204 protein-coding genes and 4 pseudogenes (2 of these 208 cut by a window edge) are annotated in these 230,686 nt (G+C 55.8%); 102 read left to right on the top strand and 106 right to left on the bottom strand.

The genetic code is table 11. The features are described 5' to 3' along the window. On the top strand, nucleotides 1–491 hold the 3' end of the coding sequence (locus tag HV355_RS14345; RefSeq protein WP_126815407.1) for a Mal regulon transcriptional regulator MalI. It extends 538 nt beyond the left edge of the window; 491 of the gene's 1,029 nt are visible here — the last part of the coding sequence; its start codon lies off the left edge, out of view; it ends in the stop codon at nucleotides 489–491. Nucleotides 492–594: 103 nt separating this feature from the next. On the opposite strand, the gene HV355_RS14340 is transcribed toward HV355_RS14345, so the two are convergent. Both HV355_RS14340 and manA read right to left on the bottom strand, forming a co-directional pair. Further along, nucleotides 595–2,127 carry a YdgA family protein gene (locus HV355_RS14340; protein WP_182402401.1) on the bottom strand — a complete coding sequence of 511 codons (1,533 nt, stop codon included), beginning with the start codon at nucleotides 2,125–2,127 and terminating at the stop codon, nucleotides 595–597. Nucleotides 2,128–2,226: 99 nt separating this feature from the next. Then, complete coding sequence (manA, locus tag HV355_RS14335) at nucleotides 2,227–3,402, bottom strand: mannose-6-phosphate isomerase (RefSeq protein ID WP_182402399.1); 1,176 nt, start codon at nucleotides 3,400–3,402, stop codon at nucleotides 2,227–2,229. 199 nt (nucleotides 3,403–3,601) lie between these two features. On the opposite strand from manA, the gene fumA reads away from it, so the two are divergent. Together fumA and fumC are read left to right on the top strand one after the other, a co-directional pair. After that, complete coding sequence (fumA, locus tag HV355_RS14330; RefSeq protein ID WP_182402397.1) at nucleotides 3,602–5,248, top strand: class I fumarate hydratase FumA; 1,647 nt, start codon at nucleotides 3,602–3,604, stop codon at nucleotides 5,246–5,248. A gap of 183 nt (nucleotides 5,249–5,431) precedes the next feature. Beyond that, nucleotides 5,432–6,826, top strand: coding sequence for a class II fumarate hydratase (gene fumC / locus HV355_RS14325; RefSeq protein ID WP_182402395.1), 1,395 nt, complete (start codon nucleotides 5,432–5,434; stop codon nucleotides 6,824–6,826). On the opposite strand, the gene tus is transcribed toward fumC, so the two are convergent. Together tus and rstB are read right to left on the bottom strand one after the other, a co-directional pair. Then, nucleotides 6,827–7,756, bottom strand: coding sequence for a DNA replication terminus site-binding protein (gene tus, locus HV355_RS14320; protein ID WP_182402393.1), 930 nt, complete (start codon nucleotides 7,754–7,756; stop codon nucleotides 6,827–6,829). Between the two features lie 74 nt (nucleotides 7,757–7,830). Further along, nucleotides 7,831–9,129: a two-component system sensor histidine kinase RstB gene (gene rstB, locus HV355_RS14315; protein ID WP_108416878.1), complete on the bottom strand. Its 1,299-nt coding sequence runs from the start codon at nucleotides 9,127–9,129 to the stop codon at nucleotides 7,831–7,833. A gap of 610 nt (nucleotides 9,130–9,739) precedes the next feature. Here rstB and HV355_RS14310 point away from each other — a divergent pair. Next, nucleotides 9,740–11,002 carry a hypothetical protein gene (locus tag HV355_RS14310; RefSeq protein ID WP_182402391.1) on the top strand — a complete coding sequence of 421 codons (1,263 nt, stop codon included), beginning with the start codon at nucleotides 9,740–9,742 and terminating at the stop codon, nucleotides 11,000–11,002. A 323-nt stretch (nucleotides 11,003–11,325) separates the two neighbouring features. Here HV355_RS14310 and HV355_RS14305 read toward each other — a convergent pair whose 3' ends face one another. The 3 genes from HV355_RS14305 to rstA form a co-directional block, all read right to left on the bottom strand. Continuing rightward, nucleotides 11,326–12,279 carry a hypothetical protein gene (locus tag HV355_RS14305; RefSeq protein WP_182402389.1) on the bottom strand — a complete coding sequence of 318 codons (954 nt, stop codon included), beginning with the start codon at nucleotides 12,277–12,279 and terminating at the stop codon, nucleotides 11,326–11,328. Nucleotides 12,280–12,571: 292 nt separating this feature from the next. Then, a complete protein-coding gene (locus HV355_RS14300) occupies nucleotides 12,572–12,832 on the bottom strand; it encodes a hypothetical protein (protein ID WP_182402387.1) in 261 nt (86 codons plus the stop codon). A 252-nt stretch (nucleotides 12,833–13,084) separates the two neighbouring features. Beyond that, nucleotides 13,085–13,801 (bottom strand): two-component system response regulator RstA, encoded by a 717-nt coding sequence (gene rstA / locus HV355_RS14295; protein ID WP_010430424.1) that lies wholly within the window; start codon nucleotides 13,799–13,801, stop codon nucleotides 13,085–13,087. Between the two features lie 128 nt (nucleotides 13,802–13,929). On the opposite strand from rstA, the gene HV355_RS14290 reads away from it, so the two are divergent. Further along, on the top strand, nucleotides 13,930–14,265 hold the full coding sequence (locus HV355_RS14290) for a GlpM family protein (protein ID WP_089599552.1): 336 nt from the start codon (nucleotides 13,930–13,932) through the stop codon (nucleotides 14,263–14,265). Here HV355_RS14290 and folM read toward each other — a convergent pair. The 3 genes from folM to ydgH form a co-directional block, all read right to left on the bottom strand. Beyond that, nucleotides 14,262–14,984 (bottom strand): dihydromonapterin reductase, encoded by a 723-nt coding sequence (gene folM, locus HV355_RS14285; RefSeq protein ID WP_120158795.1) that lies wholly within the window; start codon nucleotides 14,982–14,984, stop codon nucleotides 14,262–14,264. The genes HV355_RS14290 and folM overlap by 4 nt on opposite strands. Nucleotides 14,985–15,023: 39 nt before the next feature. Further along, complete coding sequence (locus tag HV355_RS14280) at nucleotides 15,024–16,406, bottom strand: amino acid permease (protein WP_148399446.1); 1,383 nt, start codon at nucleotides 16,404–16,406, stop codon at nucleotides 15,024–15,026. A gap of 184 nt (nucleotides 16,407–16,590) precedes the next feature. Beyond that, a complete protein-coding gene (gene ydgH, locus HV355_RS14275) occupies nucleotides 16,591–17,535 on the bottom strand; it encodes a DUF1471 family protein YdgH (RefSeq protein ID WP_010430434.1) in 945 nt (314 codons plus the stop codon). A gap of 535 nt (nucleotides 17,536–18,070) precedes the next feature. On the opposite strand from ydgH, the gene pntA reads away from it, so the two are divergent. Both pntA and pntB read left to right on the top strand, forming a co-directional pair. Next, nucleotides 18,071–19,600, top strand: a complete 1,530-nt coding sequence (gene pntA / locus HV355_RS14270; RefSeq protein WP_182402386.1) for a Re/Si-specific NAD(P)(+) transhydrogenase subunit alpha — start codon at nucleotides 18,071–18,073, stop codon at nucleotides 19,598–19,600. 10 nt (nucleotides 19,601–19,610) lie between these two features. Continuing rightward, a complete protein-coding gene (gene pntB, locus HV355_RS14265; RefSeq protein WP_182402384.1) occupies nucleotides 19,611–20,999 on the top strand; it encodes a Re/Si-specific NAD(P)(+) transhydrogenase subunit beta in 1,389 nt (462 codons plus the stop codon). Nucleotides 21,000–21,118: 119 nt separating this feature from the next. On the opposite strand, the gene uspE is transcribed toward pntB, so the two are convergent. The 6 genes from uspE to HV355_RS14230 all read right to left on the bottom strand — a co-directional run bounded on the left by uspE (nucleotide 21,119) and on the right by HV355_RS14230 (nucleotide 28,285). Next, complete coding sequence (gene uspE / locus HV355_RS14260) at nucleotides 21,119–22,069, bottom strand: universal stress protein UspE (RefSeq protein ID WP_182402382.1); 951 nt, start codon at nucleotides 22,067–22,069, stop codon at nucleotides 21,119–21,121. Nucleotides 22,070–22,499: 430 nt separating this feature from the next. Beyond that, complete coding sequence (fnr, locus tag HV355_RS14250) at nucleotides 22,500–23,252, bottom strand: fumarate/nitrate reduction transcriptional regulator Fnr (protein WP_006174991.1); 753 nt, start codon at nucleotides 23,250–23,252, stop codon at nucleotides 22,500–22,502. A gap of 183 nt (nucleotides 23,253–23,435) precedes the next feature. After that, nucleotides 23,436–23,951 (bottom strand): methylated-DNA--[protein]-cysteine S-methyltransferase, encoded by a 516-nt coding sequence (gene ogt / locus HV355_RS14245; RefSeq protein ID WP_042714140.1) that lies wholly within the window; start codon nucleotides 23,949–23,951, stop codon nucleotides 23,436–23,438. Nucleotides 23,952–23,961: 10 nt separating this feature from the next. Then, a complete protein-coding gene (abgT, locus tag HV355_RS14240) occupies nucleotides 23,962–25,488 on the bottom strand; it encodes a p-aminobenzoyl-glutamate transporter (RefSeq protein ID WP_032657666.1) in 1,527 nt (508 codons plus the stop codon). Nucleotides 25,489–25,529: 41 nt separating this feature from the next. Next, nucleotides 25,530–26,975: a M20 family metallopeptidase gene (locus HV355_RS14235; protein ID WP_182402380.1), complete on the bottom strand. Its 1,446-nt coding sequence runs from the start codon at nucleotides 26,973–26,975 to the stop codon at nucleotides 25,530–25,532. Next, on the bottom strand, nucleotides 26,975–28,285 hold the full coding sequence (locus HV355_RS14230; protein ID WP_182402378.1) for a M20 family metallo-hydrolase: 1,311 nt from the start codon (nucleotides 28,283–28,285) through the stop codon (nucleotides 26,975–26,977). The genes HV355_RS14235 and HV355_RS14230 overlap by 1 nt, the downstream gene beginning before the upstream one ends. 175 nt (nucleotides 28,286–28,460) lie before the next feature. Here HV355_RS14230 and HV355_RS14225 point away from each other — a divergent pair, with 175 nt between their 5' ends. After that, nucleotides 28,461–29,372, top strand: a complete 912-nt coding sequence (locus tag HV355_RS14225) for a LysR family transcriptional regulator (RefSeq protein WP_100166832.1) — start codon at nucleotides 28,461–28,463, stop codon at nucleotides 29,370–29,372. A gap of 355 nt (nucleotides 29,373–29,727) precedes the next feature. Continuing rightward, nucleotides 29,728–30,291, top strand: coding sequence for a DNA endonuclease SmrA (gene smrA / locus HV355_RS14220; protein WP_108416890.1), 564 nt, complete (start codon nucleotides 29,728–29,730; stop codon nucleotides 30,289–30,291). Nucleotides 30,292–30,300: 9 nt separating this feature from the next. Here the strand turns inward: smrA and HV355_RS14215 are convergent, their stop codons facing one another. Further along, complete coding sequence (locus tag HV355_RS14215) at nucleotides 30,301–31,959, bottom strand: methyl-accepting chemotaxis protein (protein WP_108416891.1); 1,659 nt, start codon at nucleotides 31,957–31,959, stop codon at nucleotides 30,301–30,303. A gap of 143 nt (nucleotides 31,960–32,102) precedes the next feature. Here HV355_RS14215 and HV355_RS14210 point away from each other — a divergent pair, with 143 nt between their 5' ends. Continuing rightward, nucleotides 32,103–32,969, top strand: a complete 867-nt coding sequence (locus HV355_RS14210; protein ID WP_120158790.1) for an aldo/keto reductase family oxidoreductase — start codon at nucleotides 32,103–32,105, stop codon at nucleotides 32,967–32,969. A 38-nt stretch (nucleotides 32,970–33,007) separates the two neighbouring features. Here the strand turns inward: HV355_RS14210 and HV355_RS14205 are convergent, their stop codons facing one another. After that, nucleotides 33,008–33,217: a hypothetical protein gene (locus tag HV355_RS14205; RefSeq protein WP_029485054.1), complete on the bottom strand. Its 210-nt coding sequence runs from the start codon at nucleotides 33,215–33,217 to the stop codon at nucleotides 33,008–33,010. Between the two features lie 213 nt (nucleotides 33,218–33,430). Between HV355_RS14205 and HV355_RS14200 the strand changes: the two genes are divergently transcribed. The 3 genes from HV355_RS14200 to umuC all read left to right on the top strand — a co-directional run bounded on the left by HV355_RS14200 (nucleotide 33,431) and on the right by umuC (nucleotide 36,768). After that, a complete protein-coding gene (locus HV355_RS14200; protein WP_120158789.1) occupies nucleotides 33,431–34,954 on the top strand; it encodes a cyclic diguanylate phosphodiesterase in 1,524 nt (507 codons plus the stop codon). A 133-nt stretch (nucleotides 34,955–35,087) separates the two neighbouring features. Further along, complete coding sequence (gene umuD, locus HV355_RS14195; protein ID WP_010430481.1) at nucleotides 35,088–35,522, top strand: translesion error-prone DNA polymerase V autoproteolytic subunit; 435 nt, start codon at nucleotides 35,088–35,090, stop codon at nucleotides 35,520–35,522. After that, nucleotides 35,506–36,768: a translesion error-prone DNA polymerase V subunit UmuC gene (gene umuC, locus HV355_RS14190; protein WP_182402376.1), complete on the top strand. Its 1,263-nt coding sequence runs from the start codon at nucleotides 35,506–35,508 to the stop codon at nucleotides 36,766–36,768. Before umuD ends, umuC begins: the two co-directional genes overlap by 17 nt. Nucleotides 36,769–36,775: 7 nt before the next feature. Here umuC and HV355_RS14185 read toward each other — a convergent pair whose 3' ends face one another. Then, a complete protein-coding gene (locus tag HV355_RS14185) occupies nucleotides 36,776–37,672 on the bottom strand; it encodes a LysR family transcriptional regulator (RefSeq protein WP_182402374.1) in 897 nt (298 codons plus the stop codon). 97 nt (nucleotides 37,673–37,769) lie between these two features. On the opposite strand from HV355_RS14185, the gene HV355_RS14180 reads away from it, so the two are divergent. Together HV355_RS14180 and HV355_RS14175 are read left to right on the top strand one after the other, a co-directional pair. Then, entirely contained in the window at nucleotides 37,770–38,825 is a 1,056-nt protein-coding gene (locus HV355_RS14180; protein WP_182402373.1) for an SDR family oxidoreductase, read from the top strand. Between the two features lie 75 nt (nucleotides 38,826–38,900). Beyond that, on the top strand, nucleotides 38,901–39,347 hold the full coding sequence (locus HV355_RS14175) for a hypothetical protein (protein WP_182402371.1): 447 nt from the start codon (nucleotides 38,901–38,903) through the stop codon (nucleotides 39,345–39,347). Between the two features lie 66 nt (nucleotides 39,348–39,413). Here the strand turns inward: HV355_RS14175 and HV355_RS14170 are convergent, their stop codons facing one another. Beyond that, the gene (locus HV355_RS14170; protein WP_182402369.1) at nucleotides 39,414–40,394 is read right to left on the bottom strand and encodes a nitronate monooxygenase; all 981 of its coding nucleotides are present in this window, start codon (nucleotides 40,392–40,394) and stop codon (nucleotides 39,414–39,416) included. Between the two features lie 135 nt (nucleotides 40,395–40,529). Here HV355_RS14170 and HV355_RS14165 point away from each other — a divergent pair, with 135 nt between their 5' ends. Continuing rightward, complete coding sequence (locus HV355_RS14165) at nucleotides 40,530–41,414, top strand: LysR family transcriptional regulator (protein ID WP_126815424.1); 885 nt, start codon at nucleotides 40,530–40,532, stop codon at nucleotides 41,412–41,414. On the opposite strand, the gene HV355_RS14160 is transcribed toward HV355_RS14165, so the two are convergent. Beyond that, on the bottom strand, nucleotides 41,386–42,840 hold the full coding sequence (locus HV355_RS14160; protein ID WP_182402367.1) for a PLP-dependent aminotransferase family protein: 1,455 nt from the start codon (nucleotides 42,838–42,840) through the stop codon (nucleotides 41,386–41,388). The two genes, HV355_RS14165 and HV355_RS14160, sit on opposite strands and share 29 nt — an antisense overlap. A gap of 96 nt (nucleotides 42,841–42,936) precedes the next feature. On the opposite strand from HV355_RS14160, the gene HV355_RS14155 reads away from it, so the two are divergent. Next, nucleotides 42,937–43,704, top strand: a complete 768-nt coding sequence (locus HV355_RS14155) for an arylamine N-acetyltransferase (protein WP_182402365.1) — start codon at nucleotides 42,937–42,939, stop codon at nucleotides 43,702–43,704. Between the two features lie 49 nt (nucleotides 43,705–43,753). Here HV355_RS14155 and HV355_RS14150 read toward each other — a convergent pair whose 3' ends face one another. The 3 genes from HV355_RS14150 to HV355_RS14140 all read right to left on the bottom strand — a co-directional run bounded on the left by HV355_RS14150 (nucleotide 43,754) and on the right by HV355_RS14140 (nucleotide 45,393). Then, nucleotides 43,754–44,023: a hypothetical protein gene (locus HV355_RS14150; RefSeq protein WP_023335495.1), complete on the bottom strand. Its 270-nt coding sequence runs from the start codon at nucleotides 44,021–44,023 to the stop codon at nucleotides 43,754–43,756. Between the two features lie 51 nt (nucleotides 44,024–44,074). Beyond that, entirely contained in the window at nucleotides 44,075–44,422 is a 348-nt protein-coding gene (gene yajD, locus HV355_RS14145) for an HNH nuclease YajD (RefSeq protein ID WP_003857471.1), read from the bottom strand. A gap of 77 nt (nucleotides 44,423–44,499) precedes the next feature. Next, entirely contained in the window at nucleotides 44,500–45,393 is an 894-nt protein-coding gene (locus HV355_RS14140) for a PhzF family phenazine biosynthesis protein (protein ID WP_182402363.1), read from the bottom strand. 195 nt (nucleotides 45,394–45,588) lie between these two features. On the opposite strand from HV355_RS14140, the gene HV355_RS14135 reads away from it, so the two are divergent. Continuing rightward, complete coding sequence (locus HV355_RS14135; RefSeq protein WP_182402361.1) at nucleotides 45,589–46,611, top strand: LLM class flavin-dependent oxidoreductase; 1,023 nt, start codon at nucleotides 45,589–45,591, stop codon at nucleotides 46,609–46,611. 63 nt (nucleotides 46,612–46,674) lie between these two features. On the opposite strand, the gene HV355_RS14130 is transcribed toward HV355_RS14135, so the two are convergent. Continuing rightward, nucleotides 46,675–47,709: an AI-2E family transporter gene (locus HV355_RS14130; RefSeq protein ID WP_148399427.1), complete on the bottom strand. Its 1,035-nt coding sequence runs from the start codon at nucleotides 47,707–47,709 to the stop codon at nucleotides 46,675–46,677. 420 nt (nucleotides 47,710–48,129) lie between these two features. On the opposite strand from HV355_RS14130, the gene mdtJ reads away from it, so the two are divergent. After that, the gene (gene mdtJ / locus HV355_RS14125) at nucleotides 48,130–48,492 is read left to right on the top strand and encodes a multidrug/spermidine efflux SMR transporter subunit MdtJ (protein WP_010430538.1); all 363 of its coding nucleotides are present in this window, start codon (nucleotides 48,130–48,132) and stop codon (nucleotides 48,490–48,492) included. After that, nucleotides 48,479–48,808, top strand: coding sequence for a multidrug/spermidine efflux SMR transporter subunit MdtI (mdtI, locus tag HV355_RS14120; protein WP_010430539.1), 330 nt, complete (start codon nucleotides 48,479–48,481; stop codon nucleotides 48,806–48,808). Before mdtJ ends, mdtI begins: the two co-directional genes overlap by 14 nt. A 46-nt stretch (nucleotides 48,809–48,854) precedes the next feature. Here the strand turns inward: mdtI and HV355_RS14115 are convergent, their stop codons facing one another. The 4 genes from HV355_RS14115 to HV355_RS14100 form a co-directional block, all read right to left on the bottom strand. Further along, nucleotides 48,855–49,676, bottom strand: coding sequence for a serine protease (locus tag HV355_RS14115; protein ID WP_010430540.1), 822 nt, complete (start codon nucleotides 49,674–49,676; stop codon nucleotides 48,855–48,857). Nucleotides 49,677–49,951: 275 nt separating this feature from the next. Then, nucleotides 49,952–50,272 (bottom strand): acid resistance repetitive basic protein Asr, encoded by a 321-nt coding sequence (gene asr, locus HV355_RS14110; protein ID WP_182402359.1) that lies wholly within the window; start codon nucleotides 50,270–50,272, stop codon nucleotides 49,952–49,954. A 146-nt stretch (nucleotides 50,273–50,418) separates the two neighbouring features. Next, nucleotides 50,419–51,903, bottom strand: coding sequence for a carboxypeptidase M32 (locus HV355_RS14105; RefSeq protein ID WP_182402357.1), 1,485 nt, complete (start codon nucleotides 51,901–51,903; stop codon nucleotides 50,419–50,421). Between the two features lie 74 nt (nucleotides 51,904–51,977). Continuing rightward, complete coding sequence (locus tag HV355_RS14100; RefSeq protein WP_010430549.1) at nucleotides 51,978–53,231, bottom strand: MFS transporter; 1,254 nt, start codon at nucleotides 53,229–53,231, stop codon at nucleotides 51,978–51,980. Nucleotides 53,232–53,352: 121 nt separating this feature from the next. Here HV355_RS14100 and HV355_RS14095 point away from each other — a divergent pair, with 121 nt between their 5' ends. The 3 genes from HV355_RS14095 to bioD all read left to right on the top strand — a co-directional run bounded on the left by HV355_RS14095 (nucleotide 53,353) and on the right by bioD (nucleotide 56,426). Then, the gene (locus HV355_RS14095; RefSeq protein ID WP_010430552.1) at nucleotides 53,353–54,258 is read left to right on the top strand and encodes a LysR family transcriptional regulator; all 906 of its coding nucleotides are present in this window, start codon (nucleotides 53,353–53,355) and stop codon (nucleotides 54,256–54,258) included. A gap of 121 nt (nucleotides 54,259–54,379) precedes the next feature. Then, entirely contained in the window at nucleotides 54,380–55,600 is a 1,221-nt protein-coding gene (mlc, locus tag HV355_RS14090; protein WP_182402355.1) for a sugar metabolism global transcriptional regulator Mlc, read from the top strand. A gap of 130 nt (nucleotides 55,601–55,730) precedes the next feature. After that, nucleotides 55,731–56,426: a dethiobiotin synthase gene (gene bioD / locus HV355_RS14085; RefSeq protein ID WP_042714599.1), complete on the top strand. Its 696-nt coding sequence runs from the start codon at nucleotides 55,731–55,733 to the stop codon at nucleotides 56,424–56,426. Here bioD and clcB read toward each other — a convergent pair. The 9 genes from clcB to HV355_RS14040 all read right to left on the bottom strand — a co-directional run bounded on the left by clcB (nucleotide 56,361) and on the right by HV355_RS14040 (nucleotide 65,445). Then, nucleotides 56,361–57,671, bottom strand: a complete 1,311-nt coding sequence (gene clcB / locus HV355_RS14080; RefSeq protein WP_182402354.1) for a voltage-gated ClC-type chloride channel ClcB — start codon at nucleotides 57,669–57,671, stop codon at nucleotides 56,361–56,363. The two genes, bioD and clcB, sit on opposite strands and share 66 nt — an antisense overlap. A 102-nt stretch (nucleotides 57,672–57,773) precedes the next feature. After that, complete coding sequence (gene osmV, locus HV355_RS14075; protein ID WP_010430562.1) at nucleotides 57,774–58,922, bottom strand: osmoprotectant ABC transporter ATP-binding protein OsmV; 1,149 nt, start codon at nucleotides 58,920–58,922, stop codon at nucleotides 57,774–57,776. After that, the gene (gene osmW, locus HV355_RS14070; RefSeq protein WP_006808875.1) at nucleotides 58,922–59,569 is read right to left on the bottom strand and encodes an osmoprotectant ABC transporter permease OsmW; all 648 of its coding nucleotides are present in this window, start codon (nucleotides 59,567–59,569) and stop codon (nucleotides 58,922–58,924) included. The genes osmV and osmW overlap by 1 nt, the downstream gene beginning before the upstream one ends. 8 nt (nucleotides 59,570–59,577) lie before the next feature. Next, nucleotides 59,578–60,477 carry an osmoprotectant ABC transporter substrate-binding protein OsmX gene (osmX, locus tag HV355_RS14065; protein ID WP_148399418.1) on the bottom strand — a complete coding sequence of 300 codons (900 nt, stop codon included), beginning with the start codon at nucleotides 60,475–60,477 and terminating at the stop codon, nucleotides 59,578–59,580. An 18-nt stretch (nucleotides 60,478–60,495) separates the two neighbouring features. Continuing rightward, nucleotides 60,496–61,206 carry an osmoprotectant ABC transporter permease OsmY gene (gene osmY / locus HV355_RS14060; RefSeq protein ID WP_042718248.1) on the bottom strand — a complete coding sequence of 237 codons (711 nt, stop codon included), beginning with the start codon at nucleotides 61,204–61,206 and terminating at the stop codon, nucleotides 60,496–60,498. 276 nt (nucleotides 61,207–61,482) lie between these two features. Next, the gene (locus HV355_RS14055; RefSeq protein ID WP_126815450.1) at nucleotides 61,483–62,220 is read right to left on the bottom strand and encodes a YoaK family protein; all 738 of its coding nucleotides are present in this window, start codon (nucleotides 62,218–62,220) and stop codon (nucleotides 61,483–61,485) included. Between the two features lie 155 nt (nucleotides 62,221–62,375). Beyond that, nucleotides 62,376–62,999: a glutathione S-transferase family protein gene (locus HV355_RS14050; protein ID WP_174339447.1), complete on the bottom strand. Its 624-nt coding sequence runs from the start codon at nucleotides 62,997–62,999 to the stop codon at nucleotides 62,376–62,378. Between the two features lie 72 nt (nucleotides 63,000–63,071). Beyond that, a complete protein-coding gene (locus HV355_RS14045) occupies nucleotides 63,072–64,268 on the bottom strand; it encodes an MFS transporter (RefSeq protein ID WP_182402530.1) in 1,197 nt (398 codons plus the stop codon). Between the two features lie 49 nt (nucleotides 64,269–64,317). After that, complete coding sequence (locus HV355_RS14040; protein ID WP_182402352.1) at nucleotides 64,318–65,445, bottom strand: alpha/beta hydrolase; 1,128 nt, start codon at nucleotides 65,443–65,445, stop codon at nucleotides 64,318–64,320. Between the two features lie 114 nt (nucleotides 65,446–65,559). On the opposite strand from HV355_RS14040, the gene HV355_RS14035 reads away from it, so the two are divergent. Further along, complete coding sequence (locus tag HV355_RS14035; protein ID WP_148399851.1) at nucleotides 65,560–66,444, top strand: LysR family transcriptional regulator; 885 nt, start codon at nucleotides 65,560–65,562, stop codon at nucleotides 66,442–66,444. 43 nt (nucleotides 66,445–66,487) lie between these two features. Here HV355_RS14035 and HV355_RS24030 read toward each other — a convergent pair whose 3' ends face one another. Further along, nucleotides 66,488–66,646: a YnfU family zinc-binding protein gene (locus tag HV355_RS24030; protein WP_213329513.1), complete on the bottom strand. Its 159-nt coding sequence runs from the start codon at nucleotides 66,644–66,646 to the stop codon at nucleotides 66,488–66,490. A 208-nt stretch (nucleotides 66,647–66,854) separates the two neighbouring features. Further along, entirely contained in the window at nucleotides 66,855–67,067 is a 213-nt protein-coding gene (gene cspA / locus HV355_RS14030) for an RNA chaperone/antiterminator CspA (protein ID WP_182402350.1), read from the bottom strand. A gap of 701 nt (nucleotides 67,068–67,768) precedes the next feature. Between cspA and HV355_RS14025 the strand changes: the two genes are divergently transcribed. After that, the gene (locus HV355_RS14025) at nucleotides 67,769–68,224 is read left to right on the top strand and encodes a hypothetical protein (RefSeq protein ID WP_182402348.1); all 456 of its coding nucleotides are present in this window, start codon (nucleotides 67,769–67,771) and stop codon (nucleotides 68,222–68,224) included. A gap of 44 nt (nucleotides 68,225–68,268) precedes the next feature. On the opposite strand, the gene HV355_RS14020 is transcribed toward HV355_RS14025, so the two are convergent. From HV355_RS14020 to HV355_RS14000, 5 genes are all read right to left on the bottom strand, one after another. After that, nucleotides 68,269–68,679, bottom strand: a complete 411-nt coding sequence (locus HV355_RS14020) for an SgcJ/EcaC family oxidoreductase (RefSeq protein WP_182402346.1) — start codon at nucleotides 68,677–68,679, stop codon at nucleotides 68,269–68,271. Nucleotides 68,680–68,894: 215 nt separating this feature from the next. Further along, complete coding sequence (locus tag HV355_RS14015) at nucleotides 68,895–69,881, bottom strand: DUF4238 domain-containing protein (protein ID WP_182402344.1); 987 nt, start codon at nucleotides 69,879–69,881, stop codon at nucleotides 68,895–68,897. A gap of 344 nt (nucleotides 69,882–70,225) precedes the next feature. Then, complete coding sequence (locus HV355_RS14010) at nucleotides 70,226–70,441, bottom strand: DUF6500 family protein (protein ID WP_182402342.1); 216 nt, start codon at nucleotides 70,439–70,441, stop codon at nucleotides 70,226–70,228. A gap of 95 nt (nucleotides 70,442–70,536) precedes the next feature. Next, complete coding sequence (locus tag HV355_RS14005; protein ID WP_109080919.1) at nucleotides 70,537–70,854, bottom strand: YebG family protein; 318 nt, start codon at nucleotides 70,852–70,854, stop codon at nucleotides 70,537–70,539. A 70-nt stretch (nucleotides 70,855–70,924) separates the two neighbouring features. After that, on the bottom strand, nucleotides 70,925–71,278 hold the full coding sequence (locus tag HV355_RS14000; protein ID WP_029485062.1) for a helix-turn-helix domain-containing protein: 354 nt from the start codon (nucleotides 71,276–71,278) through the stop codon (nucleotides 70,925–70,927). Between the two features lie 337 nt (nucleotides 71,279–71,615). Between HV355_RS14000 and HV355_RS13995 the strand changes: the two genes are divergently transcribed. Then, nucleotides 71,616–72,791, top strand: a complete 1,176-nt coding sequence (locus HV355_RS13995; RefSeq protein WP_182402340.1) for an efflux RND transporter periplasmic adaptor subunit — start codon at nucleotides 71,616–71,618, stop codon at nucleotides 72,789–72,791. 24 nt (nucleotides 72,792–72,815) lie between these two features. After that, entirely contained in the window at nucleotides 72,816–75,971 is a 3,156-nt protein-coding gene (gene oqxB / locus HV355_RS13990; RefSeq protein WP_182402338.1) for a multidrug efflux RND transporter permease subunit OqxB, read from the top strand. Nucleotides 75,972–76,035: 64 nt separating this feature from the next. Here oqxB and HV355_RS13985 read toward each other — a convergent pair whose 3' ends face one another. From HV355_RS13985 to HV355_RS13975, 3 genes are all read right to left on the bottom strand, one after another. Beyond that, nucleotides 76,036–76,515 carry an Rrf2 family transcriptional regulator gene (locus HV355_RS13985; RefSeq protein ID WP_010430601.1) on the bottom strand — a complete coding sequence of 160 codons (480 nt, stop codon included), beginning with the start codon at nucleotides 76,513–76,515 and terminating at the stop codon, nucleotides 76,036–76,038. Nucleotides 76,516–76,652: 137 nt separating this feature from the next. Next, nucleotides 76,653–78,041 carry a HAMP domain-containing sensor histidine kinase gene (locus HV355_RS13980; protein WP_182402336.1) on the bottom strand — a complete coding sequence of 463 codons (1,389 nt, stop codon included), beginning with the start codon at nucleotides 78,039–78,041 and terminating at the stop codon, nucleotides 76,653–76,655. Further along, a complete protein-coding gene (locus tag HV355_RS13975) occupies nucleotides 78,041–78,718 on the bottom strand; it encodes a response regulator (RefSeq protein WP_126817460.1) in 678 nt (225 codons plus the stop codon). The genes HV355_RS13980 and HV355_RS13975 overlap by 1 nt, the downstream gene beginning before the upstream one ends. Nucleotides 78,719–78,920: 202 nt before the next feature. Here HV355_RS13975 and HV355_RS13970 point away from each other — a divergent pair, with 202 nt between their 5' ends. Continuing rightward, nucleotides 78,921–79,757 carry a MipA/OmpV family protein gene (locus HV355_RS13970; protein ID WP_182402334.1) on the top strand — a complete coding sequence of 279 codons (837 nt, stop codon included), beginning with the start codon at nucleotides 78,921–78,923 and terminating at the stop codon, nucleotides 79,755–79,757. 353 nt (nucleotides 79,758–80,110) lie between these two features. After that, the gene (locus HV355_RS13965; protein WP_108416928.1) at nucleotides 80,111–80,542 is read left to right on the top strand and encodes a hypothetical protein; all 432 of its coding nucleotides are present in this window, start codon (nucleotides 80,111–80,113) and stop codon (nucleotides 80,540–80,542) included. Nucleotides 80,543–80,782: 240 nt separating this feature from the next. Here HV355_RS13965 and HV355_RS13960 read toward each other — a convergent pair whose 3' ends face one another. Further along, nucleotides 80,783–81,355: a flavin reductase gene (locus HV355_RS13960; RefSeq protein WP_108416929.1), complete on the bottom strand. Its 573-nt coding sequence runs from the start codon at nucleotides 81,353–81,355 to the stop codon at nucleotides 80,783–80,785. 128 nt (nucleotides 81,356–81,483) lie between these two features. Between HV355_RS13960 and HV355_RS13955 the strand changes: the two genes are divergently transcribed. Further along, complete coding sequence (locus HV355_RS13955; RefSeq protein WP_182402332.1) at nucleotides 81,484–82,383, top strand: LysR family transcriptional regulator; 900 nt, start codon at nucleotides 81,484–81,486, stop codon at nucleotides 82,381–82,383. Between the two features lie 55 nt (nucleotides 82,384–82,438). Here HV355_RS13955 and HV355_RS13950 read toward each other — a convergent pair. Next, nucleotides 82,439–82,959 (bottom strand): annotated as a pseudogene (locus tag HV355_RS13950) (tyrosine-type recombinase/integrase). A gap of 161 nt (nucleotides 82,960–83,120) precedes the next feature. On the opposite strand from HV355_RS13950, the gene HV355_RS13945 reads away from it, so the two are divergent. Next, on the top strand, nucleotides 83,121–83,531 hold the full coding sequence (locus HV355_RS13945; RefSeq protein ID WP_182402330.1) for an ASCH domain-containing protein: 411 nt from the start codon (nucleotides 83,121–83,123) through the stop codon (nucleotides 83,529–83,531). An 88-nt stretch (nucleotides 83,532–83,619) separates the two neighbouring features. Here the strand turns inward: HV355_RS13945 and HV355_RS13940 are convergent, their stop codons facing one another. The 3 genes from HV355_RS13940 to HV355_RS13930 form a co-directional block, all read right to left on the bottom strand. Next, nucleotides 83,620–84,024 carry a cell envelope integrity TolA C-terminal domain-containing protein gene (locus HV355_RS13940; RefSeq protein ID WP_108416930.1) on the bottom strand — a complete coding sequence of 135 codons (405 nt, stop codon included), beginning with the start codon at nucleotides 84,022–84,024 and terminating at the stop codon, nucleotides 83,620–83,622. Nucleotides 84,025–84,335: 311 nt separating this feature from the next. Next, nucleotides 84,336–84,839, bottom strand: coding sequence for an AAA family ATPase (locus tag HV355_RS13935; protein ID WP_108416931.1), 504 nt, complete (start codon nucleotides 84,837–84,839; stop codon nucleotides 84,336–84,338). A 350-nt stretch (nucleotides 84,840–85,189) separates the two neighbouring features. Beyond that, nucleotides 85,190–85,780: a TetR/AcrR family transcriptional regulator gene (locus HV355_RS13930; protein WP_010430627.1), complete on the bottom strand. Its 591-nt coding sequence runs from the start codon at nucleotides 85,778–85,780 to the stop codon at nucleotides 85,190–85,192. 140 nt (nucleotides 85,781–85,920) lie between these two features. On the opposite strand from HV355_RS13930, the gene HV355_RS13925 reads away from it, so the two are divergent. Beyond that, on the top strand, nucleotides 85,921–86,316 hold the full coding sequence (locus HV355_RS13925) for a RidA family protein (RefSeq protein ID WP_010430630.1): 396 nt from the start codon (nucleotides 85,921–85,923) through the stop codon (nucleotides 86,314–86,316). A 64-nt stretch (nucleotides 86,317–86,380) separates the two neighbouring features. On the opposite strand, the gene HV355_RS13920 is transcribed toward HV355_RS13925, so the two are convergent. Further along, nucleotides 86,381–86,632 carry a hypothetical protein gene (locus HV355_RS13920; protein ID WP_182402329.1) on the bottom strand — a complete coding sequence of 84 codons (252 nt, stop codon included), beginning with the start codon at nucleotides 86,630–86,632 and terminating at the stop codon, nucleotides 86,381–86,383. Nucleotides 86,633–86,841: 209 nt separating this feature from the next. Between HV355_RS13920 and HV355_RS13915 the strand changes: the two genes are divergently transcribed. The 4 genes from HV355_RS13915 to HV355_RS13900 all read left to right on the top strand — a co-directional run bounded on the left by HV355_RS13915 (nucleotide 86,842) and on the right by HV355_RS13900 (nucleotide 89,853). Further along, on the top strand, nucleotides 86,842–87,426 hold the full coding sequence (locus HV355_RS13915) for a TetR/AcrR family transcriptional regulator (protein WP_042714665.1): 585 nt from the start codon (nucleotides 86,842–86,844) through the stop codon (nucleotides 87,424–87,426). Between the two features lie 190 nt (nucleotides 87,427–87,616). Next, nucleotides 87,617–88,189: a DUF308 domain-containing protein gene (locus HV355_RS13910; protein ID WP_182402327.1), complete on the top strand. Its 573-nt coding sequence runs from the start codon at nucleotides 87,617–87,619 to the stop codon at nucleotides 88,187–88,189. 72 nt (nucleotides 88,190–88,261) lie between these two features. Then, nucleotides 88,262–89,317: a catalase family peroxidase gene (locus HV355_RS13905; RefSeq protein WP_182402325.1), complete on the top strand. Its 1,056-nt coding sequence runs from the start codon at nucleotides 88,262–88,264 to the stop codon at nucleotides 89,315–89,317. Further along, entirely contained in the window at nucleotides 89,314–89,853 is a 540-nt protein-coding gene (locus tag HV355_RS13900) for a cytochrome b/b6 domain-containing protein (RefSeq protein ID WP_126817441.1), read from the top strand. The genes HV355_RS13905 and HV355_RS13900 overlap by 4 nt, the downstream gene beginning before the upstream one ends. A 2-nt stretch (nucleotides 89,854–89,855) precedes the next feature. Here the strand turns inward: HV355_RS13900 and HV355_RS13895 are convergent, their stop codons facing one another. Next, nucleotides 89,856–90,725, bottom strand: a complete 870-nt coding sequence (locus HV355_RS13895) for a LysR family transcriptional regulator (RefSeq protein ID WP_042714671.1) — start codon at nucleotides 90,723–90,725, stop codon at nucleotides 89,856–89,858. A gap of 128 nt (nucleotides 90,726–90,853) precedes the next feature. Here HV355_RS13895 and HV355_RS13890 point away from each other — a divergent pair, with 128 nt between their 5' ends. The 3 genes from HV355_RS13890 (at nucleotide 90,854) to HV355_RS13880 (ending at nucleotide 93,532) form a co-directional block, all read left to right on the top strand. Next, nucleotides 90,854–91,600 carry a glucose 1-dehydrogenase gene (locus tag HV355_RS13890; protein ID WP_126817439.1) on the top strand — a complete coding sequence of 249 codons (747 nt, stop codon included), beginning with the start codon at nucleotides 90,854–90,856 and terminating at the stop codon, nucleotides 91,598–91,600. Nucleotides 91,601–91,680: 80 nt separating this feature from the next. Then, nucleotides 91,681–93,135 carry an MFS transporter gene (locus HV355_RS13885; RefSeq protein WP_126817437.1) on the top strand — a complete coding sequence of 485 codons (1,455 nt, stop codon included), beginning with the start codon at nucleotides 91,681–91,683 and terminating at the stop codon, nucleotides 93,133–93,135. Between the two features lie 13 nt (nucleotides 93,136–93,148). Continuing rightward, nucleotides 93,149–93,532 carry a Rid family hydrolase gene (locus tag HV355_RS13880; RefSeq protein WP_010430656.1) on the top strand — a complete coding sequence of 128 codons (384 nt, stop codon included), beginning with the start codon at nucleotides 93,149–93,151 and terminating at the stop codon, nucleotides 93,530–93,532. Between the two features lie 59 nt (nucleotides 93,533–93,591). Here the strand turns inward: HV355_RS13880 and dmsD are convergent, their stop codons facing one another. From dmsD to HV355_RS13865, 3 genes are all read right to left on the bottom strand, one after another. Further along, nucleotides 93,592–94,206, bottom strand: coding sequence for a Tat proofreading chaperone DmsD (gene dmsD / locus HV355_RS13875; protein ID WP_182402323.1), 615 nt, complete (start codon nucleotides 94,204–94,206; stop codon nucleotides 93,592–93,594). Nucleotides 94,207–94,300: 94 nt separating this feature from the next. Continuing rightward, the gene (ynfE, locus tag HV355_RS13870; RefSeq protein WP_182402321.1) at nucleotides 94,301–96,739 is read right to left on the bottom strand and encodes a selenate/tellurate reductase subunit YnfE; all 2,439 of its coding nucleotides are present in this window, start codon (nucleotides 96,737–96,739) and stop codon (nucleotides 94,301–94,303) included. Nucleotides 96,740–96,872: 133 nt separating this feature from the next. Beyond that, nucleotides 96,873–97,166: a DUF1161 domain-containing protein gene (locus tag HV355_RS13865; protein WP_100166774.1), complete on the bottom strand. Its 294-nt coding sequence runs from the start codon at nucleotides 97,164–97,166 to the stop codon at nucleotides 96,873–96,875. A 104-nt stretch (nucleotides 97,167–97,270) separates the two neighbouring features. Between HV355_RS13865 and HV355_RS13860 the strand changes: the two genes are divergently transcribed. Beyond that, nucleotides 97,271–97,981, top strand: a complete 711-nt coding sequence (locus tag HV355_RS13860; protein ID WP_126817432.1) for a YnfC family lipoprotein — start codon at nucleotides 97,271–97,273, stop codon at nucleotides 97,979–97,981. 154 nt (nucleotides 97,982–98,135) lie between these two features. Here the strand turns inward: HV355_RS13860 and speG are convergent, their stop codons facing one another. Continuing rightward, complete coding sequence (speG, locus tag HV355_RS13855; RefSeq protein ID WP_120158751.1) at nucleotides 98,136–98,696, bottom strand: spermidine N1-acetyltransferase; 561 nt, start codon at nucleotides 98,694–98,696, stop codon at nucleotides 98,136–98,138. Further along, on the bottom strand, nucleotides 98,696–99,034 hold the full coding sequence (locus HV355_RS13850) for a DUF1283 family protein (RefSeq protein ID WP_042714686.1): 339 nt from the start codon (nucleotides 99,032–99,034) through the stop codon (nucleotides 98,696–98,698). Before HV355_RS13850 ends, speG begins: the two co-directional genes overlap by 1 nt. Before the next feature lie 130 nt (nucleotides 99,035–99,164). Between HV355_RS13850 and HV355_RS13845 the strand changes: the two genes are divergently transcribed. From HV355_RS13845 to HV355_RS13825, 5 genes are all read left to right on the top strand, one after another. Continuing rightward, nucleotides 99,165–99,491, top strand: coding sequence for a YnfA family protein (locus HV355_RS13845; RefSeq protein ID WP_010430670.1), 327 nt, complete (start codon nucleotides 99,165–99,167; stop codon nucleotides 99,489–99,491). Nucleotides 99,492–99,602: 111 nt separating this feature from the next. After that, nucleotides 99,603–100,817, top strand: coding sequence for a D-mannonate dehydratase ManD (gene manD / locus HV355_RS13840; protein ID WP_089598768.1), 1,215 nt, complete (start codon nucleotides 99,603–99,605; stop codon nucleotides 100,815–100,817). A 14-nt stretch (nucleotides 100,818–100,831) separates the two neighbouring features. After that, nucleotides 100,832–101,851 carry a Zn-dependent oxidoreductase gene (locus HV355_RS13835; RefSeq protein ID WP_182402319.1) on the top strand — a complete coding sequence of 340 codons (1,020 nt, stop codon included), beginning with the start codon at nucleotides 100,832–100,834 and terminating at the stop codon, nucleotides 101,849–101,851. A 73-nt stretch (nucleotides 101,852–101,924) separates the two neighbouring features. Then, nucleotides 101,925–103,304 carry an MFS transporter gene (locus tag HV355_RS13830; RefSeq protein ID WP_182402317.1) on the top strand — a complete coding sequence of 460 codons (1,380 nt, stop codon included), beginning with the start codon at nucleotides 101,925–101,927 and terminating at the stop codon, nucleotides 103,302–103,304. A gap of 224 nt (nucleotides 103,305–103,528) precedes the next feature. Then, nucleotides 103,529–104,992, top strand: coding sequence for a mannitol dehydrogenase family protein (locus HV355_RS13825; protein WP_182402315.1), 1,464 nt, complete (start codon nucleotides 103,529–103,531; stop codon nucleotides 104,990–104,992). Between the two features lie 42 nt (nucleotides 104,993–105,034). Here the strand turns inward: HV355_RS13825 and ydfZ are convergent, their stop codons facing one another. Then, entirely contained in the window at nucleotides 105,035–105,238 is a 204-nt protein-coding gene (gene ydfZ, locus HV355_RS13820; RefSeq protein WP_010430680.1) for a putative selenium delivery protein YdfZ, read from the bottom strand. A 288-nt stretch (nucleotides 105,239–105,526) separates the two neighbouring features. Here ydfZ and HV355_RS13815 point away from each other — a divergent pair, with 288 nt between their 5' ends. Then, entirely contained in the window at nucleotides 105,527–105,958 is a 432-nt protein-coding gene (locus HV355_RS13815) for a universal stress protein (RefSeq protein ID WP_010430681.1), read from the top strand. Nucleotides 105,959–105,992: 34 nt separating this feature from the next. Here HV355_RS13815 and HV355_RS13810 read toward each other — a convergent pair whose 3' ends face one another. Both HV355_RS13810 and ydfG read right to left on the bottom strand, forming a co-directional pair. Continuing rightward, nucleotides 105,993–106,679, bottom strand: a complete 687-nt coding sequence (locus HV355_RS13810; protein ID WP_042714708.1) for a GntR family transcriptional regulator — start codon at nucleotides 106,677–106,679, stop codon at nucleotides 105,993–105,995. 91 nt (nucleotides 106,680–106,770) lie between these two features. Continuing rightward, nucleotides 106,771–107,517, bottom strand: a complete 747-nt coding sequence (gene ydfG / locus HV355_RS13805; RefSeq protein WP_120158747.1) for a bifunctional NADP-dependent 3-hydroxy acid dehydrogenase/3-hydroxypropionate dehydrogenase YdfG — start codon at nucleotides 107,515–107,517, stop codon at nucleotides 106,771–106,773. Between the two features lie 143 nt (nucleotides 107,518–107,660). Here ydfG and dcp point away from each other — a divergent pair, with 143 nt between their 5' ends. Together dcp and HV355_RS13795 are read left to right on the top strand one after the other, a co-directional pair. Beyond that, nucleotides 107,661–109,694, top strand: a complete 2,034-nt coding sequence (gene dcp / locus HV355_RS13800) for a peptidyl-dipeptidase Dcp (RefSeq protein WP_182402313.1) — start codon at nucleotides 107,661–107,663, stop codon at nucleotides 109,692–109,694. A gap of 264 nt (nucleotides 109,695–109,958) precedes the next feature. After that, nucleotides 109,959–110,222, top strand: a pseudogene (locus tag HV355_RS13795) (replication protein P); the annotation flags it as partial. A gap of 37 nt (nucleotides 110,223–110,259) precedes the next feature. On the opposite strand, the gene HV355_RS13790 reads toward HV355_RS13795, so the two are convergent. Next, nucleotides 110,260–111,075: a hypothetical protein gene (locus HV355_RS13790; RefSeq protein WP_182402311.1), complete on the bottom strand. Its 816-nt coding sequence runs from the start codon at nucleotides 111,073–111,075 to the stop codon at nucleotides 110,260–110,262. 361 nt (nucleotides 111,076–111,436) lie between these two features. Next, nucleotides 111,437–111,871 carry a universal stress protein UspF gene (gene uspF, locus HV355_RS13785; RefSeq protein WP_108416950.1) on the bottom strand — a complete coding sequence of 145 codons (435 nt, stop codon included), beginning with the start codon at nucleotides 111,869–111,871 and terminating at the stop codon, nucleotides 111,437–111,439. Between the two features lie 197 nt (nucleotides 111,872–112,068). Here uspF and HV355_RS13780 point away from each other — a divergent pair, with 197 nt between their 5' ends. Then, nucleotides 112,069–113,274 carry an MFS transporter gene (locus HV355_RS13780; RefSeq protein ID WP_182402309.1) on the top strand — a complete coding sequence of 402 codons (1,206 nt, stop codon included), beginning with the start codon at nucleotides 112,069–112,071 and terminating at the stop codon, nucleotides 113,272–113,274. A gap of 19 nt (nucleotides 113,275–113,293) precedes the next feature. Here HV355_RS13780 and HV355_RS13775 read toward each other — a convergent pair whose 3' ends face one another. After that, nucleotides 113,294–114,283 carry a 2-hydroxyacid dehydrogenase gene (locus tag HV355_RS13775; RefSeq protein ID WP_182402307.1) on the bottom strand — a complete coding sequence of 330 codons (990 nt, stop codon included), beginning with the start codon at nucleotides 114,281–114,283 and terminating at the stop codon, nucleotides 113,294–113,296. A 210-nt stretch (nucleotides 114,284–114,493) separates the two neighbouring features. On the opposite strand from HV355_RS13775, the gene HV355_RS13770 reads away from it, so the two are divergent. The 3 genes from HV355_RS13770 to HV355_RS13760 are packed head-to-tail and all read left to right on the top strand — an operon-like array spanning nucleotide 114,494 to nucleotide 117,649. Continuing rightward, nucleotides 114,494–117,133 (top strand): YdbH family protein, encoded by a 2,640-nt coding sequence (locus HV355_RS13770; RefSeq protein ID WP_182402305.1) that lies wholly within the window; start codon nucleotides 114,494–114,496, stop codon nucleotides 117,131–117,133. Beyond that, the gene (locus tag HV355_RS13765; protein WP_010430706.1) at nucleotides 117,130–117,321 is read left to right on the top strand and encodes a YnbE family lipoprotein; all 192 of its coding nucleotides are present in this window, start codon (nucleotides 117,130–117,132) and stop codon (nucleotides 117,319–117,321) included. The genes HV355_RS13770 and HV355_RS13765 overlap by 4 nt, the downstream gene beginning before the upstream one ends. A gap of 7 nt (nucleotides 117,322–117,328) precedes the next feature. Then, nucleotides 117,329–117,649, top strand: coding sequence for a YdbL family protein (locus tag HV355_RS13760; RefSeq protein WP_182402303.1), 321 nt, complete (start codon nucleotides 117,329–117,331; stop codon nucleotides 117,647–117,649). Here HV355_RS13760 and feaR read toward each other — a convergent pair whose 3' ends face one another. After that, nucleotides 117,650–118,558, bottom strand: a complete 909-nt coding sequence (feaR, locus tag HV355_RS13755; RefSeq protein ID WP_182402300.1) for a transcriptional regulator FeaR — start codon at nucleotides 118,556–118,558, stop codon at nucleotides 117,650–117,652. It abuts the gene before it with no gap. A gap of 241 nt (nucleotides 118,559–118,799) precedes the next feature. Between feaR and HV355_RS13750 the strand changes: the two genes are divergently transcribed. Further along, entirely contained in the window at nucleotides 118,800–120,299 is a 1,500-nt protein-coding gene (locus HV355_RS13750) for an aldehyde dehydrogenase family protein (RefSeq protein ID WP_182402298.1), read from the top strand. Between the two features lie 88 nt (nucleotides 120,300–120,387). Here the strand turns inward: HV355_RS13750 and HV355_RS13745 are convergent, their stop codons facing one another. The 4 genes from HV355_RS13745 to paaZ form a co-directional block, all read right to left on the bottom strand. Next, nucleotides 120,388–121,494, bottom strand: a complete 1,107-nt coding sequence (locus tag HV355_RS13745) for a GGDEF domain-containing protein (RefSeq protein WP_182402296.1) — start codon at nucleotides 121,492–121,494, stop codon at nucleotides 120,388–120,390. A gap of 72 nt (nucleotides 121,495–121,566) precedes the next feature. Then, a complete protein-coding gene (locus HV355_RS13740; RefSeq protein WP_182402294.1) occupies nucleotides 121,567–123,540 on the bottom strand; it encodes an alkyl sulfatase dimerization domain-containing protein in 1,974 nt (657 codons plus the stop codon). Between the two features lie 168 nt (nucleotides 123,541–123,708). After that, complete coding sequence (gene tynA, locus HV355_RS13735) at nucleotides 123,709–125,985, bottom strand: primary-amine oxidase (RefSeq protein ID WP_182402292.1); 2,277 nt, start codon at nucleotides 125,983–125,985, stop codon at nucleotides 123,709–123,711. A gap of 204 nt (nucleotides 125,986–126,189) precedes the next feature. Then, nucleotides 126,190–128,229, bottom strand: a complete 2,040-nt coding sequence (gene paaZ / locus HV355_RS13730) for a phenylacetic acid degradation bifunctional protein PaaZ (protein ID WP_182402290.1) — start codon at nucleotides 128,227–128,229, stop codon at nucleotides 126,190–126,192. Nucleotides 128,230–128,513: 284 nt separating this feature from the next. On the opposite strand from paaZ, the gene paaA reads away from it, so the two are divergent. The 14 genes from paaA to HV355_RS13660 all read left to right on the top strand — a co-directional run bounded on the left by paaA (nucleotide 128,514) and on the right by HV355_RS13660 (nucleotide 140,186). Further along, the gene (gene paaA, locus HV355_RS13725) at nucleotides 128,514–129,443 is read left to right on the top strand and encodes a 1,2-phenylacetyl-CoA epoxidase subunit PaaA (protein WP_346010239.1); all 930 of its coding nucleotides are present in this window, start codon (nucleotides 128,514–128,516) and stop codon (nucleotides 129,441–129,443) included. Between the two features lie 12 nt (nucleotides 129,444–129,455). Then, nucleotides 129,456–129,743, top strand: a complete 288-nt coding sequence (paaB, locus tag HV355_RS13720) for a 1,2-phenylacetyl-CoA epoxidase subunit PaaB (protein ID WP_003857353.1) — start codon at nucleotides 129,456–129,458, stop codon at nucleotides 129,741–129,743. Nucleotides 129,744–129,751: 8 nt separating this feature from the next. Further along, the gene (gene paaC / locus HV355_RS13715; RefSeq protein WP_182402288.1) at nucleotides 129,752–130,498 is read left to right on the top strand and encodes a 1,2-phenylacetyl-CoA epoxidase subunit PaaC; all 747 of its coding nucleotides are present in this window, start codon (nucleotides 129,752–129,754) and stop codon (nucleotides 130,496–130,498) included. 11 nt (nucleotides 130,499–130,509) lie between these two features. Beyond that, nucleotides 130,510–131,007: a 1,2-phenylacetyl-CoA epoxidase subunit PaaD gene (gene paaD / locus HV355_RS13710; RefSeq protein ID WP_120158057.1), complete on the top strand. Its 498-nt coding sequence runs from the start codon at nucleotides 130,510–130,512 to the stop codon at nucleotides 131,005–131,007. Nucleotides 131,008–131,014: 7 nt separating this feature from the next. Then, nucleotides 131,015–132,085: a 1,2-phenylacetyl-CoA epoxidase subunit PaaE gene (gene paaE, locus HV355_RS13705; RefSeq protein WP_182402287.1), complete on the top strand. Its 1,071-nt coding sequence runs from the start codon at nucleotides 131,015–131,017 to the stop codon at nucleotides 132,083–132,085. After that, complete coding sequence (gene paaF / locus HV355_RS13700) at nucleotides 132,082–132,849, top strand: 2,3-dehydroadipyl-CoA hydratase PaaF (protein ID WP_182402285.1); 768 nt, start codon at nucleotides 132,082–132,084, stop codon at nucleotides 132,847–132,849. The genes paaE and paaF overlap by 4 nt, the downstream gene beginning before the upstream one ends. Beyond that, nucleotides 132,849–133,637, top strand: a complete 789-nt coding sequence (gene paaG / locus HV355_RS13695) for a 2-(1,2-epoxy-1,2-dihydrophenyl)acetyl-CoA isomerase PaaG (RefSeq protein WP_182402526.1) — start codon at nucleotides 132,849–132,851, stop codon at nucleotides 133,635–133,637. Before paaF ends, paaG begins: the two co-directional genes overlap by 1 nt. 1 nt (nucleotide 133,638) lies before the next feature. Beyond that, the gene (gene paaH, locus HV355_RS13690) at nucleotides 133,639–135,063 is read left to right on the top strand and encodes a 3-hydroxyacyl-CoA dehydrogenase PaaH (RefSeq protein WP_182402282.1); all 1,425 of its coding nucleotides are present in this window, start codon (nucleotides 133,639–133,641) and stop codon (nucleotides 135,061–135,063) included. Further along, nucleotides 135,053–135,481: a hydroxyphenylacetyl-CoA thioesterase PaaI gene (gene paaI, locus HV355_RS13685; RefSeq protein ID WP_182402280.1), complete on the top strand. Its 429-nt coding sequence runs from the start codon at nucleotides 135,053–135,055 to the stop codon at nucleotides 135,479–135,481. The genes paaH and paaI overlap by 11 nt, the downstream gene beginning before the upstream one ends. Then, nucleotides 135,474–136,679, top strand: coding sequence for a 3-oxoadipyl-CoA thiolase (gene pcaF, locus HV355_RS13680; protein WP_182402278.1), 1,206 nt, complete (start codon nucleotides 135,474–135,476; stop codon nucleotides 136,677–136,679). Before paaI ends, pcaF begins: the two co-directional genes overlap by 8 nt. Nucleotides 136,680–136,706: 27 nt before the next feature. Further along, entirely contained in the window at nucleotides 136,707–138,023 is a 1,317-nt protein-coding gene (gene paaK / locus HV355_RS13675) for a phenylacetate--CoA ligase PaaK (protein ID WP_174339483.1), read from the top strand. Between the two features lie 133 nt (nucleotides 138,024–138,156). Next, nucleotides 138,157–139,092 (top strand): phenylacetic acid degradation operon negative regulatory protein PaaX, encoded by a 936-nt coding sequence (gene paaX / locus HV355_RS13670; protein WP_029485064.1) that lies wholly within the window; start codon nucleotides 138,157–138,159, stop codon nucleotides 139,090–139,092. A gap of 9 nt (nucleotides 139,093–139,101) precedes the next feature. Then, on the top strand, nucleotides 139,102–139,707 hold the full coding sequence (gene paaY, locus HV355_RS13665) for a phenylacetic acid degradation protein PaaY (protein WP_148399377.1): 606 nt from the start codon (nucleotides 139,102–139,104) through the stop codon (nucleotides 139,705–139,707). Next, nucleotides 139,704–140,186, top strand: a complete 483-nt coding sequence (locus HV355_RS13660; protein WP_182402276.1) for a glutathione peroxidase — start codon at nucleotides 139,704–139,706, stop codon at nucleotides 140,184–140,186. Before paaY ends, HV355_RS13660 begins: the two co-directional genes overlap by 4 nt. Nucleotides 140,187–140,386: 200 nt before the next feature. Here the strand turns inward: HV355_RS13660 and HV355_RS13655 are convergent, their stop codons facing one another. From HV355_RS13655 to HV355_RS13645, 3 genes are all read right to left on the bottom strand, one after another. After that, nucleotides 140,387–141,325, bottom strand: coding sequence for an omptin family outer membrane protease (locus tag HV355_RS13655; RefSeq protein ID WP_182402274.1), 939 nt, complete (start codon nucleotides 141,323–141,325; stop codon nucleotides 140,387–140,389). 228 nt (nucleotides 141,326–141,553) lie between these two features. Then, complete coding sequence (locus tag HV355_RS13650; protein ID WP_148399373.1) at nucleotides 141,554–141,991, bottom strand: VOC family protein; 438 nt, start codon at nucleotides 141,989–141,991, stop codon at nucleotides 141,554–141,556. A 64-nt stretch (nucleotides 141,992–142,055) separates the two neighbouring features. Next, a complete protein-coding gene (locus HV355_RS13645; protein ID WP_182402272.1) occupies nucleotides 142,056–143,213 on the bottom strand; it encodes an MFS transporter in 1,158 nt (385 codons plus the stop codon). A gap of 133 nt (nucleotides 143,214–143,346) precedes the next feature. Between HV355_RS13645 and HV355_RS13640 the strand changes: the two genes are divergently transcribed. Beyond that, nucleotides 143,347–143,883, top strand: coding sequence for a MarR family transcriptional regulator (locus HV355_RS13640; RefSeq protein WP_182402270.1), 537 nt, complete (start codon nucleotides 143,347–143,349; stop codon nucleotides 143,881–143,883). 24 nt (nucleotides 143,884–143,907) lie between these two features. Next, complete coding sequence (locus tag HV355_RS13635; RefSeq protein ID WP_182402268.1) at nucleotides 143,908–144,834, top strand: LysR substrate-binding domain-containing protein; 927 nt, start codon at nucleotides 143,908–143,910, stop codon at nucleotides 144,832–144,834. A gap of 46 nt (nucleotides 144,835–144,880) precedes the next feature. On the opposite strand, the gene HV355_RS13630 is transcribed toward HV355_RS13635, so the two are convergent. Then, nucleotides 144,881–145,351, bottom strand: coding sequence for a hypothetical protein (locus tag HV355_RS13630; RefSeq protein WP_182402266.1), 471 nt, complete (start codon nucleotides 145,349–145,351; stop codon nucleotides 144,881–144,883). A gap of 496 nt (nucleotides 145,352–145,847) precedes the next feature. On the opposite strand from HV355_RS13630, the gene HV355_RS13625 reads away from it, so the two are divergent. From HV355_RS13625 to HV355_RS13615, 4 genes and pseudogenes are all read left to right on the top strand, one after another. Then, nucleotides 145,848–147,545, top strand: a complete 1,698-nt coding sequence (locus tag HV355_RS13625) for an S-type pyocin domain-containing protein (RefSeq protein ID WP_182402264.1) — start codon at nucleotides 145,848–145,850, stop codon at nucleotides 147,543–147,545. After that, nucleotides 147,542–148,009: a DUF6392 family protein gene (locus HV355_RS13620; RefSeq protein ID WP_182402261.1), complete on the top strand. Its 468-nt coding sequence runs from the start codon at nucleotides 147,542–147,544 to the stop codon at nucleotides 148,007–148,009. Before HV355_RS13625 ends, HV355_RS13620 begins: the two co-directional genes overlap by 4 nt. 609 nt (nucleotides 148,010–148,618) lie before the next feature. Continuing rightward, nucleotides 148,619–148,912, top strand: a pseudogene (locus HV355_RS24470) (HNH endonuclease signature motif containing protein); the annotation flags it as partial. A gap of 1 nt (nucleotide 148,913) precedes the next feature. Continuing rightward, nucleotides 148,914–149,174, top strand: a complete 261-nt coding sequence (locus HV355_RS13615; protein ID WP_182402259.1) for a bacteriocin immunity protein — start codon at nucleotides 148,914–148,916, stop codon at nucleotides 149,172–149,174. Nucleotides 149,175–149,317: 143 nt separating this feature from the next. On the opposite strand, the gene HV355_RS13610 is transcribed toward HV355_RS13615, so the two are convergent. The 6 genes from HV355_RS13610 to HV355_RS13585 all read right to left on the bottom strand — a co-directional run bounded on the left by HV355_RS13610 (nucleotide 149,318) and on the right by HV355_RS13585 (nucleotide 156,318). Then, nucleotides 149,318–149,917, bottom strand: a complete 600-nt coding sequence (locus HV355_RS13610; protein ID WP_182402257.1) for an NAD(P)H-dependent oxidoreductase — start codon at nucleotides 149,915–149,917, stop codon at nucleotides 149,318–149,320. A 74-nt stretch (nucleotides 149,918–149,991) separates the two neighbouring features. Continuing rightward, nucleotides 149,992–150,585: a TetR/AcrR family transcriptional regulator gene (locus HV355_RS13605; protein ID WP_182402255.1), complete on the bottom strand. Its 594-nt coding sequence runs from the start codon at nucleotides 150,583–150,585 to the stop codon at nucleotides 149,992–149,994. A gap of 65 nt (nucleotides 150,586–150,650) precedes the next feature. Further along, the gene (locus HV355_RS13600) at nucleotides 150,651–153,710 is read right to left on the bottom strand and encodes an efflux RND transporter permease subunit (protein ID WP_182402253.1); all 3,060 of its coding nucleotides are present in this window, start codon (nucleotides 153,708–153,710) and stop codon (nucleotides 150,651–150,653) included. Further along, nucleotides 153,707–154,804: an efflux RND transporter periplasmic adaptor subunit gene (locus tag HV355_RS13595; protein WP_182402251.1), complete on the bottom strand. Its 1,098-nt coding sequence runs from the start codon at nucleotides 154,802–154,804 to the stop codon at nucleotides 153,707–153,709. The genes HV355_RS13600 and HV355_RS13595 overlap by 4 nt, the downstream gene beginning before the upstream one ends. Before the next feature lie 75 nt (nucleotides 154,805–154,879). Beyond that, nucleotides 154,880–155,494: a TetR/AcrR family transcriptional regulator gene (locus HV355_RS13590; protein WP_108416983.1), complete on the bottom strand. Its 615-nt coding sequence runs from the start codon at nucleotides 155,492–155,494 to the stop codon at nucleotides 154,880–154,882. Nucleotides 155,495–155,850: 356 nt separating this feature from the next. Beyond that, the gene (locus HV355_RS13585; RefSeq protein WP_182402249.1) at nucleotides 155,851–156,318 is read right to left on the bottom strand and encodes a nuclear transport factor 2 family protein; all 468 of its coding nucleotides are present in this window, start codon (nucleotides 156,316–156,318) and stop codon (nucleotides 155,851–155,853) included. A gap of 104 nt (nucleotides 156,319–156,422) precedes the next feature. Here HV355_RS13585 and HV355_RS13580 point away from each other — a divergent pair, with 104 nt between their 5' ends. Further along, nucleotides 156,423–157,001, top strand: a complete 579-nt coding sequence (locus tag HV355_RS13580; protein WP_182402247.1) for a TetR/AcrR family transcriptional regulator — start codon at nucleotides 156,423–156,425, stop codon at nucleotides 156,999–157,001. A 51-nt stretch (nucleotides 157,002–157,052) separates the two neighbouring features. Here the strand turns inward: HV355_RS13580 and HV355_RS13575 are convergent, their stop codons facing one another. Then, the gene (locus HV355_RS13575) at nucleotides 157,053–157,832 is read right to left on the bottom strand and encodes an SDR family oxidoreductase (RefSeq protein ID WP_182402245.1); all 780 of its coding nucleotides are present in this window, start codon (nucleotides 157,830–157,832) and stop codon (nucleotides 157,053–157,055) included. Between the two features lie 90 nt (nucleotides 157,833–157,922). On the opposite strand from HV355_RS13575, the pseudogene HV355_RS13570 reads away from it, so the two are divergent. Further along, nucleotides 157,923–158,261, top strand: a pseudogene (locus tag HV355_RS13570) (winged helix-turn-helix transcriptional regulator). Between the two features lie 62 nt (nucleotides 158,262–158,323). On the opposite strand, the gene HV355_RS13565 reads toward HV355_RS13570, so the two are convergent. Together HV355_RS13565 and HV355_RS13560 are read right to left on the bottom strand one after the other, a co-directional pair. Beyond that, nucleotides 158,324–159,094, bottom strand: a complete 771-nt coding sequence (locus tag HV355_RS13565) for a hypothetical protein (protein WP_120158083.1) — start codon at nucleotides 159,092–159,094, stop codon at nucleotides 158,324–158,326. A gap of 1 nt (nucleotide 159,095) precedes the next feature. Continuing rightward, nucleotides 159,096–159,293, bottom strand: coding sequence for a hypothetical protein (locus HV355_RS13560; RefSeq protein ID WP_042715285.1), 198 nt, complete (start codon nucleotides 159,291–159,293; stop codon nucleotides 159,096–159,098). Nucleotides 159,294–159,550: 257 nt separating this feature from the next. Between HV355_RS13560 and HV355_RS13555 the strand changes: the two genes are divergently transcribed. Genes HV355_RS13555 through HV355_RS13520 form a run of 8 tightly spaced genes read left to right on the top strand, consistent with a single transcriptional unit; the run spans nucleotide 159,551 to nucleotide 165,431 of the window. Then, nucleotides 159,551–159,985, top strand: coding sequence for a nuclear transport factor 2 family protein (locus HV355_RS13555; RefSeq protein ID WP_182402243.1), 435 nt, complete (start codon nucleotides 159,551–159,553; stop codon nucleotides 159,983–159,985). After that, complete coding sequence (locus tag HV355_RS13550; RefSeq protein WP_120158085.1) at nucleotides 159,982–160,701, top strand: SDR family NAD(P)-dependent oxidoreductase; 720 nt, start codon at nucleotides 159,982–159,984, stop codon at nucleotides 160,699–160,701. The genes HV355_RS13555 and HV355_RS13550 overlap by 4 nt, the downstream gene beginning before the upstream one ends. After that, nucleotides 160,698–161,957 carry an FAD-dependent oxidoreductase gene (locus tag HV355_RS13545; protein WP_182402241.1) on the top strand — a complete coding sequence of 420 codons (1,260 nt, stop codon included), beginning with the start codon at nucleotides 160,698–160,700 and terminating at the stop codon, nucleotides 161,955–161,957. Before HV355_RS13550 ends, HV355_RS13545 begins: the two co-directional genes overlap by 4 nt. 1 nt (nucleotide 161,958) lies before the next feature. Then, nucleotides 161,959–162,681 carry a DUF1365 domain-containing protein gene (locus tag HV355_RS13540; RefSeq protein WP_108416998.1) on the top strand — a complete coding sequence of 241 codons (723 nt, stop codon included), beginning with the start codon at nucleotides 161,959–161,961 and terminating at the stop codon, nucleotides 162,679–162,681. Next, on the top strand, nucleotides 162,678–163,898 hold the full coding sequence (locus tag HV355_RS13535) for a cyclopropane-fatty-acyl-phospholipid synthase family protein (protein WP_120158088.1): 1,221 nt from the start codon (nucleotides 162,678–162,680) through the stop codon (nucleotides 163,896–163,898). Before HV355_RS13540 ends, HV355_RS13535 begins: the two co-directional genes overlap by 4 nt. Beyond that, the gene (locus HV355_RS13530; protein WP_182402239.1) at nucleotides 163,895–164,380 is read left to right on the top strand and encodes a DUF2878 domain-containing protein; all 486 of its coding nucleotides are present in this window, start codon (nucleotides 163,895–163,897) and stop codon (nucleotides 164,378–164,380) included. The genes HV355_RS13535 and HV355_RS13530 overlap by 4 nt, the downstream gene beginning before the upstream one ends. Next, complete coding sequence (locus HV355_RS13525; RefSeq protein WP_182402237.1) at nucleotides 164,377–164,901, top strand: hypothetical protein; 525 nt, start codon at nucleotides 164,377–164,379, stop codon at nucleotides 164,899–164,901. Before HV355_RS13530 ends, HV355_RS13525 begins: the two co-directional genes overlap by 4 nt. Next, complete coding sequence (locus HV355_RS13520; RefSeq protein WP_182402235.1) at nucleotides 164,898–165,431, top strand: DUF3833 domain-containing protein; 534 nt, start codon at nucleotides 164,898–164,900, stop codon at nucleotides 165,429–165,431. Before HV355_RS13525 ends, HV355_RS13520 begins: the two co-directional genes overlap by 4 nt. Here HV355_RS13520 and HV355_RS13515 read toward each other — a convergent pair. Then, nucleotides 165,428–165,886, bottom strand: a complete 459-nt coding sequence (locus tag HV355_RS13515; protein WP_182402233.1) for a DMT family transporter — start codon at nucleotides 165,884–165,886, stop codon at nucleotides 165,428–165,430. The two genes, HV355_RS13520 and HV355_RS13515, sit on opposite strands and share 4 nt — an antisense overlap. A 4-nt stretch (nucleotides 165,887–165,890) precedes the next feature. After that, nucleotides 165,891–166,325, bottom strand: a complete 435-nt coding sequence (locus HV355_RS13510) for a DMT family transporter (RefSeq protein WP_010430856.1) — start codon at nucleotides 166,323–166,325, stop codon at nucleotides 165,891–165,893. Nucleotides 166,326–166,422: 97 nt separating this feature from the next. Between HV355_RS13510 and HV355_RS13505 the strand changes: the two genes are divergently transcribed. After that, nucleotides 166,423–167,361 (top strand): LysR family transcriptional regulator, encoded by a 939-nt coding sequence (locus HV355_RS13505; RefSeq protein ID WP_148399358.1) that lies wholly within the window; start codon nucleotides 166,423–166,425, stop codon nucleotides 167,359–167,361. Here the strand turns inward: HV355_RS13505 and HV355_RS13500 are convergent. Both HV355_RS13500 and HV355_RS13495 read right to left on the bottom strand, forming a co-directional pair. Further along, entirely contained in the window at nucleotides 167,358–168,386 is a 1,029-nt protein-coding gene (locus HV355_RS13500) for a methionine synthase (protein ID WP_108417004.1), read from the bottom strand. The two genes, HV355_RS13505 and HV355_RS13500, sit on opposite strands and share 4 nt — an antisense overlap. Before the next feature lie 26 nt (nucleotides 168,387–168,412). Then, nucleotides 168,413–169,387 (bottom strand): DUF1852 domain-containing protein, encoded by a 975-nt coding sequence (locus HV355_RS13495; protein WP_182402232.1) that lies wholly within the window; start codon nucleotides 169,385–169,387, stop codon nucleotides 168,413–168,415. A gap of 353 nt (nucleotides 169,388–169,740) precedes the next feature. On the opposite strand from HV355_RS13495, the gene HV355_RS13490 reads away from it, so the two are divergent. Further along, nucleotides 169,741–170,280 (top strand): DUF2058 domain-containing protein, encoded by a 540-nt coding sequence (locus tag HV355_RS13490; RefSeq protein WP_126816459.1) that lies wholly within the window; start codon nucleotides 169,741–169,743, stop codon nucleotides 170,278–170,280. A 7-nt stretch (nucleotides 170,281–170,287) separates the two neighbouring features. Here HV355_RS13490 and HV355_RS13485 read toward each other — a convergent pair whose 3' ends face one another. Further along, the gene (locus HV355_RS13485; protein WP_182402230.1) at nucleotides 170,288–170,974 is read right to left on the bottom strand and encodes an RluA family pseudouridine synthase; all 687 of its coding nucleotides are present in this window, start codon (nucleotides 170,972–170,974) and stop codon (nucleotides 170,288–170,290) included. Between the two features lie 90 nt (nucleotides 170,975–171,064). Next, nucleotides 171,065–171,670 (bottom strand): FMN-dependent NADH-azoreductase, encoded by a 606-nt coding sequence (gene azoR / locus HV355_RS13480; RefSeq protein ID WP_010430882.1) that lies wholly within the window; start codon nucleotides 171,668–171,670, stop codon nucleotides 171,065–171,067. 205 nt (nucleotides 171,671–171,875) lie between these two features. On the opposite strand from azoR, the gene hrpA reads away from it, so the two are divergent. Further along, nucleotides 171,876–175,778 carry an ATP-dependent RNA helicase HrpA gene (hrpA, locus tag HV355_RS13475; protein ID WP_182402228.1) on the top strand — a complete coding sequence of 1,301 codons (3,903 nt, stop codon included), beginning with the start codon at nucleotides 171,876–171,878 and terminating at the stop codon, nucleotides 175,776–175,778. A gap of 82 nt (nucleotides 175,779–175,860) precedes the next feature. On the opposite strand, the gene HV355_RS13470 is transcribed toward hrpA, so the two are convergent. The 5 genes from HV355_RS13470 to HV355_RS13450 all read right to left on the bottom strand — a co-directional run bounded on the left by HV355_RS13470 (nucleotide 175,861) and on the right by HV355_RS13450 (nucleotide 182,231). Continuing rightward, nucleotides 175,861–176,520, bottom strand: a complete 660-nt coding sequence (locus HV355_RS13470) for an O-methyltransferase (protein WP_182402226.1) — start codon at nucleotides 176,518–176,520, stop codon at nucleotides 175,861–175,863. A 101-nt stretch (nucleotides 176,521–176,621) separates the two neighbouring features. Next, on the bottom strand, nucleotides 176,622–178,001 hold the full coding sequence (locus tag HV355_RS13465) for an efflux transporter outer membrane subunit (protein ID WP_182402224.1): 1,380 nt from the start codon (nucleotides 177,999–178,001) through the stop codon (nucleotides 176,622–176,624). Beyond that, nucleotides 177,998–179,080, bottom strand: coding sequence for an HlyD family secretion protein (locus HV355_RS13460; RefSeq protein ID WP_108417011.1), 1,083 nt, complete (start codon nucleotides 179,078–179,080; stop codon nucleotides 177,998–178,000). The genes HV355_RS13465 and HV355_RS13460 overlap by 4 nt, the downstream gene beginning before the upstream one ends. 22 nt (nucleotides 179,081–179,102) lie before the next feature. Beyond that, a complete protein-coding gene (locus HV355_RS13455; RefSeq protein WP_089598830.1) occupies nucleotides 179,103–180,755 on the bottom strand; it encodes an MFS transporter in 1,653 nt (550 codons plus the stop codon). A gap of 156 nt (nucleotides 180,756–180,911) precedes the next feature. Then, the gene (locus HV355_RS13450; RefSeq protein ID WP_182402222.1) at nucleotides 180,912–182,231 is read right to left on the bottom strand and encodes an MFS transporter; all 1,320 of its coding nucleotides are present in this window, start codon (nucleotides 182,229–182,231) and stop codon (nucleotides 180,912–180,914) included. Between the two features lie 392 nt (nucleotides 182,232–182,623). Here HV355_RS13450 and HV355_RS13445 point away from each other — a divergent pair, with 392 nt between their 5' ends. Together HV355_RS13445 and aldA are read left to right on the top strand one after the other, a co-directional pair. Further along, nucleotides 182,624–183,415, top strand: a complete 792-nt coding sequence (locus tag HV355_RS13445; protein ID WP_108417014.1) for a YdcF family protein — start codon at nucleotides 182,624–182,626, stop codon at nucleotides 183,413–183,415. 198 nt (nucleotides 183,416–183,613) lie between these two features. Beyond that, on the top strand, nucleotides 183,614–185,053 hold the full coding sequence (gene aldA / locus HV355_RS13440) for an aldehyde dehydrogenase (protein WP_182402220.1): 1,440 nt from the start codon (nucleotides 183,614–183,616) through the stop codon (nucleotides 185,051–185,053). A gap of 37 nt (nucleotides 185,054–185,090) precedes the next feature. Here aldA and gap read toward each other — a convergent pair whose 3' ends face one another. Beyond that, nucleotides 185,091–186,092: a type I glyceraldehyde-3-phosphate dehydrogenase gene (gene gap / locus HV355_RS13435; RefSeq protein WP_042719194.1), complete on the bottom strand. Its 1,002-nt coding sequence runs from the start codon at nucleotides 186,090–186,092 to the stop codon at nucleotides 185,091–185,093. A gap of 189 nt (nucleotides 186,093–186,281) precedes the next feature. On the opposite strand from gap, the gene cybB reads away from it, so the two are divergent. After that, nucleotides 186,282–186,812: a cytochrome b561 gene (cybB, locus tag HV355_RS13430; protein ID WP_120158104.1), complete on the top strand. Its 531-nt coding sequence runs from the start codon at nucleotides 186,282–186,284 to the stop codon at nucleotides 186,810–186,812. Between the two features lie 95 nt (nucleotides 186,813–186,907). On the opposite strand, the gene HV355_RS13425 is transcribed toward cybB, so the two are convergent. Beyond that, complete coding sequence (locus tag HV355_RS13425; protein WP_182402218.1) at nucleotides 186,908–187,975, bottom strand: oxidoreductase; 1,068 nt, start codon at nucleotides 187,973–187,975, stop codon at nucleotides 186,908–186,910. 13 nt (nucleotides 187,976–187,988) lie between these two features. Next, nucleotides 187,989–188,732: a DeoR/GlpR family DNA-binding transcription regulator gene (locus HV355_RS13420; RefSeq protein ID WP_182402216.1), complete on the bottom strand. Its 744-nt coding sequence runs from the start codon at nucleotides 188,730–188,732 to the stop codon at nucleotides 187,989–187,991. Nucleotides 188,733–189,470: 738 nt separating this feature from the next. Between HV355_RS13420 and HV355_RS13415 the strand changes: the two genes are divergently transcribed. The 4 genes from HV355_RS13415 to HV355_RS13400 all read left to right on the top strand — a co-directional run bounded on the left by HV355_RS13415 (nucleotide 189,471) and on the right by HV355_RS13400 (nucleotide 212,449). Continuing rightward, the gene (locus tag HV355_RS13415) at nucleotides 189,471–190,808 is read left to right on the top strand and encodes a TolC family outer membrane protein (protein ID WP_182402214.1); all 1,338 of its coding nucleotides are present in this window, start codon (nucleotides 189,471–189,473) and stop codon (nucleotides 190,806–190,808) included. A gap of 121 nt (nucleotides 190,809–190,929) precedes the next feature. After that, nucleotides 190,930–208,935: an Ig-like domain-containing protein gene (locus HV355_RS13410; protein ID WP_182402212.1), complete on the top strand. Its 18,006-nt coding sequence runs from the start codon at nucleotides 190,930–190,932 to the stop codon at nucleotides 208,933–208,935. Between the two features lie 176 nt (nucleotides 208,936–209,111). After that, nucleotides 209,112–211,277 (top strand): type I secretion system permease/ATPase, encoded by a 2,166-nt coding sequence (locus tag HV355_RS13405; RefSeq protein WP_182402210.1) that lies wholly within the window; start codon nucleotides 209,112–209,114, stop codon nucleotides 211,275–211,277. After that, complete coding sequence (locus HV355_RS13400; protein ID WP_108417513.1) at nucleotides 211,274–212,449, top strand: HlyD family type I secretion periplasmic adaptor subunit; 1,176 nt, start codon at nucleotides 211,274–211,276, stop codon at nucleotides 212,447–212,449. Before HV355_RS13405 ends, HV355_RS13400 begins: the two co-directional genes overlap by 4 nt. Nucleotides 212,450–212,484: 35 nt before the next feature. On the opposite strand, the gene HV355_RS13395 is transcribed toward HV355_RS13400, so the two are convergent. After that, nucleotides 212,485–213,369 carry a MarR family transcriptional regulator gene (locus tag HV355_RS13395; RefSeq protein WP_108417512.1) on the bottom strand — a complete coding sequence of 295 codons (885 nt, stop codon included), beginning with the start codon at nucleotides 213,367–213,369 and terminating at the stop codon, nucleotides 212,485–212,487. 289 nt (nucleotides 213,370–213,658) lie between these two features. On the opposite strand from HV355_RS13395, the gene HV355_RS13390 reads away from it, so the two are divergent. After that, complete coding sequence (locus HV355_RS13390) at nucleotides 213,659–215,122, top strand: EAL domain-containing protein (RefSeq protein ID WP_182402208.1); 1,464 nt, start codon at nucleotides 213,659–213,661, stop codon at nucleotides 215,120–215,122. A gap of 25 nt (nucleotides 215,123–215,147) precedes the next feature. Here the strand turns inward: HV355_RS13390 and HV355_RS13385 are convergent, their stop codons facing one another. Continuing rightward, nucleotides 215,148–215,420: a CsbD family protein gene (locus HV355_RS13385; protein ID WP_010430933.1), complete on the bottom strand. Its 273-nt coding sequence runs from the start codon at nucleotides 215,418–215,420 to the stop codon at nucleotides 215,148–215,150. Between the two features lie 134 nt (nucleotides 215,421–215,554). Then, the gene (locus HV355_RS13380; RefSeq protein ID WP_148399344.1) at nucleotides 215,555–216,031 is read right to left on the bottom strand and encodes a GNAT family N-acetyltransferase; all 477 of its coding nucleotides are present in this window, start codon (nucleotides 216,029–216,031) and stop codon (nucleotides 215,555–215,557) included. A gap of 94 nt (nucleotides 216,032–216,125) precedes the next feature. Between HV355_RS13380 and HV355_RS13375 the strand changes: the two genes are divergently transcribed. After that, nucleotides 216,126–217,046, top strand: a complete 921-nt coding sequence (locus HV355_RS13375) for a LysR family transcriptional regulator (protein WP_182402206.1) — start codon at nucleotides 216,126–216,128, stop codon at nucleotides 217,044–217,046. A 28-nt stretch (nucleotides 217,047–217,074) separates the two neighbouring features. Here HV355_RS13375 and HV355_RS13370 read toward each other — a convergent pair whose 3' ends face one another. Together HV355_RS13370 and HV355_RS13365 are read right to left on the bottom strand one after the other, a co-directional pair. After that, nucleotides 217,075–217,578, bottom strand: a complete 504-nt coding sequence (locus HV355_RS13370; RefSeq protein ID WP_120158113.1) for a YbjP/YqhG family protein — start codon at nucleotides 217,576–217,578, stop codon at nucleotides 217,075–217,077. Beyond that, nucleotides 217,578–217,946 carry an NlpC/P60 family protein gene (locus HV355_RS13365; protein WP_120158114.1) on the bottom strand — a complete coding sequence of 123 codons (369 nt, stop codon included), beginning with the start codon at nucleotides 217,944–217,946 and terminating at the stop codon, nucleotides 217,578–217,580. The genes HV355_RS13370 and HV355_RS13365 overlap by 1 nt, the downstream gene beginning before the upstream one ends. Nucleotides 217,947–218,180: 234 nt before the next feature. Between HV355_RS13365 and HV355_RS13360 the strand changes: the two genes are divergently transcribed. The 3 genes from HV355_RS13360 (at nucleotide 218,181) to HV355_RS13350 (ending at nucleotide 221,457) form a co-directional block, all read left to right on the top strand. Further along, on the top strand, nucleotides 218,181–218,456 hold the full coding sequence (locus HV355_RS13360) for a metal/formaldehyde-sensitive transcriptional repressor (RefSeq protein WP_003857256.1): 276 nt from the start codon (nucleotides 218,181–218,183) through the stop codon (nucleotides 218,454–218,456). Nucleotides 218,457–218,486: 30 nt separating this feature from the next. Next, nucleotides 218,487–219,605: an S-(hydroxymethyl)glutathione dehydrogenase/class III alcohol dehydrogenase gene (locus tag HV355_RS13355; protein ID WP_182402205.1), complete on the top strand. Its 1,119-nt coding sequence runs from the start codon at nucleotides 218,487–218,489 to the stop codon at nucleotides 219,603–219,605. Nucleotides 219,606–219,765: 160 nt separating this feature from the next. Continuing rightward, entirely contained in the window at nucleotides 219,766–221,457 is a 1,692-nt protein-coding gene (locus HV355_RS13350; RefSeq protein WP_108417509.1) for a methyl-accepting chemotaxis protein, read from the top strand. 91 nt (nucleotides 221,458–221,548) lie between these two features. Here HV355_RS13350 and HV355_RS13345 read toward each other — a convergent pair whose 3' ends face one another. Together HV355_RS13345 and HV355_RS13340 are read right to left on the bottom strand one after the other, a co-directional pair. Then, nucleotides 221,549–223,933 carry a glucose/quinate/shikimate family membrane-bound PQQ-dependent dehydrogenase gene (locus tag HV355_RS13345; RefSeq protein ID WP_010431001.1) on the bottom strand — a complete coding sequence of 795 codons (2,385 nt, stop codon included), beginning with the start codon at nucleotides 223,931–223,933 and terminating at the stop codon, nucleotides 221,549–221,551. A 261-nt stretch (nucleotides 223,934–224,194) separates the two neighbouring features. Further along, nucleotides 224,195–225,118, bottom strand: coding sequence for a LysR substrate-binding domain-containing protein (locus HV355_RS13340; protein ID WP_174339526.1), 924 nt, complete (start codon nucleotides 225,116–225,118; stop codon nucleotides 224,195–224,197). Between the two features lie 227 nt (nucleotides 225,119–225,345). Between HV355_RS13340 and HV355_RS13335 the strand changes: the two genes are divergently transcribed. Continuing rightward, on the top strand, nucleotides 225,346–226,689 hold the full coding sequence (locus HV355_RS13335) for a VOC family protein (protein WP_182402203.1): 1,344 nt from the start codon (nucleotides 225,346–225,348) through the stop codon (nucleotides 226,687–226,689). 42 nt (nucleotides 226,690–226,731) lie between these two features. After that, a complete protein-coding gene (locus HV355_RS13330; protein ID WP_182402201.1) occupies nucleotides 226,732–228,237 on the top strand; it encodes a carboxylesterase/lipase family protein in 1,506 nt (501 codons plus the stop codon). On the opposite strand, the gene HV355_RS13325 is transcribed toward HV355_RS13330, so the two are convergent. Continuing rightward, nucleotides 228,224–229,066, bottom strand: coding sequence for a LysR family transcriptional regulator (locus HV355_RS13325; RefSeq protein ID WP_010431009.1), 843 nt, complete (start codon nucleotides 229,064–229,066; stop codon nucleotides 228,224–228,226). The two genes, HV355_RS13330 and HV355_RS13325, sit on opposite strands and share 14 nt — an antisense overlap. A 113-nt stretch (nucleotides 229,067–229,179) precedes the next feature. Between HV355_RS13325 and HV355_RS13320 the strand changes: the two genes are divergently transcribed. Then, nucleotides 229,180–230,349, top strand: coding sequence for a pyridoxal phosphate-dependent aminotransferase (locus tag HV355_RS13320; RefSeq protein WP_010431010.1), 1,170 nt, complete (start codon nucleotides 229,180–229,182; stop codon nucleotides 230,347–230,349). A gap of 10 nt (nucleotides 230,350–230,359) precedes the next feature. Further along, a protein-coding gene (locus HV355_RS13315) for a transporter substrate-binding domain-containing protein (RefSeq protein ID WP_010431012.1) crosses the window boundary here: on the top strand, nucleotides 230,360–230,686 show its beginning. Its footprint extends 447 nt past the window's final position; the window shows 327 of its 774 coding nt (coding positions 1–327); the start codon lies at nucleotides 230,360–230,362; its stop codon lies beyond the right edge, outside the window.

The raw sequence follows: 230,686 nt of genomic DNA, 5'->3' as shown, positions 1-230,686 counted from the left end.
GCGGACACCAGCGTATTGCGTGGCTCGGCGGGAAAAGCTCATCGCTCACGCGCGCCGAGCGGGTAGGCGGCTACTGTTCGACGCTGATCAAATACGGGCTGCCGTTCCACAGTGAGTGGGTGGTGGAATGTGGATCCAGCCAAAAGATGGCGGCGGAAGCGATTGGTTCGCTGCTGCGCGCCAGCCCGACCATTAGCGCCGTGATTTGCTACAACGACGTGATTGCGATGGGAGCGTGGTTTGGTCTGATCCGCGCCGGACGTCAGAGCGGTGAAGGGGGCGTTGAAACCTTCTTCGGCCATCAGGTAGCGCTGGGTGCATTTGCCGATGTAGGCGAAAACGCGCTCGACGATCTGCCCATCGTCTGGGCGACTACCCCCGCGCGCGAAATGGGCTACACGCTAGCGGACAGGATCATGCAGCGCATCGAAAATACGGATGTCCAGGCCGGGCACCAGATTGTGGCGGCGCGGTTGGTCACTGTGAAATAGTTTCGTACGCTTGCGCGGGCCTACAACGGCCCCGAGTCGTAGGCCGGGTAAGCGTCAGCGCCACCCGGCAATAAAAAACCCCTCATAAGAGGGGTTTTGACGTTTACGGCTGCGGTGCCGCCGGTTCGGCTGGCGCTGCAGGTTCAGCCGGTTCCGGCATCCCCAGAGCGGGCATACCAAACATGCCGACAAAATCTTCCAGCGGCATTTTATCGCCGTTCAGGGTTACCTGGCCGTTGGCATACTGCAGGCTGGTGGAAATTGTGTTGTCTTCCACTTTAGTGATGCGGAACATCTGGCCCATCGCAGCCAGACCTTTCACCTGCTGGTTCGCCAGTTTGCCAGCGTCTTCATCGCCGTAACCTTCCAGCTTCGCAATCTGGGTCATAAACTCGGTCGCCATGTCCATTGGGATGGTCAGCTTGCTCTCGAGCGACTTCACGCTGCGATCCACTTCCTGCGCCAGCGTCTGCGGTTCACCCGTTGCGGTTGCCGGATCTTTCAGGAACAGAGACAGGTTGAAGTTGGTTTCTCCTTTGCTGTTTTTCCAGCTCAGCGGTGCGACGGTGATCACCGGCTCGCCTTTCAGCAGGATTGGCAGGTTGTTGAACAGCACCGCCATCGCCTGCTGCTGGTACACTTCCGGATTCTGCTGCAGCGCGGCATCGGTCAGCAGTGCCTGGCTCTCTTTGCTGTATTTTTGGCTAAATTCGTGCCACGCCTGGCCGTCGATATTGCCGATCTTCAGCGTTAATTTTCCGGTCCCCAGATCCTGATTCTGCACCTTCAGGCTCTTCAGGGCGTAATCCAGCTGCGTATTGATATTCTTGCCGTCTTTGGAAATGTCGGATTTGCCGTTCACGTCCATGCCTTCCAGCACGGCCATCTCTTTACCTTCAACCGCGATTGCAATCTTATCGAGAGAGAGCTTCTGATCGCCAATACGCTCTTTAAAGTCGGTCATACGGCTGTTGCCGTCGGCTTTCAGGTTGTTGAAGCTGAGCTGAACCTTTTGGTTATATTCGTTAACCGCGTTCACCATGCCGCTTTCTGCTTCACCGGTCAGAGAGAACACGTTTCCTTCGCGGTCAGCGTCCAGTTTGAAGTTCCCCCCGCTGAAGGCGACCTTCTCGTTCTCTTTCTCGTAGTTCAGCGCTTTCAGCGCAATATCGGAACTCGTGTCACCGGCATAGCTGATGCGAGTATTGATTTCGAAAGGCGAGGTATTTTTTGCCAGATCAAACAGTGGCCTGGTGACGTCGTTATTCACCAGCACCGTGTGAACGGACGCCATTGATGGGATCAGATTAAACGATTTTAACTGCGCCAGCGGGAACGGACCGTGGCTGACCACTTCATCCAGCACCACGCTCTGGCCTGGCTTCAGCCAGGCATTGGTGTTTCCTGCTACAGGTTTCACCACCATCTGCATATGGCTGGTAAACACGCCGCGCTGATAGTTCTGATAGCTAAGCTCAACGCCAGCCTCCGGCGCGCTGCGCTTAATCTCTCCGTTAGCCTGCGCGACCATCTCAGCCAGACGGCCTTCCAGCTGTTTCCCGGTAAACCAGGAGGCACCCGTCCAGACCACGCCTAACGCTACAATCACTCCAACCGCTACGACCGATTTTTTCATTGCGACTATCCCTAAAATGAAACCAGGCGGTAAAAACCGCCCGGAGATATTAAGCCTGCAACTAGCTTAGCAAGAGTTGTTAAAAAATTCAGTAAGTGCTTATAGCTTATTAAAAACGCGCGCCAGACGACCGGTGCCGCTCACGCTAACCGGCGACTCGTTCGCTGCAACAAAAGCCGACTCGCCCGGCTTGAGCACCAGACGCTGTTGGCCTTTCTGCAGCGTCGCTTCGCCCTCCACGCAGAACAGGATCGCCGCGCTCACTTGTGCAATGGCGGTTTCGGCGTGGCTCAGGTCGTGCAGAGAAAACGCAAAATCCTCAACCGGGATCGGGAAGTCCAGCTCTGCGCCGTTTTTCACCGGCTGAGTCAGCAGTTCGTCGGCAGGCTTCGCCACGAACTTCACGTTGGCAACCAGCTCAGGGATATCGATGTATTTTGGCGTCAGGCCCGCGCGCAGCACGTTATCCGAGTTGGCCATCACTTCCAGCGCTACGCCCTGCAGGTAGGCGTGCGGGGTTTCGGCAAACAGGAACATCGCTTCGCCCGGGTTCAGCTTCACCACGTTCAGCAGCAGGGGAGAGAACAGGCCGCTGTCGTCCGGGTAGAATTCGGAAATCAGACGGATGGTCTCCCACGGCTCACCTTGCTGGCTGTTCAGTGCTGCTTTCAGCACTGCCAGCGCGTGGGCTTTTTCTTCGCCCTGCATATTCAGCAGGCTGGCGAACAGCTGGCTCAGCGCGTCCGCGTTCGGGTTTTCCAGGAAGTGGGCGATAGCCTTGTTAGCACCCGCGACAGGTTGCAGCAGAGAAACGATCTCCGAAAACGCGCGGAACGCGTTCATCGCCAGGAAAGGGGTGAGAGCAAAAACCAGCTCCGGTTTGTGGTTCGGATCTTTGTAGTTACGTTCAGCCGCGTCTAATGGAATCCCCGCCGCGTTCTCTTTCGCAAAGCCGATTTCAGAGGCTTTCTTGTTCGGGTGAACCTGAATGGAGAGCGGCTGGTCGGCGCACAGTACCTTAAACAGGAACGGCAGCTCGCCAAAACGCGTGGCAACCTTGTCGCCCAGCAGTGCGGCTTTATCGGCATCAATCACGTCGCGCAGGCTGCGCACCTGGCCGCTGGCGTCTTCAATTTTTGAGCTGCTCTTCGGGTGCGCGCCCATCCACAGCTCTGCCATCGGCAGGTTGTCCGGGTTGGCGATACCGTAGAGATCCGTTAACGCAGTTTTACTTCCCCAGGCGTAGTTTTGCACTGAGTTGATGAGTTTTTGCATTATCAAGCCCTGATTCAAATGTGGAATTAACTCCGGGTATTAAAGCAATAAACCGCGTGGAAGTAACCTGCGGATGTAAAAAGTCGTACTAGTCTCAGTTTTTGTTAAAAAATTGTGTAGGATAAGCTGACTCGCTTTTAAGCCGGGCAGCGGAACATCTGCCCTGAACAATCAGACCGAAGCAGTAAGTGAGAGAACAATGTCGAACAAACCCTTTCATTATCAGGATCCTTTTCCCCTCAGTAAGGATCAGACCGAGTATTACCTGTTAACCCGCGATTACGTTTCTGTCTCTGAGTTTGAGGGACAGGAGATCCTCAAAGTTGACCCGCAAGCGCTGACGCTGATGGCGCAGCAGGCCTTCCACGACGCTTCGTTCATGCTCCGCCCGGCGCATCAGCAGCAGGTTGCCGATATCCTGAGCGATCCGCAGGCCAGCGAGAACGATAAGTACGTGGCGCTGCAGTTCCTGCGTAACTCGGATATCGCGGCGAAGGGCATTCTGCCGACCTGCCAGGATACGGGTACCGCAATTATCACCGGCAAAAAAGGCCAGCGCGTCTGGACCGGCGGCGGTGACGAAGCGGCGCTGGCGCATGGCGTCTACAACACCTATATCGAAGATAACCTGCGCTACTCGCAAAACGCGGCGCTGGATATGTACAAAGAGGTCAACACCGGCACCAACCTGCCTGCTCAGATTGACCTCTACAGCGTCGATGGCGACGAATACAAATTCCTCTGCATCGCCAAGGGCGGCGGTTCGGCTAACAAAACCTACCTCTACCAGGAAACCAAAGCGCTGCTCACCCCGGGCAAGCTGAAAAACTACCTGGTTGAGAAAATGCGTACCCTCGGCACCGCAGCGTGTCCGCCGTACCATATCGCCTTCGTGATCGGCGGTACCTCGGCGGAAAGCACGCTGAAAACCGTCAAGCTGGCGTCGACCAAATACTACGACGGCCTGCCGACAGAAGGGAACGAACACGGCCAGGCGTTCCGCGACGTGCAGCTTGAGCAGGAACTGCTGACCGAAGCGCAGAACCTGGGGCTGGGCGCCCAGTTTGGCGGCAAATACTTCGCGCACGACATTCGCGTGATCCGTTTGCCGCGCCACGGCGCATCCTGCCCGGTGGGCATGGGCGTCTCCTGCTCGGCGGATCGTAACATCAAGGCGAAGATCAACCGCGACGGCATCTGGATCGAGAAGCTGGAGAACAACCCGGGCAAATACATCCCGGAAGAACTGCGTAAAACGGGCGAGGGGGAAGCGGTTCGCGTGGACCTGAACCGTCCGATGAAAGAGATTCTGGCGCAGCTTTCTCAATATCCGGTCTCGACCCGTCTCTCCCTGAACGGCACGATTATCGTGGGCCGCGACATTGCGCACGCGAAGCTGAAAGAGCGTCTGGACAACGGCGAAGGGCTGCCGCAGTACATTAAAGATCACCCAATCTACTACGCAGGCCCGGCGAAAACGCCTGAAGGCTACGCGTCCGGTTCGTTAGGCCCGACTACGGCAGGCCGCATGGACTCTTACGTTGACCAGCTTCAGGCCAACGGCGGCAGCATGATCATGTTGGCGAAAGGTAACCGTAGCCAGCAGGTGACGGACGCTTGCCACAAGCATGGCGGCTTCTACCTGGGCAGCATCGGCGGCCCGGCAGCGGTGCTGGCGCAGGGCAGCATCAAGAGCCTGGAGTGCGTGGAATACCCGGAACTGGGTATGGAAGCGATCTGGAAAATTGAAGTGGAAGATTTCCCGGCGTTTATCCTGGTGGATGACAAAGGTAACGACTTCTTCAAACAGATCCAGTCGTCTCAGTGTTCGGCGTGTGTGAAGTAGTCTGAAGAAAATGCCGGGTGGCGCTGACGCTTACCCGGCCTACATTCTCGTAGGTCGGGTAAGGCGAAGCCGCCACCCGACACCAAAAAGAGCGCACAAAGCGCCATAACGTTTCTCAGAAGTCATCAATACTTATCCCTTAAGCATGTGAGCAATCCCTCTTTTGTTATCAAGGAGAAAGTAATGACCACGGTACGCCATGAGAAAGACTCGATGGGCGCCATCGACGTCCCCGCCGACAAGCTATGGGGCGCGCAAACCCAGCGTTCGCTGGAGCATTTCCGAATCTCGACTGAAAAAATGCCCGTCTCGTTGATTCAGGCGCTGGCGCTGACCAAACGCGCCGCCGCCAAAGTGAATCAGGATTTAGGCCTGCTGGCCGCCGATAAAGCGACGGCCATCATCGATGCTGCCGATGAAGTGCTTGCGGGCAAGCATCCCGACGAATTCCCCCTCGCCATCTGGCAGACCGGTTCCGGCACCCAGAGCAATATGAACATGAACGAAGTGCTGGCGAACCGGGCGAGTGAACTGCTGGGCGGCGTGCGCGGCATGGAGCGTAAGGTTCACCCGAATGATGACGTCAACAAAAGTCAGAGTTCTAACGACGTCTTTCCGACGGCGATGCACGTGGCGGCGGTGATTGCCATCCGCGAGCAGCTTATCCCGCAGCTCAACGTGCTCAAAACCACGCTCAACGAGAAAGCGCAGGCCTTCCGCGACATCGTTAAAATCGGCCGTACGCACCTGCAGGACGCCACGCCCCTGACGCTCGGGCAGGAGATTTCCGGCTGGGTGGCGATGCTGGAACATAACCTGAAGCACATCGACCATAGCCTGCCGCATCTGGCGGAGCTGGCGCTCGGCGGTACGGCGGTGGGTACCGGGTTAAATACTCATCCGGAATATGCGGTGCGCGTGGCTGAAGAGCTGGCAAGCATCACCGGACAGCCGTTCGTCACGGCGCCCAATAAGTTCGAAGCGCTGGCGACCTGTGACGCACTGGTCCATACCCACGGCGCGCTGAAAGGGCTGGCGGCATCATTAATGAAAATCGCCAACGACGTGCGCTGGCTGGCCTCGGGTCCACGCTGCGGCATCGGTGAAATCAGCATCCCGGAAAACGAGCCGGGCAGCTCCATCATGCCGGGTAAAGTCAACCCGACCCAGTGCGAAGCCATGACCATGCTCTGTTGTCAGGTGTTGGGCAACGACGTGGCCGTCAACCTGGGCGGCGCGTCCGGCAACTTCGAGCTGAACGTCTATCGCCCGATGGTGATCCACAACGTTCTGCAATCAATTCGTCTGCTGGCGGACGGGATGGAGAGCTTTAACGAGCATTGTGCGGTAGGGATTGAGCCAAATCGCGAGCGTATCAGCCAACTGCTCAATGAATCCCTGATGCTGGTGACGGCGCTGAATACCCATATTGGCTACGACAAAGCCGCCGAGATCGCTAAAAAAGCGCATAAAGAGGGGCTGACGCTGAAAGCCTCCGCTCTGGCGCTGGGCTATCTAACGGAGGCTGAGTTTGACGCCTGGGTTCGCCCGGAGGCGATGGTCGGCAGTATGAAATAATCATCCTGCCACATACAGGTGCAGCCGTGGAATAATCAGCTGTAGCGGCTGCGCCTGAGGTCTGTAACGGTGCTGGACATTGTCCGCATCGTAATTCAAAAGCTCACCAATATCCGGCACGATGGCCCCCTGATCGGCATCAAAGAGCGCAATCAGCGGCGTTGGGCAGGCATACTGCACCTGCTTTTGCTGCCCGGAATACCAGACGCGGGCAATAGGCTGCACCTTTACCGGGCGCTTTATCTTGAGGCGCGTGTCCGCCGGTAGCGAGGCGATGCTGTGATACTCCTGCTCCAGACGCTCAATCCACTGCTCGCGAGACCAGGGGGCAACCGTACGCGGTGCTTTCAGGCTTTTCTCAAGCTGCGCCAGAATCTCATCCCGGGTGAAGTTTTTAATGATGTGCTTATTCGCCCAGCCGAAGCGCAGCGTGGCGGGGTGACGCAGTACCGTCAGCGTGCGGTAGGCATTCAGGGTAATCAGCCCCGGAAGCTGACGGTGCACCCACTCAAACCGGGCGGCAGGGGCGAGGCCCGACTCTTCGGTGACGATCTTTTCAAAGGCCGCTTTCAGGCTGTTGATATGGGTAATCTGGCCTTCCAGCGCTTCGCGCGTTGTCGCATCGGTCTGCAGGCAGATCACGCCGGGCAGACGCACGGCCGCCTTGCTGCTGCGATGTTCAGACTGCTGCTGGATAAAAAGGTGGCGATAGTGCTTCATCGCCAGCTCAAATGCGGCGCTGCCGATGTGCTGTTCAACTTCGATGGTGTTCAGAGGGTCGTGTTCCGCCCCTTTGGCTACATCAGGCAGAGTAAAGACGCGCGCGGCCAGCAGGCGGCAGGTTTGCAAGCGTTCTGTCAGGGTAAGTAGCTCGTGTTCTATTTCCCGAAAGGTACTGTTCAGCCTTTCGATGAGATCGTAGGTCGCCATAAAACACTCTCATTAGTTACAACATACTTATCATATAGCACAACACGCCGGGTCAGGCCAGCGTGCGGTTGAGGTCAAGCAGGGACGGGAAGGACGATGTTATGGTACACCGGCCAGCTAAAGCAGAAGCGCGCGCCGCCAAGTTCGCTCTCCTCACAATGTACCGTGCCGCCCATCGCCTGGGCGATAGAGTAGACGATCGCCAGCCCAAGGCCACAGCCTCCGGTGGCGCGATCGCGGCTGGGGTCGAGGCGGACAAAGGGTTCAAACACGGTTTCTCGTGCTTCCGGGGAAATTCCCGGTCCGTCATCCTCTACGGTCAGGCTCGCCTGATTGCCCTGCAAATCCAGGCCAATCCGCAGCGTACTCTCGCTGTAGCGCATGGCGTTATTCATCAGGTTATCCAGCACGCGCTCCATCAGGCGCATATCCAGCGCGCCGTAATCCCCCGGCGTCACCGCCGTTAACAGCGTGCGTTGGGGATTAACGCTCTGCACATCATCAATATGCGCCTGTAACCAGACGGGCAGATCCGGCGTGCTGAGGTTAAGCTCGTTTTGCGGACGGTCGAGGCGCGCGTAGGTCAGGAGCTCCTCAATCAGCGCTTCTAGCTGGCCAATGTCGCGATTTAACGCCTGATTCTCCGCCTCGGTCAGGTTCTCACTCATCTCCAGCCGATAGCGCAGGCGAACCAGCGGGGTACGCAACTCGTGAGCAATCCCGTCGATCAGCTGTTTCTTGCTGGCAATCAAGGCATTAATGTTATCGGCCATCTGGTTAAACGCAATGCCGAGGCGATCGAAACTGGAACCGCTGTCGAAATGAATCCGCTCGGTAAGATGACCCTCACCAAAACGCTGCGCGGCAGATTCCAGTTTCAGCATGTCCTGCCAGTGTGGACGCATCCAGATAAACACCGGAAAAGCCAGTGAAATGGCAATAAACGCCAGCAGGGCGAGGTCTAACAGGCGCATCTGATGCAGATAATACAGATAAGGCACCGGCCCGACGGCCAGTACGTAATGGCTGCGAGGAATACGCTGGATAAAGGTGTACTTCTCATCCAGCGCCACAATGTCTCCGTCACGCAAACGTTGCAGGGTGGGGGCATCTAAATCGAAATCTTTCAATGGCTCGATGCGCAGATCGAACGACAGATTTAAATCCAGCTCTTTGAGGGTTTTCGCCCAGTCGTGCGGGGGAATTTCTCGCAGCTCGCTACGCATCAGATAGAGCGAGCTTTTCATCAGATCGTCCAGCGACTGCCTGCCCGCACGTTCGGCGGTGAATTTATAGACCAGCCCGACCAGCATGGTCATCACCAGGAAGCAGACAAACAGCAAAAGATAAAACTGCACAAACAGCTTTTTCATTAAATATCACCGGAAAATCAAGTAATTAACTACGTTGTTTTTACCTTCAGGGGCACTATAGGGGCATTTGTATATCCACCAAAGCGCTGATTCAAAAATGATACCTGATCGCTAGCGAGAGCATTTATCCACGCAGAGTATACATGGAAGACCATCTCTGCATTCTCATGACACATCTGATTCACTATAAAAGCAGGATTAGCACCTGCCGACAACATCCAGCACGCATATGTATGACCCAGTTGATAGGGGCGTCTGCGGCGAATGCCCGACCGTCTTACCGTAATATCCCATAGTGACATAATAGAACTGACTGAATTCATGGAACCAGTGGTTTGGTCTTGTGCAAAGATTATCGGAAGAGTTTTTCAGCGCCCTGGGGGGCGATTCTCCTTGCAGGCAAACCTGCAAACTCCTCTGAATTGCCAGAAGTGGCGTTTAAAGCCTGACTTAGAGCCTCTGGTAGCGAGGTGGTTATTTGGCACACTCATGCAGATCTGAAATCCTAAATCATCATTTAATAATGGCGGAAATTTGCCGATAATATTTAAATACCACCCCGGGGGCAGATGTGCTTAAACATAATTGCATCCAAATTTAAGGAAGAGAAATGACATCGCTTAAAGTGGCTCAAAAATTTCACTCGGTAGGGAATGGAACTTTTAAATTAGGTATTGTAGAAAGCCAGGATACAAGAGAGAATTTCAAATGGGTTTATGATTGTGGCTCCACAAGCATGACTACGCTAAACCGCGTATTAGGGGCAATAACCCGGCGCGGATGGCCAGAATCCATTGATATGCTAGTGCTATCGCATTTCGATAATGATCACGTTAATGGCGTCGAAGAGATTCTGAAGCACTGTCGCGTTAAAACGCTTGTCCTCCCATTTTCAGAATGGGCGCAGACCGTGCGAGAAATTTCGGTTATGGGCAAAAAGGGTACTTCACCGTCAACAGCGCTCATGCAACTCAATCCAGTTAAATGGCTGGCATCAAGAAATTTTGATACTCATGTTGAAGAGATTGTACTGATTCAGGGGGGGATGGATACTTCACCTGTTCCCTATGGTGATGATGAGCCTGAACCAGAACCGAGAGATTTTCAGCAGGACGATGATGTCAGACGTTTCAGTCAGAATTATTTTTCTTTGGGTTCTGCTATGTCTGGCGCTTCAAAGGTAAGAATTCTCCGCCATGATCGCTCAATTCAGGCCTTAAATAGTGATTTTGAGTTCGTATTTTATAATGCAGAAAAAGACTTTGCCGCCTTGGGGTTGATTGAAAAGCGAAACGGACAGTGGTACGCAAAGCACTCAGGTAGTCTCTTATCTGATGTCAAAACAGATATTCAGAACACCATCATGAGTATTAACCTACACCAGCCGTTATCGAAAATGCCTACAGGCTGGAGGAAAACTCTAAAAAATTGCTATGAAAACCATTTTGGTCACTCTGGCAAGGCTAAAAATAATATTTCGCTATGTATGTATGCTGCACCTATCAGAGCAACACCCTGTCAATTTTATGTGAGTAATTACTATCACGTTGCCTTGTACGCGAAGATGCCCACTGTTAGGTTGGCCACACTCTGTACAGGCGATATTCATCTTACTTCATCAGTCATTTCAGATATCCAAAACCATCTGGGAACGCAACGCTGGAACAGAATTGGCTTGGTACAGGTTCCTCATCATGGCTCTCAACATTCGTGGGAACCAGGTAATGCGAGCTTACTGGCTCCTGCGCAATTTGTACATTGCGCATCGGGCACAAAGCACCATCCACATCCACTCGTGCAGGCAGATCTAAGCAGTTCTGTTGTGTATACCGCAGACCGTAAGCAAAGTGTATATGTTCGCTACAAGCTTTAATTAAAGGGGGGGATGCCCCCTAAAGGTCTCCCATCGAAGGAGCAATCCTTATCCAGGTGCACCCGTGATAGCGATGACTTGTGGCCTGCAACTCGTAGATCCAACAAAATATTATTAGCTAATTCCGCTTTTGGCACAAAGCTGACATCCCAACAAGGGCTAGAGCAGTTAAAAAACTGATCTTAGATGATTTTCCATCACTACGGTTCTGACGAGGCGTAAATGTGTGATGCTTGAAAAAATGTCAGAGGACACGCCGGAAATTATCAAGCATTACGCTGGGGCCAGCTCAGTACTGGCCACCAGCCTGAAAGGAGCTTCAGTTATTGTGTTCTGATGAAAGCAGTCCTTGAAAGGGTCATTTGCGTCTGGCAGTCGACCATTTTCCTAACTTCAGAATCAGTTCCCTGCATTGAAACTTTGCCACACATAGCATCCTTTGTTTTGATCCACTGGCGCTGAGAAGGCAGTAACTCCTTTTTCTTTGCTGGCGTTAGTGTGCTCCAGGCGGTATTCAAATCAGAGTCGGCATTCGCAAATGCCATTCGGGACTGATCAAGGCTCCCAGCGTTTTGCTGTTGAACCTGCTGCTCCGCTTTTTCTTGTTCCTGCAGCTGTGTCTGTCTCTCAATTTGCTGCTCTGCCTCATACTGGACCTGTTGCTGCGCCATTAGTTGAGCCTGCTGTTGCGCTTCAATTTGGCTCTGCTGGGCATCCTTAGCCTGCTGGATCTTCTGCTGTTCAACGATCGGGTTGATGATGGAAAGCGATGTAAGTACAGCAGCACCCACAGATATCGGATTATCAGAGGAGGCTTTTACAAAAACGTTTTTCTGATCGTCGGTCGCCTGTGCGGTGTAGGATATGCGTTTTGAAAAGGTGTTTGCGTTGTGATCTAAAGACAGGCTTTCCATTTGCTTGTCGAGATTACGGTTAAAGTTCTTTCTGTAAGCATCAGAAAGCTGAGCGTATTCATTCGCAGGTAGGGTCATCGTCACGGTACCTTCACATGTTTTCAATGTGCTACCCGTGTCACTTGAGGTTGTGGAGATTTCAGTGATGGCTAGTTTGATCTTGTCCAGGGCGCTTCGTTTGGTCTGATTAGTGACGTCAGGGTATTTGTCGACCTGTTCAGAGAGTCCTTCATAAGCAGATTTTTTTAATAAATCCATGAGCGCTGACTGGGACATTTCAGAGGAACAACCGATCTCGTCTTTTTTGTTATCACAGCCTGTAATGGCAACGGCGAGTATGAGTGCTGCATATTTTAATCTCATAAGTTCCCTTTATATTAAGGATTGGCTTTTATGAGGCGGTATGTAATCAGTCCGGATGGTTAAAGCAAACAGTACTGAACACTGAACGCGTCACAAGCAAGGACCAGAGTAGTATCGGCAATGGCTGTAAAATCTTTAATTCAACGATGAGAATATTATGCAACGGGTACTTTAACGATGATCCTGAAGTGAGCGCCTGCAAGGCGGGTTCTCGTAAAACATGCGAAAAACCCACGGTGTTTTCATGTCTCTTTAGCGTGTGGAAAGCGTCATCTCTGTCGGGCAGAGCGCATTACATCGCGCGCGCAGGTCTTTTAACCTTGGCGATGAGTGTTTCCGTTACGGCCAGGCCTTCCGCAATTTGCATATCAATCACAGCAGTCCCAAATTCGTTAATTAAATCCAGAAGTAATTCGTAAGACTGGATGAGCTCAAGGAGGTCAAAGAGCGCTTTTTGATCGGCGCGTGAGGGGGAGGAATGGCTAAGCGCTGCCTGATTAACAATCCATTCAAGATTGGTTTTGATTGCTTCTACCTGATTGTAGCTATACATATTTCATGGGCTTAAATCCTCATTTCAAGATTTTATGGGAGAGGTAGCGTGAGAGCTTCACGGTGAAAAAGAGTCTGTATATAGACGGGGCGGTACTGGCTGTAGATAGGATGAGTGAAGATTTAATTATGGGATAGTTCGCGTGCTTAGCAAGTTAATTGTTGCGCAAACGGATAAATAAAAGCGCGAAGGCGAGGGCATCACTGTGTAATGCCTTCATTTCGCGCATGTTATGCTAACCGGATAACGGAATCAGGTTTCCCAGGCGTGCGGGGCGAACAGATAACCTTTATTACGCACGGTTTTAATGCGGTATGGCTCGGTGGCATTATCCTGCAGTTTTTTACGCAGGCGCGAAATCGCGACGTCCACGCTGCGGTCCATTCCGTCATAGCTGACGCCGCGCAGGTTTTTCAGCAGGGCGTCGCGGTCCATGATCTGCCCCGCATGCGTTGCCAGCTCCCACAGCAGGTCAAAGTCTGCGGTGGAGAGAGCGATAAGCTCCCCAGAGAGCAGCACCTGGCGGTTAATGGGATCAATAGACAGCGTACCGAAGCGCATCGCTTTGTGCGGCGTCAGAGACGGCGCGGGCGTTTCGCGTTCGCTGCTGGCGCGCTGGCGCAAATGAAGCCTCAGCCGGGCCAGCAGAACGGCTGGCGGCGTGGTTTTGAGAATGTAGTCGTTAGCGCCCATCTCCAGCGACAGAATATGGTTCATGTCGCTGTCCAGAGAGGTCAACAGCACGATAGGCCCCTCCCATCGGGCGCGCAGGTCACGGCAGAGCGTCATGCCATCTTTACCGGGCAGCATGATGTCCAGCAGCACCAGATCCGGATTTTCGCGTAGCACAACCTCTTCAGCGCGATCGCCGCGAGGCTCAACGATGACGTCCATATCGTGTTTACCCAGATAAGCGGCGATCAATTGTCCCACTTCGGGTTCATCTTCTACATAAACAATCTTATTCATACTGCGTCTGTTATCGCGAAAAAAGCCAACATACACCGCACAACCTTAACCTTCCATTAATCTTTCTAAATTAACGCCAGTTCCGTTATTCTGCCTCATATTGTTTCTTGATTGTTATGGAAAAAATGATGGGGCTGCTGATTAAAGCCGCGCTGGGTGCGCTGGTGGTGTTGTTGATTGGGGTACTGGCGAAAACTAAGAATTACTACATTGCCGGGTTGATTCCGCTCTTTCCGACCTTTGCGCTCATTGCGCACTACATCGTTGCGTCCGAGCGTGGCATTGAAGCGCTGCGCGCCACCATTGTGTTCGGAATGTGGTCCATCATCCCGTATTTTCTCTATCTATTGTCGCTGTGGTACTTCACTGGTTTTATGCGGCTTCCGCTGGCGCTGGGCGGGGCAGTGGTCTGCTGGAGCCTCAGCGCCTGGGTATTGATCTTCTTCTGGAGCCGCTTTCACTAGCGAAGCGGGCGTCCTCCGTCCACGGAGAAGGTTCTGCCCGTAACGTAGCAGCTGGTGAGCAGATAATCGATAAGGTCGATCACCTCTTTCTCGCCCGGCGCGATTTTCATCAGTGATTTATTCAGCGCCTGCTGGCGATACTCGGCATCATCGTGTTCGTTAAACAGAATCATCGCCGGGGCGATGGCGTTCACTTTCACTTCGGGTGCCAGCTTGCGGGCAAACGAGCGCGTCATGTTATCCAGCGCGGCCTTGCTGGCTGCATAAGCGATGTGCTTATCGCTGCCGCGCTCCACCACATAATCAGTGAAATGAATAATGTCACCTGCGGCATGCCCGTGGCCGCGCAGAAGGTCTTGCAACGCATGGTTCAGCAAATAGGGCGCATTGACGTGGATTTGCAGCATGCAGGAGAGCGTTTCGCTCAGCGGCGTTGCAGGCGTTTCGGCCTGCCAGGCGCTGGCGTTATGAATAATGGCGCGCAGCCCGCTGGTGGTAGATTTCACCTTCTCCGCGAAAGCAAGAATACCCTCATCGGTTGAAAAATCGGCCTGAATACAGATCGCGCCGGCTTTACGCAATCCCTCAATCGAAGGGTATTCACTACGGTAGCTGACGATAACCGGATGGCGAAGGTTGAGAAAGTGATGGGCGATGGCGAGGCCGATACGGCGGCCTCCACCGGTGATCAATATTGGGCGTTGCTGTGCATTTCCCATCGTATTCTCCTTTTCAGTTCAACAATGGGAAAGGCAATGCTATCCCATTAACATCCACGTGGCCGGTATGGCAGCAATCAGTAACAACCCGATCGCGGCCATTTCACGGCGCTTGAGGGCGTTCTCCAACTGATGCGTGCGACGTGCATAGATAAACACCAGCAGACCCGGCGCATACAACACCACCGACAGCAGCAGATGCATAGGCCCGGAAGCATACAACAACCACAGACCGTAAATACAGGCGCCGACACCGACAATGTAATGCGCCGGGCGCGTCGCGATTTTTAACAAATACGCACCCACTAAGAAATAGGGTACCAGAATCATTTCAGAGGCGATGGTCAACAGGGTGTTATAGTCCGAACCTGTGAGCCAGATCAGCACCAGACAGACCTGTACGCTGATGTTGGTGAGCCAGAGTGAGGCCGACGGCGCATTGTTTTTATTCTGGCGGGCAAACAGGCGAGGAAACGCCTTGTGCGTGGCGGCCAGGAACGGTACTTCTGCCGCCATGATGGTCCAGCTCAGGTAGGCTCCACACACGGAAACGATAAGCCCCGCAGCAATCACCACATCTCCCCACGGGCCGAGCATTTTCACCATCAGCCCGGCCATCGACGGATTACGCATTTCTGCCAGTTCAGGACGCGCCACCACGCCCAGCGACAGCAGCGTCACCAGCAGATAGACCCCCAGCGCCGCCAGCACGGCCAACAGCGTGGCGCGGCCGACATCGCGCTTATTACGCGCCCGGGCCGAAACCACGACGGCACCCTCAACGCCGATGAACACCCACAGGGTGATCAGCATGGTATTTTTGACCTGCTCCCAGACGGGCACGCCCAGCGCGATACCGGTGAAGTCGAGCTTAAAGACGTCAAGACGAAACGCAATAAATGCCAGCACGACAAACAGGCCAAGCGGGACCAGTTTAGCCAGCGTCGCGACCAGGTTGATGCTGGCCGCCGTCTGGACACCGCGTAATACCAGCCAGTGCACCACCCACAGCAGTACAGATGCCCCGACAATGGATTGCCAGGTATTGCCGTCACCAAACAGGCGGAGCTCAGGGGTATCGGTAAAGAAACTGAGCGCCGAGAAGACAATCACCAGGTAGGAGACGTTAGCGATCACCGCACAAAGCCAGTAGCCCCATGCGGAACAGAAGCCAATCAGCTCCCCGAAGCCTTCGCGGGCATAGGTGAAAATGCCGCCATCCAGATCGGGGCGAATGCGGGTGAGCAGCAGCATGGCAAATGCCAGCAGCAGGATCCCGACGCCGGTGATCGCCCAGCCAATAATTAACGCGGCAGGGCTTGCGACTGCCGCCATGTTCTGCGGCAAACTGAATACACCCGCACCCAGCATTGAGCTTAAAACGAGTGCAGTTAATGCACTCAGGCCAAGTTTCTTTTCCATTGGCTTCCTGTTATGAAAGGTCCAAATCCAGAATAATTATTTCGCACGGGCGCATAAAAATGGTGGATCACACTAAGGCGCGGGATTTTACGGAGTGTCAGGAAAGCATGCAATGATGTGTGGCCGAAATTAGAAAAAAAGTAACAAAAAGGCGGCATTACGCCGCCTCAGATCAACCGTTTTGTTACTTATACAGATCGGCGCTGATGGTCATGTTGTTACCACGTTCCTGCCACTGGCGGGTGATGTGGTAGTACTTCGCGCCTTTCTTCGCCGCGCGCTTCGCGACCTGATAAGAGACTTCCGTTCCGTTGCCGTAGTTGCCGGTAAACTTGATGCTGTCGAACGGTACCATCTGCGCGGCAGTGGCGTTGTTCAGCTCTTCAATTTTGGTTCCATCCGGCAGGGTGACGGAATAGCGTCCACCTTTGGTGGTTTGCGTTTCAAAGAAACGGCCCACTTCAGCGCTTGGCGCTGCAGAGGTCGCGACGCCCGGGATCTCAACTTTCTTCGCTTCTTCACCGCCTTTTGCTAACGCCGCACGTCCCGCATCGGAATCAGCAGGGATAGCGTCCGGGCTTTGCAGAACGCGTTTTTTCGCATCTTCTTTATAGATGAACGCGGTAATACGCTGGTTGCCGCCCTGGTTAGCATCCACCTGACGCACGATATAGAAAGAGTAAGCCCCTTTCTGTTTCGCGGCTTTGGTGATGGCATCGTTCACTTCAGGCTGGCTGCGGTAGAAGCCCTGCACGGTAACGGTGTCATACGGCTCAAGCGCAATCGCCTGATCTTTTGGCAGCTCAACGATGCCGTTAATCACGCGGTTTTTCTGTTCATCCGCTTTAGGCGCATTTTCTTTGTACAGCGCAATGGTGACGCGCTGGTTGCCGCTGTTGCCCTGATCGGACTGATCGAGCACATAAAACGAAGCCGCGCCTTTTTTATCAGCGGCTTTTGACGCGGCGGCAACGCCGTCGCCAATAGAGTTGTAGCGACCCACAATGACCGTCTGGTCAAAAGGTTTTAACGCTGCCGCTTGCTCCGGCGTTAACTCTGTCGCGGCATTCGCAGACAGGGCGGTCGCGGAAAGAAGTGCGGACGCCAGGAGTGTGTTCTTAAGCTTCATAAAAATAATCCTTCGCCTTGCGCAAACCATGTACTGGTATTGTTGTTAATTTGAGACGGTCCCGATTATGGCATTTAAATCCCGTCGCTGTCTGCGCCATTTTTCACAGCCTGTGCTCAGCGCATGACCCAATTCCATAACATTTAGTGATATGTTGAAAAAACAGACGTTTGACAAGTAAAACTGATAAAGCTTATGACTTTTACAAGTTAATTTAATGTTAATAAGTTGTTCTGTTATGGCGCTATATCATGTTTTTGCCGCTTCGCTTGCGCGTTTTATCGGTCTCAGCGATGAATTTAAGGTAAATATCTCTGTCAGCGATGCCGATCGCTTATTTTTCACAGATAAAGTAAGAAATAGTGTTTTTGGACGGTAGATCACGGGCGTTATTTTCAGTAGGTTATAGAAAGTTTGTTACTGTTTTATTTTCCGGGGTGGATCATTTTTCGTCGTTATGTGGATGGCGAAATCTGCGACCGACCGCGGGCAATTATCGACAAACCATCATCAAAAACCGATGGAAGGGAAAACTATGCGTATTGGGGTACCAAAAGAACGGTTAGCCAATGAAACCCGTGTAGCGGCAACACCGAAAACGGTGGAGCAACTGCTCAAACTGGGTTTTACCGTCGCGGTTGAAAGCGGCGCGGGCAAACTGGCCAGTTTCGATGACGAGGCCTTTATCCAGGCCGGTGCGGAAGTGGTCGAAGGGGCAGAGGTCTGGCAATCACCGATCATTCTGAAGGTCAACGCACCGGAAGAGAACGAGATTTCGCTGCTGAACGCGGGCACGACGCTGGTGAGCTTCGTCTGGCCTGCACAAAATCCAGAGCTTATGGAGAAGCTGGCAGCCCGTGGCGTCACCGTGATGGCGATGGACTCGGTGCCGCGCATTTCGCGCGCCCAGTCTCTGGATGCGCTGAGCTCCATGGCGAACATCGCGGGCTACCGCGCTATCGTTGAAGCGGCTCACGAGTTTGGTCGTTTCTTTACCGGTCAGATCACCGCGGCGGGTAAAGTACCGCCAGCGAAAGTGATGGTGATTGGTGCGGGCGTGGCCGGTCTTGCTGCGATTGGAGCAGCAAATAGCCTGGGCGCTATCGTCCGTGCTTTTGATACCCGTCCGGAAGTGAAGGAGCAGGTCCAGAGTATGGGCGCCGAGTTCCTTGAACTGGACTTCAAGGAAGAAGCTGGCAGCGGTGATGGTTACGCGAAGGTAATGTCCGAAGCCTTTATCAAAGCCGAAATGGAACTCTTCGCCGCGCAGGCGAAAGAGGTCGACATCATCGTCACCACGGCGCTGATTCCGGGCAAACCAGCACCGAAGCTGATCACCCGCGAGATGGTCGATTCCATGCAGCCAGGCAGCGTGATTGTCGATCTGGCCGCGCAGAACGGCGGTAACTGCGAATATACCGTGCCGAATCAGGTGACCACGACCGCTAACGGTGTGAAGGTCATTGGTTATACCGATCTGCCGGGTCGTCTGCCAACCCAGTCTTCACAGCTGTACGGCACTAACCTCGTCAACCTGCTGAAGCTGCTCTGCAAAGAGAAAGATGGCAACATCACCGTTGATTTTGACGACGTGGTTGTCCGTGGTGTCACCGTGGTCCGTGAAGGTGAAATCACCTGGCCTGCACCGCCTATTCAGGTTTCCGCGCAGCCTCAGGCAGCACCAAAAGCCGCGCCAGAGCCAAAAGAACCCGCTAAACCGGCTTCCCCGTGGCGCAAATACGCGATCATGGCGCTGGTGATTATTCTCTTCGGCTGGCTGGCTGACGTCGCACCAAAAGAGTTCCTTGGTCACTTCACCGTCTTCGCGCTCTCCTGCGTCGTGGGCTACTACGTGGTGTGGAACGTCTCCCATGCGCTGCATACGCCGCTGATGTCGGTGACCAACGCCATCTCCGGGATTATCGTGGTCGGGGCGTTGCTGCAGATTGGTCACGGCGGCTGGATCAGCTTCCTGAGCTTTGTCGCGGTACTGATCGCCAGTATCAATATTTTCGGTGGTTTCACCGTGACTCAGCGCATGCTGAAAATGTTTCGTAAAGGCTAAGGGGTAGCATATGTCTGGAGGATTAGTGACAGCCGCATACATTGTTGCTGCAATCCTGTTTATTTTCAGTCTGGCGGGACTTTCCAAACACGAAACGTCTCAGCAGGGGAATAACTTTGGTATCGCCGGGATGGCAATTGCGCTGATTGCCACCATCTTCGGGCCGGACACCGGCAACGTTGCGTGGATCCTGGTGGCGATGATTATCGGTGGCGCAATTGGTATTCGCCTGGCAAAACGCGTTGAAATGACCGAGATGCCGGAGCTGGTTGCGATTCTGCACAGCTTCGTGGGTCTGGCAGCGGTGCTGGTGGGCTTCAACAGCTATCTGTATCACGAACCGGGCCTGGAACCGATTCTGGTGAACATTCACCTGACGGAAGTGTTCCTCGGTATCTTTATCGGTGCGGTGACCTTCACCGGTTCGATTGTGGCGTTCGGCAAGCTGCGCGGGAAAATTTCCTCTAAGCCGCTGATGCTGCCAAACCGTCACAAGTTGAACCTGGCGGCGCTGGTGGTCTCATTTGTGCTGCTGGTGGTCTTCGTGCGTACCGAAAGCGTAGGCCTGCAGGTGCTGGCGTTGCTGGTGATGACCACCATTGCGCTGGCGTTCGGCTGGCACCTTGTGGCGTCCATCGGTGGTGCGGATATGCCAGTGGTTGTCTCGATGCTGAACTCCTACTCCGGTTGGGCGGCAGCGGCGGCAGGCTTTATGCTGAGCAACGACCTGCTGATCGTCACCGGTGCGCTGGTGGGTTCTTCAGGTGCGATCCTGTCTTACATCATGTGTAAGGCGATGAACCGTTCGTTCATCAGCGTGATTGCCGGTGGCTTTGGTTCTGACGGCTCTTCGACCGGTTCCGATGAGGAAGTGGGTGAGCACCGTGAAATCAGCGCGGAAGACACGGCGGATATGCTGAAAAACTCACACTCCGTGATCATCACCCCGGGCTACGGCATGGCGGTGGCGCAGGCGCAGTATCCGGTTGCGGAAATCACCGAGAAGCTGCGCGCGCGCGGTATCAAGGTTCGCTTTGGTATCCACCCGGTGGCAGGTCGCCTGCCAGGCCACATGAACGTGCTGCTGGCGGAGGCGAAAGTGCCTTACGACATCGTGCTGGAAATGGACGAGATCAACGATGATTTCGCCGATACCGACACCGTGCTGGTCATCGGCGCTAACGACACTGTTAACCCGGCGGCGCAGGACGATCCGCGCAGCCCAATCGCCGGTATGCCGGTTCTGGAAGTGTGGAAAGCACAGAACGTGATTGTGTTTAAACGCTCCATGAATACCGGCTATGCAGGCGTTCAGAACCCGCTGTTCTTCAAAGAGAACACTCACATGCTGTTTGGCGATGCCAAAGCCAGCGTGGATGCGATTCTGAAAGCGCTGTAAGTTGCGTTGAAACGAAAAAACCGCCGAATCCGGCGGTTTTTTTATTGCCGGGTGGCGCTGACGCTTACCTGGCCTACGATTTTGTAGGCCCGGCAAGCCTGCGCCGCCGGGCGTTGGGGTTAATCGTCTTCCGGGTCATCCAACTCCACCGGCGTCTGGAACTCATCCGGCTTAATGACCAGCAGGTCGCAGCGCAGATGGTCGATCACCTGTTCGGCGGTATTGCCGAGGAACGCGGCTGAAATACCGGTGCGCCCGATGGTTCCCAGTACCACAATCCCCGCCTGAAGATGTTCCGCTAAATCCGGGATCACCTCTTCAGGCAGACCTTTTTCAACGTGCGTCATTTTCTCATCAATGCTGAATTTTTGGCGCAGCGCTTTCATCGCCAGCAGGTGCTGTCCGCGGATCGCGTCGTTATAGACGCTCGGGTCAAATTCAGGCAGCTCAATGGCAATGTTAATAGGTGTGACCGGATACGCGCCCACCAGATGCACTTCGGTATGATTCACCTGATCGGCAAGCTGGATGGTCTCCTTCACCAGCTTCTCGTTCAGCGAATTGTGGTAATCCTCTTCGCTCGCGAGGTTTACTGCCACGACGGCTTTTCCGCCTTCAGGCCACGGCTGGTCTTTTACCATCCAGACCGGACAAGGACATTTACGCAGCAGATGCCAGTCGGTAGGGGTGAAGATCACGGATTCCAGCTTGTCATGCTGGTGCGCCATTTTCAGCAGCAGGTCGTGCCCACCGGCGACAACTTCCTGGATAATGGCTTCGAAAGGTCGGTTATGCCAGACCACTTTGATATCAATAGGAACACCCGCTTCCAGGTAATATTTCGCCTGTTCACGGATCCACGCGGTACGCTGGCCGATCACGCCCTGACGCATCGCGGTGCGCTCGTCAGGCGACAGAAGGGTGGTCATCTCATACGAGAAATCATAGATCGGCAAAAACGCTTTGATTTTGCCACCAATCCGTTGATGTAAATACACAGCACGTCGTAATGCTGGCTGATCGTCCTGATTCGGATCGATAGCTACCAGCATGTTTTGATACTTGGCCATACAGGTCTCCTTACTACTGTCACCACAGTCTGTAATTAAAAGAGTAACCTATATATCCTGAATGAAACAGAGGGGAGCTTTTGCCAGATCAATAATTCATGAAAATTTATCAGAGGAAAAGCACGGTGGATGTCACCGCGATAAACGCAATCAACAGCAGCACCATCACCGCTATCGCAAAGGTCGTTGAATCCTGCACATAGGTCTTTTCCTCTCCCTTCATAGGGCCGACAAGCATGATCCAGATGAATATGAAGGTGATTGAGGCAATAACGACTGAAACGAAAAATAAACTTTCTCTCAAATCATAACCTCAACGGGAACGTGCCAGGCGCAGACCGGGGAGTGGGAGCGGTTGAAAAGGACAATGTAAAATGCCAGTCCCGTCATCACGAAAATGTACGAAACTGGCATGAATCATTCGGGGATGTTATGCGACGTTGCGGGCGTGCCCGGCGAGAACCGCCAGCGCTTCACCATTTTCGATGGTGATGTACTTACCTTTAACCGCCAGCATGCCGCTTTTCTGGAAACGTCCCAGCAGACGGCTGATGGTCTCAACGGTCAGGCCCAGGTAGTTACCGATATCGCCACGCGTCATCGTCAGTCGGAATTCACGCGGCGAGAAACCACGTTCCGCGAAACGGCGGGAGAGGTTGTAGATAAACGCGGCCAGGCGCTCTTCTGCATTCTTTTTGGAAAGCAGCAGGATCATGTCCTGGTCGCCTTTGATCTCACCGCTCATCAGACGCATCATCTGCTGACGCAGGTTAGGCATCTTACCGGACAGATCGTCCAGCGTTTCAAATGGAATTTCGCAAACCATTGAGGTTTCGAGCGCCTGAGCAAAGCTCGGGTGATGACCCGTGCCGATAGCATCAAAGCCCACCAGGTCGCCCGCCAGATGGAAGCCGGTGATCTGCTCATCACCCTGTTCGGTGATGGTGTAGCTCTTGATGGTGCCAGAACGGATAGCATAGAGCGATTTCAGTTCGTCTCCCGCTTTAAACAGCGTCTGCCCTTTCTGAATAGGCTTTTTACGCTCGATGATATTATCAAGCTGATCGAGTTCATGCTCATTCAGGGTAAACGGGATACAGAGCTGGCTGATGCTGCAATCCTGGCAATGGATAGCACAACCGCCAGACTGAATGCGTCGTATAATTCGCTTTTCCGGGATCATAGGTTTGCTCAAGCCTTAATTGATATTGGTCAATTTTAACATCTTTTTGGTAAGTACGTAAGCCTGGCAAACCCTCAATAAGGACAAGTGGCGACAATGTGTCGCCATCTTCTTGAAATTCCACAAATTGCTTATGGATTTTTACCCTAACCGGAAGAAAATTAAGCACTAAAAGCCTGGTTTCTACAGCAAAAGATACCCTTCATGGCGCAGTAGCCACTCTTTTCGCTGCACGCCACCGGCATAGCCCGTCATGGTGCCGTTGCGGCCGATCACGCGGTGGCAGGGCACCACGATGCTGACCGGGTTGGAGCCGTTTGCGGCCCCCACTGCGCGCGCCGCGCCCGCACGGCCTAACTGCTCTGCGAGCTGACCATAATGCATGACCTGCCCGCACGGAATCGACCGCAGGGCCTGCCATACGTCGCGCTGAAAAGGCGTGCCTGCCGTGGCGGTTGGCAGAGTATCAATGATGCTGAGATCGCCCTCGAAGTACGCCGCAAGCTTGTCGCTCAGCCCACCCGGATTGGTGGCGCTGATACGCTCAAAACCCTCAGCGCGATAATGAATGTTCAGCAGTTCTTCCATGCGGTCGCTGTGCTCTTCCCATTCGACGGCGCGCAGATTGAACGCCTCATCGGCGATAACCCACAGCGGCCCCAGCGGCGTCGCAATCTTATCTTCGAGTAATCTCAGCATCCTCATTCCTTTAGTTCAGCCTCGGGTATATTCCCGGTCCAATCGGCAGGCCGACAAGATACCACGCCACCAACATCACCAGCCATACCCCTAAAAAGATAAGCGGATAAGGCAAGACGAGCGAATAGTAGGTACCCAGTTTGGCCTCCGGTTTATAGCGCTGCAGGAAGCCTAAAAACAGCGGAACAAACGGTGAAACCGGCGCCAGTGGAATGACCGAGGAGTCTGCGATACGGAACAGGATCTGCGCAAAAGCCGGGTGGAAGCCCAGCATCATAAACATCGGCACGAAGATCGGTGCCAGAATCGACCAAATGGCGGAGCCGCTGGCGATAAACATGCACAGCAGCGATGAAAGCAGCGCCAGGCCGACAAACGCCGGTACGCCGCTTAGCCCGGCTGCCTCCAGCGCGTCGGTCAGGCCCACGGCCATAAACTTGCCCATGTTGCTCCAGTTAAACATCGCCACGAACTGCGCCAGCGGGAATACCATCACAATAAAACCCGCCATCTCCTTCATCGGCTCGATCATCAGCTGCGGCAGATCGCCCTGACGGCGGATTTTGCCGGTGGCGATACCGTAGGCGAGCGAGACGACAAAGAAGAAGAGGATAATCAGCGGCACGATGCCCTGAATAAACGGCGACGGCAGGACGGTATGTTTAACCGGATCGCGCAATATGCCGTTTTCCGGCACCACCATCAGCGCCACCAGCGCGATAAAGGCCAGCGAGACCACGCCAGCCACGCGCAGGCCGAAACGCTGCTCTTTGCTCAGGGTGTCCAGCTTTTCATCGCTACGGCCTTCCCATTTACCCAGCCGCGGCTCGATGATCTTATCGGTAATCAGCCCGCCAACAATCGTCAGGACAATCACCGAGCTGGCCATAAAGTACCAGTTGTCGATCACGCTGACGTGCATTGCCGCATCGATGGTCTTCGCCGCCTCCGTGCTGATGCCCGAGAGCAGCACGTCGGTGGTGACGATCAGCAGGTTAGCGGTAAATCCGCAGCCCACGCCCGCAATCGCCGACAGCAGGCCCGCCACGGGATGACGCCCGACGGCGAGGAAAATCAGCGCCCCCATCGGCGGCATAATCACCAGCGCGGCGTCGGAAGAGATATGGCTGAAGAAGGCGATAAACAGCACCATATAGCTCGCGTAGCGCGCGCTGACGTGGGACGCCATTTTCACCATTAACGCGGGCAGCAAGCCCACGCGTTCCGCCAGCCCGGCCCCCAGCACCAGCGCCAGAATGGCGCCCAGCGGGGCGAAACCGCTGAAGTTCTTAATCACGTTGGGTAAAAACCAGTGCAGCCCGTCAACGCTGAGCAGGTTTTTCACCGCCACCAGGCTGCCGTCAGCCGGACTGCGCACGCTCACGTCAAAGGCGGAGAGTACGGCGGTGGCGACCATCAAAATCACAATCAGATAGATAAAAAGCAGGAAAGGGTGCGGCACTTTATTGCCGATCCTCTCAACCCAGCCATAGAGCTTACCGGATGGGGAATGCGAAGGTATGGATGACATACTCATGGGCGTTCCTCGGGAGTGTTGTGTTGTTGTGTTGTGTTTTTTTATTTTAAAGGTGACGGTGTCACGCCCTGAGGGATCGGACACACGTACGGTTTTTCTTGTAATTGTTGTTCGAACTCTTCACGGCATTTTTTCAGCAGCGCTGCGTCCTGCAGCAGATTGAGCGCGGTCGCACCCATCACTTTTCCCGCCAGCAGCATGCCTTTGTGGGCAATAGAGGTACGCCCCTGCGCCACCAGTTGCCAGGTGTGCAGCGGCGTGCCGACGGTAAAGCAGGGGCTGAAGCACTGGGCGACCGGCATTTTCCAGCTGACATCGCCCACGTCGGTTGAACCCGCCAGCACGTTGTCGGTGATGGCATAGGGGGCGACTTCATCCACCAGCAGCGTCTCCTGATGACGACGGGCAAAGGCTTTACCCGCGTCGCCCCCCGTTGCGGCAATATTTTTCAGGCTGTTTTGCAGATCGTTGGGCGTCAGGGTGGCGCGGATCTCGCGGGCAAAGGCGCGTTCTTCCTCCGTCCAGAGCGGCGTGCCGTAGTGCTGCAGGGCGCGATACATCGCCGCCTCGAGCGTGCGGTTTGGCAGATAGCTTGAGCAGGCTTTATCAAAGCGACACTCGACGGTGGTTTCGGTCATCATCGCCGCGCCCTGGGCGATTTTTTCGATGCGTTCGTAAATCTGCTGCGCATCGGCCATCTCCGGGGCGCGGATCAGGTACAGCACCTCAGCCTGCGCCTGCACCACGTTGGGCGAAATCCCGCCAGTATCGGTAATGGCATAATGGACGCGCGCTTTTTCGATAATGTGTTCGTTGAGGAAGTTGGTGCCGGTGGTCATCAGCGTCACGGCGTCCAGCGCGCTGCGTCCCAGATGGGGGGAGTTGGCCGCGTGCGCCGCCACGCCGTGAAAACGCCAGGCGGCCTGAATATTCGCCAGCGTGCTGACGTTGAACATCCCGGCGAAGGCTTCCGGATGCCAGGTGACGGCGGCATCAACGTCATCAAACAGACCTTCGCGCACCATAAAGGTTTTCCCGGAACCGCCTTCCTCGCCGGGACAGCCATAAAAACGCACCGTTCCGCTGCCGCCGTGCTCCTCCAGCCAGCTTTTCACCGCCACCGCGCCCGCCAGCGCCGCGGTGCCCAGGAGGTTATGCCCGCAGCCGTGGCCATTTGCCCCCGGCGTGGCGGATTGCGCCGTTGCGCAGTGCGCCTGCTGGCTTAACCCAGCCAGTGCGTCGTATTCGCCCAGCAGGGCGATAACCGGTTTCCCGCTGCCGAAGCTGGCGATAAACGCGTTGGGGATGCCGCCTGCCTCGCGGCTCAGCGTGAAACCTTCGGCCTCCAGCTCGCTGGCGAGCCGTTCGGCGGACCAGAACTCTTCAAAGCGAGTTTCAGGGCGATCCCAGATCGCGTCGGCAATATCGGTTAACGTCCGACATCGCGTGTCGATCGCATCGGCAATAAAAGCGTAGTTCTCCTGCATTACACACCTCGCGTCCACGGGAAATTGAGCGCAGTTCGCGCCAGCGTTTCAATGGCGATGGCCATGACCTTCTCATCGAAGTCGAATTTTTCGTTGTGATGTCCGGCGCTCAAATCGGTGCCAAACACCATATAGGACGCCATGCCGCCGTTCTCCTGCACGCGGGCCATCATTAGCGTGGCGTCTTCGGAGCCTGCTGGCGCCTTCACCTTATCGATGGCGTGAACAACCCCGGAAACCTGGCTCGCCTGTTCGCGCAGATAATCCACCCATGCCGGTGTCGGCGCGCTGGACGTCGCGGCACCCATCAGGCGCATCTCGGCGCGCACGCCGTAGAGCGCCGCTGCGCCGGTAATGACCGCCTGCGCACGTTCAAAGACATACTGGTTAATGGCTTCGGTTTCGCCGCGCGTTTCAACCTTGATCAGGGCATTGGCGGGCACCACGTTGCGTCCGCTGCCCGCCTGCATCACGCCGACGTTCACCCGGGAGGCCCCTTCGCTGTGCGGGGCGATGCTGTGCAGGGCGAGGGCGGCCTGCGCGGCGGCGAGCAGGGCATTACGTCCGTCCTCCGGTTTACCGCCCGCGTGTGCGGCCACGCCGGTAAAGTTCACGTCGAACTTGGTGGTGGCCATAAAGTTATCGCTGCCGCAGATCGTCGTTCCGGCAGGGACGCCGGTACCAATATGGATGGCGGTGAAATAGTCCACGTCGTCCAGCGCCCCGGCGGCAACCATGGCGCGCGCGCCGCGGGTGCCCTCTTCGGCAGGCTGGAAGATCAGCTTGAGGGTGCCGCTGAGCTGTGCTTCATTCTGCTTAAGCACCTGCGCCAGCCCCAGACCAATCGTGGTATGGCCGTCGTGCGCGCAGGCGTGCATCATCCCTGCGTTGCAGGAGGCAAACCCGTCGCGGAACGGGCGATGGCTTTCATCCAGCGCTTCGCTTAAATCAAGGGCATCCATGTCGACGCGAAACGCCAGGGTTGGACCAGGACGCCCGGTATTGAGGGTCGCCACAATGCCGGTAAACCCGCCTTCAAACGGCGCCAGCCATTTCTCAGTCGCGCCCTGCGCCCGCGCGCGGTCAAACTCATGCGCCAGAGTCGCGGCATCGGGCAACCCCATCCGGCTTTCGGCATCGACCACGTCACGACCCATCGCCAGTTCGTAACCCAGCGAGTCAAGGATTTCCGCGACTTTCGCGGCGGTACGAAACTCTACCCAGCCGGATTCCGCATAATGGTGAAAATCACGACGCCATGCGCTCAGCTGCGGGGATAATGTCTGGATGTACTGCGCCAGTGTGTCCATATCTGTTCCTGTCATCATTAAAATATGTGAACTGCTTCACGCTGTGATAGTTTTTACTTATCACTAACCGATTTTTCACAGTTTTAACCGTTCAGGAATTACCCTCGCACATCCCTTTCCATTAAAGTAGATGACAGTTTCTTTACTCTGATAAACAACGGTTATCGGTCGGGCTATGACATTCCAGATTAAATTTCATCAAATCCGGGCGTTTGTTGAAGTCGCGCGTCAGGGCAGCATTCGCGGTGCCAGCAGGACGCTGAATCTTTCGCAACCGGCGCTGACCAAATCCATCAAAGAGCTGGAGGAGGGCATAGCGGCGCAGCTTTTCGTGCGCAGGAGTAAGGGCGTCGCGTTGACCGAATGCGGTGAGGGCTTTTACCAGCGTGCCAGGTTGATTCTGGAAGAGCTGCGTGCGGCGCAGGATGATATCCGTCAGCGGCAGGGCGAACTGGCCGGGCAGATCAACATCGGAATGGGGGCCAGCGTTTCACGAAGCCTGATGCCCGCCGTCATCACCCGTTTTCATGCGCAACATCCGCAGGTCAAGGTGCGAATTATGGAAGGGCAACTGGTGTCGATGATCAATGAATTACGCCAGGGCGAGCTGGATTTCACCATCAATACCTATTACCAGGGGCCTTACGACCATGAATTTACGTTTGAAAAACTCTTTGAAAAACCGTTTGCAGTATTTTGTCGGGAAGGGCATCCGGCAACGGGGGCAACCTCTATTAATGAACTTTTGCATTATAACTGGACAATGCCGACGCCGCGGGGAAGCTATTATAAGCAATTAGAAGAGGTATTTAGCCACCGCTCGCAAATACCGCGAATTGGTGTCGTCTGCGAAACCTTTTCTTCCTGCATTAGCCTTGTCGCGCAAAGTGATTTTTTAAGCATATTGCCGCAGGAGCTAGGCTGTGACCCGCTGCTGGCGCACCGTCTGGTCATGCTGCCGGTCGTTGAGTCGCTTCCTAAAGCAACCTATTATTTAATTCAGCGCCGTGATTCACGTCAGACGCCCCTTGCCGAATCATTAATTACGCAATTCAGAAGGGAAGCGAGAAAAATAGTCGTTGCGTGAAGTGCCTATTATAAAAAAACAGGATCTGTCCGACATCAGACAGACCCTATAGTACACACAGCAGTACATCCTTTTGCCAGTCCTGAGTATTATATCCATGAGGCAGGTATATTTAGGTATAACATCTTTTCCGAAAAATGAAAGGCAGGCGAGTGATTGATTTTATAAAAATTTAACGCAAATCACTTATTTTAACTTTACTGAAGTTTTAGTTAAGTCTGATTTAAATATTTTTAATAATGGCTATATATATTCATCAGGATAATATGTATCTCACCCCGCATTCTGCAGAGGTGATTGAGGCGCCTGTCTGGTGCAGGTATAGTACAAGCCCAGATGTAGCCGGAGGATTTCCATGAACCCTGACGACAAATCCCTTTTTCTTGACGCCATGGAAGATGTTCAGCCCCTGAAACGCTGCACGGATATCCACTGGCAGCAAAGCCGTAATTCACGCGCTCGCCAGGACATTGATACCGAACAGCTCGACAACTTTCTGACCCTGGGTTTTCTGGAATTGCTGCCGCTCGAAGAGCCGCTGATGTTCCAGCGCGAAGGGGTTCAGCAGGGCGTTATTGATAAGCTGCGTTCCGGCAAATATTCCCGTCAGGCCAGCTTAACCCTCTTACGTCAGCCCGCCGAACGCTGCCGCCAGATGCTGTATTCTTTTATCCGGCAGGCGAGTCGTGACGGGCTGCGCAATCTGATTATCGTGCACGGCAAAGGGCGTGAGCTGAAGTCACACCCTAATGTGGTGCGCAGCTATCTGGCGCGTTGGTTGACCGAGTTCGAGGAAGTGCAGGCATTTTGTGTCGCGCTGCCGCACCATGGCGGCAGCGGGGCTTGCTATGTTTCGCTGCGAAAATCCGACGAAGCGAAACAGGAAAACTGGGAGCGGCACGCCAAGCGCAGCCGCTAGCGATACGGCTTAGAACGTTTCCCAGTGATTGTCGCCCGACGCGCTGGCCGTTACCGGGCGCAACAGCTGCGGCGTTTTCACATTTTTGGCGCGCGGCGCGGCTCTTTCCTGCACGTTCAGGCGAAATGCAGCCACGGCCTGACGCAATTGCTCGGACTGGTCTTCCAGTGCCGCTGCGGCCGTGGCAGATTCCTGCACCAGCGCGGCGTTTTGCTGCGTTACGCTGTCCATCTGCGATACGGCCAGGCTCACCTGCTCAATACCGCGGCTCTGCTCGTCAGAGGCTGACGAAATCTCGCCCATAATATCGGTAACGCGGGTGACTGCGGCGACGATCTCTTTCATCGTTGCACCAGCCTCGCTCACCTGTTCAGAGCCGGTGTTGACCCGGCTGACGGAATTCTCAATCAGTCCTTTGATCTCCTTCGCCGCCTGGGCGCTGCGGCTCGCCAGCGTACGGACTTCACCGGCAACAACCGCAAAGCCACGGCCTTGTTCCCCGGCGCGAGCGGCTTCCACCGCCGCGTTAAGTGCCAGAATGTTCGTCTGGAATGCGATGCTGTCAATCACACCGGTGATGTGCGCGATTTGCTGCGAACTGTCGGCAATTTCGGTCATCGTGCGAACCACGTTATCCACGACGTGACCGCCGCGTGCGGCCGTTTCTGAGGCATTTTTCGCCAGCAGCGTAGCCTGACGCGCGTTATCGGAGTTCTGTTTAACCGTTGCGGTCAGCTCTTCCATACTGGCGGCCGTCTCTTCCAGCGAGGCAGCCTGCTGTTCGGTACGGGCCGAGAGGTCGTTGCTCCCGGCGGCAATTTCACCCGCGCCGGTATAGATCGAATCCGTGCTCCCGCGTACGGCACTGACCGTGTTAACCAGCGACTGCTGCATCTCATGCAGGCCTGCCGCCAGCTGTCCCATCTCATTGCGGCCAGAGATATCGACGTTTTGCGTCAGATCGCCGCCCGCGATGGTGCGGATGTGGTTCATGATGGTTTTGAGCGGTTTCAGCAGCAGGTGTTGTAAACCCTGCCAGATCACGACCAGTACGGCGATCACGGCCAGGAAAATCCCTGCCAGTGTCCACTGCATCTGCGTAAAGCTGCTCTGGTTTTCTTGTGTCGCCGCTTTAAGCAGGGTGTTGTTTTCGGCACGCCAGCGGTTATAGACCGCTTCCATCCCGTCCTGTGCCTGCTGGGCATCCAGATCACCGTAAGCCTGATAGTTGTCGGCGCGCAGATACTCAATCGACAGACGCATCACCTCGTGCATTTGATTCCAGGATTTCTGCATCTCTTCGGTTAACGCCGCGTTTTGGCCATTAACCTGCGGCATTTTCTGCCACGCTTTGTTATAGGCTTCGGCTTTCGCCAGAGAGTCATTGGCGGTACCTAACAGCTTGTTGATCGCCGCGAGGGACGCAGGATCGCGCTGGTTTTTCAGGTAACGGATCGCCACGCGGGTGACGGTAACGCGCGTTTTTACCAGCGTATTGACGCTGTCGCTCAGGCTCTCCTGCTGGGCATTGAGCACCCCGGAGTTCTGGAAGTTATGGCGATCGTTGCTGACGGCAGAGTAGAACAACCCTCCCGTGACAACTTGCAGCAGACAGAATATGGTGAGGGCAAAGATAATACCGGTAATTACGTGCAGATTTTTCAGCATAGCGGTCGTCCGTTAGAGAGATGCAGAGGTACATCAATACTATCGTCGTATAGAATTTAAACTTTAATTTAACTCGTGCTTAACTTAGGGCTCCGATCGGGAACCTGTTGTAAACCCGGATCATTTTTATGAGGAAGGTCAACATGAGCAGCATTGATAAAAGCGGAACGTACGCGCTCGGCACGCGAACGGTTAAACGACTGGGCTATGGCGCGATGCAGCTTGCCGGGCCGGGCGTGTTTGGCCCACCGAAGGATAAGCAGGCCGCGCTGGAGGTGCTCCGCGAAGCGGTGGCCGCGGGTGTGAATCATATCGATACCAGCGATTTTTACGGCCCGCACGTGACTAACCAGCTGATCCGCGAGGCGCTTCATCCTTATCGGGACGATCTGACCATCGTGACCAAAATCGGCGCCCGCCGCGACGACAAAGGCGCCTGGCTCCCGGCCTTTTCCGCGCAGGAATTGACTCAGGCGGTGCATGATAATCTGCGCAACCTGCAGCTGGACGTACTGGATGTGGTCAATCTGCGGATTATGTTTAGCGCCCACGGTCCTGCGGAAGGATCGATCGCTGAACCGTTGTCCACGCTGGCGGAGCTACAGCAGCAGGGGCTGGTTCGCCATATTGGATTGAGCAACGTCACTGCCTCTCAGGTCGCCGAGGCGCAGAAAATGGTGCCCGTGGTGTGCGTGCAGAACATGTACAACATTGTGAATCGCGGTGATGATTCGCTGGTGGATACGCTTGCGCAGCAGGGGATTGCCTGGGTGCCATTCTTCCCGCTGGGCGGTTTCACGCCGCTGCAATCTTCCGGGCTGCAGACGGTTGCGGATGCGCTGGGAGCAACGGCAATGCAGGTTGCGCTGGCGTGGCTGTTGCAACGTTCTCCGAACATCCTGCTGATCCCCGGAACGTCCTCCGTGGCGCATCTCCAGCAAAACCTTGCCGCCGGGGATCTGGTGTTACCGCCGGACGCGCTGGACACGCTGAATTCACTGGTGGATTAAGCGAAAACAGAATACCGCCTGCCAGATGAAGCCCTGGCCTAGTCTGCCGCAGGCGTCATCGGGTTATTCTGCCGGTGAAGCGCTAACGCTTCCGCCACAATCTCTTGCTTACTTTTGCGGGTTTCATAGGCGGTGGTTCTGATGTACTCCATCAGGTCGGGATCGATGCGGGCGCTCAACATCCTGAGATCGGCCTCCTTTGCTAAACCGCGAGCAACGCGTTTGTCGGGATAATCACGGGCTGGCATAGAAAACGTCCTCCAAAAAGTCTTGTTAATTCGTGCTGTAAAATATGCATTAGTCTAAATTTAAAGTCAATCATTAGTGTTTTGATAGTGATTTATTTAGTTGATCTCTCACGGTAAGTCATAAGTAAGTCATTAATTTAAAGATAACATGGTTATTTTTATTATTGTCGACCATGCTATTTATAATCGTAACCCTGTAGGGTAGATACGTTGATGCGTAACGCTTTTGTGCCTGTCGCAGCAGCAGTAGCCATTTTTATTGCGGGTATTTTTATCCTCAATATTCAACTCTGGTATTCAGCACGGGCCGACAGTCAGTCGGGAGCCCGATACGCTGTAAGCGATATTAATGACATTCTTGACGAGGCGCGCGTTGCCGCCCGAACGGCGACGGAAATTATCGTCAAGGGGTGCGACGCAGAAGGCCAGTATCAACTGGGTACGGAGGCAGCGCTTCAGCCACATCTCAGAACCATCGCCATCATCAGGCAGGGGCAGCCCTGGTGCTCCTCTCTGCCGGGAAATCGCGTGTTATTGCGGCATATTAATACATTACCCGATACTCCCTTATTTCTTGTTCCGGCAAGCGATACGGTAAACGGGCAGCCGGTTTTGCTCTTTCAGACCCGGTTTGCAGAAAACCGTATTATCGTGACGATCAGCGATCGCCATATCCGGGATGCGTTAAGCACGCCGTTAAAGCACGTGAATTATTCATTAGCGGTGGGCGGGAGCGCAATTGACGCCTCTGGCGAACTGCACGTCACGTCTCCCGGCGAACGTCAGGCCAGACAGGTTTACTCTGAACAATACGCCTATAGCATCCGATACAACCCTGCGCCTTTTTTCAGCCCGCAAAGGCTGCTTCATCAGGGGGGCGGCATACTCCTTTTCGTACTGCTGGTTGCCGGTATCGCGGCTTATGTTCTGTATAAGTACCTGAACAAACACACGCTTCCTGAAGAATCACTTCGCAGTGCGATTGCGAAGAGAGAAATCATTCCGTTTTACCAGCCCGTGGTTAACGGCAGGGAGGGTACGCTGCGGGGCGTGGAAGTGCTGGCAAGATGGAAGCACCCCAAAGCGGGATATATTTCACCGGGAGCATTCATTCCGATTGCTGAAAAATCGGGGCTGATTGTTTCCCTGACACAAAGCCTGATGGCGCAGGTGGTGACGCAAATGAATGCCATCTCCAGTAAACTTCCGGAAGGTTTTCATATCGGGATTAACTTCAGCGCTTCCCATATCGCGATGCCAGGCTTCGTGGACGAATGCCTGAAATATAAAAATAGCTTCGTCAGAAAGGATTTAAACCATGTGATTGAGGTGACAGAGCGAGAGCCGCTGGATATTGATGAACGCCTCGTGCAGACCCTGAACGTGCTCCATGAAAATGGTTTTGCCATTGCCCTGGATGACTTTGGTACCGGCTATTCCGGGCTCTCTTATCTGCACGATCTGCATATCGATTACATCAAGATTGACCACAGCTTCGTCAGCAGAGTCAATGAACACGAGGACTCCACCCGGATCCTCGATTGCGTATTGGATTTGGCGCGTAAGCTCTCCATCAGCATTGTGGCGGAAGGCGTTGAGACGAAGGCGCAGTTAGACTATCTCAACCGGAATAACATCGTATACCAGCAGGGATACTACTTCTTTAGACCGGTCGCCTTTACCGGGCTTATCCATATTTTGCTGTCTAAACCCAAGGTGAAGGTCATGGTGGAGTGACTTGTACAGGCTATGGCTAAATTAAATCCGCTCAAACTTCAACGCGTTTGGGTTCGCCTCCGGAAATGACCTTGATCCTTGTCCATAATCCGTAATACTGTATTTATATACAGTATCTGGCGAGAAAGGCATTATGGACACTCTCTTTTCTTATCACCCAAAACAAGTCATTGAATTACCGTTATTTTTAGAACGCGTCGCCTGTGGTTTCCCGAGCCCGGCGCAGGATTACGTAGAGGATCGTCTCGATCTTAACCGGCTGGCAGTGAGACACCCCAGTGCGACCTATTTTATCAAGGTGAGCGGAGACTCCATGATTGGGGCGGGAATTAGCGATGGCGATCTGCTGGTGGTGGATCGTTCGTTAAATGCCGAACATGGGGATATCGTCGTGGCGTCGGTCGCCGGTGAGTTTACGGTGAAAGAGCTACAGACCCGCCCGGTTCTGAGGCTATTGCCACATAATGTCCGCTATCAGCCGATCGCCTTTCAGTCCGAAGAGGAGCTGCAGATCTTCGGCGTCGTCACCCACACGCTCAAAACGCATAAACATGTTCGCGCTGGTTGATGTAAATAGCTTCTATGCCTCCTGCGAGCGGGTGTTCCGCCCCGATCTGGAAGGGAAGCCCATCGTGGTGGTGTCCAATAACGACGGCTGCATTATTTCACTGTCGCGGGAGGCAAAGCAGTTCGGCATAAAAATGGGTGAGCCGTATTTTAAATTCAAAGAAAAGCGCTACCCGTCGCGGGTTTACGTCTTTAGCTCAAACTATGCGCTGTATGCCGATCTCAGCAGTCGGGTCATGCAGACGCTGACCGATCTCGCTCCGGCCATTGAGATCTACTCCATTGATGAAGCATTTGTGAATGTTTCGGGTGTCAGCCACTGCCTGTCGCTGGAAACGTTCGGTCACCAGATGCGCACGCAGGTCTTTAAAAATACGGGCTTAACCGTTGGCGTCGGTATTGCTCCGACAAAAACGCTGGCGAAGCTGGCCAACTATGCGGCGAAACGCTGGGCCAGCACGGGCGGCGTGGTCGATCTCTCAGGCCGCGAGCGGCAGCGTAAACTGCTGGAAAAGGTTCCGGTAGAGGAGGTGTGGGGGGTAGGACGGCGCATTACGAAAAAACTGAACGCGATGGGCATTACCACGGCGCTGGAGCTGGCGGAAGCGTCATCCTGGGTCATTCGCAAACATTTTAACGTGGTAATGGAACGTACGGCGCGCGAGCTTCGCGGCGAGCCGTGCCTTGATCTGGAAGAATTCACCCCCGCGAAACAGCAAATTATCTGTAGCCGTTCGTTTGGTCACCGTATTACGCAATACGAAGAGATGCACCAGGCGATTTGCGCCTACGCGGAGCGGGCAGCAGAGAAACTACGCGGCGAGCATCAATACTGTCGCTTTATCAGCGTGTTTGTGCGCACCAGCCCGCATGCTGACAACGAAATTTATTACGGCAATCAGGCTTCTGTCACCCTGATGACGCCCACCAATGACTCGCGCGATATCATCCGCGCCGCCACGGAGGCGCTGGGGCGTATATGGCTCGACGGCTATCGCTATATGAAAGCCGGGGTGATGCTGGCGGACTTTTTCAGCAGCGGCGTCGCCCAGCTTAATTTGTTTGACGATAATCGCCTGCGCGCCAACAGCGCAGCGCTGATGGAAATGATTGACAGCGTAAATCATTCCGGTAAAGGGAAGATATGGTTCGCCGGGCAGGGGATTGAGAAATCCTGGGCGATGAAGCGTGAGATGCTGTCACCGGCCTATACGACGCGATACGCCGATTTGCCGGTGGCGAAGTAGAAGGCGACTATTTTGTGGTTTCATGCGTCGCGATCTCAGGCAGTAACTGCTCAATCACGCTGATGACCTTTCTGACGCGCAGCGGAATAAAGCGGGCGTCAGGATATACGGCATAGAGGAAGCGATCGGGTAACCGCCAGTCGGGCAGTACCGGTACCAGCGTGCCCGCCTGCAGCGCTCTGACCACGAGCGGTCGCTGGAGGCCGCCGATACCGATGCCGGACTCCAGCGCCTGCAGCAGAGCGTCGCTGGTGTTGGCACGGAAAACGGTATTTACGCTGATCTCGAGCGTTTCCTCGCCAGAAACCAGACGCAGGGGGGCATCCAGCGGAATACCGCTGAACCGTACGTGGGGCAGCGTCGCCAGCTCGCTGACGGCGTGTACCGCCTGAAAGCCGGGAGCGGCAAACAGCGCAGCTTCAATCCGCGCCAGCACGCGAGCCGCGTGCGCCTGCGGAGGCTCACTGCTCAGCCGTATCGCAACATCCACACCTTCCGTCACCAGATCGGCAAGGCGGTCATCCAGGGAAATCATCAGCTGCAGTTCGGGGTGCAGGCGCTGTAGCGCCAGCAGATGCGGCAAAATGATCTGCCCCAGGCCGCTCGGTAACTGGACATGAACGCGTCCCTGAACGCTATGATCGACAGGATGTAAACGCCTCTCCGCTTCCCCCATGGCGTCCAGCACAAGCTGCATATCTCGCCGGTAACGTTCACCCTGTTCGGTCAGCTTCATCGTACGCGTTGTACGGTGCAGCAATACCACACCCAGCGATTCCTCAAGCGCCGCGATCTGTTGACTGACGGCGGACTGCTTAATACCTGTCTGACGGGCGGCTGCAGAAAACGAGCCCGCTTCAGCGACGCGCAGAAAGGTAGAAATGGCATTGAGCTTGTTATTCATTTAATGATTCTGCTAATAAGTGCCATCGGTTTCAGGGGATATCTCCAGAAAAAATAATATATCACACTGCGTCTGTCACCCATTCCGGAGAAACACCATGAATAAGATGCAGCAACACAACGTCGCCCTGGTCGCGGGTGCCAGCGGCATTGTCGGCAGACAGCTGGTCAACACGCTTCTGCACCATCAGTGGAAGGTGATCGGCCTTAGCCGCCATGCCGAGTCTCATCCTGACGGCATCCCCCTGGTGAACGTCGATTTACTGGATGCGCAGGACACTGCACGGGCGCTGCACGCCCTGAACGGTGTCACCCACATTTTTTACAGCGCCTGGGCGAACGCGGCGAACTGGACAGACATGGTTGAGCCGAACGTCACCATGCTGCGTAATCTGGTCAGCACCCTCGAAAAAACGACACCTTTGCAGACGGTAAGCCTGATGCAGGGGTACAAAGTCTATGGTGCGCATCTTGGGCCGTTTAAAACCCCGGCGCGGGAAAGCGATCCCGGCGTAGCGGGTGCCGAATTTAACGCTGCGCAGCTCACCTGGCTCAGCCAGTTTCAGCGGGGAAAACGCTGGCACTGGAATGCCATCAGGCCGGGCGTGGTGGGGGGTGCGGTACCGGGCAATGCCATGAACCTTGCGCTGAGCATCGCCCTGTACGCCTCCCTGTGCAAGGCGCTGGATTTACCGCTGCGTTTTCCCGGCTCGGAACAGACCTGGCACAGCATCGTTGATCATACCGACGCCGGGCTGCTGGCCGAGGCAACGCTGTGGGCCGCCACGTCACCCGCAGCACAGAATCAGGCGTTCAACGTGAACAATGGCGATATCTGGCGCTGGAGCGAGCTGTGGCCGCGTATCGCACGCTGGTTTGAACTGGACTCTGCGCCGCCGGTGAGGTTGTCATTTCATCAGCTGTTTAACGACTATCGCGGCGTATGGCGCGAGCTTGCCGGAGAGCGGCTGGTGGAAGCGGATATTTTGCAACTGAGCGACGGACAGTTTGCCGATTTTGTCTTTAGCTGGAATTACGACATGTTTGGGGACGGGAGCAAGCTGCGCAGGGCGGGCTTTACGCAAATGCAGGCCACCGATGAGATGTTTTTCCGCCTGTTTGCGCAGCTGAGAGCCGCGCGGATTATTCCCTGACCGTAAGGGTTGTTGTCATAAACGATCGGCGCGTTATACTCACGCGTTAATAAAAAGGTATGGCGGGGCAGAGGGATGCACGAGAGTTTAAAAATGATATCAGTCGCGCTGCCCCTCATTGCGTTTTTCATTCTGTTAAGCTTTTTTGTCAGGCGCATTCGCCAGGCAAAACGCATCATTTCAGATCGTAACGGGATGAAAAAGATATCTGCCAACCCCTCACTATTTGGCGGGAATGCAGGTAAAACCTGGTTTTATGATGACCAGTTTTTATATGAAGTTAAAAACAACGCCACCCGCAAGATTGCGCTGGCTGATATCATTAAAATCGGGCCGGGGAATACCGAGATAAATAGCAGACGGGCCTGGATTGTTATTTACCGTGACGGTGTTAATGAAAAGCAAGTGCAGTTTTATAACAATCTCACCCTCTGGAATCATAACTTCACGGCTTTTCTGGCTGCGGTGAAAACTGCCAATCCTGACGCTGTCGTTAAAGAACGCGCAATCCTCAATTTGTGAAAAACAACCGCAGACGGTGTACGGACGCCGCTCTTGTGCAGCGTCCATAGCATCAGAGTTAAGGGCTTACTCAACCGTTAACGCATTGACGATCTCGGCCACGCTTTTCACGCTGCGGATGTTCCCAATCCCCGTGCCGAGCGCGATATAGCCTTCATCGGTGTTGCCTTCGAGCATGCCAAGGCGCAGGCCCCGTAATCCACCCATCGCCTTGCCCAGCTCTTCGTTGCTTGCGCCTGCTTTATCCATCGCCGCCAGTTTTTCCGCCAGCATGCCGGGAAGAGCGCGGTAGTAATGGGGCACGGTGCGGAAAAGCAGCAAATCGAGGCCGTTGGCGGCAACAATTTTCTCTTTGACGCTCTGCGGCACGCGGCTTTCTTCCGTGCTGATAAAGACCGAACCGGCAAACACGCCTTCCGCACCCAATGCATGCGCCGCTCTGGCGGTGCGATTATCGGTAATGCCGCCCGCGGCCATCACCGGGACGTGCTTCACGGCATCGGCAATCAGCGGCACGATGGAAAAGGTGCCAAGTGCCGTTGCGGGTAAGGTCCCGCCCTCATCAAAACCGGTAGCCACGATAATGTCTGCCCCCATTTCTTCTGCGAGGCGGGTGTTCTCCGGCGTTGGATTGATGTCGCGGTAGATAATGGCGATACCCGCCTCTTTTAACTCGCTGAACAGCGCAGGAATAATGCTGCCTTCCCCATAGCCCGTATACACCACAACCCTGACGCCTTCTTCTTTCACCACCTGAAGGATCGGCCCTGTCCAGACGTCATTAACGGCTGTGGGGATCAGGTTCACGCCAAAGGGTTTCTCGGTCAGCCGTTTGGTTTTACGAATCTCCTCGCGCATTTTTTCGGCGGTCTCTTCCGGCGTGGAAACTGCGGTGTCCGCGGTTAAACCGGCATTGGGTCCCAGCACGCCGAGCCCGCCAGCATTGCTGACAGCGGCAACTAAACGGGCATCCGTGAGCCAGGATAACGGTCCCTGAATAACAGGTTTTTCGATCCCCAGGATCTGACAGATACGGTTATTTTTCATAGCGGACTCTCCCTCTTGTTTGAATGGAGGAGAGTGTAGGGCGTAGAATTGTTAGGAAAAATAGCCAAAAAGATTCATCACTGTTATAAAATTAATAACAATAATTCTATCCTGCTCGCGGTAAGAGCGTCCTTTATGAACATAAACCTCTTTGAATCTATTCGAATTTTTATTGAAATTGTCGAGTCGGGGAGCTTGTCCAGGGCTGCGGAAAACCTGCAGATCCATCGCCCAGCGGTCACCAAAGCGTTACAGCTTCTGGAGCAGCACAGCGGCACGCGTTTGCTGCAGCGAACAACGCGTCGGATTAGCCTGACGCCGGATGGCGATGCGTTTTATCGCCGGAGTAAACCCCTGCTGGCGCAGGCGGACGAATTGCTGGAGTCGTTTGGTGCTGGCCGGGCAATACACGGCCAGCTGCGTGTGGATATGCCCATCGCTTTTGCGGCGCTGCGGGTGATACCGAACCTGCCTGATTTTTATCGGCAGCATCCTGAGATCGACATCATTCTGAGCAGCTCCGATCGCCGCCGGGATATGCTCCGGGACGGCCTGGACTGCGTGCTGCGGGTGGGCGAACTGGACGACGGCGACTATATCGCGCGAAAAGTGGGGAACATCAAAATTACGACCTGTGCCAGTCCGGCCTGGCTGGCACAACACGGCACGCCAGAAACGCTGGATGATTTACACCAACATCAGGCCATCAACTGGGTGAATAACAACAGCAGACAAATCCATCCGTGGACGTTTACGACGCCAGAAGGCATCGCGGAGATTACTCTGCCAGGTAAGCTTGTCGTGGATAACTCCGAGGCCTACATCGCGGCAGGCCTTGCCGGGCTGGGGTTAATGCAGGGGATGAATCTCTTTCTCCAGCCTTACATTGACCGCGGTCTTCTGGTTGAAGTTCTACCAAAGCATCGCTCTCCGGACCGCAAACTGTCGCTTCTCTACCCGCACCGCCACCTCTCCCGCAAGGTGCGGGTCTTTACCGAGTGGCTGGAGAGTCTGGTGTGAAAACAGCCAGCTCGTGACACAGCGCGCCAATCTGTTCCACGGCGTTCAGCAGGCGGGGCGTGGGTTCGTTTGCGCAGTTCAGCCGCAGAAAGTGGGTTAACCCTGCGGCCGGGGAAAACAGGGGGCCAGGGCTGACGCCAATGCCCAGCGCCAGCGCGCGACGGTGCACCTCCAGCGCGTTGACCTGCTGAGGCAGTTCTACCCACAGCAGGAAACCGGCTGCGGGTACGCTAACGCGCGTACCCGGTGGAAAGCTGGCTTCGACTCGTGCGACGACGGCTAAAACACCCTGTGCAACCCGGCGCTTTAGCCGCCGCAGGTGGCGATCGTAGTCGCCGCTTGCGAGCATCTCGCTCGCCGCGGCTTCCAGCAGCGGGGCGCCCGCCCAGTCTCCGGCCATGCGGGCCTGTAAAACCTGCAAATGGTAGCGTCCGGGCGCAATCCAGCCGATTCGCCAGCCCGGCGCAAGCGTTTTAGACAGCGAGCTGCAGTAAATCACATTCCCGCTCTGGTCGAATGCCTTACAGGCCGGAGGTCGCTGCCCGTCACCGACCAGGTCACCGTAAACATCGTCCTCAATCAAAGGAATTTCTGCCTCTTCAAGCAGGGCAACCAGTTCCTGCTTGCGCGCGACGGGCATGCTGGCACCTAGCGGGTTTTGCACGGTGGGCGAGGCCAGAACGGCAGCGGGCCGGTGGCAGCGAATGGCGTCCGCCAGCGGTTCCAGCAGCAGGCCTTCGACAGGGTCGGTGGGGATCGCTAAGGCCTTCAGGCCTAAATCCTCCAGCAGCAGGAGCGTGCCAAAATAAGCGGGCTGCTCAATCGCCACGACATCACCCGGCTGACACACGGCCCGAAGGGCCAGACGCAGCGCCTGCGTTGCGCCTGCGGTAATAATGAGATCGTCTGCGCCGAAACGGGCTCCCCATTGCGCAGAACGCGCGGCAATCCTGGTGCGCAAATCAACCCTTCCCGGAGGCAGGCTATAGCTCTGCCCATGCGCGTCCAGACGACGACTCGCAGAGTGCAACGCCCGCTGTAGCGCATCTCCTGGCAGCCACGTGGGATCGGGCAGGGCGGCGCCCAGCGGAACCAGACGGGCTTCTGCACTGCTGAACAGCGACCGGGCCACGGCGGACAGGGTGACAGGCACCGGACCTGGCGGGGAACGGGAAGTTTCCACGCTCGGAGGCAGGCTGGTCTGGCGGATGTAATAACCTGAACGCGGGCGCGCAACGAGCAGCCCTTCAGCCTCCAGGCAGCGAAGGGCCTCCAGCGCCGTTGGAAGGCTAACGTGCTCGCGTTCGGCCAGTTTACGCGCGGAGATCATCCGGTCACCGGCACGCAGCGCGCCAGACGTCAGCGTGAGGCGCAGCATCTCGGCAATTCGGCGATAGTGTGGGGACGACGGGGACGGGGCAGACATGAGTATCTGTTCAGGCTAATTTTCGATAAAACTGACTATACAGCCAATGATGTGCGCCATCTATAGTGTCCGACATGTTCAGGACAAGGAGGCATTATGCACAGCGAAAACTTCAACATTTCCACCTATTTCAAACGCATAAACTATACCGGACCGGCGGGGGCCGATACGGTCACTCTGCATGCTCTTATGCGTCATCAGCTCTTTTCAGTCCCGTTTGAAAATCTGGATGTACAGGCGGGCAAAGTTGTCTCTCTGGTGCCAGACGACATTGCCGATAAGGTGCTAACGCAGGGGCGCGGCGGCTACTGCTATGAGGTGAACGGGCTTTTTGCCATGGCGCTGGCGGCGTTAGGGATACCTTACCGTTTTGTGGCGGCGCGCCCGATGTTCTACCCCGCGCGGCGGCCGAAAACCCATATGGCACTCATCGCTGAGGTGGAGAGCCGACAGTGGCTTTGCGACCTCGGGTTCGGCAGCTACGGCATTCGCGCGCCGATGGCGTTAGACACGCTTGATGTGGAAATCACGCAGGATTTCGACACGTTCCGACTGAGCCGCAGCGCGGAGGGCGAGTACCTGCTTCAGGCGAAGGTGGAGGGGGAATGGGCTAATCAATACGGCTTTGATCTCACGCCTCAGGAATGGATTGATTTCGTCCCGGCCAACTACCTTAACTCCACGCACCCGGAGGCGATCTTTGTGCAGAAGCGGGTGGTGGTGCAGCACAGCCCGGAGGGACGCCAGATTTTACTGGGCGATATGCTGAAAACCATCACGGCGAACGGCACTGAAACGCGGCAGCTGGCGGCGGAGGAAATCCGCCATGTCCTGAAAGACCGTTTTGCGCTGACCGCCGCGTAATCCGTTGGGGCGAAAGCCGCTATCACCTGAACCTTTTAACAGGGAAGGGTCAGGCAAAGAGCCCCTTAATAAGCATCCAGAAAAGTGAGAGCAGGCAGAGGATTTGTACGGTTCGCAATGACCACAGCTGAAAACGCCATTGATACCGCTCCCGGGCATCGGCTTCTGCGATCGGGCCAGCTGCATCAGCAGCGTTTTTCCTAATGCGGCGCAGAAAATCATGGCACAGCCAGACCAGAAGTATGAGGCTAAGTATTCTCGTGAAAAGTAAACCGTAGGCGGTATAAAACATATCCCAGTAGCAGCGGAGGGTGTCCATGCCTTTATCCTTTCCTGAGCCGCCCATACGGCAGGTATGGGCGGTGAACGATTATTTCTTCTTATCCATCATCGCTTTTAAATCGGCAAACGGGTTAAACGTGGCGACGCCCACGTCTTTTTGCGCGTCTTCACCGGCCACGACGGTAGTACCGTACTGATCCGCTTCGGTGTATTTTGAGTGCTCATGGTCATGGCAAAACAGGCACAACAGCTCCCAGTTGCTACCATCCTCCGGGTTGTTGGTATGGTCGTGATCGATATGGTGAACCGTCAATTCACGCAGATTGGAATAGACGAACTCCCGCGAGCAGCGTCCGCAGACCCATGGGTAGATTTTTAAAGCTTTTTCGCGATAGCCGCTTTCCAGCCGTGCGTAGTTTTTGGGGATCAAAGCCATTGCCGGTTTTACCTGTGATAAAAGTATTGTGCCAATATATCCCATCGGGTGTCGTAAAGGTAAACGCCATTGCACCGTTAGAGTGAAAATGCGCCTTCAAGTGTAATCACACATTTTCCCCCTACACGAACCACCGCCTTTCCGGACGAGGCATCGTACCCTGCGAAAAGCACGCTTGATCGTCCCATATCAACGCCCTGACTGACGTTAAGGTTAAGCGTCGTTTTATTGCGGTGAAACGCCAGCAGCGCCGTTGCAGCGGCCGTCGCGCTGCCTGTTGCAGGATCTTCTGTCATGCGGGGAGTAAACATACGGGCCTGGACATCTTGAGGTTCATCGGGATCCGTATCCAGGGTATAGGCATAGAGGGAGACCGCGCCATCCAGCGGTAACGTCGCGCGAAAACCCTGTAAATCCGGCACGCACCGACGAAGCGCCTCGCGAGAAGCCAGCTCGGCTATCAGGAAGGGCAGACCTACCGATGCGACAACAGGCATATGTACCTCGGTACGGATATCTTCTGCGTTCAGGGATAAGCAGGCAGCCACGCTTTCGGGGCTAACTTCAGAGCGGCAGGAGAGTACCTCAGGTACCAGGAGTTCTGCGCCAGTCACGGTATTGTTGTCACGCAGCAGGCGCACGGGCACCAGACCGGCTATTTCCTCGAAGTGCAGCGTATCAGGCAGGGGCTGATGATTCATCGCGGCGTGATGGGCCAGCACGTATGCAGTTCCAACATTCGGGTGCCCGGCGAAGGGGATCTCGCGCGAGGGCGTAAAGATTCGCACGTGTGCCGTATTGGAGGGATTGTCTGGCGGCAGAACGAATGTGGTTTCGCTGTAGCCAAATTCAACGGCGACCTGCTGCATTTGTGCTTTGCTCATACCCTCCGCATCGAGTACGACGGCGACAGGGTTACCCAGAAACGGGGTGTCAGTAAAAACATCCGCAACAACATAGCGTCTTTTCATTTTCTGTCCGGTGTAAAAGTCCTGACATAGAGTAGTAACGTTAAATCAAAGCGATAACCAGCCGTTTTTTACCTGACGGACCTGAAAAAAATTCAATCAATTTATTTGAATCACTCCGTTAAATAAACGCCATTTATTCTCACCCGGTAATGCGTAAAGTAGGTACAACGCAAAGCATTATCAGGACACAGAGTCATGAAAAAGATCGGGTTTTTATCCTTTGGTCACTGGACGCCGTCGCCGCAGTCCGGTACGCGCTCGGCGGCAGACACGCTGCTGCAGTCGATCGATTTGGCCGTGGCGGCCGAAGAGCTGGGAGCAGACGGTGCCTATTTCCGCGTACACCACTTTGCCCGCCAGCTGAGCTCACCGTTCCCCTTACTGGCGGCGATAGGTGCAAAAACCAAACGTATTGAAATCGGTACGGGCGTGATCGACATGCGCTATGAGAACCCGATGTATATGGCGGAGGACGCGGGGGCAGCGGATCTCATTTCCGGCGGTCGTTTACAGCTTGGCATCAGCCGCGGTTCCCCGGAGCAGGTCATTGATGGCTGGCGTCATTTTGGCTATGTTCCGCAGGAAGGGGAAGACGAATCGGATATGGCGCGCCGTCATACCGAGGTGCTGCTCGAGGTGCTGCGCGGAGAAGGATTTGCAAAACCGAATCCACAGCCGATGTTCCCGAACCCGCCAGGGTTATTGCGTCTGGAGCCGCATTCCGAAGGCTTGCGGGACCGTATCTGGTGGGGCGCGGGGTCGAATGCGACCGCGGTATGGGCCGCTACCCTCGGAATGAATTTGCAAAGCTCCACGCTGAAGGACGATGAAACCGGCGAGCCGTTTCATATTCAGCAGGCAAAGCAGATCCGCGCGTATCGGCAGGCCTGGGTCGACGCGGGGCATACCCGTCAGCCACGCGTGTCGGTCAGCCGCAGCATTTTTGCCCTGATGGATGACCGCGACCGGATGTATTTCGGTTCAAGCCGCAATGAGAGCGATAGTGTCGGTTATCTTGATGAGAAAACGCGCGCTATTTTCGGTCGCAGCTATGCCGCAGAGCCTGACGCGCTGATCGAACAGTTGAAAAAGGATGAGGCCATCGCCGAGGCGGATACGCTCTTGCTGACCGTGCCGAACCAGCTTGGCGTGGACTATAACGCACATGTTATTGAGTCCATTCTGAAGCATGTCGCACCGGAAATGGGCTGGAGATGATGTCCCGGGCACTCTTGATCGCCGATTCGGCGATCAAGAGTCTGGTGCAGGGCGATGGAGGGGCTAGCGATGATCCATATCGCTTAGCAGCACGGCGATGCTTTGCCCGCCCGCCGTTTGCTCCAGCCCAATCTTCACGATGATCGTCAGTGGAACAGAAAGCAGCATACCCACGGGACCCAGCAGCCAGCCCCAGAATATCAGGGACAGGAACACCACCAGCGTGGAAAGCCCCAGCCCGCGGCCCATCATGCGTGGTTCAAGAATGTTCCCGAACACCAGGTTGATCGCCAGATAACCCGCTAACAGAACCAGCGCATCATAAAGCCCACTGAACACCAGCGTCTGAAGAATAGGGGGGATCGCCGCCAGCACGGAACCGATGTTAGGAATGTAGTTGAGGGCAAAGGCCAGCAATCCCCAGACGAAAGCGAAGCGGACATCCAGCGCGACGAGCATCCCCCAGACCACCAGGCCAGTCACCAGGCTGATGGCGGTTTTCAGCACCAGATAGCGTGAAACGCTGTCCAGCGCACGCTGAATCGCCCCCATTCCTTCTACCGGACGAACCATGATTTGCTGCAGCTTTGCGGGCAGTTGTGGCACTTCCAGCAGCATAAACACGACCGTCAAAAACAGCAGGAAAATGGATGTCATAGCGTTAGAGAGCTGCGCCAGCAGGCTGGTAACGAGGGTCATGGCGGCATTCGGATCGATATACTTCAGCAGTTCCTCAACCGAGACCTCAATACCTGCCCGCTGCAGCCAGGGCTCGAGTTGCAGGAGCGGGATCGCCAGCGAAGAACGGTATTTTGGTAGCGTACGCGCCAGCTCGTTCAACGATGTCCCGAGATAGGCCACCAGTAGCACCATGACAACGATGATAATGCTGATGAGCAGCGTGATCGCCAGCACGCGGGGAACGCGTAGCCGCACCAGGCGCTGTACCAGCGGGTTCAGGATCACCGCAATAAAAAGCGCCAGAATAAATGGCACAATGATGTCGGCTGCAAAACGAACGCCGGTCAATATGATTACCAGCATGCCCAGCATAATGACAATCTTCAGCCCGTTCAGGGTAATGATGGGTTTAGCCATGGAAGTTCCTGAATAATGTTTTATTTATAATAGATGCATTATCCGAGTAAAAAAACTAACCAAAATCAAACAGAATGGGTAAAGAAATGAAAAGACTTTGAGTAAAACCCTGGCTTATGGTACAAATCTAGCGTGTTCAACTACCGAGGACAATTTTCATCCGCAAAGACGAGAAGCAACAACGCGGATAATTGTAATTTTATGGACAATTTGTTCAGGACGTATTTTTCAACAAACACCGCTGTATTCTCCACTTCCTTCTGCCTTCTGTCTGGTGAGCAACACTGGCGCAACGCGCTGTAGTCACGTCTTCTGCCTGAGCTGGCGCCCTGCGCTTAGCTGTCTGATCTCATTTAATATTTTTTGGTTTGCTGTCCAACGCGAGCCACGATGGATTATATTCTCAAGCAGGAGAAGAACATGTTTTACTGGATTTTATTAGCCCTGGCTATTATCGCTGAAATTACCGGCACCCTGTCGATGAAATGGGCAAGCGTGAGCGATGGTAATACCGGTTTTATTTTAATGCTGGTGATGATTACCCTTTCCTATATTTTCCTCTCATTTGCGGTAAAAAAAATCGCGCTGGGTGTCGCGTATGCCCTGTGGGAAGGTATCGGTATTTTATTGATCACGCTGTTCAGCGTCATGATATTTGACGAAACCTTGTCGACAATGAAAATTGCTGGATTAACCACGCTGGTGGTAGGGATCGTGCTGATTAAATCGGGTACACGTAAACCGACGAAACAGCAGAAGGAGCAGGCTCATGCAGCAGTTTGAATGGATCCACGCGGCCTGGCTGGCGCTGGCCATCGTGCTTGAAATCGTGGCTAACGTCTTTTTAAAATTCTCTGACGGTTTTCGCCGTAAGTTTTATGGATTGATGTCCATTGCCGCCGTGCTGGGGGCATTTAGCGCCCTGTCGCAGGCGGTAAAAGGGATCGACCTTTCTGTGGCCTATGCGCTGTGGGGTGGCTTCGGTATCGCCGCCACCCTGGCAGCAGGCTGGATCCTGTTCGGTCAGCGTTTGAATCACAAAGGCTGGATCGGCCTGGTTCTGCTGCTCGCAGGCATGATTATGATAAAACTCGCCTGATGTCAGTTTCGACATCCTCTTCAGGCAGCGATATTCGCTGCCTTTTTTATTGCTGCGCGAGCGCTTCCAGCTTGTCGCGAAAACCGGTAACCGACAGGGCACGGTTGTCGGCGCGCCATCTGTCTTTGGCGGATGGGGCAGAGCTTTGAACACCAATCAACTGCCAGCCATTCTCGGTTTTCAACATCAGCGGTGACCCGCTGTCACCCGGTAGCGTATCGCACTGATGCGAGAGCACGCTGTTTTGCGCCCAGCCAGTGACCGTGCAGTCCGTATGCGTGTAGAGAGAATCAAGATGATCGACCGGGTAGCCGGATTGCGTCACTTTTCGGTCGACGGCTTTCAGCGCCGCCGTCAGCGCGGCTTTGTCACCGTCGAATAAGGGCAGGGGCGTGATACCCGATGGCGGATAACGCAGAACAATCAGCCCAAAATCCCAGGATGCGGCGGCAGGGGGCACAATCCAGCCCTCACCATCCGGTTTTAAGCGTTTACCCAGAGAGGGATCAACCCGTCCTTCAATGCCGTGGATCTCATAGCGCCAGACCCCTTTTTGCGACACAAAGCGCAGGGCGATAGCTTTATCCGGTTTACCGGCTGGCGGCATGAGAAGGCAATGACCGGCCGTCAGTGCCAGTTGAGGCGTAATTAATGTTGCGGTACATAAGTTACCGCTAGCCGTTTCCAGTTGTCCTATGGCATCCCAGGGGGCCTGCGTCGGATCGGTAACCCGCGTGCGGTCATCATGACCAAAAAAAAGGGTCTTGACCTCTTTGGCGCTGATAGCGTCTTCATCACCATCGTCCGCATGTAAGAATCCTGAAAAAAGACCAAACGTTCCCAGTAACAACACAACAGATTTACGCATATCACACTCTGGTGGGGTAATTATGATTATTAAAAGTGAACCCTATGAAAATACTATAGACGGGACAGCGCGAAAGTGGGAGTAAAATCAGCGTGCTACAATCAGGAAAGATAAAACTGGCTTGCGATGAGCGCGCATAAAATAAGCAAGATAAGAATGAGCTCAAACCGATAGCGCCGCAGCATACGCCCTCCGGATAAAAAAACGGCGCGGAACTGGTCGGTTCAGCGCCGGTTTACCAACGTGCCCCGAAGGGCACGGTTTAGCTTGTACTCTTACGCAGCTGGCTGTGCAGCTGGTTTAGCAGCTTCGTGTTTTACTGCTTTTTTGTGATGCTTTTTAGCAGCCTGCGCTTTCTGCTCTACAGCAGGTTTGGTCGCTTTTTTGTGGTGCTTTTTAGCGGCCTGGGCTTTCTGCTCTGCAGCAGGTTTTGCTGCTTTGTGATGTTTCTTATGGTGAACCGCTTTGGCTGGCGCAGCGGTGGTGGTTGCAGCTGGAGTCGCAGCAGGTGTTGCGGTCGCGGTAGTTTCAGCAGCAAATGCAGCAGAAGACAGACCCATAGCAGCGGCAACAACCAGAGCTAATACTTTTTTCATTTTCATACCCTCGAATTTGGTTTTTCATTTAACCCCACTGCGGGGCCGTTGAAAGAACTATATCCCTGTAAACTCGGGGTTTCCGTGAGTGATTGGTATCGGCGTGTAACCGTTTGTACAATGCCGGGTTCCCCCGGCGATGTCGATTACAAATAGCGTGACGTCAGGTGCTCGCGGAAGTAGCGGATATTCAGATCTTCCCCCGTCGCCTGGGTAATCAGCTGAGAGGTGCTAAACCGGCTGCCGTGCTGCCAGACGTTCTGGCGCAGCCAGTCGAACAGCGCTGAGAAATCGCCGTCAGCGATAGATGCCTGCAGACCCGGAAGCGCCGTTTTCGCGGCGTGGAAGAGCTGCGCAGCGTACATCGCACCCAGCGTGTACGACGGGAAATACCCAAAGCCGCCGTCGGTCCAGTGGATATCCTGCATACAGCCGTTGCGATAGTTATCTTTGGTCGATAGCCCAAGCCAGGCCTGCATTTTCTCATCCCACAGCGCCGGAATGTCGTCCACCTCAATGTCGCCGTTGATCAACGCGCGTTCAATTTCATAGCGCAGCACCACGTGCGCCGGGTAGCTCACTTCGTCCGCATCAACGCGGATATAGCCCGGCTTCACGCGCTGGTTCCAGGCGATAAAGTTCTCTTCGCTGAACGCAGCCTGACTGCCAAAGCGGGCGTGAACGGCAGGTAGCAGATGCTTCAGGAAGGCCTCGCTACGCCCGAGCTGCATCTCAAAGAACAGGCTCTGAGATTCGTGGATTGCCGTTGAGCGCGCCAGCGCCACGGGCTGTCCGGCCCAGGCGCGCGGCAGGTTTTGTTCGTAACGCGCATGTCCGGTTTCGTGGATCACGCCAAACAGCGCGCTCAGCAGCTCGTCCTCGTCGTAGCGCGTGGTGATACGCACGTCTTCCGGCACGCCGCCGCAGAACGGGTGGGCGCTGACGTCCAGACGACCGCCGTTAAAATCGAAGCCGAGCATCTTCATGGCTTCCAGACCCAGCTCACGCTGCGTCGCGGTCGGGAAAGGGCCCTGCGGCGGAACGAACGACCGATGAGCCTGTTTTTCCACGACGTTTGCCAGGAGGTCCGGCAGCCAGGATTTCATGTCGCCGAACAGCACGTCCAGACGCGCGCTCGTCATGTCTGGTTCAAAAATATCGAGCAGCGCGTCGTAGGGCGAACACCCTTTGGCGTCGGCGCGCAGGCGAGCCTCTTCGCGGCTCAGTTTCACCACCTCTTTCAGGTTGGCGGAAAACCCCTGCCAGTCGTTGGCGGGGCGCTGAGTACGCCACGCGTGCTCGCATTTGCTGCCTGCCAGCGATTTTGCTTCCACCAGCGATTCGGGTAGCAATGTTGCTTGTTGATAATGGCGCGTCATTTCACGCAGGTTGGCCTGTTCGACATCATTCAGGTCTTCGCTTGTCGCGGCAGCCAGCCAGTCACCCACTTTTTTATCTGTCAGGATCTGGTGTTGCAGGACGCTCATCTCCGCCAGCGCTTCACCGCGCGCGGCACTGCCGCCCGGTGGCATCATGGTGAACATGTCCCAACTGGCGATGGAGGAGAGGTGGGAGAAGCGGGAGAGACGCTGGAAGGTGCGGGTGAGTTGCTGGTAGTTATTGTTTTTCATGAAGTCCTCGTGTCTGAATCAGCCGATGACAAAAATTAGCATCGGCTCGATTTAAACACGAAGGCCGCAGAATGTTAATGCAGACGTTTATGCAAACTGGCCCCCACCAGCAGCGCCGCGCACAGCATCAGCGCGATAAACCCGCCCACGCCGTTCCAGCCGTAGTTGTGCCAGAACACGCCGCCGAGCGTCCCGGCAATGCTTGATCCCAGGTAATAGCTAAACAGATACAGCGACGAGGCCTGGCCCTTTGCGCGACGGGCGCGCGGGCCGATCCAGCTGCTGGCGACCGAGTGGGCGGCGAAAAAGCCTGCAGAGAAGAGCAGCATTCCGGCAAAAATCAGCCACAGAGAGGAGAAGAGCGTCAGCAGCAGGCCGACGAGCATCACCGCCGTGAAGAACAGCATCACCGGGCCACGACCGTAGCGTGCGGTCATCGCTCCGGCTTTTGGCGAACTCCAGGTGCCGGTGAGGTACGCCACGGAAAGCAGGCCGACCACCGCCTGGCTGAGATGCCACGGAGAAAGCATCAGGCGATAGCCAATGTAGTTAAACAGCGTGACAAACGAACCCATCAACAGAAAACCCATCAGGAACAGGCGCGGCAGCCCTTTATCACGCCAGTGCAGGCGGAAGTTGATAAACAGCGTTTTGGGACGCAGGGACGCCGGGCGGAAGTGACGTGATTCCGGCAGAATTTTCCAGAACATCAGCGCAGAGGCGAGCGCAAAGCAACCAATCACCGCCAGCGCAATGCGCCAGTTAAAGAAATCCGTAAACACTCCGCTCAGCAGGCGTCCGCTCATCCCGCCGATGGAGTTCCCGCTGATGTACAGCCCCATAGAGAAAGCGACAAAGCTCGGGTGGATCTCCTCGCTGAGATAGGTCATCCCGACCGCCGCGACGCCGCTCAGCGATAACCCGATCAGCGCACGCATTATCAGGATACCGTGCCAGCTGGTCATCATCGTCGAAAGCAGCGTACAGACGGAGGCCAGCATCAGTGCGGTGACCATGACCTGCTTTCGGCCAATCGCATCTGAGAGCGGCCCGGTGAACAGCAGACCGACCGCCAGCATCCCGGTGGAGAGAGAAAGCGAAATACTGCTGCTGGCAGGCGACACGCCAAACTCGTGGGATAACACGGGCAGGATCGGCTGAACGCAATAGAGCAGGGCAAAGGTTGCGAGACCCGCTGAGAAAAGCGCCAGCGTGACGCGCATAAACTGAGGGGTACCACGTTTAATAAACTGCACCGGCTGAGATGCTGCAGGTAAATCATCAATATCATTTGCCGGAGTGATATCAATGGTAGTTGTACGACTCACACATGTTCCTTGCTTAAACATCCCCGTGATTTCTGGTGACGGGTATGACCACAAGATCAGAGTAGGAAAATGTAAATATTCTGTCTAATATATTAATAATCTCAAATGATACTTTAAAAATATGAATATCGAACTGCGTCATTTACGCTACTTTGTGGCGGTAGCAGAGGAGCTGCATTTTGGCCGCGCGGCGGCGAGGCTGAACATCTCTCAGCCACCGCTCAGCCAGCAAATTCAGATCCTCGAACAGCAGGTTGGGGCGCGTTTGCTGGCGCGTACGAACCGTAGCGTGAGCCTGACCGCCGCGGGCAAGCAGTTCCTGGCCGACAGCAGGCAAATTCTGAGCATGGTGGATGACGCCGCTGCCAGGGCGGAGCGGCTGTATCTTGGGGAGACCGGCGAACTGCGGATCGGCTTTACCTCGTCGGCGCCCTTCATTAGCGCCGTCTCAGAAACCCTCTCATCGTTCCGCCGCCATTTCCCGGACGTGCATATTCAGACCCGCGAAATAAACACCCGCGAGCAAATTTCGCCGCTCAACGAGGGGGCGCTCGACCTGGGGCTGATGCGTAATACCGCGCTACCGGATACTCTGGCGTGGCAGGTTATCCTGCGCGAACCCCTGATGGCGATGATCCCGCAGGATCACCCTCTGGCGTCGCAAGCTTCCGTGACGCTGGCAGAGCTGGCAAAAGAGCCCTTTGTCTTTTTTGACCCTCAGGTCGGCACCGGTCTGTATGACGATATTTTGGGCCTGATGCGTCGCCACGATCTCGCTCCGGTGATTACTCAGGAAGTAGGGGAGGCCATGACCATTATTGGTCTGGTTGCCGCCGGACTTGGGGTTTCTATTCTCCCGGCGTCCTTTAAGCGGGTACAATTGCAGGAAATGCGCTGGGTGGCGATTGCCGAAAAAGAGGCGGTTTCCGAGATGTGGCTGGTCTGGTCAAAACATCGCGAACAGAGTCAGGCGGCGCAGCGGTTTAAAAAGCAGCTCATTACAGCCTCGGCAGGGCGATATTTATAGGGAAACTGGGGTAAAAATGTGCGGTAAATCACATGGCTAAGTAAATATTTGACGACGCCTGGTGAAGTGCTTCACCATAGCCAACAGTTTATTTCGAAGCTCGAAAATAAGGGAGTACGAGGTGGTTGCTGATAGCCAGCCAGGGCATATTGATCAGATTAAGCAGACCAATGCAGGCGCAGTGTATCGCCTGATTGATCAGCTCGGTCCGGTTTCGCGTATCGATCTTTCGCGCCTGGCACAACTGGCACCCGCCAGTATCACCAAGATAGTCCGCGAAATGCTGGAAGCTCACCTGGTCCAGGAGACGGAAATACAGGAGCCGGGCAGCCGTGGACGTCCTGCCGTCGGGCTGGTGGTAGAAACGGAAGCATGGCACTACCTGTCACTGCGCATTAGCCGGGGGGAGATCTTCCTTGCGCTGCGCGATCTCAGCAGCAAGCTGGTGGTGGAAGACCGGCTGGAGCTCCCGCTCGATGCGGAACAACCGCTTCTTGACGCCATCCTGGCCCATATCGATCACTTCTTTATCCGCCATCAGCAGCGGCTTGAACGGTTAACGGCGATTGCTATCACCATGCCGGGTATCATTGATACCGAGAATGGCATCGTGCACCGCATGCCGTTTTATGACAATGTCAAAGAGATGCCGCTGGGTGAGGTGCTGAAAAACCATACCGGCGTGCCCGTCTACATTCAACATGATATCAGCGCCTGGACCATGGCGGAGGCGCTGTTTGGCGCATCTCGCGGCGCGCGCGACGTTATTCAGGTGGTGATTGATCACAACGTGGGGGCGGGGGTGATTACCGACGGTCGCCTGCTGCACGCCGGAAGCAGCAGCCTGGTGGAAATCGGTCACACGCAGGTCGACCCGTACGGTAAACGCTGCTACTGCGGGAACCATGGCTGCCTGGAGACCATTGCCAGCGTCGAAAGCGTGCTGGAGCTGGCGCAGGTGAGGCTCAGCCAGTCGATGAGCTCCTCGCTTCACGGCCAGCCGCTTACCGTGGATTCACTGTGTGCGGCTGCCCGACAGGGGGATTTACTGGCGAAAGATATCATCACGGGCGTCGGTAACAACGTGGGCCGCATTCTCGCCATTATGGTCAATCTGTTTAACCCACAAAAAATTCTGATTGGTTCACCGCTCAGCCAGGCGGCGGATATTCTCTTTCCGGCGATTTCTGCCTGCATCAACCAGCAGGCGCTGCCTGCGTACAGTAAAAACATCGCGGTCGAAAGCACCCAATTTTCGAACCAGGGAACCATGGCCGGTGCCGCGCTGGTGAAAGATGCGATGTATAACGGCTCTTTACTGATCCGTTTGTTGCAGGGTTAACTCTTTTCCATAGATGTAAGAAATATTGCGCTATCTCAAGCCGGGTAGCGCACGCATCCCGTAGACTTCCCCCACTGAATTATTTACCTGGTTTATATTTTCGAAGCATACCCAAGAGGTGGAATGAGTCATGCTTAAGCGTTTCTTTGTTACTGGTACTGATACCTCTGTCGGCAAGACCGTCGTATCCCGCGCATTGCTGCAGTCTCTGGCAGCCAGCGGTAAACGCGTGGCAGGGTACAAACCGGTCGCAAAAGGCAGTAAAGAGACGCCAGACGGATTGCGTAATAAAGACGCCCTGGTGCTGCAAAGCGTTTCGTCCATTGAATTACCTTATCACGCGGTAAATCCTATCGCGCTGAGCGAGGATGAGAGCAGCGTGGCGCACAGCGGTCTGATCAACTACAGCCTGCTTTCCGATGGTCTGGCGAGCCTGAGCGAGAAAGTTGACCACGTTGTGGTTGAAGGTACCGGCGGCTGGCGCAGCCTGATGAATGATTTACGCCCGCTTTCCGAGTGGGTGGTGCAGGAACAGCTGCCCGTGGTGATGGTGGTCGGCATTCAGGAAGGGTGCATCAACCATGCCCTCCTGACGGCACAGGCCATTGCCAATGACGGCCTGCCGCTGGTGGGCTGGGTGGCTAACCGTATTAACCCGGGGCTTGCGCACTATGCTGAAATCATCGATGTGTTGAGCAAAAAACTCCCCGGGCCTTTAGTGGGTGAATTGCCCTACCTGCCGCGCGCCGAGCAGCGCGAATTAGCGCAATACATCGACCTCTCTGCTTTCAGCAGTATGGGGTCCGTAGACAGAGTCGTGGCGTAACGTCCTCGACAGTACCGACGCGACGACGCACGCGACCAGCAAGCCGGGCAGTAAAAAATACTGCCCGGTCATTTCACAGACCATAAGTGCCGACATAATCGGCGCATGCGTCGTGGCAGCCAGCAGCGTTGCCATACCTGCCAGTCCCAGCAAAATTGCCGTCTCAGCACCTGGAAACCACAGCACGGATAGCTGCGCAAACAGCATTCCTGTCGCCATGCCGACAAATAACGTCGGTGTGAACACCCCGCCGGGCGCGCCCGAGCCGCTGCTTGCCAGTACCGCCAGCAATTTACAGATAAACACGCCTGCAATCACCGACAGCAACGGCGGGGCGAGAAGAAAAGCCTGAACCACACTGTAGCCATTCCCCCACACCTTCGGCGTCAGCAGCGACAGCAGCCCAACGATCAGCCCGCCCAGCGCCAGCTGCCACGGCGGCGAAAGCTTAAGGCGCAGAAACAGAGCGTGGCTGTACGCCATCAGCCACATCAGCAGCGGACCGCACAGCCCGGCCAGCAGTCCCATGCCGACAATCAGGGAATAATCTACCGCGGTAAGGCTCTCGCTGAGGTGAACCGAATAAAGGGTGTTTGCGCCGGGGCTGAGCAGGCGGGTCGTAAGCAGCGCGACCACGGCAGCAATCACCACCGGGCCGAGCGAGGCCAGCATCAGCGTGCCAAACAGGATCTCAGCGATGAACAGGCTTCCGGCTAAGGGGGCGTGGTAGGCGCTGGCCATCCCGGCGGCGGCCCCGCAGGCAATCCACAATTTCCATTCTGATTTAGGGGTAAAGCGCCGGGCGAACAGGGAAGCCGCGAGGGCGGCAAGCAGGATCATCGCCCCTTCACGCCCGATGGCGCTGCCGCTGGCGACCACCAGCAAAGAAGCGAGTGATTTCACCAGGCTGGCACCGTAATCAAACTGTCCGTCTTCGGTTTCCAGCGCTTCCATATAATCGGTTGGCGCGTGAGGCCGCTGCGCGGTAAACCGTTGCCATCCCCAGAGCAGCAGCCCAGCAGCCAGACCGCCCAGCGCGGGCGTCAGCACCCGTCGCCAGGGCGATAATGCGGCGGCGGCGTTCACCAGGCTGCCGCTGTCGTTGCTGAGAAACAGCCACTCCAGCAGATACATGCTGTGGCGGAATACCGCAACGGCCAGCGCGGCCAACACGCCGGTGACGGTGGCAATCAGGAGTCGGCGAAACATCGCGCGAATGTCGGGGTAAGCGTGAAGACGTTGCATGGGTCGCGAGTCAGCGGGAAAGATACAATATTGTGGCGGGAAATCGTGGGGTTAGCAAAAGGTATGCGTGCGAAAAAGCCGGGCGATGCCCGGCCTGAAAGATTAACTCTCACTATGAATATTCAGCGCCCGGCGCGTACGCCCTGAACTCAGGTACTCGGCAATATAGTCCTGAGAAATCTCGCCGTTGTAGCGCCCGTCCTCATCCACAATCGGCATCCAGCTGGTATTGCTCTCATACAGACGTGAAAGCACCACGCGCAGGTTGTCTTCCGCTTTGCCGGTCATCCGGAACGGATGCAGGATGTCGGCGCAGGTACCGCTGGCGTTACGCGCTTCGCGACGCTTCACAAAGCCCAGCGGTTTACCGTGCTCATCGACCACGGTAATCGCGCGAATATCATTATCATCCATGGTTGAAAAGGCTTCGGGAAGCGGGGTAGAACCCCGCACCGTAATGGTCGGCTGCTGGTCGGTCACGTCTCCTGCGGATACCAGCAGCAGACGCTTCAGCGTACGGTCCTGACCAACAAACGAGCCGACAAACTCATTCGCCGGTTTCGCCAGCAGTTCATCCGGGCTGGCGCACTGCACGATTTTCCCCTGACGGAACACCGCAATACGGTCGCCGAGCTTCAGGGCTTCGTCGATATCGTGGCTCACCAACATGACGGTTTTTTTCAGCTTGCGCTGCATCTCCAGGAACTGGTTCTGGATCACCTCGCGGTTGATCGGGTCCACCGCGCCGAAGGGTTCATCCATCAGCAGCACTGGAGGATCCGCCGCCAGGGCGCGGATCACGCCGATACGCTGCTGCTGGCCGCCGGACATCTCGCGCGGGTAGCGGTTGAGGAACTTATGCGGATCCATCGCCACCATATCCATCAGCTCTTCGGCGCGTGTTTTGCAGCGCGCTTTATCCCAGCCCAGCATGCGCGGCACGACGGTGATGTTCTCTTCGATGGTCATGTTCGGAAACAGGCCAATCTGCTGGATCACGTAGCCAATGTTGCGGCGCAGGGTGACGGTGTCCATCCCGCTGGTGTCTTCACCGTTGATCAGGATTGTCCCGCTGCTCGGGGTAATAAGGCGGTTAATCATCTTCAGCGTGGTGGTTTTCCCACAGCCGGACGGGCCGAGCAGGACGCACATTTCCCCTTCGGGCACGTTCAGGTTGACGTTATCAACGGCCTTAAAGGTCTGGCCATGCTTCTGTGAAAATTGTTTGGTGAGGTTTTCCAGTTTTATCATTATCGAATCCCCTTTGGAGTCAGAACCACCTGCAGACGGTGCAGCAGCCAGTCGAGCACAATCGCTAAAAGACAAATCATCAGCGCGCCCGCGATCAACATGCGAATATCACTTCCGCCGATGCCATTGAGCAGCAACAGCCCCAGACCGCCCGCGCCGATCACGGCGGCAATCGCCATCACGCCAATGTTCATCACCACGGCGGTGCGGATCCCGCCGAAAATCACCGGCAGCGCCATCGGGATCTCAACCCAGCGCAGGCGCTGCCAGAAGGTCATGCCGATGCCGCGCCCGGCCTCGCGCAGGCCCGGCGGCAGGCTGTCGAGCGCCGTATGGGTATTACGCACAATCGGCAGCAACGAGTAGAGAAACACCGCCGTAATCGCGGGTAGGGCACCAATCCCCTGACCGATCAGTGAAAACAGCGGAATCATCAGGCCAAACAGGGCGATGGACGGAATGGTCAGCACAATGGTGGCTATTCCCAGAACCGGGGTCGCCAGCCACTTGTGGCGGACAATCAGAATGCCCAGCGGTACGCCGATGATGATGGCTAAACCCACGGCCAGCGCCACCAGCCATAGATGCTGCAGCGTCAGGGTTAAGAGATAATCCCAGTTGTCCAGAATGTAGTGAATCGTCTCCATAGCGCCTCCTACAGCAGCTGTTTGCTACGCAGGAAATCTCGGGCGACCTGCTGCGGTGACTGATGGTCGATATCCACCTTCTTATTCAGTTCGGTGATAGCGTCGTTGTTGAGCTGGGCCGAGAGGGTGTTGAGCGCCTCTTCCAGACCGGGGTTGGCGTCCAGCGTGTCTTTACGCACCACCGGCGTCACCGCGTAGCTCGGGAAGAAGCCTTTATCGTCTTCCAGCACCTTGAGGTCGAAGCCTTTCACGCGCCCGTCGGTAGTGTAAATCAGTCCAGCATCGACAAACCCGTCGCGCACGGCGTTGTATACCAGGCCCGGGTCCATCTGACGGATCTGTGGGCGATCCAGCTCCATGTTGTAGGCCGCCTGAAGCGGCTTCATGCCGTCGCTCCGTCCGGCAAACTCCAGGTCTAGGCCCAGCAGCCAGTTTTTGTCCGGGTTGGTTTTACGGATCTGCTCAATCTTCGCCACCATCTCCGACATGGTGTTGATATGTTCCGCCTCGGCGCGCTTGCGCTGCATGGCAAAGGCATAGGTATTGTTCATGTCGGCGGGCTTGAGCCAGACCAGACCGTGCTTCGCGTCCAGGCGTTTCACCGTCTCGTAAGACTCCTGCGGCGACATGCGCTTGTTGATATGGTTAAAGATGATCAGCGACGTGCCGGTGTACTCCCAGGTCATGTCAATCTGCTTGTTGATCATCGCGTTGCGGGAAATCACCGTGGCAATGTTGGTTTGCGGCTGTACCTGAAAACCTTTCTTTTGCAGGTACTGCACGGTCATTGCCGAAAGAATGTGCTGCTCGGTAAAGCTCTTGGTCGCCAGAATCAGCGGGGCCGCCATTGCCTGGCTGGTGAACAGCGCCGCGGCACACAGCGCTGTCAGGCTGGAAAACAGTCTCATAAAAGCTCCTTGTTATTGTTATCGAGCGAGATGGGGACTCATCGCGCGACCCAGCGCCGCCAGCAGGGTATCGAGGATCAGGGCGAACAGGGCGGTGGCCGCCGCGCCGAGGATCAGGGTCGGGAAATCGTTTAAGTAAATACCGGGGAAAATCAGCTCGCCGTAGCTGCTGGCACCAATCAGGAACGCCAGCGGCGCGGTACCGACGTTAATGGCGGTGGCGATGCGGATCCCCGATAGCATGACCGGCCAGGCGGCTGGCAGCTCAACCTGACGCAGACGCTGCCATTTGGTCATCCCGATGCCGTTTGCCGCTTCCAGTAGCGACGGCGGGACCGAGCACAGCCCGGCGTAGGTGTTACGCACTATCGGCAGCAGCGAGGCGAGGAACAGGGCGATGATGGCGGGCGTATCGCCAATGCCAATCACCACCATCGCCAGCGCCAGAACGGCCAGCGGCGGCAGCGTATTGCCGACGTTGAAGATTTGCATGACGTATTCGGCGATACCTCGCGCCGCAGGGCGGCTCAGCAGGATCCCGCTCGGAATACCGACCAGCAGGGCAAAAAACATCGACGAGAAAACCAGAATCATGTGCTGTTGCCCGAGATAGACCAGGTCAACCTGGCGCGCCCTGATCGTCTCCAGCCCAATGCCCCAGACGAGGAGGGCGAGAACCACGATAATGGCGCCGACAAACAGCAGCGAGCGTTTGAGTAATGGGTGCATTGCGGTGTGTCTCCCTGTGCGCATGCGTTATAGCAACCACCGGTTGCCTGTTGTTATGCCATGTTTCGGCAGGGGTATTTCACCTATAGCAAGCGTTTGGGAAGGGTTCCAGCGAAGGGGTAAAATCAGTAACCCTATGAAAACAGTGACAACCTCGGGTTAAGCCTTATGGCGTAAGGGCTGATAGAGGTGCAGACAGAATAGTCCTAAAGCGCTTTTTTAAAAGTGACGCTGTCACATTTAAAAGGCGCTTACACCGAATATCAATCTCAATCTTCATTGAGAGGCACGCACCCGTCGAACCCGCGTCGAGACGGTGATAATTGAAACGATAGCGACCACGGCGAGCATCAACCCGAGCGCCAGCATGGCGTTAAACCCGATCCACCTGAACAGCAGCAGTCCCGCTATACCGCCCGTAATAAACGAGAAAAGGGTGGTTAAGTGGGTTTTCAACTGGCTTTTTTGTGCCGCCGTATCTTTGGAGTAATCCCTGCGGAGCATTGCAACCAGTACGGAGGCCAGGGATATTCCCGCGTCTGTCAGCGTCCCGGTAATGTGCGTCGATCTCACCCGTCCGCTGGACAGCTGCGTGGAAGTGGAATTATGAATGCCCATCAGGCCGCACAGAAAAAGAATAATTTCTCGGTTGCTCGTGAGGGTATGAAAAAACATTTCGTAGAAGGAGACGCCGGTCAGCAATATCCCTTCAACAAACAGGATCTGGCAAAAAACCAGCCGGACGTTATGGATAATACCCCATATCACGATTGTGCGCGCAATAATGGCGCCTGCGACAAAGGAGAGAATAATCGACCCGAAAAAAATCATATCGCTCAGGTCGGTGGAAGAGACTTCGCTGGATAATTGTGAGGTGTTGCCGGTCATGTGTGAGGGGAAAAAACCAAATGCGCCGAGGGCGATGGCATTCAGCAAACCTGCCGAGGTCGCCAGCCAGAGAGCAAGCCGGCGATCCTCCTTATGCGTTCGTTCTTTCTTGAGTCTAATCAGCAAAAATACCTCCAGGTTGAGCGTTGCCTGAATAGTCAGGCTAGCAAAGCGGTGCAACGGGCTGTCCAGGATATGGCTTAATTATTATTCCCTCAGGCGACTTTCAGGGTTAAGTAATTAAATAAAATATCCTTGCTCAACATGGGGGCGTAAATACTTCACATCATGCCGTTATTGCCGTGACGCAAAAACGCCGGCCGCTGGTTGAGACGTTCAAACCAGGCCTCAATCGCGGGCACGTCGGGCTTATCAAACGGCGTCATCTTCCAGCGATTCACCGACAGCCCAAGCACCACGTCCGCAAGGGTAAACGTCTCGCCCGCTGCAAAGGCTCCGGTGTGCTGCAGCTGGTTTTCCAGAATGGTAATGCAGTGGTTCCACTCTTTTATTCCCGCCGCAATGCGCCGAGGGTCGTTAAAGTCCGGGTTTTTACGCCCCAGCGCCGGGAAGACATAGCGCCAGGCGTTATTGAATTCGGTTGCCTGCCAGTCCATCCAGCGCTCAACGTTGGCGCAGGCCTGCGGCTCTGCGGGCAGCAGCGCGTGATTTCCGGCCTTGCGCACCAGATAACGGCAGATGGCGTTGGACTCCCACAGCACGAAATCACCGTCAATCAGTACCGGCACCATGGCGTTGGGGTTCAGCGCGCGGAAGGCATCCGTTTCCGTTGAGGCAAAACCGCTGCCGTAATCTTCCTGTTGATACGCGAGGCCTGCTTCTTCGCAGGTCCAGAGCACTTTACGAACATTGATGGAGGTGGTTTTGCCGAGGATGTTAATCATGTCGCCGCTTCTCTTCAAAGTGATGAATCGTTTAAAAACAATACACCAGCGGTGAAGAAAAGCGTCAACAAATCATCCGGCGAGTGATTTGTGAAGACGCGAAAGCAGAAGCGTCAACACAACCGCGCCCAGGAGCAATATTCCGCTCAATGCAAACGTGCTCTGCCAGCCGCTATGATCGAACACCATACCGCCCGCCGTTGAGCCGAGCGCAATGGCGAGCTGGATCACGGCGACCATTAACCCGCCACCGGCTTCGGCATCTTGCGGCAGCGTTCGTGCAATCCATGTCCACCATCCCGTGGGGGCCGCCGTCGCCAGCATCCCCCAAAAGCTTAACAGCAGGGCAACGATCCACAGGCTGTGACCGGTCAGTATCAACACGCCTGCAATGACGGCCATCAGCAGGGGAATGGCGATTAACGTCTGGTAAAACGCCGCGTTCATAACCATGGCAACGAGCAGTGTGCCAACAAAACCCGCGACGCCGATGGTGAGTAAAATCAGCGATAAGCCAGAGGGACTGACCTGCGTGACGGTTTCAAGAAACGGCCGCACGTAGGTAAACAGCGCAAACTGTCCCATAAAGAACAGGCCGCAGGCCAGCAGACCCACAGAGACCGCTCGCTGACGGAACAAACGAAAAACGCTTCCACGCGAGGCATCGTACTGATTCCCTTTCATACCCGGCAGGCTAAAACACTGCCAGATGAAGGCGACTATCGCTACAGGAACCAGGCACAGGAAGGCACCGCGCCAGCCAATGGTGGCGCCGAGATAGCTCCCCAGTGGGGCTGCCACCACTGTCGCCAGCGCGTTCCCCCCGTTGAATATCGCCAGCGCGCGCGATACCTGATGCTGCGGAACAAGGCGAATGGCCGTTGCAGCAGACATGGACCAGAACCCACCTATTGCGATACCGATCAGCGCGCGGCCTGTCATGTAAAGCAGATAGTTTGGGGCGAAAGCGATAATCATCCCCGAGAGCGCCATCAGGATCGTCATGCCCAGCAGAAGGTGTTTGCGGTTCATATTCCCGGCAAGCCGGGAAAGGAAGAGGCTGGTCAGAACCGCCAGCGCGCCGGAAATCGCGATCCCCTGGCCAGCGAGCCCCTCTGTAACGCCCAAATCTCTGGCAAGGGGCGTGAGCAGGCTGACGGGCATAAATTCCGAGGCAATCAGGACAAATACGCACAAGGTCATGGCAAAAATACCGCCCCAGTGCGCGCGTTCCTCATTCTGTGAGGTGGTAGGGTTCAGAGTGGACATAGTCATCTTTCACGAAGCACCGCCCGCTCAACACGGGCGGCGGAGAGGTTTATTTCAGGCTGGTTTTGAAGAACTGTTCAAACTGCGCGAAAGGGATCTTCCCGGCAACGTTGTCGTAGAGGTCGACATGGTTTGCGCCCGGAACAATCACCAGTTCCTTCTGCTTGCTGCCGACCGCTTTAAACGCATCTTCCGCAAAGTAGCGGGAGTGTGCCTTTTCACCGGTTACGATAAGCGTCGGGATAGTCACTTCACCGGCGTAGCTCAGCAGCGGCATATTCATAAAGGATAATGGCGTGGTCGCGGTCCACGCGCCGGTGGAGTTGACGGAACGCGCGTGGAAGCCACGCGGCATGCGGTAGTAGTCATAGAACTCCTTCAGTACCGGATGCGGGTCTGCTGGCAACGCCTCTGGCAGAATACGTTCAGCCGCCGTCACCTTGCCGTTCTCATCGACATAAATGTCATGACCGCCGTGCGCGAAGGTCCCGTTCTCAGCATCTTTCCAGCGCTGTGCGTTCAGATACTGCAGAACGGCACGGCGGTCAGACGTTGAATAGCGATCTTTCCCGTCGCCCACGCCGTGGCCCATCGCCCGGCTCATGTCGTACATCACGCTGGTGGCGACCGCTTTCACGCGGGTGTCCATGGAGGCTGCATTCAGCGCCATACCGCCCCAGCCGCAGATGCCGAGAATACCAATGCGGTTACGATCAACCTCTTCCTGCAACCCCAGGAAATCCACCGCCGCGCTAAAGTCTTCGGTATTGATATCCGGAGACGCGACGTTGCGGGGCTGTCCACCGCTTTCGCCCGTATAGGACGGGTCAAACGCCAGGGTCACAAACCCATTTTCTGCCAGGGTCTGCGCATACAGGCCGCTGGACTGCTCTTTGACCGCGCCAAACGGCCCACTGACCGCAATCGCCGCCAGCTTGCGGTCGCCACGGTTTTTGGGAAGATACAGATCGCCTACCAGGGTGATCCCGTATCGGTTCTGGAAGGACACCTTACGGTGATCGACTTTGTCACTTTCGGCGAAGGTTTTATCCCATGTAGTCACCATCGAAACCGGTGCGTTTGGGTTGGTGGTTTCTGCATAACTCATTGTTGTCACTCCACTTAATGATGCACATAGCAGCATCGCAACGGACAGTTTTTGGGTAAATGTTTTCATGGAAATGAACCCTGGGTTGTTGTGTTGCGGTCATTATAGTTAGCAGAAATAGTGCTGATTAGAGGGCGAAAGCTGCTAGGATTAATATCATATTGTTATAAATTGGTGAGGATGATGGCTAAACGGGAAAACTATAATGAGCTGTACCTGTTCATGCAGGTGGTACGGGAGGGGAGCTTCACGGCGGCCGCGCTTCGGCTTGGGCTGGCGCAATCCGGGATCAGCCGCTCGGTTCGCGAGCTGGAAGCGCGATTAGGCGTTCAACTTCTGGTCCGCACCACGCGCAAGCTCTCGCTCACCCATGCCGGGGAACAGCTTTATCAGACCGCCGAGTCTGCATTCGATACGCTCGATACGGGTCTGGCGACCCTGGCACACTATCGTCAGACGCCGTCCGGCACGGTGCGTATTAATGCCAGCCAGCACGCTATCGATAAATGTCTGCTGCCAAAGCTCGCCATTTTTAAACAGCGTTACCCGGACATCAGGCTGGAGCTGATGAATGAAAGCCGCTTCGTCGACATTATCGCCGAGCGGTTTGATGCGGGTGTCAGACTGGGGCCGGAAGTGGGGCAGGGAATGATTGCAGTGCGTATCACGCCTGATATGGAAATGGCCGCAGTGGCTGCCCCGGAACACTTCAGACGCTACGGTTTTCCGCAGACGCCAGCCGATTTAGTGGCTCATCCCTGCATTGCCTACCAGTTTGCCGACGGTAGTGACTATCAGTGGGAACTGGTGCAGGACGGGAAAAAAATCACCCATCGGCCAGAGGGGCAATGGGCGCTGTCTGACAGCTACATGGAAGCCGAAGCCGCCCGGCTGGGGCTTGGGCTGGCCTATGTTCCGGTGGAGCTGGTGGCTGACGATCTGGAGCGCGGAACGCTGATCCGGGTGTTGCAGCGCTATAGCCTGCGCATGGACGGGTTGTACCTCTATTATCCGCACCGCAACGTGTCGCCTGCCCTGAGGGCTGTGATCGATACGCTGAAAATATAGCTTTATTTCAGGGATAAAGAGAATGGCAGGAACACGCCTTCATTCATTTGGAAGATTTAAAGAGGGTATTGCAAGACGGACAGACAAGTTGAGAGCCTTTCTGAACGCGGCTAAAGCTGTGTTCTGAATCTTTTGCACAGCCTGGACATGTGCATTTCACTAAATAATTACGATGAGTTTGTGTTTTTTTACGTACTGACATAGGGAGCTCCTGCTATAAGGGGACAAAAACAATACACGATTAAAATGATGATTACTTATTTTTTTAACAATATTTGAAGAGATTAAGACGTCAGGGAGTATAAATAAAAAACCCGCTCGGGGCGGGTTCATTTTATTATCAGTAGCACATAACTGCTCAGGCCAACGCCTTCATCGCTATCGTAAGCGCCACAGATAATGAGCACCTATTACAGTGCAGTGACGTTACCGGCCGCAGGGCCTTTAGCGCCATTTTCAATGGTGAAGGACACTTTCTGACCTTCATCCAGAGTTTTGAAGTTAGCGCCCTGGATTGCAGAGAAATGCACGAATACATCTTTGCTGCCATCGTCAGGAGTGATAAAGCCAAAACCTTTATCTGCGTTGAACCATTTTACTAAACCAGTCATTTTATTAGACATAGATAATTCCTTAATTTATGAGCCACATAGTGCGGCGATGATGGCCTGTATTGAGAGAGTTACTTATTTGGCACTTAGGAGAAGGCTCATGAAGGAGGGATATCTAAGGATAACACCTGAACTGAGGACTGCTTTACTAAAACTGCTTTCATAAGGTCTGTTTTCCAAACCGATGACGCTATTAAGACATAGAATATTTATTACCGCAATGTAAATATTATTTTATTTTAACCATTTAAACACCCGGATGGCTGAACGGCTGATAATATCCTGAATATCCTATTAGCTGCTGCGGCCTGGCAAGAACCCAATATCCGCACCGTAGCGTGTCGCCTGCGCCTGGAGCGGTGATTGATGTCCTTAAAATTTAGGGCTGCGTTGTCATTCTGGAAGGCGCCTCGCAAACCTCAAAGTAACCTTATGAAATTAAGTGATATGTCTTTTCCTCAACGGGCCGCGGTCGTAAAGTGCCTGCGTTGCGGCACATCCGCAATCGGGCGTAGGAACCCGTCAACCATATAGTGACATTACGTATGTCGCAGCAGTGCCGATCTCGTTACAATAGCGGTGGCGCTGACGGAGCAGCCGTAAGGCTGGCCGTTTTTCTATATGGGCGGTATTCCTACCTCTGTCAGCGCTACCCCCCAAGCGTAGGAACTTAAAGGGTGGTTACATAAACTACATATAGAAGGACGCCTTATATGGCTACTATCCCAACCCTGACTTATCTTCCGTCTGACGAAAACGTCATTCTGCAACTTATCTCCCAACCACTACCGGCTGATGCCGATCTATTTGACGTCGCCGACAACTGCGCCGCGCTGGTGAGCGTGCTGGTCGAAACCGTTGATGTCACGAGCCGTACTGCGCTGTGCGAGCGTCTTCTTCAGGCCCTGCGCAGGCTGCGTAAACTCTGCGATGTCGATCTTCCTCCCCATCTGATAGAACAGTTGATCATGGGTGAGAAACTGAACTCCTGCGTGCCGGACTGTTGGCAGGACACCCTGACTCAGGTGGATTATGTTCTGGCGCTGACGCAAGCGGTGATGGGGGGAACGCTGCCCAGCCACGTAGCGAAAGAGCTAACGGGCCTGCTGCACGATATGGTGTGGCTGCTGGCTGAGTTTGTGAAGGAGCCGCGCATTACTGCGCATTAAGGACGCTGGCGGGGAGGGGCGGCAGCGCCCCTTTAAAGCCGTGATTAACGTGATGAGTCCCCGGTATCCAGAAGCGATGTACCGTAGGAGTTGTCGATGGTACAAAGCCAGCGACCGTCGCTTTCCTGCCGAAAAACATAGGTCGCGCGACGCGACATTTCTGTTGTCCCTCCCTGACCATCAGGAAAACGCAGTACGGTTTCCATGATAACGAGGGCATTGCCGCCACCTTCGATTACCTGCATCTCCCCTTGTACGACAATCAGCTGGCCCTGGAAATAATCAGAGATGGCTATAAACGCTCTGCGGATATTGTCTTTGCCATTAACGGTCATGCCGGGTTTAACCACCAGAGCTGCGTCGTCGGCGTAGTACTCCATCAGGGCGTCATAGTTTTTGGTGGTGATGGCGTGGTCACAGGACTCAATGATCTGGCGTAGCGGGTGTGGGGTCATGCGCGATTCCTCGTTAAGGGGTAAACACGTATTAACGTAACAGCCTGATGCGTTTGTATAGCTACCAGGTTTTATGGCTGGTAGCGTTGAGGGGGAAGAGGTGGGGGAGGTAACGTTAGGTCTGCTAAGAGCGAGGAGCGGACATTGGTACAATGTTGCGATGAATGAGTTTAAGGTTGATGCTTATATTTAGCTTTATATAAAAATATACCATCTTAAAAAAGAGGCCTTTTTTTATATCTTAAACCCAGTTGTTTTTTATAAGGTAGTAGGGCGTTTGTTGTGTTTCCTATAATATGCACCATGGCTTGGTTTGCTATTTTTATATTTAGTTCTTCAACAGTATCTTTATCGATATAGTTCACGCCTAGAGAAAATCGCTTTGAATTACATATGATGTAGGCTATGCGTGGTGAAATTGGGTAGTAAAAGTCAGCATACTCAGGCGCGATAAAATCTGTCTCTGAGACACATGAGTGCACGTTAACGACTGGATGATCTGATGTTATGAAAGGTAGCCCGGTATCGTTTACCAATAATGAATGTATATCTTCATTACGACTCGAATATAAACTCCACCCAATATTCATCCCAAACATGTAGCTTATAAACCACCAGGCATGAACAATCGTGTCGGATACTTTTATTTCAAGATTATTACGACGAGGCTGAGCATGAAACACTGCATCCCTGAAAGGCTTTGTACGCGTAATCTGATGACCAAAAAACATCATGAATTCAATCATGTGCTGTTTATCATCAAGTATGTCAAGCCTTTCATTTGCGAGCGCTTCTAATATCGATAATGCCTTCAATTCATGAGATGAATGGAGATTCTCCATTAAGTTGCACTTTGTCGCATGAAGAAGTGCTTCCGCTTCCTGATCTTGTTTACCAGAAGCCCTATACATAGCCTCTAATCTTTGCAGTCTAAGGACGTCATCTAGGTAGGAAATGTGTTGAGTATGGAGATGGCTGGGGCTTTTTCGAGAGAAGGCCTTAATTATATCAACGTTCTCGCTAGTAAGCGTTGTTGTTTTATAGAAAAAGTCGTCAGCAGCTATTGCACGTACACTGTCGCAGGCAATCTTTCCAGTCTTGGTTGTGTAGAAAACATTTTTTGTACCATTACCCCAGCGCGTTAGGTAATTCGCCCAAACATAATGGTGTCTCTTCTTAGCTTCAATGCTTTTTCGTAACATGAGAATCTATTCCTTAAGAGGCTATCCTTAAAGCTTCTCTGTTAAAACAAAAATAGTCAATCACGTCATTTGTTGCCAAGCTACGGTCGGCAAAACTTGGCTGCGACATCATAGTTTTTAGAATCATTAAATGTCCGCTTCTGGCACAAAGCGGACCGCACCACATCACGAACAAAAATTACCCTGTTAGCGCCAACGTCAACGAAACAGCGGATGCTGCACAACGCGCGATAAGAAGCAGGCTTACGTGCGCAGTGACCATTGGCAGACTGGTCTCAGAAGAGTTATGCGACCGTCAGAGCGATGAAATCCCGCAATGTTACCGGCCATCTCGTATTAGCGTGTTAAAGGGGTGAGACGAGGTTTCTGATCTTTTCAGCCTTTTCAAAATGGTCCAGTTTCATCTCCATAATCCACCAGTGTGCCACTTCCATAAGCAGTTCAGGATCGTCATTTTTATTAGCAAAAAAAGCATAAAACGAAAGCCCAACGTTGCTTCCCTTTGAAGCAACTTTTGAATCACAGATCCGGATCATTTTTTCCTTCATTCCTTGCCGCACGCCATCTCCTTTACTCTTTTCATGTTCGGGCTAAAAAAAAGCCGCAAGCAGATATCTGCTTACGGCTACAGGATCGGTGATGATTTTTCTGACAATCAGGCCGCTTTTACAGCCCTGATTTTTTTCGTGTCAGCCGCATCGGATTCAGTTTTATCCGTTGCAGCTGGGGCAGTGAGATCGGGAAGTTTGCTGGTACGCAGAATATGCTGCACGGTCTCTTTCTGCTCGGCGAGATACAGGCCAAGATTTTCAGCCTGCGTTTCATCCATCTGCATTCCGCTTTGCAACAGCCAGTCGGTGAACGCGTCTGCCATATCGAGCAGCTTGTCGTGAGCGTCAGCTTCTTTCTTACTGGCAAAAGTCATTTTCTCTTCACCTTTTCTTACGACAACAAATTTTGTTTCAACAGCCATCGTGCACCTCGCTATACTGTTATTATATACAGTATAGCAGCAACAGATCGAAGTTGCAGCAAAATATGCATTACTGGCGCAGCTGCTGTGTTTCCGGGCCACCCATGCTCCGCCGCCATGCCCCAGGCGCCTGACCATACTGACGCTTAAAGCTGCGGTTGAAGGACTGCTGAGAGTCAAAGCCCAGCGCGATCGCCACGTTCAAAATCGGCTCGTCGCTGTGGGTTAAGCGCTCAACCGATTTTTGCAGCTTTTGCGCGCGAATGTACCCGGCAAGGGGATAGCCAGTATGTTCCTTAAACAGACGCTGGAGGTGCCATTTTGAGTAGCCGGAACGCCTGGCAACGGACTCAATATCCAGACGGCTATCCAGGTTGTTGTCGATCCAATCGAGTAAATCGTGCATAAATGCGCCAGTGTTCATCTGGTTATCCTCACGCTGCCTGTATAAAAGTATCTTTATCTGTTGCATTTAAAGGTGGCGCGTTTTTCTGTTAATTGCAAGTTTTATTATTGCATTTAAATCCCTGAGCGAAACGGGTGTTTTAACATCGACTCAAATAGCACATAAAGTGCAACAATTATTCTTGCACTTAATTAAGCGCCTTCCTACAATCGCCGGGAATAGTGTATTCGCAACTGTTACAGTTTTGTGGCGATGAACGACACAAATGGCCTTAAGCCAGCCACCGGACAAAGGAAGTGGCGCAGCGCCTCCCGCTGCGTCTTGCCCGGCGGCTACAATTACCGGAATAAAAATAATGAGCCTGCAAAAAACCTGGGGTAACTTTCATCTGAGCGCGCTGGGGGCGATGTTCGCCTCCGTGCTGCTCGTCGGGTGCGATGACAGCGTCGCGCAAAACGCTGCGCCACAAGCACCCACTGTCAGTGCCGCTAACGTGGTCGTGAAATCTATCAGCCAGTGGGATAGCTTTAACGGTCGGATCGAAGCGGTGGAGAGCGTTCAGCTACGCCCGCGCGTTTCCGGCTACATTGATAAAGTGAATTACACCGACGGCCAGGAAGTAAAAAAGGGTGAGGTGCTGTTCACTATCGATGACAGAACCTATCGCGCCGCACTGGAACAGGCGCAGGCTACGCTGGCGAGAGCCAAAACGCAGGCCAACCTGGCGCGTAGTGAAGCGAACCGTACCGATAAGCTGGTCAATACCAACGTGGTATCCCGCGAAGAGTGGGAGCAGCGCCGTTCGGCCGCCACCCAGGCGCAGGCCGACATTCGCGCGGCACAGGCGGCGGTTGATGCCGCGCAACTTAACCTCGATTTCACCAGGGTCACCGCGCCTATCGATGGTCGTGCCAGCCGGGCGCTGATCACCAGCGGGAACCTGGTGACCGCGGGCGACACCGCCAGCGTCCTCACCACGCTGGTCTCGCAGAAGACGGTGTACGTTTACTTTGACGTGGACGAGTCAACCTACCTTCACTATCAAAATCTGGCCCGCAGCGGGCAGGGGGCGTCCAGCAATCACACGGCGCTACCGGTTGAGATTGGCCTGACGGGCGAGGAGGGGTATCCCCATCAGGGCAAAGTGGATTTTCTGGATAATCAGCTAACGCCGAGTACCGGCACCATCCGCATGCGCGCGCTGTTGGATAACGCGCAGCGTCAGTTCACGCCGGGACTGTTTGCCCGCGTACGCCTGCCAGGCAGCGCGGAATTCAAAGCCACGCTTGTCGACGACAAAGCGGTGCTGACCGATCAGGATCGCAAGTATGTTTACGTGGTTGATAAAGAGGGCAAAGCACAGCGTCGCGATATCAAACCGGGACGTCTGGCAGACGGGCTACGCATCGTGCAGCAGGGGCTGAACCCTGGCGATAAAGTTATCGTCGAGGGTTTACAAAAAGTGTTTATGCCGGGTATGCCGGTTAACGCCAAAACCGTTGCCATGACCGCCACCAGCGCCCTCAACTGATCCCTTGACCTGAGAATCCAACCCATGGACTTTTCCCGTTTTTTCATCGACAGGCCGATTTTTGCCGCGGTACTGTCGATTCTGATTTTTATCACAGGGTTAATCGCCATCCCGCTGCTGCCGGTGAGCGAATATCCTGACGTCGTGCCGCCAAGCGTGCAGGTGCGCGCGGAGTACCCGGGCGCCAACCCGAAAGTGATTGCCGAGACCGTGGCGACGCCGCTGGAAGAGGCGATCAACGGCGTTGAAAACATGATGTATATGAAATCCGTCGCGGGCTCGGATGGCGTGCTGGTCACCACCGTGACCTTCCGTCCGGGAACCGACCCGGATCAGGCGCAGGTTCAGGTGCAAAACCGCGTCGCGCAGGCCGAAGCGCGTCTGCCGGAAGACGTGCGGCGTTTGGGCATTACCACCCAGAAACAATCCCCGACGCTGACGCTGGTGGTGCATCTGTTTTCGCCCAACGGTAAGTACGACTCCCTGTATATGCGTAACTACGCCACGCTGAAGGTGAAGGACGAACTGGCGCGCCTGCCCGGCGTCGGCCAGATCCAGATTTTCGGCTCGGGTGAATACGCGATGCGCGTCTGGCTGGATCCCAACAAGGTGGCGGCCCGCGGGCTGACCGCTTCGGATGTGGTCACGGCGATGCAGGAGCAGAACGTGCAGGTATCTGCCGGGCAGCTTGGTGCCGAGCCGCTGCCGAAAGAGAGCGATTTCCTGATCTCCATTAACGCCCAAGGCCGTCTGCATACCGAAGAAGAGTTTGGCAATATTGTCCTGAAAACGACGCAGGACGGTACAGTCGTTCGCCTGCGCGACGTGGCGCGTATCGAAATGGGCTCCGGCAGCTATGCGCTACGTTCCCAGTTGAACAACAAAGACGCGGTCGGGATTGGTATCTTCCAGTCTCCAGGGGCGAACGCCATCGATCTGTCTAACGCGGTGCGCGCGAAAATGGACGAACTGTCGACCCGTTTCCCGGAAGATATGAAGTGGGCGGCACCTTACGATCCGACCGTTTTCGTGCGCGACTCCATCCGCGCAGTGGTGCAAACGCTGCTGGAAGCGGTGGTGCTGGTGGTGCTGGTGGTGATCCTGTTCCTGCAAACCTGGCGCGCGTCGATCATTCCGCTGATCGCGGTGCCGGTGTCGGTGGTGGGGACCTTCAGCATTCTCTACCTGCTGGGCTTCTCGCTGAATACCCTGAGTTTGTTCGGGCTGGTATTAGCCATTGGTATCGTGGTGGACGACGCCATCGTGGTGGTGGAAAACGTCGAGCGAAACATTGAAGAGGGGCTTGCTCCGCTTGCGGCGGCGCATCAGGCGATGCGTGAAGTGTCCGGGCCGATTATCGCGATTGCGCTGGTGCTGTGCGCGGTGTTTGTGCCGATGGCGTTCCTCTCGGGCGTTACCGGGCAGTTCTACAAGCAGTTTGCGGTGACGATCGCGATTTCCACGGTCATCTCCGCCATTAACTCGCTGACGCTCTCTCCGGCGCTGGCGGCACTGCTGTTAAAACCGCACGGCGCGCCGAAAGATTTCCCGACCCGGCTTATCGATCGTCTGTTCGGGTGGATTTTCCGTCCGTTTAACCGCTTTTTCCACCGTAGCTCGAACGGCTATCAGGGGCTGGTGGGCAAAACGCTTGGCCGACGCGGGGCGGTATTTGTGGTGTATCTGCTGCTGCTCTGTGCCGCAGGCGTGATGTTTAAAGCGGTTCCCGGCGGGTTTATTCCGACGCAGGATAAGCTGTACCTGATTGGCGGCGTGAAGATGCCGGAAGGTTCATCGCTGGCGCGCACTGATGCGGTGATCCGCAAAATGAGCGAAATCGGGATGAATACCGAAGGCGTGGACTATGCGGTCGCGTTCCCGGGGCTGAACGCGCTGCAGTTCACCAATACGCCGAATACGGGGACTGTCTTCTTCGGCCTGAAGCCGTTCGACCAGCGTAAACATACTGCGGCGGAAATTAACGCGGAGATCAACGCGAAGATCGCGCAAATCCAGCAGGGCTTTGGCTTCTCCATCCTGCCGCCGCCGATTTTAGGGCTGGGTCAGGGGTCGGGGTATTCCCTGTACATTCAGGATCGCGGTGGTCTGGGTTATGGCGCGCTGCAAAATGCGGTAAACACCATGTCCGGTGCGATTATGCAGACGCCGGGAATGCACTTCCCGATCTCTACCTACCAGGCTAACGTTCCGCAGCTGGACGTGCAGGTTGACCGTGACAAGGCGAAAGCGCAGGGCGTGTCGCTGACCGATCTTTTCGGTACGCTGCAAACTTATCTGGGCTCGTCGTACGTGAATGACTTCAACCAGTTCGGGCGTACCTGGCGCGTGATGGCGCAGGCCGACGGGCAGTTCCGCGACAGCGTGGAAGACATTGCGAATCTGCGCACCCGTAACAGCCAGGGTGAAATGGTGCCGATTGGCAGCATGGTGAATATCACGACCACCTACGGCCCGGACCCTGTGATTCGCTACAACGGTTACCCGGCGGCGGATCTGATTGGCGATGCCGACCCGCGCGTACTTTCGTCCTCGCAGGCGATGGCGCAGCTGGACGGAATGTCGAAGCAGATCCTGCCGAACGGGATGAACATTGAATGGACGGACCTGAGCTTCCAGCAGGCGACGCAGGGCAATACGGCGCTGATCGTCTTCCCGGTCGCGGTGCTGCTGGCGTTCCTGGTGCTGGCGGCGCTGTATGAAAGCTGGACGCTGCCGCTGGCGGTGATCCTCATCGTGCCGATGACCCTGCTCTCCGCGCTGTTTGGCGTCTGGCTGACCGGTGGCGATAACAATGTGTTCGTGCAGGTAGGGCTGGTGGTGTTGATGGGGCTGGCGTGTAAAAACGCGATTCTTATCGTGGAGTTTGCCCGCGAGCTGGAAATTCAGGGCAAAGGCATTATGGAAGCCGCGCTGGAGGCGTGCCGCCTGCGTTTACGCCCGATTGTGATGACCTCCATCGCCTTTATTGCCGGGACCATTCCGCTGATCCTCGGCCACGGCGCGGGCGCAGAAGTGCGCGGCGTTACCGGGATCACGGTGTTCTCCGGGATGCTGGGGGTGACGCTGTTTGGTCTGTTCCTGACGCCGGTGTTTTACGTGACGCTGCGTAGGTTCGTGACGCGCGGCAAAAAAGCGGAAAGGGATGTTCTGCCCGCGTAGGGATGTTGCAGATAATAAAAAACCGCCTTCATAGCAAGGCGGTTTTTTTTGCGCTCAAGGAAAGTTAAAGGGCTTCTTTATACTTGGCGATAAGTTCAGGCACCGGATCGCAGCCGCTGGTATCGGCTTTTTTCACTTCTTCCAGCGCGCTTGCCACGGTGTGGCGCGCCAGTACCTGTAACGAAGCCTGCTCCGCTTCTTCGGAGATAGACTTGAAGTACCAGCAGGCGTTAGCGCTGACCACGCAGCGGGCCGGTACGTCAGGACGTGATGCCCACAGCTTTTTATCTTCGATGACGGAAAGGTAGATATCGCGCAGGGTGATCTCTTCCGCCGGGCGTCCAAGATGAATAGAGCCGTTACGGCCAAGCGTGGAGACGATAATACCGTCACGCGTGAGAGGAACCATCAGTTTGCGGATGAAGCTCGGGTTTGCTTCCAGACCGTAGGCCAGAATCGCACTCGTCGAACGTTCACCCAATTGCTCCGCCATTGCTACGCTGAGAACCATCTGCAAAGCTGTCGGGAAGCGGTAATCTAACATTTTTGTATCCTGGGTTGCGGTGAATCTTGTTCTTTTTGGCACCGCAGAGGTGAATAAGCAATAAACAACAATATAACAAATACGGTAATTTTTTTGAAGCAATCTGCGGCATTTGCGATCGAACACCCTGTTCCTGTTTAGCTATACGTGCGGTTCGGGAAGTCAACCGTCACCATCAGGCCAGCTTCTGCGGAAGTACTCAGGTTTATGCTGCTGTTGTGTTGCTGCGCCACCGCTTTAACGATGGCAAGCCCCAGTCCGCTCCCGCTTTGCAGTTGACTGGGATCGCGGAAAAATCGGTCGAACACGCGCTCGCGTAATTCAACCGGAATACCGGGCCCTGCATCGGAAACGCGTAGCCGCGCGGAGCCATCGAATGTGCAGACATCGACCTGAATCCGCCCGCCTTCAGGACTGTACTTCACGGCGTTCTCAATGAGATTATCAATGAGCGACACCAGGCGCTCCCTTACGCCTGAGATCCAGATTTCATCCTCGGCGAAAAATTCCAGCTCAATCCTGCGCGCAGACGCCAGCGGTTCCAGCTCGGCCATTCGCTCTTGAATGAGCGTCGTTAGCGGCACGGGCTCCAGGTCCGTATCAAGGCGTGCTTCACTGTGCATCATCAGCAGCAGCTGATTGACGAGACGCGCAGCACGACTGTTGCTGCGAACAATCCCCGCAAGCAATTCCTGTTGGCTCTCGCTGAGTACATACGATTGCAACGCTTCCACGTTGATTCGCATCGCTGCCAGCGGCGTTCGCAGTTCGTGAGCCGCATCGGCAATGAAAACCCGCTCCCTTTCCGCGCTTTCTCGCACCCTGGCAAGAAAGTCGTTAATCGCGTCCACCATCTGGCGAAGCTCCCTGTGTTTTGGTACAGCTTTTAAGGGGGAGAGATCGTCTGGCGTGCGCAATGCAATTTCATTGACCACCGTGTTCCAGGGTCGCATGGCAATGCGGATTGACATCCACGCAGGGAACAGAAGAAAAGGGAAACAGACCAGCAGCGGCATGACGTAGTAACCGCGCGAGTTGAGGTAGATAAAGAAGTTCCAGCCTCCGGCCGGGGTGAAAAGGGTGACCTCCACATCGGAATGAGCGGATTTAAGGGTGCGGCTGGTCCAGGTACGACCGTCGCTCTGAACACGCTGCATTTCCCCAAACCGGGTGTTAGTTACCCCCGTTGGTGCATCAGGCGATGAAAAAATAACCGCGTTATTTCTGCGCACGATGACGTTGATTGACAGGGCGGGATCTTCGCCGCCGCCATAGCCCTCTCGTAACGCTTTGCTGAAGGCTGCCAGCACGGCGGTACGATCCTGCGGGTGTTCGTCCATTCGCTCGACCAGCGTAAAAAGCGTTTCATAGGTATGACTGCCCGTAAGGATGGGAGGGCTGCGCAGGTCCTCCCACAGAATGAAGGTTAAAAATAGACACCACAGCAGGGTAAGCAGCAGCAACTGGGCGATGATAATTCGGCGTACCAGCGTCGGGCGCCTCAGGTGAAACCACAGGTTTCGCATTAAGTCGTCACCTTCTGAACAGCAACGGTATCAATAACATACCCAACGCCACGCACCGTTCGCACATAGCCGTCTCCGATCTTTCGCCGCAAATTCCCCATATGCACGTCGAGCGCATTACTGAGGTTCTCTTTGTTGCCGAATATCCGTTCTTCCAGAAACCGTCGCGTAATCACGCGGTCCGCACGCAGCATCAGCGTTTCAAGCAGCGCATATTCACTCGCCGTCAGGTCTATGTGGCGTGCGCTCACCGTCACACGACGCGTCGGTAGATGAAGAGATAAGCCTCGAATCTCTATCGCCTCATTCTCGAAACCGTAACTTCGCCGCGCAAGGGCTCTTACCCGCGCCAGCAGTTCGGCGAGAACAAAAGGTTTAACGAGATAGTCGTCTGCACCTGCATCCAGCCCGCACAGGCGATCCTGCAGCGTACCTCGCGCCGTCAGGATGATGACCGGGATCCCCTTAAGCTGCTGGCGTAAGCGCGTCATGAGGCTCATGCCGTCGCCGTCGGGCAGCCCCAGGTCGAGCAAAATAAGTTCTGGCACGCAGACGTCAAGCTGATGCAGCGCATCCTCTTTACGGCGAACCCATATAACGTCAAATCCTTGATCGGCAAGGGCGATACGTACGCCATTGCCCAGATCCAGGTCGTCTTCGATGAGTAGAATTTTCACACTGGTAACTGTATCAACCGTGAATGAAGAACATCTTAAGAAAAAACGGTATCAGGAAATTTGTCCGGTTTACAGCACCCGCGCGCGCTTCAGTGTTTCTTCATTTTCGGCTCATAAGAACCTTAGGGTCAGTATTCAAAATGGGCGTTCTGGCGTTTAACCGCTTGCATCGTCACCATTTGAATCCAGAAGGACTTCTTTAATGAGAAACATCGAACTGCGTCATACGTCCCCACACTTGCTCTCGGGTCGCAGCCTGAAAAACATCGTGCCGGGCGTCGTTCTGGCGTTACTGGCCACGCCTGTACTGGCGGCAGAGCAGAGCCAGGGTAACGTTTTAACCCTGGGGGGCGGCGTGGACGTCGCGCCACGCTACTCGGGTTCGGATAAAAGCCGCGTCGGTGCGGCGCAGGTGGTGGATTACGCCATGGCAAACGGCTTCTTTATCAGCACCACGCGGGGCGTCGGTTACGGCAACAACATCGGCAACCTGGATTACAGCGCAGCTGTGAGCTATCGAACAGGCCGTAAAGATAAAGACGTGAGCAGCGATTCGATCAGCTCCGGCAGCGACTACCTGCGGGGTATGGGCGACATCAAAGGCTCGGCCATCGTTGTGCCTGGGCTGGGGTATAAGGTGACCGACTGGCTTCATCTGCAGCTGCAGGCTGAGGTTCCGGTTTCTGAAAGGGACAACGGTGAGGCGGTGCATTTCGGCATTATCAGCCCGCTCTATATATCACCAAAAAATGAGGTGACGCTGGCGCTGACCAGCAGTTGGGGATCCGACAAGTATATGCAGACGTACTATGGCGTCAGCGCCGCCCAGTCGGCCGCATCGGGGTTTGCCCGACATGACGCCGGAGCCGGAATTTATGCGTATTCGCTGAATCTTGACTGGACACACAGGCTCACCTCGCGCTGGAGCGTGCTTGCCGCAGCGGGCGTGACGCAGCTGGCGGGGGATGCGGCCGATAGCCCCATTGTTCAACGTAAAACATCGCCCACGGGGAGTTTGAAGGTGACGTACAGTTTTTGATGGTTGGTTACTTATGGACATGAGCGCGCAATAGCGACGAATTCGAGCCGCCCCGGGAAGATGGTGGGGCGGCAGTGTTTGATACAAGGAATAATCATGGGCTATCAAAATTCACTGCGCTGAAGAGGGTCAGTTGATCCTTCACGGATGTATTTAGAACTCGTCTGTTCGTTAGACGGGTAAGGTTTTTCGGGAAGATGGCGGACGGGGGGGCGTAGGTCTGCTGTGAGCGATGAGCAGAAGTTACCCCGAGATGATTAATAGCTAATAGGCTGTGCTGCCGACTAAAAGCATTACTACCAAAGCAGTGGTGATTCGGTTATCGTGTTTAATCATTATGAATGGAACGTAGCATGTGCCACAAAATTATCTGTTGGAAAAGCTTTTTTTTAGCCTGTATCACCCTGCTAGGTGGTTGTGCTACAACGGTTGTCAGTAATGAAGATGCTAAAAATGTTCCTGCGGAACGTATAATTTTAAGGTCTTCCCAAACGAAAAATCCAGGCGAAGCTACCCTGGTAGTCAAACGTGACTCTGGTTTCACTGGAAGTGGTTGTAATATTGTTGTTTATCTTGATGGTAGAGCGATTGCCGAATTGGATACTGGAGAGAAAGTAACATTTTATGCTCAACCCGGGGATCATGTTTTAAGTGCAAAACAGACAAGCATTTGTGTCGCTGGTTTAAAAGAAGTAGGTATAACTCTAAAGGAAAATGAAAGTAAAACTTACCGCATTGGATTCGGTGGGAACGTTGATATGTCGATAAATGCTTCAGCCTTCTAAAAGCATGCGTAGCACTAAGAATAATTTAGACGTGTTGATTCAGCATCCCTATTAACATCTTGGCTTTTGCAACCACTATGGTTATCTGTAACGGTGTCTACTCTTGGAACGAACGAGTCGCCCAGGGGCAGGCCGGTATGTCTGCTCTGAGCGAAAACTGGACATCTTAAATCGGTTGTTTTTTATACTATCACCTCTATGTAGCCATGTTATATGACTACATTTATACAGAAGTAAGGATTAGTCTTTTCCTGGACCATAATTGAATTTTGTACCTTTGCCAATGGCGTAAAACTGTCCGCCAGCTACGTAATGGACAGTACGTAATTCATCAGGCGCATCATCAAAAATCCAGTGCCCATTTCTGAAGACGCGGTCATCACTCCATGCTCCGACAATTTCCCCCATGAACAAGTTGTGCTGCTTTTCATTTTCTTCATTGGGTATGACCTTACAGACTAACCAGCCAGCGCAACCTTCAACTAAAGGCAGATCAAACTCTTTCTGATAAAATAGTGGAATTTTACTGTTTTTATGGGGTGTCTCAGAATAGCTGTGGCCTCCAGCATATAAAACCATTTCCATCTGATTTACTACTGGGATCTGGACAACGTAATATCCGCTTTTTTCTACAAGTCCGCGAGTAAATGCCTGTGGACCTATAAAAGCCATTACTTTATTATTTCCTACTAACCCCACCCAGGCCGCTGCCATGACATTTTCAATGCCATCATTTTTAGCCGATATCATCGTCGTTGGCCCGACCTGCAATAAACGATAGGCTTTGTTTAACTCTACTGGTTGAATTGACATAATTTACTCTTTTGAGTTCTGATAAAAATTAAGACAGGTTGCTTATTTGATTGTTCTATTATATGACTGGAATAGTTGCGAATTAATTGCTATTATCAAAACACATTATTGCATTTTTCACAACGATCATGAATAAACTTGATGCTCTAAAGTTTTTTATCATTGCCTCTGAAACCCTGAACTTCCGCGAAGCAGCCATAAAGCTGTCGGTTTCACCATCAGTAGTAACCCGAACAGTCGCTGAGTTGGAGAAACAGCTTGGCGAACCTCTTTTCAAACGCAATACTCGGTCGATCTTTCTCACCAGTTTCGGGGAGTTATTTTTACCCCAAGCGAAGCGATTGCTGGAAGATTCTGAAAAACTATTTCAGACAGCGAAAGATGATAATGAAATGAAGGGTATTGTTCGTATCACATTACTTCGATTTCCAAATCATGAACAAATCTTGTATGAGCTATTGACTGCACTACGTCCTTATCCTGAGTTATTTATCGACTGGCGTTTAGATATGATGAAACTTGATACTATCGAGCATCGTATCGATATAGGTATACGTGTAGGGCGAGAACCTAATCCAAACGTTATAATTAAAAAAATCGGGCAAGTTGAGCATATTTTGGTTGCGTCCCCTGAGCTCATCGCGCGCCTGGGAGCACCAACTGATTTAGAAGATCTTCGACAGCGTTATCCATTCAGTGGTTTAATTAATCCTGAAACGGGAAAAATATTTGAGTTTATCAGTGACGTAGTGAATACTTTTGTCCCTCGTCATATAGAGTTTTATACTACAGATCCATATGCCGAAATTCAGGCTGCATTGGCCGGGAGAACGGTTGTACAGTCCAGCGACTTTATCTGTAGGGAGTACTTAGCAAGAGGCCAACTTGTTCCCCCATTGCCAGAACTGCGACAGGAGAAATGGCAATTTTATTTATATCGGCCTTACCAGCTGATTACTCCAAAAAGGGTGACTGTCGTTTTCTCGCTATTAGAAAAAATATTACGCAAATATTTCGCATCAAAATAACATTCTCCTCCACGTCCGCATCTGGCACAGGGCTGCTGTTGCAGCCCTGACAACCTTAGACTTCGATCGATTCAGAGATCTCTAATGCATCATCGACTTCAATGCCCAGATAACGGACTGTGCTTTCCAGTTTGTTATGGCCAAACAGAAGTTGGATCACCCGGAGATTCTTGGTTTTCTTGTAGATTAGGTAAGGTTTTGTTCTTCTCATGGAATGTGTGCTGTAAAGCGAATCTTCGAGACCAAGCTTTTCTACCCACCCATGAAAAATTCGGTTGTATTGCCGGGTTGATATGGGCTGGTTAGTTCCGACTCGAGACCGAAACAAGAAGTCTTTACTATGCAAATTGCCAAGCTTTATCAATGCAGCAACAGCTTCTCTTATCCCTTTGATTATCTCAAATTGCACAGGGCTACCGGTTTTCTGTTGCAACACCGTAGCTCTGCTTGAAACAGAGCTAAATCGCGCGTTTTACCTTTTAGTTCAAGTCGGATTCGTATCCCCCAGATATGAGATATCTGAAGTGGTCTTTTTTGGCCGATGATACGGTCTTTGTCCCACGGTGACGTGTTCATACTCAAATCTCCTGCAATGTGGGAGATTTGAGTATGGTTGTCCCTAATGAACGATAAGCGGACCACGCTATCTAAATAAAGGCATCACAGATAATGTCGGGACAGCTCATGCTATAAAATGTATAACTTTTATTTTCACCGACGATAAAGAAGGGATTTCAATGGTTGAGATTGAGGCAATAAAAATGAAGTATCCAGGCGCAGATGCCTGGCAAATGGGTGACAGCCCGGAACTCGCCAGCGAGCTTGCGGACCTGATCAAAAAAGGGTTCAAAACGGCCTCTTGCGGATCTTTTGCCTCTTTCCAGCAGGAGGATTCTGCCCTGAGGATTGGGAGTTATAACATTATTCTTGATGGTCAGAATGTTCCGGTCTGCGTGATCAGACTGGTTTCATTGCGGCTTGTGCGTTTTTGTGATGTGACTGAGGCGTTCGCTCGCAAAGAAGGTGAAGGGGATTTAAGCCTTGAATACTGGCAGAAAGAGCATCAGAGATTTTTCAGCCGCGAAGGTCATTTTTCTGAAGATATGGAGTTGATCGCAGAAGAGTTTGAAGTGGTTGAGATCCTGTAGGACAGAGTAAACGGATTGACGTTCATCAATTTCCATTTATATCAATGTCCGTTTCTGGCACGAAGCCGACAGTCAAAATAGATATTTTTCATGGTTGTCCGTGCATTTCCCACCGGGCAGAACCCATGTCGTCGTAAACATGCTGGTTAGTAAATGATGGGAATTTTGCTTGCCTGGAGGCTTCAGCTAAAGCACGGCAGTAATCCTTATCTCCACTCTTTATGATGAAATTCTGCAAGGTGCCGTCCATATTGAAATCCAAATGCACATTACATCTTTTCCCACTCCAGGCATGGGGTTTGGTCAGTGCTGCATCGAGTGCTTTTTTTATACCTGATGCTTGTTCGCCATAAATGTCTTTATCGGTTACTTTTCCTGAACGTTTGTAAGAGCACGAATCAAGAGCGCTTTTCTTCTGGCAATCTTTTGGGGTTAATGGAGTGCAACCAGCAAGGGTTGCTATCATTGCTACCAGCATCAAGATTTTGGTCATGTCTAAGTCCGTTTATGATTTTTCCAAAAGTATCGATACGCACCGATGAATCGGGGCATTATGGCACGAAAATCAGAGAGGGGGGCTTGTTGGCTCATACACCCCCAATTTTAAGGGGGGCAGGCTTGAAAATTGCAGGAAAAATCAGCCTGGGCGCAGTAAGATTTACGTTGCGCTGGCTCCCTGGACTCGTCCATAGATCACCAAACCGTTCGCTGTATTGAGCTACGCTTAAATATGAACGTCGGCTAAGAGCGAAAAGCAGACGCTAGTGTTCAACCGTCGTCTACTTAATTTTGCCATTATCCTTTTCAAACGGACGATATTCTTCTGAGAATTACATCGACACATTCTGGTGCTGATAAAATTGCTGTATCTAATTGCAGATGCTCTCGTTCCCATGGTTCATAGTTACGGCGTTGTACTTGTCCCCAGTCAGGGAGGGTTAACCCCGGGATATCTGAGATTCTGTTCTCCACACGATAACGATGCTGTGTCATATCTGAACAGAGTATTTCAACTTCTAAGAACGGAACATTTAACGATATCGCTATATCGCAGAAATTATTACGTATCAGATTGATATCATTAACCGAATCGGTGACAACAGTAGCGCCTAACTGTAGATTTTCACGCGCCAACTCATAAAGAACAAAATAACCCTCAGGGCCAATTTTTTTGTTCTGTTCAGATGCTGAACGAATCGCCTGCTCAACCGTATCAACCCGTAGATACATACCATTAATTTTTTGGGATAACAATTTTGCAACTGTACTTTTACCGCTACCAGGTAAACCATTAAATATAATTAACATAATTTATCCATTGATGGTTGAGCTAAAATTATACCTTTTTATATACACCCTGAGTATTTCTAATATTTGGGAAGTTCTGTATAGATAAACCTTAAATCAGATTTGAGAATTATTACAGTATTTGAACAACGATTGCATTAATCGATGTCCGCTTCTGGCACAAAGCGGATAGATTCGGCAGATCGGTAACAATTATCCAACAAAAATGCCAGCGATCCGTTGCCCTGGAAAGTAATCCGATAACATCCGCTCCTTGGGATAAAGAAAAGATCTGCTACCGATTCACTTTTTGCTTTTCCTTCGCGGCTAAGCTTGCTCTCAGCACGAGATAACCGGGTGGGGCAGTGCGGTCACTGCTGCAACACGCCACTGACCAACAGGGTGAAAACCTCAATCGCTTTGGGCAATGCCTGCTTCGGATCGTCACTCGCGGCCACCCACTGGGCGGCATTCAGTGCGGCGCCATTTAATAACCAGGCGGTGGCATCAACGTCTACCGGTTTGATTACGCCACGTTCAATCAGGTCTGAAAGGCTTTCGCGAGTGGCGTCGAGGCAGGTATTCTGACTTGGCCATTTTGTCGGATCCCCAAGAAAAGCTGGGCCATCAAGCAGAACGATACGCCGGACTTCTTCATCCAGCGCCATCTTGATATAAGCTATCCCTTCGGCCAGAAGCTTTTGCTGGTCATCACCGGATTGCGCCGCTGCATGTTTGGCGCCTTGCGCCATTTCAGAATCAATCTGGGTCACCACCGCGGCAAGTAACCCTTTTTTATCCCCAAAATTATGGTAGAGGGCGCCACGCGTCAGGCCGACGCTGGCGGTCAAATCATCCATCGAAGCTGCCGCAAACCCTTTTTCAGCGAAGGCTTTTCGTGCAGCCGCAATCAACTTTGTGCGGGTTTCTTCCATCGTTTCGGCGCGGCGTTTGGCTGCCATACGGGCTCCTTATCCTGTACGCCGCGCATGATGTTTGACATACGCGGCGTATGTGTGATTAAGTTGACATACGCCGCGTATCTTAATTCATTTATGGATGCCACGCATCCGGTGTTGCACATCCCAAGAAAGGATATGTTATGAACCAACCGAAACCTGTTTTCCCTGCAAATCGCCACGCACTCTATGAACAGCATGGTTATTCCGCAGCGATCCGCTCTGGTGATTTACTGTTTGTTTCCGGACAGGTGGGTAGCCGGGAGGACGGTACACCCGAGCCCGACTTTACTACGCAGGTAGAGCGTGCTTTCGAGAATCTCAAGGCTACGCTTGCCGCCGCGGGATGCACGTTTGACGATCTTATCGATGTGACCACCTTTCATACCGATCCGGAGAATCAATTTCCAGCCATTATGCAGGTGAAAAGCAGCATTTTCCCGAAGCCCCCGTATCCGAACTGGACAGCCGTGGGGGTTAACTGGCTTGCAGGATTTGATTTTGAGATAAAGGTTATCGCCCGCATTCCTGAACATTAAGAAGGCAAACGATGCACAGAGATATCAAGAGAAACGATATCTCACCGATCCGTAATGGCCACTCTTAACTGTTTTTGGATTCTGTCATTAGCAGCCTGACAATTCTGTCTATCATAAAAGGCGCAGCCTGATTAAGCTCCCGATCGCTTAATAGCTTCGCGGCAACGCTTAATGCGAAACGGCGAACGGCATCATTGTTCTCTACGCACGCCGCGCGGCCGCGATCTTCATTCGCGTGAATGACGTTGGATAATTCGCGAATGTTACGCACTGGGGCCGCCGGGCTGTGCCTGTCCGGAAAAGGGATAACTGCCATACACTCTCCACTACAGGGATATGTTTTGAAGTGAAACCATCCTAGTAGTAGGATGGGGTAGTGTCAATAATATCAGGCGGCTTTTTCCCGTTGGCCCTTTGCGGGCCCGGCTATTTGACATTCCTGTTGCCGCTCAGTAGGTTGTCCCGGCGGGACGCGCCTGTCACAGACAGCACATTTTTTCACTGGATTGAACATTGGAGCGTGAAATGATCGAACGTTCGCCGAAAGCGCGCGAAATTATGGCAAATACGAGGCAGCTGCTCACAACGGGTGGGTACAAAAGCTTTAGCTATGCCGATCTTGCGGAACGCGTGGGTATCCGCAAAGCCAGTATCCACCATCATTTTCCGGGCAAAGAAGATTTAGTCAAAGCTGTAGTGCAGGAATACCGTGCAGAAGCACGGAGTGGCATGGAAGCGATGGATCGGCAAACCAACGATCCTCTGATCAAAGTGAAAGGCTATGCTGATTTCTGGTCGGCCTGTATTAAAGAGGGGGCTTCACCATTTTGTATCTGTGTGATGCTGGCCGTTGAACTTCCGACATTACCTGCGGATATTGCCGCAGAAGTGACCGGCCATTTTAACGATCTCTCTGACTGGCTGACCGCATTACTGAGTGCCGGCGAAGCGCAAGGCGTTTTCACTCTCAGCGAAAGTGCCGAAGTCGAAGCCAGGGCTCTCATGGCGGGCATGCATGGTGCCATGCTGGCAGCGCGGGCGTTTAATAATCCGCACGTCTTTGAGCAGATTGCCTATCCACTGATCGATAAGGTTCTCACCGCAGCCTGAAGGACGCCCGGTTATTGACCGGGCTGTGCCTGTTTTCAACACGTCTTTCACTTTCCCGCGCCTTGACGATCCTTTTGTAACGGTTAGCGTAAAACATATTGATCTTTTATCTACCTACTAGTAGGTTTGTTGTCGGGTGAGGCATGCTACGCTGCTTCGTTTGTTAAATATGCCAGGTTAAGAGGTCTATATGTCCGACACTATCCATCACGGGAATCAGCAGAACTGGCTACAACAGTATTATTTTATCCGGACGGCTTTCTCTGTTTTATGGGTTATTGCCGTGTTCACCGCTGGCCTGTCTTCGCCTGTTGGCGCATCGATTTTGCTCATTCTTTACCCCGCATGGGATGCAATGGCGAATTATATTGATGCAAGAAAAAGCGGGGGGGTTGGCCGCAACCGGATGCAGACCGTTAATATTATCGTTAGCGTTATAACAACGCTGGCCGTCGTGTTGGCTCTTAAAAGCAATATAAATGATGTCATTCGGGTATTCGGCTGCTGGGCGATATTATCCGGTCTGCTGCAGCTGGGCGCGGCAACACAGCGCTGGAAACATTATGGTGCGCAATGGAGCATGATATTAAGTGGCGCACAGTCTGCACTTGCAGGCGCGTTTTTTATCTATCAGGCCCGGACGCCTGAGCCACCGTCAATAGCAAATATCGCGGGGTATGCTGCGTTTGGTGCCGTCTATTTTTGCCTGTCAGCCCTGACGTTAACATTCCGACAAAAAAGAGAAGCGAAACGGTCATGCTGATTTCAGGCACGACGCGTCATCACCCCCTGCACGTTTCGTTTTGACATATCGTGAGCAGAATGAGTTAACAATATGAACAGTAAAGTACATTTAAACAGACAAACGGTTGTACGTCTGGCGCTGGTCGGCATTATTCCCCTGATCCTTTTTTTATTATTCCTGTGGACTGGCGGTTGGCTGACGCCTCAACGTCTGACGTCGGATAAGCTCGTTGATGTATTACAGGAGTCGGGTGGAGTACATAAAGGCTATCGCCGTAATCATGCTAAAGGCATGTGTGTGCTGGGCTCGTTTATCTCAAACGGGAATGCCAGTGTGCTTTCACGTGCCTCCCTGTTCAGCAAAGGTGAAACCGCTGTCACAGGACGTTTTGCCATTGCGGGCGGGAACCCGGCTGCACCGGATTATGCCGTGCCCGTTCGGAGTATGGCGCTCTCCTTTCAGCAGTCGAATGGTGAGCAGTGGCGCACCGGTATGAACGCCATGCCATTTTTCCCCGTCAGTTCCGTTGAGAGTTTCTATGAACTCCAGACGGCCACCCTGCCGGATGCCGCAACCGGAAAACCGAACCCGGAAAAATTACGTTCCTTTGTCATGAACCATCCGGAAATAAAACCGTTTTTTGCGTGGGCAAAGCAATACACACCCTCCTCAAGCTGGGCCAGCGATCGCTTTAACAGCCTGAATGCTTTTCGCCTGATTGATAAGGCAGGCCATGAACAACTTGTACGCTGGAGCATGGTGCCTCATGCCGGATTTACTCCCATAAGCGACGCCGATAAACAGAACAGCGATTTCCTGCAACAGGATCTTCAGCATCGTCTGGAACAGGGCGCGCTGAAATGGGATTTAGTGTTCACGCTTGCTCAGGCAGGTGATAAAGGCGACGACGCCACCAGGGCATGGCCTGCCGACAGGAAAACGATTAATGCCGGAACGTTAGTCTTAAACAAGGCTATCCCTCAACAGCAGGGACCCTGTAATGACATCAACTATGACCCGTTGATTTTACCCGACGGTATGGCACCGTCCGCTGACCCGATACTTAACGCACGCTCATCGGCTTATGCCAAATCCTATAACCTGCGCACCCATGAACAGGCGCAACAGAAGGGAGAGACGTTATGAAACAGGCCGTCTATTTTCATCCGGCTCTGCGCGTCCTGCACTGGCTGATGGCCGCAGCCATTCTCATGATGTTGTTTATCGGTGTTGCGATGGTTTCGACCGTCTCCTCCGCGCACAGCCTGCTGGTGTCGATCCACAAGCCTCTCGGGGTGATGATGTTGCTTCTGGTCATCGTGCGATTATGGCTGCGATTCACGACGGCCAAGCCCGCGTTGCCAGCGTCCATTCCGGCCTGGCAGCGCGGTATGGCCCATCTCTCACATTGGATGCTCTATCTGATGATGGTGGCCCAGCCGCTGATAGGCTGGGCAATGCTCTCAGCAGCAGGGTATCCCGTCACGCTGGGTAACGGCATCGTTCTGCCGCCGATCGTGGACATCAGTAATGATCGGTATGCGATACTGCGGCCACTTCATACCTGGGTTGCTCTGGCGTTATTCGCGATGATAATGCTTCACCTTGCCGCTGCGCTGCTTCACGCTTTCGTACTGCGTGACGGCGTCTTCAGCAGTATGACTGGTCACCGTAAACCCTAGGCTCACGCTGTCGCCGTGGCGGGGTCGGCAAGCATCGTATCGGCGATATCCATCATGACCCGAAGGCGATCCATATGCCGGAGATCGGAGTGATACCCTACCCAGATATCTTTGGACGGCGGTGGCTCCGGCATGCTGATGGCCTGCAACCCGGTGATGGCATCACCCAATGGACGCGGTAACACGGCGATGCCCATCCCCCGACTGCACATCTGCGCCTGCACGGCCCGGCTGGTGCTGGTGAAGACGCGCGGGGAATGTGGGAACCTGTCCAGCAGCCAGGCCACGTCAGAAAAGTGGGATTGGGCCGTATTCATCAGAATCAGCCCCACTGCGGCCGGGTCGTGTCGGGCGATATCGGCGATGTCTGGCGTCCCGTAAAGCGCATAGGGGATGCGCATCAGGCGGCGCTGGACAATATCGGGTTCGGTAAAGGGCACGATGCGAAACGCAATGTCGGCATCACGTCGCGACAGATTGAGTAAGCGGTAGCTCGCGATAAGTTCAGGGACAATCGCCGGATGACGACGCGTCAGCTCGCTCAGGACAGGTGCCAGAACATAGTTAGCAAACCACTCTGCTGACGATATCCGTAAGAGGCCTTCAAGACGGTCGTGATTACCTGCCAGGCGTCGTTCCATCGCCAGCGCGGAGTTTTCCACCGCTTCTGCCAGCTTCAGAACCCTGTCGCCCGCGTCGGTCAGGACGAGGCCCTCCTTGGTCCGGCGAAAGAGGGCTTGCTGAGCCTCATCCTCAAGCGCCTTTATCCGACGACCCACCGTAGGATGGCTCACGCCAAGGCTTCGGGCCGCTTCGCCGAAAGAGCGCTTACGCATAACTGCAAGAAATACCCGGACATCACCCCATTCCATGTCAGTCTCACACCGTACAAAAATGAACATTGAATATACAAAAGTGGCAGTTCTAAAACAACTTTGTCGATATCAATATGATCTTCTCAACCACACCGCCACGGGCGGCTAATCAGGAAGCTGAAGACATGAACAAATTAAAAGACAAAGTTGCCATCGTCACCGGTGGCTCCAAAGGTATCGGAGCTGGCATTGCTCGTCAGCTGGCGGCTGACGGCGCGAAGGTCATTGTTAATTACGCCTCAAGCAGAAGCGATGCGGATAAGGTCGTTGCCGATATTGAAGCCGCGGGTGGAAAGGCCATGGCGGTTGCGGCGGACATCACCTGCCAGACCGAGGTTGAGGCGCTGATCAACGCGGCTGTAAGCCATTACGGGCGGCTGGACATTGTGGTGAACAATGCAGGCGTTTATGCCTTCGCGAGGATTGAAGAGAGCACCGAGGCGCTGTTTCGCAAGCAGTTTGATATCAACGTGCTGGGCCCGTTGCTGGTGGCTGGGGCGGCTGCACCGCATCTGACAAAAGGCAGCAGCATCATCAATATCAGCTCATTCGTCACCCGGGTCTTTATTCCTGAGAGTACCATCTACAGCGGCACCAAGGGCGCGATTGACGCCATTACCGGCGTACTCTCACGCGAACTCGGCCCGCGCGGCATTCGCGTCAACGCGGTCAATCCCGGCCTTATCGAAACGGAAGGGAGTCATAGCGCGGGCGCGATGAACTCGGATTTCCAGACATGGAATGAAAGCCAGACGCCGCTTGGCCGCATCGGCCAGGTGCAGGATGTGGCCCCGATTGTTTCATTTCTCGCCTCAGACGACGCGGCCTGGGTGACCGGCGAGGTGATTCTGGCCTCTGGCGGCATGCGTTGAGCTAAGCCACGCGGCGGCAGCCCACAATCCACAATAATGTCTCTTAACGGGGCAGGGAACCGTTATCTATGGAGTGTTCTATGTCGACACATACCCTCACGCAAGCCGAGCCCCGTCGCTGGGCAATGTTTATTATCCTGCTGGTTGGCGCATTTTTGCCTCCGCTCGATTTTTTTATTGTCAATGTGGCACTGCCTGCAATTCAGGGCGAGCTGAGCGCCACGTCCTCTGCTGAGCAGCTCGTCATTTCGTCTTATGCCGCCGTTTACTCGGTAACGTTAATCACCGGCGGACGGCTGGGGGATATTTACGGGCGCGGGAAAATGTTTTTTCTGGGGCTCGTCGGTTTTGCTGCGGCATCGCTGTTGTGCGGTTTAGCCTGGTCACCGTGGGTTCTGATAACCGGACGCATATTACAGGGCGCCACGGCCGCGATTATGGCTCCGCAGGCGCTGGCTTCCGTTCAGGCTATTTTTCCGGAGGCGGAAAAACCGCTCGCGCTGAGTATCTATGGCGCGGTGTTTGGTCTGGCTTCCGTTATAGGACAGGTATTGGGCGGAGCCCTGCTTTCAGCGGATCTGTTTCATCTGGGATGGCGGGTTATTTTTCTGGTTAACCTGCCGGTGGCGATGCTGGTCATTCTTTTTGGACTGCCGCTGCTAAAAGAGACGCGTGCGCAATCTGCACAGCGTCTGGATCCCGTCGGAATGCTGCTGGCAACCGTCACGCTGAGTGCGCTGATTGTGCCGTTAATTGAAGGCCGCGAGGCGGGATGGCCCTGGTGGACGTGGCTGTCATTTCTTGCTGTGCCTCTGCTGGCCAGGCTGCTGTGGCGTTATGAGCGGCATCTTAGCCAGAGCGGTGGTTCACCGCTGCTCGATCCTTCCGTGCTGCGCGCGCCAGGGCTGGGGCGGGGGCTCACAGTCGTTTTGCTGTTTTATTCGATTGGTGCCTTCTTTCTGTTATTTTCTGTTTATCTCCAGGATGCGTTGCATATAAACGCCCTGACGGCGGGACTGATTTTTCTGCCCTTTGGCATCGGCTTTCTGATCGGACCGTTGCTGACGCCGTACCTGAGGCGTTTTGTCGGAAATTACTTAAGCGCCATCGGGATGGGCTGCGAGACGGTGGGGCTGGCAGGCCTTGCGTGGCTGGTTGCCCACACGCTGACAGGGCGCCCGCCAGCCATGTTGCCGCTCGCGGCACTGCTTTTTGTTACCGGTCTTGGACAGGGGCTGGCGATGCCGACGCTGGTGCGCATGGTGACAGGCCGCGTGGCGCCCGCGTTCTCAGGCACGATCGCTGGCGTGACCAGCTCGACTCTGCAAATCAGCACCGCGCTGAGCGTTGCCATCATCGGCGGCATTTTTTACAGCATGTTAGACGCTGGAAAAAGTGAAGCCACTATTACGCACGCCTTTATCGTCTCCCTTCTGACAATGGCGGTATGCCTTGCCATAGGCGCAGGACTCAGCGTCCGGCTTATCAGGTATGCTTCGTGGGGACGTTTTCCTGAGCATAAATCAACGTGTTAAAAGAGACATCATCATGAAAAAATCAATAGTTCCTGACGCATTCCAGCATTACTTCGATGACTGGCACTTTTCCCCCGTCATCGAAGCCGATGGCACAGTCTATCTCTCAGGAGTGACCGCAGCGCGCAGGGACAAACCTATAAGCAAGGAGCCGGAAGAACAGTTTCATGATGCCTTCTATAAGCTGGGTGTGTATCTGAACGCTGCTGGCTTAGGCTATGAAAACATTCTGGAGATGACCACTTTTCATATTGATCTCAAGAAACATATCGCTGTTTTTTCTAAAGTGAAGGATGAGTATGTCAAGGCACCATACCCGGCATGGTCTGCCATCGGTGTATCAGAGTTCATTCCGGAAAATGCCCTGGTGGAAATGCGGATCGTGGCAAAAAGATAGTTTCGGTCGTATGGGCTAAAAAGAAGGCTTGCTCGCCACCCGCGAGCAAGCCGCACCCCTTAGCGATAGCGCGTCTTTTCCGCAACCGGAATAAGTAACGCAGAACGCCAGTCTGCGAGCGTCAGCTGCGCGAGCTGACCCAGCGCGGTATAAAACGGATGCCCGGCGTTGTCGACAAACACCGACAGGAAGCGGGTGCTCCACGGCAGCAGGTGCCATGCCAGAAGCCGATCGCACTCCGCTTCGCGGCCATTCTCGGCCAGCCACGCTGCCAGCAGCAGCAAAGTGCCGAAATGATCTTCCGGTTCATTTTGCTGCATCTCAAAAGCAATATTATTCTCACGCATCCACTGGCGCAGCGCGAGCGTCGAGTCGCCAAACAGCACGGATTCGCGGTCAAGCCAGACGGAACCCCACGGTGGAGCGGGCAGGGCGTAAGGGCCAATAAACAGCCGTTGCCAGGCGTCCGTCAGCGGCTCTTCGGTAGGCGAGGCAAAGGTATCGGCAACGGGCTGCAGCATTTCCGATGGCAGGGGCCAGTCCTGAACCCAGTCGCCCGCGGTGAGGACCCGCACCAGCGGCGCAGCCTGCTCGCTGTCGGGAGAAAAATAAAACAGTGCGCCCAATACCCGGGCACTAAACGCGAACGATTCACGTGGTGAGACATCTTTCATTACAACCTTCCTTTCTCGCGCGGAAGATGTCCGCGCGACTGTGTTAACCGATAATACTGACCATAGAATAAACCACGGTCTCGCGTTTCACCCTCTACACCTTCTCGATCTGCACCAGATTGGTGTGCTGAGGGTTGCCTTTTGCCAACGGTGACGGGCGGTGCGTGGTCAGCGTGTTGATGCACGAACCGTGGTCGATACGATCGCCACTCATATTGGCATCGTGCCACGCTCCCTGGCCCATGGCGCTCACGCCGGGCATGATGCGTGGCGTCACTTTCGCTTCAATTCGTACCTCGCCGCGACGATTAAAGACGCGCACCGTATCGCCGTTCTTGATGCCGCGTTTTTCGGCATCGGCAGGATTAAGCCAGACCTCCTGGCGGCAGGCCGCTTTCAGCACATCGACGTTGCCGTAGCTCGAGTGGGTACGGGCTTTGAAGTGGAAGCCAAACAGCTGCAGCGGGAACTGCGCGCGCTCGGGGGCATCCCATCCGTCAAAGGTCGATGCGTAGATGGGAAGGGGGCTGATGGTCTCATCCTTTTCCAGCTCCCAGGAGGCGGCAATGTCCGCCAGCCTGCTGGAGTAGATTTCAATCTTGCCCGATGGCGTTTTCAACGGATTGGCTTCCGGGTTCTCGCGGAATTTTTTATAGGCCACAAAGTGTCCGTTCGGATCCTTGCGCTTATAAATGCCCATTTTTTTCAGCTCGTCATAGGATGGAAGCTTAGGATCTTTTTCGAGCATTTTGGCATACAGGAACTGCAGCCACTGTTCCTGCGTGCGTCCTTCGGTGAATTTCTGATGGATGTCCGGCCCGAGGCGTTTTGCCACTTCGCTCATGATCCAGTAGATAGGCTTACGCTCAAACTTCGGCGCGGTCACGGGCTGGAGGAAAATCAGGTAGCCCATGTTGCCTGCATAATCGTTAGGAATAATGTCTTCCTGCTCGACGGTCATCAGGTCCGGCAACACGATATCGGCGTACTTCGCTGACGAGGTCATGAAGTTGTCGATGACGACAATCATTTCGCACTTGCTTTCGTCCTGCAGGATCTCGTGAGTTTTATTGATATCAGAGTGCTGGTTAATAATGGTGTTGCCCGCGTAGTTCCAGATGAACTTAATCGGCACGTCCAGCTTATCCTTACCGCGCACGCCGTCGCGCAGGGCGGTCATCTCCGGCCCGCGGGCGATGGCGTCCGTCCAGCTGAAGCAGGAGATTTGCGTTTTGACCGGGTTGTCCGGGAGCGGCATACGTTCGATGGTGATGGTGTAGGTCGACTCACGCGCGCCGCTGTTACCGCCGTTAATCCCCACGTTTCCGGTGAGGATTGGCAGCATCGCGATGGCGCGGGACGTAAGCTCGCCGTTCGCCTGCCGCTGTGGTCCCCAGCCCTGACAGATATACGCCGGTTTTGCGGAGCCGATTTCGCGAGCAAGCTTAACGATGCGATCCGCTGGAATGCCGGTGATGCGTGAGGCCCACTCAGGGGTTTTCGCCGTGTGGTCATCACCCTGGCCGAGAATATAGGCTTTGTAGTGACCGTTAGCGGGAGCGCCTTCCGGCAGCGTTTTTTCGTCATAGCCGACGCAGTATTTATCCAGGAACGGCTGGTCCACCAGATTTTCGTCGATCAATACCCATGCGATCCCCGCAACCAGGGCGGCATCGGTACCTGGACGAATAGGGATCCACTCGTCTTCACGTCCGGCGGCGGTGTCGGTATAGCGCGGGTCGATGACGATCATGCGCGCGTTGGAGCGCTCGCGAGCCTGCTCCAGATAATAGGTAATCCCGCCGCCGCTCATGCGCGTTTCCGCCGGATTATTGCCGAACATCACCACCAGTTTGGTGTTTTCAATGTCAGAGGTGCTGTTCCCGTCGTTGCTGCCGTAGGTGTAAGGCATCGCGCAGGCAATTTGCGCCGTGCTGTAGGTGCCGTAGTGGCTCAGGAAACCGCCGTAGCAGTTCATCAGGCGCGCCACCAGCGAAGCGTAAGGGGAGGAGCGGGTGATATTGCCGCCGACAATGCCGGAGGAGTAGTTAATGTAAACCGCTTCGTTGCCGTATTTGTCGACCACGTCTTTCAGGCTGGCGGTGATGGCGTTCAGCGCTTCGTCCCATGTGATGCGCTCAAACTTGCCTTCGCCGCGTTTGCCCACGCGTTTCATCGGGTAGTTCAGACGATCGGGGTGATTGATACGACGGCGAATAGAACGTCCGCGCAGGCAGGCACGCACCTGATGATTACCGTAAATATCCTCGCCGGTGTTGTCCGTTTCGACCCAGTAGACCTCATCGTCGCGAACGTGCAGGCGCAGTGCGCAGCGGCTGCCGCAGTTGACCGAACAGGCTCCCCACACCACTTTATCTTCCGCAGGCTGCACGGCGTTTTGCACTGCAGCAGCGGCAGTATTCAAACCAAACGGTAATGATAGTCCACCCGCGGCAAGCGCCAGCGAACCCATCGCTGTAGATTTAACAAGCGTTCGGCGGCTTATACCGCCGTGATGATCGACCTCAGACATGGCTCACCCCAACATTGAGATTACGTATTATTTTTACCCGTGATTACAACCGGGCTAATGATGGGGTGAGTGTTACTTATTTTGAGGTACTAAATGTTAATCCTTATCAAATCAATGGACATTGAGCGGGAAGTTACTGAGGTTCACTCGGTGCATTGTCCTGGCTGCCAGAGGCAGCGCCACTTCCTGTGCGGGTGTATAAAATTTTAAAGGTGTCGTTGGCACAATGCCCAACCACCTGCGCATCCGGCTGATCTGCCTGATCGTTTGGCACGATGTTCAGCGTAAAGCCAGACTCAGGCACGCCGTTGTTGACGATCTTCTGCTGAATGTCGCTTTTCACGCGCTCGCAGGAATCCGGTGCCGCCAGCGCGGCGGTTGACGCACTCATTAACAGCAGGGCGGTAATCCAGGGTAACCGTTTCATCTGTAGCTCCTTTCTCTGTGTAGAGATTAATTTTAGCAGGGTTCGTGTAAACATCTGTATTTGCTAATATGATTGGGAATAATCTCTCTGAAACGGTAATAAATGTGAAGAAATACGCAGCGATAACGCTACTGGCAGCAACACTGGTGGGGTGCGACAACAACTCCGCGCCGCTGTCGTATACGCCTGAGATGGCGAGCTTTTCTAATGAATTCGATTTCGACCCGCTGCGCGGTCCGGTGAAAGACTTTACCCAGACCCTGTTTAACGACAAGGGGGAAGTGTCCAAGCGCGTGACCGGTACCCTGTCGACAGAAGGGTGCTTTGATACGCTGGAACTGCACGACCTTGAGAACAACACCGGCGTGGCGCTGGTGCTGGATGCAAATTACTACCTGGATGCCGAAACCCAACAGCAGAAGGTGAAGCTGCAGGGGAAATGTCAGTTGGCGGAATTACCCTCAGCCGGGGTGACGTGGGAGACCGACGATAATGGATTCGTCGTCGCGGCGCACGGCAAGGAGATGGAAGTGAAGTACCGCTACGATGCGGATGGCTATCCGCTGGGCAAAACCACCGTCTCCGGGGACCAGCACTTATCCGTACAGTCGACACCGTCGAAGGATCTGCGCAAAAGAATGGATTTCTCGGCCGTGAGTTTGTTGAATGACAAGCCGCTCGGGAATGTGAAGCAGAACTGCGACTACGATAGACATAATAATCCGGTGAGTTGCGATCTGACGATCACGGATGATAGCGTCAAACCGGCCGTTGAGCGCAAGTACACCATTAAAAACACGATTGAATATTACTGAGAGTAAAGTGCATTTTGTGCGTTTCGCCCGGCGGCGCTACGCTTGCACGGGCCTACAATGAAGCGTGCAACATATTGATATTCTTGCACCATGTAGGCCGGGTAAGCGCAGCGCCACCCGGCAAGAAAGAGAGCTCAATGGGGGAGCGTCACTCTCATTGCGCGGTAGGTTTCAGCAGGCTGGCGCCTGACGGCTTGTGTCCGGCCAGGTGCTGGTGCTGGAAGATGCACATGCGGATGGTGTTGCGGTATTCGCCATTGATAAAGAACTCGTGAATCAGTTCACCTTCCACCATAAAGCCCAGCTTGCGGTAGATATGGATCGCTTTCTCGTTCTCTTTATCCACGATGAGATAAAGCTTATAGAGGTTCAGGACGTTGAATCCGTAATCCATCGCCAGCTTTGCCGCCCGTGAGGCAAGACCTTTCCCCTGGTGCTCAGGCGAAATGATGATCTGAAACTCCGCCCGGCGGTGAACGTGGTTGATCTCCACCAGTTCGACCAGACCGGCTTTTTCACCTTCACACTCCACCACAAAACGGCGTTCGCTCTGATCGTGAATGTGCTTATCGTAAAGATCCGACAGCTCGACGAAGGCCTCGTAAGGCTCTTCGAACCAGTAGCGCATCACGCTGGCATTGTTGTCGAGCTGGTGGACGAAACGGAGATCTTCACGCTCCAGCGGCCGAAGCTTAATGTCATACTGTGCAGGCATTAGGGTGCAACCGTGCGGCCAGTGCGGCGATCCAGGCAGCGCAAGGTGTTTGGCTCCCAGTAGGCGTTGACGTTGGCGCTTTGCTGGCACTTATCACGCGCGTCGAAAGCGACATCTTCTTTGTCCCACTCTTTCTCCGCACGCGTGTTGACCTTCTGACGAAGGCTGCGAGTGTCATTCCATTGTTCTTTGTCCATCGCCGCGTTCTGACGGCTTTGTGCGCTATCGCCGGATTCAATAATCAGCTTGCTGGTTTCGGCGGTCGCCGTCGCGGTGAAAGCGAGCGTTGACAGCGCCAGCGCGGCGGTCAGACAAAGGCGTTTGCTTAATGTAGTCATAGCGTTTCCTTTTTAATGGGGGCAGATAATCACGTTACCCTGTTCAGATTCTACACCAAAGCGAGATAGCGTCATACCCGCGGTTATCATCGGGTAAGATGGTTAAATCAATCCTCACCAGAAGAGAATTATGTTCAAAACCACGCTGCTTTTTTTTGCCACCGCGCTCTGCGAAATCATCGGCTGCTTTTTGCCCTGGCTTTGGCTGAAGAAGGGGGCGTCCGTGTTGCTGCTCATCCCGGCGGCTGTTGCGCTGGCGCTGTTCGTCTGGCTGTTAACGCTGCATCCGGCCGCGAGCGGACGCGTCTACGCCGCGTACGGCGGTGTTTATGTCTGTACTGCGCTGCTGTGGCTACGCGTCGTGGATGGGGTCAAACTCAGCGTCTACGACTGGGCCGGTGCCCTGGTTGCGCTCTGCGGGATGCTGATCATCGTGGCGGGATGGGGGCGCACCTGAGCGCCCTGATTTTGTGATCTCTCGCTGATATTATGATCAATATACTTGTATGGTAGTTGCGTAATTGCGTAAATTTCCTGCATCACAACATGCGATGTAAGGAAAGGAATTATGAAGATTGTCGGGGCTGAAGTCTTTGTCACCTGCCCAGGGCGTAACTTTGTCACCCTCAAAATCACCACTGATGAGGGGATCGTGGGTCTTGGCGACGCCACCCTGAACGGACGCGAACTCTCTGTCGCGTCCTATTTGAAAGATCACCTTTGTCCCCAGCTGATTGGCCGTGATGCCCACCGCATCGAAGACATCTGGCAGTTTTTCTATAAAGGGGCTTACTGGCGTCGCGGTCCGGTCACCATGTCGGCCATCTCCGCCGTTGATATGGCGCTCTGGGATATCAAAGCGAAAGCGGCCAACATGCCGCTCTATCAGCTGCTGGGCGGCGCATCCCGTGAAGGGGTAATGGTCTACTGCCACACCACCGGGCACACCATTGACGACGTGCTGGAAGATTACGCCCGTCATAAAGAGATGGGCTTTAAGGCGATCCGCGTGCAGTGCGGCGTGCCGGGCATGAAAACCACTTACGGCATGTCCAAAGGGAAAGGCCTTGCCTACGAACCTGCCACTAAGGGCGACTGGCCTGAAGAGCAGCTCTGGTCCACTGAGAAGTACCTCGATTTCACACCAAAGCTGTTCGACGCGGTGCGCAGTCAATTCGGTTTCAACGAACATCTCCTGCACGACATGCACCATCGCCTGACGCCAATCGAAGCGGCGCGCTTCGGCAAGAGCATTGAAGAGTTCCGCATGTTCTGGATGGAAGACCCAACACCTGCGGAAAATCAGGAATGCTTCCGCCTGATCCGCCAGCATACCGTCACGCCAATTGCGGTGGGTGAGGTGTTCAACAGCATCTGGGACTGCAAGCAGCTGATTGAAGAGCAGCTTATCGACTATATCCGCACCACCATCACTCACGCGGGCGGGATCACCGGGATGCGCCGCATTGCAGACTTCGCCTCGCTTTACCAGGTGCGTACCGGCTCGCACGGACCGTCCGATCTGTCGCCAATATGTCACGCCGCCGCGCTGCATTTCGACCTGTGGGTGCCGAATTTCGGCGTGCAGGAATACATGGGCTACTCCGAACAGATGCTGGACGTCTTCCCGCACAGCTGGCGCTTTGATAATGGCTACATGCATCCGGGCGACAAACCGGGGCTTGGCATTGAGTTTGATGAAAAACTGGCCGCGAAATACCCCTATGACCCGGCCTATCTGCCGGTGGCCCGTCTTGAAGACGGCACGCTGTGGAACTGGTAACCGAGGAACGAACGATGAAAAGCGTAGTGATTCAACAGCCGAACCAGCTGGTGATTGAAGAGCGTCCACGCCCGGAGCCAGGCGCAGGAGAAGTCCGCGTCAAAATCATGCTGGCAGGGATTTGCGGTTCAGACAGCCACATCTACCGTGGACATAATCCGTTTGCGAAATATCCGCGCGTGATCGGCCACGAGTTCTTCGGCGTGATTGACGCCGTGGGCGAGGGCGTCGACAGCGCGCGACTGGGTCAGCGCGTCTCGGTTGATCCGGTAATCAGCTGCGGACACTGCTACCCGTGTTCCGTCGGGAAACCGAACGTCTGCACCTCACTGGTGGTACTGGGCGTCCACCGCGACGGCGGCTTCAGCGAATATGCGGCTGTGCCCGCTAAAAATGCCTGGCCCATCCCGGATGCGATCCCGGATAAACACGCCGTCATGGTTGAGCCCTTCACCATTGCCGCCAACGTGACGGGGCAGGCGAAACCCACCGAACAGGATGTTGCGCTGATTTACGGCGCGGGCCCGATGGGGCTGGTCACCGTGCAGGCGCTGAAGGGCGTTTATAAGGTGAAGCAGGTTATCGTCGTCGACCGCATTGATGAGCGGCTGGCAATGGCTCAGCGCAGCGGCGCGGACTGGGTCTTTAATAACGGCGAGCAGTCGCTGCAGGCCGTACTGGAAGAAAGGAGCATCAAACCGACGTTAATCATTGATGCCGCCTGTCATCCATCGATTTTACAGGAAGCCATTACCCTGGCCTTCCCGGCGGCGCGCATCGTGCTGATGGGCTTCTCCAGCGAGCCGAGCCAGGTTGTGCAGCAGGGCATCACCGGCAAAGAACTGGCGATTTTATCTTCGCGCCTCAACGCCAACAAATTCCCGGTCGTGATTGACTGGCTGGAAAAGGGGCTGATCGACCCGGAAAAACTGATCACCCATACCTTTGACTATCACCACGTAACAGACGCCATCGAACTGTTTGAAAAAGACCAGCGGCAGTGCTGCAAAGTCTTGCTCACGTTCGGTCAATAATTAAGCACGCGGTTAAGAGCCTGCGCAGACAGGCTCTATGTGGTACGCATCTTACCTTTTAGAGATAGCCATTATGACGCAAGCACAACCTCAACGAACCACCTCCGATCTGGTGAAAGCCGCCGTTTCCGGCTGGCTGGGCACCGCGCTGGAGTTTATGGATTTCCAGCTTTATTCGCTGGGTGCCGCCCTGGTATTCCACGAAATCTTCTTCCCTGAACAGTCTGCCGCGATGGCGCTGATTCTGGCGATGGGGACCTACGGCGCGGGCTATATCGCGCGTATCGTCGGGGCTTTCATCTTCGGCAGAATGGGTGACAGCATTGGTCGTAAAAAGGTGCTGTTCATTACCATCACCATGATGGGGATCTGCACCACGCTGATTGGCGTGCTGCCGACCTACGCGCAGATTGGGATTTTCGCGCCAGTCCTGCTGGTGACGCTGCGCATTATTCAGGGGCTGGGCGCTGGCGCGGAGATATCTGGCGCTGGCACGATGCTCGCGGAATACGCCCCGAAGGGGAAACGCGGCATTATCTCCTCGCTGGTGGCGATGGGGACCAACTGCGGGACGCTGAGCGCAACGGCCATCTGGGCTGTTATGTTCTTTGCCCTCGACCGTGAAGAACTTGTCGCCTGGGGCTGGCGCGTACCCTTCCTCGCCAGCGTCGTGGTGATGATCTTTGCCATCTGGCTGCGAATGAACCTGAAAGAGAGCCCGGTCTTTGAGAAAGTGAACGACGCAGAAACTGTCGCGCCGGTGGCTGCCCAGGAAAACGCCCTGGGTGCGATGTTCAAAAGCAAATCCTTCTGGCTGGCAACCGGGCTGCGCTTCGGACAGGCGGGTAACTCGGGTCTGATTCAGACGTTCCTGGCGGGCTATCTGGTACAGACGCTGCTGTTCGATAAGGCAATTCCCACCGATGCACTGATGATTAGCTCTGTCCTCGGGTTCATCACCATTCCTCTACTGGGCTGGCTGTCTGACAAGGTAGGGCGTCGGCTGCCGTACATCATTGTTAACACCTCCGCCATTCTTTTGGCTTACCCCATGCTGTCGATTATCGTCGATAAGAGCTACGCGCCGGGGACAATCATGCTTTCCATTATCGTCATTCATAACATTTCGGTACTGGGGCTGTTTGCGCTGGAAAACATCACTATGGCAGAGATGTTTGGCTCACGTAATCGCTTTACCCGCATGGCTATCTCCAAAGAGGCGGGCGGGCTGGTGGCGGTGGGCTTTGGTCCGGTACTGGCGGGGATCTTCTGCAACATGACCGGATCCTGGTGGCCGATTGTCGCCATGCTGGTGGCCTATTCCGTGATTGGGCTGGTCTCGGCAATCCTGATGCCGGAAGTGCGTGACCGTGACTTGAGCGCGGCAGAAGATGCCGCGGAAGCGCCCCGGCGCGAATCAGTTGGCTATGGCGCACTCTCGTCACGACGTTAATGGTTTATATCCTGAGTGACTTGTCACATAACTTTTCGATCATGTCACACCACATGGACAAAAGTTAATATAAATCAATATCTGAAATTGAAGTATCAGTATGGTTGATGGCAGTTATTTTTTTACCCCAACTGCCATTCTAGTTGGTGTAGTCAGCAGGCGCTGCCGCTTCGGAAGGAGAGCGGCAGCGGATCGCAGCTTTCATTAATTAACGAGTCTCAATCATGGAAAACCGGTTATTACAGGCGAAAGCGACGCTGCCTCAGTACGATCGCGGCAGCCTTAAGGCGCGCATTGTTCATTTAGGATTTGGCGCATTTCACCGTGCGCATCAGGCAGTTTATACCGATATTCTTGCGGCTGAACACGGCAGCGACTGGGGATACTGCGAAGTGAATCTGATTGGTGGCGAACAGCAAATTGCCGATCTCAATGCGCAGGATAACCTCTACACCGTCGCGGAGATGTCTGCCGATGCATGGACATCGCGCGTCGTCGGCGTGGTCAAAAAAGCACTGCACGCGCAGGTTGATGGGCTGGAAACCGTGCTGGCGGCGATGTGTGAACCTCAGGTCGCCATTGTCTCCCTGACCATCACCGAGAAAGGCTACTGCCACTCCCCGGCGACCGGACAACTGATGCTCGATCATCCGTTAATCGCCGCCGACCTGGAAAACCCGCTTCAGCCGAAATCTGCCCCTGGCGTCGTGGTTGAAGCGCTGGCGCGTCGTAAAGCGGCAGGTCTGCCTGCTTTAAGCGTAATGTCCTGCGACAACATGCCGGAGAATGGTCACGTCATGCGTAACGTAACCTGCGCCTACGCGCGCGCCGTAGACGATGAACTGGCGGACTGGATAGAAGCCAACGTCACCTTCCCGTCAACGATGGTGGATCGCATTGTGCCTGCAGTCACCGCCGATACGTTGGATAAAATCGAGCAGTTGACCGGCGTGCGCGATCCGGCGGGCGTGGCCTGCGAGCCGTTCCGCCAGTGGGTTATCGAAGACAACTTTGTTGCTGGCCGTCCGCAGTGGGAAAAAGCAGGTGCCGAGCTGGTTGCAGATGTCATCCCGTTCGAAGAGATGAAGCTGCGTATGCTCAACGGCAGCCACTCTTTCCTGGCCTATCTCGGCTATCTGGCAGGGTATCAGCACATCAACGACTGCATGGAAGATGAAAACTACCGTGTAGCCGCGCACGCGCTGATGCTAAAAGAGCAGGCTCCCACGCTGAAGGTGAAAGGCGTTGATTTAGGCCACTATGCTGACCTGCTGATTGCGCGTTACAGCAACCCGGCACTGCGTCACCGCACCTGGCAGATCGCGATGGACGGCAGCCAGAAGCTCCCGCAGCGTATGCTGGACTCCGTGCGCTGGCATCGGGTGCACCAGAAGCCTTTCCCGCTGCTGGCGCTGGGCGTGGCTGGCTGGATGCGTTACGTCGGCGGTGTGGACGAGCAGGGTAATGCCATTGAGGTGAGCGACCCGCAGCTGGCGGTGATTCAGGCGGCAGTAAAGGGAAGCGCAGAGGGGCAACGTCGCGTTAAGGCGCTGTTGGGCATTGAAGCCATTTTTGGAAACGAACTGCCGCAGGATGCCGTGTTTGTGAATGCGGTGATGGAGGCCTATCAGACGCTGCTGCAGAAGGGGGCGAAAGCCACAGTGGCACAGTACGCACTACAACCGTAATTTATTACATGCCGCCGCTGGCGGCGGCATGAACCTGCACGCTTAGTGCATTCCCAGACGAATCAGTTCGATCGGTTCGTACCTACCTTCACTTCCTTCCACTTCAACCGTTTTGCTGCGGCGCACCTGCGCGGCGTCCAGCCCCTCGCTGTGAATCGCTTTAATCACGCCGGTGCGGCCGGTGCCGCTAATCATGACCCGGCTGCCGGTGGTTATGGCGTTACGGTTACGGTCGTATGTCATCATGGTATTTTCTCCTCTCTTACTCTTCGCTACGGCGCTATTTTACCTTCTGCCGTTCACGGGCATTATTAATACGCCTCTCGCCGCCAAAATTATTTGCTTTTGATCAAGGTCACACTTTTTTTATCCTCAGTGCAGCCCGCTGACGGTTCCGGACGGTAATTTACAAAGCCGACAATTATTTTCCTAAATGGATAATTTCACCCTGCAAGCGTTGAGGGTTTGTTTATATTGCCAATGGCACTCTTGAGTCAGGAAATAATCCTCTCATCGGAATAAGGAGTCAGGCTTATGTACAAGAAAATATTGATGCCTGTAGACGTGTTTGAAATGGACTTGAGCGATAAAGCAGTACGCCACGCGGCCAACCTGGCAAAAGCCGAAGGCGCGTCGATTACCCTGGTCAACATTCTGCCTAACAGCAGCCGCTCGCTGCTGCGCGGGTTTAACGCGGACATAAAGAAGTTTGAAGAGTATATGACCGCGGAGTCTGAGAAAAAAATGACGGCGTTAAAGCGGCTCTTCGATATTTCGCCGAATGATATTCACTGCAAAGTATGCTTTGGCAACGTGCGTGATGAAATTATCAAGCTCAGCAAAGAAGGGGAGTATGACGTTATTGTCATCGGATCGAAAAACCCGAGCATCACCACCCATCTGCTGGGGTCAAACGCGGAATCTATTCTGCGCTACGCCACGATCCCGGTATTAGTCGTTCGCTAATCACATCGCCGCACCCGAAAGGTGGCGGCGAATATTACTCTTCGCTAAACCACTCGCTATTTTCCTGGCGGATTAGCTGGACCGATTCGCTAATTTCCTGCAGATGCAGCGTCATCGCATTTTCCACGCCGTCCGCGTCGCGTTTTTCCAGCGCGCTGAAAATATCATGGTGCTGGCGGAGCAGCATTTCCGGCGGGGAAACATGGTCAAGGCTCATGTAGCGCACGCGGTCGATGGTGGCTTTGATGTTTTCGATGGTATCCCACGCCAGCTGACAATCCGCAATTTGCGCCAGTTTCTGGTGGAATTCGTCATCAAGCTGGAAGAAGTCGTTGAGCTGCTTACGGTCAATCGCAATCCGCTGCTGATGCAGGTTTTGCTCCAGCAGGTAACACTGGTTGTCATCGATAAGCGCTGCGGCACGACGTGCCACTGCGCACTCAATGGCCTGGCGGACGAAACAGCCATTACGGACTTGCGAAAGGGAAATCTTATTTACATAGCTGCCGCGCTGGGGGCGGATCTGAATCAGGCCATTTTCAGCAAGTTTTATAAACGCCTCACGCACCGGCTGACGGGATACGTCAAAACGCACCGAGACCTCTTTTTCAGAGAGCGGCGTTCCCGGCGGGATCAGGCAGTGGACGATATCGCGTCGTAAAATACGATAGATTTGCTGGTTAACGGGCTGGGTAGGATTGAGTTGTGATTCAGCGGCCATGGGTTGTGATTTCTCAGAGAGTTAACCTGAACATACTACCATTCTTTTGCCTGCCATCACATACCCGGCCCGCAGGCCGGGAAAGGCGTAATTAGCCTCTATGGACGCTAAGTCCGGCAAAGCTCTGGCTGACTGGCATCATCTCAACGGTGTTGATGTTGACGTGTTTTGGCAGCGTCGCCACCCACCAGACTGTTTCAGTAATGTCTTCTGGCGTCAGGGCATTGGCGTTTTCGTAGGTTTTGTCCGCTTTCGCGTCATCGCCTTTAAAACGCACGTTCGAGAACTCGGTCCCACCCACCAGGCCTGGCTCGATATCGGTGACGCGAATGGCGGTGCCGTGCAGGTCGGTGCGCAGGTTAAGGCTGAACTGACGTACAAACGCTTTCGTCGCGCCATAGACGTTGCCGCCCGCGTAAGGCCAGCTCCCGGCAGTCGACCCGATGTTGATGATGTGACCGCGGTTGCGCTCGACCATCCCCGGCAGCACGGCGCGGGTCATATACACCAGCCCTTTGTTGTTGGTGTCGATCATGTTTTCCCAGTCTTCAACGCTGGCTTTGTGGGCGGGCTCCATGCCCAGCGCCAGACCGGCATTGTTAACCAGCACGTCGATGGCGCGCCATTCTGCTGGCAGATGAGCAATCATCTCTTCAATAGCCGCGCGGTTACGCACGTCCAGCTGCGCGGTCAGGATGCTGTCACCTAACTCCTCTTTCAGCTCCTGCAGGCGCTCCTGACGGCGACCGGTCGCAATCACCTTGTGTCCGTTGGCGACGAAGCGACGCGTGATGCTTTCACCAAAACCCGCTGTCGCCCCGGTAACTAAAATAATCATCTCACTGTTCCTCAACGCTTTTTGTGTTGTATTAACATAGCACGCTCTCAGGCGCGCCGTTAAGGCAACATTTGTATGACGCCATTGCAGGCCAGGGCTGCCTGTCCTACTCTGGGGAGATATACCGTTCTCAGGAGTGAAAGATGTCGGCCAATAACCCTTTTTTTGACATTAGCCTGTTGCCTTATCAGGCGCCGCGTTTTGATGAGATTAACGATAGCCACTATCGTCCGGCCTTCGATGAAGCGCTTCGCCAGAAGCGGGCGGACATTGCTGCCATTGTCGCTCAGGCCGCTGCGCCAGACTTCACCAACACCGTGCTGGCGCTGGAGAAAAGCGGCGCCATGCTTTCCCGCGTAAACAGCGTATTCTTCGCCATGGCCTCCGCGCATACCAATGCGTACCTGCAGGAGCTGGAGGAGCAGTTCTCCACCGAACTTGCCGCGCTGGCGAACGATATCTGGCTTAATGACACCCTTTTCGCCCGCGTGGAGAGCGTCTGGCAGGATCGTGCTGCGCTGGACGCTGAATCTCGTCGGTTGGTCGAGGAGACATTCCAGCGGTTTATTCTGGCCGGTGCGCGTCTGAATGAAACGGAAAAGGCCGAACTGAAGGCGCTGAATACCGAGGCGGCCTCCCTGACCAGTCAGTTTAATCAGCGCCTGCTGGCTGCCAATAAGGCGGGTGGGCTGGTGGTGGATTACGCGCATCAGCTTGAGGGGCTTAGCGCAGATGAGATCGCGACTGCCGCGCAGGCCGCTGCGGAGAAGGGGCTAAACGATCGCTGGCTGATCCCGCTCCTGAACACCACCCAGCAGCCAGCGCTATCGGCGCTGCGTAATCGTCAGACGCGCGAAAACCTGTTCAACGCAGGCTGGACGCGTACCCAGAAAGGGGATGAAAACGACACTCGCGAGCTGATCCTCCGTCTGACGGCGCTGCGCGCGCGGCAGGCCCGGCTGCTCGGATTTGACGATTACGCCAGCTGGAGCACGGCCGACCAGATGGCGAAAACGCCCGATGCTGCGCTGGCCTTCATGCGCGGCATAGTGCCGGCTGCCCGTGCGCGTGCGCAACGCGAGCAGGCCGATATTCAGAACGTGATTGACGACGAGCAGGGTGGCTTTGACGTGCAGGCCTGGGACTGGGCATTTTATGCCGAGCGCGTGCGCCTCGGGAAGTACGCGCTGGATGAATCGCAAATCAAGCCGTACTTTGCACTGAACACCGTACTGCACGACGGCGTGTTCTGGGCCGCCAGCCAGCTGTTTGGCATCCGTATTGTCGAGCGTTTTGATATTCCTGTTTACCATCCCGACGTGCGGGTGTGGGAGATTTTCGACCACACCGGTGAAGGTATGGCGCTGTTCTACGGTGATTTCTTCGCCCGCGATTCCAAAAGCGGCGGAGCGTGGATGGGGAATTTCGTTGAGCAGTCCCATGAGTTTGCCGCGCGTCCGGTGATCTACAACGTCTGTAACTATCAAAAACCGGCAAACGGGCAGGCGGCGCTCATCTCCTGGGATGATGTTGTGACCCTGTTCCACGAATTTGGTCATACTCTGCACGGACTTTTTGCCAGCCAGCGCTACGCCACGCTCTCCGGGACAAATACCCCGCGCGATTTCGTCGAATTCCCGTCGCAGATTAATGAGCACTGGGCCAGCCATCCGCAGGTCTTTGCCCATTATGCGCGTCACTATGAAACCAATGATCCGATGCCGGACGCGCTGCGCGATAAAATGCTGACTGCGACCCAGTTCAACAAAGGGTACGACATGACGGAACTGCTGAGTGCGGCGCTGTTGGACATGAACTGGCACGGGATTAGCGAAGCCGTTTCGAGCGTTGACGCGTTTGAAGCGGAAGCGTTGAAAAAAGAGGGGCTGGATCTTCCCTCCGTCCCGCCACGCTATCGCAGCAGTTACTTTGCGCATATTTTCGGCGGCGGGTACGCGGCGGGGTATTACGCTTACCTGTGGACGCAGATGCTGGCCGACGACGGCTATCAGTGGTTTGTGGAGCAGGGTGGGCTGACGCGTGAGAACGGACAACTATTCCGTGAGGCGATTTTGTCTCGTGGTAACAGCACTGACCTGGCTGAACTGTATCGCAACTGGCGTGGGCACGACCCGAAGATCGAGCCGATGCTGGAAAATCGCGGGTTCAGTTCGTAAGGGCTTTTTAAGGCTGGAAGCAGAACCGGGCGCGGTGCCCGGTTTTTGCCCGTTTTTTTTCTTCCCCAAAATTCCTTCCCAAAATGAATTCTTAAATTCTGCGAAATTTGCAGGGGGATAAGGTCCATTTATTCACGTAGCTACACCTTCACTTTCACCCATTCGAGACCACGATCGTTATGATACTGCGCTGCCATCCTGTCTGATGAGTGACCTGGTAGCTGCTGGGTATTGAAGCCTTGCCCCTCATACAGACGCTCCGATATGCGCATGGTACGCCGACAGGAGCGTCCGTTTCTGCCTTCGTCAGGCCAGTTCATCAAGTGGTGCAGGGAAGGGCGCTGCGTGCTGGGGATCACCACTGCTGACGTCATGGTTGAATACTGAAAGTGACGTAAGCTGGTGTTTCGTTACCCGAGCAGCGAGCAGTATCCGTGGTCAAAGCCGGTTTATTACCACATCTGTCTGGAGCTGCGTCGCCGCGGAACTGATGGCCAGCTGTGTCACAAAGAACCCGAGCGTAAGGCCGCCTCATTAAAAGTAATAATATTGAAAATTAATATAATTATTCCTTTGGGGTGAAAATTCCTTGAGTATCCCTATTCAAAAGTTGTTTATTTAATTTGCTCTTCTCGGATTCCTGATTTGCAAAATACTCTCTTATCATTTCGGGCGTCAGACTTGTTAGCCCAGAAAGCAAGCCACCGCCGCCCAAAGTTTGAAGCTCTTCTGGATGTTTTTTCTTGTATGAATTGAATTGCTCGCTTAATAAATTGTAAGCGTTATTTATTTTTTCTAATGATTCCTTAAGCTGAACAATAACATTAGTAGATTGCTCAAGCTTTAGTTTGAGTTCACCTACTAACAGTGTCTCGTTCCGTAGTTTTTCCTCTTTATCTTTCAATTCAGAAGTAAGAATGCCCATTCGGTCTTTTGACTCGATAATTTGTTCTTTCATGGCCTGAATATCTTTTTCAGCGCCTGTTTTAACCTTATCATATGTCACATCTTGTTTAGCCTGTAACCTTTGGAGTCTTGTTACGCGTAGAATTTGTTTTGCTTTACGATAATTCTCTATGGAGTCATTGTTATCGAGTGGTTTGGCTTGCCATCTTGAAATAACATTATTTACCCATGGGAGAAAGCCACATATTACAATTACTGAAACGCAAGGATAGCCGGCTACTGTTTTCCAGGTGCTGTTAGTGGTGATGAACTCAATTTTATTTAGAATGTCACCATCGCTAAATAAAAGGTATAAAAGGGATTTCCAGTTAAATGCGCACCAAGACAGCGCGAATGCTCCTAATGCAGGATTCTTGACACGTTGTACAGTTGTACTAATCGTAGATGAAAATAATTCTTTGAATGTTTCCAGCATGTTCAGTCTCTTCGATTGTAAGTCGTTGCAACTAATATGATGACATTAGTCATCAATGATTGCTACATGAATAATAACGATAAATACTGGCTTTTGCATATGCCTTTAACTGGTCATGAGCGAGTATTATTACCGTCGTTATGCTCAAGCCTGGCTTTTGATAAAAAGGCATACTTCGTTCATTGCAACGGAGGGAGCTCGTTAAAAGCATAAATGTGACGAAGTTCAGGGCTACTTGCTTGGAAAACCGGCCGCCATTGCCGAGCTCAATTTAAACGCAAACGTACTGAATGTTTAAACGCGTTTTTCAGCCCTGACTCAGGGTAACGTCAACGAAAAACCGGGCTTCTCGCCCGGTTTTCTATCTTACGACCAGTACCGGACATTTCGCATGCCGCACCACTGCCGCCGCGTTCGAACCCAACAGATACGTCGATATGTCAGGTTTGTGGGAAGCGATGATAATCAGGTCGGCAGCGATCGTGTCAGCGAGCTTAAGGATTTGATCCTTAGGGGAGCCCGTCACGGCGTGAGTCTGTATCTTGTCTGCAGGAATTTTGAATTGTTTAACGATTTCATCCAGTTTTGCCAGGGCCGCGTGCTGGAAATCTTTTAGCTTCGGCATTTCCACGGAGTAGGCCAAACCTAATGATGAATAATAAGGAAGCGATGGAATAACAGTAAGAAAGTGGACTTTGGCCGTATTCAGTGCTGTATGTGCCTGAACGAAAGGAATAACCATGTGCGTCAGGCTATCCTCCGAAATATCAATTGGAACCAAAATTGAGTTGTACATGTGTCCCTCCTGAGTGTTTTTCACACAATTCAGGTTAGACCGTTAATTGCAGGAAAACAGAGAGCAAGCTGACATAACGGGTACAAAGATCGCGTAAGGTTCGGAAAGAATGTTTTTTAAGGCGTCATCTGCTTTTCAAAAATACCCGGTATACTACATCTCCTTTTTTACAGGCGATAACAGACAAGGCAGGAAGTATGTCTCTTCGTTCGCTGCGGGCGTTATGCCTGACAAGTTTTTTCATTGCCGATGTCCGTGATGGCCTCGGTCCTTTTCTCGGCATCTTTCTGACTGAACGCCACTGGACCCCCGATGGTATCGGCATCCTGATGACGGCCGGTGGGCTGGCGGGGTTGCTGGCCACGCTTCCGGCTGGGTTTATCACCGATACCTCCCGGAACAAGCGCTCCGTGCTGGCACTGGTCTGCACCCTGATTACCCTGAGCTCGTTGCTGCTCTGGTTTAGCCAGCAAACTGGCGTTGTCGCCGCTTCGCAAATGGTCACCGGCATCTGCGCGGCGTTTGTGGGGCCGCTGATTGCCGGGATTACGCTGGGCCTGACCGGTCAGGGCGGGTTCAGCGCGCAGATGGGGAAAAACGAGGCGTTTAATCACGCGGGTAATTTCATGACCGCACTGATAGCAGGCGGAATTGCCTGGTACTGGGGCGTCGGGGGGATTTTCCTGCTAATGACCTGTACAACGCTGCTCACGCTCTGCGCGCTGCTTGCCATCTGCAACGGAGACATCGACAACGACGCGGCGCGAGGACTCTCCTCTTCAGCGAACCTGCCAGTGCCCGGTTTTGCGGTGCTGATTAAAAACCGCGCACTATTTGTGACCGGACTGACGCTACTGCTGTTCCACCTTGCGAACGCTGCGCTTCTGCCGATGCTGAGCATGAGGGTTGCTGCGGCACCCGCCTCGATCAACCCCGGTTTGTATGCCGCAGGTACCGTCATTATCTCTCAGGCCGTGATGATCCCCGTCGCACTTTGGGTCGCAGGCCGAATTGAACGCTACGGCTACTGGCGCTTAATTATGCTGGCGCTGCTGGTCATGCCGGTGCGCGCTGCGCTGGCGGCGTTTACGGACGCGCCGCTGATGATGATCCCGGTACAAATCCTCGACGGTCTGGCTGCCGGGATCCTGGGCGTCGTGGTACCGTCGTTTATTGTGGTGCTTTTGCGCGGGAGCGGGCACGTCAATGCCGGGCAGAGTGTGGTGATGCTGATGCAGGGGGTTGGGGCATCCATGAGCCCGGCGTTAACCGGGACGATCGCCGGTCATTACTCGTTTGCGACGGCATTCAGTGTACTGAGCGCGATTGCCCTTGTTGCCGTCCTGCTCTGGTGGCGATGTGCTCACCGGACCTGGGAAATACCTGCGCCGGGTGAGGCATAGCCGCCACCCGGCGAAAGGTTTAAACCAGCTCGTTAGGGCAGGCTTCACCTTTTTCCAGCTGCTGCAGGTTACCCAGCGTGGTTTCTGAAATGCTGATCAGCGCTTCGGCAGTCAGAAACGCCTGGTGTCCGGTAAACAGCACGTTATGGCAGGCAGACAGGCGGCGGAACACGTCGTCCTGGATCACGTCGTTGGACTTGTCTTCAAAGAAGAGGTCGCGTTCGTTCTCATACACGTCCATGCCCAGCGCGCCAATTTTCTGGGTCTTCAGCGCTTCGATAGCGGCCTGAGAGTCAACCAGTCCGCCGCGGCTGGTGTTGATGATCATCACGCCATCTTTCATCTGGTCAAACGCCGCCTGGTTAAGCAGGTGGTAGTTTTCCGGCGTCAGCGGGCAGTGCAGGGAGATCACGTCAGACTGGGAGAACAGCGTCGCCAGGTCAACATACTCCACGCCCAAATCCAGCGCGGCTGCGCTTGGGTACGGATCAAATGCCAGCAGGCGCATACCAAAGCCTTTCAGGATCCTCAGGGCAGCGACGCCAATTTTGCCGGTACCGATAACGCCAGCGGTTTTCCCGTACATGGTAAAGCCCGTCAGGCCTTCCAGCGAGAAGTTGGCATCACGGGTGCGCTGATAAGCGCGGTGAATACGTCGGTTCAGGGACATCATCATGCCGATGGCATGTTCCGCGACCGCTTCCGGGGAGTATGCCGGAACGCGTACCACCCTCAGACCCAGCTCCTTCGCCGCGTCGAGGTCCACATTATTGAAGCCTGCACAACGCAGGGCGATATACTTCACCCCCTGCTTTTTCAGCTCTTCCAGCACCGGACGACTGCCATCATCATTCACAAAAATGCAGACGCCTTCACAGCCGTGCGCCGTTTTGGCGGTTTTTTCGGACAGCAGAAAGTCGAAAAATTCAAGCTCAAACCCGTAAGCCTCGTTAACATGTTGCAGATACTTTTTGTCGTACTGCTTTGTGCTATATACCGCGAGTTTCATAAGACTTTCTCCAGTGATTTTGCATTCACGTTAGCATGATTAAAATAATCTTACAATTTCTAAAATATTATTGAATTCAATAAGTTCTATCAATTATTCTAGAGCATCTATCCTTAAAAAAGGCATTCACTTCAACTGACTGGCTAAACATGCGACAATGATCGGCAATGTCGGCTTAATTCTTTCGCTAAATCAGGATATTAACTGCCCATGAAGGGTAAATACAAAGCCGCGATTGCGCTTTTACTGCTGTTGATTTTGGTGCCGCTGACGCTGCTGATGACGCTCGCCCAGTGGGTGCCAACGCTCGCCGGGATCTGGCTCCCCGTCGGAACGCGTATCGCTTTCGAGGAAAGCCCAAAACTCACCCGTCACGCGCTAGTGATCCCCGATCTTCGTTATCTGGTGGATGAGTGTGAAATTGCGCGTATCGATAACGTGACGTTGTCACACCCAAGCCGCTGGAAGCTTGATGTAGGCACCCTTGAGCTTAACTCCGTCTGCCTCAGCAAACTCCCTCAATCTGCGCCGTCGACGGTCGCACCCAAAACGCTGGCCCAGTGGCAGGCAGTGTTACCGAATACCTGGCTGACGGTGCATCGTCTTTCTCTTGCCCCCTGGCAGCAGTGGGAGGGCGAACTTCATGCGTCACTCACTCCCGCCAGTCAGGAAATTACCTATAAAGGCGAGCAGGTCAGCATTAAAGGCCAGCTACGCGGACAAAATCTCTCTGTCAGTCAGTTCGATATTCGCCTTCCAGACCAGGCGCAGCCTGTCAAACTGGTCGGGAAATTTACCCTGCCGCTGGTGCCGGACGGAGTACCGGTGAAAGGGCACGCCGTTGCCACCTTTAACGTGCCACAGTTGACCTCTCTGGTCGATGCCGATCTGGACTGGGAAGACAATCAGGGGCAACTGGTGGTGATGGCGCGGGACAATCCCGATCCGCTGCTCGACCTGCCGTGGCAGATTACAGCCGAACAGCTGAATATCAGCGACGGGCGCTGGAACTGGGGGCTGTCCGGCCTGCCGCTGAGCGGGCGGGTTGGCCTGCGTATTGATAACTGGCAGCAGGGGCTGGAAAAAGCCACCGTTTCCGGACGACTGAATGTGCTCACGCAGGGCGATGCGGGCAAAGGTAATGCGGTGCTGAATATCGGCCCGGGTTCGCTTAGCATGGAAAACAGCGATATGCCGCTGTATTTGAGCGGCGAGGCGAAACAAAACGATCTTATTCTCTACGCCAAACTCCCGGCCAAACTGACCGGAAGCCTCAACGATCCGCAGCTTTCCTTTGAACCCGGCGCGCTGCTGCGTTCGCGCGGTCGCATTATCGATTCGCTGGATATTGATGAAATCCGCTGGCCGCTGGCGGGCGTGAAGCTCACGCAAAAAGGCGTAGATGGCCGACTTCAGGCCATTCTGCGCGCGCATGAAAATGAAATGGGCGATTTCGAACTGCACCTGGACGGTCAGGCCAACGACTTTTTACCTGATAATGGCCTGTGGCAGTGGCGCTACTGGGGAAAAGGGAGCTTTACGCCTATGCACGCGCGCTGGGATGTCGCCGGTAAAGGCGAGTGGCGCGACGCGCTTATTGAGCTAACCGAACTCTCGACCGGATTCGACAAGCTCCAGTACGGCACCATGACGGTAGGTGAACCGCGCCTGGTTCTGGAAACCCCCGTTCGCTGGAATCGCGATCCGGCCAAACCCTCCTTTAGCGGCGCTCTGGCGCTGAATGCCGGACAAACCACGTTCTCCGGCGGAAGCGTACTGCCGCCCTCGGTTCTGACCTTCAGCGTCGACGGCACCGACCCGACTATTTTCCAGTTTAAGGGCGATCTCCACGCCGACAAAATTGGTCCGGTACAGGTCAATGGACGCTGGGACGGCGAACGCCTTCGTGGTCAGGCCTGGTGGCCGAAACAGTCGCTCACCGTGTTCCAGCCGCTGATCCCACCCGACTGGAAAATGACGCTGCACGACGGCGAACTGTATGCGCAGGTGGCCTTCTCGGCTGCGGCCGGTCAGGGCTTTGAGGCGGGCGGACACGGGGTGCTGAAATCCGGCAGCGTCTGGATGCCGGATAACCAGATTAACGGTATCGACTTTGTCCTGCCGTTCCGTTTTAGTGAAGGCACATGGTCGCTGGGTACGCGAGGGCCGGTCACGTTGCGTATTGGCGAGGTGCAAAACCTGGTCACGGCGAGGAATATCACCGCGGATTTGCAGGGGGACTACCCCTGGAGCGAGGAGAACCCGCTGTTGCTCACCAACGTCAAGGTTGAGGTACTGGGCGGGAAAATCACCATGCAGCAGTTGAGGATGCCGCAGCACGATCCGGCACTGCTGCGCGTGGACAATATCTCGTCCAGCGAGCTGGTAAGCGCCGTCAATCCGAAACAGTTTGCGATGTCCGGGCCGGTCAGCGGCGCGCTACCGTTCTGGCTGGACAATGAAAAATGGATCATCAAAGATGGCTGGCTGACCAATCCGGGGCCGATGACGCTGCGTCTCGACAAAGACACGGCTGATGCCATTGTGAAAGACAATATGGTCGCAGGGGCGGCGATTAACTGGTTACGCTATATGGAAATTTCCCAATCGTGGACAAAACTCAATGTAGATAATCTGGGTGTATTAACGCTGAAGGCGACCATTAAAGGCACCAGCCGCGTTGATGGCAAAAGCAGCTCCGTGAACCTGAATTACACCCACGAAGAGAACGTATTTACCCTCTGGCGCAGCCTGCGCTTTGGGGACAACCTGCAAACATGGTTTGAGCAACATGCGGCGATACCGGGTCTCCGCAGTTCGACGGGCAAGGAAAGTGAGGAACAACAATGAAAAAGATGGCTGGTGTGCTCACCGTTGCCGTTGCCGCGCTGATGACAGGCTGTACGCCGCGCATTGAAGTCGCTGCGCCAAAGGAGCCGATTACCATCAACATGAACGTCAAAATCGAACACGAGATCCATATTAAGGTCGATAAAGACGTTGAAACCCTGCTGAAATCGCGCAGCGATCTGTTCTGAGGACGCCATGAAACGAACGTTAGCTCTCATTTTACTGGCGCTGGGAATGCACGTGCAGGCGGCAACCCTTACCCTGAATGACGCCCGTGCGCAGGGGCGCGTGGGAGAAACCCTGAGCGGCTATATTGCGCCAATCGAACACGATGCCGAAACGCTGGCGCTGGTTAGCCGCATTAACGCGGCGCGCACGGAAAGCTATCAGAAGCTGGCCGACAGCAATAACTTGCCTGTAGATGAAGTGGCAAAAATGGCGGGGCAAAAGCTGGTTGACCGCGCGCAGCCGGGGGAATATGTGAAGGGTATAAACGGTAAATGGCTGAAGAAGTGATCAGCGGAAGCGCTTGCGATACTCTCCCGGAGACACGCCAAAACGCTGCTTAAATGCCGTCGAAAAATGGCTGTGATCGGCAAAGCCCCAGCTGTAGCCGATCCCCGCCAGCTTTTCATCATCGCTGGCGGAGCGCAACACCTGCGCGCAAAGGTCCAGGCGGCGGTTTTTGATGTACTGCGCCACGACCAGCCCCTTATCGGCAAACATGCGGTACAGGCTACGTACCGACATCCCGCTCTCTGTAGCAATCCACTCCGGCCGCAGGGCATCAGACTGAATATGATCGTCAATCAGCGAGAGGACGTGCTGGAACTGGCGTTCCTTTCGCGGCTGGACGACGTCACGTTGCTGAAAGGCCGGGCGGAGCAGGCAGACCATTGCCTCCAGCGCCGCTTCGCTCTCCCTGTCGCTCAGCGCCGCATTTCCCATACTCTCCTGCAACAGGCGATGGCTCAGCTGTACGGTCGGCAGGCTACGCGAAAGCGTCAGCGCGCAGCTCACCTCCTGAAAACGACACTGCTGCTCAATGATTTGACGCGGCACGAGGAGTGAAATCTGGCGGGATTTATCTTGCCAGGAGATGGAGCAGGGGCGCGACGCGTCGATGAGCGTGATATCGCCGGTATGGAGAATAGAACGTCGGTCATCCTGTTCAATCTCTGCACCGCCTTCAAGCTGAAACACGGCGTAGAACCAGGCATCGTTACTGTTTTTAATTTCCCGACGGGTACGGAAGAGGTTGACGTTGCCTGCGGTCACGGTGCTGAGCTTCAGGCTTCTTGCGTAGCTGGTTTCCAGTTCGCCAATGAATGTGCCCTCTAACGGGCGAGCGTCAAACCGTCCGCAAACCTGGTTAATTTGCGCCAGCCACTGCTGATACTTTTCCTGTTCGCTCGCACATGCCATCGTTTATCTCGCCGCACCGTCAATGTTTTTGCATTGTTGCATTTGTGTTGCAATTTGTCAGAGCCATGAGGCTGACTATAGGAAAGAACACTCACTGGTAACAGCGTTATAAGCGGTAATTATCATGTTTTGCGGAGCCTGTCACAGGTGGCAAAGCGAATGTCACACAGACAAAAGCGGGAATGCGAAACCCTTCGTAGACTGCATTAACACCCTGAGAAGAATAACGAAGGAGTACCCTATGTCTGAGTCACAGGTAGCCGTCCTGCCCGAGGTCCAGCGTTTTATGGATCGCCACCACGGCTTGTGGATTGAAGGGCGTCAGGTGGCGTCCGATAGCGAAAAGCGCCTGAACGTCTACAACCCGGCGACGGGAGAGGTGATTGCCTCAACCGCGGATGCCAGCGTCGATGATGTGGATCGTGCGGTGATGTCCGGCTGGCGGGCCTTTGTCGCCCGCAGCTGGGCAGGAAAACTTCCGGCAGAGCGTGAACGCATCTTGCTGCGTTTTGCCGATCTGGTCGAACAGCACAGCGAGGAGCTGGCGCAGCTGGAAACGCTGGAGCAGGGGAAGTCGATCAACATTTCCCGCGCCTTCGAAGTGGGCTGTACCCTGAACTGGATGCGCTATACCGCCGGGCTGACCACCAAGATTGCGGGGAAAACCCTCGATCTCTCCATTCCGTTGCCTCAGGGCGCGCGCTATCAGGCGTGGACGCGCAAAGAGCCGGTTGGCGTGGTAGCCGGGATTGTGCCGTGGAACTTCCCGCTGATGATTGGCATGTGGAAAGTGATGCCTGCGCTGGCGGCGGGCTGTTCCATCGTGATTAAACCTTCAGAGACCACGCCGCTCACCTTGCTGCGCGTTGCGGAGTTAGCGAGTGAGGCGGGTATTCCGGATGGCGTGTTCAACGTGGTGACCGGGAGCGGCGCGGTATGTGGCGCCGCGTTAACCTCGCATCCGCATATTGCGAAAGTGAGTTTCACCGGCTCGACCGCGACGGGAAAACAGATTGCGCGCGCGGCGGCGGATACGTTGACGGGCGTTACTCTGGAGCTGGGCGGCAAAAACCCGGCCATCGTGTTAAAAGATGCAGACCCGGCGTGGGTGATCGAAGGCCTGATGACCGGCAGCTTCCTGAATCAGGGGCAGGTCTGCGCGGCAAGCTCGCGTATCTACATTGAAGCGCCGCTGTTCGACACGCTGGTGAGCGGGTTTGAGCAGGCGGTGAAATCCCTGAGCGTCGGGCCGGGCATGTCGCCGGAGGCGTTTATCAACCCGCTGGTGTCGCGCGCGCACTGCGACAAGGTGCAAACTTTCCTGGATGAGGCGACAGCACGCAACGCAGAGCTTATTACCGGCAACCGCGGCCCGGATGGCAAAGGGTATTACGTATCGCCGACGCTGGTGGTGAACCCGGATGCCGCGCTGCGACTGACCCGCGAAGAGGTGTTTGGCCCGGTGGTCAACCTGGTGCGCGTATCCGACGGGGAAGAGGCGCTCCAGCTGGCAAACGACACCGAATATGGCCTGACGGCCAGCGTCTGGACGCAGAACATCAGCAAGGCGCTGGAATACACTGACAGGCTGCAGGCGGGCACCGTGTGGGTGAACAGCCATACGCTGATCGACGCTAACCTGCCGTTCGGCGGCATGAAGCAGTCCGGTACCGGACGTGACTTCGGCCCGGACTGGCTGGACGGCTGGTGTGAAACCAAATCGGTGTGCGTGCGCTATTAAAAAACAAGCCGGGTGGCGGCTACGCCTTACCCGGCCTACGGTGCGAGTCGTTGTAGGCCGGGTAAGCGCAGCGCCACCCGGCTTCTATTTAAAGCGACCACCGATCCCGCCCGGCCTCTTTTGCCCGGTACAGCGCGGCATCGGCACGAGCGATGATCTCGGTGCCGGCCAGCCCCTCCGCCATGCTCGCAATCCCCATGCTTACGGTTACATGGTCGCTGACCGTAGAGGTGCCGTGCGGTATGGCTTCCGTACACAGGCCGTCCTGAATACGCAGGGCAACCTTTTCCGCGATGTTTGCCGGGCAGTTAAACAGGATCACCACAAACTCCTCGCCACCATAGCGTGACACCACATCTTCAGGGGTTCGCACCGATTTCTTAAGCACCTCCGCCACGCGTGTGAGGCATTCGTCACCCGCCTGATGGCCATAGGTATCGTTGTAGAGCTTGAAGTAATCGATATCCAGCATAATCACCGAGAAGGTTTTTTTCTGCTCTACCGCGTTTTCCAGCACCACTTCCATTTTCCGGCGATTAGCAGTTTTGGTTAATGGATCCTGATGCGCCAGCGCATCCAGTCTGGAGATCAGCAGCTGGTTTTGCTGGTTACGTCGCCAGGCTTCGTCAAACCAGCTCAACAGGATGAAACGCCCGCAGATCAGGATCAGCGTAAAGACGCTCCAGATAATAATGAAGTGAAGGTTGAGACCATCGTTTCGTACCCAGCTTGCTATCGGCAGGGTGATCCAGAGCGGCAGCACAAAGGCGAGCAACCCTTTAGGGTAAAAATAGAGCGCCGTTAAGCCGGAGAGTAATAAAATGACGCACAGCGGCCAGACGTGCGGGAGCAGCAGATGGGTGATAAACCAGAAACAGGAGACCGACCAGATGGCGCTACAAATAAACAACACCACACTGATACCGGCGATGCGCCGCCAGGCCATGAGGATCAGCGCAGCTGAGAGGAGGGTTATGCCCACCATGGAGGCATCGACTATTTTCGTCAGCTGCGGTGAGTGGGGATAAAGGGGATCGCCGGCCTTAAGCAGAACGTGTCGCAGCAGAATCATCACCGCGAAGCTGATATTGACGAAGGCCAGCCATGGCAGGTTCATCGCCAGCCCATGCATGACCATGGCATGGCGCGTTGGCCAGGTTGCCCGTTCAAGTGTCGATTTTTTTCTTTTTTCCATTAACGCTTTTTACCCTTTCTGGCGAACACGTGAAGCAGGAAAGGGCGGACGAGCCGCCCTTTTGCGTGACCGTTACGGTGTCACAATGTTAAACCAGAAATCAAATTTATCCATATATCCAAGCATTGAATCCAGTTTAGCGCCGTCACCTGTGAGTTTCACGTCGCCGCTCTGTTCGGCCTGTTTGAGCGTCACCTCTTTGAGGATAATTTTGTTCAGCGTGTCGCGGTTAAGGGTGAGAGTAGCGTCTGCATCCTTCGCCTCCGCGTTTGCCGTGTGGTTCAGCACGCCGTTTTCCAGCTCGAGTTTGTATTTTCCGCCGTCGCTGCCAAGATCAATGTTAAACACGGATTTAGCCTCACCGGCTTTCTGACCGTTGATATGAACGGCAAGGTAGTCAAAGAACATCTCCGGCGTCATCGCCCGCACCGTATCCGGGCTGGCGGTATTCGGCGTTGGCCCTTTCACCACGCCGTTACGCAATTCCTGCGCGCCGGTCAGGTAGAAGTTACGCCACGGGCCGGATTCAGCCTGATAGCCAAGCTGTTCCAGCGCATCCGCTTCCAGGTTGCGCGCCGCCTGGTTGTTCGGATCGGCAAAGACCACTTTGCTTACCACCTGCGCCACCCAGCGGTAGTTCCCCTGGTCGAAGTCGGTTTTCGCCTTGCTCAGGATGGCATCCGCGCCGCCCATATACTCCACGAATTTCTTCGCGCCTTCTTCTGGCGGCAGTTCATCCAGCGTCGCCGGGTTGCCGTCAAACCAGCCCAGATACAGCACATAGATGGCTTTTACGTCATGGCTCACCGAACCGTAATAGCCGCGGTTAGCCCAGGTATGCGCCAGTGAATCCGGGAGCTTGAAGTTAGCGGCGATCTCGTCGCGCGTCAGCCCTTCATTCGCCATACGCAGCGTCTGGTCGTTGATGTAACGATAGAGGTCACGCTGGCTTTTCAGCAGCTTAACCACGTTTTCATTACCCCAGGTCGGCCAGTGGTGTTGTGCCATGATGATTTCGGCTTTGTCACCCCAGCGTACAATCGCCTGGTTGATGTATTTCGACCACGGCAGCGGCTCGCGGATTTTGGCCCCGCGCAGCGAGTAGGTGTTGTGCAGGGTATGGGTCACGTCCTCAGCGGATTCAATCAGTTTCTTCTCTTCGATATACCAGAGCATTTCGGATGGCGCTTCGGAGCCCGGCGCGAGCATAAAATCATAGGTCAGGCCGTCGATGACCTCTTTCTGACCATCTTTTTCGATGATGTTGGTCGGGGCAATCAGCGTCACCGTCCCGGCGGAGGTCGTTGTTCCAAGACCGGCGCCCACCTGACCTTTGGCATCGGGCTTCAGCAGGTTGCCATACATATAGCTGGCGCGGCGGCTCATGACGTTACCCGCCATGATGTTCTCGGCAACGGCCGCTTCCATAAATCCGGCAGGCGCGTAGATTTTCACCTTGCCGGACTTCACGTCGGCTTCATCCACCACGCCGCGCACGCCGCCATAGTGGTCAACGTGGCTGTGGGTATAAATAATGGCGACGACCGGTTTCTTGCCGCGATTTTTAAAATAGAGATCCATCCCGACCTTCGCCGTTTCTGCCGACACCAGCGGGTCAACCACGGTAATACCTTCTTTCCCTTCAATGATGGTCATATTCGACAGGTCAAGATTTCGGATCTGATATACGCCATCGGTCACTTCAAACAGGCCGCTAATATTAATCAGCTGAGATTGACGCCATAAGCTGGGATTAACGGAGTCTGGTGCTTTATCGCCTTCTTTAATAAACGAATATTGCTGTGGATCCCAGATAACATTGCCTTGTTCCCCTTTGATAATGTCCTGAGGAAGCGGCGCAATAAAGCCTTTATGGGCGTCCGTGAAATCGGTATTGTCGGAGAAGGGAAGCTGATTAAACAGGGCGTTATTGGCTTGTTGCGTGGCGGCCGTGGCATCTTTCGGCGCTTCTGCGGCATACGCGGAGCTGACGGAAATAACAAGTCCAGCCAGAGCTAGACTCTTGACGATCAAATTGGATTTCATCCTAAAACCTCTCAATGATGTATTACGTCGCGTGTGAAAAATTTGCGTCCTGGCAGAAAGTGATTCAAAAAGTAAAATGAAAAAAATGAGGTAGAAATAACTATAATCGGGGAGTGGTATTCAGCAAGTAAATGGATGAAAAACCGGGCGTTGCGCCCGGTGCGTTATTTATTTCTGTTCGTCTTTCTTTTTCCCGAGCGTTGGCGTCTCGTCGAAGAAATTCCACGGTTTAAGCAGGGTATGCACCCATTCCGTCGGCATGATCGGCCACTCTTCCGCGCGGGCGACGTGGGTAGTCCCGGTGGTCATCCAGACCACGTCATCCTGGTCGTTGAGTGACTCGTTATCCTTGCTGTACTGCCCCAGCCCCGTATCGTGGATGGAGCGGTTCGGGAATTTGCCTTCCGGGTACAACTCATCAGGATGGTAGCGCGTCACCCACAGCTGTTTGTCCATAAAGCTCAGGCGATGGTAGATCCACTCGTCCGGGGCAAATTTCGCACCGCTTGCCACCGGGTGCGTACCGCCCGCGTAAGGGATAATCTGATACGAAACCGGGTTGCCCATGCGATTCTCTTTACTTGTGTTGCTCAGCAGCCGAATGGTGCCCGGGTCGAACTTCTGCGCCGCCTGCTGTTCGGTGTCAATGTCGTACTGATTCACCTGCATGGTGCTGGTGCGCGGGCCACCGGCGGTATTCGGCTTCACTTCCGGGTCCATCGCCACCAGCTTGTTGTTGATGCCGTCCACGTCCATATCCAGGCGGAAGTTGTAGATGTGCTGGTGCGTGGTGCCGACGATGTTATGGTCGATCAGCGTGCCGTATTTTGTGTCGTCTTTGGCGGTGGCATCATGCATGGTTTTCGCCTGAACGCCTTTTACCGCCTCGATACCCGTTGCACCGGCGTCAATGCCGATGGTGCCATTTTCATGGAACACCCAGTCGAAGATGTAATCGTAGTTGCCCACGGTACTTACCCAGCGCACCACCAGTTCACGACGTTCGGTGCTGACGTTCGGTTGGCCCATCTCCTGATGCTTATATTCCGGCCCCGCGTAGCGTTCGAAAATCGCAATCGCGCGCGGGATCTCCATCGGCACGCCGGTATAATCCGGGATGGTTTCATTGAGCATCACGGCGTTGGACGGCACGTCTTTACCGCGCACCAGCGGTGAGGTCAGGGTGCCCATACCGTAGTCGCCGGAGTCGAGATAGGCTTTAAAGTACCAGCCCACGTCCGGATCGCCGTAAGGGACGATCATGCCGCCGAGCGAACCCTGATACATCACCTGGCGCTTTTTGCCGTTGTCGTTATACGTAACGGTTGAAATCATCGGGCCCACGCGGGAGTCCAGGCTCAGGTGGAAATCCCAGTTCTGCCAGTGCACCATATCGCCGGTGATGGTGTAGTTCTTGCCTTCCGGCTCGACGATCTCCAGGGGTTTTTTCACCGTTTCAACCCGGTCGCGGCCGTCATACGGGCGCGGGGTGAGCGGAACCGGGATGACCGGGCCTTCTTCGATCTTCTGAATTTTCTTCTGCTCAAGATCGACAACCGCGACCAGGTTCTCAATCGGGTGCGCCCAGTAGTTGCCGTCGCCCACGTCCAGATAGCTCACCACCTTCAGCAGGCGATCTTCCTGCTTCAGGCCGTCCTTGCCGTCGAAATAGCCGACGGTCAGCGGGGTGGTAATCACTTTCTTCGTATTGGTGATATCGCGCTTTTTCAGCACTTCGGCAAACTCGGTGCTCTCGTTGATGATCTGCTGTACCGTGGCGAAGTCATCCAGCAGAACCATGCCGTGCGCGTCTTTTACCGGTTCCCAGCGCAGAATTTTTTTATCCTTCAGGTCCACCACGCTTTCGATAACGTGCTTGCCATCGAGCATGACGATCTTCGCCTGGCGAGGGGCATCGACTGCCGTACCGTTGAGCACAAAGTCCCACACTTTGGCTTTCTCCGGCTCTGCAAGGGCGATCTGGCTAAAGCGGGTATTGGGTTTAAAATCCGCTGAGGTTTTCACAATCTCAACGGCTTGCTTAATTTCGTCCGCCGTTAGCGCGTTTAACGGGTGAGGGCGTTTTTCAACCTGGAAGGTCCGATCGAGGCCTGACTGGAAAACATCGTTGATAAAGGTCTCAGAGATAAAGGCTTTTTTGCCTTTCATCACCACCGGTACCTCAAGCTTGAGGGTTTTACCGTTGACGATGGCGGTTTTTGCGCCCGGTTTGACCTTCACAAAGGCACCGTCTTTCGCAATGGTGAACATCTGTGCGTAATCATCCCACTGAACGTCCGCACCGAAGTCCTGCAGCGTTTTGTCCATCGGGACCATATGCGCCTCGCTGCCGTGGGCGAAAACAGGGGATTGCCAGGCGCAACACAGCGCAACGGCCATGGCCAGCGCCGTTCTACGGGCAGAAAAAGAAGAATTGCTTCCCATCGTAGACCTCATCTTGTTGTGTTTATTGTGTTGTGACAGCCTTATCCTGACAGGCCCATGAGAAAAGCGTTTGCCTGCATCTGCCAGTTTATTTGTCAGTCTTGCCAGGTTAAAAAAAGAGCGGGGCGGTGTCACACCCCGCTGGTCATCGTAGGCCGGGTAAGCATCGCGCCACCCGGCAGGAAAGGCGGTGAAGGGAAGGTGTCAGAAATCGCCCTGCTGGCGCGCCACCAGCGTCAGGATGGAGTAGAGCGCCACGGCCTGCTGGTGCTGGTTAAAGATCTCAACCGCCCATTCCACCACGCCGGTCGGTTTTTCCTCTGCGGTGCGCTGTTTCTTCAACGTTTTGCGCTTGCAGGTCAGACGCACCTGAATGGTATCGCCCGGCTTAACCGGCTCGATAAAGCGCAGGTTTTCCATGCCGTAGTTGGCAATGACTGGCCCGACACCCGCATCAACAAACAGTCCTGCAGCAGCGGAGATCAGGAAGTAGCCGTGCACCACGCGCTCGCCAAAGATCGACTCTGCCGCACCGATCTTATCCATATGGGCGTAGAAGTGGTCGCCGCTCAGGCAGGCAAAGTTCACAATGTCTGCTTCCGTGAGGGTGCGGCGCGGCGTCAGCAGGCTGTCGCCCGGCTGTAGCTCCTCAAAGTATTTGCGGAACGGATGCACGCGATCTTCCTGCACCGTTGCGCCCCGCACCCACTGTTTGCCAATCGCCGCCAGCATCGTCGGACTGCCCTGAATCGCGGTGCGCTGCAGGTAATGCTTCACCGCGCGCAGGCCGCCCAGCTCTTCGCCGCCGCCCGCGCGGCCCGGGCCACCGTGCACCAGCTGAGGCAGCGGGGAGCCGTGGCCGGTAGACTCTTTTGAGGATTCCTCGTTAAGGATCTGAATACGGCCGTGGGCGCGCGCCGCACCGGCAATAAACTGGCGGGCAATGTCCAGGTCTGCGGTGACCAGCGTACCCGCCAGGCTGCCGCCGCCCGCGCGGGCAAGCTGCATCGCGTGGCGTGCGTTGCGATACGGCATCAGCGTCGCAACCGGGCCGAAGGCTTCCGTCGCGTGGACGGCAGGGGTTTCATCCGGCTGCGGGCAGAACAGCAGGGTCGGTGGGAAGAACGCGCCCGCGGCCTGCAAACCCGCTTTGCCGCCCAGACGGATCTGGCAGCCTGCGGCGATCAGCTGCTCCACTTTCTCCTGCACGTCCGCGCGCTGTTCGGCGTTGACGAGCGCACCCATCTTCACCCCTTCCTGCGCCGGGTCGCCCACCACCACCTTTTCCAGACGGGCAATCAGCGCCTGGCTCACGGCGTCAACCTGGTTTTGCGGGACGATAATCCGGCGAATGGCCGTACATTTTTGTCCGGCTTTGGCGGTCATCTCGCGGACCACTTCCCGGATGAACAGGGCAAACTCCGGCTGTTCCGGCGTGACGTCTTCCCCCAGCACGCAGCAGTTCAGGGAGTCGGCCTCCATGGTGAACGGAATCGAATTCGCCACAATATTCGGGTGCACGCGCAGGCTTTGTCCGGTGCTGGCAGAGCCGGTAAAGGTCACCACGTCCTGGCTGTCGAGCTGGTTCAGCAGGTCACCCGCGCCGCCGCAGATCAGGCTGATGGCGCCGTCCGGCACCAGCCCGCTGTCCACGATGGATTTCACCATCGCCTGCGTCACCTGCGCGGTAGCGGTCGCGGGTTTGATGATGGCGGGCATCCCGGCAAGCCAGGTCGGTGCCAGCTTTTCCAGCATCCCCCAGCAGGGGAAGTTAAAGGCGTTGATGTGCACCGCCACGCCGGATTTCGAGGTCAGGACGTGGCGCGCCGCAAAGCCGCCTTCTTTCGACAGCGGGATTAACTCATCTTCCGGCCACAGCGTGTCGTCCGGCAGCTCGCGGCTGCCCAGGCTTGCGTAGGTGAAGAGGGTGCCGATGCCGCCTTCAATATCGACCCAGCTGTCCGCCTTCGTTGCGCCCGTCTGGGCCGACAGGGCATAGAACCTCTCTTTCTCGCCAAGCAGGTGCTTTGCCACCGCCCTCAGCATGGCAGCCCGTTCGATAAAGGTCATCTCGTGAAGCGCTTCACCGCCGCGCTCAATCGCATAGCGGCGGGCGTGCGCCATGTCCAGCCCTTCGCTGGTCACGCTCCACAGCGCTTCGCCACTGATGGCGTGATGAATAGTGCGTTCGCGGCCCCGGCCAGACTGCCAGGTACCGGACACGAAGCTGGCTAACTGCTGCATCGCTTATCTCCAAATGTTTCGTAATTTCACTATTAATAGTTTGATCGTGAATCATAAAAATCAAGCTGTGTTTTAATGAATTGTTAACGTTGTGATCTGGCTGGACGAATTGCATCGCGAAAAGGCGCTTGATGCGCGGCTTAAAGTAAAAGCCTTGCGAGCAACATCACAAAACCAGGAAACAACTCTTGGGGTTATATTTAACCTTTGTGTAACTTTTAAAAAACAAAGTGATTCAACATTACGCTTTTATTTGCAAACTAACGAATCATAAAGGTGATGACGTGACGCAAGAACAACGGTTTGAGCAGCGCATAGCGCAGGAGACGGCGATTGAGCCTCAGGACTGGATGCCTGACGCCTACCGTAAGACGTTGATCCGTCAGATTGGTCAGCATGCGCACTCCGAAATTGTCGGCATGCTGCCGGAAGGGAACTGGATCACCCGCGCGCCGACGCTGCGCCGAAAAGCGATCCTGCTGGCGAAAGTGCAGGACGAAGCCGGGCACGGGCTCTACCTCTACAGCGCGGCGGAAACGCTGGGCTGCGCGCGGGAAGACATCTACCAGAAGATGCTCGACGGCAGGATGAAATACTCCTCCATCTTCAACTATCCAACCCTGAGCTGGGCCGATATCGGCGTGATTGGCTGGCTGGTGGACGGCGCCGCTATCGTCAACCAGGTAGCCCTGTGCCGTACCTCTTACGGTCCGTATGCCCGTGCGATGGTGAAAATCTGTAAAGAAGAGAGCTTCCACCAGCGTCAGGGCTTTGAGGCCTGCATGGCGCTGGCGCAGGGCAGTGAGGCCCAGCGCCAGATGCTGCAGGACGCCATCAACCGCTTCTGGTGGCCAGCGCTGATGATGTTCGGGCCGAACGACGACAACTCGCCGAACAGCGCCCGCAGCCTGGCCTGGAAAATCAAACGCTTCGGCAATGACGAACTTCGCCAGCGCTTTGTCGATAACACGGTGCCGCAGGTGGAGATGCTGGGCATGACGGTGCCGGATCCCGACCTGCGTTTGGATGAAGAGATCGGCCACTACCGCTTCGGCGAGATCGACTGGCAGGAGTTTGACGAGGTCATTAACGGGCGCGGCATCTGCAACCACGAGCGCCTGGCCACGAAACGTAAAGCCTGGGAAGAGGGGGCGTGGGTGCGCGAAGCCGCACTGGCGCACGCGGAAAAACAGCGCGCCCGTCAGGCCGCATAAGAGGAAATAACCATGAGCAATGTCTACTGGCCGCTGTACGAAGTGTTCGTACGCAGCAAACAAGGGTTGTCCCACCGTCACGTGGGCAGCCTGCATGCCGCTGACGATCGCATGGCGCTGGAAAATGCGCGTGATGCCTACACCCGCCGCAGCGAAGGGTGTTCTATCTGGGTGGTAAAGGCGAGCGAGATTGTCGCCTCCCAGCCGGAAGAGAGCGGTGAGTTTTTCGACCCGGCGGAAAGCAAGGTTTACCGCCATCCGACGTTCTACACCATCCCTGACGGCATCGAGCATATGTGAGGCAAAGAATGAATTCAGTGACTGCCTATGCCCTGCGTCTGGGCGACAACGGTTTGGTGCTTTCCCAGCGTCTCGGCGCCTGGTGCGGCCACGCGCCGGAGCTGGAAATTGACCTCGCGCTCGCCAATATCGGTCTCGACCTGCTGGGCCAGGCGCGCAATTTCCTGACCTATGCCGCGGAGCAGGAAGGCCGGGGCGATGAAGACACGCTGGCGTTTGGCCGCGACGAGCGCCAGTTCCGCAACGTCCTGCTGGTGGAGCAGCCGAACGGCAGCTTCGCCGACACCCTTGCCCGCCAGTACCTGATGGATGCCTGGAACGTGGCGCTGTACGAACGCCTGACCCAAAGCAGCGATAGCCAGCTTGCCGCCATCGCCGCCAAAGCCATTAAAGAGGCGCGCTACCACCTGCGCTTCAGCCGCGGCTGGCTGGTGCGTCTGGGCGACGGGACCGAAGCGTCAGCGCAAAAAATGCAGCAGGCCATCGACAGCCTGTGGCGTTTTACGGCGGAGCTGTTTGAAGCCGACGAGGTCGAACTCGCGCTGATTGACGCCGGCGTGGCGGTTGACCCGCGCCTCCTGCGCCAGCCATGGGAAAGCGAAGTGTTTGCCGGTCTGAATGAAGCCTGCCTGCAGGTGCCCGCAGAGGTGGCGTACCGCACCGGGGGCAAGCAGGGGCTGCATACCGAACATCTGGGCCCGATGCTGGCGGAAATGCAGTACCTCCAGCGCGCGTATCCCGGTCAGCGGTGGTAAAGGAGAACGCTATGCAACGCCTCGTCGACATCGCGCCTGCGCAAATTCCGCAGATCTGGTCGCTGTTAAGCCAGATCCCGGACCCGGAAGTGCCGGTGTTAACCATCACCGATTTAGGCATGGTGCGCAGCGTGAAGGCGCAGGGTGAAGGCTGGGTCATTGGCTTCACGCCAACCTACTCGGGCTGTCCGGCAACGGAACACCTGCTGGGGGCGATCCGCGATGCGATGACCGCTCACGGCTTTACCCCGGTGCACATTGTGCTCCAGCTTGACCCCGCCTGGACCACAGACTGGATGACCGCCGACGCGCGCGAGCGCCTGCGGGCGTACGGCATCAGCCCGCCCGTGGGGCATAGCTGTCACGCGCACGCGCCTTTGGAGGTGAGCTGCCCGCGCTGCGCCAGCACCGACACCTCGCTTATCAGTGAATTTGGCTCGACGGCCTGCAAAGCGCTCTACCGCTGCAACACTTGCCGCGAGCCTTTCGACTATTTCAAATGTATTTGAGGCTGCCATGACAACGTTTCATTCATTAACAGTGGCAAAAGTGGAACCCGAAACCCGCGATGCGGTGACCATCACCTTTGCGGTGCCGCAGGCGCTGCAGGACGCCTACCGTTTCCGCCCCGGACAGCACCTGACGTTAAAAACGAAGCTTGACGGGGACGAGCTGCGCCGCTGCTACTCCATCTGCCGGAGTACCGCCCCGGGTGAGATCAGCGTGGCGGTCAAAGCCATCGACGGCGGGCGTTTTTCCCGCTATGCCCGGGATGAGATCAAAGCGGGTATGGCCCTGGAGGTGATGGTTCCTCAGGGGCAGTTTGGCTACCAGCCCCGGGTTGAACGTGAAGGCCACTATCTGGCGATTGCGGCAGGCTCCGGGATCACCCCGATGCTGGCGATTATCTCCGCGACGCTGGCGACCGAACCCAACAGCCAGTTCACCCTGATCTACGGCAACCGCAGCAGCCAGAGCATGATGTTCCGCCAGGCGCTGGCGGACCTGAAGGACAAATACACGCAGCGACTTCAGTTGGTCTCCATCTTCAGCCAGGAGCGGCTGGACAGCGATCTGCTCTACGGCCGCATCGACGGGGAAAAGCTGCAGGCGCTGGCGAAAACCCTGATCAACTTCCGCCAGTACGACGAGGCGTTTATCTGCGGCCCGTCGGCGATGATGGACGACGCCGAAGCCGCGCTGAAAGCGCTGGGCATGCCGGACAAATCCATTCACCTTGAGCGCTTTAACACCCCGGGAACCACCGCTAAACGCGCGGTGCACGTCCAGGCGGAAGGACAGAAAGTAACCGTGCGCCAGGACGGGCGCGACCGTGAAATCACCCTGACGGCGGAGGATGAAAGCATCCTGGATGCCGCCCTGCGTCAGGGGGCAGATCTCCCGTATGCCTGCAAGGGCGGCGTGTGCGCCACCTGTAAATGCAAAGTGCTGCGCGGGAAGGTGGACATGGCGACCAACTACAGCCTGGAGCCGGACGAGCTGGCCGCCGGGTATGTGCTGAGCTGCCAGTCGCTGCCGTTAACCGCCGACGTGATTGTTGACTTCGACGCGAAGGGGATGGCATGAGCGAACTGATTGTTACCCGTCATGACCGCGTGCTGCAGCTGACGCTCAACCGTCCGGCGGCGCGCAACGCCCTCAACAACGCGCTGTTGACGCAGCTTGCTGAGCAGCTTGAGGCTGCCGCCGTGGATGCCGACATCACCGTCTGCGTGATTTACGGCAGCGAGCGCTGCTTTGCCGCCGGGGCCGATCTCAACGAAATGGCGGAGAAAGACCTGCCCGCCACCCTGAACGATATCCGTCCGCAGCTGTGGGCGCGCATTAACGCGTTCAACAAGCCGCTGATCGCCGCCGTGAACGGCTTCGCGCTGGGCGCGGGCTGCGAGCTGGCGCTGCTGTGCGACGTGGTCATTGCGGGCGATAACGCCCGCTTTGGCCTGCCGGAAATCACGCTGGGCATTATGCCCGGCGCGGGCGGCACCCAGCGTCTGATTCGCTGCGTCGGGAAATCCCTTGCCAGCAAAATGGTGCTGACTGGCGAGAGTATTACCGCAGAGCAGGCGTTGAGCGCCGGGCTGGTCAGCGACGTTTTCCCGGCAGCGCTGACGCTGGAGTATGCCCTGAAGCAGGCGGCGCTGATGGCGCGCCACTCTCCGCTGGCGCTGCAGGCGGCGAAACAGGCGCTGCGCCAGTCTCAGGAGGTGCCGCTCCAGGCCGGTCTGGCGCAGGAGCGCCAGCTGTTTACGCTGCTTTCTGCCACCGAAGACCGCCGGGAAGGCATCGACGCCTTTTTACAAAAACGCACCCCCGACTTTAAAGGACGCTAATTGTGGAATGTATTCTCAGTCATGTTGAGCAGGGCGTAATGACCATTACGCTGAACCGTCCGGAGCGTCTGAACAGCTTTAACGACGTGATGCACCAGCAGCTTGCCGAGTGCCTGAAACAGGCCGAGCGGGATGACACCGTTCGCTGTCTGCTGATCACCGGAGCCGGACGCGGCTTTTGCGCCGGTCAGGATCTGAACGACCGCAACGTCGACCCCAACGGCCCGGCGCCGGATCTGGGGATGTCCGTTGAAACTTTCTATAACCCGCTGGTGCGCCGCCTGGCAAAGCTGCCGAAACCGGTCATCTGTGCCGTTAACGGCGTGGCGGCCGGTGCGGGCGCAACGCTTGCGTTGGGGTGTGACATGGTCATTGCCGCTCGTTCCGCCAACTTCGTAATGGCCTTCAGCAAGCTCGGGCTGGTACCGGACTGCGGCGGCACCTGGCTGCTGCCGCGCGTGGCCGGACGAGCACGCGCCATGGGGCTGGCGCTGCTCGGCGACAAACTCAGCGCCGAACAGGCGCAGGCGTGGGGGATGATCTGGCAGGTGGTGGATGACGAACAGCTCTCCACCACGGCGCAGCAGATGGCGCTGCATTTTGCCTCTCAACCGACCTTCGGGCTGGGGCTGATCAAGCAGGCCATCAATGCCGCAGAAACCAATACCCTAGACGCCCAGCTCGATCTGGAGCGCGACTATCAGCGTCTGGCCGGGCGCAGCGACGATTACCGCGAGGGCGTCAGCGCCTTCCTGGCGAAGCGCGCGCCGAACTTTACGGGGAAATAAGATGCTGAACATACGCACTGTCGCCGTGATTGGCAGCGGCACGATGGGCGGAGGCATTGCCGAAGTGGCGGCAAGCCACGGTCATCAGGTTCTGATTTATGACATTTCTGCCGACGCCATTTCCCGCGCGATTGACGGCATTCGTCAACGCCTCGCGTCCCGGGTAACGCGCGGAAAGCTTTCTGCGGACGCGAGCGGACAGATCCTCGCCCGACTGGTTCCGGTGACGGATATCGATGCGCTCGCATCGGCAGATTTGGTTATTGAAGCGGCCTCCGAACGCCTTGACGTCAAAAAAACGCTGTTTGCGAAACTGGCGGAAGTCTGCCCGCCGCAGACGCTGTTGACCAGTAACACCTCCTCTATCTCCGTCACGGCGATTGCGGCGGACATCCACCATCCGGAGCGCGTTGCAGGGCTGCATTTCTTTAACCCGGCACCGGTGATGAAGCTGGTGGAGGTGGTCAGCGGGCTGGCGACCTCTCCGGAAGTGGCCGACGCGCTGTGCGAGCTGGCGCTGAACTGGGGCAAACAGCCCGTTCGCTGCCAGTCAACGCCGGGGTTCATCGTCAACCGCGTCGCGCGTCCGTTCTATTCCGAAGCCTGGCGCGCGCTGGAAGAGCAGGTCGCCCCGCCGGAGGTGATTGATGCCGCCCTGCGCGAAGGCGGCGGTTTCCCGATGGGGCCGCTGGAGCTGACCGACATGATTGGTCAGGACGTGAACTTTGCGGTGACCTGCTCGGTATTTAACGCCTTCTGGCAGGAGCGTCGTTTTCTGCCTTCGCTGGTCCAGCAGGAGCTGGTGCTGGCAGGGCGGCTGGGCAAAAAGAGCGGGAAGGGCGTCTACAACTGGCAGGGTGACAAACCCGAGGTGCGATGGATGGCAGCCGTGAACGACAGCTACAGCCCGATGCGCGTTGAAAAAAGACGTGACGGTGTCACCGAAATTGATGATGTGTATCTGATTGAAACGCAGGGGGAAACCGCTCAGGCGCTGGCGCTGCGGCTCAGCGGCCCGGTGGTGGTGGTCGACCGCATTGAACGCGATGTGGCGGTGATTGCCGCGGCGGCAAGCAACCCGCATACCGCGACGCAAAAAGCCATCCGCTACCTGCAACAGCAGGGTAACCGGGTGGTGCAAATTGCCGATTATCCCGGCCTGTTGGTCTGGCGGACGCTGGCAATGATTGCCAACGAAGCGCTGGATGCCCTGCAAAAAGGGGTCGCCAGCGAGAAGGACATCGATACCGCCATGCGCCTGGGCGTGAACTACCCGAGCGGGCCGATCGCCTGGGGCGAGCGTCTGGGCTGGCAGCGCCTGCTGACGCTGCTGGAGAACCTGCAGCGCCATTACGGCGAAGAGCGCTATCGCCCCTGTTCACTGCTGCGCCAGCGCGCGCTTCTGGAGAGTAGCTATGAGTCTTAACGCCTGGCATAACGCCCGCGCAATGTACGAACGGGACGCCTGCGCGCAGGCGATGGGGATAGACATTGTCGAGATGGACGAGGGCTACGCGGTGGTGACCATGACCATCACTCCGCAGATGCTTAACGGCCACAAAACCTGCCACGGTGGGCAGCTTTTTTCGTTGGCAGACACTGCCTTTGCCTACGCCTGCAACAGCCAGGGGCTGGCGGCGGTAGCCTCAGGCTGCTCGATTGATTTTCTGCGTCCGGGCTTTGCCGGGGACACGCTCACCGCCACCGCGCGCGTGATGCATCAGGGCAAGCTGACCGGCGTGTATGACATTGAAATCCAGAACCAACAACAGAAAACCGTCGCCCTTTTTCGCGGAAAATCTCACCGCATCGGCGGCAGCGTGACAGGAGAGGCAGATGCGTGACGCATTTATTTGTGATGGCGTTCGAACCCCTGTGGGGCGCTACGGCGGCTCGCTTTCTGCGGTAAGAACCGACGATCTCGGCGCCGTGCCGCTGCGCGCGCTGCTGGCCCGCTATCCGCAGCTCGACCTCGAGCGGATTGACGATGTGATTTTCGGCTGCGCCAACCAGGCAGGGGAAGATAACCGCAACGTCGCGCGCATGTCGTCCCTGCTCGCCGGACTGCCGCAGACGGTGTCCGGAACCACCCTTAACCGCCTGTGCGGGTCGGGGCTGGACGCGATTGGTTTTGCGGCGCGCGCCATTAAGGCGGGCGATGGCGACCTGCTGATCGCGGGCGGCGTGGAGTCGATGTCCCGCGCGCCGTTTGTGATGGGCAAAGCCACCGCCGCGTTTCAGCGTCAGGCGGAGATCTTTGATACCACCATCGGCTGGCGATTTGTGAATCCGCTCATGCATCAGCAATTCGGAACTGACAGTATGCCGGAAACGGCAGAGAATGTAGCTGAATTGTTAAATATCAGCCGTGCCGATCAGGACGCGTTCGCGCTGCGCAGCCAGCAGCGTACCGCACAGGCGCAGCAGAACGGCATTCTGGCGCAGGAGATTGTGCCGGTGCGGGTGCCGGGCAAAAAAGGGGCGGTCACCGAGTTTAACGTGGATGAACACCCGCGCGCGGACACCACGCTCGAGCAGCTTGCCGGTCTGAAAACGCCGTTCCGTAAGAACGGGGTGGTTACGGCGGGAAATGCCTCCGGCGTCAACGACGGCGCGGCGGCGCTGATTGTCTCCAGCGAGAAGATGGCGCTGGCGCAGGGGTTAGTCCCGCGTACGCGGATCGTGGCGATGGCAACGGCGGGCGTGGAGCCACGTCTGATGGGGCTCGGCCCGGTACCCGCCACCCGCAAGGTGCTGGAGCGCGCCGGGCTCAGTATTAACGATATGGACGTGATCGAGCTTAACGAAGCGTTCGCCTCGCAGGCGCTGGGCGTGCTGCGTCAGCTAGGCCTGCCGGATGATGCCGCGCATGTTAACCCGAACGGTGGCGGGATTGCGCTGGGCCACCCGCTGGGGATGAGCGGTGCCAGACTGGCGCTGGCCGCGAGCAATGAACTGCACCGACGCGGCGGGCGCTACGCGCTGTGTACGATGTGCATCGGTGTGGGTCAGGGCATTGCCATGATCCTTGAGCGTGTTTGAGCATAAAAACAATGTGAGTACCCTACAATGACAAATACAACAAAGCTTGATCCGATTGAAACGGCCTCCCTTGACGAGCTACAGGCGCTGCAGACCGCGCGTCTGAAATGGACGCTGCATCACGCCTACAACAACGTGCCGATGTACAAACGCAAGTTTGACGCCGCGGGCGTTCACCCTGACGATTTCAACGAGCTGGCGGATATCCGCAAATTCCCGTGCACCACCAAGCAGGACCTGCGGGATAACTATCCGTTCGATACCTTTGCCGTGCCGATGGAGCAGGTGGTGCGCATTCACGCGTCATCCGGCACCACCGGCAAACCGACCGTGGTGGGCTACACGCAGGGCGATATCGACAACTGGGCTAATCTGGTGGCCCGCTCCCTGCGCGCCGCGGGCGGCAGCGCGAAGGACAAAATTCACGTGGCGTATGGCTATGGCCTGTTTACCGGTGGGCTGGGGGCGCACTACGGCGCCGAGCGTTTAGGGGCGACGGTGATCCCGATGTCCGGCGGCCAGACGGAGAAACAGGCGCAGCTGATCCGTGATTTCCAGCCGGACATGATCATGGTGACGCCGTCCTACTGCCTTAACCTGATTGAAGAGCTGGAGCGCCAGATGGGCGGCGATGCCAGCGGCTGTTCCCTGCGCGTGGGCGTCTTCGGCGCCGAGCCGTGGACGCAGGCCATGCGTCGCGAAATCGAAAAACGCTTAGGCATTACGGCGCTGGATATTTATGGCCTCTCCGAGGTAATGGGGCCGGGCGTGGCGATGGAGTGTATCGAAACTGCCGACGGGCCAACCATCTGGGAAGATCACTTCTACCCGGAGATCGTCAACCCGAACGACGGCACGCCGCTGGATGACGGTCAGCAGGGCGAACTGCTGTTCACCACCCTGACCAAAGAGGCGCTGCCGGTGATCCGCTACCGCACCCGCGACCTGACTCGCCTGCTCCCGGCAACCGCGCGCAGCATGCGTCGTATGGACCGGATCAGCGGTCGCAGTGACGATATGCTGATCATCCGCGGCGTCAACGTCTTCCCGTCGCAGCTGGAAGAGGAGATCGTGAAGTTCGAACACCTTTCTCCGCACTACCAGCTGGAGGTGAACCGCCGCGGGCATCTTGATTCACTTTCGGTGAAGGTCGAGCTAAAAGAGAGCAGCTTAATCCTGACGCACGAGCAGCGTTGCCAGGTGTGCCACCAGCTGCGCCACCGCATTAAGTCGATGGTGGGGATTTCCACCGACGTGACGATCGTGAACTGCGGCAGCATCCCGCGCTCGGAGGGGAAAGCCTGCCGGGTGTTTGATTTGCGTAAAGTTGCGGCCAACGGTTGAATCTCCCTCACCCCAGCCCTCTCCCAAAGGGAGAGGGTGTAAAAAGTTCCCTCTCCCTTTGGGAGAGGGTTAGGGTGAGGGTCGATCCCAGATTCGTATGCTATGATTCATCCAGGACAAAAATAACAAAAGAATGAATCACATGAATAAACTCGACGCCTTTATCCAGCACGCGGTTAGCTCCGTTCCCGTTAGCGGGACCTCGCTTATCTCTTCGTTATACGGTGACGCGCTTTCCCATCGCGGCGGTGAGATTTGGCTCGGCAGCCTTGCCGCCCTGCTGGAAGGCATGGGGTTTGGCGAGCGCTTCGTGCGCACCGCGCTGTTTCGCCTCAATAAAGAGGGCTGGCTGGACGTTTCCCGCATCGGGCGTCGCAGCTTTTACCGCCTGAGCGATAAAGGGCTGCGTCTGACGCGTCGCGCGGAGAATAAGATCTACCGCGCGGAACTGCCTGCCTGGGATGGAAAATGGTTATTGCTGCTTTCCGAAGGGCTGGATAAAACCACCCTTGCCGACGTCAAAAAACAGCTGATCTGGCAGGGGTTTGGCACGCTGGCACCGAGCCTGATGGCCTCGCCGTCACAGCATCTGGCCGACGTACAATCGCTACTGCATGATGCCGGGGTGGCGGAAAACGTGATTTTCTTTGAAGCCCACTCGCCGCTGGCGCTTTCGCGCGCGGCGCTGCGTTCGCGAGTGGAAGAGTGCTGGCAGCTCACTGAGCAAAACGCAATGTACGAGACGTTCATCGATTCATTCCGCCCGCTGCTGCCGCTGCTGAAAGAGGCCGCGCCGGAGGAGCTGACGCCGGAACGCTGCTTCCAGATCCAATTGCTGCTGATTCACTTTTATCGTCGTGTGGTGCTGAAAGACCCGCTGTTGCCGGAAGAGTTACTGCCCGCGCACTGGGCGGGTCAAAGCGCCCGACAGCTTTGCATCAATATCTACCAGCGCGTCGCGCCGGGGGCGCTGGCGTTTGTCAGCGAAAAAGGCGAAACCTCGGTTGGGGAACTGCCCGTGCCCGGCACGCTTTACTATCAACGTTTTGGTGGTCTGAATACTGCGTAAGGAGAGGGTATGCCTGTTTATCAAATTGACGGTCTGACGCCGGTCGTGCCGGACGAGAGCTACGTTCACCCAACGGCGGTACTGATTGGCGACGTGATTCTGGGCAAAGGCGTTTATGTTGGCCCTAACGCCAGCCTGCGCGGCGATTTTGGCCGCATCGTAGTGAAAGACGGGGCAAACATTCAGGATAACTGCGTGATGCACGGCTTCCCGGAGCAGGACACGGTGGTGGAAGAGGACGGGCATATCGGCCACAGCGCCATTCTGCACGGCTGCATTATCCGCCGCAATGCGCTAGTGGGCATGAACGCGGTGGTGATGGACGGCGCGGTCATCGGTGAAAACAGCATCGTCGGCGCGGCGGCGTTCGTGAAGGCGAAAGCGGAGATGCCCGCCAACCATTTGATTATCGGCAGCCCGGCCAAAGCGATTCGTGAACTGAGCGAGCAGGAGCTGGCATGGAAGCAGCAGGGCACGCGGGAGTATCAGGTGCTGGTGGAGCGCTGCAAGTTGACGATGCATCAGGTAGAGCCGCTGCGCGAGGAAGAGCCTGACCGAAAACGGCTGGCGTTTGATGAGAATTTAAGGCCAAAGTCGGCGGGGACGCCAGTATGACTCATTTTCATCAGCTTACCGCCACCCGTCTGGATGGTCACCTTGTCTCAATGGCCGACTATGCGGGAAAAGTGGTTTTGGTCGTGAATACCGCCAGCCAGTGTGGTTTTACGCCACAGTACGCCGGCCTCGAAGCGCTATATAAGAAATACGCCGAACAAGGTTTAGTGGTGCTTTGCTTCCCCTGCAACCAGTTCGGTAAACAGGAACCCAGCGGCGCTGATGAAATCTCAAAGACTTGTCACATTAACTACGGCGTGAGCTTCCCGATGTTCGAGAAAGTCGAGGTTAACGGTAGCGCAGCGCACCCGCTGTTTCGTTATCTGACAAACGAACTGCCCGGCGTGCTGGGCGGGCGAATTAAGTGGAACTTTACGAAGTTCCTGATCGGACGCAACGGGGAACCTCTCAAGCGCTTTGCACCGATGACAAAGCCCGAGAAAATGGAAGCAGCGATTCTGGCTGCCCTGGAAAGCTAAGAAACTTCGTTTTTAGCAGCCTGATGGATTTTAAGGGGCCACAGACTGCTGACACCGTGCGATTTGTGAGTTTCACCCGGTGCGAAATGTAGGCCGGGTAAGCGCAGCGCCACCCGGCAAAAAGACGGTTAAAATATTGATGGCGGGGTTTGTCATCATACCCAGGCCCCGAGAAGAGCCTGGTTGCTTTAAGGTCTGGATTAGAAGCGATATTGCAGACCCGCTGTAATGGTATAGTTATGGTTAGAAATACCCGCAGCGTCCCCGCCAATAGAGCCGGAGTCACCAGTATTGGTATCAATAATCTGCGTACCGCCTTTACCTTCTTCGTAACTGCTATAGGTAAATTCAGCAAAAACTTTGGCGTGCGGAGTCACATAATATCCGGCATCAACGGATGCGCCATAATAACGGGAATCCGTTGTCTTCTCGCGGAAGGTTAAATCGCGCATGTAGTGCTCGTCGTTATCATGCGCGCGGACCCAGTCACTGAATTTAAACAGGGCATTAAATTCAAAGTCATTAAAACGGTACTGTCCTGCAAGGCCAATATACGGCATGGAGAAACGCTGGCTATAACCAATCCCGCGTTCGCCTGCCGGGAAGTTCCCCTGATAGGCGCCGTTATCGTAATTGTAAGAACCCCCGGTCGCCGTCCAGCTGAAGCGGGTTTCCTGATAACCTGCGGTGACGCCCGCTTTATAGTTATCGCCCTGGAAGATCCAGCCTTTTACGTTGAGATCGTATTCATTGGCATAGTTAACGTTCGTCGAAGGATGGCTTGAATGGTCTGTCCAGGAGGATTGTTTTGCATTCATCCAGTCATAGTCGTCCATATGACCTGAGCCTGATGCCAGGGACGTCCAGCCGCGGGCGTTCAGCGTCAAAAATGAGTATGCATCCCAGGAAATATCGCCTTTCAGAATAGCGACATTTTTTATTTTCCAGTCCAGTTGGCTAATTTTTCTTCCGGTGACTTCGTCATAAACCATCTCGTGGGATTTTCCGCTCAGCATCCCGGCAGAGGCTGAAACCGTTAAACTTTCCGGTGAAAAATTCGGTGTGACTTGTGCGGTGCCTGCATATACTGCCCCTGAAAACGCGGCCATCATCATTCCCGCAACAATATTTCTTGTCATTTTTATTTCCCTAAAACAAATTAATCAATGAGTTGCAGGGAAATATTAAAAGTCATACAAATAAGAATCAACTGCCAGGTTTGGTAATTTTTTATAATTTGACGTAAGGAGCGATATTTAACTTTGGGCCGCCTGAAGGAGGCGGCCGCTAATATTTAAATCATTACTTGCTCGGTGCAAAATAGCATTAAGTTGATTCACTGTAACCGGCGGCACAATAAATTCCGTTTACCCACGCAGCCACGGCGTGATCGTTAGTCCTGTCAGCAGGCCCTCCGGGCTGAGCAGGCGAGTAACGGTCTGTCCCCATGGTTCGATGCGGTTAGTCACCAGCAGGCGATAGCCTTTTTCACTCAGAATGCGGGTAGCCGAATCCAGGTCCTGCACCTCGTATTCAATCCATCCCTGCGGTATCGGGTATTCAGAGGGCCACTGCGCTTCGCCAAAACAGGAGGTTGCCGCCTGCGAGAGCGGCCAGACGGCAAAATGCTTCGCGCCTGGCAACTGGCTCTCTTCAGTGAGCAGATAGTCGGCATTTCCTTCCATCGGCTTCAGCGGTAAACCGAGCGTCTGGACATAAAACGCGGTGCTGGCGTCGTTGCTCTGCGAAACAGGCCCGAAGCCAGCGATAAATAAGACCTCAATTCCCGGTAACGTCTGCGGCATATCCACTCCTTAATGGGTTGAAACTCCAGAATTTATAGTATGGTTCTCAAAACGGGTACCGCATTCACCGCACCTGCGCTTTCACGACGGGTTTAAACTTCAGCGCGATGACGATCAGCAGGATAACACCCGCACTCATGACCAGCCATGCGCTGGTCAGTGAAACTGCGCTGTCGCGAACGATCCCCGCAATTAACGGCATTAGCGCGGCAATCATATATCCACCTCCCTGAACTTTAGACAATAGCTTCCCGGCCTGCGCGGGCGTGCGGGCGTGATCGAAGGTGACGATGAGCGACAGCGGGAAGAGGGCGCCGATCCCAGTGCCAAGCAGCAACGTGGATAACACCGGCGTTGTACCCGGCGAAAAGACCAGACACAGTAATCCCGCCAGCAGCAGCAACAATACGGCGATCAGCGGCACGCGACGGTCGGGGAATTTACCGATCAGCGCGGAGACGGCAAACCCAGCGACAACCTCAGTTAACGTCAGCCAGGCCAGCATATAGCCGCTGCTGCGTGCGGACCATCCCGCCTGAATATAGAGCGGAGGCAGCCAGGCCAATACCAGCGTATAGGCTCCTGTTCCTATGCCGAAAAAGAGCAACAGTAGCCCCGTGCGAGAGGACGAGAGCGGAACGGTTTCGTGTGCTGTTTTTTCCCCTTGTGGGTGCTTAACCAGAGTCAACCACAGTATCAGCGCCAGCAGCGCTAACAGCCCGGCCATGGCCAGCGCGGGTTTCAGCGTGAGCCATGAAAACAACGGCTCGGCGCTGGCGGCGGCGACTGCCGCACCGGCCATAATGCCCGTGCTGAATAGCGACATGATCGTACTGGCCATTTGCGTATATTCCTTTTTAATCATGGCAGGCATTAACGCCTGGATCGTGCCTATGCTGGCCCCGCCCAGTAACGCGGTGCACATAAGGCTCGCTGGTGAGGCGCTAAAACCGCGCAATAAACAGGCCACAAGCAGGATGAGGAGCCCGAACATAATTCCCCGCACGGCACCGACTCTGGCTAAAAGCCAGGGCCCACATAAGGCGGCCAGTCCCATCATCGCGACCGGCAGGGTGGTCAGCAGGCTGAATTGCGTAGCAGTTAGCCCCGCTTCGCGCTGCAGCACGGAAAACAACGGTCCGACAGAAGCCAGAATAGGGCGCAGGTTCAGCCCAACGATAAAAGCGATAATGGCGAAGAGTAATGGCGACGTGCGTTTCAACAGGGAATCCTTTTCAGTTGTGAATGGCTCTGGCAAATTGCCGCAAGCATTTATCTTAACGTTAAGATAAAATGTGTTTTTGTGTAAGATGTACCGCACAACAGGATAAATACCCACGCCATCAGGGGTGAAAATGAAAGACCATGTAGACTTCGTTGTCGACCAGTGGAGCCGCGCCATGCCGGAGCTGGACGCCTCGTCGATGAAAATTTTTGGCCGAATGCTTCGGCTGATGAAGCATCTGGGAAAAGAATGGGCGCAGGCCATGGCGCAGTTTGGTTTTCGCGAGGGCGAGTTTGACGTGCTCGCCACGCTGCGTCGCGCCGGAGAGCCGTACTGCCTTTCGCCCACGCAGCTGTATAAATCGCTGTTGATCACGTCAGGGGCGATGACGAACCGGCTCAGCCATCTCGAACAGCAAGGGCTTATCAGGCGCATTGCCGATCCGGACGATAAGCGCAGCACCCTCGTAAGCCTGACACCGCACGGGCAAGAGCTGATCGAAGAGGCGCTGATCGTGCATACACAAACGCAAAATGCGCTGCTGAGCAGCTTATCTGACGCGCAGCGCGCGCAGCTTGAGTCCCTGCTCAGGGAGCTGCTGCTGACGTTTCCGCCCGAGGGTCTGGGTGACAAGTCACAGAGTGCCGATAAAACAGAAACTGCATAGCCAAACCTCACAGAAAGGGAACGTATGTCTTTACCACCACTGTATGCCCTGCGCGCCTTTGAAGTTGCCGCGCGGCTGAACTCCTTCAGCAAAGCGGCTGAGGCACTGAATATCACGCCGGGTGCGGTCAGCAGGCATGTCCGGACGCTTGAAATGTGGTTCGACTGCGAGCTGTTTAAACGGCAAGGGCCGAGAGTTGAAGTCAGTGAGGCCGGGCGTATTCTGGCCGGACAGCTTAGCGAAAGTTTCTCGAACATCGAGTGGGCCTGCCGCGCGTTCAGAAGTGAAAATCACCTTCTGCGCCTCAAGGCTCCCAGCACCCTGACGATGAGATGGCTTCTTAACGTCCTGAAATCGTTTCGTGAAAACCATGCGAAACCGAAAGTAGAAATTGCCAGCGTCTGGATGGACTTCGACACCGTTGACTTCAGCCGTGAGCCCTACGATTGCGCGATCCTCCTCGGTAATGGCTATTTCGGCGAGTCAACAGAAAGCAGGCTGCTCTTCAGCGAATGGCTCATTCCGGTTTGTACCCCGTCTTTGCTTGAATCTGCCCGGCATCAGCTACCGCAGTGCGAGCTTATTCACCCCTCTCCGGACAGACGGGACTGGCGGCGCTGGCTGAAAAGAACGGGACTATTTCCCGGTCTCGACATGAGCGGCGGGATTGTGTTCGACACCCTTGAGCAGGGAAGTCTCGCCGCCATGCACGGGCACGGCGTGGCGATGGCCGATCTCCGGCTCACGCTGGAAGCGCTGAAAAGCGGCCTGCTCGCGCTACCTTTCAGGGAGGCGATTGCAACAGGGGATGGCTACTACCTCGTCTGGCCGAAAAATTCGCTCAGAAGACAGAGTATTGAGCGTCTGCTGGCCTGGCTAAACCTGAACTCGCCGGTAGTGCCTTCTCTGGATATCGTCTGTCTTGAGTACGATGAAAAACGGCTTTCTTAAATTAAGCAGGATATTCCTGACGAGATATCCCGCATAGTTAATGCCTTTATGCGTAGGGGATATTTGCCATCTTCTTATATCTTTCCGGCAGGGCGCTATTCAGGTTGAGTAATTTATCCAGAATATAAAGCGCAGGCGTACCCTTTGCGCGCTCTGCATCGATCAGCGCCTCGCGCAATACATTGGCAGCCGCGGTCATTTTATGGAAGTACGCTTCTGATTCAGGCGTCTGCGCTTCGCCTGACGTGGCGTACCGCACCTGGGGCCACTCGGCGAAGTCAAGCAGGGGAAGCGTTCCATCTTCTTTTGGTAAATGGGCAGCGAGCAGCACCTCGGCGTTACCCGGATTGCTTTGGGCGAAAGACAGGAGATGCAGCCGATGTATAAAAGGGGAAAGCGCATCTGAACGATGGTTTTCTGACGAAAGTAACGTTATTAGCTCAGGTATATTTTCATCTACGGTGTTTTTTTCTGGTGAAAGAATTTCCATTAAATGAAATAAAACATCGAGTGTCATAGGTGCTCCATATACGCACATTATTATTTATTGTTTTAACGTCGCTATCTACATATCGACAGCACTATACCAGGGGTGAGTGGATGGTATTTCATCGCGATAGCGGTTGAAAAACGATAAATAGTGGGCGTCAATGTGAGTTTTACTCAACATAGAATTTTATATCCTATGCTTTCCTTAGAGTCTGATGATTGCTGGCAGTAAATGCATGTTAACTGCACCGACGTCTGGAGGCTCGTAGCAGCATCGGTATGCCGCAATAACTGCCAGAGGATGACTAATAGCATAAAGCGTGATTGAAATACTCGAGGTAATTAAATGTAATATTCATGATGATTGTTTTGTGATTGATATGTATTTAATTGATGAATATGAACCAAAAGTGCTGAATAAATCTGGTTAACTCGTATTCATAGTAGAATTGCTTTTTTTTTAACGGGAAGGGAAAGGGATTTCTTTATGAGTAATCAATTCGCTAATTACCGGAGCGTAACGCATGGGTTACCGTACCGATAATTTTGGCCGGGGGCAGGCGCTTGAGAATGATAAAACTACTACCGGTGCCAGGTGTATTGCGTCCATTACGGACAGCACCGAATTTGGGCGCAGAATTCTCAGGGTAGGTGATAAAACTACCCCCTGTCCCAAATGTGGCAAGCAGGGCGTGATTGTATCAGGTGAGGAACGGGTAACATTTCACGGGGTGCCCGTGGCCGTCCATGGTTCAAAAGTGCACTGTGATTGTCCGCCGGGTACGAACCGGGTGATTGCCCCGGCAGGTCAGTGGCTGGGGCGCGGACGAGACCCGGTTGACGTTGCCAGGGAAGAACACGCCGCCAGGCTGGCAGCAGAAAAGCAGGCCGAAGAAAAACGCAGAGAGGAGGAAAGGGAGCGCAACCGGGTATTCGCAAAATCCTGCCTGCGCGGCGAGGGCTGCAATGATGCCGGTGACCAGCGTGAACCTCACACCAATTTTGCTGATATGGCATTTTTTCAGGCCTTGCCCGCCAGCGACCCGATAACCGATTCAGACACCCCGCAGCACGCGCAGACTGTCAGAAAGAAAAAACCAGACGATATCCCCAAACCGAAGAAGCGCAGCGCCCTTTATCGCTGGTGGAACGGTAACCATGAGGAGATGGATTATCAGGCCGCCGTAGCTGCCGCGGCTGCAGCTACCCGCGCGCAGGCGGCCACGGCAGGCGCAAGCCTGCTGGAGCTGATAGGCGGCAGGGCGCTGACCTACGGCACCTGGGCGGTGCGCAGTGCCGCCGGGCTGGGCGAGGTAGCCGCCGCCGGAGCAGGTGCTCCCGTGGCCGGGCTGCTGGTGGGAATGATGCCTGGCAGGCTGAACGACGGCGAACAGGACTTTATTGACCGTATGCGCCTGGCGCAGATGCGTGAAGCCCCGAGCAGTGTCCGCTATACGTGGGAGAACGACAGCAGGGGGAACCCGGTGCCGCATGGATGGCACACGCCACCCGGCCGGGACAGCGTGCGCGTCAGAAGAATGGAGTACGACAGCAGGTCGCAGGCGTACACGTTCACCACGGAAGAAGACCCGCGCATCACCATTGTGTGGACGCCTGACCGGACAGACGAGAAAACGCCGTGGAATACCGGCAACCAGGCGCGGCCGGTGCTGCCGAACCCGGTGGTTGTTGACCCGCTGCCCGATAATACCGGCATAACGGCGACCACCAGCCCGGCACCGGAGGAGAAGAGTTTTGCGGATTACATTCTGATCCTGCCGTTTCCTGACCTGCCGCCGATTTATATTTATCTGAGCAAACCGCCGGTGGAGCTTCTTGAGGTCGAGCTATACAGTGACTTTAAACGCCGTTCGCGGCAGGGGATGTATGAGGCGGATCACATGCCGTCTGCTGCTGCGGTACGATCTGCATTATTGCGTGAAAATCCCCGCCTCAGTAAAAATTTGGTGGATGAAATGGTTCAGGACGTAGCAGCTATTATAGTTCCAAAAGAAATTCATCAAAAATTGAGTGAGACTTATGGTGGTCGCAATACGCCAGTACAAATTGAACTGGACTCAAACAACCTCCGTGCGGCAGTGGATCGTAATCTGGATGCAATCAGGCCAGCACTTAAAGCAAATGGTGCAACAGAAAACCAGATAGAAGCGGCAAGGGCTAAAATGCACGAATTGAATCGTAATGTGGGGTTATACGAATGACAGTGAATGTTGAAGCGTTAATTTATAGCTTAGGTAAATCTTATCAAGACTTGGTTGACGTAGAGCTAATACCATACAAAACCCCTCCAACAGGTTTTTCCGGTGACCCTGATCTAAGCCTGAATATGGCGCAGGAGGGGATATACTTATCATTCAGGCGTGAAGGTCATATTCTCCAGGAAATTACAGCAACCCTACTCCGACCTGAAATCAAAGGCTGGCATTTTCCTAATGAGCTGCCGTTCGGGCTCCAGAGCGAAATGTCACGCCGATGGGTTCATGAACATATCGGAGAGCCGTTAAGAAGTTCACCACCAAAAACTATTATGAGGCGTGCTTTGGGATGGGCTGATCTTTTTAATGCAGTAGCCGGAGACCTCCCAGTGAGTATGCAGATTGATTTTGACGTAATCGACAATGCCGTATCAGTGACGTTTATGCCAACGTCAGAACTTCGCTGGTAACATCGGAGATACTTACCACAACAAAACACCAGCCTGGATCCTTCGTCTTGGCTGGTGGAATCGCTCGATAGTTTTAAGTGTACAAATTAAATCTTTTGGTGGGCACCAATGAAAATGATGTACCCAAGCGTGTACACATTGATTAATGCGTATGTAAAAATTCATATAAAACAATAGTTTTCCATTTAATCATCTCTCACATTAAGAAAAGCAAATAACCATCATCAGGCCTCACTAAGTTTGATGCATTACCGAAACCCGCTAACCACGCGGGTTTTGTTGTCTGAGATAGCATAAAGAATCGCGGCCTCGTCGATAGGTTCGGGAGTTGGATGTCCGGCATGTATGGAATGAACTGCACGCCTCGGCTGACGGTCAGGGGGCGGTACTATTGTGCTGCGAGAAAGCCGGTAAGTTATGCCATCGCTAACTCGTCGCCAAATGGGTCCGCCGCAAATTCAACGTGCTTGTAAATGAATATGTTCCGATGGCAATCGGGTAGAAAGAAATGCCTTAATGTAAGTGAGCCCGTTAAAGTAGGAGCTATTTTTTATTGCGTGGTTATAACGAAAGAAGCAGTGGAGGTGCGCAGCTGCAGCGGTACGTCGCAGGCTGCGTGGTTTGACGTTTGCGAACTTTGACCAGTTCCGTAAGGCATTTTGGTTAGAAGTTTCAAAAGACCCAGAGCTATCGAAGCAGTTTAGGGGTAGTAACCAAGTCCATATACGCAAGGGAAACTCCCCTTTCATCCGAGATGCGGAACGTGCTGGCGGAAGAGAGCGCTATGAAATCCATCACATTGTTCCTATAAGTCAAGGCGGAGATGTTTTCAACGTTGATAATATGGGCATAACCACGCCCAAGAGACATATCGAGATTCATTCCACATGGCAGAGTAAATAACATGACTGTCCAAAAAACATTGTCAGATTATACAGAGAGCGAATTTTTAGATTTAGTTCGTAAAATTTTTAACGCAGAAGGTCCAACTGAAGAAGACGACAATTGCAGGGTAAGAGAATTCAGACGCCTTACCGAGCACCCATCAGGTTCAGATTTGATCTTCTATCCAGAGGATGGAAGAGATGATAGCCCGGAAGGAATTGTCCATCAGGTCAAGGAGTGGCGTAAAGCTAATGGTAAACCAGGCTTTAAAGAATCTTGAGCATTAAGCCCCGAAAGGGGCTTTGGTGCGCACACTTCACCGCAAAAATTACAGCCAGAATCCCCCATACACAATCTGTGAATTCGCAATTTTGGGCTTAATGTGGAGGTGCTGGCGGACTGCCAGTGACGGGATAGCCAGAATTATCTCAGGCTCTCGAGCCCTTGCAGAAATTCCTCCACCTGGGCAGGCGTCGCCGTATCTGCCTGGTAAAGGATATCGAGCTTCACGTTCTTCAACCCGCAGAAGCCAAATACACCTTCGATTATCTGCGTCTGAATCGCCGTCGAATAGCCATGTTTGTTGAATCCAGTGAGATCGCTGCCGCCGGTGGCAATCAGGCGGACGGGAACATCGCGTAAATTGCCCACAATCCGGCCATCGTCGGCCACCTTATACGCCCAGTTCAGGGTCAACACCCGATCGAACCAGCCTTTTAACAGTGCGGGGACTGACCACCAGTACACCGGGAAGACAAATACCAGCATATCTGCCCGTTCAAAGCGCTGCTGCTCGCGCAGGATATCCCCGGGAAGCGCAGTGGGATCGCCGTGATACAAATCAAGGTCAGGGTGAGACATGGTCGGATTAAAGCCTTCAGCATGAAGATCGGCAATTTCTACCTGCGTCCCTTGCTCGCGTAACGTCGCGGCAATGCGATCCGCCAGCGAATGGGATAATGAATGTTCAACAGGGTGAGCCGTCACGATCAGTGCATTATTGATGACATGTGTAACAGACATAGCAACCTCAGCAGGGGAGTGAATTGACACCTATATTACTATCGGTAACTTAGGTGTCAATCCGACAGCAACGATCATTTTGTGCTGTTGGCGTAGGTCTCCAGAACGCCAGACATGGCGCCGCTGAGCATATCTTCTGCGACGTTGCGGGCGAGTATCCCGTTCCCCGCGGCAGTACTGAGCGCGTCCGCGGCACCGATGATGGCTGTCAGTACCGCTTCACCCTGAACGCCTTTTAGCACGATAAACGGAGAAAGCGCCGTGCGAAGACAGTCGGCACATTCGGCAACGCACGCCTCGCGGAACGTCTGCAGCGCGCGGGAGCCAGACAGCGCTGCGGCTATCGGACCCGTTTCCGGGCCGGCGGTAATGGCGCAGTCGATATAGGCAGCGCTGAAAAAGCGGATCGTCTTCTCCAGCGTTTTGCTGTCGGCCGCCAGCGTCTCGCGGAATTTCGCCAGCTGACTATCGCTATAATCCTGGTACAGCGCCATCAGCAAGCCTTCACGATCGCCAAAGTGGTCATAGGGAATAGGCTTTGTCACGTTAGCCCGCTCGGCAAGATAGCCCAGGGTGAGCGCCTCGGTGCCTTGCTGGCGAACAATGCCGCGAGCAACCTCCAGCAACTGCACCCGGCGATCCTCTTTTCTTAAGCGCTTAACAACCATGATGTCCCTCGTATCGTTTATCTACTGATAGTAGTTTACACGCTTTCTGCCAGAGGCTGAACGCTTTATGTCGCAGGACGGATCCTGAACCAGATCGCATACATCGCGGGCAGGAAGACCAGCGTAATGATGGTTCCACCTAACGTTCCGCCGATCAGCGTCCAGGCGAGCGTGCCCCAGAATACGGAATGCGTCAGGGGAATAAAGGCCAGAACGGCGGCCAACGCCGTCAGTAAGACCGGTCTGGCACGCTGTACTGTCGCTTCGACAACCGCATGGAACGGATCGAGCCCCTCTTTCTGGTTATGATCGATTTGACCAATAAGAATCAGCGTATTGCGCATCAGAATGCCCGAAAGGGCGATCAATCCGACGAGGGCGTTGATGCCAAACGGCTGATTGAACAGCAGCAAGGTTGGCACCACGCCGATAAGCCCCAGCGGTGCGGTAAGAAAGACCATGACCATGGCCGACATGGAACGCACCTGCAGAATGATGATCAGTAGCGTCAGGGCAATCATAATGGGGAATAACGGCAACATTGCCAGGGTGGCTTTGCCTGATTCTTCAATCGATCCGGCCATTTCAATACGGTATCCCGGCGGCAGCGAATCCACGATCGGCTGGAGCTGTTTCATGATGGCTGTAGACACGTCCGGTGGCTGAAGTGATTCGTCGATATCACCCCGGACGGTGATGGTCGGCGTTCGATCGCGACGACGCAGCAGCGGATCTTCCATTCTCACCTTAACGTCGCCAATTTGTGACAGAGGGATGCGCTGGCCCGCATTGCCGACCAGGGTAAAGCCCGCTATTTTTGCCGGATCCAGGCGAATGTCACCTGCGGCGCGGCCAATCACCTGAACGGCGCGAATGTCCTCTCGTACAGACGTGATGGGAACACCGGACAGCAGGAACTGCAGCTGCTGAGCAACGGCATTCGAGGTTAAACCAGTGGCCTGCAGGCGGTCCTGATCGAGCGTGAAATGCAGTGTGGGTACGCGTGTTCCCCAGTCCGTGTTGACGGTCCGCATCATCGGGCTTGCCTCGAGCACGCCTTTCACTTTGTCAGCGATGCCGCGTAGCGTATCGACATCGGGTCCCGTGACTCGCCAGGCGACCGGGAAGGGAGAGTAGGGACCAAACACCAGCTGCGTGACGCGCACGCGCGCTTCGGACGCAAGGCCTTCGGCAACCGCTTTACGTAGTCGGAGCTTGAGTGCCTCACGTGATGCCGGGCTATCCGTCAACACCACTATCTTCGCAAATGACGGATCGGGTAACTCAGGAGCCATGGCCAGATAAAAACGCGGTGAACCCTGACCAATGTACGATGTGACGATGTTGGCTTCTGGCTGTTTTTTCAGCCAGTCTTCTATTTTCGCTGCGGCGGCACTGGTCTGCTCGATTGACGTGCCGTAGGGCATCTGCACTTCAACCAGTACTTCGGGGCGATCCGACGTCGGGAAAAATTGTTTTTTCACCAGCCCCATGCCAAGGATCGCCAGGATAAAAATGGCGACAACCGAACCCGCCACAATCCATTTTCTGGCGATGACGCGGGTTAAGAGATGGCGAAAACGGTTATAGCGAGGCGTACCGTAGATGGCGGCATGGCCTCCTTCCACTTTGGGCATATCCGGCAGCATTTTCACGCCGAGATAAGGAGTGAAAACCACGGCGACGACCCACGACGCAATCAGCGCCAGGCCGACAATCCAGAACATATTGCTGGTGTATTCTCCCGCCGTTGACTGGGCGAAACCATTCGGCATAAAGCCAATGGCCGTTACCAGCGTGCCGGCGAGCATCGGGGCCGCGGTATGGCTCCAGGCGTAGGCGGAGGCTTTGATTCTGTCGTAGCCTTCCTCCATTTTTACCACCATCATTTCGATGGCGATGATGGCATCATCAACCAGCAAGCCCAGGGCAAGAATGAGGGAGCCCAGCGTGATGCGGTCAAAGTTAATGCCGCTGGCTTCCATTACTACAAAGACCACGGCCAGTGTCAGAGGAACCGCCGCCGCGACGACCACGCCCACGCGCCAGCCCATGCTGACAAAACAGACCACCATAACGACCAGCAGGGCGACGAAGAATTTGATCATGAACTCATCCACCGACGAGCTGATGTTCACGGACTGATCGGTGACTTTCGTCAGAGTCATTCCCAGAGGCAGACCGTCATTGATTCTCGACGTTTCGGCATCAAGCGCTTTCCCCAGCGCCAGCCCGTTCCAGCCTTCGCGCATCACAATACCCAGCAGCAGGGCCGGTTCATGCTGGTTACGAATTTGCAGAACAGGCGGGTCTTCATAACCTCGTTCCACCGTGGCGACGTCGGAGAGCTTGAGCGTTTTGCCCTGCGCAATAAACGGCGTATCGCGGATTTTCCGCAGAGTATCGAAGGCCCCGTCGAGGCGGATAAAGATCTGCGCGCCGCGCGTCTCAATTGAACCCGCAGCCGTCAATACGTTCTGATTGTTCAGCGCATTGAAAATATCCTGAGGCGACAGGCCCAGCGTCGCGAGACGCTCGTGAGAGAAGGAGATATAAATCCGCTCTGCCTGCTCACCGATGATATTGACTTTCTTCACGCCGGGAACGTGCAGGAGCTGCTGGCGCATGGTTTCGGCATCGCGCACGAGCAAACGCTGCGGCTCTCCTTTGGCTTTGAGCGCAAAGAGGGCAAAGGTCACATCGGCGAACTCGTCATTAATCATCGGTCCCGTTACGCCTGCTGGGAGATTTCGGCTCTCATCCCCAAGCTTTTTTCTGGCCTGATAGAACTCTTCCTGCACCTCAGAAGGTGGCGTATTGTCCTGTAATGACAGCGTGATAAAGGCCATGCCGGGACGGGTGTAGGTTTCCGTACGGTCATACCATTTCAGCTCCTGCAGGCGCTTTTCCAGCGGTTCGGCCACCTGATCCTGGATCTCCTGCGCGGTCGCGCCGGGCCACACGGCGATTGCGGTCATCTGCTTCACCGTGAAAGGCGGATCTTCTGCACGCCCGAGCCCAAAAAACGAGAGAATACCGGCAATCGTCACCAGAATAATCAAAAACAGCGTGACCGAGCGCTCGCGTACGGCAAGCGCTGACAGGTTAAAGCGTCCTTCGCTCATGGCTGACTCTCCGTGCGCTGTTGAGCGAGGCGGACCACTTCGCCTTCATGCAGAAGATGCACCCCTAACGCGACAATCTTTTCACCGGGTGTCACGCCCCCCGTTACCTGGGCAACATCATCGCTCACGCTAAGCACCTTAACGGGTTGCCAGGTCACTTTGGCGGGTTGAGTCGAGATCCGCCAGACCCCAGGCCCTTTGCCCGCATCGTAGAGCGACGCAAGGGGAACCTGCATAACCTGGTTTTTCTCTTTACTGTTCCCTATGTTCAGCGTGACAGTCGCACCCAGCGGCGCGTCTGCCAGCGCGCCTGCCAGAACATACCGCGCCTCATAGGTGCGGGTGGTGGCATCGGCGGAATCAGAGAGCAGACGAAGCGTTGCGGTAACAGGCTGTTTTTCGTTGCCATAGCGAGTCGCCTGTGCTTCGCTCCCGACGACGGGACGCAGGGTCTCTGGAAGTTGCACCAGCGCCTCACGTTGTCCCGCGCGGGCAAGACGGATCACTGCCTGTCCGGCGCTTACGACCTGACCTGGCTCAGCGAAGGTCTCCATCACCACGCCGTCTGAATCGGCCAACAGTACGGCATAGCCCGTCGCGTTTTGCGCTACGCTGGCCTGCGCCCTGGCGGCACTAAGCTCCGCTCTGGCGGTATCAGCCGCCGCTTTAATTTGGTCGTACTCGGAGGCAGACACAGCGCCCGTAGCAACAAGGCCCCGATAGCGCGCTTCGTCAGCGATCGCTTTTCTTGCACGCGCCTGGGCGGCATCCACCGTCCGCTGCTGAGCCTGCGCCTGTAACGTCAGGTCAACGGGATCGAGGCGCATTAAAGGCTGGCCTTTTTTTACGCTCTGGCCTGTATCAACAAGGCGCTCAAGGACTTTGCCCTGAACCCTGAAACCGAGATCGCTTTGCGTTCTGGCAACCACCACGCCGGTAAATGCGCGAGACGTCGCGTTCGCGCGTTCAACGGACGCGGATCTGACGAGCGGTGGGTGCGTGCGCGGATCGTCACTCGCCGCGTTATCGCCGCAGGCCACGAGGGCCAGCGGCAGGAGAGAAACGAGACAACGGGCTGAAGTAAGCCTGAGCATGGGAAACCCTTATTAAAATAACAGGACAGTTTCCGCATTCTCTGACTAGTGACCAATAATGTCAATGGTCACAAATCAGGGAGCCAGACTTCTTAAAATCAGTGAGGGGAGAAGGATCGCAGCAGTGGGGGCAGTTTCGAGATTGTATTGCAGTTGAATGGGGTTAATGAAAGGGCACATCACCAGATATATCGCGAGCGTTGCCTCATCGAGCGGGGTTTTCCTTTCGAACTCCCCGGCCTGCCTGCCTTCGACAATAATGCTCTCAATCAGTTTTAACAGGTGTTCTGAATACCTTTCTGCTGAAGGCCATTTTTCCCGCGCGGCCACGGCGGCGATGTCGTAAAGTTTACGATCGTGGAAAAACAGTTCGCTTCCTGCCTCGGTGAGCGCCCTGAAGAGACGACGTATTTTCTCGCTGGCGGAGGGCGCATCGGCGAGCGCCGAATGCACTGCGGTCATGATCAGCTCCAGGCGGTTAGCACAGATCACCTCGCCGATAGCCTGTTTGGAGTCAAAAAATTTATAAATGTAGGCCTTTGAAAAACCAATGGATTTAGCAAGCTCTGCCACGGTGGTTTTTTCATAGCCGTAGTGACCGAAGTGCTCAAACGCCGCTTCGACGATCTGCTCTCGGACGGAGTGGTCAAGTGGACCACGTGTAACTGGGACGTTCAAATTTTTAGTCATTTTTTAAGCTTAGCGTGACAGGCTTCGAATGACAACGAGTGACCATTTCGTGATTTGGTTACATGCGTTTTCGTCATGAACCCTTCAGACGGGACGATAAATCAGATGGGGTAAGTGTATCACTGTTTTTCGCGCGCAATGGCATCTATCTAACAGTGCCAGCCTTGTGTCGATGCGTTTTAATCGGGGTGAGAGGAGGCCGCAAAAACAACGCGGCCTTATTTTTTTGCGAGCGAGTTTGCAGTATTACCAAACAAACAACAGATCAGAAACTTTGCATATTTTCTACCTCCTGAAAACCGCTCACAGGGTAGTCCTGAGGCCACGCCTGAAATGTGCGCTATCTCTTAATAAAGCTATAAACCCAGATCGCTCAGAGAAGGGTGATCGTCCGGACGTCTTCCCTGCGGCCAGTGGAACAGTCGCTCTGATTCTTTTATCGGCATATCGTTTACGCAGGCAAAACGGCGCTTCATCAACCCGTCCGACTCAAACTCCCAGTTTTCATTGCCGTACGAACGGAACCAGTTACCGGAATCATCATGCCATTCATAGGCATAGCGCACCGCGATTCGGTTATCCGTAAATGCCCAGAGCTCTTTAATCAGACGATAGTCCAGCTCTTTTTTCCATTTCCGCGCCAGAAACGCCTGGGCTTCTTCACGGTTGGTTGCGAATTCTGCGCGGTTGCGCCATTGGGTATCGAGCGTATAGGCAAGCGCGACTTTCGCCGGGTCGCGACTGTTCCAGCCATCTTCTGCCAGTCTGACTTTTTCGATAGCGCTTTCACGGGTGAAGGGCGGTAAAGGAGGACGTGTGTTCATTGCGATTACCTCTGGGTTATATAATGTAGACAGGTCTGTCTACTTGCGGTAATCTATGCCTGTAAAATAACGCTGTCAACCTCCGTTTTGAGGCTACTAAAAAAATGAAAACAGAACCCGCAGGCAACGATACTAAAATTAGCGTCAGAGATAAGATATTACTCACGGCGCACGATCTGTTTTATTCCACAGGCTTCAGGGCGACGGGGGTGGATACGCTGATCAAAGCGTCAAAAGTGACCAAGGTGACTTTCTATCGTCATTTTCCGAGTAAGAGTTTACTTATTCTCGCCTATTTACACTATCGGCATGAAATATGGATTAGCTGGTTTGAGACTACGCTGCGTCGACATTTTGACGAAGGCGAAATACCTTCTAATGCGATATCTGAAACGCTTTACGAATGGTTTATTTCGCCCGAGTTCCACGGCTGCGCGTTTATTAATGCCAGCGCAGAGGCAAAAGCGGAAGATATTGAAAGCGAAATAAAAGAGATATGCCGGGACCATAAATCAGAGACAAAGAAAACAATCGTCACGTTCACCGGTATAAATGATGAAGAGACCGTCAATGACATGATGATGCTCATTGACGGCGCTATTATTCATGCGCAAATGGGTATGGATCCAGAAAGGGTGGTAAAAGCGTTAAAAACGGGCTTAGAGAAACTGACCGGTCAGTGATATTCCCCCGCGCTTAATCAGCTCTCGTACCGAGCCGATCAAGCACCCGCGCTATACTGTCGGAATGGTGCCGCCATCAATCACGTATTCTGTCCCTGTGATACTTGAAGCATGAGATGACGCGAGGAAGACGATGAGGTTAGCCACCTCAATCGGTTTGGCAGGGCGTCCGAGCGGTATTCCACCTAACGCCTTCATAATGATCTGTTTGCCACCTTCGTAGTCTGTTCCTGCCTGCTCTGCCAGCCTCTCCGCCAGTGCAACCGCGGCTTCGGTTTCGATCCAGCCGGGTGCAACGCGCACGACCCGAACACCCTTCGGCGAGACTTCCTTTGACAGGCTCTTGCTGTAGGTCGAGAGGGCTGCTTTCGCCGCCGCGTAGCCCGTGGTTGATTCCGGTAACGGCAGTTCGCGCTGAATAGACGTCACGTGAATAATCACCCCGTTTCCCTGCGCAAGCATTCCGGGGAGCAGGGCGCGATCTAAGCGTACGGCGGGCAACAGGTTAAGATTTAGCTCCTGCTGCCACTCGTCTTCGCCAAGCGCAGCGAAACCGCCACCGGGTGCGGTTGAACCACCCGCGACATGGACAATCACGTCGACGCCGCCCATCTGTTCCTGCACCGCCGATACGACGGAGGCACATCCTGCAACTGTCGCCAGGTCAGCGGCTACGAATGCATCGGCGATATTTATTTCTGGCACGTGGCGCGCCGTGGTTAATACCGTTGCGCCGAGCTGTTTTAAAAGTCCGACAACTGCTTTTCCAAGCCCTTTCGTGCCAGCGGTAACAAGCACGCGTTTACCTGTGAAATGAATATCTAATGACATGACCTTTAACTCCCGTTATTTACAGTACAGGTATATTCAACATAGACTGATAAATTGACAAGTACGCACGAAAAAGTGAGTGACTGAATTATGAGTAAGTTATATAGCCCGGAATCTGCCGCAAGCGGCGTGGAACAGGTATTACGGCTGCTGGAAGGTCGCTGGAAATTAATTATTCTTTTTCATCTGTTCGACGGAAAAGTGCAGCGCTACTCTGATTTTGAAAAACTGATCCCCGGTATTTCCCAGAAAATGCTGGCGCAGCAGCTGCGGTAACTGGAATCCGACGGAATTGTTTCGCGGATGGTCTACCCTCAGGTGCCGCCGAAAGTAGAATATCGACTCACCGACTGGGGGCAGGCATTATGCCCGGCGCTCGATGCCATGCTGAAATGGGCAGAAAAACGCGAGGCTTACGCCGAGCTGTAAATTCTGTGCCCGGTAAGCCTCGGATGGCTAATCGTGGCGATCTCTGCCAGAACGGAACGCGTTCACTCCGGTTTCTCTTCTGCCTGCGCCATCTCCAGCGCGCTGGCACTCGCGGGATCGAACAGCGAGATGCTCTCAATCTGATTGAGTAAAATTACCTTCCGGAATGACATGGCGCTGCGGGGTTCAGAGTCGAGCGTAATGTCATGCTCCGCATACCACCTGCTGTAGTTATTCTCGATGCGCAGATTCATCGTCTTCGCATCTCTGTACCCGCTCAGCATCGGGATCAGCACGATATTGGCCGTTTTTTCGTACTCCAGCGTGGCGGTGTGTATCATGCCGACGTAAATCCGCCCCGACCGAAGCGACACCTGCGCCAGCTCTCCTTCCTCCATGCACTGATACAGCACCTGTTCAATACCGCTCGACTGCGCCAGACGTTTGTAGAGCTTTTTCCGGCTTTCACCGTCCAGCCTGGCACTGCCTGCCCAGTTAGAGCGGTAGAGGCAAAACAGGATGGCAAACGCCAGCATCACGACCACCGGTGCCTGAATGCCTAAAAAACTCCAGTTCATAAAGTCGATTTGCCAGTCGGTATATTTCGGTGAGGCAAAGTGAAATGCGTTGTTGGCGGCGGAAAGGGAGAGCAGGAGTAGCCAGAGCAAACCGGTGGCAATCACGCCCTGAAGAACAAAAATACAGCCATAAAGCGCCACGAGAAAATAGACGTCCCAGCCAAAAGAACGCTTGATTTTAAAGCGGGTGGACAGGTCTCGGCTGGTATACCAGTACCCGCACACCATCAGCACCATAAAGATTGCCGTTCCCATATCAGGCCCTCTTCAGCGCGTCGACGTGACGCAGAAAATCCTGCCGTACCTCGTTGCTTTTGTAGTTCACCGAGGCGTTTCCGTCCTGGTCGATAATGATGCGATCGCCATCTTCTACGGCTTCAATGATTTCCTGCTGGCTCATTACCTGGAGCAATGACTCAGGGCTGGAGAAAAGGGAGAGAAAGAAGCGTTTCATGTCAGGCATCCTTATGAATAAAAAGGATAAGCCTGGAAGAAGGGCGGCGAGTTTGCCTTAAGGATATCCTGAAAGTTAAAGCCGGGTGGCGGCTACGCTTTATTTGGCCTACAAAACCCATTCTTTCTCATGGTTTTAACTTATTGATATAGAATAAAAATAAAAAATAGATCAACACAAACTTGGACAAATAACGATGATTGTGTAAGTTTTAATTATGCGATTACGCCACGTTATTTACAGCCAGGATGTGACCCATGAGCACGTTGCCCGCCGTTGTCAGTCGGTTTGTTGATTACTACGCCACGCTGGACGCTCAGCCGCCGTCGGCGCTGGTGGAGCTTTATCACCCGGACGCCACGCTTGTCGATCCGTTTGGCGAACACAACGGGCTTTTTGCGCTCCAGCGCTATTTCACCCATTTGCTGGCGAACGTCGAAAACTGCCGTTTTACCATTGATGCCCCCCTTCTGAGCGAACGCCGGTTTGTCGTCACCTGGACAATGCACTGGTCGCACCCGCGCATTGCCGGGGGGGAGCCGCTCGGCCTGCCGGGGTGTTCAGTGGTGGAGACGGAAAACGATCTCATCACGCGTCAGCGCGACTACTACGACGCGGGGGAGATGATCTACGAACACCTTCCTCTGCTGGGCTGGGCTGTACGCGGCGTGAAGCGGAGGGTCAAATCATGAAAACGGTGCTCATTACCGGCGCCAGCTCGGGCATTGGGGCCGGGCTGGCGAAATCCTTTGCCGCTGATGGCTACCAGGTTATTGCCTGCGGGCGCGATGCGTCGCGTCTGGACGCCCTCCAGCTGCACAGTCCGAACATCACGGTGCGCCGCTTCGATATGACAGACAGGGACGCCTGTTGCCAGGCGTTGAAGGACTGTAATGCCGAACTGGCGATCCTCTGCGCCGGGACGTGTGAATACCTCGATCGTGGCGTGGTGGATGCCGCGCTGGTGGAGCGGGTGATGAAGACCAATTTCCTCGGCCCGGTGAACTGTCTTGCCGCGCTTCAGCCGCAGCTGGCTGCAGGTCATCGCGTGGTATTGGTCAGTTCGATGGCGCACTGGCTTCATTTTCCGCGAGCCGAAGCCTACGGCGCGTCCAAAGCCGCGCTCACCTGGTTCGCCGACACGCTGCGTCTGGACTGGGAGCCGAAAGGGATTGGTGTAACCGTGGTTTCACCGGGGTTTGTCGATACGCCGCTGACCCAAAAAAATGATTTTGCCATGCCGGGCAGAGTGACCGTTGACGAGGCCGTGAATGCAATACGCGCCGGGCTGGCGAAGAATAAAAACCATATCGCGTTTCCTTCCGGATTCGGCCTGATCCTGCGGCTGCTCTCATGGCTTCCGACCCTGATCCAGAACGCGCTGCTGCGCAGGATGGTGCGCTCATGAAGATCGCAATTATCGGCAGCGGTATTGCCGGGCTAACCTGCGCCTGGCGTCTGGCGGGCCATCATCAGGTCACCCTGTTTGAAGCGGGTGCAACGCCGGGCGGACACACCGCGACGGTAGACGTCTCCACGTCGCAGGGGACCAGGGCCATCGACACCGGGTTTATCGTCTATAACGACCGCACTTATCCGCGCTTCATGGGCCTGCTTAGCGAGCTGGGCATCAGCGGACAAAAAACGCAGATGAGCTTTTCTGTGCGCAACCCGGCGACGGGGCTGGAGTATAACGGACACACGCTGACGTCGCTGTTTGCCCAACGCCGAAACCTGGTGAATCCGACATTCTGGCGGCTGCTTCGGGAGATCGTCCGCTTCAATCGTCTGGCAAAACAGGCGCTGGACGGGGAGGTGGACCCGAACGCCACGCTTGAGATGTTTCTTAAACAGCACGGTTTCACCCCGTTTTTTGCACGCCACTACATTCTGCCGATGGGGGCCGCGATCTGGTCCTCATCGCTGCAGGAGATGAGGCGCTTTCCGCTGCCGCTGTTCCTGCGCTTCTTTGAGCATCACGGCCTGCTGGATATTACCCATCGCCCGCAGTGGTACGTTGTCCCCGGCGGCTCGCGGGAGTACATCCGCGCCATGCTCGACAAGCTGGGCGACCGTCTGAACCTGCATCTCAATTCGCCGGTGCAGCGGGTGAGCCGCCACGAGCACGGGGTCACGCTTCAGCTTGAAAACGGCATTTATACCTTCGATCAGGTGATTTTTGCCTGCCATTCCGGGCAGGCGCTGGCGATGCTGGACGAGCCGACGCCTGCAGAACGTGACGTGCTGGGCGATATCGGCTGGCAGCGCAACGAGGTGGTGTTACACAGCGACAGACGCTGGCTGCCGGTGCGCGAGCGCGCGTGGGCGAGCTGGAACTATCGCCTGAGTGAACGTGACCAGGCCAGCGCCTGCGTCACTTACAACATGAACATTTTGCAGGGACTGCCCGAGGGGAGTCCGCTGTTCTGCGTCACGCTGAATCCTGAAACGCCGGTTGATGAGCGTTTCGTTCTGAAGCGCTTTATCTATGAACACCCGCTGTTCAACCCTCAAAGCTGGCGCGCGCAGGCGCGTCGCGGGGAGATTAACGGTCATAACCGAAGCTGGTTCTGCGGGGCGTACTGGTACAACGGTTTTCATGAGGACGGGGTGCGCAGCGCGCTGGACGTGGTCAATGCGCTAGCCGCCGGGGAGGGGAACTGAGATGAACAGCTGCCTCTACCATGGCGTATTGCGCCACCGACGCCTCCAGCCGAAAACCCACACATTCAGCTACAGCGTTTTTATGGCCTGGCTGGATCTCGATGAGCTGGAAACATTGCCCTCGGTGGGCGTACGCCGTAACCGCGTGGCCGCCGCCTCGTTCCACGACGCGGACTATCCGCTGGGCACGCCGCTCAAAGAGAACGTGCTGAGCAGGCTGGAGAGCCTGACCGGGGAACGTCCGCAGGGGCGAGTCATGCTCCTGACGCAGCTGCGCTATTTCGGGTTCCATTTTAATCCGGTCAATTTTTACTACTGCTATGACCAGCACAATGCGCTTCGCTGGGTGCTCGCCGAAGTGCGCAACACGCCGTGGAACGAGCGGCACTACTACGCGGTAGACGGGCAGAATGCCCGGCCCACGGAGAAAGCCTTTCACGTTTCGCCCTTCAACCCGATGGACATGGTCTACCACTGGCGCTTCAACAACCCGGACAACACGCTACATATGCACATTGAAAATCATCAGGAAGCGAAGGTCTTTGACGCCACGCTGGCGCTGCGTCGGGAGCCGCTGACCCGCCCGGCGCTGCGTTCGCTGCTGCTGCGCATCCCGCTGATGACCCTGAAAACCGTTTTCGCCATTTACTGGCAGGCGCTGCGGCTGTGGCTCAAGCGCGTGCCGCTGTATAACCATCCCGTCAGCAGGAGTGAACGCTCATGACCGATCCCGTCTTTGCGCTAGAACCCGATATCCCGCGCAACGTCCGCATCGCGCGCTGGCTGCTTTTTCGGCTGCTAAGCGGCATACGCGGCGGCTCGCTGACGCTGCGTGAAGGGGCGCAAACCTTTCACTTTGGTGAGGCATCTGCCGCGCTGCATGCCGATGTGCAGATCCTCTCGCCTGGGCTTTACTGGCGCATCTTAACGGGCGGCAGCCTTGCAGCGGCAGAGGCCTGGATGGACGGCGAATGGGAGACCACGCACCTGACGCCGCTTCTGGAACTGCTGGCGCTCAACGGCAAGGTGCTTGGCCGTCTCGAGAAGGGTTTCCGCCTGCTCGGCAGGCCGCTGGAGCGGCTGCGCCACTGGACGCGGCGTAACTCCCGCGCGCAGGCGCGCGAAAATATTGCCGCCCATTACGACTTGGGCAACACCTTTTATGCCCATTTTCTGGATAAAGAGCTGCTCTATTCCAGCGCGCTGTTTACCGCTGACGAGCAGGATCTGACTGCGGCTCAGCAGGCCAAAATGGCGCGCTTGTGCGACCAGTTGGCGCTAAACCCGGGTGACCACCTGCTGGAAATTGGCACCGGCTGGGGAGCAATGGCGGAATACGCGGCCCGTCACTACGGCTGCCGGGTCACCACCACCACGCTGTCGCAGGAGCAATATATCTGGGCGACCGAGCGCATCGCCCGCGCCGGGTTGCAGGATCGCGTTGAGGTGCTGCTCTGCGACTATCGCGACCTTACCGGGCAGTACGACAAGCTGGTGTCGATAGAGATGATTGAAGCCGTCGGGCAACGCTATCTGCCCACGTTCTTCCGTACCTGCCAGGCGCGGCTGCGCCCGGGGGGACGGATGGCGATTCAGGCCATCACCATTCAGGACCAGCGCTACCGCGACTACAGCAAAAGCGTCGACTTTATTCAGCGCTACATTTTCCCCGGCGGCTTTTTGCCGAGCGTCACCGCCATGAACGAATTAATGACGCGCCACACCGATTTTGTGGTGCGCAACCTCTTCGACATGGGGCCGGACTACGCCCGCACGCTGGCTCACTGGCGGCAGCGCTTTGTCCACGCCTGGCAGGAGATTGAAACGCTCGGCTTTGACGAACGTTTCCGCCGGATGTGGCTCTACTACTTCGGCTACTGCGAAGCCGGGTTTAACGCCCGCACCATCAGCGTGGTGCAGCTGACAGCGGAACGCGTATGAGACGTTACGTGCAGGTGTTCCTGATTGCGATTGCGTTCGATCTCTACTGGACGCTGGTGGTGCTGTTTCGCGAGCGGGGGCTGGTCGTCTGGCTCGCGCTGGCGATCCTTGCCTGCCTGATGCTGTCGCCTGCACACCGTATTTACGCCATTTTGCTGGCGGCCGCAGGCAGCTTGCTGGACGCCCTCTGGGCGGTGACGGGGCTTATTGCCTTCACGGGCGACTCGCTGATGCCCCTGTGGATGGTGGCGCTGTGGCTGATGTTCGCCACCGTCTGGACCCGGCTGACGTGCACCACTACCTTGCCGGGCTGGATCTTAACGCTGCTGGCGACCGTCGGCGGGCCCGTGGCCTACCTTATCGGCGAGCGGCTGGGGGCAATGACGTTCCTGGAACCTGGTTTTATCGTCGTCAGCTGGATGGCGCCGGGCTGGCTGGTATTAATGCTGTTTTTCCACCTGCTGATGGGGAGACAACAATGAAAACCCTGCTGATGTTAATCTGTCTGACCCTTACCGTACCGGTCGCGAACGCCGCTGACTGGCTAAGCTGGCGCAAAGTAGGCAGCGCCACGCTCACCTGGGGGCCCTTCACCGTCTACACCTCGCAGCTGCTGACGCCCGATGGACGCTACACCGGCGAAAACAGGGATCAGGCGCTGGTCATTACCTATGCGCGCGACATTGACCGTAAGGATCTGGTTGAAGCGACGCGCGATCAGTGGCAGGCGCAGGGAATTTTGCAGCAGGAGCCGCTGAGCGAAGCATGGCTTCGCAGGCTGGAATCGCTCTGGCCGGACGTCAAGGCAGGCGCGCAGCTGGCGTTTGTGCTTAAAAATCAGCAGGGACAGTTTTGGTACCGCGCGCCTGACGCGCCGACAGGTTTCACTCCACTTGGGCCAGCGCAGCCAGCGGCGTTCAGTACGCGCTTTCTGGCCATCTGGCTCGATCCCCGCACGCAATACCCTGAACTGCGTCAGCAGTTAATCGGAGGCCAAAAATGAAACGTTTCCTGACCCTGGCGCTGGCGCTCACGATGTTGCTGGCAGGCTGCAGCACCGAGGTGACCGAGTATCGCCAGCAGCAGCCGCGGCTTGATATCTTCCATTACTTCCAGGGCAAAACCGAAGCGTGGGGCATGGTGCAGGATCGCAGCGGCAAGCAGATCCGCCGTTTCCACGTTGAGATCGCCGGGGATGTGATTGGCGATACGCTGACGCTCAACGAACACTTTGTTTACGACGATGGTGAAAAACAGCAGCGCGTCTGGCACATCCGCCGCGTGGGGAACGATCGCTACGAGGGAACGGCGGGGGATATTGAAGGGGTTGCCACGGGGCAGGCCACGGGCAACGCCTTTAACTGGCATTACAGCATGAACGTGAAGGCCAACGGCAAAACCTGGCTGCTGCATTTCGACGACTGGATGTACCTGCAGGATGAGACCCATCTGTTCAATAAAACCGAGATGAAGAAATTTGGCGTCACCGTCGCTACGGTGACGCTGTTCTTTACCCGTAAGACCTCGGCTTAGTCGCGGATGCTGCCGGTTTTGCTGCTGGAGTAGATGAAGTACAGGGCAATCCCCAGGCAAACTACCGCGCCCAGGCGGCTCAGCGAAAACGGAATGGCGGGATTGCCCAGCCAGCCAAAGTTATCAATCAGCATACTCATGGTGAGCTGGCCGAAGATCACCGCTACCGTGGCGACGGCGGTGCCAATCCGCTGTACGGCGAGCACCATTATCACGATATAGGGCACGCCAAACATCGCGCCGAGAAGCTGCCATTTTGGCACGTCCAGCAGCGTGACCGCCTGCTTAGGCTCAAAGAAGAAAATGAGCAGGGCGGTCACCAGCGCGCCGACGGAAAACGTCAGAAACGCGCTTTTAAATACGCCCACGCTGCTGCCGAGCTGCCCGTTGATCGCGGCCTGAACGCTCAGCGTCGCGCCGCCGCAGACGGCCAGTAGAATCATCATCAGTGTCATGCGTTTACCCCTGTGCCACCAGAACCAGTGCGGCAATAATAAAAACCAGCGCCACGATGCGTTTCGCGTTTATCTTCCTGTGTGGCGTACCCAGCAGACCAAAGTGATCGATGATCAGACTCTTAAACACCTGACCGGCCAGAATACCAATCATGGTCATCGCGATGCCGATAGCGGGTGTTGCAACGGTCAGAATGACCACGTACACGGGGCCGAGCACGCCGCCGAGCAGTTGCCAGGACGGCTGTGTAAAAAATGACGGACTGTTGCGCGGGCTGAAAAACAGCATCAGCAGAAACGTCAGCGCGGCACCCACGCCGAAGATACTGAACGTGGCCCACAAATCACCCACTTCGCCCCCTAGCGGTCCCAGCAGTCCCGCTTCTACGGACAGCCCCATCCCGCCAGCAATCACCAGGAAAATTAAAATAAGTTGCATAGCTCACTCTCTTGTTGTCCAGGCGACGAAGAATACGGGGTATCAGCAGTGAGAAAAATGCCATAATGCAGGAAACACCATTGCAGGAAATGCACTAATGATCGATGCCGGAAATATCAGCATTCGCGCGCTGCTGATCTTTATCGCGGTTTATGAATCGCAGAATTTCTCCGTGGTTGCGCGGCGGGAAGGGATCTCCGCCTCGCAGGTTTCACGCGTGATCCACCAGCTTGAGGACGCGCTCGGCCAGCAGCTTTTTTATCGCAATACGCGGGCCGTGATCCCGACGGAAAGCGGGCATCTCTTTATCCGCTACGCCCGGGCGATGGCAGGAAGTCTTGACGAGGCGCGCCGGGAGCTGGATGAGCGATCCATCGAGCCAACTGGGCTCATTCGCATTAACTGCCCGGTATTTTTTGGACAGCGGCACGTAGCCCCTGGCCTGGCGGGGTTGTCGGCGCGCTATCCCCGGCTCAATCTTGATTTGACCCTCACCGATGATTTTATCGACCCGCATCGGGACGCCGCCGACGTGCTGTTCCGCATCGGCACGCTGACGGACTCCTCGTTTCACGCGCGGGTGCTTGGGCAGCAGCTGTATCATCTGGCGGCTTCGCCATCCTATCTGCAACGGCACGGTGCGCCGGATGCGCCGGAGGATCTGACGCATCACAGCTGCCTTGTCTATCGCGGATCGTCCGGGCCTAACCGCTGGCTCATTCGCCGTCCAAATGCGGCGTGGGTTCACTATCCCGTTGCGCCGCTGATGACCTCCAACAACGCCGAAACGCTGCTGATTGCCGCGCTGGGCGGAATGGGGATCGTGCTGTTCCCCGACTGGCTGGTGAGCGAAAGGTTAAACAGCGGCGAGCTGGTGTCGCTTCTGCCGGATCATGAGTGTTCGATCAACACCGAGCCGCAGACCATTGCGGCGATCTACCCGAACGCGCGTCATCCGCCCCTTAACGTCAGGGCGGTGATTGATTATTACGTAGAGCGGTTCGGCACGCCGCCGTACTGGCAGCGTGAGCGTTAGAGGGTTAGCTCACGGCGAACGATCTCTGCGCCCGCGCTCAGTGCCCTCAGCTTGCCGTTAGCAACCTGACGGGAAAGGGGAGCCATTCCGCAGTTGGTAGACGGATAAAGCTTGTCGGCATCGACAAACTGCAGCGCTTTACGCAGCGTATCGGCGACTTCCTCCGGTGTTTCGATATGGTTCGTCGCCACGTCAATCGCGCCCACCATCACTTTTTTGCCGCGGATCAGCTCCAGCAGATCCATCGGCACGCGCGAGTTGTGGCACTCCAGCGAAATGATGTCGATGTTTGAGGTCTGCAGCTTAGGGAAAGCCTCTTCGTACTGTCGCCACTCGGAGCCGAGCGTCTTTTTCCAGTCGGTATTAGCCTTGATGCCGTATCCGTAGCAGATGTGTACCGCGGTTTCGCATTTCAGCCCTTCAACGGCGCGCTCCAGCGCGGCGATACCCCACTCGTTGACCTCGTCGAAAAAGACGTTAAAGGCAGGTTCATCAAACTGGATGATATCGACGCCTGCGGCTTCCAGCTCGCGCGCTTCCTGGTTGAGAATTTTGGCAAATTCCCAGGCCAGCTTTTCTCGGCTTTTGTAGTGGGCGTCGTAAAGCGTGTCGATCATGGTCATCGGGCCCGGCAGCGCCCATTTGATCGGCTTGTCGGTGAGCTGGCGCAGGTACTTCGCATCATCAACAAAAACGGGTTTTTGGCGTGCAACGGCATCCACCACGGTCGGCACGCTCGCGTCATAGCGGTTGCGAATGCGCACCGTCTGGCGGTTCTCAAAATCGACGCCGCTCAGGTGTTCAATAAAGGTGGTAACAAAGTGCTGGCGGGTCTGCTCGCCGTCGCTGACGATATCAATGCCCGCGCGGAGCTGTTCGTCGAGGGATAAACGCAGCGCATCCTGTTTACCCGCCAGTAATTCATCATCCTGAAGTTTCCACGGTGACCACAGCGTTTCAGGTTGTGCAAGCCAGGTTGGCTTAGGTAAGCTGCCAGCCGTTGATGTCGGGAGCAATGTTTTCATAATAGAAGACCTTTATTATCGGTTAATTAAAGCGTGAAGTTATGAGACCACTGCTCAAGACGTTGTTTGTAAGGCTTAATAAACTGTTCTTCCGTAAATTTGCCCTGTTGAATTGCTAACAGGCTGCGCTCTTCACGGTCATAAACAATTTTCGTTAATGAATGATCCTGCTGATTCAGATCCGGCTGATAGCACTGTCCGGCGGTCGAGTTCGCATTATAAATTTCAGGACGGTAAATTTTCTGGAATGTTTCCATGGTGCTGATCGTTCCAATCAGTTCAAGATTCGTATAATCCGCCAGCAAATCACCGGAATAATAAAACGCAAAAGGCGCAGCGCTGTTCTCAGGCATGAAATAACGCACCTTCAGGCCCATCTTGCCAAAGTATTGTTCAGTCAGAGATGTACCGTCCGGCTGGTACTCAATCCCCAATACAGGGTGCGTGTTGCCCGTACGATGGTAGGTATCTTTGCTTGAGACACTCAGGCAGATCACCGGCGGTTTTTTGAAGTTCTCTCTGTATTCAGCAGAGTGGGTGAAGTGCTTGAAGATGTTGCCGTGCAATTCACCAAAGTTCTCCGGGATGCTGAACGTTGAGCGATCTTTATTATGTTCGAGCAGCAAGACGCTGAAGTCATAGTCACGCACGTAAGAAGAGAAGTTATTCCCGACAATGCCTTCGATGCGCTCATGGGTTTGCTTGTCGACAATGAACGTCTGCAATATTTCTATGGCCGGGAAGCTATTTTCTCCATCGATGTTCATATCAACGGAAATAATTTCAAGCTCAACCGCATAACGATCGGCTTTAGGGTTATCCCAGCGCGCTAAGGCGTTGAAGCGGTTGTTGATCATCACCAGCGTATTGCGCAGGTTTTCCTGACGTTTTTCACCGCGCGCCAGGTTAGCAAAGTTGGTGGTGGTACGCGTATTTTCTGACGGGTTGTAATTTTCATCGAAGCAACTGCGCTTAAGGCTAAATGTAAAAGCTTTACTCATTGTGGTTATGCATCCTAAGTTCATGTTGCCAGGAAGTTATCAATACATAATTTATGCCTGAGCCCGCGACGCAGGGGAAGTGACTTAATTTCACTGCAACATGAGGGAAGTTCATGAAGTGTAATGCTTAAGGTGTTGCTGACTTCTTGCCGGGTGGCGCTTCGCTTACCCAGCCTACGGTTCAGCGTCGTTTGTAGGCCCGTGCAAGCGCAGCGCCGCCGGGCGAAGCTCGCAATATGTCTGTGACATGCACTTTGCCCTTGTCGTTTACCGACTGCAGGGGAGAGGGATTTTTTATTTCCGTTCAATTCCCGCTATAATCCCCAAAATTTCCAACCGGTTTAGAAACAATCATGACAAAACTCACCTTACAAGAGCAGATGCTGAAAGCGGGCCTGGTCAGCAGCAAGAAAGCGGCAAAAGTGCAGCGCACGGCAAAGAAATCACGCGTTCAGGCGCGTGAAGCTCGGGAAGCGGTAGAAGAGAACAAAAAGGCGCAGATCGAGCGTGACAAGCAGCTGAGCGAGCAGCAGAAGCAGGCCGTGCTGGCGAAAGAGTTTAAAGCCCAGGTGAAGCAGCTGATTGAGATGAACCGCATCACCGTTTCAAGGGGCAACATCACCTTCAACTTCACGGACGGCAATCTGATCAAAAAAATCGAGGTCGACAAGCAAACCCAGGCTCAGCTGATCAACGGCCGTCTGGCGATTGCGCGCCTGGTGCTCAATGCTAACGGTGACTGCGACTACGCGATCATTCCGGCGGTGGTGGCCGACAAAATTGCCCAACGCGATGCCGACAGCATTGTGTTGAACAGCGCGCTGAGCCAGGAAGAGCAGGATGAAGACGATCCGTACGCGGACTTCAAAATCCCTGACGATTTGATGTGGTAAACCCTGTCTAAAACGGAGCAGCGTGTCGGGCGTTAATCGTCTCGCCGCTCACCGGATGCACAAAATCCAGCCCGCTGGCGTGCAGCATCAGCCGCGGCGTCGTTTCGGCGCCCGGCCATTCAAGGCCGCCATATAAATCGCAGCCCAGAATCGGGTGACCCAGCTGCTGGCAGTGAATGCGCAGCTGATGGGTTCGTCCCGTCTCTGGCGTGAGCGCAACCCGCGTCAATGGTAACCCCGTCGTCTGATAAAAACGTTCGATGACCAGGTAGCGGGAGCGCGCCGGTTTGCCCGTGACGGCGCAAATCGACATCAACGGAAACAGCGCCGGGTCTTTGGCAATCGGCGCGTCTATCACCCCTTCGTCATTTTCAACATGCCCGCAAAGCAGGGCGCTATACACCTTCTCCACGGCGCGCTGGCTGAACTGATGACAAAGCGCGGCGTTAATCGCTTTATTACGCGCAATCACCATTATCCCGGACGTACCAAAATCAAGGCGATGCACCAGCGTGCACCCCGGGAAGTTTTGCACAAGACGGTAATGAACGGAATCCAGGTTTTGCGGGTTTTTGCCCGACAGGCTAAGCAGGCCGGAAGGTTTATTGATTAGCAGCAGGTGCTCGTCCTGCCAGAGAATTTCAATCTCATCGAGACAAGGTGGGGCAATAAAGTTATCGACGATTACAGACATCAGGCCGCCCGGCTGAAGAGTGGGAGCGGATGATAACGAAAAGCGGGGGAAAAGAAAAACCCTCCCACCTGGCGGTGAGAGGGGGAATTATTAGGCTGCGACGAAGCCGTCGATGGCTGCTTTCGCATCGGTCTGCGCTTTGGTCGCCACTTCAGGACCGTAGGCGATACCTTCAGCGAACACGAAGTTCACGTCGGTGATGCCGATGAAGCCCAGGAAGAGGGTCAGGTACGGTGCAACCAGATCGGTTGGGGTATCTTTGTGAATACCGCCACGGCTGGTCAGTACAACCGCACGCTTGCCTTTCACCAGACCTTCAGGGCCGTTTTCGGTGTAACGGAAGGTCACGCCAGCACGCGCTACCAGGTCGAAGTAGTTCTTCAGCTGGGTAGGGATGTTGAAGTTGTACATTGGGGCGTTGATGACGATAACGTCATGCGCCTGCAGTTCTGCAATCAGTTCATCAGACAGCGCCAGGGCTTCCTGCTGACGCGGAGTCAGTGGTGCATCGCTTGGACGCAGCGCGCCAACCAGCTCGCCGTCCAGCACAGGAATCGGGTTTGCAGCCAGGTCACGCACGGTGATTTCGTCAGCAGAATGCTGTTCACGCCACTGTTCAACGAAGTAATCAGACAGCTGACCAGACTGAGAGTACCCTGCCAGAATACTGGATTTCAAAACTAATACTTTGCTCATGGGTGATTCCTGTTGTTGCATTTGATTGAAGGGGGTTGCCCCGTTGCTTGTTGACACTCTATTCACAATCCTGCCACAGAGATAGCGCAATATATCGAAGCCTATGTTCGAATTTTTTGAATAAGGCGCGAAAGGCGTCAATGTGGTACTCTATAGCAATCATTAAAAAGAGAGTTTATCAGGGCGTGTACTGCCCTTTAACGCTATGACAGAACAACAAAAATTAACCTTCCCGATGCTCCTGCAACAGCTTGATTCCCTGATGCTGCGCGATAAACAGCGCTTTGCCCGCCGTCTGCACGGGGTGAAGAAGGTTAAAAATCCTGATGCACAACAGGCCATTTACCAGGAGATGGCGAAAGAGATTGAACAGGCGGCAGGGAAAGTTGCGCTGCGTGAAGCCGCACGTCCGGCGATCACCTATCCGGAAAACCTGCCCGTCAGTCAGAAAAAACAGGACATCCTTGAGGCCGTCCGCGACCACCAGGTGGTCATTGTCGCGGGGGAAACCGGTTCGGGTAAAACCACCCAGCTGCCGAAAATCTGTATGGAGCTTGGGCGCGGGCTAAAAGGGCTGATTGGCCACACTCAGCCGCGTCGTCTGGCGGCGCGTACCGTGGCGAACCGTATTGCCGAAGAGCTGCAAACAGAGCTGGGCGGCTGCATTGGTTATAAGGTGCGATTCAGCGACCACGTTAGTGATAACACCATGGTCAAGCTGATGACCGACGGTATTCTGCTGGCGGAAATCCAGCAGGATCGCCTGCTGATGCAGTACGACACCATCATCATCGATGAGGCGCATGAACGCAGCCTGAACATCGACTTCCTGCTCGGCTATCTGAAAGAGCTGCTGCCGCGTCGCCCGGATCTGAAAATCATCATCACCTCCGCGACCATCGACCCGGAGCGCTTCTCGAAGCATTTCAACAATGCGCCGATTATCGAGGTGTCAGGACGCACGTATCCGGTTGAAGTGCGCTATCGACCGATTGTGGAAGAGGCGGACGATACCGAGCGCGACCAGCTGCAGGCTATTTTTGATGCCGTTGACGAGCTGGGTAACGAAAGTGCGGGCGACATTCTGATCTTCATGAGCGGCGAGCGCGAAATCCGCGATACCGCCGATGCGCTCAGCAAGCGCGACCTGCGCCACACGGAGATCCTGCCGCTTTACGCGCGCCTGTCAAACAGCGAGCAGAACCGCGTGTTCCAGCCGCACGGCGGACGCCGCATCGTTCTGGCGACTAACGTGGCGGAAACCTCGCTGACCGTGCCGGGCATCAAATACGTGATTGATCCGGGCACGGCGCGCATCAGCCGCTACAGCTACCGCACCAAGGTCCAGCGTCTGCCGATTGAGCCGGTCTCTCAGGCATCCGCCAACCAGCGTAAAGGCCGCTGCGGGCGCGTGTCGGAAGGGATCTGTATTCGTCTCTATTCCGAAGACGATTTCCTGTCGCGCCCGGAATTTACCGACCCGGAAATTCTGCGTACCAACCTGGCGTCCGTTATCCTGCAGATGACTGCGCTGGGGCTGGGCGACATCGCGGCGTTCCCGTTCGTCGAAGCGCCGGACAAACGCAACATTCAGGACGGCGTACGTCTGCTGGAAGAGCTGGGCGCGATTACCACCGACGAGCAGGCCACGGTCTACAAGCTGACGCCTCTGGGCCGTCAGCTCAGCCAACTGCCGGTCGATCCGCGTCTGGCCCGTATGGTGCTGGAAGCGCAAAAGCACGGCTGCGTGCGCGAGGCGATGATCATCACCTCGGCGCTCTCTATTCAGGATCCGCGCGAGCGTCCGATGGACAAGCAGCAGGCGTCTGACGAAAAGCACCGTCGCTTCCACGACAAAGAGTCCGATTTCCTCGCCTTCGTAAACCTGTGGAACTACCTCGGCGAGCAGCAGAAAGCGCTCTCCTCGAACCAGTTCCGCCGCCAGTGCCGCGTGGATTTCCTCAACTACCTGCGCGTGCGCGAGTGGCAGGACATCTACACCCAGCTGCGCCAGGTGGTAAAAGAGCTGGGCATTCCGGTTAACAGCGAGCCGGCGGAGTACCGCGAGATTCATATCGCGCTGCTGACCGGCCTGCTGTCCCACATTGGCATAAAGGACGCCGAAAAGCAGGAGTATACCGGCGCGCGTAACGCCCGTTTCTCCATCTTCCCTGGCTCCGGCCTGTTCAAGAAGCCGCCGAAGTGGACCATGGTTGCCGAGCTGGTAGAAACCAGCCGCCTGTGGGGGCGCATTGCCGCGCGTATCGATCCGGAATGGGTCGAGCCGGTGGCGCAGCACCTGCTGAAACGCTCGTACAGTGAACCGCACTGGGAGCGCGCGCAGGGCGCGGTAATGGCGACCGAGAAAGTGACCGTCTACGGCCTGCCGGTGGTTGCCGCACGGAAGGTCAACTACAGCCAGATTGACCCGGCGCTCAGCCGCGAGCTGTTTATCCGCCACGCGCTGGTGGAGGGCGACTGGCAGACGCGTCACGCGTTCTTCCGTGAAAACCTGAAGCTGCGCGCCGAAGTGGAGGAGCTTGAGCACAAGTCCCGCCGCCGCGATATTCTGGTGGACGACGAGGCGCTGTTTGAGTTTTACGACCAGCGCATCAGTCACGATGTTATCTCCGCCCGCCACTTCGACAGCTGGTGGAAAAAGGCCAGTAAAGAGACGCCGGACCTGCTCAACTTCGAAAAGAGCATGCTGATTAAAGAGGGGGCGGAGTCGGTCAGCAAACTCGACTACCCGAACTTCTGGCATCAGGGCAACCTCAAGCTGCGGTTGACCTATCAGTTTGAGCCGGGGACTGACGCGGACGGCGTGACCGTCCACATTCCGCTGCCGCTGCTGAACCAGGTGGAAGAGAGCGGGTTTGAGTGGCAAATTCCTGGCCTGCGTCGCGAGCTGGTGATTGCGCTGATCAAATCCTTGCCTAAGCCGGTGCGCCGTAACTTTGTGCCTGCGCCCAACTACGCGGAAGCGTTTTTAGGCCGCGTCACGCCGCTGGAAATGCCGCTGCTGGACGCGCTCGAGCGCGAGTTCCGACGCATGACCGGCACCACCATCGACCGCGAAGACTGGAACTGGGATCAGGTGCCCGATCACCTGAAAATCAGCTTCCGCGTGGTGGATGACAAAAACAGAAAGCTGCTGGAAGGCCGTTCGCTAACCGAGCTGAAGGATGCTCTGAAGGGCAAAGTTCAGGAGACGCTGTCTGCGGTGGCGGACGACGGTATCGAGCAGAGCGGGCTGCACATCTGGAGCTTTGGCCAGCTTCCGGAAAGCTATGAGCAGAAGCGCGGTAACTACAAGGTCAAAGCCTGGCCTGCGCTGGTGGACGAGCGCGACAGCGTGGCGATCAAGCTCTTTGATAACCCGCTGGAACAGCAGCAGATGATGTGGCGCGGGCTGCGTCGCCTGCTGCTGCTGAACATCCCGTCGCCAATCAAGTATCTGCACGAGAAGCTGCCGAACAAAGCCAAGCTGGGGCTGTACTTTAACCCGTACGGCAAGGTTCTGGATCTGATTGACGACTGCATCTCCTGCGGCGTGGACAAGCTGATCCACGAGGCGGGCGGTCCGGTCTGGACGGAAGAGGGCTTTGCACAGCTTCATGAAAAGGTGCGCGCCGAGCTGAACGACACCGTGGTAGAGATTGCCAAACAGGTCGAGCAGATCCTCACCGCCGTGTTCAATATCAACAAACGCCTGAAAGGGCGCGTGGATATGACCATGGCGCTGGGGCTTTCGGACGTGAAGGCGCAGATGGCGGGGCTGGTCTACCGTGGTTTTGTCACCGGCAACGGCTTCAACCGTCTGGGCGATACGCTGCGCTATCTCCAGGCGATTGAAAAACGTCTGGAGAAAATGGCCATCGACCCGCACCGCGATCGCGCGCAGATGCTGAAAGTGGAAAGTGTGCAGCAGGCATGGCAGCAGTGGCTGAACAAGCTACCGCCCGCGCGCCGCGATGATGAAGACGCGCAGGCGATCCGCTGGATGATCGAGGAGCTGCGCGTCAGCTTCTTTGCCCAGCAGCTCGGTACGCCGTATCCGATTTCGGATAAGCGTATTCTGCAGGCGATGGAGCAGATTTCCGGTTAAAACACTTGCCCGGTGGTGCTGCGCTTACCGGGCCTACGGAAGAAAATGTAGGCCGGGTAAGGCGTAGCCGCCACCCGGCTGGTTATCGTTCCACAATTGCCAGCGTAAACCCATCCCATCCCTTAACCCCCACCGTTTGCAGCGCGGTGGCGGTTAAGCGCGGGTTATCCCCAATCATCTCGATGAAACGGCGCACACCCAGCACGCGCGTGTCGTCGCTTTGCCCGTTGATGACCTCGCCGTCGCGCACCACGTTATCGCCAATGATTACCGTGCCGGGACGGGAATAGTGCAGCGCCCACTCCAGATAGCCGGGATTGTTGGGCTTATCGGCATCAATAAAGATCAGGTCGAACGGTGGAACGTCACCGAAATTCTCCAGCGAGTTCAGCGCCGGGCCTTCAATTAATTCAATACGATCGGTTAGCCCCGCGAGGTGAATATTCTGGCGGGCAACATCGGCATGCGTCGGGTCAGCCTCGAGCGTAATCAGCTTCCCATCCGGCGGCAGGGCGCGCGCCATCCAGATTGAGCTATAGGCACCCAGCGTACCGATCTCAAGAATGCGTCTTGCCTGCGTCATGCGTACGAACAGCGCCAGCAATTGCCCCTGATTGGCCGCTACGTCGTGCTCGGGAAGTCCGGCGCGTTTATTGTTTTCCAGTACCTGATTGAGTGCGTCATCATCAGGGATAAGCGAAGAAATCATGTAATTATCTACTGCAGACCACTGTTGTCGCATAGATTGACTCCTTGAGAGGGATTGCCGGGTGGCGGCTGCGCCTTACCCGGCCTACGGGGCGAAATGTAGGCCCGGTAAGCGCAGCGCCACCGGGCAGGTTTTCAGGCACTGACCCAACCGCCACCCAGCGCTTTATACAAATCAATTTGCGCCAGCAGCAGGTTATTTTTCACCTGTACCACGCTGGTCTGCACCGAGAACAATGTTCGCTGCGCGTCCAGCACGTCCAGATAAGAGGAGTACCCATTGCGATAGCGATTCTGCGCAATGCGCAGCGTCTCCTGCGCCACATCCTGCTGGGCAAGCAGCTCCGTCAGCTGTTCCTGATAGCGCGTAATGGCATCAAGGCTGTCATTCACCTCAGCAAACGCGTTACGCACGGTTTTTTCGTAGCTGTATAGCGCCTGATTACGCTGGGACTGGGAAATATCCACCTGCGCATTCAGCGCCTGACGGTTCAGCAGCGGCGCAAGAATACTGCCGCCAACGCTCCACAGCTTGAGTGGATTATCCAGTAAGCCTGACAGGGTGCGATCCTGGACCGATCCGGTTGCGGTCAGGTTGATCGACGGTAGCAGGCTGGCGCGTGACGCGGCAAGCGTCGCGTCTGCCGCCACCAGCTGACGTTCAGCCTGTACGATGTCCGGGCGGCGGTTTAACAGCGTGGATGGCAGCTGTGACGGCAGCTTCAGCGGCGTCAGTAGGTCGAAGTTTTCGCTGCGGTCCACATCGCCTGGATTGCTCCCAAGCAGCAGGCTTAGCGCGTTTTCCTGCTGCGTAATTTGATGCTGCAAGAGTGGAACCTGCGCCCGTGTAGAACGCAGTTCTGAGTCGGACTGCATGAGCTCAAGACGCGAGCTATAGCCCGTCTCAAACTGGCGTTTAGCGAGATTGAACGCCTCTTCGCGCGATTTCAGGGTGGACTCGGTGACGCGCAGCTGTTCATCCAGCGAGAGAAGGGTGACATATCCGGCAGCTACCGACGACGCAACGGTTAAATCCGCGGCGACGGCAGCGGCTTTTTGCGCCTCCAGCGACGCCTCGGCGGCATTGGCGGTGCTGCGATTGACGCCCCAGATATCAACGTCGTAGCTGGCGGTCAGACTCCCTTTGTACAACGTCCCGTAGACCGGCAGCCCGGTCGCGGCAGACTGCGAGCGGGCGCGCGTGCCCGTTACGCCCGCATCAAGGGACGGGAACAGGCTGCCGTCCGCAGCATAAACTCGCGCTTGATACTCATTAATCCGCTCACGGGCAATCAGGACGTCGCTGTTGTTTTTCAGCGCCTGGTCCACGTAGCGGTTCAGGTTATTGTCGTGGAAATTTCGCCACCAGAGTTGTTCCGCCGGGCTGTTCGGCCCCGATGCGGCGCGCCACTGGGCGGGGATCTGTAGTGACGATGTTGCAGGTTCAACGTCAACCGACTGGCATCCGGCCAGCATCACCGCCACGACCAGGCTGGCTAGTGGGCGAAGGGTCATTGCTTCGCCTCCCGCGTATCAATCGTCACCTGCACCGACATGCCGGGGCGCAGCAGCTTGTACTCTTCCGGTTTCCCGAGCACTTCAATGCGCACCGGAATACGCTGCGCGATTTTAACAAAGTTACCCGTGGCGTTATCCGGCGTGATGGCGCTGAACTCCACGCCCGTCGCCGGTGAGATACTCTCCACGCGGCCCTGATACGCTTTGTCGTTCAGGGCATCGACGGTGAATTTTACCGGCTGTCCGACGCGTAGCTCCGCCAGCTGCGTCTCTTTGATATTAGCGATCACCCAGTGCTGCGGCGGAACCAGCGTGGTGAGGTGCGTCCCGGCGGTGACATAAGCGCCCAGACGTACGGCAATCTGGCCGAGCTGACCGTCGCGCGGGGCGATAATGCGAGTGTTTTGCAGGTCAATCTGCGCCAGCTCCAGCGCTGCTTTCGCGTTTTCAACATCCGCCTCCAGCGCACCACGGTTGACGATGACCGTCTGCAGATCCTGACGCGACATCTCAAGCGTCGCTTTGGCCTGATCAATATCCGCGCTACCCTGAGCCGCGCTGGCGAGCGCCGCGTCGCGCTCGCGAATGGAAAGGGAACCGTCTGCCGTCAGATCCTTCACGCGCTTTAAATCTGCCTGCGTTTTCAGGCTCTGGGCGCGGGCATTTTTCAGCGCCGCGTCGTTTTTGGCGATCGTCGCTTCGGCGCTTTTACGCTGCTGCAGGTTGTTATTGAGCGCGGCAATTTTCATCGCCAGCTGTGCCTCGGCCTGGTGGACGCGCTGTCGATAGATACGATCGTCGATCTGAAACAGCACCTCGCCTTTTTTAACCTGCACAAAGTCCTGAACGTTCACCTCGGTGATATAGCCATTCACCTGCGGGCTGATAAACGTCGTCTGGCCGCGCACGTAGGCGTTGTCGGTAAACTGCGCGTGGCGGGTGAACGGCGGCAGCTGCCACGCGTACAGGATCACCAGCACGCCGACAATACCGATGGCGGCGGCGGTGAATACGGAAACAATGCGCACATTTTTGCGGGTGTTGGCCTGCTCTTTGGCGGCATCCTGCTGACTCATAAACTCTCCAGAAATAGTTCAATTATTTGTTGCCGGTGGCGTTCTTCAGCGCCATACGGGCAGTGATGCGCAGGCGCAACAGGCGCCATAAAATCCAGACCAGCGTGGCGGCGGCAATGCTCGCCGTCAGCAGGTAAGTATCGTTGTAAGCCAGAATGTTTGCTTCCAGGGTGGTGACGGTTTGCAGCTGCGTTATCGCCTGCGTCCCCAAAAGCGCGCTGTCGCCGATCAGGCTCTGGTACATCTGGGTGTAAGCCTGAATGCGTTCATTCACCAGCGGGTTCAGCGTGGTGAGCTGGTCGGCCAGCAGGCTGGAGTGGTACTTCTCGCGCCAGGTCTGAAAGGTGCCGAGAATAGCGGAACCCAGCAGGCCACCAATGTTCTGGCTCATGCCAAACATCACCGAGAAGCTGACCAGATTGCGCGGGTCGGCGATGACCCCACCGATGGCTGCCAGCATCGCGGGCGCCAGGAAGAAGGCGCTGCCGAAGCCGAGCAGGAACTGGCTTAACATCAGCTGATCCGGCCGGGTCAGACTGTTGGACTGGCTGTCCAGCAGCGAGGCGATAATCATCAGCGCCAGCGAGGTGATGATTGGCCACGCCAGTTTTGTCGGCTTGATGGTAAGACAGCTGGTGACGATCCCGCAGACAATCCCGGCGAAAATGGACCACGCCAGGTGGGTCATCTGCTCGTTCTGTAACCCCACGTACTGCAGCCAGCCGATGACCCCGGTGTTTTGCTCGGCCAGTACGATGCGGATCAGCAGCATGATCAGCCCTAAACGGACGATGCTGCCGCTCGAAAGCCAGCGGGTGTTCAGTAGCGGGTTGCTGCGGTTATGTTCGAACACAATGGCGGAGACAATCAGCACCAGCGAGAGCGCCAGCGACCAGCCGATCCAAGGGGCTTCGAACCACCAGTCCAGACGGCCCAGGGACAGAACTGCGCACAGCAGCGCCACGCCGGGCGCCAGCAAAAAGAAGGTGATGAAATCTTTCTTCTCGAACACTTTTCGCCTGTCACCCGGCGGCAGCTTCAGCGCCATCACGCAGGCAAGCGAGATCAGGGCCAGACCCAGTTCGAAGAAGTAAAGCCCGCGCCACTCGTCAAGCTGCAACAGTTCCGTAGAAAACAGGCGCGCCAGCGGGATTGCCAGTGACGAGCCGGTGATGCCAATCGTCAGCGCTTTCAGGCGATGCTTCGCGGGCCACGCCTGGATCTGGTAGTAAATACCCAGTGAGCTCAGCGCGGCAGCGACCATGCCGTGGGCGGCGCGCACCATCAGCGCGGAGCTGAGATCGTTCACGAAAAGGTGGAAAAAGGTGACCAGCACATACAGCACCAGAAAACCTTCCGTAAAGGCGCGCAGACCGTACTGCTGACGGAATTTCACCAGCAGCAGGTTGATGGAAACGTTGGTCATCACATACACGGCGGGCAGCCAGGCGATTTCGGTTGACCAGGCGCCGAAGGTGCCCTGAAGGTTTTGCAGATTGGCGGTGACGACTGCGTTACCCAGCGCCCCGGTCAGACAGACCAGCAGGCCGACAACGCCGTAAGCGATCCGCTTTGGCGTAGGGTGTTCCGGGGTGGAGGGGGAACCCAGCAGGGCGGGCTTCTCATGTGGCTGCCACTCGCGAGGAGCATAAGGATCGCGTTCGGGCAGGCGCATAACGTTGTTTACCTTAGAAAAAATGTAATGATTAGAGGGCTAATGATTCTACGTCTGACGCAAATCATAATTCAAGTGAATATGATTATCGCATGTTAATCAAATGTTGAGGGGACGCTTGAACAAAAAGAGCGGCCCGGGAGGGCCGCTGAAAGGTCAGATGTGGTCAGGTTGTGCCTGGACGACGGGTGTTGGTTTGATCCGGCTGGCGCAGAAAATGGCGATCAGCGAGATAACGACCGTCACCGCCAGATACCAGGCTACCGGCACCCAGTCGCCGTCGTATTTCGCCAGCAGACCGGTGGCGATCAGCGGGGCGGTACCGCCTGCCAGCGCGGCACCTAACTGATACCCGAGGGTGATGCCGGTGTAGCGCACGTTGGCACTGAAAATTTCAGAGCACAGTGTGCCGAGTACCGCCGTTACCGGCGCCCAGAGCACGCCAAACGCGATGACGGTGGCGAGGACAATGCCCCAGGTCGTGCCGGTATTGAGCAGCATAAACCACGGGACGATAAACAAGCCGAGCACGAAGACGCTGACCGCATACATGCGCTGACGACCTATTTTATCGGAGAGTAGCCCCATCAACGGGATCATAATGGTGGCAACCAGCGCGCCCAGGGTCACGGCTTCCAGCGCCTGAGATTTTTGGTACGTCAGCGTGGTGGTGGCATAGCTCACCACAAACGTCGAGAAGATGTAGAACGGCGCGGTTTCTACCACTTTCAGACCGGCGGCAATCAACACTTCACGCCAGTGGTGTTTCAGGGTATCGCGCAGAGGCGCTTTCGCCACCTGGCCCGATTGTTTTACCTTCTGGAAATCAGGCGTCTCGTCGATGTCCTTACGGATCCACAGCCCGATCAAGACCAGAATTGAGCTGAGCAGGAACGGGATGCGCCATCCCCAGGAGAGGAAATCGTCCTCACTGAACAGCGTCATCAGTGAGACGATGAACGTCGCCATCAGCATACCGATGGTCACGCCCGCCTGTGGAATGCTGCCGAAAAAGCCTTTGCGTTTTTCAGGTGCGTATTCATACGCCAGCAGCAGCGCGCCGCCCCATTCACCGCCAATGCCCATGCCCTGAATGATGCGCATCAGGATCAGCAGGGCGGGTGCCCACATGCCAATCATGTCGTAGGTGGGGAGCAGGCCGATCGTGACGGTTGCACCTCCCATTAATGACAGCGTCAGCACCAGCGTTTTTTTGCGCCCGATACGATCCCCGATGTGGGCGAAGAGAACACCGCCAATGGGGCGGATAAAAAAGGTCAGCGAGAACGAGAGATAAGAGAGGATCAGCCCGATTACCGGGTCGACCATCGGAAAGAAAATCTTGTTAAACACCAGCGCGGCGGCGGTGCCATAGAGAAAATAGTCAAACCATTCAATGGAGCTGCCGGTGAGGCTGGCAATTAACACCTTCTTGTTTTTGCGTAAAACCGCTGTCGTACTTTCATGTTGTGTCATGATCTGAAGCTCCGCCACAGAGAGGATGAATGCGGTGTCACCTGGCGCGCTTCAGGTGCAACCCGCAGTAATAAAAAGGTTGTGAAATTGTTAAGCAACTTAGGGTTGGATAGGGCGTTTGGCAAGCAGGGGGCGGGCTATACTGGTCAGATCACGGTGAAATTAGCAGCGACTGGTGCTTTGACATGCGGTTTGACTGGCATGATGTTTTGTATGCCGGATAATCAAAAGCATAACATGCAGGTGCAACCCAATTGTTTTTGGATGTTTCTGGTTATTTCAAAAAAATACCAGAAAATGCAGAGTGACAGGCGTTTTGGCTTTAGGAGTGATCCCCTGTTCAGCCGTGACGCGTGCAGTACTCTGAACGTAAACGCTGTAAGGAGGTAACGATGACACTGGCACTTTTTCCTTCTCTACCCGGCTCGACGCTTAATGCCGTCAACACCGTCGGCTCGTGGCTTGCGCAGGACGATCGCCGCAGTCAGCCTGTTGATGCCGTGATCCTGGCAGGGAATGCGGTCATCCCTACAATCGATGCCGCCTGTAAAATAGCGGCCGAACAGGCCATCCCCCTGCTGATCAGCGGCGGTATCGGGCACTCAACCACCTTCCTGTATGCCGCGGTGGCGAAACATCCGCGTTACAACACCCTTCCCACCACCGGACGGGCCGAGGCGGCAATCCTCGCCGATATCGCACGTGAGTTCTGGAATATTCCGGCAGACAAAATCCTGATAGACGATCAGTCAACGAACTGCGGCGAGAACGCCCGGTTTAGCTGGCATATGATGAAGCAAAAGGGTCTGAACGCCGGGCGCGTCCTCGTGGTACAGGACCCGACTATGCAGCGCCGCACGATGGCGACCTTTGCTCGCGTTTGCCGGGACGAGGCCGTTTCGCCGGAGTGGATTAGCCATCCCGGCGTGACGCCGGTGCTGCAAAACAGTGAAGACGGCCTGGCGTTTAGCGGTGCTAGCGAAGGGCTCTGGCCGGTGGAGCGCTATCTGTCGCTGGTGCTCGGGGAACTGCCGCGCCTGCGGGACGACATTAACGGCTACGGCCCGGCGGGGCGTGACTTCATTGCGCATGTGGACATTCCTGACGAGGTGGAGAACGCGTGGACCCTTCTGCGTAATGACGCCATCCTCACCGACGCGCTGGTTAGCCGTTCTCTGCTCTAGCCCTCTGCCCGTTTGCGCCAGGTTTTACGCAAACGGGCATTTAATGTTGCTGATTTGTGATTGTATAAATTGGCTGACCCGTTTCTTTTTTGAGATATCTCACAAAAACAGCCTCATAGGATAGGAAATCGTCCCTGGAATTATAGTTTTTAACAATGCATTTACTTGTCAAAAACAGTGTAATTACAGGAGCAGGTCATGACGGTACTCGTACAACATCCTATGTATATTGATGGACAGTTTGTTGCCTGGCAGGGTGATGCCTGGATTGATGTGATCAACCCGGCCACAGAAGAGGTCATTTCCCGTATTCCCGATGGTCGTGCTGAAGATGCGCGCAAAGCCATCGACGCCGCTGAGCGTGCCCAGCCTGACTGGGAAGCTTTACCCGCCATCGAACGCGCCGGCTGGCTGCGTAAAATCTCTGCGGGTATCCGCGAGCGCGTCAGTGAAATCAGCGCGCTGATTGTCGCCGAGGGCGGCAAAATCCAGCAGCTGGCAGAAGTTGAAGTGAACTTTACCGCAGACTACATCGACTATATGGCCGAATGGGCGCGCCGCTACGAAGGCGAAATCGTCCAGAGCGACCGTCCTGGCGAGAATATCCTGGTCTTTAAACGCGCCCTGGGCGTGACCACCGGGATCCTGCCGTGGAACTTTCCGTTCTTCCTGATTGCCCGCAAGCTCGCTCCGGCACTGATTACCGGCAATACCATCGTGATCAAACCCAGCGAGTTCACGCCGAATAACGCCATCGCGTTCGCCAAAATTGTCGATGCGATCGGCCTGCCTAAAGGGGTCTTCAACCTGGTGCTGGGACGCGGTGAAACCGTGGGCCAGGAGCTGGCGGGCAATCCGAAGGTGGCGATGGTCAGCATGACCGGCAGCGTGGGGGCGGGTGAAAAGATCATGGCCGCCGCGGCGAAAAACATCACCAAAGTGGCGCTGGAGCTGGGCGGCAAAGCGCCCGCTATCGTGATGGACGATGCGGATTTGGAACTGGCGGTGAAAGCGATAGTGGATTCCCGCGTGATCAACACCGGGCAGGTCTGCAACTGCGCGGAACGCGTCTACGTGCAAAAAGGCATTTACGACCGTTTCGTCAACCGTCTGGGCGAGGCGATGAAGGCCGTGCAGTTTGGTAATCCCGCAGAGCGCACTGATATTGCGATGGGGCCGTTGATTAACGCCGCCGCGCTTGAGCGCGTGGAGCAGAAGGTGGCGCGGGCGGTACAGGAAGGGGCGCGAGTCGCGCTCGGCGGCAGCGCCGTTGAGGGGAAAGGGTACTATTATCCGCCAACGCTGCTGCTGGATGTGCGTCAGGAGATGGCCATCATGCATGAAGAGACCTTTGGCCCGGTGCTGCCGGTTGTGGCGTTTGACACGCTGGAAGAGGCGCTGAAGATGGCTAACGACAGCGACTACGGGTTGACCTCTTCTATTTATACGCAGGATTTGAATGTTGCCATGAAGGCCATCAAGGGGCTCAAATTTGGCGAAACCTATATCAACCGCGAGAACTTTGAAGCGATGCAGGGCTTCCACGCGGGCTGGCGCAAGTCAGGGATTGGTGGGGCCGACGGTAAGCATGGTCTGAATGAATATCTGCAAACGCAGGTGGTCTACCTGCAGTCTTAATCTGAACATCCCCTCTCCGGTGAGAGGGGATTTTAGGCTACAGCGAGGCGTATTTATCCAGCGTACGCACCAGCTGCGTCACGAAGCCATACTCGTTGTCGTACCAGGCCACGGCTTTCACCAGCTGCAGATCGCCAGCCTCGCTGACCTCCGTCTGCGTGGCGTCAAACACCGAACCATAATGCGAGCCGATTACGTCTGAAGAGACAATCTCTTCGTCGGTATAGCCGAAGGATTTATTGCCCTGGGTCGCCTTTTTCAACGCGGCATTGATCTCCTCAACGGTCACTTTTTTTCCCAGAATCGCCACCAGCTCGGTCACCGAACCCGTTTTCACCGGCACGCGCTGCGCATGGCCTTTCAGCTTGCCGCTCAGCGCCGGGATCACCAGGCCAATGGCTTTTGCGGCGCCCGTGGTGTGGGGAATGATGTTCTCTGCCGCCGCGCGCGAGGCACGAAGATCTTTCCCGCGTGGGCCATCCACCAGCGCCTGCGTACCGGTATAGGCGTGAATGGTGGTCATGGTACCGACTTTTATTTCAAAGGCATCGTGCAGGGCTTTTGCCAGCGGGGCGAGGCAGTTGGTGGTGCAGGAGGCGACGGAGATGATGGTGTCACCGGCGTCAATGGTGTCGTCGTTCACATTAAACACAATGGTTTTCATCTCACCCGCAGGCGCGGAGATCAGCACTTTTTTGGCACCCGCGTCCAGATGCGCTCTGGATTTCTCTTCAGAGGTATAAAAACCGGTGCATTCCACGACGATATCCACGCCCGCGGTTTTCCACGGAATATGTTTGGCCTCTTTTTCGGCGTAAACCGCGATCGTTTTGCCATCCACAATCAGCGCGTCTTCGGTGAAATCCACGCTCCACGGGAAGCCACCGTAGTTTGAGTCATGTCTGAGCAGATAGGCCAGCACTTTGGGCGAAGTGAGGTCGTTGATGGCGACGACGGTGTTGCTGTCCTGGGTTTCAAGAAGGCGACGAAGTACAAGGCGTCCGATGCGTCCAAATCCGTTAATGCCAATTTTACTCATGGTGTTCTCCTGTAAACGTGTCGATGCGACAGTTTGAACTCATCCAGGCTTAGACCATGACGGGCAGGGCGGCAATTGAAGATGCTTCATGCGCGGGGAAGTATTTGAAAATCCATACAGAAAACTTAATGAATTTTTAAGGAAAGCGGATTATGTTGGCGCTGTATTTGTCATTCATCAGGAAATCACATGCGCACTAAATATACAGGCCTGCAAATCGGTATTCACTGGCTGGTGTTTCTGTTAGTTATCGTGGCTTACTGCGCCATGGAATTCAGGGGCTTTTTTCCGCGTACCGATCGCCCACTGATTAACATGATTCACGTCTCCTGCGGGATCGCCATTCTCGTGCTGATGGTGGCGCGCCTGCTTATTCGTCTTAAATACCCGGCGCCGCCCATTCAGCCTAAGCCGAAACCGATGATCACCGGCATGTCGCATCTGGGGCATCTGATCGTTTACCTGCTGTTCATTGCGTTGCCGCTGATCGGTATCGTGATGATGTATAACCGCGGGAATGACTGGTTCGCCTTTGGCATGACGATGCCGCATGCGGCGGAAGGGAATTTTGACCTGGTGGATGTGCTGAAAGAGTGGCACGTCACCCTGGCCAACCTGGGGTATTTCGTGATTGGCCTGCACGCGGCGGCGGCGCTGATGCATCACTATTTCTGGAAAGATAATACGCTGCTGCGCATGATGCCTAAAAAACGCCAGTAGCCAGCTTATTGCCCGGCGGCGCTACGCGTGCACGGGCCTACAAACAGCGCTGTATCGTAGGCCGGGTAAGCGCAGCGCGCCACCCGGCTTGTTTTTTAACGCAGCAGAGCAGCTTCTTCAGCAGTTAACGCCAGCGGCTGCGTTGACCCCGTCTCCGATGACGTCACCGCCGCTTCCAGCACCGCCATCACCGCCAGCGCTTCAACCGGATGAACCGGGTTCCCGATTGTGCCCGTCAGCGCATCACGCACGTTAATGTAATACTGACGCTGATCGCCTTTCGGCGTTTTCAGGCGCGTCGCGTCTCCGGCGGCATCAAACAGCACCATATCGTCGCTATCTTCGCCCCAGCTTTCGCTGCCCGGAATAACACCCGCCAGCAGCTGGGCTTCCTGCTGATCGATCCGTGCCTTCACCACGCTGGCTTTATCGCCGTGAACGGTAAAGCGTGACGTACCGCCCGCCACCAGCATGCTGGCGTGCAGAATCACCTTATGTTCAGGGTAATTCAGGACCACGTGCGCCCAGTCGTTAATTTCAGCACCGTCGCGCAGGGTGGCGATATTGCCCTGAACCGACTGTGGCAGCCCGAAAAGCTGCAGCGTCTGGTCGATCAGATGCGGTCCAAGGTCAAACCACAGGCCGCTGCCCGGAACGTTTTGCTCTCTCCAGCGCACGCGCACTTCCGGGCGGAAGCGGTCAATGTGTGACTCAAACAGTTTCACCTTGCCGAGGCGGCCTTCCTCAATCACCTGCTTAATGCCGAGGAAATCGCTGTCCCAGCGGCGGTTGTGGAAGACGGAGAGCAGACGCTGTTTCTCATCCGCCAGGGCAATGAGCTCGCGGGCTTCCTGCATGTCGAGAGTGAATGGCTTATCCACCACCACGTGCTTGCCAGCGTTGAGGGCAAGCGCTGCCAGCGGCGCGTGGGTGGCATTTGGGGAGGCAATCACCACCAGATCGACATCCGGGTGTTGAATGGCTTCTTCCGGGGTAGCGACCACCAGTACGTCCGGCAGATCGCGTTTAACTTTCTCTTCATCATGGGAAGAGACGACCGCCAGCGTTAACCCTTCGATGGACTGGATCAGCGGGGCATGGAACGTCTTACCCACAAATCCATACCCGATCAGCGCAATGTTAATTGTCTTAGCTTTATTCATGACCTTCTCCACGTTATTCCGCGCAAACCGTGACCTGCAATGCGCCGGTATCCCCAAGCTCAGCCCAGGGCCTGTCTAAAAACAGTTGATGAATTTCGCTTACCCCGGCGACCAGCCAGGGTTCACAGTGGTTTAATTTCATATGGTCCGCGACGATCCAGTGCTCATGGCTTGCCGCGAGCATCGCCCGCTTAACGTCCGCATCCGCTTCTTTGCTCGCGCTTAAGCCAAGCTGCGCGTGGATGGCACACGCCCCGAGAATGGCGATATCCGCGCGATAGCGGGACAGCAGGGACAGGGTGGCGCTTCCGGCGAACAGGCGCTGCTTCTGGTCCCACTGTCCGCCGAGCAGGATCAGCTCGATATCGTCCCGGTCACTGAAATGTTGGGCGATGTCCAGAGAGGTGGTGATCACTTTCAGGGGGCCCTGAAGGAAAGTGGCGACGGCCATCACCGTGCTTCCGGCATCGAGAAACAGCGTGGAACCGGTCGGCACGCGCTGCGCCACCGCTTTACCGAGCCGTTGTTTTGTTTCAGGCAGTAAGGTATTTCTGCCCTGGCGATTCATGCCGGAGAGATCGAGCGCAATCGCACCGCCGTGGTTCTTTTGTGCCAGACCCTGTTTTTCCAGGTCGGTCAGGTCGCGACGGATGGTATCTGCGGAAACCTGCAGTTTCTCAGCAAGCTCGGTAATGCTGGCCTGGCCTTGCTCAATGATGAGCTCGAGCACGTATTTCTGTCGGGCGGTTTTATGCATGGCGGACTAATCCTGCAAAATGTCGCAATAAATCGCATAATACAGCAATTTTGAGCGGAGGGAAGAGTACGTTTAGCCGAAAACAGGAAGAAAACCTGATAGTTTATATGCGTAACTATTGAGATTTTATTAAGCGAATATAATGAAGCCGTATGGAATGGTGACTACGATGTTATCGTTATGTTTTATTTATCAGTTTGGATGATGTAACCAATGCGCAACCATTAATTGGCATTAAATTCTAATTTAATGAAGTTAAGTGGTATTTTAGTTTTGTGATGATTATTTTTGTGGTTTTTAATATTGAGATGGCTCGACTGATTACCTAAATTGACACTTCTTTGAAAATCTTTGTGTCTGAGTCATAAGGAAATTAACGCAAAAATGTACACAAATGAAATTAGGAATTTTCTTTAAATAACAGTGGGTTTTTATGTTTCATTTGAAAGGCCACTTTTCGCGTTTTGTCCAGAACCTGCATGTTTTTTCTTATTTGTAACACCACATTAACATTGAGGGTGTAGTTGCCTATAACGCATTTTGTTATGCTCCAGACCAGTAAATAAATAAGTAAATTCTTATGCGAAATAAGAAGAAACAATCTCATCTCCAATGGAAATGGATGCGGGGGAGTTTTGCCTGAAATTCAGTGGGGAAGTTAAAGAAGATATTTGTCTAATTATCTATACCTCCTTTTGGGTAATTGCTTAAGTATCACTCAGAGTCAGGGAGATAAAAATGACGGTATTGCCAAAGAACGTTTCACTCAAATTTACACCGACAATCGTATTAATTACGCTCGCAATGAATATGGCGTACGCCAATAGTGACCACATGCAGATGGCCCCGGTGGCGGCGATAACCTTAAAAGAAAGCATTTTATTTGCTATCGATCGCGATCCGTCTATTAGCCAGCAGGCCGCACAATTAGGTATTGGTCAGGCACAAATAGATGAGGTACGCAGCGGCTGGATGCCGCAAATATCGCTGAACGGCAGTACGGGGCATAGCCAGACCACCGACTCAAGCGGATCGCTGAAGAATTCTGCGGCCTGGGGGGTTAGCCTGACGCAGCTGTTGTACGATTTTGGTAAGACGAATAACAGCATCAGCCAGTCCTCAGCCCAGCGCGATAGCTACCGCTACCAGCTGATGAGCACGCTCTCTGACGTGGCGGAAAAGACGGCGCTCGGCTACGTGGAGGTTAAACGCTATTCCGATCTCTTACAGGCTGCCAAAGACAACGTCCAGGCGCTCAAAAACGTTGAGCAGTTGGCGAAACTGCGCGCGGATGCAGGCGTAAGTTCCACCTCTGATGAACTCCAGACCCGCACGCGTATTGCCGGTATGCAGGCGACCGTGGCGCAGTATAACGCCGCCTTAAACAGCGCCCGCGCAAGGCTCGCGGTGCTCACAGGTCTGCAGGCTGAGACCTATTCGCCTGTTCCTGCGAACCTTGCCGTTGAGCCGGATTCCCTCAACCGCATTGATTATTCGTTGATACCGACGGTGTTGGCCGCGCAGAACATGGAGCGCTCGGCCCAGTATGGCGTTGAAACAGCAAAATCGCAGCACTGGCCAACCCTGAGCCTTAAGGGAGGACGTACGCGCTATGAGTCGGACAACCGTTCTTACTGGGACGACCAAATCCAGCTCAATATAGACGCACCGCTTTATCAGGGCGGCGCGGTTTCCGCACGCGTGCGTCAGGCTGAAGGGGCGCGTGCTATGGCCTCCTCTCAGGTCGACCAGGCGCGCTTTGATGTCCTGCAAAAAGCCTCCGTCGCGCAGGCTGACTGGACCGGCGCCCGGGGAAGAATGGAGGCCGGAAAACAGCAGCTGGAAAATGCCCTGCGCGCCCGCGATGTCTATAAAAATGAATATACCCTGAGCAAGCGGAGCATTAACGATTTGCTCAGCGTTGAACAGGATGTCTGGGCCGCCACCTCCGCAAAAATAATGGCTGAATATGACGGCTGGAGTTCGGCGATTAACTACGCTTCTGCGGTGGATAATTTGATGCCGCTTATCGGAATAGAGAAAAACGCTGCCGCAAAATTACCCGATTTGAGTTAAAAAAAGACGCGTCTTTCTGCGCGAAATAAGTCTGACAATAATGGGTGTTTTTTCCCAGGGATAGCTATATCCGTCTGGTGGACATATCCACAGGAATCCGTACACCTGCAAGGAGAAGAATATGAGTAACGTAAAAGTTGTTGATGTCATCATTCGCAAAACGGCGGAGAAAACGAAATTAACCGGCGAAGGAAATCTGTCGGTATCCATTTCATCGCCGAGCGTGATAGAAATCCAGGGTTCTGCTCAGGACGTGGTGCGTTATGTCCGCCAGGGGAAAGATCTCCTGATTTATATGAAAGATGGCAGCGTGATCCGCTGCAATAACTATTTTGTCGAAGATCCAGAAACGCATAATCAGTCAGAGCTGGTGTTCAACGATAATCAGGAACTGACTCATATTTCTTTTGCCGATACCGGGGAAGCGTCAGGCATGGCCGCGACGGAATTAACCGCGCAGGCCGCACCCATTAGCAGCATTGAGCCTTTCCTGGAGCAGGAAAGCGTATTAAGCGATGCGCCGTGGGGCTGGATTGCGGGCGCGGCGTTAGGCGGCGGTGCCATTGGGGCGCTGCTGGCTCACGGCGGTGACGGCGAAACAAAAACGAAAGTTATTGATAATACCAAAGAGGTTGAGAGCGCCACGCCGACCTTTTTGCTGACGGATAACGCGGGTGACAAGCAGGGCGTGCTGAGTGCAAAAGAGATCACGGACGACAACACCCCAACCTTCAGCGGTACCGGGCAGCCGGGCGCGACCATTCAGATTAAAGACAGCGGCGGCAGCACCATCGCCAGCACCATGGTCGCGAAGGACGGCACCTGGACGGTAAAACTCCCGACACAGACCGACGGGGAGCACACCTGGTCGGTCGTACAGATCGACGGCAGCAAAACCACCTCTGCGGGCAGCATCACCGTAACCGTCTCAACGGGCGAGGCCGCCGTGACGCTCGCCACCACGGCGGGCGATAACGTGATCAACGCCAGCGAACAGTCCGCGGGCTTCACGCTTTCCGGGGCCAGCAAAAACCTGGCGCAGGGAACGTCGCTGACCGTCACGCTGAACGGAAAAACCTATACCGCAGAAGTGGGAGCAAACGGCGCGTGGAGCGTGAAGGTGCCTGCCGCAGACGCGCAGGCGCTGGGCGACGGCACCTGGACGGTCAATGTGAGCGGCAAAGACGCGGCGGGTAACACCGTCAGCGGCAGTCAGACGATTGGCGTCGATACCGTTGCGCCTGCGCTCTCCGTGAATGCAATCGCGCAGGACAATATCATTAACGCCGCTGAACATAATCAGCCGCTGACGATCAGCGGTAAAACCGATGCGGAAGTGGGCCAGATTGTGACGGTCACGCTGAACGGTAAAAATCACACGGCGACCGTGGGCAGCGACGGCACCTGGTCCGTCACGCTTCCTGCCGGTGAAGTACAGGCGATGGCTAACGGCGGGCACACCCTCACGGTCAACGTCAGCGACAAAGCGGGTAACGGTTCTTCTACCACCGCCGATTTTACGGTTGATACCGCCGCTCCCGTTGTGACGATCAACACCGTCGCGGGTGACGACATTCTGAACACCAGCGAGCAGGGCCAGGCGCAGATCGTTTCCGGGAAGGCGAGCGGCGCGGCGGCAGGCGACGTGGTGACCGTGACCGTTGGCGGACAGACCTTCACCGGTGTGGTGCTTGCCGACGGCAGCTGGAGCGTCGGCGTGCCTGCCTCCGTCATTGGCGCGCTCGGTGAGGGCAGCCACACGATTTCTGTCTCCGTCACTGATGCCGCGGGCAACACCGGCAGCGCGACGCACGGCGTGACGCTGAGCGGCAACCCGCCGGAATTCACGATTGACGCCATCAGCCAGGATAACGTCCTGAACGCGCAGGAGGCCATGCAGCCCCTGAGCCTGAGCGGCACCAGCAACCTGCCGAACGGCAGCGCCATCACCGTCACGTTAAACAACGTTAACTATCAGGCCACGGTTGAAAACGGTATCTGGACGGTTCAGGTGCCGGTTTCTGACGTGCTGAATCTGGCGAACACCCTTTATACCGTCAGCGTCAGCGGTACCGATAGCGTGGGTAACAGCGGCTCTGCCGAGGCGAATCTGCTGGTGGACACCGTGCTGCCGCAGGTCATTATCAATACGTTTGCGGGCGACAACCTGGTCAATAACGCCGAAGCGGGCGTCGATCAAACCCTCAGCGGACGCGTTAGCGGCGCGGCGGCGGGCGATACCGTCTCTGTCACCGTAGGCGGCAAGAGCTACACCGCGACGGTGGGCAGCGATCTGACCTGGAGCCTGAAAATCCCGTCAGCGGATCTTCAGGCGTTCGGCGACGGCGATTTGACATTCAGCGCCTCCGTCACCAACGCGCACGGCAATACCGGCACCGGCGAGCGTGATATCAATATCAACGCGGAGCTGCCGGGCCTGCGCGTGAACACCATTTCCGGCGATGACGTGATCAACGCCATTGAACAGCAGCAGGATCTGAGCGTCACCGGCTCCAGTACCCATCTGGCCGCGGGGACGCAGATTGTCGTCACCATTAACAACGTTGAGTACGTCACCGCGGTCAACGCCAGCGGCAACTGGCAGATCGGCGTTCCGGCGGCGGACCTGCAGGCCTGGACGGCGGGCGGCATGACGGTTAGCGTCAGCGCGGTAGATGCCTGGGGCAATACCGTTGCGGCTGAACACCCGATTGAACTCGATCTGAACGCCGTGGCGGTCACCATTGATACCGTCTCCGGCGACGACCTGCTGAATGCGGCGGAAAAAGGCGCGGACTTAACCCTTTCCGGCCAGACGCAGGGCGTGGAAGCGGGGCAGACCGTGGTGGTGAAATTCGCCGACCAGACCTTTACCGCGCAGGTGCAGCAGGACGGTTCCTGGAGCCTGAGCGTACCCGCCAGCGCCATGGAAACCCTGATCGACGGGCGCGCGCAGGTGAGCGTCAGCGTCACTAACATCAGCGGCAACAGCGCGGACGCGTCGCGCGTGGTCACGGTGGATACGCAGCCACCGGCCATTACGCTCGATAACCTGACCGACGACAACATCATCAATGCGGCTGAAGCGCAGCAGGATTTAGCCTTAAGCGGTACCAGCACTGCGGAAGCGGGCCAGACGGTCACCGTGACGCTGAACGGCAAAACGTATCAGACCACGGTTCAGGCGGACGGTACGTGGCAGCTGAGCGTGCCGGCGGCAGACGTGGGTGCCCTGACGGATGGCATCGTGACCGTGACGGCAACCGTGAGCGACGTGGCGGGCAACAGCAGCAGCGCGGACCGCGTGGGACTGGTGGATGCCACCGTACCGCAGGTGACCATTAATGACTTTGTCACCGACACCAATACCGTTAACCAGCTCGCCCATTCACAGGCGCAGATCCTGAGCGGCTCCGTCACCGGTGCGGCAGCGGGCGACCTTGTGACCATTACCATTAACAGCGTCGATTACACCACCGTGGTGGATGCGGCGGGGAACTGGAGCCTCGGCCTGCCCGCGTCCGTCGTGCAGGGTCTGGCGGACGGCACCTGGACCATCGACGTCTCCGTGACCGACCGATCCGGCAACACCGGAAGCAGTTCGCTGGATGTGGTAGTGAATACCGTGACGCCTGTCATCGCCATCAGCACGCTGGCGGCGGACGATGTGATTAACGCGACCGAAAAGGGTGAAGATCTGCTGCTCTCCGGCACCAGCAATCAGCCGGAAGGAACACGCGTCACCGTTAACCTGAATGGCATCAATTACACCGCCACTACTGACGCCAGCGGTAACTGGAGCGTGACCGTACCGGTCTCGGCCGTTAGCGCGCTGGGAGAAGCCCATTACACCGTGACGGCGAACGTCACGGATAACGTCGGCAACAGCGCCTCAACCTCACACGATGTGCTGGTGGACAGCTCGCTGCCGGTGGTGACGATCGACACGCTGGCGGGCGACAATATCGTTAACGCCGCGGAAGTGGCGGCAGGACAAACCCTGACCGGTAAGGTGACGAACGCGGCCTCAGGTGACACTGTCACTATTATTCTTGGCGGCCAGACGTACACCGCTACCGTGCAGGACGATCTCACCTGGAGCCTGCCGTTAAGCGAGAGCCAGCTTACCGCGCTCGGCAACGGCGACCTCACGGTCTCCGCCAGCGTGACCAACGCGCACGGTAATACCGGCTCGTCTTCTCTCGACTTTAGTATCGACGCCCAGCTCCCGGGCCTGCGTATTGATACCGTCGCAGGTGACGACGTCATCAACGCGATCGAACACGCTCAGAACCTGATTGTGTCCGGCACCAGCACCGATCTGGCGGCGGGCAGCACCGTGACCGTGACCATCAACGGCAAAGCCTATTCGGCAACGGTACTGGCGGATGGCACCTGGCAGGCGGCGGTACCGGCGGCCGATGTGTCCCAGTGGGCGGACGGTTCGCTGGATATCAAGGCAAGCGCGCAGGATGCCTCCGGCAACCCGGTGGCTATCGGGACCGTCGTGGACGTCGATCTCGCGCCTGTCGCCATCACCATCAGCAGCGTGACCGACGATAACGTGCTCAACGCGGCGGAAAAAGGCCAGGACCTGGTGCTTTCCGGCACCACGTCCAACGTTGAAGCGGGTCAGACCGTGACAATCACCTTCGCGGGTAAAACCTATACCACGACGGTGGATACCAACGGCGACTGGACCTGGACCGTACCGTCAGCTGATTTGCGCGGCCTGAAAGACGGCGACGCCAGCGTGCAGGTCAGCGTCGCCAACGTAAACGGCAACGCGGCGTCTTCGGCGCAGGAATTCAGCGTCGATACCACCGCGCCGACGGTGACCATCAACACCATCAGCCATGACAATATGCTGAACGCGGCAGAGGCGGCGCAGGATCTGACCCTGAGCGGCACCTCTACTGCCGAAGCAGGCCAGACGGTCACCGTGACCTTCAACGGCAATCAGTACACTACGCAGGTGCAGGCGGACGGCAGCTGGACGCTCGACGTTCCGGCGGCGGATATGGCAGGCATCACCGACGGCAGCGCGGCGGTCACGGCGACCGTGTCCGATAAGGCAGGCAACCCTGCCAGCGCGGGCTCCTCGGTGCTGGTCGACATCACCGTACCGCAGATTTCATTCAACATCGTTGCGGGCGACGACGTCGTGAATATTGCCGAGCACGGCCAGGCGCTGATCGTCTCCGGCAAAGTGACGGGCGCGCAGGCGGGCGACGTAATTACCTTGACCCTGAACGGCAAAGACTACACCGCCATGCTGGATGCGTCCGGCAGCTGGAGCGTGGGCGTTCCGGCGACGGACGTGGGCGCGCTGGCAAATGGCGACCAGACGATCTCTGCGATCGTCACCGATAAAGCCGGTAACAGCACCACCGCCACGCACGAGTTTGACGTCTCCCTGACCGCACCGGTGGTTGCCATCAATACCCTGGCGGTTGACGACGTGATCAACGCGACCGAGAAAGGCCAGGATTTGCTGGTGTCCGGCACCAGCAACCAGCCGGACGGAACCACCATTACGGTGACCCTGAACGGTATCAGCTATACGGCCACCACCGACGCCAGCGGCAGCTGGAGCGTCACCGTTCCGGCGGCAAACGTCTCTGTGCTGGGCGAAGCCAGCTACGTCGTGACGGCGAGCGTAACCGACGCCGCAGGCAATAGCGCGAGCACCGGGCACAGCGTGCTGGTCGACAGCGCGCTGCCGCAGGTCACCATCAACCCTGTCGCCACGGACGATGTCATTAACGCCGCGGAAGTGGCTGCCGGGCAGACCCTGAGCGGCAAAGTGAGCGGCGCGGCGAGCGGTGACACTGTCACTGTTTCAGTCGGCGCCAATACGTACACTGGCATCGTTCAGGACGATCTGAGCTGGTCGGTCAGCGTGCCGTCCACGGTGTTAACCGCCATCGGTAACGGCGAACTGACGGTGTCAGCCAGCGTCACCAACGGCCACGGCAACACCGGAACCGGCGAGCGCGACATCACCATTGATGCCAACCTGCCGGGCCTGCGCGTCGATACCGTGGCGGGAGACGATGTGATCAACAGCATTGAGCACGCGCAAAACCTGATTATTACCGGCTCCAGCGAAGGTCTGGCAACGGGCGCGGCGTTAACGGTAACCGTTAACGGCAAAACCTACGCCGCAACCGTGCTGGCGGACGGTACCTGGACGGCGGCCATTCCGGCGGCAGACGTCAGCGCGCTGAATGCGGGCACGGTCACCGTGACCGTGGAAGGCCAGAGCGCGGCGGGCAATCCGGTTTCCATCAGCCACGACGTGAAGGTGGATCTGGCGACCGTTGCTATCAGTATTAACCCAGTAGCCTCGGACGACGTAATCAACGCGGCTGAGAAAGGCGCGGACCTGGTGCTGTCCGGCTCGACCACCAATGTGGAAGAAAACCAGACCGTTACCATCACTTTCGGCGGCAAGTCGTACACCGCGACGGTCGATGCCAGCGGCAACTGGACGGCGACAGTACCGTCTGCCGATTTGGGCAGCCTGAAGGACGGCGATGCCAGCGTGCAGGTGAGCGTCACCAACGTGAACGGCAACAGCGCGTCGGCAGGCCGAGAGTACAGCGTGGACGCCACCGCGCCGACGGTATCTATTGAAATTGTCAGCGACAACAACATCATCAATGCGGCCGAAGCGCAGCAGGATCTGGTCGTTAACGGCGTGACCAACGCCGAAGCGGGCCAGACCGTCACCGTAACGCTGAACGGCGTGGATTACACTACCACCGTACAGGCGAACGGCAGTTGGAGCGTGACCGTGCCGTCTGCGGATCTGAGCGGTATTACCGACGGCAACTACACCATCAGCGCCGCCGTGTCTGATAAGGCGGGCAACCCGGCCTCTGCGGATCGCGACGTGCTGGTCGATACCACCGTCCCGCAGCTGACCATTAACATCGTTTCCGACGACGACGTGATCAACAGCGTCGAGCATGCGCAGGCTCTGATTGTTACGGGCGCCGTAACCGGCGCGGCGGCGGGCGACGTGGTCACCGTAACCCTCAACGGCAAATCGTACACCGCTACCCTGGATGCCTCAGGCAACTGGAGCGTGGGCGTGCCTGCGGCGGACGTCACCGCGCTGGCCGCGGGGGATTACACCATTACCGCAGCGCTGACCGATAAAGCGGGCAACAGCAACAGCGCCACGCACGGCGTGGAGGTGAACCTGACCGCGCCGGTGCTGACCATTGACACCGTTTCCGGTGACGATGTAATCAACAACAGCGAGAAAACCCAGGATCTGACGATCTCCGGTACGGCTTCTGGCCTGGCGACAGGCGCGGTAGTAACCGTGATGCTGAACGGCAAAGCGTACAGCGCGATGGTCGATAGCAACGGGAAATGGACCACCACCGTTCCGGCGGATCGGGTCGGCGCGCTGGGTGAAGCGTTGTACACCGTTACCGCATCGGCAACGGACAGCGTCGGCAACAGCACCAGCACGTCACACACCGTGAACGTGGAATCCGTTCTGCCGGGCGTGATTATCAACACCATTGCAGGTGACGACGTCATTAACGCGGTGGAGCTGGCAGCCGGCCAGACCATCAGCGGTAAGGTGGTGAATGCCGAAGCGGGCAATACCGTGACCGTGACGATTGGCGGCAACAGCTACACCGCAACGGTGCAGAGCGATCTGACCTGGTCCGTTAACGTGCCGGAATCCGACCTGACGGCGCTGGGCAACGGTGATTTAACCGTGTCAGCCAGCGTCACCAACGGCGTAGGCAATAGCGGAACGGGCGAGCGCGAAATCGTGATAGACGCCAACCTGCCGGGCCTGCGCGTGGATACCGTGGCGGGTGACGACGTGATCAACAGCATCGAACACGGGCAGAACCTGATTATCACCGGCTCCAGCGACGGGCTGGCGGCGGGCGCGGCGCTGACCGTGACCGTCAACGGCAAAACCTATCCGGCGACCGTGCTGGCTGACGGTACCTGGAGCGCGGCGATCCCGGCCGCAGACGTCGGCGCACTGAGTGCAGGCACGGTTACTGTATCCGTTGCTGGCCAGAGCAGCGCCGGTAACCCGGTCGCTATCGACCACAGCGTGACGGTCGATCTGGCGAACGTCGCCATTAGCATTGACGCGATTGCGTCAGACGACGTGATCAACGCGGCCGAGAAGGGCGCGGATCTGGTGCTCTCCGGCACCACTTCGAACGTGGAAGAAAATCAGACCGTCACCATCACCTTCGGCGGCAAGAATTACACCGCCACGGTCGATGCCGACGGTAAATGGACCGCCACGGTGCCAGCGGCCGATCTGGCGGGCCTGAAAGATGGCGACGCCAGCGTGCAGGTGAGCGTCACCAACGTGAACGGCAACAGCGCCTCGGCGGGCCGCGAGTACAGCGTGGATGCGACCGCACCGTCAGTAACCATCAATACCCTGGCGACCGACGATATTCTGAATGCCGCAGAAGCGCAGTCCGATCTGACCGTGTCCGGTACCAGCACCGCCGAAGCGGGCCAGACGGTGACCGTATCGCTGAACGGCAAAGACTACACCACAACCGTCAGCGCAGACGGCAGCTGGACGCTGAACGTTCCGGCGGCGGATCTGGCTGGATTAACCGACGGCAGCGTGACCGTCACCGCATCGGTTAGCGATAAAGCGGGTAACCCGGCGTCCGTGGACCACAACCTGGCGGTAGATATCACCGCGCCTGCGGTGACCATCAACACCGTGGCGGGCGATGATGTCATTAACATCGCAGAACACGGCCAGGCGCACATCATCAGCGGTACCGCCACCGGCGCGGCAGCGGGCGATAAGGTCACCATTACCATCGGCGGCCAGACTTACACCACCGTGCTGGACGCGGCGGGTAACTGGAGCGTGGGGGTACCGGCGAGCGTGATTTCCGGCCTCAGCGATGGCACCGTGACCGTCACGGCGTCAGTCACCGACGCGGCGGGCAATACCGGCACCGGCAGCCATGACGTGACCGTCGACACCGGCCTGCCATCGGTCAACTTCAACGCCATCAGCGATGACAACGTCCTGAACGCGGTTGAAAAAGGTCAGGATCTGAACGTCAGCGGCACCAGCGCCAACCTCGCGGAAGGAACCGTGGTGACCGTAACCCTGAACGGCAAAAACTACGCGGCCACGACCGCGGCAGACGGTACCTGGAGCCTGACGGTTCCGGCAGCGGATCTGGCCGGCCTCGGTCAGGCCAACTACACCCTGAACGCGACCGCCACCAACGGCGTGGGCAACACCGTGAGCAATACCGCGAACCTGCTGGTGGACACCGCGCTGCCGACCGTGACCATTAACACCGTGGCTGGCGACAACGTCATCAACGCGGCGGAAGTGGCGGCAGGCCAGACCCTGAGCGGTACCGTGGCGAATGCCGAAGCGGGCAATACCGTTACCGTCACCCTTGGCGGCAACAGCTACACCGCAACGGTGCAGAGCGATCTGACCTGGTCCGTGAGCGTGCCGTCTGACGTGCTGACCGCGCTGGGCAACGGCAGCCTGAGCGTGACCGCGACCGTCACCAACGGCCACGGCAATACCGGCACCGGCGATCGCGAGATCGCTATCGACGCTAACCTGCCGGGCCTGCGCGTTGACACCGTCGCGGGTGATGACGTGGTCAACACCATCGAGCACGCGCAGAACCTGATCGTTACCGGTTCCAGCGACGGGCTGGCGGCAGGCACGGCGCTGACCGTGACCGTCAACGGTAAATCCTATGCGGCGACCGTGCTGGCGGACGGCACCTGGAGCGCGGCGATCCCGTCCACCGACGTGAGCGCGTGGCCGGAAGGCACCGTCAAAATCAGCGTTACCGGCGACAGCTCAGCGGGCAATCCGATTACCATCAGCCACGACGTGACGGTGGATCTGGCGACCGTTGCCATCAGCGTCGATGCGCTTGCCACCGACGACGTGATTAACGCGGCGGAGAAGGGTGCGGATCTGGTGCTGTCCGGTTCGACCACCAACGTGGAAGCCGGGCAAACCGTGATCATCAGCCTGAACGGCAAAATCTATACCGCGACAGTAGACGACAGCGGCAACTGGACCTGGACCGTGCCGTCAGCGGATCTGGCTGGCCTGAAGGACGGCGACGCCAGCGTGCAGGTGAGCGTCACCAACGTGAACGGCAACAGCGCCTCGGCGGGCCGCGAGTACAGCGTGGATGCGACCGCGCCGTCCGTAACCATCAACACCCTGGCGACCGACGACATTCTGAATGCCGCAGAAGCGCAGTCTGACCTGACCGTGTCCGGCACCACCACCGCCGAAGCGGGCCAGACGGTGACCGTGACGCTGAACGGCAAAGACTACACCACAACCGCAGGCGCAGACGGCAGCTGGAAGCTGAACGTTCCGGCGGCGGATCTGGCTGGATTAACCGACGGCAGCGTGACCGTCACCGCAAGCGTCAGCGATAAAGCGGGTAACCCGGCGTCGGTCGATCACACTCTGACGGTGGACGTGACCGTGCCTGCGGTAACCATCAACACCGTGGCGGGCGACGACGTGATTAACATCACTGAGCACGCTCAGGCGCACATCATCAGCGGAACCGCCACCGGTGCGGCCGCGGGCGATAAGGTCACCGTCACCATCGGCGGCCAGACCTACACCACCGTGCTGGATGCGGCGGGCAACTGGAGCGTGGGCGTCCCGGCGAGCGTCATTTCCGGCCTCAGCGACGGCACCGTGACCGTCACGGCGTCAGTGACCGACGCGGCTGGCAATACCGGTACCGGCAGCCATGACGTGACCGTCGATACCGGACTGCCGTCCGTGGCCTTCAACGCCATCAGCGGCGATAACGTGCTGAACGCGGTGGAGAAAGGTCAGGATCTGAGCGTCAGCGGCACCAGCGCCAACCTGGCGGAAGGCACCGCTGTGACCGTGACCCTCAACGGTAAAAACTACGCGGCCACGACGGCGTCGGACGGTACCTGGAGCCTGACCGTTCCGGCAGCGGATCTGGCCGGTCTCGGCCAGGCCAATTACACCCTGAATGCGACCGCCACCAACGGCGTGGGCAACAGCGTGAGCAACACCGCGAACCTGCTGGTCGACACCGCGCTGCCAACCGTGACCATCAACACCGTGGCGGGCGACAACGTTATCAACGCGGCGGAAGTGGCCGCAGGCCAGACCATCAGCGGCAAAGTGGCGAACGCGGAAGCGGGCAACACGGTAACCGTGACTATCGGCGGCAACAGATACACCGCAACGGTGCAGAGCGATCTCACCTGGTCCGTGAACGTGCCGGAAACGGTCCTCACCGCGCTGGGCAACGGCGAGTTGACCGTGTCGGCGACCGTCACCAACGGTCACGGCAACACCGGCGCGGGCGAGCGCGAAATCGTTATAGACGCCAGCCTGCCGGGTCTGCGCATTGATACCGTGGCGGGCGACGATGTGATTAACAGCATCGAGCATGGGCAGAACCTGATTGTCACCGGCTCCAGCGACGGGCTGGCGGCAGGCACCACGCTCACCGTGACCGTCAATGGCAAAACCTATGCGGCCTCCGTGCTGGCAGACGGCACCTGGAGCGCGGCGATACCGGCGGCAGACGTCGGGGCCCTGGCTGCGGGCACTGTCACCGTGACCGTTGCAGGCCAGAGCGCGGCGGGCAACCCGGTGACCATCAGCCATGACGTGACGGTCGATCTTTCCGCAGTGGCTATCAGCATTGACGCCATTGCTGCAGACGACGTGATTAACGCGGCGGAGAAAGGCGCGGATCTGGTGCTGTCCGGCAGCACGTCGAACGTGGAGGAAAACCAGACCGTCACCATCACCTTCGGCGGCAAGACGTACACCGCGAAAGTGGACGCCGACGGTAACTGGACGGCTACCGTACCGTCTGCAGACCTTGCGGGTCTGAAGGACGGCGATGCCAGCGTGCAGGTGAGCGTCACCAACGTGAACGGCAACAGCGTCTCGGCGGGCCGCGAGTACAGCGTGGACGCCACCGCGCCAACCGTGAGCATTGATACGGTCGCTGGCGATAACGTGATTAACGGCAGCGAAGCCGCTGCGGGCGTGGCCATTTCCGGCACCACCACGGCGGAAGTCGGTCAGACGGTCACCGTGACGCTGGGCGGGAAGAGCTATACCGCGCAGGTGCAGCAGGGCGGTATCTGGAGCGTGAATGTGCCGGGCACCGACCTGTCCGCACTGGCGGATAACGGCTACACCGTACAGGTCAGCGTGAGTGACGCCGCGGGTAACCCGGGCAGCGCGGGCAAAGCGATTACGCTTGATACCACGCCGCCGACCGTCAGTTTTAACGTCGTGGCGGGCGATAACGTCATCAACAGCGTGGAGCACGGACAGGCGCAGATCGTCAGCGGCACCGCAACCGGCGCGAGCGTCGGCGATAAGCTGGTCATCACCATCGGTTCGAACCAGTACACCACCACCGTTGACGCCAGCGGCAGCTGGAGCGTGGGCGTTCCGGCCAGCGTAATTTCCGCGCTCAACGACGGCACCGTGACCCTCAGCGCGACCATTACCGACAGCGCGGGCAACAGCAGCACCCAGACCCACGACGTGGTGGTAAACACCGCCTCCGTGGCGCTGACGGTGAACACCGTTAGCGGTGACGACGTCATCAACGCGGCGGAAGCCGGTTCGTCCCTGGTGATTAACGGCTCCAGCGCCCAGTTCGCCAGCGGCACCCAGGTCACCGTGACCCTGAACGGCAAGAGCTACACGGCTACCATTCAAAGCGACGGCTCATGGACCACAACCGTTCCGGCCGCCGATGTGGGCGCGCTGGCCGACGGTGCGAGCTATCAGGTGGCAGTTTCGGCGCAGGACAGCGCAGGCAACAGCGCGTCCGCGACGCACGGCATCAGCGTGGATACCACCTCGCCGGTGGTAAGCATTGCCACGCTGTCTGGCGACGACGTGCTTAACGCGGCGGAAGCGCAGCAGCCGCTCACCGTACACGGCTCTTCCAGCGCGGAAGCGGGCCAGACGGTGACCGTGACGCTGGGCGGCAAAACCTACACGGCCACCGTGGCAAACGACGGTACCTGGACGCTGGACGTTCCGGCCGCCGATCTTGCCAGCCTGAGCGAAGGCGCGCTGACGGTCACCGCGTCGGTGAACGACAAGGCGGGTAATAACGGTCAAACCACGCATACCTTAACGGTAGATACCGTCGCGCCAACCGTGACCATCAGCACCGTGGCCGATGACGATATCGTCAACAACGCCGAGCAGCTGGCGGGCCAGACCATTAGCGGCACCACCACGGCGGAACAGGGCCAGACGGTGACCGTCTCCTTCAACGGGCACAGCTATCAGGCGACCGTTGGGGCGGACGGATCCTGGTCGGTCTTCGTGCCGGGCCGTGATTTCCTCGGCCTGAGCGACGGGGATTACACCATTATGGCTGCGGTTAGCGATAAGGCCGGTAACCCGGGCAGCGCCACGCACGACGTGACGCTGAACGGCGACGTGCCGACCATCGCCATCAACACCTTTGCGCAGGACGATATCGTCAACGCCGCCGAGCACGGCACGCCGCTGGTTGTCAGCGGCACCACCGACGCCCCTGCGGGCCAGACGGTGACCATCACGCTGAACGGTAAAACCTACACGGCGACCGTGCAGAATGACGGAACCTGGAGCTATACGGTCGGCAGCGCAGACGTGACCGCGCTGGCGGACGGCGGTTCGTACGTGATTAACGCGCAGGTCAGCAATACCATCGGCAACAGCGGCAGCGATAACCACACCGTCACCGTGGATCTCACCGCGCCGTCGATGGGGATCAGCATTGATTCGCTGCAAAATGATACCGGCCTGAGCGCGAGTGATTTCATCACCAACGACGGCCAGGTGGTCGTCAACGGCTCGCTGACCGCGCAGCTCGGCAATAACGAGAAGGCGCAGATCAGCCTTGACGGGGGCACCACCTGGATTGACCTGACCGTGACCGGCACCACCTGGCGCTACACCGATGGCCGCACCCTGACGGACGGTACGTACCAGTACCAGGTGCGTGTGATCGATAACGCCGGGAACGTGGGGGCAACGGACAGTCAGGACGTGGTGATTGACCTGACGAAGCCTGCGGCGACGACGATTACGGTCGATTCCGTCACCCAGGATACCGGCCTGTCCGGCAGCGATTTTATCACCAGCGACAACCAGATCAGCCTGAAAGGGACGCTCGGCGCGGCGCTCGGCAACGGCGACCACGCGCAGATCAGCCTCGACGGCGGCGTGACATGGACCGACGTCAGCGTCAGCGGCCTGAGCTGGACGTATGTAGACGGTCGTACGCTGGCCGACGGGGATTACAACTACCAGCTGCGCGTGATTGACGACGCGGGCAATATCAGCGCCACCGCCAGCCAGGTGGTGACCATTGATACCGTCGCGCCGGACGCCAGCAAAACGATCGCTATCGACAGCATCAGCGACGATACCGGCCTGAGCAGCAGCGACTTTATCACCAACGATACGTCCCTGACGCTGCACGGCTCGCTCGGCGCAACGCTGGCCGACGGGGAATACGCGCAGATCAGCATCGACGGCGGCGTGACCTGGCAGAACGTCATCGTCACCGGCAACAGCTGGTACTACGTGGACGGCCGCACGCTGGGTAACCAGACCTATGACTACTACGTTCGCGTGGTGGATGCCGCCGGTAACGTGGGCGCCAGCGCCCATCAGCAGGTGACCGTCGATACGGTCGCCCCGGATGCGGCGATTACGGTGACCGTGGATAACATCACCGTGGATACCGGCTTTGACAATAACGACTTCCTGACCAGTTCGACCTCGTACACGCTGCACGGAACGCTCGGCGCAGAACTTGGCGCGGGTGAATTCGTGCAGGTGAGCATGGACGGCGGCAGCACCTGGGTGTACGCCACCGTCAGCGGTACGCAGTGGAGCTACAGCGACACCCGTACCCTGACCGACGGCAGCCATAACTATCAGGTGCGGGTCGTTGACCAGGCGGGGAACGTCGGGGCCACCACCGCGCAGGCGGTGACGGTGGATACGCAGTCGCCGCAGTACGGCATCACCGTTGACAGCATCAGTGAAGATACCGGCCAGTCCGGCAGTGATTTCATCACCATGGACACCACGCTGACCATCAACGGTTCGCTGGGCAGCGCGCTGGCAAGCGACGAGCGCGTACAGATCAGCCTGGACGGCGGAAATACCTGGCTCGATACCACGGTCACCAACCAGCGCTGGAGCTACACCGATACCCGCGATCTGCCTGACGGAGACTACACCTACCAGGTGCGGATTATCGACCAGGCGGGCAACGTCGGCTCCATCGCCTCTCAGGTGGTGACGGTAGACACCACGCCGCCAGCCACGGTGGGAACCGTAGTGAGCTATACCGACGGCGAAGGCGAGCGTCAGGGCACCTTTGGCAGCGCGGTGGCAACGGACGATAACTCGCCGCTGATCAACGGCACGCTTAACCGCGCACCGGACGACGGTGAAATTGTGCAGCTCTATCGTGACGGCGTCCTGCTCGGTCAGGTGACCATGAACGGCAGCGCGAGCTGGTCCTTCCAGGACAATGGCCTGAGCGACGGTAACCACACCTACATCCTGCGCGTCACCGACAGGGCCGGTAACTACACGGAATCCGACGGCTTTGTGCTGAACGTTGATACCAGCATCCCGACCACCACGGCGGCGATTACCGCGCAGACCACGTCGGACACCACGCCGATTGTCAGCGGGACCGTCTCCGCTGACCTGGTGAACGGTGAATATCTGGTGGTGACGGTGAACGGTAAAACCTACACCTCCCAGACCGGCGGCGCGGTGGTGGTCGACCCGGATCACAACACCTGGTATCTGCAGATCCCGGACGGCGATGCGCTGAGCGTGTCGAGCTACAGCGTGACGGCGCAGGTGAAGAGCAGTGCGGGTAACGGCAATACCACCGGTACGGCGACAGGCAGCCTGGTGATAGATACCACCTCGGTGAATACCGATTGGGCGACCACGGCGGGGAACAGTAACAACTCCACCATGACCCTCGGCATGAACAGCAGCGGTCTGTGGAATATCATTGCTAACGGCCAGTCTTACTCCAGCAGCGATAGCTCGACCTATGCCGGAAATACGCTGACCAACACCCGCGGGTACTACGCGGTGAGCCAGACCGCCGCTGACTTCGATCGTAACGGCACGCAGGATATCTTCGCGACGGAAAATACCTACGCTGGCTCTACGCAGGTGATGTGGACCTACGATGGCAGCACCTATAACGCCAGCCAGCTGGCGATGGGGACCACCATCTGGTACGGCGGCGTCATTGCCTACGATAAAACCGGGGATGGCTATCTGGATCTGGCGTACGGCGATGCCGGTGCTGACTCCATCACTTATCTGATCAATAACAATGGGGTACTTTCGCCTGACGGTACCTACGGCGGCGCGGGATTCTGGGGACAATTCACCACCATGCGTGAGATCTCCGGCGTCGATATTAACAATGACGGCACCGTGGATGTGGTTCAGCACACCAACCGCAGCGGCGCGTACTCGTTAACCGTGATCAACAACAACGGCAACGGCACGCTCTCTATCGGCCAGAACCTGACCAACGTGTTTGTGGTTAACGCCGCGAACACCACCACGGCGGCATCCATGACGTGGGCGGACTTCAACGGCGATGGCTACATGGATCTGTACCTGGGCAGCAGCTACAACAACAACGGCGGGGTGATTTACTACAACGACGGTACCGGGAAGCTCTCTGCTACCAAGAGCGCGGTGGAAGCCTCTAACGCCACGGCGGGCTATCTGTCGGTGGCGGTGGACTGGAACGGCGACGGGCAGATGGACATCATCAAGCTCAGCACCTACGGCGGTTCGCAGACGGCGACCCTGTTCACCAACAACGGTTACGGATCCACCTGGACCTCAAGCCAGCTTGCATCCGGTATTGCCTACGCGACCGGCGTGGCGGCGGTGGACTACAACTGGGACGGCGCGCAGGATCTGCTGGTGTCGCAGCAGAACGGCAAGGTAGTGCTGGTGCAAAACAGCAAAACCATTGCTGACGGCACCGCGATGCATCTGCACATTGTCGATAGCGAGGGCATCAACGCCTACTACGGCAACACGGTCAATCTGTACAACGCCGCGGGCGTACTGGTGGCGTCGCAGATCATCAACGCCCAGTCCGGTATCGGATCGAACGATACCTCCGCGCTGGTGAGCTTCTACGGGCTGGATCCGAATGAAACCTATTCGGCTGAGATCCTGAAGATTACCAACGGCGTATCGGATAACGTCACCTGGAGCGGTCTGGAAGCGGGTAACGGCAAAGAGGGCTACGTTCTGACGGCCGAAGCAGCCACCGGCGGCCACAGCGGGACCCTTACCGGGACCGGGTATAACGACACCTTTATCGCAGAGGACGGCACCTATACCTATAACGGCTCCGGCGGCTGGAATACCCATTCCGACTACGACACCTGGAGCAACACCGGCGGGATGGACGTGGTGGATTACCGCAATGCGACCTCCGGCGTGACCGTTGACCTGCGCCTCTCTACCGCGCAGGACACCGGGTTCGGTACGTCACGACTGCTCAATATTGAGGGGATCAACGGCTCGGACTTCGACGACGTCATTACCGGCAACAGCGGTGATAACCAGTTCGAAGGCCGCGGCGGGAACGACACCTTCAACATCGGCAGCGGCGGTCACGATACGTTGCTCTACAAGCTGATCAACGCGACGGATGCGACGGGCGGTAACGGTCACGACGTGGTGAACGGCTTTACGGTCGGCACCTGGGAAGGGACGGCGGACACGGATCGTATCGACCTGCGCGATCTGCTCTCCGGCAGCGGCTATACCGGCACGGGTTCGGCGAGCTACGTGAACGGCGTGGCGACGCTGGACAGCAGCGCGGGCAATATCAGCGATTACATCCGCGTGGTGCAGAACGGCAGCAACACCGAGATCCAGGTGGACCTGGACGGGACGGGCGGCCAGTTCTCGCCAACCGCCCTGGTGACGCTGAACGGCGTGCAGACGGATCTGGCGACGCTGCTGGCGAACCATCAGCTGTTAATTGCGTAAAACAACGCCGCGGGGAGCGATCCTCGCGGCTTTTTGCGTTTCTTTACACGAATAGCCATAACCCTATATTTCACAAGATTATTTTGCGGGCTCGTTTAGGAAGTGTTCGATTCTTAATCATCCCGTGAAGGTATCATTTCAGTGCGAAATTATCGCCCTGAACAGGACGTAGCATTATGAAGACACATCCACAGTACGAACCCTGGCTGCAGGGCATGCTCATCATCGCGAAGCACTATCGGCTGGACTTTTCTGCGGAGCACGTTCGGGTCACGATTAACCATGAAAGTCAGTCTCCGCGCCAGCTGGTGCTGGAGGAGATGGCGCGCCAGCTTGGGCTGGGGATGCGTGTGGTGGCGGCTGAAGCGGTATCCCTCGACCCGTGGCGCCTTCCGCTGCTGGCGGAATTCACCGGCGGACAAATCGCGGTCATTAACCGCATGGACAGCGAAGGCAACGTCAGCCTGCAGTTTAGCGGCGACGCGGGGCTGGAGACGACCCTGACGCGTGACGAACTCGGGGCGCGGTTAAAGGGGCTGATGGTGTTGCGCCCGCTCGAATCCACGCCGGATGCTCGCGTGGACGACTACATCAAACCCTATGAGAAAAACTGGTTCTGGCAGCTGGCGCTGAAAGACTGGCGACGCTACAGCGACATCATGCTGGTGGCGCTGGTGGCCAACGTGCTGGCGCTTTCCGGCATGGTCTTCTCCATGCAGGTCTACGACAGGGTGGTTCCGTCGCAGTCGGAAGCCACGCTGTGGGTGCTGTTTGGCGGCGTGATGATTGCCATTCTGTTCGAATTCATCATGCGCATGCTGCGCGTGCATATTTCTGACGTGGTGGGGAAACGCGCCGACCTGCGTATCTCAGAACGTGTGTTTGCCCACGCGCTGCGGATTAAAAACGCCGCGCGATCCAAATCAACCGGATCGTTTATCGCGCAGATCCGCGAGCTGGAGTCGGTGCGCGAGCTCATCACCTCGACCACCATTGCGGCCATTTCCGATCTGCCGTTCTTCCTGCTGTTCGTCTTCATTCTGTGGATGATTGGCGGCCCGCTGGTGCTGGTGGTCCTGCTCGCCGTGCCGCTGCTGCTCATTCCCGGCCTGCTGGTGCAGCGTCCGCTGGGGAAACTCTCCAGCGAAGGGATGCGCGAATCCGCCATTCGTAACGCCACGCTGGTAGAAGCGGTGCAGGGCATTGAGGACATCAAGCTGATGCGCGCCGAACAGCGTTTCCAGAACCAGTGGAATAACACCAACGACGTCGCCGCCAGCGTCGGCATGAAGCAGCGCTGGCTGACGGGTCTGCTGCTCACCTGGACGCAGGAGGTCCAGTCAATCGTCTATGCGGTGGTACTGCTGGTCGGCTGTTACCTGGTCATCAGCGGCGACATGACCACCGGTGCGCTGGTAGGGACCTCGATTCTGGCGTCGCGCACTATCGCGCCGCTGTCGCAGATCTCAGGCGTGCTCTCGCGCTGGCAGTCGGCAAAAGTGGCGCGCAAGGGGCTGGACGACCTGATGCAGCGCCCGATTGACGACCCGCAGCACGGTAAGAAGGTGCACAAAGCCCACCTGCGCGGCGACTATAGCCTTGAGGACGTCGGGTTTTATTACGACGAGGAAGAGAAACTCACCGTGCTCAACATCAGCAAGCTGCAGATCCGCGCCGGAGAGCGCGTGGCGGTGCTTGGGCGTAATGGCTCCGGTAAAAGCACGCTGTTACAGCTTCTGGCGGGCATGCAGGAGCCGCAGCAGGGGAGCATCCTGCTCGACGATATTGCCCTCAATCATCTGGACCCGGCCGACGTGCGTCGCGACATGCAGCTGCTTAGCCAGCAGGCGCGGCTGTTCTTTGGCTCCGTGAGGGACAACATCCTGATGGGCAACCCGCTCGCCACCGACGACGAGATTCATCAGGCGCTGGTCAACAGCGGCGCGCTGGAGTTTGTGCGTAAGCAGAAAATGGGGCTGAACACCATCATCAACGAGGGCGGAACGGGCCTCTCCGGCGGACAGCGTCAGGCGCTGCTGCTGGCGCGCGCGCTGATCGTCTCACCCAATATCCTGCTGCTGGACGAACCGACCGCCTGGCTGGACGAAATGAGCGAGAAGCAGTTTATACAGCATCTCCACAAATGGCTGGGTAAACGCCGGACGCTGGTTGTAGCGACGCATCGCCTGCCGATTCTGGATTTGGTCGACCGCATCATTGTGCTGGAAAACGGCAAGGTGGTGATGGACGGTCCGCGCGATGCGATCCTGCACCAGCACGGTATGGCACCGCAGAAAGCCGTACAGCGTACCGTCACCATGAAAACGGAGGGCGTGGTATGAATGATTTCTCTCGCTTTAACAGCCGTCTGAAAGAGCCGCGCCTGCCGCGCGCGTCACTGGTCGCATGGTCACTCTTTGCCCTGCTGACGGTCTTTATCGCCTGGGCGAGCCTGTTCAAGCTGGATGAGGTGACGACCGGCAACGGTAAGGTGATCCCGTCCTCCCACGAGCAGGTGATCCAGTCCCTGGAAGGGGGGATTATCCACAGCCTGATGGTTCGCGAGGGCGATATTGTTGAACGCGGCCAGCAGCTCGCGCAGCTTGACCGGACAAAAACCGAGTCCAGCGTGCTGGAGAGCGAATCTCGCCTGAATGCGGCGCTGGCAACGGCAGCGCGCCTGAAGGCAGAGGTGAACGACACGGAACTTGCGTTCCCGGAAGAGCTGGATGACGACGTTGAGCTGGTTAAACAGGAAACGGCGCTCTACCAGTCCCGTCGTGAGAGCCTCGAAAAAGGGCTGGCCGGTTTACGTCAGGGGGCCGAACTGGTGCAGCGCGAGCTGTCCTTAACCCGTCCGCTGGTGACCCAGGGGGCGGCCAGCAAGGTTGAGGTGTTACGTCTTGAGCGTCAAAAAAATGAGCTTGAGAATAAAATCACCGAGATGAAAAACCAGTATTACGTTCGCGCCCGCGAAGAGCTGGCGAAAGCCAACGCGGAGATTGAAGCCCAGCGTTCGGTGATGAAAGGGCGTGAGGACTCCCTGACCCGGCTGACCTTCAATGCGCCGGTTCGCGGGATCGTGAAGGATATTGACGTGACAACCGTGGGAGGCGTTATCCCGCCGAACGGCAAGCTGATGAGCCTGGTCCCGCTGGACGATCAGATGGTGGTCGAAGCGAAAATCTCCCCGCGCGATGTGGCGTTTATTCATCCAGGCCAGAAAGCGCTGGTGAAAATTACGGCCTATGACTACTCCATTTACGGCGGGCTGGAAGGGGAAGTGACCATGATTTCGCCGGACACCCTGCAGGATGAGGTGAAAAGGGATGTCTACTATTATCGCGTTTATATTCGCACCGACAGTAACCATCTGACCAATAAGCAAGGTCAGGAATTTCCGGTCTTTCCGGGCATGATTGCCACTGTTGATATTAAAACCGGCAGTAAAACCATTCTGGATTATCTGTTGAAGCCGCTGAACAAGGCGAAAGAGGCGCTGCGCGAAAGATAAAATAGTGGCGTTCGGGATCCCGAACGCCATGTGAATTATACCGTTGACGTCACGTTGTTGAGGTGGCGTCGTTCTTTCGGAACCACGTTGATGTAATGCGTGACATACGCAAAATACAAACCGGCATAGTTTTCCACCAGTTCGATAAAGGCCGGGTAAATCGACATCCTTCCATCACCCCGATCTTTAAGATAGCCTGCCTCTTGCGCCGTTTTGATAATTCGGTTGACGTGAATGCGTGAAACAAAGAATTCCTTAGCGAGCGTGCTGGCAGAATAATCAATAATTGCACCGTGTGCTGATTTGTTTTTTACCGCCTGCAGATAAAGATATAGCATAATCATTCGGCCTCCGTCTTTATCGATAAATAACCCCACTTCCGGTAAAACCTTCCTGAACGTTAATCCCCGAAAAAGGTATTCCGCCGCGCGGCGGAAAAAATTATTTCTTAAAATATCATTGTCCAGCAAATTGACGTCAATATTAAACGCAGGATACAGAATGCTGACGGGTATAAATGCACCGGACATATAGCGTTTAAGTTCATTCAATCCTTTTTCGGTTGGGGCAATTCTTGTTTTTCGCCTGTCTTCCGTACAGCGCCAGGTCCTGATGCGCCCGGTGGTTCGCAGTATCGTAATGATCGCAATGACGCTGTTGGGGCTGGCTATTTTATAGCGTGAACATAACGCTTTAATTTCTGAAACGGATTCGGCCTGATTTCCAAAAATAAAACAACACATGGAAAGAATAATGTTAAACCGTGATTCCTGCAGCATTGTCTTGTAGAACAAAGGTTGTTTTTTGTAGATGGTATCATTAATTGTGTAGTGCTCTAATATTGCCTCACCGAATCGCGGGTTGTTCTTTATAACTTCCCTTCGATGTAGCAAGGCCCTGGATGAGATGTGATTATCCATAGCGTTTTTCTCGTGTTTAATGAACCGATAGATGAAGTGTTAAGCCTTCTTTTTCGGAATATTCATTATACCTGAGAAAATGTTGTTTGCGGTCGTTATTTGAAAAGAAAGATATATTTGCAGTCATGATAATGGGTGGGTGATTAACGCAAAGATGTTCCGGTCAATGGCGTCGATAACGATATCTTAACCACTCGGCGTGCTGTAAAATCATTATTCAAGCCAGGTGTATTCAGTTTTTTGCATTTATAAAAAATGAGATTGGCGCTTTCGTGCCAAGGAGCAGGTTATGACTCAAAAAACGTCTCTCAGAAATGCTGCTTGCGATGAGCAAAAATTTGTCATCTCAACCTGCTGTTTCACATTTCAGGGATATTGTCTGCTGCTCAAACAGTATGGGATAAACGCCACACTTATACACTTTGAGGAAGATGAGGTGCGCCAACGAGATTTTGAAGATGTCGTTAAAAATCAGCATGCTAGCATTTCAGTATTTCTTGGGAAGGGCGTTGTGGAACTTCTTGCCAGCCTGAAGAGGCTGGCATCAGTGCTGAACGCGCTGCCCGTTATTCGACGCGTCACCCTGTATGGTGACATCCCCGATGGTTGGCTCTATTCTACGCTGAGAAGTCTTTTAAATAATAGCCAGCAATTGTCATTGATTCGTATATCCAGCGTTGCTGATTTGGCATCCAGCCTCACTATTCGCGGCGAAAAGCTTAAGGAACGTTCGCGTTTATTACGCAGTCAATATATGGCATCCGCCAACCAGGCGAAAATAAAAGGCTTAACAAAAAGGGAGATTGATGTTTTATTACGTTTCTACCGAGGGATGTCCGTAAAAGAGCAGTGTGAAAGGGCAGGTTTGTCTAATAAAACTATTTATACTCACCGTAAAGAAGGGATGAATAAATTACATGTGATTAGACAATGGCTAAACGATCCGCACAATTTCAGAGCGGAAAACCGTGACGTCCTGCCCAATAAAAATGAAGGATTCACCGATAAAGAAGTCGATATCTATAACGCACTGTTGAAAAGAGAAATATTTCCAGCGTATCAGATCATTACCGATCGTGATAAAAAAGGGGTAGGCTTTGAGATACTTATTCGCTGGAATAAAAACGGTAAAATTGTTAAGCCCGCCAGCTTTCTTAATGATATCTCACATCATGAAATATGGTTAAAGATTACGGCGCTGGTCATCCATGCTGCCGTATGTGGAATTAATAAATATAATGGGAAGTTTTATTTTTCCGTGAATATTCCACCTCGTCTGGCCTCCGGGAATGCCTTGCCGGATATGGCCAGGAAGGCCACCGGCATGCTGCTCAAACCGCAGTGGGCGGAAAAGCTGGTGTTTGAATTTGCGGAAAGCATTGATGTGATGAAGGACAGCAGGATCCCTGAAACCATGCGTCTCCTGCGGAACACGGGGTGTAGATTATTTTTGGACGACTGCTTCTCCAACCATCACACCCTGTTCCCCGTCAGGCAGCTGCATTTTGACGGGCTGAAGCTAGACCGGGATATCGTCGAACATTTTGTGGCAAATGATAATGACTACCATCTTATTAAAGCGATACAAATTTATAGCGACATGACCGGAACGGATTGCATCGCAGAGGGCGTTGACAGTGAAGAGAAGTTTGAAAAATTAGTTGAGCTGGGGGTGAAAAGCTTTCAGGGCTATTATCTGTCACGGGCTGTGAAAGAGGAAGAATTAGACAGGATGGTAAGAATGTTTAGCTAGAAAATAAAGCCCCGGAGGGCCTTTATTATTTTCGTCCCAGCAGCAGGCCGAGAACAATACCCACTGCACCGGCGGCAATGAGACCGGTCAGGGGATTATTCTTAACCGCTTCCGTTACGTCAGAAACGGCATCACTGGCCTGCGCGGCATATTTTCTTGCCGCACCTTTGACCTGGTGCTTTGGTGAATCTACGAATTCACCAAACTGCTGCTGCGCTGAACCTGCCAGTTCATCAAGCTTATTTTTGGCTTTGTCTTCAGCGAACTGGGTGTTTTTATCGGCATTGATATCAGACATGTTTACCTCCTTTAGTGAGTAATTAAAGGATAGCCGCTCTTTGCCGATGTGAGAGACGAAAGGTTTATTTCGGCCCCTGGCAGGGCTGTTTTCGGATATATCTCTGTGCGTGAGACTCGCACAGAGAGACGCTGTTATTCGGCAAAACTCAGCAGCGCTTCGCCATCAAGACGATAGCGAACCCATTCAGACTGCGGCAGCGCGCCTATGCTCAGGTAAAAATCAATGGCGGGCTGGTTCCAGTCCAGCACGCTCCATTCAAGGCGGCCGCACTGCCGTTTTATCGCGAGCTGCGCGATATGTTTCAGCAGCGCTCTTCCCGCGCCTTTTCCACGATAATCCGGGGAAACGTACAGGTCTTCCATGTAAATACCGTTGCGTCCTAGCCAGGTAGAATAGCTGGTGAAGAACACGGCATAGCCGGCGATCTTACCCTCATATTCCGCGATCAACGCTTCGGTTTGACTGCCGGTACCAAAGAGCGTTTCCCGGATCTCCTCTGGTGTGGTCACGACTTCTTCCGGCGCCTTTTCATACACCGCGAGCTCGTAGATCATGGCGTAAATTGCTGCCGCATCTTCGGGACGGGCCTGACGAATGGTTATGCTCATTGTTTTTCCTGTTTTTTTAGCCTGTATTTCGATTGATGGCGTTAAGCATACGGAGTATTGTCCGAAGAATTAAGTGCAATGAAATCAACAAACGATGAATAGTATGCATCCGGCACTGAGACGCCTTGATTTAAACCTGCTGCCCGTTTTCGACGCGATTTACCGCCACCGTTCCGTTCGGCAGGCCGCTGATGAACTGGCGATGAGCACATCGGCACTGAGCCATGCGCTGTCGCGTTTGCGCATCACCCTTAATGATCCGCTATTTTTTCGGGAAGGGCATCGCATGTCTCCCAGCGTGTATGCCACTCAGCTTGCGCCCTCCATTGCTTCCGCACTGTCGTTCCTGAACCATGAGCTGTCCCCACAGCCGGAGTTTGACCCGGCCAGCAGTACCGAAAGCTTACAAATTGGGATTACGGACTTTACCGCGCTGTGCATTTTCCCGGCGCTGATGCACAAACTGCAGCTTACTGCCCCGGGTTTGCGTTTCGAATTACGCTATCTGCCGCACAGCCCGGCGCTGACGGAACTGCTGGCGGGTGAAGTGGATCTCGCGCTGGGGTTCAGCACTCAGGATGATATCCGGCACCCGGAACTGGAAGAGATCGACTGGTTTGAAGATGAGTATGTGGTCATCAGCAACGCACGCCGGACGCGTCTGACGCTGGAGGATTATCTCGCAGCACGACACCTGGTGGTGACGCCATGGAATGAGAAGCAGGGCGTTCTGGACGTGCGGCTTGAGCAATTGGGCTATACCCGGCAAATCGCGATCAAAACGCCGTCGATGCTCAGCGCGCCCTTTATCGTTGCGGAAAGTGACCTGCTGATGGCGATCCCCCGTTTTGCCGCTGAGAAGCTGGCTGCGGCAGCGGAGCTGAGGATTTTTCCTTTACCGTTTTCGATACGCACGTTTGAAGTGAAAATTTACTCGCATAAACGCAGCGGCCAGCGGGGCGCGACCCGATGGCTTAAGGATGAGCTGCAAATGCTGGCGCAGGCTGGTCGCTAAACGCCAGAATCCTGACCGAACTTGCTAATTATGGAGAGGTAATACCGGCCGCATATCGTTGTGCGGCAGCAATCGCCCTGTCGTCAAAAATATACTGTTCGAAATGATGGCTTACGTCAGTTACGCGATAAATTTTCCATTTACCGTCTTCACTGCGCAGATACACTTTTAGCTGCAGTTTCCGCTCATTACCCACGCCCAGCTGAACGTTAACAACTTTTCCGGACGCATAGTTAATCGCATTGCTTACGCTTAGGTCAGGGATCCACTCCGCCGCATAGTCCTGCGTATAGGTAAAATAGTCGGAACCGATAATTTCCTGCTCATAGAGAGAGGATATTTTCTGCAGTCGGGAGAGCGTGTCTTGTGCAATATAGTCACGCATTTTTAGTGAATCCAGATCATCTTCTTTGCTGTCTGTGACGAAAGACATGAGGTAGAACGTATAAAAATCATGTGTACGTTTTTCAGGCGTAACCATCTGTGTTGCACACCCCGTCAGCAACAGGCACATCAAAAGAACGTTACGCATTAGTTTTTCCTGTAAATCTTGTAAGTAGGTTGTGCGGAGCGATATCCCGGACCACCCCACATATCTCTTTGTCTGAAATCAGAGTACCAGGTCGTGCCGTCATAAATCGCCATGTGGCCCGCAGGATTACCGCCATCATAAGGTTGAATAACAACCACATCGCCTTCCTGTAATATTTCTCCTTGCCCTAAAACTCGAAAACCTGCTCGTTCAAGGTTACTGCCATAGTCTTTTGCGTTAGGTGCATTGCCAATATCCACGCCCCCTGCACGTATTGCCTTACGCGTAAATTCTCCACAACGTCTTTGCGATGAAGTGCCGGCATTCTGGCGTGCGTGTAGAGCTGCTGCGTGTTTGTTCCATGCCATTTGTTAACTCCTGTTGTATAGGAAAAAGTCACTAAACAACGTGAAGTTGAATCCGGTTAGGCAATTAATGTTATTGAAAAATTATATATTTCAGTTGGTTATATCTTTTGGGGTTTTCATTTGCTTGGTTGATGATATGCAGTAGATACGTTGTTTTTGCAGCGGAAATAGAAGGTTTACATCACCAGGAAAGTAAAATACCATACCCCCCTATAGTATCTTAACGGAGGGCGTATGCCGCATTCACCCGAAGATAAAAAACGCATTCTCACGCGCGTCCGTCGCATTCGGGGCCAGGTTGATGCCCTTGAACGTGCGCTGGAATCGGGCGATCCCTGCCTTGCCATTTTGCAGCAAATCGCCGCTGTGCGCGGCGCTGCCAATGGCCTGATGGGCGAAATGGTCGAAATTCACCTCAAAGATGAGCTGGTGACGGGGGAGACAACCCCGGATCAGCGGGCAGTTCGGATGGCGGAAGTCGGCCATTTGCTGCGCTCTTATCTAAAATAAACCCACAGACATCACATAAGGGAAGTCATTATGAAATCACGCGCAGCCGTCGCATTTGGTCCAGGCCAGCCGTTAAAAATCGTTGAAATCGACGTTGCACCGCCAAAGAAAGGCGAAGTGCTGATCAAAATCACCCATACCGGCGTGTGCCATACCGATGCGTTTACGCTGTCCGGTGACGATCCGGAAGGCGTTTTCCCGGCGGTGCTTGGTCACGAAGGTGGCGGTATTGTGGTTGAAGTGGGTGAGGGCGTGACCAGCCTGAAGCCGGGCGATCATGTTATTCCTCTCTACACCGCAGAATGCGGCGAGTGTAAGTTCTGTAAATCCGGCAAAACCAACCTCTGTCAGGCCGTTCGCGCCACCCAGGGCAAAGGCCTGATGCCGGACGGTACTACGCGTTTCTCCTACAATGGCGAGCCGATTTATCACTACATGGGCACCAGCACGTTTAGCGAGTACACCGTCTGTGCGGAAATTTCACTGGCGAAGGTCAACCCGCAGGCGCCGCTGGATAAAGTCTGCCTGCTGGGCTGCGGCGTGACCACCGGTATCGGTGCGGTACACAACACGGCGAAAGTGAAAGAAGGCGATACCGTTGCGGTGTTCGGTCTCGGTGGGATTGGTCTGGCGGTTATTCAGGGCGCGGTGCAGGCGAAAGCAGGCCGTATCATTGCTGTCGACACCAATCCGGAGAAATTCAAACTGGCGGGTGAAATGGGCGCGACCGATTTCGTGAACCCGAAAGATTACGAAAAGCCGGTGCAGGACGTGATTGTTGAGCTCACCGACGGCGGCGTTGATTTTAGCTTCGAGTGTATCGGCAACGTGAACGTCATGCGTTCCGCGCTGGAGTGCTGCCACAAAGGCTGGGGCGAAAGCATCATCATCGGCGTGGCGGGTGCGGGTCAGGAGATCAAAACGCGTCCATTCCAGCTGGTGACCGGTCGCGTATGGCGCGGTTCGGCGTTTGGCGGCGTGAAAGGGCGTACCCAGCTGCCGGGAATGGTTGAAGATGCGATGGTCGGCAAAATTCAGCTGGATCCGTTCATTACGCACCGTTTGCCGCTGGAGCAGATCAACGAAGCTTTCGATCTGATGCATGAAGGTAAATCCATTCGTACCGTCATTCATTTCGGCGACAAGTAACTCTTCTGCCAGCGGTTTTTCGCCGCTGGCATTTCTTTAATAATCTTCTCTAAAGTGTGACCAGTGCGGCGTTTTTAGCCGTAATCTAAATCCCTGCCGTGCCGATGACTATCTAACAGGCGTGTTTTTACGCATCTTACCTATAAGAGAGTCGACGGTCATGGACAACACAACTTCGATGCAGGCGCAGCGCAAGCTGGGCTTCTTGCATCACATCAGGCTGGTTCCGCTGTTTTCCTCCATTCTCGGTGGCATTATTCTTCTGTTTGCCTTGAGCGCAGGTCTGGCGGGGTATTTCCTGTTGCAGGCTGATACCGATCAGCAGGATGTCACAGCAGAAATTCAGGTGCGTATGGGGCTTTCGAACAGCTCCAACCACTTACGTACCGCGCGAATCAATATGATCCATGCCGGTGCGGCCAGCCGTATCGCTGAAATGGAAGCGATGAAGCAAAACATCAGCGAGGCGGAAACACGCATCAAGCAATCGCAGTCAAGCTTTACCGCCTATATGAATCGCGCCGTGCGCACCTCTGCGGACGAAGCGCTGGATGCTGAGCTGAAAGCACGTTACGACGCCTATATTGCGGGGCTGCAGCCGATGGTGAAATTTGCCAAAAACGGTATGTTTGAGGCGATCATCAATCATGAAAACGAAACCGCGCGTCCGCTGGATGACGCCTACAACGCCGTCCTGCTGAAGGCCATCAAAATCCGTACCGATCGTGCCAGCGCGCTAACCGCTCAGGCCCACACCCGTACACAGCTAGGGCTGATGTTTATGGTCGGCGCGTTTGCGCTGGCGCTGGTGTTAACGGCCATGACCTTTGTGGTGCTGCGCCGGACGGTGATTAACCCGCTTCAGCGTGCTGCCACCCGCATTGAGAATATCGCGAAAGGTGATTTAACCATGCCGGACGATCCGACGAGCCGGAGCGAAATCGGTCGCCTGACGCGGGATCTGCAAACCATGCAGCATTCTCTGGTGACCACCGTAGGCACCGTGCGCCAGGGGGCAGAAGAGATTTATCGCGGCACTAGCGAGATCTCTGCGGGGAATACCGACCTCTCTTCTCGTACCGAACAGCAGGCAGCCGCGATTGAGCAGACCGCCGCCAGCATGGAGCAGTTGACCGCAACGGTGAAACAGAACGCCGATAACGCCCATCATGCCAGCAAACTGGCGGAAGATGCCTCCGGCAAAGCCAGTCGCGGCGGCCAGATGGTCTCCGGCGTGGTGAAAACGATGGGCAATATCTCGACCAGTTCGAAGAAAATTTCAGAAATTACCGCCGTGATTAACAGCATTGCCTTCCAGACCAACATTCTGGCGCTGAACGCTGCCGTTGAAGCGGCGCGTGCAGGCGAACAGGGACGAGGCTTTGCGGTGGTGGCGAGTGAAGTGCGCACGCTGGCAAGCCGCAGCGCCAACGCCGCGAAAGAGATTGAAAGCTTGATCAACGAGTCGGTGACCCTGATTGACCAGGGGTCGGGTGAAGTGGTCGCGGCGGGGAACACCATGAATGAAATCGTCGAGGCGGTGAAGCGCGTCACCGATATCATGCTGGAAATTGCTGCCGCGTCCGACGAGCAGAGCCGTGGCATTGTCCAGGTGAGCCAGGCCATTTCTGAGATGGATAAAGTCACCCAGCAAAACGCCTCGCTGGTGGAAGAAGCCTCAGCGGCTGCGGCATCACTGGAAGAACAGGGCGCGCGTCTGACAGAAGCAGTAGGGGCATTTCGGCTGAACGGAGCTACGGCGGGACGTGCGGTAGTGTCTGCTCCAGTGGCGAAGGGTGTGCCGTTGCGCCCAGCGGCTACGGTTTCCGGGGATAATTGGGAGACGTTCTGAGTGGCGTGTTGTGTCGGGTGGCGGCTTCGCCTTACCCGACCTACAAAATCTGACCTACAAAAAAGGGACCTTTCGGTCCCTTTTTCACATCTTACTTTTTATCGGGTAATGCGTACGCGATAACGTAATCACCGCGATCCGGCGACTGACGTGCTCCGCCTGCATTAATGATGATGTACTGCTTACCCGTTTTCGGTGAAACGTAGGTCATCGGCCCGGACTGGCTGCCTACCGGCAGACGGTCTTTCCAGATCTCTTTCCCGGTGGCGGTATCAAACGCGCGCAGGTAGAAATCCTGAGTACCGGCGAAGAACAGCAGGCCAGACTGCGTGGAGAGCGATGCGCCAAGCGTTGGCATGCCGATCGGGATTGGCATATGCATACGAATGCCGAGCGGACCGGTATCTTCCACGGTGCCGACAGGAACCTGCCACACCAGCTTGCCGGATTTCAGATCGACCGCTGACATGGTGCCAAATGGCGGTTTCTGGCACGGAATACCCAGCGGTGACAGGAAGCGCTCACGCATCGCGCCGAACGGCGTGCCGTCCATGGGGACAATCCCCATCTCAATGCCGCTGGCATTTTTCGCAACATTCGCGCGAGGAACCATATAGTTCGCCAGACCCAGACGCATATCGTTGACGAACATCAGGCCATTGTTCGGGTCAACCGATACGCTGCCCCAGTTCATCCCGCCGAGGGAGCCCGGGAACTGCAGGGAACGGTCCAGACCCGGCGGGGTGAAGACGCCCTGATGACGCATCTCTTTAAACTGAATACGGCACAGCAGCAGGTCAACAGGCGTCGCCCCCCACATGTCGGATTCAGTCAGCGTCTGGTTGCCAATCATCGGCATGCCCACGGAATACGGCTGGGTTGGCGAGTAGCGTTCCCCCTCAACGTTACCCGCCGGAACGGGACGTTCTTCTACCTTCGCCACCGGCTTACCGGTTTCGCGGTTAAGCATGAAGATCATGCCCTGCTTGCTGGTTTGCACCAGCACCGGCGTGGTGCCGCCTTTACCGTCAGGAAGATCGTACAGCAGCGGCTGGGAAGGCAGGTCGAAGTCCCACAGATCGTGGTGGGTGGTCTGGAAATGCCAGCGCACCTGACCGGTCGTTGCATCGACGGCCACGATGGAGGAGCTGTATTTGTCGTCCAGCGCGGTACGTTCACCCGCCCAGAAGTCCGGGGTGGCGTTGCCGGTTGGCAGATAAATCAGATTGAGTTTTGCATCGTAAGACATGGCTGACCAGACGTTCGGCGTGCCTCGCGTGTAGGTCTGGCCTTCCGGCGGCAGGCCGGTGAGGTTCGGATTACCCGGATCCCACGCCCAGGCCAGCTTGCCGGTGTGAACGTCGTATGCGCGCACCACGCCCGGCGGTTCGCCGGTGGAGAAGTTATCCGCGACGCGACCGCCGACGACAACGACATTCCCGGCCACCAGCGGCGTGGAGGTCTGCTGATAATACCCGGGCTTAATTTCGCCCATACCGACGCTCAGATCCACGGTGCCGTGGTCGCCGAAGTCTTCGCAGACCTTGCCGTTATCCGCATTGATGGCAATCAGGCGGGCATCGGTAGTCGGCAGGAACAGACGGCGAGGGCATGCCGCAGGCTGTGTTTCCGTCTGTGAGGCTGTCACGCTTGAGCTATCTTCAAAATAGCCCAGACCGCGGCAGCGCTGCCAGTTAGGGGCCGTAGCTTTAGAATCGTAACGCCATTTTTCTTTACCGGAATCTACGTCCAGCGCCAGCACTTTGCTGTACGGCGTACAGACATACAGCGTGTCGCCAATCTGTAACGGGGTGTTCTGATCTTCCGCGCCCGAGCCGTTGCTCTGCGGGATATCCCCGGTGTGTGCAACCCAGGCGACTTTCAGATCGCTGACGTTTTGCTTGTTAATCTGGTCCAGCGCGGCAAAGCGATCGCCGTGGGTCGTGTTCCCCCAGTGCGCCCAGTTTTTCTGCTGCTCGCCTTCGGCGACAGGTTTTACCGGCACCGATTCATTCGCGGCAACCAGCGTCTGCGGCTTAAACATCCAGCCCAGGCTGACCAGCATGACCACGGCCAGCACGGCGGCAATGCCAAAAGCGGGCGCTTTGTTAACCGGCTCACGGGTATTCGCGGCGCGCAGGAAGGGCCACACAATCGCGCACAGGAACGCCAGCACGGCGAAGGTGAAGAGGCGGGAAAAGAGCGGCCAAAAATCCCAGCCTGCATCGCTTACCGCCCAGAATAACGAGGCGATAAACGCGATACCATACAGCACCATGCCGCTGGTGCGGTTGGTGAATATCAGGATGGCAGCAATTACCATCACCGCACCCATGATCAGGAAGTACAGGCTTCCGCCCACCGTTGCGAGCTTCAAGCCCAGCCCGCCGACTGCCAGACCGATGAGCATCATCAGTCCGACAAGGAGCCACTGCAGGATACGAGGTAACCCGCGTGGCGCGCTGCCAAATGCCATGTCTATCTCCTTAAACACGCCCGCCCGTCTGGTGTGCTGTGCGCATCTGTACCAATTGGGTCATGCAGGACGGGCGTTATGATGTTTTTACCGTTTGAATAGCGTGAAATTCACTCGTATAAATTCGTGTGCGAACCATTTGGTGAATTCGCGGCTATGATAAAACTGTTAAATTGTTTTACGCAATTGTTAATGAATGATTTCGCATTATTTGCCCAGGAGAACGTAAACCCGCCTTTACGGCGGGTCAGGGCAGGGACATCAGGCTGGCATGGACTTGCGGATCGCGCTTAACAGCGCTTGTGCGCCTGAGGAGAGCGGGGCATCAACACGGGTCAGGATCCCAATAGGTTCCCCGGCTCCCGGCGAGGTCACCGGGAGTGCGGTCAGGGTGCCACGGCGTAAATCGTCTTTGACAGCACCTGATGGGACGAACCAGACGTAGTCATAGTCCACGGTAAGCTGGCGCGAAAGAGAGGCTGACAGGGTTTCAATGCAGCCCGACGGGAGCGTGCACCCCTGCATTTCGAGTAGCGTTTCGGCACTCTGACGCGGAACCGTACCTTTTGGTGACACAACAACCGGCCACTCCATGACGCGGCTCAGGGTCACGGTGTCCTGCAACAGCGGGTGATCGGGACGGACAACCAGCTTGAGTGATTCCAGGAACAAGAGTTCGTAATTGAGGCCGCTCATCAGTTCCGGATCGGACATTCTGCCAATACCCAGATCCAGCTCGCCCGCTTTCAGCCCGGCAAGCAGCATCGTGTTATTCATGGTGGCGACCTGAATCGTGGCGTGCTTTTGCAGCTTGTGAAACTGACCAATCACTGCGGGCAAAATGCCCAGCGCCGCGGTAGGAAGCGCGCCCACGCGCACGATATCGCTGGCAGGTTCCTCTTTCCGGTTCAACGCCTGGCCTGCGGTGTTGAGGGCATCCAGCACTTTTACCGCGTGCGTCAGAAATTGCTCACCCACGATCGTGAGCTGTGCGCCCAGACGACCGCGATCGAAGAGCCGCGTTCCGGTAAGCTGTTCCAGCTCGTTAAGGGTTTTTGAAAGTGCAGGTTGACTCAGGTTAAGGGTTTCAGCCGCTCGCCCCAGCGTTCCCTGTTGAGCGACGGCCACAAATGTATGCAAATGGCGCAAGCGTATGCGCTGACTGAACAGACCATTTTTTTCCATAGGCGATGTTAAAAACAGAGCGATGCGGGTGACAAGTTAAGTTGTTTGATTTTGATAACTTGATAGCAAAATATTTTTAACATTTGATCTGTTTGAGTTACAACCTGTTTTTGGTAATGGACAGGCTTTGACCACTCGTCTGCCTGGATCACAATTCGTAAATTCTTCCCGCCGGAAGGAACGGGCTTCTCTACACTCCAGGTAATATTCACTGGAGGCATGACATCATGGCGAACACCATCACGGCTGATGATATTCGGGAACACTTTTCGCAGGCTATGTCGGCGATGTACCAGCAGGAAGTTCCGCAGTACGGCACCTTGCTGGAACTGGTGGCGGACGTTAACCTGGCGGTTCTTGAAAATAATCCACTCTTACATGAACAGCTGGCGAACGCGGATGAACTCGCGCGCCTGAATGTCGAACGTCACGGCGCAATTCGCGTCGGCACCGCGCGGGAACTGTCCACCTTGCGCCGCATGTTCGCCATTATGGGAATGTATCCGGTCAGCTATTACGATCTCTCTCAGGCGGCGGTGCCTGTCCATTCCACGGCATTCCGCCCGGTGGACGATGCGGCGCTGTGTCGTAATCCGTTTCGTATTTTTACCTCGCTGCTGCGCCTGGAGCTGATTGAAAATGCCCCGCTGCGCGAGCGTGCCGCCGGGATCCTCGCCCAGCGGAACATTTTCACGCCGCGTTGCCTGGAACTGATCGCGTTGCATGAGTCAGAAGGCGCATTCACTGAAACGCAGGCGCGCGAGTTTGTTAAGGAAGCGCTGGAAACATTCCGCTGGCATAGCCACGCAACGGTCGACCAGGAAACCTATCTGGCGCTGAGCAAAGAACATAAGCTGATTGCCGACGTGGTGTGCTTCCCCGGTTGCCACATTAACCATCTGACCCCACGCACGCTGGATATCGACCGGGTGCAGGAGCTGATGCCGAAGTACGGCATTGAGCCAAAAATCCTGATTGAAGGGCCGCCGCGCCGTGAGGTGCCGATCCTGCTGCGTCAGACCAGCTTTAAGGCGCTGGAAGAACCGGTTCTTTTCGCCGGGGAACATAAGGGAACGCATACCGCACGCTTCGGTGAAATTGAACAGCGTGGCGTTGCGCTGACGCCGAAAGGTCGCGAGCTGTACGACAGTCTGTTAAGCCAGGCCGGTACCGGTAAAGATAACCTTACGCACCAGCTGCATCTGCGCGAGGTGTTTAGCGCATTTCCGGACAGCGAAATGTTCCTGCGCCGTCAGGAGCTGGCCTATTTCCGCTATCGCCTGACGCCAGCGGGTGAAGCGCATCGCCACGCGTTTCGACCGGGAGACGATCCGCAGCCGCTGATCGAACGCGGCTGGGTGGTTGCTCAACCTATAACGTATGAAGATTTTCTGCCGGTCAGCGCGGCGGGTATTTTCCAGTCCAACCTCGGAAACGAAACGCAGGCGCGCAGTCAGGGAAATGCCAGCCGTGAGGCCTTTGAAGCGGCGCTGGGCTGTACGGTGTATGACGAATTCACGCTCTATCAGGAGGCGGAAGCGCGCAGCAAACAGCGTTGCGGTTTGCTCTGAAATCGTTACTCTGCAGGGGTGTGATGGAAAAAGAAGGTGGTTATGCAAAATCCCTCCGCCCCTGTGGTTGAAACGCGCCAGGGCGCACTGACTGGTTTTACAGACAACAATATTCACGTGTGGTGTGGGATCCCCTACGCTGCACCGCCCGTGGGCGACTGGCGCTGGCGCTCTCCGCGTCCGCCGGAAAGCTGGGAGGGCGAACGGCAGGCAACGACGTTTTCGCCCTCAAGCTGGCAAAGCATTGAGTACTGCAAAAAGCTGGGCGGCGGCGATCCCGGCCAGTTCTCGGAAGATTGTCTCTATCTTAACGTCTGGTCTCCCGTCGATCGCGCCGGGCTGCTTCCGGTCATGGTCTGGCTGCACGGCGGCGGGTTCACGATTGGCGCGGGTAGCCTGCCGCCCTACAACGGTAAAGCGCTGGCATCACGCGGCGTGGTGGTTGTGACGATCAACTACCGTCTGGGTCATCTCGGCTTTTTCGCGCATCCGGCGCTGGAAGGTGAAGAAAGCCGCGTGGTGCATAACTTTGCGTTACTTGACCAGATCGCCGCGCTGGAGTGGGTGCGAGATAACATTGCCGCATTTGGCGGGGATCCGAACTGCGTGACGCTGTTTGGTGAATCTGCGGGCGCGCGCAGCGTGTTGTCGCTGATGGCATCGCCGCTGGCGGAAGGATTGTTCCATAAAGCGATCGTGCAAAGCGGGTACACCTTACCGGATACGCCGCGCGAGAAAGCCCTGCAAAAAGGGGAAGCGATAGCCGCCCATTTTGGGCTGGAGAACGCCACCGCCGAGCAGCTGCGCGCGCTGCCGCCTGAGGCCTTCTGGCCGCTCACGTCGCCGCTGAACGTTGCGCCTGCGCCCGTCGTTGGGGATTGCGTCTTGCCGGAAGCGATGCTGGATGTGTTCTTTGCCGCGCGACAGCATCCTGTTCCGCTAATGATGGGTTCAAACAGCGATGAAGCCAGCGTGATGGCGGTGTTTGGCGTGGATCTTGCCGGCCAAATTCAGAAGCTTCGCCAGGAACGACGCTTTGGCCTGGGGCTGATTAAGCTGCTCTATCCGGGCGTGAAGGGGGATGAAGAGCTGGGCAGACAGGTGTGCCGTGATATGGCCTTTACCACGATGGGCTATGTGGCGATGCAGGCTCAGCAGCGTGTGGGCGGACTGTGCTGGCGCTACTGGTTTGATTATGTCGCGGAAGCGGAACATGGCACCTATATCAACGGTGCCTGGCACGGCAATGAAGTGCCTTACGTGTTCGATACCCTGGGTCAGGTGGAGCCTTCTCGTCAGTACGTGAACGAACGCGATCTGCAGTTTGCTGCCCAGGTCGCGGATTACTGGGTGAGCTTCGCGCGTGAGGCCGGGGCGCAGGACAGCTTATCCGGACCGGTGCACTGGCCCGCCTGTCGCAAAGGGCGCGACGTATTGTTGCGTATTGGAGTGAATAAACATGCAGGTTTCAGGCTTGAAAACCGCTTTATGCGCGCCCGCATGAGTCTCTTCAAACGGGTAATGAAGCACCACGTCAGCCTCGATTAAGCAAACAGGCGCGAAACGCCGCCAGACCGTTTTCCTCGCCTGGCGTTTCGCGCAGCACCAGCCGGTAGCTCGCGCCGGTTTTTATGCTTGTCTCATAAGGCCGTAACAGCCTTCCTGCGCGAACATCTTCCGCCACCAGCGTTTCGTCAGCAATGGCGACGCCGAGTCCCTGAATGGCAGCAGTAATGGCGAGATCCATGGTGTCGAAGTGTTGATTTTTGTGCATAACAAACGCCGGGCTTTCCTGTTTCGCCAGCCACAATGACCAGTCGGTTTTATCTCTTGTCGGATGAAGAAAAGTCAAGGCGCCCAGCGTTGCGCCTGCCCGGAGTGGGCTAAGCACCGGCGTCAGCGCTTCTTCAAACAGCAAATCGCCCGCGCTCATGTGGGTACCGAAAACAATGGCGGCATCGTAAGATTCGGTTTTGAAATTGACGTTGTGATCGGTCGTGGTGGTCAACGCAATTTGCAGATCCGGCTGTTCGCGCTCCACGTCCAGCAACCGGGGAATGAGCCAGCGCATGGCGCAGGTCGGCGCTTTCAGGCGAATGACGGTCTGGTGCGCCCGCGCCCGATCCGCAACGTTCAGTAACTGCGTAAAGGCCGATTGCATTTCCGGAAGCAGGGCGCTGCCCTGGGGAGAGAGCCGCAGCCCGCGCGCATGGCGTTCGAACAGGGGAAAGCCAAACCACGCTTCGAGTGAGGCAATTTTGCGGCTCACGGCACCTTGCGTCAGGCAAAGCTCCTGCGCCGCATGGGTAAGGTTCAGATGACGCGCGGTGATCAAAAAGGCGTCGATGGCATTAAGCGGGAATGAACGGCGCGACATACTACACCTCAGCTATGCATTTTTCTCATGGCTATTATGACAACAATTCGATTGTCCCGACAGCAGAGTTATTGTTTGAATAGTTATGCAACAACAATGAGAAGGGACAGAGGATGACTTTACAGACACCGGTGCAAACCCGTTCAAAATTGCCTGACGTGGGGACCACGATTTTTACCGTTATCGGGCAGCTTTCTGCACAGCATAACGCCATCAACCTTTCTCAGGGCGCGCCCAATTTTTCCTGCGACCCAAAGCTTATCGCCGGTGTCACCCGCGCCATGGAGGCGGGGCATAACCAGTACGCGGCAATGACGGGCCTGACCTCCCTGAAAGAACGCATTGCGGAAAAGATTGCCACGCTTTACGGCACCCGGTATGACCCCGGCAGTGAAGTGCTCGTAACTGCCAGCGCCAGTGAAGGGCTCTACTCGGCCATTAGCGGGCTGGTCCATCCTGGCGATGAGGTGATTTACTTCGAACCGTCATTTGACAGCTACGCGCCGATAGTGCGGTTGCAGGGGGCGACACCCGTTGCCATTAAGCTGACCGTTCCGGATTTTGCCGTTAACTGGGACGAGGTTCGCGCCGCGATTACGCCGCGCACGCGTATGATCATCATCAACACGCCGCATAATCCGAGTGGTCAGGTCTTCTCAGCGAACGATCTGCAACAGCTGGTGGCGGTGACCCGTAATACCGACATCATTATTTTGTCTGACGAAGTGTACGAGCACGTCGTTTTTGACGGCGAGCCGCACCACGGCATGGCGACGCATCCGCAGCTGGCGGAGCGCAGCGTGATTATCTCATCGTTCGGAAAAACCTATCACGTCACCGGCTGGCGAGTGGGTTACTGTGTTGCCCCGGCGGTGCTGATGGACGAGATTTGTAAAGTCCATCAATTTTTAATGTTTTCTGCCGATACGCCAATGCAGCACGCGTTTGCTGAACACATGGTCGATCCGCAAACCTGGCTGTCGCTCTCTGCATTCTATCAACGCAAGCGCGACCTGCTGCAAAGTTTGCTGGCGGAATCACCGTTCCGACTGCTGCCAAGTGCCGGATCGTTCTTCCTGCTGGCGGATTACAGCCATTTCAGCGACGAGCGCGACAGCGAGATGGTCAAACGGCTGATCGTCGAGTGTGGCGTGGCCACCATTCCGCTGTCGGCGTTTTACGCGGACGGCACGGATAATAAATTGATTCGTCTCTCTTTTGCCAAAGATGAGGCGACGTTACGGGCAGGTGCCCAGGCCCTGTGTCGGGTTAAACCACGCTGAGGAGTGTGAGATGAAATTACGCGCGTTAATAGTCGGCATGGGATTGCTGTGTACGTTTTCTTCCTTCGCTGCCACCGAGTTACGTTACGGCCTTGAGGCGGAATATCCGCCGTTTGAAAGCCGAAATGCATCTGGTGAACTGGAAGGGTTCGACGTTGAGCTGGGCAACGCTATCTGCAAAGCGGCAGCGCTGAAGTGCAGCTGGGTTGAAACCTCGTTCGATGCGTTGATCCCGGGCCTGGTGGCGAAAAAATTCGATGCCATTAACTCGGCGATGAACATCACCGAGCAGCGCCGCAAAAGCATTGATTTTACCCAGCCGATTTACCGCATTCCG

The sequence above is a fragment of the Enterobacter sp. RHBSTW-01064 genome (assembly GCF_014103035.1).
Classification (GTDB): Bacteria; Pseudomonadota; Gammaproteobacteria; order Enterobacterales; family Enterobacteriaceae; genus Enterobacter; species Enterobacter mori.
Note: the sequence above shows the minus strand (reverse complement) of the source record. Positions and strands in the feature narration are given on the sequence as shown.

Bases quoted from the DNA above. Each gene is read 5' to 3' on its own strand.
- HV355_RS14340 (WP_182402401.1), bottom strand. From the start codon at position 2,127: ATGAAAAAATCGGTCGTAGCGGTTGGAGTGATTGTAGCGTTAGGCGTG.
- manA (WP_182402399.1), bottom strand. From the start codon at position 3,402: ATGCAAAAACTCATCAACTCAGTGCAAAACTACGCCTGGGGAAGTAAA.
- fumA (WP_182402397.1), top strand. From the start codon at position 3,602: ATGTCGAACAAACCCTTTCATTATCAGGATCCTTTTCCCCTCAGTAAG.
- fumC (WP_182402395.1), top strand. From the start codon at position 5,432: ATGACCACGGTACGCCATGAGAAAGACTCGATGGGCGCCATCGACGTC.
- tus (WP_182402393.1), bottom strand. From the start codon at position 7,756: ATGGCGACCTACGATCTCATCGAAAGGCTGAACAGTACCTTTCGGGAA.
- rstB (WP_108416878.1), bottom strand. From the start codon at position 9,129: ATGAAAAAGCTGTTTGTGCAGTTTTATCTTTTGCTGTTTGTCTGCTTC.
- HV355_RS14310 (WP_182402391.1), top strand. From the start codon at position 9,740: ATGACATCGCTTAAAGTGGCTCAAAAATTTCACTCGGTAGGGAATGGA.
- HV355_RS14305 (WP_182402389.1), bottom strand. From the start codon at position 12,279: ATGAGATTAAAATATGCAGCACTCATACTCGCCGTTGCCATTACAGGC.
- HV355_RS14300 (WP_182402387.1), bottom strand. From the start codon at position 12,832: ATGTATAGCTACAATCAGGTAGAAGCAATCAAAACCAATCTTGAATGG.
- rstA (WP_010430424.1), bottom strand. From the start codon at position 13,801: ATGAATAAGATTGTTTATGTAGAAGATGAACCCGAAGTGGGACAATTG.
- HV355_RS14290 (WP_089599552.1), top strand. From the start codon at position 13,930: ATGGGGCTGCTGATTAAAGCCGCGCTGGGTGCGCTGGTGGTGTTGTTG.
- folM (WP_120158795.1), bottom strand. From the start codon at position 14,984: ATGGGAAATGCACAGCAACGCCCAATATTGATCACCGGTGGAGGCCGC.
- HV355_RS14280 (WP_148399446.1), bottom strand. From the start codon at position 16,406: ATGGAAAAGAAACTTGGCCTGAGTGCATTAACTGCACTCGTTTTAAGC.
- ydgH (WP_010430434.1), bottom strand. From the start codon at position 17,535: ATGAAGCTTAAGAACACACTCCTGGCGTCCGCACTTCTTTCCGCGACC.
- pntA (WP_182402386.1), top strand. From the start codon at position 18,071: ATGCGTATTGGGGTACCAAAAGAACGGTTAGCCAATGAAACCCGTGTA.
- pntB (WP_182402384.1), top strand. From the start codon at position 19,611: ATGTCTGGAGGATTAGTGACAGCCGCATACATTGTTGCTGCAATCCTG.
- uspE (WP_182402382.1), bottom strand. From the start codon at position 22,069: ATGGCCAAGTATCAAAACATGCTGGTAGCTATCGATCCGAATCAGGAC.
- fnr (WP_006174991.1), bottom strand. From the start codon at position 23,252: ATGATCCCGGAAAAGCGAATTATACGACGCATTCAGTCTGGCGGTTGT.
- ogt (WP_042714140.1), bottom strand. From the start codon at position 23,951: ATGCTGAGATTACTCGAAGATAAGATTGCGACGCCGCTGGGGCCGCTG.
- abgT (WP_032657666.1), bottom strand. From the start codon at position 25,488: ATGAGTATGTCATCCATACCTTCGCATTCCCCATCCGGTAAGCTCTAT.
- HV355_RS14235 (WP_182402380.1), bottom strand. From the start codon at position 26,975: ATGCAGGAGAACTACGCTTTTATTGCCGATGCGATCGACACGCGATGT.
- HV355_RS14230 (WP_182402378.1), bottom strand. From the start codon at position 28,285: ATGGACACACTGGCGCAGTACATCCAGACATTATCCCCGCAGCTGAGC.
- HV355_RS14225 (WP_100166832.1), top strand. From the start codon at position 28,461: ATGACATTCCAGATTAAATTTCATCAAATCCGGGCGTTTGTTGAAGTC.
- smrA (WP_108416890.1), top strand. From the start codon at position 29,728: ATGAACCCTGACGACAAATCCCTTTTTCTTGACGCCATGGAAGATGTT.
- HV355_RS14215 (WP_108416891.1), bottom strand. From the start codon at position 31,959: ATGCTGAAAAATCTGCACGTAATTACCGGTATTATCTTTGCCCTCACC.
- HV355_RS14210 (WP_120158790.1), top strand. From the start codon at position 32,103: ATGAGCAGCATTGATAAAAGCGGAACGTACGCGCTCGGCACGCGAACG.
- HV355_RS14205 (WP_029485054.1), bottom strand. From the start codon at position 33,217: ATGCCAGCCCGTGATTATCCCGACAAACGCGTTGCTCGCGGTTTAGCA.
- HV355_RS14200 (WP_120158789.1), top strand. From the start codon at position 33,431: ATGCGTAACGCTTTTGTGCCTGTCGCAGCAGCAGTAGCCATTTTTATT.
- umuD (WP_010430481.1), top strand. From the start codon at position 35,088: ATGGACACTCTCTTTTCTTATCACCCAAAACAAGTCATTGAATTACCG.
- umuC (WP_182402376.1), top strand. From the start codon at position 35,506: ATGTTCGCGCTGGTTGATGTAAATAGCTTCTATGCCTCCTGCGAGCGG.
- HV355_RS14185 (WP_182402374.1), bottom strand. From the start codon at position 37,672: ATGAATAACAAGCTCAATGCCATTTCTACCTTTCTGCGCGTCGCTGAA.
- HV355_RS14180 (WP_182402373.1), top strand. From the start codon at position 37,770: ATGAATAAGATGCAGCAACACAACGTCGCCCTGGTCGCGGGTGCCAGC.
- HV355_RS14175 (WP_182402371.1), top strand. From the start codon at position 38,901: ATGCACGAGAGTTTAAAAATGATATCAGTCGCGCTGCCCCTCATTGCG.
- HV355_RS14170 (WP_182402369.1), bottom strand. From the start codon at position 40,394: ATGAAAAATAACCGTATCTGTCAGATCCTGGGGATCGAAAAACCTGTT.
- HV355_RS14165 (WP_126815424.1), top strand. From the start codon at position 40,530: ATGAACATAAACCTCTTTGAATCTATTCGAATTTTTATTGAAATTGTC.
- HV355_RS14160 (WP_182402367.1), bottom strand. From the start codon at position 42,840: ATGTCTGCCCCGTCCCCGTCGTCCCCACACTATCGCCGAATTGCCGAG.
- HV355_RS14155 (WP_182402365.1), top strand. From the start codon at position 42,937: ATGCACAGCGAAAACTTCAACATTTCCACCTATTTCAAACGCATAAAC.
- HV355_RS14150 (WP_023335495.1), bottom strand. From the start codon at position 44,023: ATGGACACCCTCCGCTGCTACTGGGATATGTTTTATACCGCCTACGGT.
- yajD (WP_003857471.1), bottom strand. From the start codon at position 44,422: ATGGCTTTGATCCCCAAAAACTACGCACGGCTGGAAAGCGGCTATCGC.
- HV355_RS14140 (WP_182402363.1), bottom strand. From the start codon at position 45,393: ATGAAAAGACGCTATGTTGTTGCGGATGTTTTTACTGACACCCCGTTT.
- HV355_RS14135 (WP_182402361.1), top strand. From the start codon at position 45,589: ATGAAAAAGATCGGGTTTTTATCCTTTGGTCACTGGACGCCGTCGCCG.
- HV355_RS14130 (WP_148399427.1), bottom strand. From the start codon at position 47,709: ATGGCTAAACCCATCATTACCCTGAACGGGCTGAAGATTGTCATTATG.
- mdtJ (WP_010430538.1), top strand. From the start codon at position 48,130: ATGTTTTACTGGATTTTATTAGCCCTGGCTATTATCGCTGAAATTACC.
- mdtI (WP_010430539.1), top strand. From the start codon at position 48,479: ATGCAGCAGTTTGAATGGATCCACGCGGCCTGGCTGGCGCTGGCCATC.
- HV355_RS14115 (WP_010430540.1), bottom strand. From the start codon at position 49,676: ATGCGTAAATCTGTTGTGTTGTTACTGGGAACGTTTGGTCTTTTTTCA.
- asr (WP_182402359.1), bottom strand. From the start codon at position 50,272: ATGAAAAAAGTATTAGCTCTGGTTGTTGCCGCTGCTATGGGTCTGTCT.
- HV355_RS14105 (WP_182402357.1), bottom strand. From the start codon at position 51,903: ATGAAAAACAATAACTACCAGCAACTCACCCGCACCTTCCAGCGTCTC.
- HV355_RS14095 (WP_010430552.1), top strand. From the start codon at position 53,353: ATGAATATCGAACTGCGTCATTTACGCTACTTTGTGGCGGTAGCAGAG.
- bioD (WP_042714599.1), top strand. From the start codon at position 55,731: ATGCTTAAGCGTTTCTTTGTTACTGGTACTGATACCTCTGTCGGCAAG.
- clcB (WP_182402354.1), bottom strand. From the start codon at position 57,671: ATGCAACGTCTTCACGCTTACCCCGACATTCGCGCGATGTTTCGCCGA.
- osmV (WP_010430562.1), bottom strand. From the start codon at position 58,922: ATGATAAAACTGGAAAACCTCACCAAACAATTTTCACAGAAGCATGGC.
- osmW (WP_006808875.1), bottom strand. From the start codon at position 59,569: ATGGAGACGATTCACTACATTCTGGACAACTGGGATTATCTCTTAACC.
- osmX (WP_148399418.1), bottom strand. From the start codon at position 60,477: ATGAGACTGTTTTCCAGCCTGACAGCGCTGTGTGCCGCGGCGCTGTTC.
- osmY (WP_042718248.1), bottom strand. From the start codon at position 61,206: ATGCACCCATTACTCAAACGCTCGCTGCTGTTTGTCGGCGCCATTATC.
- HV355_RS14050 (WP_174339447.1), bottom strand. From the start codon at position 62,999: ATGATTAACATCCTCGGCAAAACCACCTCCATCAATGTTCGTAAAGTG.
- HV355_RS14045 (WP_182402530.1), bottom strand. From the start codon at position 64,268: ATGTCCACTCTGAACCCTACCACCTCACAGAATGAGGAACGCGCGCAC.
- HV355_RS14040 (WP_182402352.1), bottom strand. From the start codon at position 65,445: ATGAAAACATTTACCCAAAAACTGTCCGTTGCGATGCTGCTATGTGCA.
- HV355_RS14035 (WP_148399851.1), top strand. From the start codon at position 65,560: ATGGCTAAACGGGAAAACTATAATGAGCTGTACCTGTTCATGCAGGTG.
- HV355_RS24030 (WP_213329513.1), bottom strand. From the start codon at position 66,646: ATGTCAGTACGTAAAAAAACACAAACTCATCGTAATTATTTAGTGAAA.
- cspA (WP_182402350.1), bottom strand. From the start codon at position 67,067: ATGTCTAATAAAATGACTGGTTTAGTAAAATGGTTCAACGCAGATAAA.
- HV355_RS14025 (WP_182402348.1), top strand. From the start codon at position 67,769: ATGGCTACTATCCCAACCCTGACTTATCTTCCGTCTGACGAAAACGTC.
- HV355_RS14020 (WP_182402346.1), bottom strand. From the start codon at position 68,679: ATGACCCCACACCCGCTACGCCAGATCATTGAGTCCTGTGACCACGCC.
- HV355_RS14015 (WP_182402344.1), bottom strand. From the start codon at position 69,881: ATGTTACGAAAAAGCATTGAAGCTAAGAAGAGACACCATTATGTTTGG.
- HV355_RS14005 (WP_109080919.1), bottom strand. From the start codon at position 70,854: ATGGCTGTTGAAACAAAATTTGTTGTCGTAAGAAAAGGTGAAGAGAAA.
- HV355_RS14000 (WP_029485062.1), bottom strand. From the start codon at position 71,278: ATGAACACTGGCGCATTTATGCACGATTTACTCGATTGGATCGACAAC.
- HV355_RS13995 (WP_182402340.1), top strand. From the start codon at position 71,616: ATGAGCCTGCAAAAAACCTGGGGTAACTTTCATCTGAGCGCGCTGGGG.
- oqxB (WP_182402338.1), top strand. From the start codon at position 72,816: ATGGACTTTTCCCGTTTTTTCATCGACAGGCCGATTTTTGCCGCGGTA.
- HV355_RS13985 (WP_010430601.1), bottom strand. From the start codon at position 76,515: ATGTTAGATTACCGCTTCCCGACAGCTTTGCAGATGGTTCTCAGCGTA.
- HV355_RS13980 (WP_182402336.1), bottom strand. From the start codon at position 78,041: ATGCGAAACCTGTGGTTTCACCTGAGGCGCCCGACGCTGGTACGCCGA.
- HV355_RS13970 (WP_182402334.1), top strand. From the start codon at position 78,921: ATGAGAAACATCGAACTGCGTCATACGTCCCCACACTTGCTCTCGGGT.
- HV355_RS13965 (WP_108416928.1), top strand. From the start codon at position 80,111: ATGTGCCACAAAATTATCTGTTGGAAAAGCTTTTTTTTAGCCTGTATC.
- HV355_RS13960 (WP_108416929.1), bottom strand. From the start codon at position 81,355: ATGTCAATTCAACCAGTAGAGTTAAACAAAGCCTATCGTTTATTGCAG.
- HV355_RS13955 (WP_182402332.1), top strand. From the start codon at position 81,484: ATGAATAAACTTGATGCTCTAAAGTTTTTTATCATTGCCTCTGAAACC.
- HV355_RS13945 (WP_182402330.1), top strand. From the start codon at position 83,121: ATGGTTGAGATTGAGGCAATAAAAATGAAGTATCCAGGCGCAGATGCC.
- HV355_RS13940 (WP_108416930.1), bottom strand. From the start codon at position 84,024: ATGACCAAAATCTTGATGCTGGTAGCAATGATAGCAACCCTTGCTGGT.
- HV355_RS13935 (WP_108416931.1), bottom strand. From the start codon at position 84,839: ATGTTAATTATATTTAATGGTTTACCTGGTAGCGGTAAAAGTACAGTT.
- HV355_RS13930 (WP_010430627.1), bottom strand. From the start codon at position 85,780: ATGGCAGCCAAACGCCGCGCCGAAACGATGGAAGAAACCCGCACAAAG.
- HV355_RS13925 (WP_010430630.1), top strand. From the start codon at position 85,921: ATGAACCAACCGAAACCTGTTTTCCCTGCAAATCGCCACGCACTCTAT.
- HV355_RS13920 (WP_182402329.1), bottom strand. From the start codon at position 86,632: ATGGCAGTTATCCCTTTTCCGGACAGGCACAGCCCGGCGGCCCCAGTG.
- HV355_RS13915 (WP_042714665.1), top strand. From the start codon at position 86,842: ATGATCGAACGTTCGCCGAAAGCGCGCGAAATTATGGCAAATACGAGG.
- HV355_RS13910 (WP_182402327.1), top strand. From the start codon at position 87,617: ATGTCCGACACTATCCATCACGGGAATCAGCAGAACTGGCTACAACAG.
- HV355_RS13905 (WP_182402325.1), top strand. From the start codon at position 88,262: ATGAACAGTAAAGTACATTTAAACAGACAAACGGTTGTACGTCTGGCG.
- HV355_RS13900 (WP_126817441.1), top strand. From the start codon at position 89,314: ATGAAACAGGCCGTCTATTTTCATCCGGCTCTGCGCGTCCTGCACTGG.
- HV355_RS13895 (WP_042714671.1), bottom strand. From the start codon at position 90,725: ATGGAATGGGGTGATGTCCGGGTATTTCTTGCAGTTATGCGTAAGCGC.
- HV355_RS13890 (WP_126817439.1), top strand. From the start codon at position 90,854: ATGAACAAATTAAAAGACAAAGTTGCCATCGTCACCGGTGGCTCCAAA.
- HV355_RS13885 (WP_126817437.1), top strand. From the start codon at position 91,681: ATGTCGACACATACCCTCACGCAAGCCGAGCCCCGTCGCTGGGCAATG.
- HV355_RS13880 (WP_010430656.1), top strand. From the start codon at position 93,149: ATGAAAAAATCAATAGTTCCTGACGCATTCCAGCATTACTTCGATGAC.
- dmsD (WP_182402323.1), bottom strand. From the start codon at position 94,206: ATGAAAGATGTCTCACCACGTGAATCGTTCGCGTTTAGTGCCCGGGTA.
- ynfE (WP_182402321.1), bottom strand. From the start codon at position 96,739: ATGTCTGAGGTCGATCATCACGGCGGTATAAGCCGCCGAACGCTTGTT.
- HV355_RS13865 (WP_100166774.1), bottom strand. From the start codon at position 97,166: ATGAAACGGTTACCCTGGATTACCGCCCTGCTGTTAATGAGTGCGTCA.
- speG (WP_120158751.1), bottom strand. From the start codon at position 98,696: ATGCCTGCACAGTATGACATTAAGCTTCGGCCGCTGGAGCGTGAAGAT.
- HV355_RS13850 (WP_042714686.1), bottom strand. From the start codon at position 99,034: ATGACTACATTAAGCAAACGCCTTTGTCTGACCGCCGCGCTGGCGCTG.
- HV355_RS13845 (WP_010430670.1), top strand. From the start codon at position 99,165: ATGTTCAAAACCACGCTGCTTTTTTTTGCCACCGCGCTCTGCGAAATC.
- manD (WP_089598768.1), top strand. From the start codon at position 99,603: ATGAAGATTGTCGGGGCTGAAGTCTTTGTCACCTGCCCAGGGCGTAAC.
- HV355_RS13835 (WP_182402319.1), top strand. From the start codon at position 100,832: ATGAAAAGCGTAGTGATTCAACAGCCGAACCAGCTGGTGATTGAAGAG.
- HV355_RS13830 (WP_182402317.1), top strand. From the start codon at position 101,925: ATGACGCAAGCACAACCTCAACGAACCACCTCCGATCTGGTGAAAGCC.
- HV355_RS13825 (WP_182402315.1), top strand. From the start codon at position 103,529: ATGGAAAACCGGTTATTACAGGCGAAAGCGACGCTGCCTCAGTACGAT.
- ydfZ (WP_010430680.1), bottom strand. From the start codon at position 105,238: ATGATGACATACGACCGTAACCGTAACGCCATAACCACCGGCAGCCGG.
- HV355_RS13815 (WP_010430681.1), top strand. From the start codon at position 105,527: ATGTACAAGAAAATATTGATGCCTGTAGACGTGTTTGAAATGGACTTG.
- HV355_RS13810 (WP_042714708.1), bottom strand. From the start codon at position 106,679: ATGGCCGCTGAATCACAACTCAATCCTACCCAGCCCGTTAACCAGCAA.
- ydfG (WP_120158747.1), bottom strand. From the start codon at position 107,517: ATGATTATTTTAGTTACCGGGGCGACAGCGGGTTTTGGTGAAAGCATC.
- dcp (WP_182402313.1), top strand. From the start codon at position 107,661: ATGTCGGCCAATAACCCTTTTTTTGACATTAGCCTGTTGCCTTATCAG.
- HV355_RS13790 (WP_182402311.1), bottom strand. From the start codon at position 111,075: ATGCTGGAAACATTCAAAGAATTATTTTCATCTACGATTAGTACAACT.
- uspF (WP_108416950.1), bottom strand. From the start codon at position 111,871: ATGTACAACTCAATTTTGGTTCCAATTGATATTTCGGAGGATAGCCTG.
- HV355_RS13780 (WP_182402309.1), top strand. From the start codon at position 112,069: ATGTCTCTTCGTTCGCTGCGGGCGTTATGCCTGACAAGTTTTTTCATT.
- HV355_RS13775 (WP_182402307.1), bottom strand. From the start codon at position 114,283: ATGAAACTCGCGGTATATAGCACAAAGCAGTACGACAAAAAGTATCTG.
- HV355_RS13770 (WP_182402305.1), top strand. From the start codon at position 114,494: ATGAAGGGTAAATACAAAGCCGCGATTGCGCTTTTACTGCTGTTGATT.
- HV355_RS13765 (WP_010430706.1), top strand. From the start codon at position 117,130: ATGAAAAAGATGGCTGGTGTGCTCACCGTTGCCGTTGCCGCGCTGATG.
- HV355_RS13760 (WP_182402303.1), top strand. From the start codon at position 117,329: ATGAAACGAACGTTAGCTCTCATTTTACTGGCGCTGGGAATGCACGTG.
- feaR (WP_182402300.1), bottom strand. From the start codon at position 118,558: ATGGCATGTGCGAGCGAACAGGAAAAGTATCAGCAGTGGCTGGCGCAA.
- HV355_RS13750 (WP_182402298.1), top strand. From the start codon at position 118,800: ATGTCTGAGTCACAGGTAGCCGTCCTGCCCGAGGTCCAGCGTTTTATG.
- HV355_RS13745 (WP_182402296.1), bottom strand. From the start codon at position 121,494: ATGGAAAAAAGAAAAAAATCGACACTTGAACGGGCAACCTGGCCAACG.
- HV355_RS13740 (WP_182402294.1), bottom strand. From the start codon at position 123,540: ATGAAATCCAATTTGATCGTCAAGAGTCTAGCTCTGGCTGGACTTGTT.
- tynA (WP_182402292.1), bottom strand. From the start codon at position 125,985: ATGGGAAGCAATTCTTCTTTTTCTGCCCGTAGAACGGCGCTGGCCATG.
- paaZ (WP_182402290.1), bottom strand. From the start codon at position 128,229: ATGCAGCAGTTAGCCAGCTTCGTGTCCGGTACCTGGCAGTCTGGCCGG.
- paaB (WP_003857353.1), top strand. From the start codon at position 129,456: ATGAGCAATGTCTACTGGCCGCTGTACGAAGTGTTCGTACGCAGCAAA.
- paaC (WP_182402288.1), top strand. From the start codon at position 129,752: ATGAATTCAGTGACTGCCTATGCCCTGCGTCTGGGCGACAACGGTTTG.
- paaD (WP_120158057.1), top strand. From the start codon at position 130,510: ATGCAACGCCTCGTCGACATCGCGCCTGCGCAAATTCCGCAGATCTGG.
- paaE (WP_182402287.1), top strand. From the start codon at position 131,015: ATGACAACGTTTCATTCATTAACAGTGGCAAAAGTGGAACCCGAAACC.
- paaF (WP_182402285.1), top strand. From the start codon at position 132,082: ATGAGCGAACTGATTGTTACCCGTCATGACCGCGTGCTGCAGCTGACG.
- paaH (WP_182402282.1), top strand. From the start codon at position 133,639: ATGCTGAACATACGCACTGTCGCCGTGATTGGCAGCGGCACGATGGGC.
- paaI (WP_182402280.1), top strand. From the start codon at position 135,053: ATGAGTCTTAACGCCTGGCATAACGCCCGCGCAATGTACGAACGGGAC.
- pcaF (WP_182402278.1), top strand. From the start codon at position 135,474: ATGCGTGACGCATTTATTTGTGATGGCGTTCGAACCCCTGTGGGGCGC.
- paaK (WP_174339483.1), top strand. From the start codon at position 136,707: ATGACAAATACAACAAAGCTTGATCCGATTGAAACGGCCTCCCTTGAC.
- paaX (WP_029485064.1), top strand. From the start codon at position 138,157: ATGAATCACATGAATAAACTCGACGCCTTTATCCAGCACGCGGTTAGC.
- paaY (WP_148399377.1), top strand. From the start codon at position 139,102: ATGCCTGTTTATCAAATTGACGGTCTGACGCCGGTCGTGCCGGACGAG.
- HV355_RS13660 (WP_182402276.1), top strand. From the start codon at position 139,704: ATGACTCATTTTCATCAGCTTACCGCCACCCGTCTGGATGGTCACCTT.
- HV355_RS13655 (WP_182402274.1), bottom strand. From the start codon at position 141,325: ATGACAAGAAATATTGTTGCGGGAATGATGATGGCCGCGTTTTCAGGG.
- HV355_RS13650 (WP_148399373.1), bottom strand. From the start codon at position 141,991: ATGCCGCAGACGTTACCGGGAATTGAGGTCTTATTTATCGCTGGCTTC.
- HV355_RS13640 (WP_182402270.1), top strand. From the start codon at position 143,347: ATGAAAGACCATGTAGACTTCGTTGTCGACCAGTGGAGCCGCGCCATG.
- HV355_RS13635 (WP_182402268.1), top strand. From the start codon at position 143,908: ATGTCTTTACCACCACTGTATGCCCTGCGCGCCTTTGAAGTTGCCGCG.
- HV355_RS13630 (WP_182402266.1), bottom strand. From the start codon at position 145,351: ATGACACTCGATGTTTTATTTCATTTAATGGAAATTCTTTCACCAGAA.
- HV355_RS13625 (WP_182402264.1), top strand. From the start codon at position 145,848: ATGGGTTACCGTACCGATAATTTTGGCCGGGGGCAGGCGCTTGAGAAT.
- HV355_RS13620 (WP_182402261.1), top strand. From the start codon at position 147,542: ATGACAGTGAATGTTGAAGCGTTAATTTATAGCTTAGGTAAATCTTAT.
- HV355_RS13615 (WP_182402259.1), top strand. From the start codon at position 148,914: ATGACTGTCCAAAAAACATTGTCAGATTATACAGAGAGCGAATTTTTA.
- HV355_RS13610 (WP_182402257.1), bottom strand. From the start codon at position 149,917: ATGTCTGTTACACATGTCATCAATAATGCACTGATCGTGACGGCTCAC.
- HV355_RS13605 (WP_182402255.1), bottom strand. From the start codon at position 150,585: ATGGTTGTTAAGCGCTTAAGAAAAGAGGATCGCCGGGTGCAGTTGCTG.
- HV355_RS13600 (WP_182402253.1), bottom strand. From the start codon at position 153,710: ATGAGCGAAGGACGCTTTAACCTGTCAGCGCTTGCCGTACGCGAGCGC.
- HV355_RS13595 (WP_182402251.1), bottom strand. From the start codon at position 154,804: ATGCTCAGGCTTACTTCAGCCCGTTGTCTCGTTTCTCTCCTGCCGCTG.
- HV355_RS13590 (WP_108416983.1), bottom strand. From the start codon at position 155,494: ATGACTAAAAATTTGAACGTCCCAGTTACACGTGGTCCACTTGACCAC.
- HV355_RS13585 (WP_182402249.1), bottom strand. From the start codon at position 156,318: ATGAACACACGTCCTCCTTTACCGCCCTTCACCCGTGAAAGCGCTATC.
- HV355_RS13580 (WP_182402247.1), top strand. From the start codon at position 156,423: ATGAAAACAGAACCCGCAGGCAACGATACTAAAATTAGCGTCAGAGAT.
- HV355_RS13575 (WP_182402245.1), bottom strand. From the start codon at position 157,832: ATGTCATTAGATATTCATTTCACAGGTAAACGCGTGCTTGTTACCGCT.
- HV355_RS13565 (WP_120158083.1), bottom strand. From the start codon at position 159,094: ATGGGAACGGCAATCTTTATGGTGCTGATGGTGTGCGGGTACTGGTAT.
- HV355_RS13560 (WP_042715285.1), bottom strand. From the start codon at position 159,293: ATGAAACGCTTCTTTCTCTCCCTTTTCTCCAGCCCTGAGTCATTGCTC.
- HV355_RS13555 (WP_182402243.1), top strand. From the start codon at position 159,551: ATGAGCACGTTGCCCGCCGTTGTCAGTCGGTTTGTTGATTACTACGCC.
- HV355_RS13550 (WP_120158085.1), top strand. From the start codon at position 159,982: ATGAAAACGGTGCTCATTACCGGCGCCAGCTCGGGCATTGGGGCCGGG.
- HV355_RS13545 (WP_182402241.1), top strand. From the start codon at position 160,698: ATGAAGATCGCAATTATCGGCAGCGGTATTGCCGGGCTAACCTGCGCC.
- HV355_RS13540 (WP_108416998.1), top strand. From the start codon at position 161,959: ATGAACAGCTGCCTCTACCATGGCGTATTGCGCCACCGACGCCTCCAG.
- HV355_RS13535 (WP_120158088.1), top strand. From the start codon at position 162,678: ATGACCGATCCCGTCTTTGCGCTAGAACCCGATATCCCGCGCAACGTC.
- HV355_RS13530 (WP_182402239.1), top strand. From the start codon at position 163,895: ATGAGACGTTACGTGCAGGTGTTCCTGATTGCGATTGCGTTCGATCTC.
- HV355_RS13525 (WP_182402237.1), top strand. From the start codon at position 164,377: ATGAAAACCCTGCTGATGTTAATCTGTCTGACCCTTACCGTACCGGTC.
- HV355_RS13520 (WP_182402235.1), top strand. From the start codon at position 164,898: ATGAAACGTTTCCTGACCCTGGCGCTGGCGCTCACGATGTTGCTGGCA.
- HV355_RS13515 (WP_182402233.1), bottom strand. From the start codon at position 165,886: ATGACACTGATGATGATTCTACTGGCCGTCTGCGGCGGCGCGACGCTG.
- HV355_RS13510 (WP_010430856.1), bottom strand. From the start codon at position 166,325: ATGCAACTTATTTTAATTTTCCTGGTGATTGCTGGCGGGATGGGGCTG.
- HV355_RS13505 (WP_148399358.1), top strand. From the start codon at position 166,423: ATGATCGATGCCGGAAATATCAGCATTCGCGCGCTGCTGATCTTTATC.
- HV355_RS13500 (WP_108417004.1), bottom strand. From the start codon at position 168,386: ATGAAAACATTGCTCCCGACATCAACGGCTGGCAGCTTACCTAAGCCA.
- HV355_RS13495 (WP_182402232.1), bottom strand. From the start codon at position 169,387: ATGAGTAAAGCTTTTACATTTAGCCTTAAGCGCAGTTGCTTCGATGAA.
- HV355_RS13490 (WP_126816459.1), top strand. From the start codon at position 169,741: ATGACAAAACTCACCTTACAAGAGCAGATGCTGAAAGCGGGCCTGGTC.
- HV355_RS13485 (WP_182402230.1), bottom strand. From the start codon at position 170,974: ATGTCTGTAATCGTCGATAACTTTATTGCCCCACCTTGTCTCGATGAG.
- azoR (WP_010430882.1), bottom strand. From the start codon at position 171,670: ATGAGCAAAGTATTAGTTTTGAAATCCAGTATTCTGGCAGGGTACTCT.
- hrpA (WP_182402228.1), top strand. From the start codon at position 171,876: ATGACAGAACAACAAAAATTAACCTTCCCGATGCTCCTGCAACAGCTT.
- HV355_RS13470 (WP_182402226.1), bottom strand. From the start codon at position 176,520: ATGCGACAACAGTGGTCTGCAGTAGATAATTACATGATTTCTTCGCTT.
- HV355_RS13465 (WP_182402224.1), bottom strand. From the start codon at position 178,001: ATGACCCTTCGCCCACTAGCCAGCCTGGTCGTGGCGGTGATGCTGGCC.
- HV355_RS13460 (WP_108417011.1), bottom strand. From the start codon at position 179,080: ATGAGTCAGCAGGATGCCGCCAAAGAGCAGGCCAACACCCGCAAAAAT.
- HV355_RS13455 (WP_089598830.1), bottom strand. From the start codon at position 180,755: ATGCGCCTGCCCGAACGCGATCCTTATGCTCCTCGCGAGTGGCAGCCA.
- HV355_RS13450 (WP_182402222.1), bottom strand. From the start codon at position 182,231: ATGACACAACATGAAAGTACGACAGCGGTTTTACGCAAAAACAAGAAG.
- HV355_RS13445 (WP_108417014.1), top strand. From the start codon at position 182,624: ATGACACTGGCACTTTTTCCTTCTCTACCCGGCTCGACGCTTAATGCC.
- aldA (WP_182402220.1), top strand. From the start codon at position 183,614: ATGACGGTACTCGTACAACATCCTATGTATATTGATGGACAGTTTGTT.
- gap (WP_042719194.1), bottom strand. From the start codon at position 186,092: ATGAGTAAAATTGGCATTAACGGATTTGGACGCATCGGACGCCTTGTA.
- cybB (WP_120158104.1), top strand. From the start codon at position 186,282: ATGCGCACTAAATATACAGGCCTGCAAATCGGTATTCACTGGCTGGTG.
- HV355_RS13425 (WP_182402218.1), bottom strand. From the start codon at position 187,975: ATGAATAAAGCTAAGACAATTAACATTGCGCTGATCGGGTATGGATTT.
- HV355_RS13420 (WP_182402216.1), bottom strand. From the start codon at position 188,732: ATGCATAAAACCGCCCGACAGAAATACGTGCTCGAGCTCATCATTGAG.
- HV355_RS13415 (WP_182402214.1), top strand. From the start codon at position 189,471: ATGACGGTATTGCCAAAGAACGTTTCACTCAAATTTACACCGACAATC.
- HV355_RS13410 (WP_182402212.1), top strand. From the start codon at position 190,930: ATGAGTAACGTAAAAGTTGTTGATGTCATCATTCGCAAAACGGCGGAG.
- HV355_RS13405 (WP_182402210.1), top strand. From the start codon at position 209,112: ATGAAGACACATCCACAGTACGAACCCTGGCTGCAGGGCATGCTCATC.
- HV355_RS13400 (WP_108417513.1), top strand. From the start codon at position 211,274: ATGAATGATTTCTCTCGCTTTAACAGCCGTCTGAAAGAGCCGCGCCTG.
- HV355_RS13395 (WP_108417512.1), bottom strand. From the start codon at position 213,369: ATGGATAATCACATCTCATCCAGGGCCTTGCTACATCGAAGGGAAGTT.
- HV355_RS13390 (WP_182402208.1), top strand. From the start codon at position 213,659: ATGACTCAAAAAACGTCTCTCAGAAATGCTGCTTGCGATGAGCAAAAA.
- HV355_RS13385 (WP_010430933.1), bottom strand. From the start codon at position 215,420: ATGTCTGATATCAATGCCGATAAAAACACCCAGTTCGCTGAAGACAAA.
- HV355_RS13380 (WP_148399344.1), bottom strand. From the start codon at position 216,031: ATGAGCATAACCATTCGTCAGGCCCGTCCCGAAGATGCGGCAGCAATT.
- HV355_RS13375 (WP_182402206.1), top strand. From the start codon at position 216,126: ATGAATAGTATGCATCCGGCACTGAGACGCCTTGATTTAAACCTGCTG.
- HV355_RS13370 (WP_120158113.1), bottom strand. From the start codon at position 217,578: ATGCGTAACGTTCTTTTGATGTGCCTGTTGCTGACGGGGTGTGCAACA.
- HV355_RS13365 (WP_120158114.1), bottom strand. From the start codon at position 217,946: ATGGCATGGAACAAACACGCAGCAGCTCTACACGCACGCCAGAATGCC.
- HV355_RS13360 (WP_003857256.1), top strand. From the start codon at position 218,181: ATGCCGCATTCACCCGAAGATAAAAAACGCATTCTCACGCGCGTCCGT.
- HV355_RS13355 (WP_182402205.1), top strand. From the start codon at position 218,487: ATGAAATCACGCGCAGCCGTCGCATTTGGTCCAGGCCAGCCGTTAAAA.
- HV355_RS13350 (WP_108417509.1), top strand. From the start codon at position 219,766: ATGGACAACACAACTTCGATGCAGGCGCAGCGCAAGCTGGGCTTCTTG.
- HV355_RS13345 (WP_010431001.1), bottom strand. From the start codon at position 223,933: ATGGCATTTGGCAGCGCGCCACGCGGGTTACCTCGTATCCTGCAGTGG.
- HV355_RS13340 (WP_174339526.1), bottom strand. From the start codon at position 225,118: ATGGAAAAAAATGGTCTGTTCAGTCAGCGCATACGCTTGCGCCATTTG.
- HV355_RS13335 (WP_182402203.1), top strand. From the start codon at position 225,346: ATGGCGAACACCATCACGGCTGATGATATTCGGGAACACTTTTCGCAG.
- HV355_RS13330 (WP_182402201.1), top strand. From the start codon at position 226,732: ATGCAAAATCCCTCCGCCCCTGTGGTTGAAACGCGCCAGGGCGCACTG.
- HV355_RS13325 (WP_010431009.1), bottom strand. From the start codon at position 229,066: ATGTCGCGCCGTTCATTCCCGCTTAATGCCATCGACGCCTTTTTGATC.
- HV355_RS13320 (WP_010431010.1), top strand. From the start codon at position 229,180: ATGACTTTACAGACACCGGTGCAAACCCGTTCAAAATTGCCTGACGTG.